The sequence below is a fragment of the Glycomyces sp. NPDC047010 genome (genome assembly GCF_040644205.1).
Taxonomy (GTDB): Bacteria; Actinomycetota; Actinomycetes; order Mycobacteriales; family Micromonosporaceae; genus Glycomyces.
In genome coordinates, this window is sequence record NZ_JBEYVY010000001.1 from 112,897 (window position 1) to 341,578 (window position 228,682).

The window sequence follows — 228,682 nt, forward strand, 5'->3', positions numbered from 1 at the left end:
ACCGTCACCAACCTCCTCGGCGGCCTCGGGCTGGCCGCGGTCGGCGCGGGCGGCGACGGCGACCTGTTCGGGAAGATCCTCATCGGCACGCTCGTGCAGCTCCCCGCGATCTGGGTGCTCGTCGCGTTCGTGTTCGCGGCCTTCGCGTGGCTGCCGCGCGCGGGCTGGCTGCGGTGGCTCGCGTGGACGTGGACGCTCCTCGTCGTCTACTTCGGCACCCTGCTCAACCTCCCGGAGTGGGCGATGGCGGTCTCGCCGTTCGACCACCTCGGGAACTACCCGGCCGAGGACTTCTCGGCCGCGGCACTGGTCGTGCTCACCGTGATCGCGGCCGCCCTGGCGGCCTTCGGATACGCGGGGCTGCGCCGCCGGAACCTCAGCTTCAACTGATCGCAAGGGAAACCGGGCGCCGCCGGTCCGACAACACCCCGGACCGGCGGCGCCGCCCTCCGCGCCGCTGTGCCGCCCCTCCGGGGCCGGGATTGTCGTACCCCCGTGCTTCGCTGTGGTTCCATGGGCAGCGTGCTGGACCTCCGCTATGAGTTGACCGATCCGCCCGCCGACGAGGAGTCCCCACTCGACCCGGCGCAGCGGTCGGCGGTGGAGCACGCCGCCGGGCCGCTGCTCGTGCGCGGCGGGCCCCAGACCGGGAAGACCGAGGCGCTCCTGCGGGCCGCCGCCGCGAAAGTCGAGGCCGGGGCCGACCCGGCGTCGATTCTGTTCTTCGGGCTGCGCCGCCAGGACACCGCCTACCTGCGGGCCCGCCTCAACGCCGCCACGGCCCACCGCTCGGCCGCCGAGATCGGCGTGTACACCTTCCCCGCGTTCGCGTTCGCGCTCCTGAGATCCGCCGCGGCGGCGGACGGCCGGGAGGAGCCGCGGCTGCTCACCGGCCCCGAGGCCGATGCGCTCATCCGCTCGATGCTCGAAGGCGAGGACTTCGGGTGGCCCGACGGGTTCGACGAGGCCGTGCGCACCTACGCGTTCGCGCAGCAGCTCCGCGACCTGGTCCTGCGCAGCGGCGAGCGCGGGCTCTCCGCGCCCGAGCTGACCCGCCTCGCGCTCGACCACGACCGGCCCGAATGGGGCGCGGCCGCCCGCTTCTACGACCGGTACGTCACCACCCTCGCCCTCCAGTCGATGTCGAGCGCCCTGTACGACTCCGCGGAGATCGTGCGGGCCGCCGCGGCCGCACTGCGCGCGCGTCCCGGGCTGCTCCCGCGGCCCTCGTGGGTGTTCGTGGACGACCTCCAGGACGCGACCCCCGCGCACCTGGGCCTGCTGCACCTCCTCGCGGGCGAGGGCGGGAACCTCGTCGCCGCGGGCTCCCCCGACGCGGCCGTCTTCGGCTACCAGGGCGGCGACGCCGAGTCCGTGCGGGAGTTCCCCGACCGGTTCCCCACCGGCACAGGGGAGGAGGCGCCGGTCGTCCAGTTGAACGACGTCCACGACGTCGCGCTCGCGCCCCTCGCGGCGACCACGGTCCTGTCGCGGCGGCTGCGCGGGACCGACCGCGACCGGCGCCGCGGCACCCGCTCGGAGGAGCCCGGCCGCGCCGAGGTCGTGTACCTGCCCTCGCCGACGCGCGAGGCCGTGTACATCGCCGACACCGCGCGCCGCGCCCACCTGCTCGACGGGGTCCCCTACGGCGACATGGCGGTCGTCGTCAAGTCCGCGTCGGCGATCCCGCACCTGCGCCGCGCCATGCAGCACGCCGGGGTGCCCACCCGCCAGGCCGCCGACGACGTGCCGCTCCCGGCCCACCCCACCGTCCGGGACCTGCTGCGCACCGTCCTCGTCGGCCGCCACCCCGAGCGCCTCGACGAGGCCGTCGCGGCCGGGCTGCTGCACTCGCAGTTCGGCGGCGCCGACCCGTTCGCCGAGCGGCGGCTGCGCCAGGAGCTGCGGCGCCTCGCCGTCGCCGCCGACGACTTCTCCCCCGGCGCCGACCTCCTCGTGGAGGCCCTCGCCGACCCCGCGCGCATCGCGGCGCTCCCCGACGAGGAGTGGGCCGCGCCCGCGCGGCGCCTCGACGCCCTGTTCACCGCCGCCCGCGCGGGCACCGGCATCACCGAGACCCTGTGGACGGTGTGGGAGGCGTCGGAGCTGAGCGAGCGGCTGCGGCGCCGGGCCCTGTCCTCGGACCGGCGGGCGCAGCGCGCCGACGCCGAACTGGACGCGGTCATCGCCATGTTCGACCTCGCCGCCGACTACGAGAAGAAGCAGCCCGGCGCGGGCGCCGAGGTCTTCTGCGAGCACGTGCTGCACCAGCAGCTCCCCGGCGACTTCCTCTCGGCGCGTGCCGAACTGGGCGATGCGGTGACCCTCGCGACCGCGCACGCCGCGCACGGGCGGCGCTGGGACTTCACGGTCGTCGCGGGCGCGCAGGAGGGCGTGTGGCCGAACCTGCGGCCCCGCGGCTCGCTCCTGGGCGCCGAGGCGCTCGTGGACGTCCTCGACGGGCGCGCCGACGTCGACCAGGTCGCGCAGCTCCTCGACGAGGAGCGGCGGCTGTTCTACAACGCATGTACTCGCGCGCGCACCCGGCTGCTGGTCACGGCCGTGGACTCCGACGACGCGCAGCCGAGCCGGTTCTGCGGGGAGCTGGGCGTCGAACCCGGGGCGGCGCCGCGGCGCGGGCGCCCCCTGAGCCTCGCGTCCCTCGCGGCGCGGCTGCGGGAGGCCGTGGTGGACGCCGGGCACGCCGAGCGCGACGCGGCCGCGGCCGGTCTGCGGCGCCTCGCCGGGACGGGCGTGCCGGGCGCGGACCCCGCGAAGTGGTGGGGGCTCGCGCAGATCTCCGACGAACGGGCGCTCGCGCTCGCCGGGGAGACGATCCGGATCTCGCCCTCGCAGGTGGAGACCACGCAGCAGTGCGGGCTGCGGTGGGTCCTCGAATCGCACGGCGCCGACGACGGCGACCTCCTGCCGCGGCACCTCGGAACGCTCCTGCACGCGGCCGCCGAGGCGGTCACCGTCGACCCGGGGGCCGACCCGAAGGCGGTCATGGAGCAGGTCGTGGGCGAGCACTTCGACCGGCTGCCGTTCGAGGCGCCCTGGCACGCCGAGCAGCAGCGGCGCCGCGTCTCGGGCGCGGTGGAGCGGTTCGCGGCCTGGCTGGGCGCGAACCAGAGGGAGCTGATCGGCGCGGAGCGGTCGTTCCGGGTGAAGCTCGAACTGGGGCCGCCGGGCGTCGAGGTCGTCATGTCGGGGCAGATCGACCGGCTCGAACGCGACGGCGACGGGCGCCTGTACGTGGTGGACCTGAAGACCGGGAAGACCGCGCCCACCAAGGCCGAGGTGGAGCAGCACGCGCAGCTGGGCGTGTACCAGTTGGCGGTGGCCGAGGGCGCGTTCCCCGAAGGGGGCGAGCCGGGCGGTGCCGAACTGGTGTACCCGAACATCGAGAACAAGTCGACGAAGACCGTGGCGCAGGGCCCGCTCGGCGAGGCCGAGAACCCCGACTGGGCGCGGAACCTGGTGGCGGACACGGCGAACCGCATGGCCGGGTCGGTGTTCGAGGCCCGCAACACCAGCAAGTGCGAGACCTGCTCGGTCAAGCACTGCTGCCCGATCGCGGACGAGGGACGGCAGGTTACGGATGAATGAGGCACGGTTGAGTGAGGCTCGGTCGAGTGGGCAAGCGGCGCAGGTGAACGAGGCGCGGGTGGCCGGCCAGGCGGGCGAGCGGGTCGTGGGCCACCGGAGCTTCGGGGCCGTCGGGCTCGCGAACCGGCTCGGGCAGCCCTCCCCCACCGAGGAGCAGCGCGCGGTCATCGAGGCGGGGCGGGACCCGCTGCTGGTCATCGCGGGCGCGGGCTCGGGGAAGACCACCACGATGGCCGACCGCGTCGTGTGGCTCATCGCGAACCGGGTGGTGCGGCCCGAGCACATTCTCGGCCTCACGTTCACGCGCAAGGCCGCCGCGGAACTGGCCGCGCGCGTCCGTGACAAGCTCCGGCGGCTCACCGAGTCGCTCCCCGAACTCGCCGAACTGCACGGCGAACCTACGGTGTCCACGTACAACGCGTACGCGGGCGGCCTGGTCGGCGAGCACGGGCTGCGCATCGGCATCGAGCCGGGCACGCGCGTCGTCACCGACACCGGCCGGTGGCAGCTCGCGCGGGACCTGGTGTGCGCGTGGGACGGCGAGATGAGCGAGTTCGACGTGAGCGTCGACCGCGTCACCGAGCTGGTGCTCCAGCTCGCGGAGCAGCTCGCCGAGCACCTGCGGGACGGCGCCGACCTGCGCCGCTTCGACCGGGACCTGCACGAGCACCTCGAAGAACGCTCCTCCGCGCGCCTGAACGACGAGTTCCGGAGCCTGATGTCCCTGCGCCGCAAGCGCGACCAGCTCCTGCCACTGGTGGAGGCGTGGGACCGGCGCAAGCGCGAACTCGGCGTCATGGACTTCGCCGACCAGCTGTCGCTGGCCGCGCAGCTCGTCGCGGGCGCCCCCGAGATCATCCGCACCGAGCGCGACCGGTGGCGCGTGGTGCTCCTCGACGAGTACCAGGACACCTCGTTCTCGCAGGTGTCGCTCCTGCGGGACCTGTTCGGCGGCGGGCACCCGGTGACGGCCGTCGGCGACCCGAACCAGTCCATCTACTCCTGGCGCGGCGCCTCGGCGGGCACGCTCCAGCGGTTCCCGCAGGACTTCCCCGCCGCGGGCGGGACCCCCGCCGCCGTCGCGTACCTGACGAAGTCGTGGCGCAACCGCGAAGCGGTCCTGGAGACCGCGAACGCCGTGTCCGAGCCGCTGCGCGCGGGCGCGGTCCCGCCGCTCACGGTGGGCGCCAAGTTCGACGACGAGCACGGCATCGGCTCGGTCGAGGCCGCCATGCACCTGACGGCCGCCGACGAGGCCGAGTGGATCGCCGCCCGCCTCGCCGCCGTGTGGGAGCCCGGCGCCGACGAGACCGCCGCGGTCCTCATCCGCAAGCGCCGCCAGATCCCGGCCCTGCACCGGGCCCTCACCAACGCGGGGCTCCCCGTGCAGGTCGTGGGCTCGCTCGGGCTGCTGTACTACCCGGAGGTCGCCGAGACCGTGGCGATGCTGCGGGCCGCGGCCGACCCCACCAACGGGCCCGCGCTCATGCGGCTCCTCGCGGGGAACCGGTGGCGGATCGGGCCGCGGGACATCGCGGCGCTGTGGACGCGCGCCCGCGAACTCGCCCCCGACTCGCGCGGGTTCGAGCCGGACGCGGGCGCCGACGCGGAGGCGTCCCTCGCCGACGCGCTCGCCGACCCCGGTGCGGCCGAACGGTACTCGACCCTCGGGTACCTGCGGTTCGAGCAGCTCCACGAGGAGCTGAGCTGGATCCGCGGGCGGCTCGGACAGAGCCTGCCCGACGTGGTGGGCGACGTGATCGCCCACTCGGGGCTCGACGTGGAGGTCATGCTCCACCACGGCGACCTGTCCAACCTGGACGAGTTCACGGACATCGCGGCGTCCTACGAGAACGACACGCTCGGAGCGAGCGTCCCGGGGTTCCTGTCGTACCTGGAGTCGGCGGCGAAGCGCGAGCGCGGCCTCGTGGTAGAGGGCGCGAACCCGGCGGGCGGGGTGGTGCAGCTGATGACGGTGCACGCCGCGAAGGGCCTGGAGTGGGACGTGGTGTCGGTGCCGGGGCTGTGCGAGGGCATCCTCCCGACGTCGGTGAAGCGCGACTCGACGTGGGTGTCGGACGCGGCGCGGCTGCCGTACGGGCTGCGGGGCGACGCCGAGAACCTGCCGGTCCTGTACCTGGACGAGGCGCACACGCCCGCCGACGTGAAGAAGGCCGTGCAGGACTTCAAGACCGACGACCGGGAGGCGCGGCTCGACGAGGAGCGGCGGCTCGCGTACGTGGCGCTCACCCGGGCCCGGCGGGCGCTGCTGGCGTCGGGGTACTGGTGGGACGCGGAGGCGCGGTCGGCGCGCAAGCCCGCGCCGTTCCTCCAGGAGGCGCGGAACGCGGGCGCGGAGGTGCCGGTGTGGACCGACCCGGGGCCGTCGAACCCCCTCGAAGACCAGGCGCGGACGGCCGAGTGGCCCGCCAAGGCGCCCTTGGGTTCCCGGCAGGCGGTGTTCGCGGAGGCCGCGGAGCTGGTGCTGTCGGCGCCGGAACCCGAGCGGGAGGGGCCGCTCGCGCGGCAGTGGCGCGAGGAGGCGGAGCTGCTGCTCGCTGAGCGGGACGAGCGCGAGTCGGGGGTGGTGCGGCTGCCGCGGCCCGCGCGGCTGTCGACCTCGCAGCTCATGGCGATGCGCGCCGACGAGGAGGGCTTCGCGGCCGAGCGGCGGCGCCCGATGCCGCAGCCGCCGCGCCCGGCGACGCAGCGGGGCACGGAGTTCCACTCGTGGGTCGAGGAGTTCTTCGGCGGGGGAACGCTGTTCGACCCGGTGGACCTGCCGGGCGCGGCCGACGAGGCCGTGGACCAGGCGGACCTGGAGCGGCTCAAGGCCGCGTTCCGGGCCTCGTCGTGGGCGGGGCGGCGGATCGCCGCGCAGGAGGTGCCGTTCGTGGTCGAGTACGAGGGCACGGTGGTGCGCGGGCGTATTGATGCGGTGTTCCACCGTGAGGGCGGCGGGTACGACATCGTGGACTGGAAGACCGGCCGCCCGCCGCGGGGCGAGGCCGCCGAGCACGCGGCGCTCCAGTTGCGCGTGTACCGCAAGGCGTGGGCGAGGTTGAAGGGCATCGACGAGGCGCAGGTGCGCACGGCGTTCCACTACATCTCGTCGGACCACACGTGGTGGCCCGACCTTTAGCGCCCCGTTCAGCCCCGGCTCGCCCCGGGTTTGCACTGCCCCGTTAACGTGACGGGCAAGTTACGCGGCCCTACCCGGGGCCGAGCCCGACCCCCCATGTGATTGGACCCGATGGACATCAACGTCAAACTCCGCCGCGCCACCGCCCTGACCGGCGGCGCCTTCGCCCTCGCCCTGGCCCTGTCCGCGTGCGGCGCCGGAAGCGACACGCCCGACGGCGCGGTCGAGGGCTTCCTCAAGGACGGCGCCGAGGACATGGTGAACGCCATGCTCGACGGCGACGGCGAGAAGGCCGCCGACATCGCGGGCGACTACTTCTGCGCCGACGACGTCGCGGGCGTCGAAGAGGCGGCGGCCCAGTTCGAGGGCATGACCGACGAGGAGAAGCAGCAGTTCGAGGAGATGGCGGGCGACGAGTTCTCCATGTTCGAGGACATGTCGTACGAGGTCGGCGAGGTCACCGAGGACGGCGACACCGCCACCGTGGAGGTCTCCATCACCGCGAACGACGAGACCACCGACGAGACGTTCGACCTCGTCAAGGAAGACGACGCCTGGAAGATCTGCGGGTTCATGGCCTAAGGCCCGCAACACGAAAGGGCCCGGCGACCGAGCGGTCGCCGGGCCCTTGCCCGTTCTCCTACTGCTTCACGACTGCGGCCTTCACCGACTCGCCCTCGCCGGCGTCCCCGGCGGTGGCGGTGTCGGGCAGGTCCGCGAAGTCGAGCGCCAGCGCGAGCGTCTCGGCCTTGACGAAGTCCAGGTGGGCTTCGACGGCGGCGCGGACGGCGGGCGAGGCGTCGACGGTGACGGCCACGCGGTCGGTGACGTCGAGGTCGGCGTCCTTGCGGGCCTGCTGGATGACGCGGACGAGGTCGCGGGCGAGGCCCTCGGCGGCGAGCTCCGGGGTGACCTCGGTGTCGAGGACGAGCACGCCGCCCTCGCCCGGGAGGGCCTCGGTGTGGTCGGCGTCGACGGCGACCATGGTGAGCTCGTACTCGCCTTCTTCGAGGGCGACGCCTCCGGCGGTGACGGTGCCGTTCTCGGCGGTCCAGTCGCCGGACTTGACGGCCTTGATGACGCGCTGCACGTCCTTGCCGAGGCGGGGCCCGAGGACGCGCGGGACGAGTTTGAGGTCGGACTTGGAGTACGCCTCGACGTTCGCGTCGAACTCGACGGCCTTGACGTTCAGCTCGTCCTTGAGGAAGTCCGCGAACGGCGCGAGCCGCTCGGCGTGCGGGGTCGCGACGGTGACCTTCGCGAGCGGCAGGCGCACGCGGAGCTTGCGGGCCTTGCGCATGAACAGGCCGACGGAGGCGATGTCGCGCACGGCGTCCATCGCTTCGACGAGCGCGTGGTCGGCGGGGAGGTCCGCGGGGTCGGGCCAGTCGGCGAGGTGCACGGAGCGGCCGCCGGTGAGGCCCTTCCAGATGTCCTCGGCGACCATCGGCAGCAGCGGCGCGGCGACCTCGGTGGCCGTCTTGAGCGCCGTTGCGAGCGTTGCGAATCCGGCCTCGTCGCCCTCCCAGAAGCGGTCGCGGGAGCGGCGCACGTACCAGTTGGTGAGGCTTTCGAGGTAGGAGCGGAACGCGGCGGTGGCGGCGACGAGGTCGTAGCCGTCCATGGCGCCGGTCATGGTCTCGACGAGTTCGCGGGTCTTGGCGAGCAGGTACTTGTCGAGGCGGTGCTCGGAGGCGAGCGCGGTGGCGCGGGCCTCGCGGGGGCTCGCCTCGTACCCGGCGGCGCCGGCGTAGAGCGTGTAGAAGTACCAGACGTTCCACAGTGGCAGGACGATCTGGCGGACGGCGTCGCGGAAGCCGGTCTCGGTGACGGGCATGTCGCCGCCGCGCAGGACCGGGGAGGCGACGAGGGACCAACGGACGGCGTCGGACCCGAACTGCTCGAAGGACTCCCTCACGTCGGGGTAGTTCTTCAGGGACTTGGACATCTTCTGGCCGTCGGCGCCCAGGAGGGTGCCGTGGACGACGGCGGTGCGGAACGCGGGCCGGTCGAACAGGGCGGTGGACAGGACGTGCAGCAGGTAGAACCAGCCGCGCGTCTGGGCGGTGTACTCGACGATGAAGTCGCCGGGGAAGTGGTGCTCGAACCAGTCGGCGTTCTCGAACGGGTAGTGGACCTGCGCGAACGGCATGGACCCGGACTCGAACCAGCAGTCGAGGACCTCGGGGACGCGGCGCATGACGGACTTGCCCGTGGGGTCGTCCGGGTTGGGGCGCACGAGGTCGTCGATGTGGGGCCGGTGGAGGTCGGTGACGTGCACGCCGAAGTCGCGCTCCAGTTCGGCGAGCGAGCCGTAGACGTCGGTGCGCGGGTAGGCGGGGTCGTCACTGGTCCACACGGGGATCGGGGAGCCCCAGAAGCGGTTGCGGCTGATGTTCCAGTCGCGGGCGTTGGCGAGCCACTTCCCGAACTGGCCGTCCTTGATGTGGACGGGGGTCCAGTCGATCTCCTGGTTGAGTTCGACCATGCGGTCGCGGAACCGCGTGACGGCCACGAACCACGCGGAGAGGGCGCGCTGGATCAGCGGCGAGCCGCAGCGCCAGCAGTGCGGGTAGTTGTGGTTGTAGGTGTCGTGGCGCAGGAGCCGCTGGGTGGCCTTGAGGTCGTTGATGATGAGCTTGTTGGCGTCGAAGACGTGGACGCCCGCGTAGGGGGGGACCTCGTCGGTGAACTTGCCGGAGTCGTCGACGGGGACGACGGGTTCGATCCCGGCGGCGTCGGTGACGACCTTGTCCTCTTCACCGAAGGCGGGGGCGATGTGGACGACGCCGGTGCCGTCCTCGGTGGTGACGTAGTCGGCGGCGAGGACCTGGTGGGCGTTCTCGCGGCCGGTGAAGAAGTCGAACGGCGGGTTGTAGCGCAGGCCGATGAGGTCGGCGCCCTTGTGGCGGGAGACGACCTCGGAGTCGTCGCCGAGTTCGCGGGCGTAGGCGCCGAGGCGGGCCTCGGCGAGGAGGTAGCGGCCGTCCTCGTTGGCGACGACGACGTAGTCGACGGCGGGGTGGACGGCGGCGGCGAGGTTGGACGGGAGGGTCCAGGGCGTGGTGGTCCACACCAGGAGCTTGACGCCGTCCAGGGGGCCGTCGGCGACGACGTCGAGGCCGACGGTGACGGCCGGGTCCTGGCGGTCCCGGTAGGTGTCGTCCATCTTCGTCTCGGTGGCGGCCAGGGGGGTCTCGCAGCGCCAGCAGTACCAGAGGACGCGGTAGCCCTCGTAGATGAGGCCCTTGTCGTAGAGCTCCTTGAACGCCCACATGACCGACTCCATGTAGGTGAGGTCGAGGGTCTTGTAGTCGTTCTCGAAGTCGACCCAGCGGGCCTGGCGGGTGACGTAGTCGTGCCATTCGCCGGTGAACTGGAGGACGGACGCCTTGGCGGCGGCGTTGAACCGGTCGATGCCGTACGCCTCGATGTCGGCCTTGGACTTGAGGCCGAGCTCCTTCTCGGTGGTGACCTCGGCGGGCATGCCGTGGGTGTCCCAGCCGAAGCGGCGCTCGACGCGCTTGCCGCGCATGGTCTGGTAGCGGGGGACGATGTCCTTGACGTAGCCGGTGAGGAGGTGCCCGTAGTGGGGCAGGCCGTTGGCGAAGGGCGGGCCGTCGTAGAAGACGAACTCGTTGGAGCCGTCGTCGCCGGCGGGGCGGGCCTCGATGGAGGACTGGAAGGTGTCGTCCTTGGTCCAGAAGTCGAGGACGCGGCGCTCGACCTCCGGGAGGTTCGGGCTCGCGGGAACGCCCCGTCGGGGGTCGTCGAGTGGATAGGCCATGGGACCCGGGTCTCCTCACACACGCACTTGGTCTTCGTGTGCGAGGACGAGTCGCGCCCGGTGAGGGGCGGCCCGCGGTACCACCTCGCTTGGCGCACTGGTGCGCCCGCTCGTTCGGCGGCGGTGACGGGCCGCGTCCGTCCGGTTCTAGTGGGGCCCGCCTCGCGCTCGGCGCGGTGGGCCGGTTCTTCCGGAAGCTCGCCGGTGATGGCCGGGTCGACGCTGTTGCACGCAAGTGTAGCGCTGCCCGCCGCGGCGGTCGCGCGCGTTTCGGGGCGGCGCGCGGGCGCGGTCACCGGCCGGCGTCCCACGGTGCGGGCATGTAGTATTCGGCCTGTGAGATTCCACGCGAACAACTGGTGGTGGCGTCGCTGAGGCGGCGTCCTGCTTTTCGCGTGCGAGTGAAGCGAGCGACCGTCTGGTAGGCGGTCGCTTCGTCGTATCCGGGGTCGGCCGCCTCAGGACGGGACTAGTGACCCAGTTTCTTTCGAGGAAGAGGCCCTTGATGACCTTGTTCAAGACCCCGTCGGGCGTGACGGTCGAGCGGACGGTGTCCGAGCTCGACTCGCCCGACCTCTCCGCGGTGGTGGCGCAGGTCGAGGCCCGCCGCGGCGGCGTCCTCTCCAGCGGCATGGAGTACCCGGGGCGCTATTCGCGCTACCACCTCGCGTACGTCGACCCCTCGCTGGAGGTCGTGGCGCGGGGCCGCACGGTGACCGTGCGGCGGTTGAACGCCCGCGGCTACCTCCTCGTGGACGTCCTCGCCGACGCACTGGCCGCCGCCGAAGTCGGAACGGTGACGCGCGAGGACGGCGAGGTGCGCGTCGAGGTGCCCGTCCCGACCGGGCGCGTCCCCGAGGAGCTGCGGTCGAAGCTGCCGACGGCGTTCTCGGCGCTGCGCGTGGTGCTCGACGCGCTCCGCTGCGACGACCCGTACCTGGGCCTGTGGGGGGCGTTCGGGTACGACCTGGCGTACCAGTTCGAGCCGATCCCGTACGCGAAGGACCGGCCCGCCGACCAGCGCGACCTGGTGCTGCACCTGGCCGACGAGCTGTACGTGGTGGACCGCAAGCGGGAGACCGCGCAGGTGCGCCGGTACGAGTTCTCGCTCGGGGACCGGTCCACGAAGGGCCTGGCGCGGGAGACCGAGTCGCTCGACTACGTGCGGGCGGAGGCGGTCCCGGACGGGCCGGTGCCGGGCGTGTACGCCGACATGGTGGTGCGCGCGAAGAAGGAGTTCAAGGCGGGCAACCTGTTCGAGGTCGTCCCGGGCCATGAGATGTACGCGGAGTGCGACTCCCCGACGGCGTTCTACGAGCGGCTGCGCACCGCGAACCCGGCGCCGTACGAGTTCCTGTTCAACCTGGGCGAGCGCGAGTACCTGGTGGGGGCCTCGCCGGAGATGTTCGTGCGGGTCACCGGGGACCGGGTGGAGACCTGCCCGATCTCGGGGACGATCGCGCGCGGCGCCGACCCGATGCACGACGCGACGCAGATCGCGGCGCTCATCGGCTCCGCGAAGGAGGAGTCGGAGCTGACGATGTGCACCGACGTGGACCGCAACGACAAGGCGCGCGTGTGCGTGCCCGGGTCCGTGAAGGTCCTGGGGCGCAGGCAGATCGAGATGTACTCGCGGCTGATCCACACCGTGGACCACATCGAGGGGCGGCTGCGGGAGGGCATGGACGCGCTCGACGCGTTCCTGACCCACATGTGGGCGGTGACGGTGACGGGCGCGCCGAAGACGTGGGCGATGCGGTTCATCGAGGAGCAGGAGACGACGCCGCGGCGCTGGTACGGCGGGGCGGTCGGGTTCGTGGGCTTCGACGGGACGATGAACACCGGGCTGACGCTGCGGACCGCGCAGATCCGCGGGGGCGTCGCGTGCGTGCGCGCGGGCGCGACCCTGCTGTACGACTCCGACCCGGCCGCGGAGGAGGCCGAGACGCACCTGAAGGCGCGCGCGCTGCTGGAGACGGCGGCGGGCGGCCTCGGCGCGGCGGCCCCGGTGCCCGAGCCGATCGAGGTCGCGGGCGGACCGATGGGGGCCGGGCGGAAGGTCCTGCTGGTGGACCACGAGGACTCGTTCGTGAACACGCTCGGCGACTACTTCCGGCAGCACGGCTGCGAGGTGACGACGCTGCGGTTCGGGTTCGACGCGCCGTCGGTGCTCGACGAGCTCGCGCCGGACCTGGTGGTGCTCTCGCCGGGGCCGGGGCGCCCGGAGGACTTCGACACGGCGGCGCTGCTCGACGAGATCGAGCGGCGCGGGCTCCCCGCGTTCGGGGTGTGTCTGGGGCTCCAGGCGATGGTCGAGCATGCGGGCGGGCGGCTGTCGCTGCTGGACGAGCCGAGCCACGGCAAGCCCGGGAACGTGAAGGTCAACGGCGGCGGCCTGTTCGACGGGCTGCCCGACGAGGTGACCGCGGCCCGGTACCACTCGCTGTACGCGACGGCCGACCAGGTCAGGGGCGATTTCACGCCGACCGCGGCGATCGGCGGCGTGGTCATGGCGATCGAGGCGCCCGTGAAGCGCTGGTTCGCGGTGCAGTTCCACCCGGAGTCGATCCTGACGGCTTCGGGCGCGCACGGCCACCGGATCGTGGGGAACGCGCTGCGCCTGACGGCCTGAGCGATCGCAGACGGGGCCGGGGAGCGATGCTCCCCGGCCCCGTTCTCGTTGTCCCGCAGGTGGTCTAAGAGGTGAACTCCCAGTCCTGGACGCAGCCCCACGCGCTGTGGCCCCAGTTCCCGTCCCAGTAGACCTCCATCCAGAAGTCGCTGGAGAGGCCGCACGCGGTGTATTCACCGCCGGCGACGCGGGTGCAGGACGTCTGCACCCAGGTCCCGGCCGGGATCGACCCGATGATCGCCGACTCCGCCTCGGCGCGGAGGCGGTGGTTGACCCCTTCCGCGAAGCGGGCCCGGCAGGTGCGCTGCTCGGCGGCGGCGTCGGGCGCCGCCGCGTTCTCGATGCGCGACTTCACGGGCGTCGGCGCTTCGACGGGAGCCGCCGCGGCCGAGGATGTGGTGGACAGCGACAGCGCGAGCGCTGCCGCCGCGACACCGATGGCAGTGAAGATCCTCTTCATTACCATGATCACCCCTTTGGTGAACTTGATCAGGACTGCGCCTTGTGACGCACTCACTACCTAAGTACGAGCAAGTGCCGAATTCGGTGCAAAACGGTCAATGTCGGGAACCTGACAGAAGTCGTCCGGCGCGTCGGATCGCATCGACGGGGACGCGGGGCTCGGGTGTTCGAAAACGGGCGGAGTGGATACGCCGACGGAATGTCGGTGGCCCGTGATCGGATGGAGGGATGGCGAAAACCGTGTACAACACCGCGACCACCGTCGACGGGTTCATTGCCGATCCCGACAACTCCCTGGAGTGGCTCTTCACCGTCCCGGGCGGGCACCCCGATGACGCGGGGGCGGACGGCGGGGCCGTCGAGACGCCGCTCGACGAGATGGACGAGTTCATGAAGGGCGTCGGCGCGATCTGCATGGGCTCCACCACCTATGAGTGGATCGTCCAGTACGAGGGGCTCCTCGACCACCCGGAGAAGTGGGGCTACGAGCAGCCGTGCTGGGTCCTCACCAGCCGCGACCTCCCGGCCGTCCGCGGCGCCGACATCACCTTCGCCTCGGGCGACGTCAGGGAGGTCCACGCCGCGATGGCCGCGGCCGCGGGCGACAAGGACCGCTGGCTCATCGGCGGCGGCGAGCTCGTCGGCCAGTTCTTCGACGCCGGCCTCCTCGACGAGGTCCGCGTCAGCCTCGCCCCGGTCTTCCTCGGCGCGGGCGCGCCGCTCCTCCCCCGCCGCATCCTCTCGGACCGCCTCGAACTCATCGAGGCCAAGCCCAGCGGCCAGTTCGCCACCCTCGCTTACCGGGTGAAGAACTAAGGGGCACCAGGGAACCCGGTCGGCCGCCCACCGTCCGCCCGGAACCTCCCGACCGCCCCGGGCCGCCCCTGCGGCCGGAGACTCGCCCGGCCGCCCCGGTCCCGGCCCGCCCCTGCGGCGGGTCGGGACCGGACCTGTTTCCAGTGCGGGAACTTCCCCGAGCGGGCAGGCGTGCGGGTGGTGGCCGGACCTGATTCCGCTACGGGAGCTTGGGGGGCCTCCCCCTCTCCCCCCCACCCCCGCCCCACCCACCCTGATTGTTCGCGTCAATGCCCTCCCGGCTTGGCTACCGCCGGGTACCGACGCTTCGACTTGCGTTAGAAGACCGACTCGCCTGTGCGCGGCGCTGCGGCCCTATGACTCCGGCCCGGCCCGCGAAGTGCGGGCCGGGCCGATGGCGCTAGTCGTCGTCGCCGCGGTCGTCGTCGTCATCGTCGTGGCGGTCGCCGCCGCGGTCGTCGTTGTCGTCATCGTCGTCGTGGTGGTCGTCGTCGGAGTCGTCCGAGTCGTCGTCCTGGTGGGTGCCGAGGATCGAGCCGTCGAGGGCGTCGACCGCGACGTCCCACTCGATGCCGTCGGCGTCGGTGATGTCGACGACCCACACCGGGAAGTCGGCGCTGCCTTCGAGGTCGACGTCGCGGACCGTGCCGTCGACCTCGGCGAGGGCGGCCTCCACGGCCGCGTCCTCGCCGATCGCGGCATCGGGGAGGACGAAGTCGTCGTCGCCGTGGTCGTCCCAGGCGTCGTCCCAGTCACCGCCGTGGTCGTCGGTGGACTCGGTGCCGCCGGAGGCCGGCTGCCCCGTGCCGGACTGGTCGCCGCCCGAGTTCGCGGACTCGAAGGGGTCGTCGTCGGCTGCGAACGCGGCGGCGGCGCCGCCGCCGAGGAGGAGGGCGCCTGCGGCGCCCGCGATCACGAGAGTGCGGTGGCGGCCGGTGAAGCTGCGGGCCTTCGCGAACTTCGTGAGGTTCTGGGTCGGGGTCTGGTCGTTCATGGCGGGTCCTTTCGGGCCGTGCTGATCTGATGGGGGCAACCATGCGCCGGCGAACCTGAAGCCAAGCTGAAGTCACCTGAAGACGGCTTCAGGTTGGGGGCGTGGAGAAAGAAGCGTCGGGCGTTTGCGCTGGCAGGCGTCGAAATCGCGTGCCGCGCCCCGACTTCAGCTTGGCTTCAGGTTCGCTGTGCCAAGCTTCGGAACATGCGTTTGCTGATGGTGGAAGACGAGCAGCGGCTGGCCGAAGTGGTCGCCGCCGGGCTGAAGGCCGAGGGGTACGCCGTGGACCTCGCCCACGACGGCCGCACCGGCCTCTCGATGGCCCGGACCGGCGGGTACGACGCGATCATCCTCGACATCATGCTGCCCGGCCTGAACGGCTACCAGGTGTGCGCGGCCCTGCGCGACGAGGGCGTCGAGACGCCGATCCTCATGCTCACCGCCAAGGACGGCGAGTACGACGAGGCCGAGGGCCTCGACACCGGCGCCGACGACTACCTCACCAAGCCGTTCTCCTTCGTCGTCCTCCAGGCCCGCATCCGGGCGATGCTGCGCCGCGGCCGGGCCTCGCGCCCGGCCGTGTGGCGCTTCGGGGACCTCGCCGTCGACCCCGCCACCCGCACCTGCCGCCGCGGCGACACCGCGGTCGAGCTCACCGCCAAGGAGTTCGCCGTCCTCGAATACCTCGCCACCCGCGCGGGCGAGGTCGTGTCCAAGTCGGAGATCCTGGAGCACGTGTGGGACTTCGCCTACGACGGCGACGTGAACATCGTCGAGGTCTACATCTCCAACCTGCGCCGCAAGATCGACGCGCCCTTCGGCAGGGCGGCCATCACCACCGTCCGCGGGGCGGGCTACCGGCTGGCGGCAAACGGTGGATAAGGAGAAGCGCAAGGCGCTCAAGGAATCCCGGCGGCACTCCCGTGGCAAGCGGCTCCTGTGGCAGCCCGAGTCGGTGCGCGCCCGCACCACCGTCGGCGCCACGGTCGTCGTCGCCATCGCCCTGATCGTGGCCGGGTTCCTCGTCGTGACGCTCCTGCGCGACAACCTCTACGGCCGCGCCGAACTCACCGCCGAGGTCAGCGCCCGCTCCATCGCGGGCCAGCTCGCCTCCGGCACCGCGCCCGCCGCGATCGAGCTGCCCGACGACGACGAGGCCGCGCAGATCCTCGCCGCCGACGGCACGGTCGTCGCCGCGAGCGAGGACCTCATAGGACTTGGCCCGGTCGGCGACTTCGCCCCCGAACCCGACCCCGTCGAGGAGACCCCGGAGGAGCCCGCCGGGGACGGGACCACCGCAGACGACGACGCCACCGACGACGACTCCTCGGACGACGATGACGATGACGACGACCGGACCGAGGACGACGACCACGGCGGCGACCGCGACGACGATGACGAGACCGCCGCTGAGACCACCGCCGATGACACGCCGACTGAAGCCGTCGAGGACTCCCGCGGCGCCGTCGGGTCGTCCGTCGAGTACGCCACGGTGACGCTCCCCGGAGAGCAGGCGTCGTACCGGTTCGCGGCCATGAACGCCACCGCGCCCGACGGCACCGCGTACACCGTCTACTCCGGATCGTCGCTGGAGACGCAGGAGGAGGCCGTCGACAGCGTCACCGCCATCATGTGGTGGACGCTGCCGGCGCTGGTCGCGGTCGTCGCCCTCGTGACCTGGCTGGTGACCAGGCGGGCCCTGCGCCCGGTCGGCGCGATCCAGAAGGAGCTCATGTCGATCACCGGCGGCGACCTGTCCCGGCGGGTGCCGGTGCCCGCGAGCCGCGACGAGATCCACAGCCTCGCGGTCACCACGAACACGACCCTGACGGCCCTCGACCACGCGGTGTCGCAGCAGCGGCGGTTCGTCGCCGACGCCTCCCACGAGCTGCGCAGCCCGCTCGCGATCCTCCGCAGCCAGATCGAGATCGCCAGGGAGCACCCGGAACTGCTCGACCTCGACGCCACGCTCGCCGACGTCATCCGCCTCCAGGACCTCTCCGCGGACCTGCTGCTCCTCGCGCGCCTCGACGCCGGGGAGCGGCCGCCGCACGTCGCGGTGCCGTTCACCGAGCTGGTGCGCGAGGAGGTCGCCCGCCGGGCGGCCACGGACCGGGTGCCGGTGCGGCTCGACGTGGAGGAGGACCTCGCAGTCTTCGGCGTGCGCGGGCACCTGGCGCGCGCCGTCGGGAACCTGCTCAACAACGCGCAGCGGCACGCCGAGTCCGCGGTGACGGTGACGCTCGCCGTCGAGGACGACGAGTGGCTGCGCCTCGACGTCGGCGACGACGGGAACGGGGTGCCGGAGGGCCAGCGCAAGCGGATCTTCGACCGGTTCGTGCGGCTCGACGAGTCGCGCAGCCGCGACGACGGCGGTGCCGGACTGGGCCTGGCGATCGTGCAGGACGTGGTGCTCGCGCACCGCGGCATGGTCTGGGTCCTCGAATCACCGGAGGGGGGTGCGATGTTCAGACTGGCGCTGCGCAGGGCCGACCGCCGGCCCCCGCACGGGGGTGCGGAGGCCGAGGGGCCGGCCGCTTAGGCGGCGGGGTCCGGGGGCGGTCTGCGGCGGCGCGCGACGAGGAACAGCACGATGCCGAGGAGCAGCGCGCCCGCGGCGACGGCCGCGAAGACGATCGTGGACGAGCCGGTGTTCGGCAGGGAGCGGCCGTCGACGGTGAGGGCGGCGGCGTTGTTCGACGGGTCGCCGTCGAGGTTCACGCCGTCGACGCCGCGGAAGAAGGCGTCGACCTCGACCCGGCCGGGGGTGCCGGTGGCGTCGGAGACGTCCACGGTGATCGTGACGTCGGTCGACTCGCCGGGGCCGAGTCCCCAGAAGGCGCAGGCGAAGTCGATGCGGTCGAGTTCGGTGCCGACTTCGAGCGCTTCGCGGCGGTCGTCGAGTTCGGTGTCGTCGAAGCAGCGCCAGCCGGGGCTGCCCTCGGTGTCGGCGGCTTCGACGGAGACGACTTCGGCGCCCGCGGGGAGCTGTCCGCGCAGGAAGTAGGACGGCTCGGCTTCGAATGCGGGGCGGGTGAGGGCCCGGGCCGGGCCGTCGTTGCCGATGGGGATCGTGAGCTCGACTTCGCCGCCGGTGAGGTCGGCGCCTTCGACGGTGAGGTCGTAGGGGCTGTCGGCGGTCGCGATGACGAGGGTGCCGTCGCTGTCGCCTTCGAGCGGGTTCTGGTCGGCGGCGGTTTCGAGGGTCATGAGGTCGGGTGAGTCGGCGTCCCACCAGGGTTCGCCGAAGTCGCGTTCGAAGACCTCCCGGTTGACCGCGAACAGGTCGTAGCCGCATCCGCAGACGGCGAGCGGGCCGGGCGCGTCGGCGTCGACGGTGTACGGGATCGGTTCGGCGAGTTGGAAGGTGGTGCCTGCGGCGTCCTCGTAGTCGAGGAAGAAGCAGAACTGGGTGGCGAAGGCGGGCTCCCAGATGTTCGGGGAGCAGTTGTCCCAGGGCGCGTCGTGGCCGACGCCTTCGGCGCCCATGTTGGCGAGTCCGGCGCCGAATGCGGCGATGACGGCGTACGTGTCGTCGGGGAGGGCGCTGTTCTGGGTGAACCGCGGCTGCACGTCGACCACCGTTCCGGCCGCGATGTCGCTGAAGGCGAGGTCTTCGGCGGTGTAGTCGCGGAACACGCCGTCGTAGCGGTCTTCGACGACTTCGACCGTGCCTGTCTCCGTGTGGATCTCGTTGCCGCCGAGGAGCACGGTGAGCGTGTAGTCGTACTCGCCGAGCGCGGTGCCGGTGGCGGCGGCGATCGTGAACGTGAAGCGGTTCGCCGTCCCGGGGTCGGCGGTCTCGCATTCGATGAAGGGCACGTTGTCGGGCGTCTCGCAGCCCGGGCCGGCGCCGAAGTAGATGGTGGCGTCGGCCGTGTCGACTTCCAGCCGCATGGCGAGGACGCCGGTGGGGTCCTCCGCGAAGTCGACGTCGAGTGAGGCGGCCCGGGGCGGGTTGCCGGGGACCTGCGGATCGTCGAGGTCGAGGAGCACGTTGGTGGGCGACGGGTCCTGGGCGAACGCGGGCGCGGCGGGCAGGCCGGCGGCGGCGGTGGCCGCGAGTGCGGCGGCGACCGCCGCCGCGAGGCGTCGGGTTCGGGTTGCGGTCATGGCGGGCTCCCTGAGGGGTGGCCCGGGCCGTGCGGGGGCGGGCCCGGGTGCGTAATGCCTGTACAGGGGAGACGTCGCCGCGGGGCGGTCGGTTGCGGGTCCTTTGGGGAACAGCGGGTGAACCGGGTCAGGAGATGAGGACGCCGATCGGGACGTCGGCGTCGGGGGCGAGGAGCACCACTTCGTCGGTGCCGTCGACGGGGACGCCGAGGACGAGCACCTCGGACATGAAGTCGGCGATCTGGCGGGGCGGGAAGTTGGTGACGGCGACGACGGTGCGGCCGACGAGCTCCTCGGGCGTGTAGCGGGCGGTGATCTGGGCGCTGGAGCGTTTGACGCCGAGGTCGCCGAAGTCGATCCAGAGCTTGTAGGCGGGTTTGCGGGCCTTGGCGAAGACTTCGGCGCGTTCGATGCGGCCGGTGCGGATCTCGGTGCGGAAGAACTCGTCGGCGCTGCTGTGCCCGTCGGCGGTGGTCTGGTGTGCCATGCGGGGAGGATATCGCCGCGCGTTCAGGCGCGGAACCGGGTTTCGAGGTCGCGGAGCGCGTCGGGAGTGAGGCGGCCGTAGAGGCGCAGGCGGGCCATGCCGCCGTCGGGGAAGATGTTGAGCCGCACGGCGGTCGCGGGGCGGTCGCCGGTGAGGTGGAACCGGTGGGGCGTGTCGGGTTGGAGGGCGGTGCGTTCGAGGAGCGGGAACGTCTCGGTGCCGTCGAAGCCGTCGAGGGAGGCCCAGCCGGGGGCGTTGTGCTTGAGGTGGGTGGTGTCGAGTTCGGCGATGCGGACGACGCCGCGCCCGGCGAGGCGCACGTCGAGCCATTCGTGGCCGGGGGTGCGGCGGCGGGCGGTCTCCCAGCCGTCGGCCTGGCTCGCGGGGAGGCCGGGCATGATCGCGCCGGCCGGGTTGGAGTAGAAGGCGTTGGAGGCGCCGGTGACGGTGGCGCCGTTGGCGAGTGCGGCGAGGTCGAGGGGGAGGTCCGCGAAGCCCGCGGGGTCGGGGACGGGGGTGCCGTGGACGCGGAGGCGGGCGACGCCGCCGTCGGGGTGGAGGTTGAGGCGGACGTGGGTGTAGCGGGCGGGGTCGTTGACGTCGTACTCGTTGCGGTTGTCGCCCTTGGCGTCGGATACCGGGACGATGGTGCGCCAGTCGGCTTCGAGGAGGTCGGTGAGGGCGGGGTGGCCGTCGGCGCGGCAGGCGTCGACGGAGACGCGGGGCGGGTAGTTGCCGGTGAAGTAGGCGGTGTCGACGGCGACGGCGTGGACGACGCCGGGGACGCCGAGGCGGACGATCGCCCAGTCGTGGCCGTCCTCGCGGCGGCGGCGGGTCTCCCAGCCGTCGTAGACCTGGCCCTTGGCGCCGAAGGTGTGCGCGCTGTGGACGACGGGGTAGGGGCGGATGAGGTTCTCCTTCTCGGCGAAGGACTCGTCGTTGGCGGCGACGACGGCGCCGCCGAGGGTGCGGGCGGCGAGGTCGGGGAGGTTCCAGGCGGTGTCGCTCATCGCGGGCTCCTTCGCAGTTGTCGGCCGCGCGGGGCGGCTCCGGTGTCGATGCGCTTGCCGCGCAGCCAGGTGGCGGCGACGGCGCCGGTGAGGCGGCGGCCGTCGTAGGGGGTGACGGGGTGGCGGTGGTGGAGGTCGGCGGCGCGGACGGTCCATTCGCGCCCGGGGTCGAAGGCGACGAGGTCGGCGTCCGCTCCGGCGGCGATGCGGCCTTTGCGGTGGAGGCGGGCGAAGTCGGCGGGGCCGCGGGAGGTCCAGGCGGCGAGGTCGGCGAGGCCGTGCCCGCGGGTGCGGGCCTCGGTCCAGAGGACGGGGAGGCCGAGCTGGAGGGAGGCGATGCCGCCCCAGGAGGTGGCGAAGTCACCGGTCTTCATGGCCGGGGGGCTGGGCGAGTGGTCGGAGACGACGAAGTCGATGCGGCCCTGGGCGAGGCCCTCCCAGAGGGCGTCGCGGTTGGCGGCGCCGCGGATGGGCGGGCAGCATTTGAACGCGGTGGCGCCGTCGGCGATCTGCTCGGCGGTGAGGGTGAGGTAGTGGGGGCAGGTCTCGGCGGTGACGGCGACGCCGTTGCGGCGGGCGCGGGCGATCGGTTCGAGGGCTTCGGCGGCGGACAGGTGGAGGATGTGGACGCGGGCGCCGGTGGCCTCGGCGGCGTCGAGGACGTCGCGGATCGCGTCGGTCTCGGCTTCGGGCGGGCGGCTGGCGAGGAAGTCCGCGAACGCCGGTGCTGTGGGGGTCTGGTGGAGGCGGGCGGGGTTCTCGGCGTGGACGATGAGGACGGTGCCGAGGGCGGCGGCGTCGGCGCAGGCGCGGCGGAGGCCGCCGCGGTCGAGGGGCGGGAACTCGTCGACTCCCGATGGGGCCGTGAAGCATTTGAAGCCGAAGACGCCCGCGTCGTGGAGCGCTTTGCGGTCGGTCTCGTTGCCGGGGATCGCGCCGCCCCAGAAGCCGGTGTCGACCCAGGTGCGGCCCTTGGCGGCGGCGCGCTTGGCGGCGAGCGCGGCGGCGTCGACGGTGGGCGGGAGGCTGTTGAGCGGCATGTCGATGAGGGTGGTGACGCCGCCTGCGGCGGCGGCGCGGGTGGCGGTCGCGAATCCCTCCCATTCGGTGCGGCCGGGTTCGTTGACGTGGACGTGGGTGTCGACGAGCCCGGGGAGGAGCGCGAGGTCGCGGAGGTCTTCGGTGCGGCGGGCGGGGATCGGTTCGCCGTAGTCGCCGATGACGGCGATGCGCTCGCCCGCGATCGCGACGGCGGCGGGCCGTTCGCCGTCGGGGAGGACGGTGCGTCGGGAGCGGAGCACCAGGTCGTAGACCACAGGACCGGCGATGTCGGAGGGGTCGGTCATCATGGTGACTCCAGGTGCAGGAGTAGTGACGACAAGGGGGTGAGGCGAGAGGGACCGGAGGCGTCGACGGGGCTCATCGGGGTTCGGCTTTCGCGGCCTTGTAGGCCCGCCAGGAGCCGTGGGCGGTGATGTCGGTCAGGCCGGGGAGGCCGGCGCAGTCGTCGCGCAGGCGCATACCGAGGGCTTCGGCGCCATCGGCGAGGCCGACGATGCCGAGTTCGAGGTCCGGCGGTTCGGCGGGGAGCAGGGAGGTGCGCAGCACGATCAGGTCGATGTCGTAGAGCTCGCCGGTGATGGCGGCGCCGGCGGTTCCGGGGGGCGCCGCCTGGAGTGCCGGGTGGTCGTCGGCGGTGCCGTCGAGGGGCACCGAGTGGAGCCGGTAGATCGGCAGGGTCGTGGCCGGTCCGATGAACGGGGCGCCGCCGATGAGGTGGTGGAGGCTGCCGCCTTTCATGCCGCCTCCGTTGAGGAACATGTGGACCATGGTCGGCTCCTTCGTTCAGTGGTGGATGGGGCCTTGGGCTTCGGTGAGGAAGCCCGCGGTCGCGCCGTTGCGGACGGCGGTGATCTCGGCGAGGATCGACAGCGCGGTCTCCTCGGTGGTGCGGCCGTTGAGGTCGAGGCCGATCGGGGACCTGAGGCGGGCGAGCGCGGCCTCGGGGACGCCGGTGCCGCGCAGGCGCGCGAGGCGGTCGCGGTGGGTGGCGCGTGAGCCCATGGCGCCGATGTACCCGGCGTCGGAGACGAGGGCGCGTTCGAGGAGGGGGACGTCGAACTTCTCGTCGTGGGTGAGGACGCAGACGGCGGTGGCGGTATCGGCGTTCGCCTTGTCGAAGTGGCGGTGCGGCCAGTCGACGATCACTTCGTCGGCTTCGGGGAAGCGGATCGCGGTGGCGAAGACGGGGCGGGCGTCGCAGACGGTGACGCGGTAGCCGAGCTGCTTGGCGATCCTGACGAGCGGCCCGGCGAAGTCGACGGCGCCGTAGACGAGCAGCCGCGGCGGCGGGGTGTGCACTTCGACGGCGAACTCGCCGGTGCGCCCGGAGGCGGCGGGCAGGTCGGGGCCGCCGAGTTCGAGGGGCCCGGTGAAGCCGTTGGCGGTGATGGCGACGGCCTGGCCGATGCGGGGTCCTTCGGCGGCGCGGACGAGGGTGACCGGTTCGCCGTCGAGGATCGCGTCGAGTGCGGCGGCGATGGCGGTGTCGTCGGGGGCGACGCGGACGATGAGGACGTCCATGGTGCCGCCGCAGGTGAGGCCCACGGCGAGGGCGTCCTCGTCGCTGTACCCGAAGGACTCGACCGCGGGCGCCCCGGTGTCGAGCACTTCCTGGCAGCGGAGGTACACGGCGGCTTCGACGCAGCCGCCGGAGACGCCGCCGACGGCCGCTCCCCGGCCGTCGACGGCGAGCGCGGTGCCGAGCGGGCGCGGGGAGGACCCGGTGGTCCCGATGAGGGACGCGAGCGCGAAGGGGCGGCCTTCGCGCATCCAGGCGCGCAGCACGGCGGCGACGGTGTTCATGACGGCCTCCCGACGGTGAGGTGCTCGGGTCTGACGGGGACGCGGGTGAGCGCGAGCCCGGTGGCGTCGCGGACGGCGGCGACGATCGCGGGCGTGGACGACAGGGTCGGGGGCTCTCCGGCGCCGCGGAGCCCGTACGGCGCTTCGGGGTCGGCGTTCTCGACGATGACGAGGCGCATCGGGGGCATGTCGAGGATGGTGGGGATGAGGTAGTCGGTGAAGGACGCGTTCCTGACGCGGCCGTCGTCGGTGATGATCTCCTCCATGACGGCGAGGCCGAGCCCTTGCGCCGAGCCGCCTTGGATCTGCCCTTCGAGGGCGACCGGGTTGAGGGCCTTGCCGACGTCCTGGACGCAGGTGAGGTCGACGACCTTCACCAGCCCCAGCTCCACGTCGACGTCCACTGTGGCGCGGTGGACGCAGAGGGCGAGCTGCACGTGGCTCTCGCCCTGGCCGGTGACGGGGTCCATGGGCTTGGTGGCGCGGTGGCGGAACACGCGGGTGGCCTCGACGGGGCCGTCGGCGAGGTCGCGGTCGCGCCACAGCTCGCGGACGGCCTCGCACGCGGCCTTGACGGCGCCGCCGGTCATGTACGACTGGCGGGACGCGGAGGAGGACCCGGCCGAGCCCGCCTTGGTGTCGTTGGGCAGCAGGACGACCCGTTCGATCCCGAGTTCGGTGCGGGCGATCTGGGTCTGGAGGTTCCAGTGGCCCTGGCCGACTTCCGCTGCGGCGGTGTGGATGTAGGCGACGGGTTCGCCGTCGTGCTCGGGCCCGCCGAGTTCGAGGCGGACGCGCGCGGTCGAGTAGTCGTCGAAGCCTTCGGAGTAGCAGATGTTCTTGAGGCCGACGCCGTAGCCGACGCCGCGGCGCACGCCCTCGCCGTGGGTGGTGTTGCCGGTGCCGCCGGGGAGTTCGACGATGTCGCGCCCGGCGGGGACCGGCGGGACGGGGATGTCGGCGAACCGGTCGATGAGGTCGCGCAGCGGCGAGAACGGCTGTCCGTCGACTGCTTTGGCGGGATCGTACGCGTCGACCACCTGGCCGTTGATGAGCTTGTCGCCTTGGGCGAGGGCGTTGCGGCGGCGCACTTCGAGGGGGTCGAGACCGAGCGCGTCCGCAATGGCGTCCATTTGGGACTCGTAGGCGAAGCAGGTCTGCACGCCGCCGAAGCCGCGCATCGCCCCGCACGGCGGGTTGTTGGTGCGCGCGCCCCAGGCGTCGACGCTCACGTGCTCCGCCTTGTACGGCCCCACGGCGAGCGAGGCGGCGTTGCCCACGACGGCCTCGGTGGTGGAGGCGTACGCGCCGCCGTCGAGGACGATGTGCGCCTTGACGTACACGAGCCGCCCGTCCGCGTCGGCGCCGTGCTCGTACCGCATCCGCGCGGGGTGGCGGTGGACGTGGCCGAGGAACGACTCGGCCCGGTCGTACATCATCTTCACGGGCCGGCCGGTGCGCAGCGCGAGCATCGCCATGTGGACCTGCACGGACAGGTCCTCGCGGGCGCCGAACGCGCCCCCGATCCCGGCCATCGCCAGGTGGATCCGCTCGGGCGGGAGGCCGAGGCACGGCGCGATCTGCTCCAGGTCGGAGTGGAGCCACTGGGTCGCCACGTGCAGCACCAGACCGTCCTCAGTGGGCACCGCGGCGCCGGACTCGGGGCCGAGCGGCGCCTGGTCCTGCATGCCGACCTCGTACTCGCGGGCGACGATCACGGCGGCTTCGGCGGTCTCGGGCTCGCCGAGCCGCACCGGCTGGTACCGGAAGAACTCCCCCGCGGCGACCGCTTCGCCTGCGTCGCACAGCGGTTCGAGCACCTCGTACTCGACTTCGACGAGCTCGGCGGCGCGGCGGGCGAGGTCGAGGGTCTCGGCGGCGACGACCGCGACCGGCTCACCCTGGTAGTTCACCTCGCCCGACGCGAGCACCGGCTGGTCGGCCTCGATGAGTCCGTAGTGGAGCTTCCCGGGGACGTCGGCGGCGGTGAGCACCGCGGCGACGCCGGGGAGCGCCAGCGCGGGCGCGGTGTCGACCGACCGGATCAGCGCCTTCGGGTGCGGGCTGCGGAGCGTGTGGCCCCACAGCATCCCGTCGAACGCGAGGTCGGAGGCGTAGTCGAAGGCCCCGTTGACCTTCGCCTCCGCTTCGGGTCGGATCGGCGACTGCCCGACCCGGCCGTCGGTCACGCGCCCGGTCGGGATGCCGGAGGGCGGGCGCCTTGCGGCGCCGGGTGTCTGCCCGACCCCGCCGGCTGCCCAGGGCGGCGGGGTCGGAGTCGTGGCGGGTTCAGGCATCGCGTGCCTCCCTGAGGTCGGCGCTGGCGGCGGCGAGGTCCTTGGCGAGCGTCTCGGTGTCGGCGGTGCGCAGTTCGCCGTCGGCGACGACGGTCCGCCCGGCGACGGTGAGGAGCCGCAGCGGCGCGGCGGGCCCGAGGACGAGGGCCGCGACGGGGTCGGCGATCCCGGCGTGGCCGAGGCCGGTGAGGTCCCAGAGGGCGAGGTCGCCCTGCTTGCCGGTTTCGAGGGACCCGATCTCGGCGTCGCGGCCCAGTACGCGCGCGCCGCCGCTGGTGGCGAGGCGCAGGGCCGTGCGGGCGTCCATCGCGTGCGGGCCGTGGAGCTGCCGCGCGGTGTAGACCGCCTGCCGCAGTTCCTCGCCGAGGTGTCCGGCCTCCTGGCTCGCGGCGCCGTCGACGCCGAGGCCCACGGGGACGCCCGCGGCGAGCATCCCGGGGACGTCGGCGAGTCCGGTCCCCAAGCGGGCGTTGGAGGACGGGCAGTGCGCGACCCCGGTCCCGGCCGCGCCGAGGCGGGCCCGGGCGCGGTCGTCGAGGTGCACGGCGTGCGCCAGCCAGGCGTCGTCGGCGATCCACCCGACCCGGTCCATGTACTCGACGGGGTCGCAGCCGTGGACCTGCGCGCAGAACTCGGCCTCGTCGACCGTCTCGCACAGGTGGGTGTGGAGTCGCACGCCCTTGTCGCGGGCCAGCGCCGCCGATTCGCGGAGCAGCTCGGTCGAGACGGAGAACGGGGAGCACGGCGCGACGCTGATGCGCAGCATCGACCCCGGGGCGGGGTCGTGGTGGCGGTCGACGGCTTCGGCGGTGGCCGCGAGCGCGGCGTCGAGGTCCTCGACGATGCGGTCGGGGGGCAGGCCGCCGTCGGAGGCGCCGCGGTCCATGGAGCCGCGTGCGAGCTGCAAGCGGACGCCGATGCGGGCGGCGGCGGCGATCTGGACGTCGACGAGTTCGGCGGCCTGGCCGCCGGGGTAGACGTAGTGGTGGTCGGCGGCGGTGGTGCAGCCCGACATGGCGAGCCAGGCGAGTCCGGCGGTGTTGGCGGCGGCGACGTGGTCGGGGCGCAGGCGCCCCCACACGGGGTAGAGGTCGACGAGCCATTCGAAGAGGGTGTGGTCGGTCGCGTATCCCCTGGTGGCCCATTGGTACAGGTGGTGGTGGGTGTTGACGAGGCCGGGGGTGGCGAGGCAGCCGGTGCCGTCGATGCGCTGCGCGCCTTCGACGTGCGGGGCGGGGCCGGGGCCGACGGCGGTGATCAGGCCGTCTTCGATGACGACGTGTCCGGCGGCGTGCTCGGTGCCCGCGGCGTCGACGGTGGCCACAAAGGAGTTCTCGATCACGATCGCGGTCATCGGGCACGCTCCGGGGTCGGATTGTCACACCCGGCGGGGAGGGTTGCGGTCCCCGGAGCGGATGCGGAAGGAGGTGACGGGATGAGGTGATTCACGGGCGCTCACCGGCCAGGGCCGTAGCGGCCGTGTGGACGGCGTCGATGATCTTCTCGTAGCCGGTGCACCGGCAGAGGTTCCCGGCGAGGGCTTCGCGGATGTCCGCGTCGCCCGGGTCGGGGTCGCGTTCGAGGAGGTCGGCGACGGACACGAGCAGTCCCGGGGTGCAGAACCCGCACTGGACGGCCCCGCACTGCACGAACGCGTCGCGCACGGGCCGCGGCACCGCGCCGACCACGGTCTTGACCTCGCGGCCTTCGCACTGCGCGGTCGCGACCAGGCACGCGCACACGGGCGCGCCGTCGAGCAGGACCGTGCACGACCCGCACTCGCCCTGCTCGCAGGCGTTCTTGGCGCCAGTGAGTCCGAGCCGGTCGCGCAGTGTCGACAGGAGGCTCTCCCCGGGCCGGTCGATCTCGGCGGCCAGTTCGGCGCCGTCGACGTGCATGGTCACGCGCATCGAGACCTCCTCGGGTCGGCGGTGGGCGCTGGTGCGGTCATCGGGGGCTCCTGTCGTGGGCTGCGGTCCAGACGCGGCGGAGGGCGCGGGCGGCGCAGACCGCGAGGGCGTGGCGGCGGTAGGCGGCGGTGCCGCGGACGTCGTCGATCGGGCGGGCGGCCGCGGCGACGCGGCGGCCGAACTCGGCGGCGAGGGTGTCGTCGAGGCGGCCCGGGTCGGCCCAGGGCAGGTCGATCGCTTCGGCGTCGGGTGCGGTGAGCGGGACGGGCCCGGCGGAGCCGATGCCGGTGCCGAGGCGGCGGGCGTCGAGGTCGAGCGCGAGGGCGAAGGAGCAGACCGCGATGACCATGGCGTTGCGGGTACCGACCTTGAGGAACTGCTGCGGCCCGGCGGCCTTCGGGACCGTGACGGCGGTGATGAGCTCGCCCGGCCGGAGCGCGGAGCGCTTGGGGCCCAGGTAGAACTCGCCGATCGGGACGGTCCGGACGCCGCCGGTGGAGGCGATCTCCACGGTGGCACCGGTGGCGAGGAGCGGCGGATGCCCGTCGCCCGCGGGAGAGGCGGTGGCGAGGTTGCCGCCGAGAGTGCCGCGGTTGCGGATCTGCGGGGAGCCGACGGTGCGGGCGGCCGCGGCGAGGCCTGGGAGGACCGTCGCGAGTTCCGCGGTGATGCGCGCGTACGGGACGCCCGAGCCGATGCGCACCGCGTCCCCTTCGTCGGTCCAGTCGCGCAGTTCCGCCAGGCCGGTCAGGTCGAGCATCGCTTCAGGCCGGGTGTGCCGGTAGTTGACGGCGACCATGAGGTCGGTGCCCCCGGCGACCGGGACGGCCTCGGGGTGCTCGGCGAGCAGGCGCACGGCCTCGCCCACCGCCGCGGGGCGGTGGAAGTCGAACCGGGTCGCGACGCTCACGGCGCCTCCCTTCGGACCGTGCCCTCGATGAGCCCGTAGGGCAGGTCGCCGGCCTGGAAGACCGTGCCGGGGTTGTCGAGGCCGAACGGTGCGAGGTCGACGAGGTAGTGGTGCCGGTTCGGCAGGGACAAGCGCACGTCGCGGGCCTCGGGGACCGCCTTCAGTATGCGCTCGCCGACGGCGTAGAGGGTCTGTTGCAGCGAGAGCGAGTAAGTGTCGGCGAAGGCTTCGGCGAGGGCGGTGCGGGCGGCGTCGAAGGCGGTGTCGTACCCGGTGGGTACGGTCGCGTAGTCCCAGGTCGCGGTGACCGCGGTCGCGAGGATGCGGTCGTCGGTCTCGGGGAGGGTCGTGTACCCGTCGGCGAGGAAGCCGCCGAACTCGGAGTCGGTGGTGTTGAGGAGCAGGAGGTCCTTGACTCCGGCGGTGATCGCGGCGGCCCCGCCGTCGTAGGCGGCCTCGGCGGTGCGGATCTCGCCGCCGTCGCCGCGGGCGAAGGAGTGGTCGCCGAGGCGGGTCCACGGGTGCTCTTCGATGCGGACGCGGGCGTGCGTGATGGAGGGGGTGGTGTCGACGAAGTGCCGGGCGAGGCGCTCGGCGAACGCCTCGACGGTGTCGAAGCCGTCCCGCGCGAAGGCATACGCGGTGTTCTTCTGCGTGTCGGTGGGGAGGACGCCGGTGTTGTCGCCGGAGTAGTGGGTGGCGTCGAGGTCCCCGGCGAGCGCGGTGTGCACGGTGAGGTCGCGGATCGCGTGGCGGTCGGTGGCGCGGTCGACGTGGACGAGCCGGATGCCGGACTTGCCGTAGCTGTTGGGGCCCAAGGTGAACCCTGGTGCGGGTGCGTTCATCTAGCTGCCTCTGTACGTGGAGTAGGCGAAGGGGCTCAGCAGGAGCGGGACGTGGTGGTGCCCGTCGGCGACGGTGAAGGCGACTTCGACTTCGGGGTAGAACGTGTCGGTGCCGCGCGCGGCGAACCACGCGCCGGTGTCGAACCGGAGCCGGTGCACGCCGGGCGTGGTGTGCCAGCCGGCGACGCGGCCGTCGGCGTCGGTGGTCGCGGTGCGGACCACCGTGTAGGCGGCGTCGTCGCCTGCGTGGTCGTCGCGGCGCAGGAGGGTGAGGTGCAATCCCGCGGCGGGGCGGCCGGTGGCGGCGTCGAGCACGTGGGAGGAGACCGTGGCGGTCGGTTCGGCGGGGCCCGTGTTCGCTGTCGTGGTCATCGGTCCTCCCCGAACGCCTTGTCGAGCCGCAGGGCGACGATCTTGCGGAGTTCCGCGCGGGTCTCGGCGCGTTCGGCCGCTTCGTCGTTGGCGAGGCGACGGCGGGCCGCGGCGAGGATGTCCTCGGCGGCGAGGCCGGTGGCGCAGATGAGGAAGACGTGGCCGAACCGGTGCTCGTAGGCGGCGTTGGCCTCGGCCAGCGCGGCCTGGACGGCGGCACCGGCGGTCATCGCGCGGGCCTGCTCGCCACGGGACCACTCGGCCTCGGGCCCCGAGGGCCGGGCCGGTCCTCGGCCGCGGGCGTCCGCCGCAACGCCTGCGTTCCCGGCCGGGACCGCGAGCGGGCGCTTCGCCCCGCCGCCGATCCGCGGGTGGGCGTCCACGGCGCGCCGGATCTCGGTGTCGTCGAGGGCGTCGAAGGCCGCGAGCGCGGCACCGGTGAGGGCGGCGAGGGTGTCGTACGGGCGGGCGGCCGCCAGCCGCTCGGCCCAGGCGGGCGAGGCGCAGCAGGCCGTGAGGACCCGTGTCGCGGACTCGGGGTCCGCGGTGTTGAACCCTCCGAGCGTCCACATCGGCGCCTCCCGTTCACGTCCGGTTCTCCGCGGTGTCCCCACAGCGTCGCAGGTTTGTCACCGCGTCGGGCAATTGAAGCCGAAACGCGAGGCAGAAGGCATTGTCAACGCCTATGAAACCTTGGTTTCCCCGTCGTTAAATGCTGGAGGATCGTCCAAAGTCGGTCAGGGCGCGGGGCTATGGTGGGCTGTATCCACCGCGTCCCGAACCCGCCTGAGAAGGCCGGACCCCCTGGGGGCCACCATGCGACTGCGTACCCTGCTTCAGATGCCGGAACTGGGCCTGACCCTCGTGTCGGGCCGCCACCACCTGGACCGGGAGGTCCGGTGGGTCGTGCCGACCGACCTGCGCGACCCCCGCCGGTACCTGTCCGGCGGCGAGCTGGTGCTCACCGGGATGATGTGGCGCCGGGCCGAACGGGACTCGGACGCGTTCGTGCGCAACCTGACCGCCGCCGGGGTGACCGCGCTCGGCGCGGGCGACCACCCCGACTTCCACTCGGTGCCGTCCGATCTGGTCGACGCGTGCGCCGCCCACGACCTGCCGCTGTTCACCGTGGACGCCGAGGTCGCGTTCGCGGAGATCACCGAGCGGATCGTGCAGCGCCTCTCCGCGGGCCGCTCCGGGGACCTCGCCTCGCTCCTGGACCGCCACCGCCGCCTCATCGCCGCCGACGGCATCGGGCAGATCCTCGAACTCATCGACCGCGAACTGGGCATGGAGTGCCTGGTCCTGTCCCCCGCCGGGCGCGCCCTGCGCGGGAACCTGGAGCTCGGCGAGTCGGAGCGCGCCGCGGTCGTGGCCCGCGCGCACGCCGCGGACCGGCTGCCGCAGAAGGTGACCCTGGACCGGCACCGCTGCTGCTCGGTGTTCGGCATCGGCTCCACGATCCACACCGGACGGTTCCTGGTCGTGGACGACGACCACACCCGCTGGCCGCCGGAGCGCCGCCTCGTCGCCGAGCAGCTCTCGGCCCTGCTCATGCTCGAACTGGACGACCCGTCGCAGCGCCCCGCCCCGCACGTCGAGCTCGTCACCGCCCTGCACGAGGGCCGCGTGGACGAGCACCTGCTGCGCTCCGCGGGCCTGCCCGCCGACGGCCCCGCCACCGTCGTCGCCGCGACCGGCGAACCCGAGTCGCTCCGCGAAGCCGTCGTCGCCGAGACCCTCCACTACGCAACGGCCGCAACAATTGAAGACCCCTTGGACCCGCCGACGGCCGCGTGGGCGAGCCGCGGCGAGGAGACCGTCGCCGTCCTCACCGGCGTCGCCGCCGGACCCGAGGAGCGCGCCCGCCTCGTCGCCTGGGCGCGGCGCGCCGCCGCGGTCCTGCAAGCCGCGCACCCGGGCGGGACCGGCGCCGTCGGCGTCGGCATCGCCGACCCCGTCGCCTCCCCCGGCGGGCTCCGCGGCGCCCTCGAACAGGCCCGCCACACCGCGGCGCTCGCCCAGCCGCGTCCCGGCCGCATCGAGGTCGCCGAACCCGACCACCTCGTGTCGCACCGGATGCTCCTGGCGGCCGTCCCCCCTGACGTGTCGCGCGCGTTCCGCACCCGCGTCCTCGACCCGCTCCTCGAATACGACGCCCGCCACCGCTCCGACCTGCTGCCGACCCTGCGGCGGTTCCTCGAATGCGACGGCTCCTGGCGCCAGTGCGCCGTGAGCCTCCACGTCCACGTCAACACCGTCCGGTACCGCATGCGCCGCGTCGAGGAGCTCACCGGCCGCGACCTGCGCAACCCCCTCGACCGGATGGACCTCGCACTGGCGGTCAGCCTCGACTGACCGCCCCCAGACGGGCGGCGCAGGGGGCGCCGCCGCACATTCCGCCGCGAGGCGGGACCAGCACAAGGGGGATCGACACATGGGGAACACCGCGGGGCTCGTGCTCGCCGCAGGCGCCGGAAGGCGCTTCGGCCAGCCGAAGGCCCTCGTCGAATACGACGGCCGCAGCCTGCTCGACCGGGCCGTGGCCACATTGAGGGACGGCGGGTGCCGCCAGGTCCTGGCCGTGCTCGGCGCCGGGGCCGAGCAGGCGCTCGCCGCGGCGACGGAGGCGTTCACGCCGGTCGTGAACCGGCGCTGGGGGCAGGGGCTGTCGACTTCGCTGAAAGCGGGGCTCGCGGCCGTGCCGTCCCGCTACGACGGGGTCGTCGTGACCCTCGTCGACCAGCCGCGCATCGAGGCCGAGGCCGTGCGGCGGCTCATCGCGGCCGCCGCCGAAGGGGCGACGATCGCGATCGCGACGTACGCGGGCCGCCGCGGCCACCCGATGTACTTCGCGCGCGAGCACCTCGACGGCATCGCCGCCGGGGCCGTCGGGGACCGGGGGGCCCGCGACTTCATCGCCGCGAACGGGGAGCTCGTGACCGAGGTCGCGTGCCCGGGCGACCCGCTCGACATCGACACCCCGGCCGACCTGGCGGCGCTCCAGCACCCGAGCCCCGCCTAGCGGGGCCCCGGGCGCACTGCTGCCAGCGTCGTCAGCGGTGCACCCTAAGCGGTGAACCAGAGGTCGATCTCGCGCTTCGCGGACTCCTCCGAGTCCGAGGCGTGGATGAGGTTCTGCTGGTTCGACACCGAGAAGTCCCCGCGGATCGTCCCCGGCGCGGCCTTGCGGCCGTCGGTGGCGCCGGCGAGCAGCCGCACCACCGGGATCGCCTCGTCCCCGGAGACCACCAGGCTCACCAGCGGACCGGACGTCATGAACGACTTCAGCCCGTCGTAGTACGGCCGCCCCACGTGCTCGGCGTAGTGCGCGTCCGACAGCGCCTCGTCCATCGTCCGCAGCCGCAGCTCCTCGACGCGCAGTCCCTTGCGCTCCAGGCGGGACAGGACTTCGCCGATGAGCCCGCGCCGGACGGCGTCGGGTTTGATCAACACGAGCGTGCGCTGCTCGGCCACGTGGAACTCCTTGTAAGCGTCTGTCGGATTGGTGGCTGCCATCGTAAGCGATGTTGTGCCGGTTGCCTCACCCACGTACGATTCACGTTGAAACCCGGTTTCCCAGTTGCGGATGAGGTGTCCCAGATGCCCTCGAGACAGCCACCCCGTCCCACCCCGCGGCCTTCCAAGGCCCCCAGCCGGGGCGGCGCGAAGGGCGGGGCCGCCCGTGGCGGGACAAAAGGTGCGGCGAAAGGCGGGGCCGCCAAGGCCGGGGCCCGCAAGGCCGCGCCCGCGAAGGCCCAGCCGCGCGGCGTACGCCAGCAGCAGGCCCGCGGCCAGACCGCCGAGCAGCTGCGGCAGCAGCGCCTCCTCCAGGACCAGCAGCGGCGCCAGCAGCAGGCGCGCTGGTGGGGCATCAACCAGCACGCCATGAAGGACCTCCACGCGCGCCAGCACCACGCGGCGGGCGGCGAGGCGATCGGCACGGTCCTCAACGCGGACAGGCGGATGCGGTGGCGCACCTCGCGGGCGATCGGCGCCATCACTTTACTGATCCTGGCGTTCTTCTTCACCTCCATGGCGATCGGCGCGCAGAGCGTCGGCATCGCCGTGCTCGCGTTCCTCTGCCTCGCAGGGTGCATCGCGTTCTTCACCGTCGAGCACTCCGCCCGGCGCTTCCCGCAGCCGGTCCCGGCGCCGCCGCTCATCGGGCAGCACCGGCTCGAAGACCTCATCGTCGAGGACGACCCGCCGCGCGGCGCCGCGGTCAAGAAGGAGCCCGAGCGCGGTTCACTGGACGACCTGTTCCAGCCCGACCGGCCCGAGACCGCGCCGATCCCGGAGCCGCCCAAGGCACCTGAACCTCCCGTGGCACCTGCCGCCGCGGCCGTTCCGCCTCCGGCCGCGACCCCGGTGGCCGAGCCCGTCGAAGTGGAGCCGCTGACCGAACCGGCCGCGGCGCCCGCCGAGCCTCCGGCCCCGGCCGCCGAGCCCGAACCGCTTGCGGCAGAAGAAGCCACGTCGAATAACGCCGAACCCGTTGTGACAGAACCGGTCGAGGAGCTGCCGCAGCGCGAGCCCACCGCACCTGACGCGGCGGCTCCCGGTCCCCCGCTGTTCGTGGTGTCCGAGGCGCTGAAGGCCGCGTCCGAGCCGTCCCGGGAGCGGCAGGCCGACCCGGTCGAGGCGCCACCGGCGGCCGAGGAGCCCGCGGCCGAGCCCGAACCGCCTGCGGCGGAAGCCGAAGCGCCCCCGCAGAGCGAGGCGCCCGTGGACTCGGCGTCCTCGGAGTCCGCCCCGCTGCCCGCCGACCCGCCCGCGGCGTTCACGCTGCCGAGCGAGCAGATCGGCGGGGAGACCAAGGTCGAAGTCATCGACATGCCGCTCGACGAAGCACCGCTCGACGAGGAGCCGCCGGGCAAGGGCCCCATCGCCGGAGCCGCCTCCAAGCTCCGCGCGCCGTCCCCGCCGCAGCCCCGCACCTCCGAGGAGGGCAGCAGCCTCGCCCGCGACCTCGCCGAACTGCTCCTGTCGGAGCAGCGGCTCGGAGGCACCGACGTCACCGACGTCGCGGCGACCCTCGTGGTCGCGAACCTGGAGCGCTCCGTCGAGTTCTACAGGGATGCTCTGGGTCTGGCGATCTCCGACCGGACCGCCGAGGCCGCCGTCCTCGACGCGGGCTTCGGGAAGATCCTCCTGTGGGAGCGCCCCGACGCACCGCCCGGGGAGACCGGGATCATGCACCTCACCTTCGAGGTCGGCGACATAGACGCCGCGTTCACGCAAATGAACGAGGCGGGCGTCCAGTTCCTGCACCTGCCGCGGACCGCGCTGCTGGGGCAGAACTACGAGATGCGGGCGGCCGCGTTCCGGGACCCGGACGGGCACGGCCTGGCGATCACCGAGCACCGGGAGCGCGACTAGTCGACCGAAGCCGTTCCCGCCCTTGCGAACCGGAGTGTGCCCAATGCTCATCGTCGGCGAGATCCACACCGCGCTGCTGCCGCACTCGCGGCCGCTGACGCCCGAGGAGGCCCGCGCGGCCCTGTCGCTCGCGGTCGGCGAGACGGTCGTCCAGTGGGCGCGGCCCGTCCCGCACACGGCCTCGCCCGTGCTCCTGCACGGCGTCGACTGCAAGCTGCCCCTCGCGCCCAAGCAGGACAACCGGCACGCCGACGACAAGTCCGCGAACGGCACGGTCCGGGCCGTGGGCACGGTCTGCTCGCGGGCGGTCCTCACCGGCGGGCACCTCCTCCAGGGCTCGGCGTGGACGGCCGTCGCCCCGCCGCAGCAGCCGCGGCGGATGCCCTGGTCGTACTACCTGGCGCGGCCCGGGACGCTGGAGACCATCGGGAACTTCGAGGCCGAGCGCCTCGCGCGCGCGTTCCTCGTCGCCGAGAACCGCAGGGACCGCTCGGAACTGCTCGACACCGCCGCCATCGCCCGCCACTCCATTCACGACGTGCTCTCGCGCCCCGTCCTCGACCAGCGCCCGCCCGTCAAGACCGGCTCGACCCGCCTGCGGTGGGCCGCCATCGCCGACCCCGGCACGCAGCGGGCCGTGGCGTTCCGCCTGGTGGGCAACGACAGGCGGCGCATGAGCATGGTCACCGGCCTGGTCGATCCCGAGCACATCGCCGCCGCCGCAGAGGATCTCGCGATCCACGACTGGCTCCTGACGGCCGTCGCCGCGCGGATCGCGCTCGCGAAGATCGGCGACGACCCGCGGCACACCCTGCGCACCCTCCGCCCGGTCGTGGACCACCTGCTGCACCTGTGGTCGGCGGGCGCGCGGACCTCCCGCGACCTGGAGTTCATGTGGGACTCGCTGGAGCGGCGCCCCGGCCTGTCGCGGCAGTGGGCCACGATGACCGAGCGCGTTCGCTCCCAGATCGACTACGGCGCAGCGGATCTCGCCGCGAAGATGCTCGACATGATGGAGCAGAACCAGCGCCAAGGCGGGTCCGCGGACCGGTTCTTGCGCTAGAGCGGTCCCTGGAAGATGTAGGCCAGCCGGTCCACCAGCTCGTCCGGAAGCGACATGCCCTCGCGCTCGGCGGACTTGCGGATCTGGTCGAGCGCGCCCGTGTCGGGGCGGACGCTCCCGCAGATGACGCGCACCGCGTGCTCGACCTCCAGGAAGTCCACCGACAGGACCGACACGGTCCGGTACGCGGGGAACGGGAACGCCTTCTTGTTCAGCTGGAGGATCGGCGGCATCTCCGACCACCGGTCGGGGAAGCGGTTCCCGAGGCGCTGCCCCGGAACGTGACCGTGCTCGGCGGGCACGAGCGACTCGACTGGCTCGGGCACGCCGATGCGCTTGCCCCCGTCGCGCAGCACGCCCAGGCGGATGAGCTGCCACACCGCGGCGAGCATCGGGCACGACCAGCGGCGGCCCTTCGGGGTGTCGTTCCACAGCTCCACGTCGAGGAACACCGAGTGCTCGCGGCGCGCGTTCTGGCTCGGCGGGATCCACCGCAGCGGCGCGCCCATCGCGATGCCGCGCGGCTTCGGCGTGGGCACGCCGTTGGGGAGCCAGCCGAGGTCGGAGACCGGCGGGCGCGAGCCGTTCGTGCCCGGCGGCGGCTCGAACACGATCCGGTCGGCCACCAGCGCCGCGAGCTGCAAGGGCCCCATGCGGTCGCACGAGGACTCGCGTGCCAGGTAGTCGATGCGCAGGCCCGCGGCCGCGGCGGCCTCCGAGACCTGGGCGATGAGGTGCTCGGGGTCGGGCAGGTCCTGGTGGAAGTAGTCGTCCACGAGGTAGCAGGTGCTCACGCGCGGCGTGCGCCCGCCGAGGCGCTTCGTGAGGGCCTCGGTGGTGCCGTGGACCCACGCGGCCGCCGACGCCATCTGCTCCTTGAGCGCGTCGGGCCGGGCGAGGTCGTCGGCGTACAGGTGCCCGACCTCGATCGACAGGTGGGACATGCCGAACCGCTCGGTGCGCTGCTTGGCGCTGGTCTCCTCGTACGTCATTCGATCCCCCGGACGCTCGCTTCGAGTCCGGGCACGAACAGCTCCTCCGCCGAGCGGGACGCCAGGTCGGAGAAGGCCCGGACGGTCTCCTGGTTGGCGATCCGCAGCGTCACCGTGTCGGCGTCGGTGATGATCTGCTCGCGCCACTGGAGGACCGGGTCGAGCGGCACCGAGCCGAGGAGGTTCATGCGGCCCAGCTTCAGGCGCGCGGCCATCTGGTGCAGGTCGGCGTCGATCTTGCGCAGCCACCGGATCTGCGTGGCCTCCAGGCCCTTGAGATCGGCCCCGTCGGGGTCCACGACCGCGGTGCGCACGTAGCGGATCGACGCGAGGAGCTTGCGCTGGTACTCCTCGCCGTAGGACTTCGCGGTCTCCACGAGGCCGCGCTCGCCGTAGACGAGGGAGTGGGCGGCGATGACGTGCTGCTTCGTCCAGCGGTGGTAGACGATCCACCGCCACGGGAGGTTCGCGAGCTCGGGGCGGGCGGTCGCGGCCATGACCATCTCGGTGGCGTGCGAGCGGCCCGCCGAGAGGTCCACGATGACGAGGTCGAACTCCCGCGAGAGCTCTTGCAGGAGTTTGACGCAGCGGTCCACGGTGTTCTCGTCGCCGGGGAACTCCGAGCCGTCGGCGTCCCCGGGGCACAGGACCAGCTCCCCGGCGCCGTCGGGGCGGGCCTGGAGCTCGGTCCGGTCGCTCACGGCCCACACCGAGTGCCGCTCGGGCTCGGAGGCGAGGTCCTGGAGGTACTCGTGGATGCCGTTGCCGTACGTGCCGTGCTCCAGGTCGTCGATCCCGAAGATCGCACCGGCCGTGGGCGAGCCGAAGTCGAAGTCCACATAGCACACGTTCATGCCCTGGACGGCGCGCCGGTACGCGAGGTTGCACGAGGAGACCGACCGGCCCGTGCCGCCCTTGTCCGAGGTCGCGAACAGCAGCATCGTCACACTCCGGTCTCGGCGTCGCGGCCGGCCGAGATGAGCCGGTCGAGGTCGATGAGGGCCTTGACGCCCAGGGAGAACGCGGTGGCCGGGCGCTCGTCCACGACCTCCTTCGCGTGCCGGATCGTCAGCCCCACCGACCGGATCTCCTGCGCCAGCGCGGGCCCGGCGTTCCCGGAGCCGCGCAGCAACTCCTGGTCGTAGATGTGCTCGGCCTCCACGAGCAGCTCGTGCGCCAGGGTCTCCAGGCTCCGGGAGCGGGCGGGTTCGGAGCCCGCGAACTTCGCGGCGAGGACCATGGCCTCGACGACGCGGATGGTGAAGTGCCAGGACGGGTCCTCGAACCAGTTCGGCAGCTCGGTGTAGACCTGCTGCGGCTGGTCCCACAGGCGCGCGGCGCCGCCGTCGCGGATGCGCCTGCGCGCCAGGTGGTCCCAGACGAGGTCGGCGACTTCGAGGAGTTCGGCGCGGGCGTCGATGGTGACGAGAAGCCCGGCGGCGTTGTAGATGCGCTTGAGGAGCAGGGGCGCGAAGTCGACCATGTTCCAGATCATCGCGGGGCCGTCGAGCTTCTCGATGCCGGCGAGTTCGGCTTTCACCCCGGGGAAGTGCATCTCGATGGACCGGTCGCCCACGAGGGGGCGGCGGGTGATGCGGCCGCGGTTGGCGAGTTCGACGAGGACGTCGGCGAGGCGGATGAGGTCGTCGTCGCCGCCGCGGCTGGAGCCGAAGGTCTCGGTGGCGACGGCGCAGACGAGGAGCGTGTAGTAGTCGTACTCCAGGCCGTCGGTGGTGCGCCAGGGGACGTCCTCCAGGGGCCATTTGGAGCCGCCGCCGAAGGACGCGACCATGGCCCAGTAGCGGCGGGTGACGTCGAGGCGGATCTGGAGCGACTGGGCGAGGCGGCGCTCCTCCTCGGTGAGGAGGTTGCGGCGCATGACGCGGTCGGAGTAGAGGGTGGCGATGGCCTCGATGGCGACCACGGTGAAGTAGAGGTACGGGGCGTCCTCGGCGCGGCCGGTGCGCTGGGTGGAGGTGTCGGAGAGTTCGAGGATGTCGGGGGCCTTCTCCACGACGGACCAGGACCAGCCGATCTCGAAGAGCTTGGTGGGGGCCTCGACGCCCGCGGTGCCGCCGGAGCCGACGGTGATCGTGCGGAGGGTCGCGATGATCTCCTCGGCCTCTTCCCTGAAGCGGCGCACGATCTTGCGGTCGGGCTGGCCGTCGACGTTGATGAGGGCGATGAGCTGGCGGCCGAAGTCGTCGTCGGCGTCGAAGGTGGAGACGGCGAAGGACCGCAGGAGGCCGGTGATCGCGCCGAGGAGGCGGCGGTGGACGGTCTGCTCGACCTGCGCGAGTTCCTGGACGAGGTCGGCTCGGCCCATGCGGTCGACGGTGGGCGAGAAGTCGGCGAGGAACGTGAGGGCGGTGAGGCTCAGCGGGATCGCGAGCGCGAAGCCCTCGGTGACGTCGATGGCGCGCTGCTCGGCGGTGGCCTTCTGGCTGCGGTCGACGCGGTGCATGTTGGAGCCGCCGGAGTAGACGGGGACGCCCTCCTCGTCGACGTGCTTCTCCATGTAGTCCTTGATGAGCCGCATGACCCGGATGGGGATCTCGACGGCGTCGCCGAGCCCGGAGAGCGCTTCGAGGACGGCGTCGCTGGTCGCGTCAGGGTCGGCGTAGCGCAGGTCCACGAGTTCCTGCGCGGGGTAGAGCAGGCACAGCAGCTGCTGGGCGTCGCCCACGGCGTCGGAGTCGTTCCGCCCGCCCCAGTGCCACTCCTTGCGCCTGGACCCGTCGTCCGCGGGCCGCCAGCTGTAGGCGACCTGGGCCTTCCAGATGTCGAGGAGCTGTTGCCGAGGCTGCATCTTCACAGGGGACCACCGCCGTGCGCTCTGGGCCGAAACGGACAGCTTCACTATCGCATGCAGATGGGACGCAAACAGACTCGCAGAACGCGTGTTGTCGCCTACCCGACAGTTCGCTTTTCGTAGACGCGGCAGGGCACGTCGTACACCGGGACGACGGTCTCGCGTTCGAGGGCCATGCCGAGCTTCTCGGCGACGCGGACGGAGGCGGTGTTCTCGGCGTGGATGCAGGAGACGACCCGGTCGAGGCCGAGTTCCCCGAAGGCGAAGCCGACGGCGGCGCGGGCGGCCTCGGGGGCGTAGCCGCGGCCCCAGCGGTCGCGGGCGATGCGCCAGCCGACCTCGGTGGCCGGGAGGATCTCCGGCAGGAACGACGGGACGGCGAGGATCGCGAGGCCGACGAGTGCGCCCCCGTCGCGCTCGGTCACCGCGAACGCGCCCCAGCCGTGCTCGTCCCAGTGGGCCGCGGCTTTCGCGCAGAGGGCTTCGGTCTGCTCCAGCATGCGCGGGGCGCCTTCGCCGATGTAGCGCATGACCTCCGGGTCGGCGTTGATCGGGGCGAGGGCCGCGGCGTCGCCGACGGCCAGGGGCCGCAGGAGGAGCCGTTCGGTTTCGAGGACGTTCATCGCTTCGGCGGGGCGGCTAGCTGGCGTTTCACCGACCAGCAGTAGGCCCAGACGAGAGCGAAGACGATGCCGGCGACGCCGAGGGACCAGTGGATCGGCCAGCAGGCGATGACGGCGAGCTGGAGGACGGCGCCCGCGGGCCAGACCCACGGGCGCTTCGCCATGCCGGACAGGGCGATGCAGAGGACCACGAGGACGACGATCGCGATGGTCGCGGGGGCCGGGTTGTCCAGGATCATCCGCATCGGGACGATCGCCATGAGCAGCGCCAGGGCCTCGAAGACGAGGGCGAGTGCCGCGAGGCTGCGGGCGGCGCGCTCGGGGTTGCGCAGGCCGGAGCGGTTCGGGTCGAGTTCCTCGGGGGCGGTGCCTTCGGGGTCAGCCACGGCGGCCGACCAGGATCTTGCGGGCGTCGGCGACGGTGAAGACCGAGCCGGTGACGAGGACGCCGCCGCCGGACTCGTACAGGTCGTCGGCTTCTTCGGCGAGCTCGATGCCGCGGGCGACGGCGTCGCGCAGGTGCGGGTAGACGTGGACGCGCTCCTCGCCGAAGACCTCGACGGCGAGCTTTGCGAGGGTCGCCGCGGGCATGGCCCGGTCCGAGGAGGACTTGGTGATCACGATCTCGTCCAGGATGGGCTCCAGGAGTTCGAGCATGTGGTCGACCTCCTTGTCGGCGAGCATCCCGACGACGCCGACGAGCTTGCGGAAGTTGAACTCCTCCGCGACGGCCTTCGTCATGGCCTCCATGCCCGCCGGGTTGTGCGCGGCGTCGAGGACGACCGCGGGCTCGGAGCGCACGACCTCCAGGCGGCCCGGGGACGTGAACTCCGCGAACGCCTGGCCGACGACCTCGGCGTCGAGGGCCTTCGGTTCACCGGCGCCGAGGAGGACCTCGACGGCGGCGAGCGCGAGAGCCGCGTTGTGCGCCTGGTACTCGCCGTGGAGCGGCAGGAACAGGTCCTGGTAGCGGGCGGCGCGCGTCTCGATGGTGAGGAGCTGGCCGCCGACGGCGACCTCGCGGGCGGTGACCTCGAAGCCGCGGCCCTCGGGGACGAGCTTCGCGCCGACGGACTGGGCGCGGCGCAGCAGCGGCTCCATCGCGGACCGCTCCTGCACGGAGGTGACGAGCGTCGACCCCTCGTGGACGATCCCGGCCTTCATGGTCGCGATCTCCGCGAGGGTCTCGCCGAGCCACTTGGTGTGGTCGATGCCGATCGGGGTGATCACGGCGACCTCGGCGTTGAGGATGTTCGTGGAGTCGGTCTCGCCGCCGAGGCCGACCTCGATGACGCCGACATCGATCGGGGTGTCGGCGAACGCGCCCATGGCGAGCGCGACGGTCATCTCGAAGTACGTGAGCGGCTCGGACGCCTCGCGGTCGACGAGCTCGGCGAGCGGCGCGATCTCGTAGTACTGCTGGGCGAGGCGCTCGGGGCTGATCGGTTCGCCGTCGACGTTGATGCGCTCGGTGACGTCGTTGAGGTGCGGCGAGGTGAACATGCCGGTGCGCAGGCCGTGCCCGCGCAGGAGCCGCTCGATCATGCGGCTGGTCGAGGTCTTGCCGTTCGTCCCCGTGATGTGGACGGAGCGGAACGACCGCTGCGGGTCGCCCATGAGGTCGAGCAGCTGCTTGATGCGGTCGAGCGTGAAGTCCCAGCGGGAGAACCCGCGGGACTCCAGCGCCGCTTCGACCTGCGCCAGTTCGGCGTTCAAAGTGTCAGTCCCCCAGTGAGAAAGAGGAGGCCGGGGCCGGACGCGGCCCCGGCCCCCGCCTAAGCGAGTCGTGCGAGCTGCGCGGTCGCGCGGGCGATGTCGGCCTCGGCGGTGGCCTTGCGGGCCTTGATCTTGTCGACCACGGCGTCGGGGGCCTTCGCGAGGAACGCCTCGTTGCCGAGCTTCGCGGTCGTCCCGGCGAGCTCCTTCTCCGCGGCCTTCAGGGCCTTTTCGAGCCGCGCGCGCTCAGCGGCGACGTCGATCGTCCCCGACGTGTCGAGGGCGACGGTGATCTGGTCCGACACGGCCAGCTCGGCGGTGGGCACGAAGCCCTCGCCTTCGGGCTCCAGCTTGACGAGCGCGCGCATGAGCGGCCCCGCCTGCGCCAGGCCCGCCGGGTCCAGGCCCGTGATGCGCGCGGGCACCGGCTGGCTCGGCTTGACGCCCTGGTCCGAGCGGAAGCGCCGCACCTCGGTCACGAGGTGCTGGAGGGCGCCCACAAGGCGCTCGGCCTCGTCGTCGGCGCCCGCGGCGACCGGCCACGCGGCCACGGTCAGCGAGTCGCCCTGCTCTTCGGTGCCGGTGAGCGTGAGCCACAGCTCCTCGGTCACGAACGGGATCACCGGGTGCAGCAGGCGCAGCAGCTGGTCGAAGACGTGGCCGATGACGCGGCGGGTCTCCTCCGCGGCGGTCCCGCCCTCGGCGAGCACCGGCTTCGTCAGCTCCAGGTACCAGTCGAACACGTCGTCCCACGCGAAGTGGTACAGCACGTCCATGGCCTTCGCGAACTCGTACTGCGCGAAGTACCCGTCGGCGGCCTCGATCGTGTTCGACAGCCGCGACAGGATCCACCGGTCGATCAGCGACGGCTCGGCGGGCAGGTCCCCTTCGAGGGTCGCGCCGCTCATGAGCGCGAACCGGGTCCCGTTCCACAGCTTGTTGCAGAAGTTCCGGGAGATCTCGGCCAGCTCGATCGAGGCGATCGCGTCGGCGCCGGGGTTGGCGTCGCGGGCGAGCATGAACCGCAGCGCGTCGGCGCCGTACTGGTCCACCACTTCGAGCGGGTCGATGCCGTTCCCGGAGGACTTCGACATCTTCTTGCCGTTCTTGTCCCGCAGGAGGCCGTGCAGGAACACCTCGCCGAACGGGGCCTTCCCCATGGCGTAGGTGCCGAACATCATCATCCGGACCACCCAGAAGAAGATGATGTCCCAGCCGGTCACGAGCACCGCGGTCGGATAGAACTTCTCCAGGGCCTTCGTGTCCTCGGGCCACCCGAAGGTGGAGAACGGCCACAGCCCCGAGGAGAACCACGTGTCAAGCACGTCCGGGTCCTGGGTGTAGCCCTCTGGCGCGGTCTCGCCCGGACCCACGCACACCTCTTCCCCATCGGGGCCGTACCAGATGGGGATGCGGTGGCCCCACCACAGCTGGCGCGAGATGCACCAGTCGAGCAGGTTGTCCACCCACGAGAAGAAGCGCTTCTCCATCTCCGGCGGGTGGATCTTCGTCTCGCCCGAGCGCACGGCGTCCCCGGCGGCCTTCGCGAGCGAGGCGACCTTCACGAACCACTGCTTCGACAGGCGCGGCTCCACCGTGGTGTCGCAGCGCTCGCAGTGCCCGACCGCGTGCATGTACGGGCGCTTCTCGGCCACGATGCGGCCCTCGGCGCGCAGCGCCGCGGCGATCGCCGAGCGGGCCTCGAACCGGTCGAGCCCCTCGAACGGGCCGTGCGCGGTGATCACGCCGCGCTCGTCCATGATGAGGATCGACTCCAGGCCGTGGCGCTGGCCGATCGCGAAGTCGTTCGGGTCGTGCGCGGGCGTCACCTTGACGGCGCCGGTCCCGAACTCGGGGTCGACGTGCGAGTCGGCCACGATCGGGATGCGGCGGCCCGTGAACGGGACCTCCACGGTGGTGCCGAGCAGGTGCTTGTATCGCTCGTCGTCGGGGTGGACGGCCACGGCGGTGTCGCCGAGCATGGTCTCCAGGCGGGTCGTGGCGACCACGATCGACGCGTCCCCGTCGCCGTAGCGCATGGACACGAGCTCGCCCGCGTCGTCCTGGTGCTCCACCTCGATGTCCGACAGGGCGGTCATGCAGCGCGGGCACCAGTTGATGATGCGCTCGGCGCGGTAGATCATGCCGTCGTCGTACATGCGCTTGAACATGGTCTGCACGGCGCGCGAGAGGCCCTCGTCGAGGGTGAACCGCTCGCGGTCCCAGTCCACGCCGTCGCCGATCTTCTTCATCTGCGACGTGATGCGCTCGTGGTAGACGTCCTTCCACTCCCACACCTTGTCCACGAACGCCTCGCGGCCGAGGTCGTGGCGGGACAGGCCCTCCTTGTCGGCGAGCTGGCGCTCCACCACGTTCTGCGTGGAGATGCCGGCGTGGTCGGTGCCGGGGAGGAACAGGGCCTCCTTGCCGCGCATGCGCTCGCGCCGCACCAGCGTGTCGATGAGGGTGTGGTCGAGCGCGTGCCCCAGGTGGAGCTGCCCCGTCACGTTCGGCGGGGGGATCACGATCGCGTAGGGCTCGCGGTCGGAGTCGTCGGCAGCCTTGAACCGGCCGTCGGCTACCCACTTGGCGTAGCGTCGCGCCTCTACCTCTACGGGCGCGTACGTCTTCGGCAGGTGGGTTTCCGGGGCCGGTGTCTGCTCAGCTGCGTCTGTCACCGTTCCAGTCTACGAAGCCGCGCGGTGCGAAGGCGAAGAGGTTTAGCCGGTGTCGCCGAGAACGCTCCGCGCGGCCGAGGCGACGTCGGTCTCCCCGTTCGCGACGGCCTCCGCCAGCGCGTCCGTCACCCGGTAGCGCCGCCGCGTCTCCGCGTCGACGCGGGCGCGGATCTCGGCGGCGGCCCTCTGGCGGCGCTTGAGGGCGAGCCGGTCGCCCTCGGAGAGCCAGTCGCGGTGCTTGCCGATGGCGGCGACGAGGTCGTCGACGCCTTTGGCCTCGGAGGCGACGGTGGTGCAGACGGGCTGGCGCCATTCGCCGGGTTCGCGGCGGACGAGGCTCATCATGGCCTTGAGGTCGCGGACGGTGCCGTCGGCGCCGGGCCGGTCGGCCTTGTTGACGACGTAGACGTCGGCGATCTCCACGACCCCGGCCTTGACGGCCTGGATGCCGTCGCCCATGCCGGGGGCGAGCAGCAGGAGCGTCGTGTCCGCGAGGGAGGCGATCTCGACTTCGGCCTGGCCGACGCCGACGGTCTCGACGATGACGGTGTCGAAGCCGAGCCCTTCGAGGAGGCGCACGCCCGCGGTGGTGGTGGCGGTGAGGCCGCCGAGGTGGCCGCGGGTGGCGATGGAGCGGATGTAGACGCCGGGGTCGAGGGCGTGGTCGGCCATGCGGACGCGGTCGCCGAGGATCGCGCCGCCGGTGAACGGGCTGGACGGGTCGACGGCGAGGACGCCGACGCGCAGGCCCTGCTCGCGCCAGGCGGTGATGAGCGCGGACACGAGCGTGGACTTGCCGACGCCGGGCGAGCCGGTGATGCCGACGATCTGCGCGTCGCCGCCCTTGACGAGCCTGGAGAGCTCGGGGGCGTCGGCGGTGTTGTTCTCCACGACGGTGAGGAGGCGGGCGGTGGCGCGGCGGTCGCCCGCGCGGGCCGCGGCCACGAGGTCGGGGAGCGGCAGGTCGGTGCGGGCCATCAGGCTCCCTTGAGGACGATGGCGTCGCCCTGTCCGCCGCCGCCGCAGAGCCCGGCGGCGCCGAGCTTCCCGGGGGCGAGCTGGCGGGCGAGGGTCTGGGCGAGGCGGGCGCCGGAGGCGCCGATGGGGTGGCCGAGGGCGATGGCGCCGCCGTCGGGGTTGACGCGGTCGGGGTCGGCGCCGAGGGTCTCGGCGGAGGCGAGGACGACGGCGGCGAACGCCTCGTTCATCTCGATGACGTCGAGGTCGGCCACGGAGGCGCCGGCGAGGCCGAGGGCCTTCGCGATGGCGTTGGCGGGCTGGTCGAGCAGGGAGTTGTCGGGTCCGGCGACCGTGGCGTACGCGAGGATCTCGGCGGTCCAGGCCCAGCCGTTGGCCTCGGCGGTGGACTTGCGGGCGAGGACGAGCGCGGAGGCGCCGTCGGAGATCTGGGACGCGGAGGCGGCGGTGATGGTGCCGTTCTCGGTGAACGCGGCGCGCAGCTGCGCGAGGCCCTCGGGGGTGGACTCGGGGCGGACTCCTTCGTCGGCGTCGACGTAGCCCTTGCGGGTCTCGACGGGGGTGATCTCCTCGGCGAGGCGCTCGGCGGCCTTGGCGGCCTTCTGGTGTGACTCGGCGGCGAACGCGTCCTGGGCCTCGCGGGTGATGCCGCGGCCCTTGAGGTGGCGTTCGGTGGACTCGCCCATGGAGATGCCGTCGTAGGCGTCGGTGAGGCCGTCGTGGGCGAGGTGGTCGAGGAGCACGGCGTCGCCGTACTTGAAGCCGCGGCGCGAGCCGGGCAGCAGGTGCGGGGCGCGGCTCATGGACTCCATGCCCCCGGCGACGACCACGTCGGCGGCGCCGCCGCGCAGGATCTGGTCGGCGAGGCCGACGGCGGTGAGCCCCGAGAGGCACACCTTGTTGATCGACAGGGCGGGCACGCGCATGGGGAGCCCGGCGGCGACGGCGGCCTGGCGGGCGGGGTTCTGGCCGCACCCCGCGGACAGGACCTGTCCGAGGAGGACCTGGTCGACCAGGTCGGGACTGACGCCGGCGCGTTCGATGGCGGCTCGGATCGCGGTCCCGGCCAGGTCGGTGGCCGGGATGTCGGCGAGCGCCCCGTTGAAGCGCCCGATGGGTGTCCGGGCGGCGGCGAGGATGACGGTGCTGTCGTTCATGGCGGACCTCCGTTGGTCGATTCGCTCGATACGCTCGATCGTATGACTTACACGGACGGAATCGGATTGCGGCGCATCGATCACGTGGGCATCGCGGTCCCCGACCTCGACGCGGCCCTGGAATGGTACGAGGGCGCACTGGGGGGCCGGGCGGTGCACCGGGAGGTCAACGAGGCGCAGGGCGTCGTGGAGGTCATGGTCGCGTGGCCCGAGGGGGGCGCGCAGGTGCAGCTGCTCGCGCCGCTGACGCCGGAGTCGACGATCGCGAAGTTCCTGGGGGCCAAGGGCCCCGGGCTCCAGCAGCTGGCGTTCACCGTCGAGGACGTGGAGAAGGCGGCGGCGGTGCTGCGCGCGAGGGGCGCGCGGCTGCTGTACGACGAGCCGCGCGAGGGCACCGCGGGGTCGCGGATCAACTTCGTGCACCCGAAGGACGCGGGCGGCGTCCTGGTCGAACTGGTCGAACCCGCTTAGGGCCCTTGCAGGTCAGGCACCCGCATCACGGATAGTGTCGGATAGATGACGCCATTCGGGTGATACCTGGAGGACACCGAAACTTCACCGTCTTCGACATCCGTGTCGTTCCAAGGGATTCGCCCGATTTGCGGCTAGTGTTGCGGGTGGTTCGACCTCCACAAACCCCTGACCTTGCTGTCGACATTCGCAGTCGCGTCTGCAAGTATTGGTCCATGTCGCAGCAGCCCTCCAGCAGTACCTTTTTCGACAACGACCAATCGGTGCCGGAGTTCCCCGTGCAGTTGCGGGGGTACGACCGTCACCAAGTGGATGACTTCATCCAGAAGAACATCGCCAAGCTGACGCAGACCGAGCAGCAGCGGACCGAGGCCGAGCAGCGGATGACCGACGCGCAGCGTCGCCTGCGCCAGGCCGAGCAGCGCATCCAGGGTCTTGAGCAGCGCCTCTCCGAGCAGCAGAAGCAGCTTGAGGAGAACACGCGCCCGACCCTGTCCGGTCTTGGCACGCGCGTCGAGCAGATCCTGCGCCTGGCCGAAGAGCAGGCCAACGAGCACCGCGCCGAGGCGAAGCGCGAGACCGAGGGCATCCTCTCGGCCGCCCGCCTGGAGTCCCGCGAGATCACCGACGCCGCCCGCGGCGAGGCCGGCTCCCTGAAGCAGAACGCCGAGCGCGAGGCCAACGCCCTCCGCACCCAGGTGGAGCGCGAGGTCGCGGAGCTGCGGACCAACGCCCGCCGCGAATGCGAGACCCTCCGCGCCGACGCCGAGCGCGAGACCAAGCAGCTGCGCACCGCGACCGGCCACGAGGTCGCCGAGCTCAAGGCGTCCGTCGAGCGCGAGGTCGCGACCCTCCGCGCCACGGCGGACCGCGAGATCACCCAGCTGCGCGCCAAGGCCGCCCGCGAGGCCGAGGAGAAGCGCGCCGAGGCCGCGAAGCTCTTCGCCGAGGCGAAGGAGAAGCGCGACAAGGACCTCCAGGCCCTCGACCTCGAACTGGCCGAGCGCAAGGAGAAGGCCGAGCGCGAGGAGTCGGAGCGCCACACGCGCGCCGTCGCCGAGACGCAGAAGCTCGTCTCCGACGCCGAGAACCGCGCCCGCGACGCCGAGGAGCGCGCGAAGTCCGCGGAGACCCGCGGCGAGGAGAAGCGGTCCGAGGCCGACAAGTACGCCGAGGACACCACGTCCAAGGCGAAGAAGGACGCGAACAAGCTCGTCACGGACGCCAAGTCCGAGGCCGAGCGGCTGCTCGCCGACGCCAAGTCCGACGCGGAACGGGTCACCAAGGACGCCGAGACCAAGGTGTCCGAGCTCACCGCGAAGCGCGACCAGGTGCAGGAGACCCTGCGGAACCTCAGCGGTCTGGTCAGCGGCGCCCTCGGCGGGGCGCTCGGGCAGCAGGACGGCGACAAGTAGAAAAACCCGACGAACAAGTAAACCTGGCGAATCCGCGTTACCGTCGAGACCTACGACAGTGAAGAATGATCGTAGGCGTAGGTCGACGGTGGAGGAACCACAGCTCGGCCGCGTCCCGTCACATCCGGTCCCTGTCCGGAGGTGGCGGGACGCGGCTTACGTGAGGATGAGGGCATGGCGCGTGAAGACAGACTCGACGATTCCGAACTCCTGACCGGCTTCGATGAGGGCGGACCCATCGACCGGGGGTTCGAGACGGCCCTGCGCGGCTACGACAAGCGGCAGGTGGACCGGTACCTCCAGCAGATGCAGCTCCAGATGGACACATTGGCGGGGGAACGCGCCGAGGCGCTCGCGCAGATCGACCGGCTCGTGGTCCAGATCCAGCAGTTGCAGGCGCAGATCCAGGAGCTGCGGCGCCGCAGCGCCGCGGGCGACAACGCCTCCTACCGCCACCTCGGCGTGCGCATCGAGCACATGCTCACCCTCGCCGAGGAGCAGGCCGAGGAGATCAAGGCCAACGCGCACGCCCAGACCCAGCACCTGCACCAGCGCGCCGACCAGCGCCTGCGCGAAGCCGAAGCGCAGATCGAGCAGGCCCGCAAGGACTTCGAGACCACGCTGAAGGCCCGCCGCGCCGCCGCCGAGAAGGCCGAGGCCGACCGCCGCGCGATCATCGACGCCGAGATCAACAAGCGGGCCCGCGAGGCCCAGTCCATGGTCGACCAGGCGAAGGAGCGCGCCGCCGCCCTCGTCGCCGAGGCCGAGCAGGACGCCGAGAACAAGCGGGCCGCCGCTGACGAGCAGACCCGGCAGCTGGTCGCTCACGTCGAACGCCTCCGCACCGAGGCCCAGCAGCTCAAGGACGACGCCGCCCTCGCCTCCGAGCAGGCCGTCGCCGAGGCCCGCGAGAAGGCCGACCGGATCGCCGCCGAGGCCGACGCCGAGGCCGAGCGCAAGCGCGCCGAGCACGAGGCGGAACTGCGGGACCTGCGCACCGAGGCCGTCGAGAACCTGGAGCGGTTCAAGCAGGAGACCGAGACCTTCGCGCAGACCGTCCGCACCGAGGCCGAGAACGAGTCCACGCGACTGCGCGCCGAGGCCGCCGACAACGCGACCCTCACCCGCACCGAGGCCGCCGACGAGGCCAAGCGGCTCCGCCAGGAGGCCCAGCGCCGCGTCGAGGAGGCCGAGACCGAGGCCCAGCGCGTCACCGCCGAGACCGAGGAGAAGGTCGCCGCCCTCGCCGCCGAGGCCGACGAGGCCGCCCGCGTCCAGCGCGAGACCGCCGAGGCCGAGGCCCTGCGCCTCACCGAGGACACCGAGCGCACCACCCAGCGCCTGCGCGACGAGGCCGCCGACGCGAGCCGCCAGGAGCGCGAGGCCGCCGAGACCGCCGCCCGCCGCCTCACCGAGGAGACCGCCGCCGAGACCGAGCGCCTCCGCGGCCAGGCCGCCGCCGAGGCCGACCGGATCACCGCCGACGCCGCCGCCGAGGCCGCCCGCATCCGCGAGCACGCCGACCAGGCGAAGGTCGAGGCCGAAGCCGACGTCGAGCGCGCCCGCACCGAGCTCGCCGAGATCGAGGCCGAGCGCGAGCGGCTCGTCGCCGACGCCAAGGCCGCGGCCGCGCAGATCCTCGACGACGCGAACCTCGAAGCGGAGCAGGTCCGCAGCGACCGCGACCAGTACGTCACGGAGGCCGAGAAGAAGGCCGACAACGCCAAGCGCCGCGCCGAGGAGCTCTCCAAGTCCGCCAAGCAGACCGCGCGGCGCGACTCCGAGGCGATCCTCTCCACCGCCCGCGCCCAGGCCAAGAAGCTCGTCGAGGAGGCCCGCGCGGGCCGCACCGAGGAGCCCGCCGCCCAGGACGCGCCGGTGAACAAGCCCGCCGCGAACAACAGCCGCAAGCGCCCGCAGAACGGCGGCAAGCAGGCCAGCAGCAGCGAGGCCGCCGAGAAGGTCTCCTCCTCGTAAGGAAGCGAACGGAAGGGCCCCGCACCGGATCGGTGCGGGGCCCTCCTGCTACCGAGGGGAGCCTCGGTCCCTAACTGGTGGAAGCCTTCTCGGGCTCCTTGGCGTCGGGTTTCTCCGCCCGCTTGGCCTCGCCCGAACCCCCTGGGGTGATCCCCACGAGCGGGACGTTGCCGCCCCCGGTGGCGCGCTTCTTGTTCCACACGTCGAACAGGACCGCGGCCAGCACGACCAGGCCCAGGATGACCTGGACCGTGTCGGTCGCGATGCCCAGCACGGTCATGCCCTGGTTCATGATGCCCATGACCAGACCGCCGATGACGGCGCCGATGATGGTGCCCACGCCGCCGGTGACCGACGCGCCGCCGATGAACGACGAGGCGATGGCCGACAGCTCCAGCGTGTTGCCCGCGCCCGGCGTCGCCGAGTGCAGGCGCGCGGTCACGATGACGCCGGCCAGGCCGGCCATCGCGCCCATGATCACGAACACCCAGAACGTCGTCTGCTTGGTCTTCACACCGGAGAGCAGCGCGGCCTTCTCGTTGCCGCCGCCCGCGTAGATGTGGCGGCCGAACACGGTGCGGTTCGCGATGAACGTGAACAGCAGCACCAGCGCCAGCAGGATCCAGCCGATGATCGGCAGGCCCTTGTACGAGTAGAACGTGTACGCGGCCACGATGATGACCGCCGCGACGACGACCGTCTTGACGAGCCACCCGATCTGCGAGGAGCCGACGATCCCGGCCTTGTTCTGGCGGGCGCGCCCGCGCACCTGGAAGAACACCCACAGGACCGCGCCCAGCAGGCCCAGCACCAGGGTCGGGACGCGCAGCTCCACGCCGCCGACGTCGTACCCGGAGGCGAGCGTGTTGAACGTGCCCGTGGTGCCGATGGTCTCGGCGTCCAGGACCTTCAGGGTCAGGCCGCGGAAGATGAGCATGCCCGCGAGCGTCACGATGAACGCCGGGATGCGCACGTACGCGATCCAGAACGCCTGCCAGACGCCGATGAGGGCGCCGATGCCGATGGCGAACAGGACCGCCGCCCACCACGGCCAGTCCCAGTGCGACAGCGCGATCGCCGACATGGCGCCGCTGAACGCGAGGACCGAGCCCACCGACAGGTCGATGTGGCCGTTGACGATCACCAGCATCATGCCGATCGCGAGGATCAGGATGTACGAGTTCTGGAGGATCGCGTTGGTCAGGTTCTGCGCCGTGATGAAGTTCTGGTTCTGGATCGCCACGGAGAGCACCTGGAACAGGATCATGATCAGCACGAGCGCGATGATCATGCCGTAGGCGCGCAGGTTGATGTTGCGCAGCGCGCCGAGCAGGCTCGGACGCGGCTTGGTCTGGACGGTGGTCATTGGCGTTGCTCTTCTCCCCCGCTGGCGGTCTCAAGGGTCATGAGGCGCATCAGCTCTTCCTGTGTGGCATGTTCCCGGTCCACCTGACCGGTGATGTGCCCGGCGCTCATCGCGTAGATGCGGTCGCACATCCCGAGCAGCTCGGGCAGTTCGGAGGAGATCATGAGGACCCCCTTGCCCTGGTCGACCAGCTGGTGGATCAGCTCGTAGATCTCGTACTTCGCGCCGACGTCGATGCCCCGCGTCGGCTCGTCGAGGATGAGCAGCTCGGGTTCGGTGAACACCCACTTGCCGAGCACGATCTTCTGCTGGTTGCCGCCGGAGAGGTTCCCGGCGAGCGAGTGGACCGACGGCGCCTTGACCCCGAACTCCTTGCGGAGCCGCTCGGAGACCGAGTCGACGCGGTCCTGGTCCACGACCCCGCGCTTAGAGAGCTTGTGGAGGCCGGGGAGGGTGAAGTTCTCGCGCAGGTCGTAGTCGAGGTGCAGGCCGTAGTGCTTGCGGTCCTCGGTGGCGTACGCCAGACCCGCCTCGATGGCCTCGGGGACGTTCCGCAGCTGGAGCGCCTTCCCGTCCATGGACGCGGTGCCGGAGATGTTCGACCCCCAGCTGCGGCCGAACAGGCTCATGGCGAACTCGGTGCGGCCCGCGCCCATGATCCCGGCCAGGCCCACGATCTCGCCGCGGGCGACGTTCAGGGCCGCCCCGTTGACGATGACGCGCTGGCGCTGGTCGGGGTGGTGGACCGTCCAGTCGTTCACCTCGAAGAAGACCTTGCCGATCTTCGGCTCGTGCGGCGGGAACAGGTGCTCCAGGTCGCGGCCGACCATGGCCTTGATGAGCCGGTCCTGGGTCACGGCGTCGGCCGCGGTGTCGAGCGTCTCGATCGACTGGCCGTCGCGCAGCACGGTGATGCGGTCGGCGACCGCCAGCACCTCGCCCAGCTTGTGGGAGATGATGATGCTGGTGACGCCCTCCTCGCGGAGCTGCCGGAGCAGGTCGAGGAGGTTGTCGGAGTCGGTGTCGTTCAGGGCCGCGGTGGGCTCGTCGAGGATGAGCAGCTTGACGTCCTTGGAGAGCGCCTTCGCGATCTCGACGAGCTGCTGCTTGCCGACGCCGATCTTCTCGACCAGCGTGGCCGGGCTGTCCTGGAGGCCGACCTGCGCCATGAGGCGGGCGGCCTCGGCGTTGGTGCGGTCCCAGGAGATGACGCCGCGCTTCTTCTGCTCGTTGCCGAGGAAGATGTTCTCGGCGATGGACAGCTCGCCGACCAGGGCGAGCTCCTGGTGGATGATCACCACGCCGGAGGCTTCGGAGTCGCGGATGTTGCGGAACTCGGCGGGCTTGCCGTCGAACTCGATCTCACCCTCGAAGTCCCCGTGCGGGTACACGCCCGACAGGACCTTCATCAGAGTGGACTTGCCGGCGCCGTTCTCGCCGACGAGTGCGTGGATCGTGCCCCGCTTGACCCCCAATTCGACCCCGGACAGTGCGAGCACGCCCGGGAACCGCTTGGTGATCCCCCGCATTCGGAGGATGTCTTCAGACATTGATTCGTCCTAATTGGAGAATTGGACTGCTCTGGGGAGAGGTTCGGGGGCGCCCGGGCGGGCGGGGCGCCCCCGAGAGGAAGGGTCTCGCGGGTCGGCTAGGCCAGGTCGGCTTCGTCGATGTAGCCCGAGTCGATGAGCTCGGCCTGGTAGTTCGTCGCGTCGACGCTCACCGGCTCCAGCAGGTACGCGGGGACGACGTGGTCGCCGTTGTCGTACGTGGTCTCGTCGTTGACCTCGGGCTCCTTGTCGTCCAGGACGGCCACGACCATGTCGACGGTGACGTCGGCGAGGGCGCGGGTGTCCTTGTAGACGGTCATCGCCTGGGTGCCCGCGACGATGTACTTCACGGAGTCGACCTCGGCGTCCTGGCCGGTCACGATCGGCATGGTGGTGTAGCCCTGGCCGTCGAGCGCGGCGATGATCCCGCGGCTGATGCCGTCGTAGGGCGCCAGCACGGCGTCGACCTTCTGGCCGGCGGTGTAGAACGAGGTGAGGATGGTCTCCATGCGGTCCTGGGCGACGGCGCCGTCCCAGTTCTCGGTGGCGACCTGCTCCAGGTCGGTCTGGCCCGAGAGGACGACGAGCTGGCCGCCGTCGATGTAGGGCTGGAGGACCTCCATCGCACCGCCGAAGAAGTACTTGGTGTTGTTATCGGTCAACGCGCCCGCGAACAGCTCGATGTTGAACGGACCGGCCTCGCCCGCGGCCAGGCCCAGCTTCTCGGCGATGTAGGTGCCCTGGAGCGTGCCGACCTTGGTGTTGTCGAAGCTCGCGTAGTAGTCGACGTCCGGGGTGTCCAGGATGAGGCGGTCGTAGGCGATGACGGTGACGTCCGCCTCCTTCGCCTGGGCCAGGACGCCGTTCAGGGACTTGTTGTCGATCGCGGCGATGACCAGCACGTTGACGCCCTGGCCCACCATGGTCTCGATCTGGGAGACCTGGTCGGCGGCCACGTCGTTCGCGTACTGGAGGCTCACCTCGTAGCCCTGGTCTTCGAACGAGGCCTTCAGGTTGTCGCCGTCCAGGATCCAGCGCTCGGAGGTCTTCGTGGGCATCGCGATGCCGACCTTCTTGCCAGCGCTCGAACCCGAGTCGCCGTCCTCGGAGGCGCAGGCGGAGGCTACGAGGGCCACGGCGGCGGCACCGATGGATCCGGTAAGCAGGTGGCGTCGGTTGACGTTCATCTGTTAGTACTCCTTCGTACCGGGCGCTGCCGGGGCATGACCGACGTCGCCCTGGGGTCAAGACGGATTCGATAGTTCAACGTTTTTCCACAACCGTCAACAGCGGATGCGTCTCGTGTCCGAATCGTTGCTTTTCCAGTTCACCGAATTCCGACACTCGCTCCCCACAGGGCACATCGGACTCCGGCCGCTCTTGAGAATATGACCGTGAGTACCGGTGTGGTCACCCTTTCGTGCCACATCCGTATGGCCGACTACCGCTCGACCGATCGGATGGGATAGCCTCACATTTAGTGCCAAATCACGACACCGATCAGCGGACCCCCTGAGGAGGTGAGGATGTCGAGCACCCAGACCGTCGGACCCGCCGCCGTGGACCGTTTACTGCACCGGGACGCGGTGTGCAGCGTCTTCAGCGGCACCGTTGCGGCCGACCCCGCCGACCTCCTGTGCGTGACCGTCGCGCATGAGCGCGTCGACGGCTCCCGGCGCGAAGTCTTCCTCGAATGGGCCGCGAAGCTCACCGGCCTCCCCGCCCATCCCCATCTGTCCCCCAGCTCGGCCGTCGGCCTGACGGAGAACGGCCGCCCGTACCTCGCGGTGGGCACGGCGCGCCGCACCCTCGCCGACCTCCTCGCCGAACAGGGGCCCATGCCCCCGGGGCAGGTGCGCGCCCTCGGCGTGGCCTTGAGCGACGCCGTCGCGGTGTACCACCGCGCGGGCCTCATCCACGGCGCGATCCAGCCCTCGCACATCCTCGCCGGCTCCGGGCACCACCTCCAGCTCACCGCCTACGACGTCACCGCCCCCGTCCTGGCGGCCCCCCTCCCCCCCTCCCCCTACACCGCCCCCGAGCACCTCGACGCCGCCGTGGCGGGCGAGGTCGCCGCCAGTCCCGCCGGTGACGTGTACGCGCTCGCCACCGTCCTCTACGCCGCCCTCGGCGGGCGGCTGCCGTGGGTTCGCCACGCCCGCGAGGACGCCGCCGACCCGCTGCTGCGCGCCGCCCCCGTGCCGCACGTGCCCGGCGTCGTCTCGGACCTCACCGACCTCATCGGGGCCGCCCTCAGCCCCGACCCCCGGCGGCGCCCCACTGCCGACGTCTTCCGCGAGCACCTGACCCGCATCGCCCTCGGCGGCCCGCTCGCCCCCGGTCCGCGCCCCGACTCAGTCGCGGCGGGCCTCCTCCCTCGGCGCGGGCTGCGCCCCGTGACCGTGGCGGTCTCGACCGAGCTGGCGCCGTACCGGCCCGGCCGCGAGCGGGTGGGCCTGCGCCCGCGCCTGCGGTCGATCGCCACCGCCACCGCCGGCATCGCCCTGACGGGAGCGCTCCTCGGCGGGGCCGCCCTCGCGACCTATGCTGCGACCAATCCGGAGAGCACCGGCACCGTCTGCACCGATCCGGCCGTGCTCGGCATGCGCATCAGCGAGCAGTTGGACGACGGCGAAGTGGTGGAGAGCTGGTGCGCCGACGGCGGCGGCTATGTCGCGGCCACAGTGGACTATCCGGGAGGGTCGGGCGGCGACGGCGAGGGCTCGACCGAGCGCCGCGTCTGGCGCATCGAGGGCGAGGACCTCGTGGCCGTCACCGGCTGCACCGACACCGCGATGCCCCCCAGCATCATCGAGTTCCTCGAATGCGTCTGAGCCCGGCGGCGGGTCCGCGGGCCTGAGGCCCGGGGCCGCGCGGCGGCTCCGTTCGCGCTGGATCGGTTGGGGCCGTTCGCGATCGGTCCGCGTCCGGGGTTCGTCATGTCCTGCCTCCTCCGTTCGGTCCGGCGGGTTCCGCCGGGCGTGGAGGCAATGGTGCAGGGGTGAACCTGAAGGGGACCTGAAGCCGCCTGAAGGCCGCTTCAGGTCCCGTGTAGAGCGTGAGGGTCAGTCCCGTTCGGGCTTCGGCAGGAAGCCGCCGAAAGCGGCGACGGTCTTGTCCGCGTAGGCGGAGGTGTCGCCGCGCTCCATCGGTCCGTCCCAAGTGGTCGGCAGCGGGCCGTGGTCGGGGAGGATGCGGGACACGATGCGGTCCAACGCCTCCTCGGCCTTGCCGACCCAGAGGTGGCCGCCGCCGGGGATCTCCACGACCTCGGCCTGCGGCACGGCGGCGAAGCGCTGCTTCGCCTCCGGGTACTGGAGGTAGTCGTCCTGCTCGGGGATGAGCGCGAGGAGTGGGCGGCCGTCCTCGGCCCACCGCTCCAGGTCCTCCTCCTTGGAGTACCGCAGGGGCGGGGAGAGGAGCACCGCGCCCTCGACGCCCGGCTCCAGGCCGTACTTGAGGGCCAGGTCGGTGCCGAAGGACCACCCGACCAGCCACAGCCGCGGCAGCTCCGCGAACTCGGCGTGCTCGACCGCGGCGGCGAGGTCGAAGCGCTCGCCCACGCCGTGGTCGAACGCGCCCTGGCTCTTCCCCTGCTGCGACTCGGTGCCGCGCGTGTTGAAGCGCAGCACCGCGATGTCGGCGAGCGCGGGGAGGCGCCAGGCGGCCTTGCGGAAGACGTGCGAGTCCATCATGCCGCCGTGGGTGGGCAGCGGGTGGACGCACACGATGGTCGCCACTGGCTCGCGGTCGGCGGGCAGGGCGAGTTCGCCGACGAGTTCGAGCCCGTCGGCGGTGTGGAGCGTGAGCGCCTCGCGTCTGGCGGGGAGCATGCTCGCGGATCTGATGACAGCCACGCCGGAATTATCCCCGCCGCGGCGGGTGCGGGGCCACCCGCTGTGTCGCACCACTCGCCGCGCCGGGCCGACCATCCCGAGCCCCCACCCTCCCGGGGGAAAGGTAGGTCCCAGATTCGCCCGCGGGTCCGACAAGAACCGGCCCCGGCGGCCCAAGTGTCACCCGATCGGGGTCAGATCGGGTGGTCCGACCAGGCGCAACCCTCCCGGCCCCGATCGGGGTCAGCGCCAGCGGCCGGGCATGCGGCGGTCGCGGGCGTTCCAGCAGCCGGTGTGCCAGTGGCGGCGGTCGTCGCCGTCGCCGTCGTCGGCCCACGCGACGACGTGCGGTGTGCCCGGCTGGATCTCAAGGTCGCAGCCGGGGCACCGGTAGACCTTCTCGGCGCCCGCGCCGGGGATGCGGCGCACGCGGACGGGCCCGCCCGGACCCTCGACGAGGCTCGGGTCCTGGGCGCCGGAGGTCGGCCGCCGGGGTGACTCCCGGCGGCGGTTCTTTCGGGGCACGGTCTAAGCGGGTTTGGCGTCGTCTTCGGTCGCCGTCGCCGCGGCCGTCGCCTCAGCGGCGGCGGCCTCGCGCGCGACGCGCTCGTTGAGCCGTCTGACGTGCTTGTTCATCCCTCGGATGAGGAAGATCGTCACGACGACGAGGAAGACGGTCACGAACAGCCCGAGCGGCCCGGCCATCGCCTGGTCGCGTTCCGGCCCGAACTCTTGTGCCAGGATCTCGATTCCCACGGTCCAACCGTATCCCGGCCGCTCAGCCCTCGTTCAGGGCCGGGAGCCTCCAGTCGACCGGCTCACCGCCCTGCTCGGCGAGCAGCTCGTTGACGCGGCTGAACGGCTTGGAGCCGAAGAAGCCCCGGCGGGCGCTCAGCGGGGACGGGTGCGCGGACTCGATCGAGGGGATCGGGCCGAGGAGGTCCTTGAGCTTGCGGGCGTCGGCGCCCCAGAGGACGGCGACGGCGGGGCCGCCGCGCTCGGCGAGGGACTTGATGGCCTGCTCGGTGACGGACTCCCAGCCCTTGCCGCGGTGCGAGGCCGGGGTGCCGGGCGCGACGGACAGGGAGCGGTTGAGCAGCAGGACGCCCTGGTCGGCCCAGGGGGTGAGGTCGCCGTTGGCGGGGAGGGGGTGGCCGAGGTCGTCGCGGTACTCGTTGAAGATGTTGACGAGGCTCTTGGGGAGGGGGCGCACGTCGGGGGCGACGGCGAAGGACAGGCCGATGGCGTGCCCGGGGGTCGGGTAGGGGTCCTGTCCGACGATGATGACCTTGACGTCGTCGAAGGGCTGCTGGAAGGCGCGGAGGATGTTCTCGGAGGCCGGGAGGTACTTGCGGCCTTCGGCGACTTCGTTGCGGAGGAACTCCCCCATTTTGGCGACGTCGTCGGCGACGGGGGCGAGGGCCTTGGCCCAGCCGGGTTCCATGAGTTCGTCGAGTGTTTTCGTCATGCCTCAGATGCTAGGACCCTCCACCGACACGAAGTACCCCGCGTCGCGCAGGGCCGCAACGATTTCGGTCGCGTGTTCGGAACCGCGGGTCTCGATCGAGAGGTCCACGGAGACCTCGCCGACGCCCAGGCGCGGGTCGGAGCGCCGGTGGTAGACGTCGACTATGTTGCCGCCGTAGCGGCCCACGAGGCGCAGGACCGTCGCGAGGGCGCCGGGGCGGTCAGCGCAGCGCAGGCTCGCGCGCATGAACCGGCCGGAGGCGCCGAGGCCGTGTTCGATGAGGCGCATCAGCAGGAGCGGGTCGATGTTGCCGCCGGAGAGGACGGCGACGCACGGCTCGTCGTAGGCCACGGAGTAGTTGAGGAGCGCGGCGTAGGCGGTGGCCCCGGCGGGCTCGACCACGAGCTTGTTGCGTTCGAGGAGCGACAGGAGCGCGCGGCTGATGTCCTCCTCGGTGACGGTGACGATCTCGTCGACGAGGCGTTCGACGTGGGCGAACGGCACGTCGCCGGGGCGCCCGACCGCGATGCCGTCGGCGATGGTGTGCATCTTGTCGAGCTTCACGGGGCGCCCGGCGGCGAGGGACGTCGGGTATGAGGCGGCGCCTTCGGCTTGGACGCCGATGATGCGGATGCCGGGCTTGAGCTGCTTGGCCGCGGCGGCGATCCCGGCGATGAGCCCGCCGCCGCCAACGGAGGTGACGATGGTGGCGGTCTCGGGGAGCTGTTCGAGGACCTCCAGGGCGATGGTGCCCTGCCCGGCGACGATGTCGCGGTGGTCGAAGGGGTGGATGAGTGTCGCGCCGGTCTCCTCGGCGAAGCGGTGCGCCGATTCGAGGGCGTCGTCCACGGTGAGGCCGCCGAGGACGACCTGGGCCCCGTACCCCTTGGTGGCGGCGACCTTCGGGAGCGGCGCGGCCTCCGGCATGAACACCGTGGAGCGGATGCCGAGGGTCGAGGCGGCGAGCGCGACGCCTTGGGCGTGGTTGCCCGCGGAGGCGGCGACGACGCCGTGTCGGCGCTCGTCCTCGCTGAGTCCGGAGACGCGCATGTAGGCGCCGCGGATCTTGAACGATCCGGCTCGCTGGAGGTTCTCGCACTTGAGGTGGACCCCGTCGAGGACCGGGTCGCGGGAGGGTTCCAGCGGGGTGCGCCGGACGATCCCGGCGAGCGCGTCCGCGGCTTTGCGGACGTCGGTAAGGGTCACGAGCTCCGTCACGCCTCGATCGTAGTGCCCGCGGTGCGGACGGTGTCCGCACATGGTTCCGGGGCCGGTTCCGTGCTTCTCCCGAACGCCCCGAAAACGGTTGCCAGCGACCGAAATGTCGATTCCGATCCCTCTTGGGCGGTCTCATTCGGGGATCGAAACCCCAGGTCGCACGCGTGGTGAATCGGACTGCACCTCCCGTGACCGCACTACTGAAACAGCGGGTGACCCCCGTTACCCAGGGAGACCGGAAGGCTTAAGCTACGAGCAGTCATACCGTAACCGTGGCGAAGCTCGCGGGACACGTACCGGCCGCCCGCCCAGCGCCGCCGCACCACTGCGCCGCCCGACCGCGCCGCGGGACCGCGGCGCCCCGACCCGCCTTGTCCATCCCCTTGAAACCCTGGAGTCAACGGTGACTGCTGTCACGCTGAAGAACGTGTCGAAGGTGTTCCCCGGCGACACCCTGGCCGTGGACTCGCTGAGCATGGAGGTCAACCACGGCGAGTTCCTCGTCCTGCTCGGCCCCTCCGGCTGCGGCAAGTCCACCGTGCTCCGCATGGTCGCCGGCCTGGAGACGCCCTCGGACGGCGAGATCCTCCTCGACGGCGAGTACGCGAACGACCTGCCCCCGCGTGAACGCAACGCCGCCATGATCTTCCAGACCTTCGCGCTCTACCCGCACATGACCGTCGGCGACAACATCGGGTTCCCCCTCAAGCTCGGGAAGGGCAACGGGGCCCAGTCCGTGCCCGACGCCGTCGGCGACATGGCCGGGGCCCTGGGCATCTCGGACCTGGTGGACCGCAAGCCGAGCCAGCTCTCCGGCGGCCAGCAGCAGCGCGTCGCGATGGGCCGGGCCCTGGTGCGCCGCCCCAAGCTGTTCCTCATGGACGAGCCGCTGTCCAACCTGGACGTGGGCCTGCGCGCGGAGCTGCGCACGGAGATCTCCTCGCTGGTGCGCCGCCACGACGCGACCACCCTGTACGTCACGCACGACCAGACCGAGGCCCTGACGATGGCCGACCGGGTCGCGGTCATGCGCAAGGGCGTCCTCCAGGACGTGGGCACCCCCGACGAGGTGTACGAGCGGCCCGCGACCATGTACGTGGCGGCGTTCCTCGGCACCCCGCGCATGAACCTCCTCGAAGCGCGCGTGAACGTCTTCCTCGACCGGTACGTGGCGCTGGACTTCGGCGACCAGGAGCTGCGCCTGCCATGGCACGACCTGCGCGGGCGGGCCGTGGCCCGGTACCACGGGGAGAACATCGTCGTCGGGATGCGCGCGGAGGCGCTCGCGCCGGTCGCCGAAGGGCACCCGGGCCAGTCGATCCAGGGCCGCGTCCGCTTCTACGAGCACCACGGCCACGAGACGCTCGTGTTCCTCGACATCGGCGCGACGGCGGTCGTCCCCGACGGCATCGGCGACAAGCCGGACCTGGCGCGCTCGGGCTCCAAGCCGCGGCGGCGCCTCGGCGGCCTGTTCTCCGGCTTCGGGCAGGCCCCGGCCGAGCGCCGCGGCGACCACGACTCGGGCCCCATCCGCAAGCCCGCGGACCTCGTGTTCCGCCTCCCTCCGCACATCCCGGTGTCCGCGGGGCAGCCGATCACCGTGGCCGTCCACATGGACGCGCTGCACTACTTCGACAAGTACGGCAAGCGGATCGACGTCGGCTGGACCCAGCGCGCGTAGGAACGCCGAAGGGGCCCTCCGCGGAGGGCCCCCGTTCGTGCAAGCGGCTAACCGAGGAACTTCTCGGCCTCGACGATCTTGACGGAGATCTCGATCTCCTTGGGGGTCTTGTAGACGACGGTCTCGCCGATCTTGTGGCCCAGGATCGCGGCGCCGAGCGCGGAGTCCGGGCTGTACACCGTGAGGTCGGTGGTGGCGCTGATCTCGCGGGAGCCGAGGAGGAACTTCTCGGTGTCGTCGGGGTCGCCGTCGAACGCGATGGTGACGACGGTGCCGATCTGGATCTCGTCGGAGTCCTTGGCCTCGCCGACCTTCGCGTTGCGCAGCAGGTCTTCGAGCTGGCGGATGCGGCCCTCCTGCTTGCCCTGCTCGTCGCGGGCGGCGTGGTACCCGCCGTTCTCCTTGAGGTCGCCCTCCTCGCGGCGGGCGTTGATCTCCGCGGCCATGAGGGGTCGGTTCGCGACGAGCTCGTCCAGCTCGTCCTTGAGGCGGTCGTAGGCCTCCTGGGTCAGCCAGGTGCCCTGGTTAGCGTCGGTAGCCATGTGTTCTCAATCCTCCGATTAGTGCGATCCGTAGTGCGGGTCCCGCCTCAGCGCGCCGCGTGCCGGGCGCGGGCCCCGGATAGCGAAAGGCCCGCCGACCGGAATGCGGTGCGACGGGCCGGAAGTCTGTGTTCAGTCGGCCTGCCAGCACCTCAGTACTTCACCGGTGTTGACGTCGCCCTCCACCGGGAGGACGTAGGTCATCTCCACGCGGGTGGAGCCGTCGGCCGGGACCTCCACCTCGGCGTAGCCGATCTCTGCTCCGGCGAGGTCGCGGGAGCGGACGGCGCACGTGGCGCCCTCGCCCGCGGGCTTGTAGACCTCGAACGTGACGGCGACCTGGCCGGCGACCGAGTCGTCGTAGGCGAGGAGGCGCTCGGAGACCTCGTCCTGGCCGTACGACTCCATGAGGAGCCACGCGGCGACGACGCCCGCGGCGACCACGCCGACGGTGAAGGCGGCGGTCACTCCGGGGCGGCGCTTGGAGGGTTCGCGGCGGTGACCGTAGCGACCGTCGGGGAAGGACACTGGGGCCGTTTCCGGCACGCGTCCGTCCGTGGTCTGCGTCTCAGTCATTGGCGCGGCTTTCCTTCGCGATCAGCGGCTTCGCCGCCGGGAGTCCGGATTCCGGGAGAAACCGGGAAGCATTGATTATCGAGTATCGTTGCACAGAATGCCGGAGCCGACAACTACCGCGGTGCGCGAGTCGGTCCGAGCGATGAGGATCCCTGTCTCCCAGCCAGCGAGGTCGACTGCTGTGACGAACCGAAGCACCCTGCGTCTGATGTGCGTGCACGCCCACCCCGACGACGAGTCGAGCAAGGGCGCTGGGACGATGGCGCGCTACGTGCGCGAAGGCATCGAGGTCCTGGTGGTCACGTGTACCGGAGGCGAGCGCGGCGACGTCCTCAACCCGAAGATGGACCGCCCCGAGATCCAGGAGAACCTCCCCCGCGTGCGCAGCGAGGAGATGGCCCGCGCCCGCGAGATCCTGGGCGTGGAGCAGCACTGGCTCGGGTTCACCGACTCGGGCCTGCCCGACGGGTGGCTCCCCGACTCCGGGATCGCGCTCCCCGAGGACGCGTTCTACCTGGTGCCCACCGAGGAGGCGGCCGCGCCGCTGGTCGAGGTCATGCGCTCGTTTCGGCCCCACGTCGTCACCACGTACGACGAGGAGGGCGGCTACCCGCACCCCGACCACGTCAAGACCCACGAGATCTCCGTCGCGGCCTTCGACGCCGCCGGGGATCCCGGGCGCTACACCGACCGCGGCGAGCCGTGGCAGCCGCTGAAGCTGTACTACAACCACGGCTTCGGCAAGGCGCGCATCGAGGCCCTGCACTACGCGATGGTCGACGCGGGCCTCGACTCCCCGTACAAGGAGTGGATGGACGCCGGCGACTGGACCCGCGACAAGGGCGAGCGGGTGACCACCCGCGTCGAGTGCGCCGAGTACTTCGAGATCCGCGACGCGGCCCTGAAGGCCCACGCGACCCAGGTCGACCCGGACGGGTTCTGGTTCGCCGTGCCGCGCGAGATCCAGGAGAAGGCGTGGCCGACCGAGGACTACGAGCTCGTCGAGTCCCGCATCGAGTCGCGCCTGCCGGAGGACGACCTCTTCGCCGGTCTCCGGTAGCGCCGATCTGAACCACTTGGGCCCCAGGGGAACCTGGGGCCTCTTTCTCCACTTGCGACGACGTCTCCGACGGCGGATCGTCCCCTCCCGCGCACCCTCAGTGAGGAAACAACTGTCGGGCTCCCGACACCACGGTGTAATTCTCCGGAAAGTGCGAGAACCTTGCTGCAAGCGCGCTCCCGCGGGATACCGTGCGGGTGAAACCGGGCCGCACCCAGGACCCCGAGCACTCCTTGCTGAGGCGGGCGCAGAACGGAGGTGGAGCCATGGTCAGCCGCGAGACAACGCCGGCGCGGACGAGGTCGTTCGTGGGCAGTCTCCTCGTCGCCACGCCGAGTCTTCAGGACCCCAACTTCGACCGCACCGTCGTGATCGGCGTCGGGCACGAGTCCGACGGCGTGCTCGGCGTGGTCCTCAACCGCGCCACCGAACGCAAAGTCGCGCACTACCTGGACCAGTGGGCGGTGCTCGCCGGGCACCCGGCGGTCCTGTTCGAGGGCGGACCGGTCCAGCCCGACGCCGCGATCGGGCTCGGCTGGCGCAAGGCCGACGCGCCGTTCTCCGACGCGTTCCGGCCCGTGCTCGGGCGCCTCGGCACCCTCGACCTGTCCCGGGACCCCGACGAGGTCGCACCGCTGCTGGAGGGCATGCGCGTCTTCACCGGGTACGCGGGCTGGTCGCCGGGCCAGCTGGAGTCCGAGATCGAGGCGGGCGCGTGGATGGTCTTCGACGCCCTCCCCGCCGACCCGTTCTCCGCGAGCCCCGAGGACCTGTGGTCGATGGTGTGGAAGCGCCAGGGCGGCATGCTGTCCGCGGTCGCGCACTTCCCTTCCGACCCCGCCATGAACTAACGCTCCCGGCTGCCAGGCCATGAGGATGACGACGGCGGTGTAGAAGACGAGGTTGAGGCCGGAGAGGGCCAGGAGGCGGCCGCGGTGCTGCTCCAGCAGCTCCCCGTCCATGACGCCGTGCGCGTCCTGGAGCTCCTTGCCGATGCGCGCGAGCACCGCGGGGATGACGGCCGCGCCGTTGACGACGGCGACCACGTACAGGGTCGAGGCGATGATGAGCCACGCGTCGGCGAAGGAGTAGCGGTCGCTGGTGGCCGTCGCGAGCACCCCGAACAGGGCCGCGACCAGGGTGAGCGCGTTGAAGAGCATGGTGCGGCGCCCGGCCTGGTGGACGCGGTCGCCGTCGCGTTCGCGCAGGCCGCGCTCCCCGAGCCACGGCATGAGCATGGCCGGGCCGACGCAGACGACCACGGCCAGCACGTGCAGGACCACCAACAACGTGTGCATACTGTGATCTTAAGGACATATCACTCACTCGGCGGCGGAAACGGCCGCTCCGAGGACACGCAGCGACCACTCCTCCCCGACGCGGTGCCCGGCGGCGCGGTGCGCGGTGAGGGCGGACCCGGCCAGGACCCGGGCGCCCTCGGCGTCGCCGCGGAGGAGCTTCACTTCTGCGGTCAGGTTGCGCGCCATGGCCTCCGCGGTCCGGTACCCGCCGTCCGCAGCGAGCGCGAGGAGCTGGGCCGCGTCGGCTTCGGCGGCGTCGGCCGCGCCGACGGCGATCCGCGCGGCGGACCGCTCGACGAGGGCCCTGATCCGGGTGGACGCGAGTTCGCCGTGGACGAGGCCGAGGACCTGCGCGGCGGCGGCCACGGCCTCCTCGTGGCGCCCGGCCCCGTTGAGCGCGGCGGCGGCCGCGGCGAGCCCGATGGCCTTGCTGGCGCGGTCGCCGCGCAGGTCCGCCTGGCGGACCACCATGTCGGCGTAGGCGAGCGCGTCGCCGTGGCGGCCCTGCGCGGCGCACAGGTCCGCGAGGAACGCGGCGGTCGAGGCGCCGAGCTCCCGCTCCCCCGCGCCGACTTCGAGCGCGGTGACCCGGTCGAGGGCGCGGGCGGCGGCGGGCACGTCGCCGAGGGCGATCGACACGGCCGCGAGGCCGCGCAGGTGGGAGGCGGCCAGCGCGGTGTCGTCGGCGGTCTCGGCGAGGGCGAGGGCCTCGGTGAGGAGCCGGTGCTCGGTACGGGGCTCGCCGAGGTCGCCGGCGATGACGGCAAGGGCGCCGAGGTTGACGCTGGCGGCGCGGGTGCGGCCCGCGGCACGGTTCATGGCGAGAGCCGCTTCGCCGTGGCGGCGTGCGGTGCCGGGGCGGCCGAGGTTCCAGGTGGCGAGGGCGAGGTTGTGGCGGGCGGAGGCTTCGCCGAAGTCCCAGCCGAGGCGGTGGGCCCGGTCGGCGGCGCGTTCAGCGTGGCGGGCGGCGTCGGTGAAGTCGCGGGACTTGACGTAGGCGGTGGACATGCACAGTTCGGCGGCGGCTTCGCCGGGGAGGCTGCCGTCGGCGTGGTGGAGGGCGGCTTGGCCGAGGGCGAGGAAGTCGGCAGTGGCGAGTGCGGTCCAGGCGTGGCCGCGGAGGATGTCGGCGAGGCGCCAGGCGGTCTCGCCGGTGGCGGTGCGGGCGACGGCGACGAGTTCGTCGCGTTCGTCGTCGAGCCAGCGGGCGGCCTGCTCGGGGGTGTCGGGGGCGGTGCGGGCGGGTCCGGGGAGGCGGGCGTAGCCGGGGTGTCGGGTGCGGCAGGCGGCGTCGGCGCGGTCGAGGTACCAGTGGTGGAGGCGGTCGAGGGCGGCGGCGCGTTCGGTCGGGTCGGCGAGTCCGCTGGCGTGGTCGCGGATGAGGTCGTGGAGGACGAGTCGGCCGCGGGCGTCGCGGTTCGCCATGTGGGCGTGGACGAGTCGTTCGACGGCGAGGTCGGCGGCGGCGGGGTCGAGTCCGGCGAGGACGCCTGCGGCCGCGGTGGAGAGGGACCTGACGGGGACGGGGGCGAGGAGGCGCAGGACGCGGCGGGCGTCTTCGGGGAGGGCCCGGTAGGAGCGGTCGAAGACGGCGGCGACGCCTTCGGCGAGGGCGCCAGGGCGGCCGGGGTCGGCGGCGGCGAGGCGCAGGGCGAGCGGCAGGTATCCGGCGGCGCGGGCGAGGTCGGCGAGGTCGGGCCGGTCCTCGGTGCGGGGGATGCGCATGAGGGCCTTGAGGAGTGCGGTGGCGTCGGCGGGGGCGAGGGGTGCGAGGTCGAGGCGGTGGGCGCCGTGGGGGGCGAGGTCGGAGAGGCGGTCGCGGCTGGTGGCGACGGTGAGGGAGCCCGGCCCGGCGGGCAGGAGCGGGATGATCTGGGCGGCCGATTCGGCGTCGTCGAGGAGCACGAGGAGGCGCCGTCCGGCGGTGGCGGTGCGCAGGCGCGCGGCGGCTTCGTCGGGGTCGGCGGGGACCTGGTCGCCGGCGTGGCCGAGGGAGCGCAGGAGGGCGGCGACGGCTTCGGCGGGGGTGAGCGGCGGGAGGGCGGTGCGGCCGCGGAGGTTGAGGTGGAGCTGGCCGTCGGGGTAGTCGGCGGCGATGCGGCGGGCCCAGTGGACGGCGGTCGCGGTCTTGCCGACGCCGCCCATGCCGGTGATGACGATGAGGGGCGCGGGCGGGATGCCGTCGGCGTCGCTGCCGGTGCGGGCGGCGTCGAGGTCGCGCAGTTCGGCGGCGCGGCCGGTGAACCCGGCGGCCTCGGCGGGCAGTTCGCGCGGGACGGTGCGGGGCTCGGTCCGCTTGCGGGCCATGGGGGTCCAGGTGCCGTCGACGGAGGCGGCGGCGAGGCCGCCGAGGCGGTCGTCGTCGCGGAGCACGGCTTCGTGGAGGCGCTGGAGGGGCGGCCCGGGGTCGATGCCGAGGCCGTCGCCGAGGGCGGCGCGGGCCTCCCGGTAGACCTGGAGGGATTCGGCGCGGCGCCCGGCGCGGTGGAGGGCGAGCATGCGCAGGGCGGTGAGGCGCTCGCGGAACGGGTGGGCGCGGGCGAGGTCGGCGAGTTCGGCGGCGGCCTCGTGGTCGCCGAGGTCGAGGCGGATCTCCAGGTGCTCCTGGCGGGCGAGGAGCCGGTCCTCGTCGAGCCGGTCGGCGGCGTCGCGGAGGGGGCCGGTGTCGGCGAGCCCGGCGTAGGGGTCGCCGCGCCACAGGGCCGCGGCGTCGGCGTACCGGTCGGCGGCGGCTTCGAGGCGTCCGGCGGCGCGTTCGCGGCGGGCGGCGGCGGTGCGGGCGGCGAACGCGGCGGCGTCGAAGTCCGCGGCGCTCACGCCGATGCGGTACCCGCCGGGGCCCAAGGCGATCCGCTCGGGTTCGCCGAGGGTGCGGCGGAGGCGGTGGAGGCACACGAGGAAGGCGTTGCGGGCGTCGCGCGGCGGGCGGGCGTCCCACATCGCCTCGGTGAGGGCCTCGACCGGGACGGGCCGTCCCTCGCCGGTGAGGAGCGCCGCGAGCAGCCGCCGCTGGAGCGGGCCGCGCAGCGGCAGGGGCCCGCCGCGGGTCACCTCCAGGGGCCCGAGGACGCCGAACCGGAGCGCCTCCGTGTCTGCCTGCACTCGCTTCACCGACCTCGTCGAACCGTCCGGGCCCAGGCTAGCCGCCGCGGTGTAAGTCCGCTGTAAGCGGCCCCGGGGAGGATGGCCGCGACCGCCGGGGCACTGGGTCCCGTGGCGAGCGAGGAGGGGCCGTGGCAGAGGTGGGCTGGCTGGTCCGCAGGAGCGGGTCCGAGCACGTGATCATCACCGCGCCCGATGCGGCGTCCGGCGTCGGCGAGGCGGTGAAACGGCTGGAGGCGGCCCTCGACGGGTTCCCCGGGCGCAAGCCCGCGTGGTTCCGGGTCCTGGAACGGGTCGGGTACTGGTGGTACCTCGTGTGCATGGTCGCGACGGCGGTCGTGCTCGCGCTGTTCGGCGCCAACGGCCTGGTCATGAACCTCGTCTACGGGTTCTTCGGGGGGATCACCGTCGCGGTGGTCACCGGCGGGGTCCTCACGGGGGCCGCGCACCTCCAGGCCCGGCTCGGCGCCGGGAAGTCCGTCGAGCAGGCGCGACGGGACGTCGCGGCGCTCGCCCGGCAGGGCGGCGGCGTCGCCGAGCGGGTCGAGGCGATCCTCGCGAAGGACCCGTCGCTGGAGCGGCGGGTGCACCTGCTCGCGTGGGACGCCGCCGAGATCGGCGCCACGGACCGCAGCGCCTCCGACGACGAGCTGACCGGGCTGTGGGAGCTCGCCGACCCGGCCGCGGCGGCCGAACTCGACGAGGAGCTGCGAAAGATCCGGGAGATGGCCGCGCGCATGGACGAGCGGAAGAAGGGCAGGCGCTGACCGCGCTCCGGGCCCTGTGGTGGGCCGCGCTGACGGGGGCCGTCCCCGCGCTGATCCTCGCGGCCGGGGCCGGCCTCCTCGCCGCCGTCGCGTACGCGTTCACCGTGTCCCCGTGGGGAGGCGCGAAGATCGCCGTCGGCCTGCTCCCGGTCCTCGCGGCCCTCGGGTACGGCCTGTGGGCGCTCGCCGCCGCCGACCGCGCCCCGCAGGACGGCACCGTCGTGGACGAACGCGCCCAGCCGCGACTGTGGGCGCTGGTGCGCGCGCTCGCCGCGGCCGCCGGGACCGGCCCGCCCGACGAGATCCGCCTGACCGGGGACGCGAACGCCTCCGTCGGGGAGGACGTCCGCCGGTTCCGGACGCATCGGACCATGTGCGTCGGCGCGCCGCTCGTCGCCGCGATGACGGCCGCGCAGCTCGCCGCGGTCCTCACCCACGAGCTCGCCCACTACGCGCACAGCGACACCCGGTTCGCCGGGGCCGTCCACCGCTCCCGCCGCTCCTATGTGCGGACCCTCGACGCGCTGAACCGGGACGACCTCCTCCAGCGGGGCCTCCACTTCGCGCTTGACCACTACGGGCGCTTCGTGCTGCGCGCCTCCGCGGGGCTCGCGCGCCGCCAGGAGGAGGCCGCGGACCGGGCGGCGGCGCTGGCCGTCGGCTCGGCGGCGACGGTGAACGCGCTCTGGGTGCTCGGCCCGCTCGACGCGTCCCCGGCGGGCCCGTTCGACACGCATCCGCCCACGGCCGAGCGCATCGCGTCGGTCGCGGCCCTCAACGCCCGCGGGACCGTCCCGGTCCCCACAGGGCCCGCGGCAGGACTGCTCGACGACCCGGACCTGCTGTTCGACACCGTACTCAGCGAGGCCGCGCCTCCCCCGTACACCGATGCGCTGCTCGCGAGCGCGGCCCGCGCCACCGGCCGCGAGCCGTCCCTCCCGGTGCTCCTCGACGCGCTCGACCAGGGATTGCTGCTCGACCTCGCCCCGGACCGACCGGGCGACCCGGTCCGGGTGCGCCGCGAGCGCGCCCGCCTCTACGTCCGCGGCGGCCTGGAACCGGCGCTCCCCGACGCGTCCGCAGAAGCCCTCGACGCCGCGGTCGCCGACCGCCCCGACACCGCGCCCCTGCGCGCACTGCTCACCACGACCACTGGAAAGGCGAACACAACGTGGCACTGCTCCTGAAGGCCAAGACCCGCGTGCTGATGGCCATGCGGAAGGAGGCGAAGCGGCGCGGCCAGTCCCTGTCGGCGTACATGGAAACCGTGTCCCAGTCGGAGATCATCGCGCTCATCCAGGCGACCGACCCGACGGTCAACCCCGCCGACGTCATCCCGGGCCTGCCCGACGTCCCGCCCGTGGACGTCACCGGGTGGGGGATGCCGCCGATGGCCGCGCTCAGCACCGAAGTGGGCGCCGCGGTCCCCGCGATCGCCGCCGCCGTCGCGGCCGCGCGCGCCGGGGACTGGCGGCCCGCCGCCGACCTGCTGCACCGCTCCTACGGCGACTGGCCGATGCGCGCCGCCGCCGTCCACGCCCTCGGCGAGGCCGCGGCAGACGACGGCACGTGGCTCCAGGCGTGGCGCGCCGCGGGCGGCGAGGAACGCCACCTCGCGGTCCTCGACGCGCACGGGATGTTCTGGCTCGCATGGAAACTGCGCGGCAACCTGCCCCCGGAGGAGACGGCTCCCGACCAGCACGACGCGTTCTACCGGACGGTCGCGCGCACCGAGGCCGCCGCGCAGCACGCGGTGCAGGCCGCGCCCGAGGACCCGACCCCGTGGTTCACGCTCGTGGTCCTCGCCCGGGCCCGCGGCTACGACGCCGGCGCGTTCAACGGGATCTGGGCCGAGCTCCAGGCCCGCGACCCGCTCCACCGCGCTGGGCACGAGTTCGCGCTCATGTACTGGTCCCCCGAGGGGAACGGCTCCTACGACCCGCTGTTCGCGTTCGCCGAGCGCGCCGCCGCCGCGCACCCGTCCCTCGCGTTCCTCACGGTGGCGGCGGCCTACGACTACGAGGACGTCGACGAGCACGTGTGGAAGGACGCCCGCGTCCAGCGCGCCCTCGACGCGGTCCTGCGCCACCTCGCCACCCGCGAGGGCGCCACCGGCCCCTACGCCAACGCCGACCGCGGCTGGGCCGCCTACGGCCTCGTCAACTCCGGCCGCGGCGCCGAGGCGATCCCCCTCTTCACCCAGCTCGCCACCGACGCCTCCGCCCGCCCCTGGCAGGACTTCGGCCCCGACGCCCGCACGGTCTTCGACGCCTTCCGCCGCAGAGCCTGCGCCGCCGCCTGACCTGTCCCCGGGCACGACCGGGCCCTGGACACGACAAAGGCCGGGACGCTTTCGCGTCCCGGCCTTGTCTTCTGTGGAGCTTGCAACGGCCTACTTGAACCCATCACCGCAGTTCAACGCCCGCGCAAACCAGCTGCCCGACCTGCTCACCCATCCCGCCGCGAATCCTGACCCCGCACGAGCACCCCAGAACACCGGCAAAGCCTGGGCACTGAACCGCCGTCTGTCCGAGGAAGTCAGGGGCGCCATCGTGACCGCATGCCAAGAAGGCGTCCGCCAACAAGTGCTCGCCGACCGGTACGAAGTCAGCCTCTCCAGCATCAAACGCTTGGTCCGTGCATCCCGCTAACCTGCGAGGCTATCGGCTATGCCACGCGGTCGTACAGGTTCGACAGCCCTCGACCACCGAGAGGGCTCGACTGCGGAAGTCGCGCTCAGCGGCCTTGACCGACTCGCTGGGCACGTCGTACTCGCGGATGTCGAGCCAGAGCCGGAGGCCGGGCAACGCATCCCAGCAGTATCCAGGTCCCTCGTCCTAGCAGCGTCAGAACTACGCGAGCATTCCCGACCGCACGAATCCGCCCCTCCATCCCCAATTGCTTTCAAAGTTTGGCGCCCGACATGAAGCCGACCGCGGAGATCCGACCGACAGACAATGGAAGCGACTGCGCCGACGGGTCCCGGAACCCGAACGCCACGGTCCTGGCCGACCGTGCACCGGCTGTCCAAGACCTGGCGACAAGCCGGGGCCCGGGCCTCGACGGTCGAGACGATCCCGACCCTGCTCGACCAGGCCCGCGCCCTGACCTGGAGGGGTCTCGTCATGGAGGATCTGCCGGGCCCGGACGTCGATGCCGCGAGTGGGGCGGTGCAGGCTACCGGCGCGGACGCGAACCGGCATCCCGATCGCGGTCTGCCTCGGACTGACTGACCTTGAGCGGCAACGTCGCTCGCAGCACCCACCGGTTCGGGTCCTCCGGCCCGGCCGAGGCCGTGCCCCCCAGCAGCCGAACCCGCTCGGTGGCGCCGATGAGGCCGCGACCGCGGCCGCCTTCTTGGGATGCCGCCGCGATCTCGTTGCCCACGTGGAGGATCAGCTCCGATCCGTAGACGGTCACCTTGAGTTCCACCCGCGCGCCCGGCGCGTGCCGCAGCGCGTTGGTGAGGCCCTCCTGCACGATCCGGAAGGCCTCGCGGGAGACCGCCGGGGTCACCGCGTCCAGGTCGCCGTCGATCGCGACGTCGACTTCGTTGCCGCCCTGGACGACTCGTCCGACCAGTTCGGCGAGGTCCGCGAGCGTCGGACGCGCGGTCGCGGGCTCGGGCTCCTCCCGCAGCACCCCGAGCGCCCGGTCGAGGTCGTCCAGCGCCGCACGGGAGCCGCCCTCGATCGAGGACATCGCCCTCCGAGCTGCCTCGGGGTCTGAGTCGAAGACCTGATTCGCCACGGCCGCTTGAAAAGTGAACGAGGTCAACGCATGGCCGATCGAATCGTGCAGATCCCGGGCGAGCCGGTTGCGGACCGCGGCGCGGTCGGCCTCGACCTCGGCGGCCGCGAGCCTTTCGGCCAGGCTCGGGCCGAGCAGTGCCACCGCCAGTCGGCCCAGCAGCCGCGCACCACCGGCGCTCGCCGCGACCAGCGCGACCACGCCGAGCACTGCCACGAAGAGCGTCCAGGCCCCATCCGGGCCGCCCGAGACCCTGGCGTCGACCACGATCGTGACACCGCCGCCACCGGCCAGCCACACCAGCGGCAGGACCAGGGCCACGCCGGCCAGCAGCGTCGCGGTCATGAGCGCCCCGCCCCAGAGCGTCCAGGCCACGGCCCACACGGCCGTCGCGAACCGCCGCGGCGTCTCCGGCCTGGGCAGCGCGGTTCTCAAGAGCGCGTTGGCGCTCCGGACGCTCACGCTCCTGCCTGCGCGAGGCACGCCGAGCAGTGCCACGGCCGCGAACGCGGCGAGCGCGAACACGGGTGCAGGCGTGTGCGGCCACGCCAGTGCCAGTACGGCGGTCGCGACCGCGGTGGCCGACATTCCCGCCAGTGCGCCGAGGAGGGCGTGCGCCCAGCCGTGGCAGGCGGCGCGGAGGGGCAGGGCCCGGGTAAGTCGTCGCATGAAGGCGAGTCTGGCACTCGCGCGGGCGGTGCGTCTCCCTCCGATGGGGGAGTGCAGGTTCCCGCTTTCCAGGGAGGCAGAGACCTCCTCGGGCGGCGAGGGTTGCCGGCGACATCGTCTTCTCGAAAGGACCGTTTCCCATGAAGCCAAGAACAAAGGGCCTGATCGCCTTCCTCCTCCTGGCCTTCGGGCTGGCGGGGGGAGGGATGTTCACGGCGGTGCTGGTGTTCGACCTGTCGCTTGTCAATCCGGTGGTGCAGCTCGCCACCGTCGCGTTCACCCCCGCGGTCGCGGCGTTCGCGGTCCGCAAATGGGTCACGAAGGAGGGCTTCGCTGATGCGGGCCTGCGTCTGCGGATACGGGGCAACCTCGGCCTCTACGCGGCCGCGTGGCTCGGTCCGCTCGTGTTCGCGGCGGTCGCGCTCGCTCTGGCCGTGGCGCTCGGTCTGTGGGAGTTCGACACTGGGGTGTTCGTACTGGTCCCCGGCCTGCCTGTGTGGGCTTCGATCGGGCTGCTCATGCTGGTGGTGGTCGTGCTGACGCCGGCCTATTGGGGTGAGGAGTTCGGGTGGACGAGTTATCTGCGGCTGCGTCTGGTGCCCGAGCGGCCGGTGCTCTCCACGTTGCTGACCGGGCTGATCTGGGCCGTGTGGCACTACCCGCTCGCGTTCCTCGGCTACGTGATCTTCGACAATGTGGTTGCGGGCCTGGCGATCTGGACGGTGTCGTTCGTGTTCCAGGAGATCATCCTGTCGTGGCTGCGGATGCGCACCGGATCAGTGTGGGCCGCGAGCTTGGCCCATGCGGGGAACAACATGGTGCTGTTCCTGCTCATCGGCACCGCCTTCGGCGACGACACGCGAGGCGTGGGGATGCTGCTGGGGACCGTCCCGATGGTCGTGGTGGCGCTGTGGATCGTCCTGAGCGGGCGGCTCGCCTCGGAACAGCCGCGAGTTGATCGGGAGCGCGAATCGGCACTGGTCTGAGCCGGACCGGGGCGGGGGCGGGGTGGCATCATCGAGCCGTGACCTCCGCTCCCGTCTCCGTGCTCATCGCCGACGACGACCCGATCGTGCGCACCGGTCTGCGGACGCTCCTGTCGGCGCAGCCGGGCGTCGAGCCCGTGGCCGAGGCGTCCAACGGGTCCGAGGTGCTGACGCTGGTGCGGCGTTCGCGCCCCGACGTGGTGCTCATGGACGTGCGCATGCCGGGCATGGACGGCATCGAGGCGACCCGGCTGCTGCGCGAGACGGTGCCCGAGCCGCCGAAGGTCATCGTGATCACCACGTTCGAGAATGACGAGTACGTCTACGCGGCACTGCGGGCCGGCGCGAACGGATTCCTTCTCAAGCGCAGCGACATCACACGGATCGCCGATGCGATCCGTGTCGTGGCCCAGGGCGACGCATTGCTGTTCCCCGAGGCGATCCGCTCCCTGGCGGCCATCGTCGCCCGCCCGCCGGGCAACGCCCACGGCCCGATCGCCCTGACCCCGCGCGAGGCCGAGGTGCTCCGCCTGATCGCGCAAGGCCTGTCGAACCGCGACATCGCCACTCGCCTCTACCTGGGTCTGGAGACCGTCAAGACCCACGTCAAAAACGTCCTCACCAAACTGGGCGCGGGCAACCGCACCGAAGCGGTGATCATGGCCTACGAATCAGGCTTCATCCGCCCGAAAACCCCCTGACCGAAAAACGACCCGGCGCATCTGCTCCGGGACCGAAGCCGTACACAGAAGCGCGGGGCTTGGGCCTCGTCGCGATGCCGGCGGGTTCATGGCTCGCGCGGCAGGCTCTCGCCCTGTACTTGGATCACTTGCCACCTGCCATGCTGGAACAGTCAGGTGCGCGTGTAGAGATCGTCTCTGCTTCGAACGGCTCGCCGACCGCAAGGCCGGCGATCCTGACCCGTGCCCGGGTGACCCCCGTCGGGCCGAACTGGCGAGCGGTGCTCTGGAGTCGCTCCAGGCTCGTCAGTCGAAGCTGCCCGGAGGCGTGCGGCTCCAGGTCCTGCGACTTGCCGAACTCGGCGCCATCGGGAGCGACGTAGACGACGTCGGGACGCAGCAATGCCTCCAGTGCAACGACATCGCCCGCCAACAGGGCGCGTTGCAGTTCCGTCTCGGCGGCGGCCAGGGAGTCTTCGCGGGTTAAACCATCGTCGTGCATCGTCTCACGCAGCTTCCGGGCGAACCGGATCGTTGCACGGAGTCCATTCGTCGGCGGGAAGGCGAGCAGCGCGGTGAACACCTCGCCGCCGCGGCGGGCCATGGCGATTTCGCCTTCGGCCCCGACTGCGGACACGATCCGCACCCCGGACGCCTTCAGCGCGGCTGAGCGCCCAAGGGACTTCTACCAGGACTTGCGCCGCCCATCAGCTGCGATCGACGCAAAAAAGCGATCATCGACACGATGACCGCTCTCCTGCTCAATATCCGATTCTGTGGATCTTGCAACGACCTACTTGAACCCATCACCCCAGCTCAAGCAGCATGCAAACCAACTTCCCGGCCTGACGTCCCGACACACCCGAAATCCTGACCCCAACCCAACAACCGCGACCGCATGCCCGACCACCGCCTGGGCTCTGAGTCGTCGTCTGACCGAAGCGACAAGAGCAGCGATCGTCGCCGATTACCAAGCCGGAATCCACCAACAAGCGCTCGCAGACCGCTACGAAATCAGCCTCTCCAGTGTCAAACGCCTCTTGCGAGACGCTCGAAAACGTCTTTGTTTCGGGTCGTAGAACGCGCCTCAGTCGGTGAGGGTTTCATCAACACCAATATAGGTTGAAAGCGACAGTGTATGAAAATCGTTACGCAGGATCACTGCTATCACTGTCATAGCAATATTCCGCAGGAGTAAGCAGAAAATTCGAAGGCAAGCTCTCCCTATGGAGCTCAACAGTGACCATGGGGAGTACCCGCGCTCAACTCGCCGGGTAGTACCATGCAATAGCATGACAGATAATATTCCCCTTCGCCGAGCTCTGGCTAGTTTGCGTGACGAGCTCGCGAGGTCCCAGCAAGATCGTAATCCTATCTTCGCCTTGCGGATCGATGAGATCGAGATTGAGCTCGCACTGGTCTTCGATGCGGAGGCTGCCCTTGAGGTTGAAGCCGGGATCGAAAGTAAGATGCCATGGCTCGTTGTGGGCAAGACAAGGGCGAAGGTCAACGCAAAGGCCAATGATTCCAACATCCATCGACTAACACTCAAGATCACCCCGATAGTCCCCGCCGCAGAGCAGAGCTCGGCATCTAGCGGCTCTCCTCGTCCGGACTCCCTCCCTGAGCCATCCACTTCATCCTTGAAATCAGGTGTATCTGACGATGAGGGCCAAGTGCTCTTGGTGGGTAGGAACGAGATGCGATCTGATCCTGCCGCAAGCCTTCGAAGCTGATGCGGGACATCAGACATGGATTTCAGCTCAGTTGATCCACGCCTCAGGTCCGTGGTCAAAGTACGCCTTGCACTGCCCAACAACCGTGAGGCCCTTCTAGGAACTGGATTCTTGCTGGGTGAGGGGAAAGTCCTGACAGCGCGGCATGTTATCAAGAATCTGACCGACGACGATACTCGCAATTCCGAGTGGTGGACCCTAAACGATCATCCGATTGCAGACCTGCGAGTTGCTCCAGCGGGAGCCGCAGGCAGAGGATGGCCCGTTACAGCAGCATCTCAATTTCGGCATGACGAAAAGCTCGACGCCACAGTTCTGTCGGTCCCTGCAGCGAGCGGAATATTTGGTCATTGCGTGGGAGCAACCTACCTGGGGGTCGAACCATTGCACGGGTGTCGACTCGTAGGATTTCCCATCGCCGCCACAGATAATGAATCCATTGGAGTTGAGCAGATTAGAGTTACACTCAACCCTATTAGCGGCGAGTCATCCGGTCTGATAGCTTTTGACATCGAGTCGGCACAACCGGCCGTACAGGAGGGATGGAAAGGCATTTCAGGTGCGGGGATAATTGATCGCCAAGGTCGACTACTCGGACTCGCAAACTCGATCCACCGCAGATTCCAAGGAAGATTGTTTGGAACCGGAGTCGATAGAATCAAGAAATCTTCGGCCCTGGAAGACCGGGACGAACTTAAATCTGATTGGCGATCGGATTCGTCAGAGCCAAGTTCGCTAGAACATCTAGCGAAATTGCCGATACATAGATTTACTGAGAATCAACTACTTTTTGAAGCAGAGAGTACTCGATCGTTCAATCAAAGTTCGCTATTCTCATTGATCCAACAGCAGAATAAGATAGTTGAATTCGTGGAAGACTCGAGCAGAAGGCACCTCCTCAAGGAGATTTTGAAGTGGGCGGAAGGCAAGTCAAATGTAGCCCCCTCATTTGAAGTAATGTTGCTTACTGGACCAGCAGGTGCCGGTAAGTCAAGACTTGCCGCAGAGGTTTGCGAGCGCCTTAAGAACGCGGCCGAATGGCAAGAAGCTGGGTTCATGGACCTTAATCGAATCTATGAGGGAGCAAGAGTTGAAACTATCCCACAAATTCCGATGTTCTCTGTGTTCGACTATGCGGATCAATCACCTGAACTGATCGGGAATTTCCTTTCCGTATGGAAGCGAATCGAAGCCAACGGAGGTCTACACTCAAATATTAGAGTACTCCTAATCTCGCGAAATTACAACGATTGGCTTGCTCGTTTGCTAGGGAAAATTCAAGATGGAGAAGCTATTCCGATATTCCATCGGCAGATCTCTTCGAATTCTTTTGATGAAATTGCGCGCAGATCGCACTTCAATGCAGCGTTCGAGGCATTTAGTAGGCATTTTGGAACCCCAATTGATCCGATCCCAGAACTTGATCTCGATTCTGCCACTTACGATCGGCCGTTGACTGTTCATATCGCGGCCATTCTCGCCAGCATTCGGAGGCTTGACGACTCTCAAAGATACACCGGGCCAGAAATCGAGAGAGAAGACGCTCAGTCCAAGCTTCTCTCCGATTTCATTTGGAGAGAAGGGCGACGCTGGGTCAGCTTTCGGTCCGAGACAGGTCAGCCTGCTTTCTACGACCGCACTGAGGCTATGGATGCGTTGTGCGTGGTGGCGCTCACTGCCCCATCACTTTCTGATCTACCTGAACTTTTGAAATGCACTATTAGTTATCAAGATGCATCATTGGCGGAGCGGCGTCGTGTGGCGCGAGCAATTTATGAGCTGTACCCAAATGAACCAGATGAGGGCAATGTCGGACTTTTGAATTTGGATTACTTGAATGCCAAACTTGCCCCAATCGAACCTGACCTAATCGCTGCGCAATTGGTGTACAGCGTTCCTGATCGCAGATCTTTGATTACGAATCTAGCCATGCATCCAATCGTGCTCCATAATTCTGAATATCTGACCAAACTATTGAAATCGCTGACTCTAGCGGCGGACGAGTATGAGGCTGTCAATGAGGATCTAAAGCTTCTGCTCAGTATTGATCGTCAAAACATCCTTGAAACGCCATTGCTCAGATTCATAGATGCTTCAGTTCCTGAAGCGAATGAAAAGCATGGAGCTGCACTTGTAGCTGCGATAGTTTCGACCGTAAGCTCTGCCGGACTTGATTCTGATCCCGAAGTTGACAACGCTGCTGGCCTAATCATGGTGCTTTGTCGATTGCCTATGAATAACCCAGCTCTTTCCAGTCTTGGCGTCATACTTTCTCGTCGAGAAATTACGATGTGGAAACGAATAGGCGGACTTGAAGAACTGGCGAGAGCCCATATATCACATGCAAGTTGGCTGGGAAACGACGGACAGCACAACCTTGCTGTGGATGCAGCACAACAGGCGGTTGCGATCTTTAGAGCCCTTGCGGAAGATAACCGGCAAAACTATCTCTCGGAGTGGGCGAATTCCGTCAACAGCCTCGCAATTGCTTATCATAATACCAATCGAGATTCTGAGGCGCTTACCGAAATTCGCCTTGCAGTTTCTCTATACGAAGAATTGGTGGAACTAGATCGAAGCTCCCATTTGGAGGGGTTTGCAATGACGAAAAGCAACCTGTCTAATGCTTTGGGAGAAATTGGGGAGCATGACGAAGCTTTGCTTCTTGCGGAGCAGGCATTCGCTCTATTCACTGAGCTTTCTGAGGGTAGTGAATGTTCATATCAAGATGATATCGCCATGACAATGAATAATCTTGCTAATGTGCTTTTTCGCTCGAATCGCGTAGACGAGTCAGTAGAGCTTATGAGGTCTGCAGTGTCGATTTATGAAGAGCTAGTTTCAAACGATCGTATCGGCTACCTTGCTGATCTTGCAATGTCGCTATATAATCTGGCTGAGAATCTGGTGGGCGCCGGAGAGTATTCCGATGCATTTGAATCCGCTGAACGATCCATAGATCTCTATCGAGAGCTTTGTGTGATCAACCGCAGAGCGTATATTCCAGTTTTGTTGACACCGTTGAGACGAATCACAATATGGTACGCCGAATGCGGAAGAGTGGATGACTCTCTACGGAATGCAAGTGAAGCTCTTTCGCTATCGAATGATTTGATCGAAATCGATAGGTCGATGTTTCTCCCAGAATTGTATGGCACCCTGGTTAACGCTTCTCTCGTTCGAGGATTTCTGAATGTGGATGTTGATGCCGCAATAATCGATCTTGACCGAGCGGTTGCCATTGCCACGGAAATATCCCATACGGATGAGTCATTCAATGACAATATCGGATTTGCAAATATGTTTCGTGAGCACTTTATTGAACAGCGCGATGGGCAATCGAGTTAATTTTGGGCGTGGGTCGCGGAAGTGGGGCTCGCTCCACCTTGCGAGCCCCACCCATTGGAGGAAGGTCTCAGAGGCGGCCTTGTTGGGCTGCTCGGGTGAGGATGGCTTCGGCTTCGTGGCGCCAGGTTCGTTTGCGGTCGTCGGGGGTGCTCTTCCAGCCGGGGCGGGTGCTCATGCCGCAAATTCGGCCTTGGTCGTGGAGGAGGTCAGCGACCGGGGTGAGGGTGCCTGCGACGTTGATGACGCTGAGGACGGCGTGCTCGGAGGCGGCGGTGGGCTCGACGGCGAAGCGGAAGCCGAAGCAGTCGAAAGTGCCGATCGCGGTCGAGGATAGGGCGGCCGGTCTCGGAGGTTCGTGCCCTTCGGCGTACCAGGTGGCGATGAGCGAGGCGATGTGGCGGCGTTGCTGGTTCTTCCATTCGTCCGTCTGCTCGCGCCAGGGCTCTTCCCAGCGGACTTCACGGAGGACACCGCCTGCGTGTGCGGCCGAGCCAATCTTGGCGGGCTTACCGAGGTGGGTCAGCCAGATCGAGGCGTACCCGGTAGTCCGGCGGGCCATGAGGGTGAGGCGGTTGCCGTACTCGGTCATCCACTCGCCCAGCACCTCCGACTTAGCGGCCTGGTCGGGCGCCTGTGCCTGCGTCATGCGTATCCCCCTGTTGCGTGGTCGTTGGCCTCGGCTTGGTGCCGTTTGAAAGCGGCGTACCTACAGGGTGGTTGACAGACAGGGACGACTGAACTACACAATGGGACGCGAAGAGACGTCCTCCAGACCCGAAGCCGTCCCCGATGGGAATCCCTATGCCGAATGAGCGATTGAAGGAAGCCATGCAGATGGCTGGGCTGACGCCGGAGGGGATTGCGGAGGAGATCGAAGTCGATGCGAAGACCGTGCGGCGCTGGATCAGCAGCGGTCGAGTGCCGTATCCGCGACACCGCTCGGCGGTCGCCACGATGCTCGATGAGACCGAGGAGTACCTGTGGCCGAACATCGACACCGCCGAGCGCCAAGCGCGCGTTTCCCAGTCCGAGGTGATCCGGACCTACCCGCGCCGCTTCCAGGTGCCGCCGGAGTTGTGGCGGCGGTTGTTCGACAACGCCACCGAGCGGATCAGCATCCTCGTGTACTCCGGGCTGTTCCTGCCCGAACATGATCCGGGTCTGATCGAGGCGTTGCAGCAGAAGGCCGCCGCTGGCACCAGGATCACGATCCTGCTCGGTGACCCTGACAGCGAGGTGGTGGGGTGCGAGGGCGCGAGGAGGGCATCGGCGATGCGCTCGCCGCGAAGGTCCGCAACGTCCTGTCCTTCTACGAGAAACTGCGGGGCACTGAGAGCGTCTTCGTCGGTTACCACTCGACGACGCTGTACAACAGCATTTACCGCTATGACGACGAGATGCTGGTCAACACGCACCTGTACGGGTTCCCTGCCGCCCACGCCCCGGTCCTTCACCTGCGTCGGCTCGCCGGGGGCACCCTGTTCAACTCGTACGCTGACAGTTTCGACCGAGTCTGGACCGCTTCGCGGAGCGCCTGGAGCGGTGATCATGGCAAGGTGAGGCCATGAGCCGCATCGACCACATCAACAATCCCGACGCTCCCGCGCCCAACAGCGTCGTGCCCTCAACGGTCGCCTTCGTGGCCGACAGCGAGGGGCGGGTGCTCTTGATCCAGCGCTCGGACAACGGCGACTGGGCACTGCCTGGTGGCGGGCATGACCTGGGGGAGCGGATCGCCGACACCGCGATCCGCGAAACCAAGGAGGAGACCGGGCTCGACATCGAGATCACCGGCGTCATCGGCCTCTACACCGACCCGGGCCACCTGATCGAGTACAGCGACGGCGAGGTCCGCCAGCAGTTCTCGGTCGCATTTCGCGGCGAGCCGGTCGGCGGGGCGCTGCGCACCAGCTCCGAATCGACTCAGGTCGCCTGGGTCGCATCGAAGGATCTCGCCGACCTGCCCATCAACCCCTCGATGCGGCTGCGCATCGAGCACGGCCTCGCCAACCGCAGCGAGCCTTACATCGGCTGAGTAGGCCGAATCCAGTCCTCGACTCGTTTCACTACCTCGAAGAACTCGCCTGCGCTGAGTTCGATGAACTCGACGACAACGGAACCCGGTTCGTAGCGATTCCGGATCTCAGCGATGCGTTCCTCGACCGTGAACTCCTGGCCGTCCGGTCCGGTGGTCAGGTCGCAGTACCAGAGCAGGTCAGCCACACGGGACATCTCACGGTCGAACTCGTCGGAGAGCTCCCGGTCAAAACCGCGAAGCTCCGCCTCGACAACAGCGTTGGTGTGGTGAGCAACTAGCGCCGCCACGCGGTCTGAGAACTTGAGGTCCCGGAGCCACCGTGCCCCATCGAGTGGATGGAATCCCGTCTTGGCGATCGAAGGTGCGTAGCCGATGTCGTGCAACGTCGCGGCCGACACGAGCAGCTCGCGGTCGTGCGGTTCTTCAATGAGTGAAGCCAACTGCTCAGCGCGAGCGGCCACCGCTTGAACATGCCGCCACCGACGAGGCAGCACCTCGCTCAACTTCTGCTCTGCGAGGCCCCTTGCGCGATCAGCCATGCCCAGTTGCACCCGACGATCCTAGCCCGCCTCAAGTTTCGGACATCTCGACATGAACGGTCGGGTGGTGCGGGTGCGGTGCGGGTTTGTGCGGGTGCTTCACCCTCACAGACCCGCACGAACGCTTGCTTTAGCAAGGTTTTCGAGTCATGCTCGCGCTCGCAGTGCAAGCGATCATGCCAACTTGCTTCCAGCGTCGAGAGGAGTTCAAACGATCCAGTACGAGATGAGGGTGGAACGGCCTCGCGAAAGCGGTGCCGCACGGAGACGTGCCCGCAGGCACCTGGGTCGGGGGTGGGTCTATGGCATCCTGGCGTAAGCCCGCGCTGGCGGCGGCGTCGCTGGGCGAGGTTGCCCACCAGTTGACGGAGCGCGATTATGCGATCATCAAGCACTTGAGCCGGTTCCGGCTGCTCACTATCGTGCAGTTGGAGCGGGTCTTCTTCGATTCGGCCTCCTCGGCCTACGACCGGGTCAAGACGCTGTGCGAGCGGGGGCTGCTGGACCGCCGGCGCCCCTCGACGCACGAGGCGTACCGGTACTTCTTGGGCTGGCACGGCCTGTCCCTGGTGCACGCGATTGCTACCGCTGACTTCGAGCGTGACCCCGGGATTGATCTCTTCGGCAAGAGCGAGAAGCCGCAGCCCGGCAGGCCCCCGACCAAGTTGAAGGCCCGGCAGCACGCGGACAAGCTCTTCTTCTCGTCCCACCGCTCGCACCTCGAAGGCGTCAACGACTTCTACACGCGTCTGGCGTTCTCCTGCCGCACCAGCCTCGATGCCGAGCTGCGGTACTGGTATGTCGAGCATGAGGCCGTGCGGGTGTCCCCGGCTTCGGGTGTGCGAGCGGACGGCTGCTTCGACCTCGATTTCGCCGGGCGGGAGCGGGAGTTCTGGTACGAGTACGACACCGGGACCGAGCCGCTGGACCGTCTCGTGGGCAAAGTCGACTGGTACAACCAGGAGATCGCCCGGCGCCAGAGCATCAGTCTCAGGGACATCAAGGAGGGCAGGTACACCCGCGAGCAGGTCCTCGCCCAGGCGCCGCCGCGGATGATGCTCATCGAGTTCACCAAGCCGGGACGGGAGGCGAACCTCCACGACCGGCTCGCTGCCACAGGCGGCCTCGACCTCGTCGCCACCTCCACCACCGCACGGAGTGGCGATCCGCTCGGCCCGGTCTGGTGGTGTGCCGGGACCTCGCCAGGTGAGATGCGGCGGCTCGCAGAGGTCTACACCTTCCGCCATCTGTAACGGCAGTAGCGAAGGCGCGGCCAAGGAGTTCCGGAACCATGTCCGGGAGGGGCCCCGTCTCCGTCTCCGCGAGCACCTCCGAGACGCCTCGGGCACCCGCACCGCCGCGTTTCCCCAGCTCGCTACGCATAGATGTCAGACGCTGTGCGGGTCCTACTAAATACATTCTGATTTACCCCCAAAGGGTCTTACGGCGACCTGCATGCACCTCCCGGCTCGCTCCCCTCAGCCTCATTCAGCATCGGCTGCCACTCTCGTACTTGCAACATGAGTCACATTCCGATAACCTAGAGCACATCTGAGACCACGAGTGACGGCGCGTCGCTTCCCTTGCTCTGGTCATCTCTCTTCCCACAGCCTGCACGGGCACACCTGTCGCGCTCGGCCGTACGCGAGGCAGCGGCTCGACAGCGCTCCGCTGCGTGCGCGATCCGAGTCGCTTCACCCGTCCGTGTTGCAGGCTCGTATCCCCATCGAGTCCGCGCTACGGTCCCCAAAGGGGCCGCTACCTACGCATTCACCCGGCGGTGGGCGCGATGAGCCGGGCCAGTCGACACATCCGCGTGACCGGCAAACGGCGCGATGTCATCGACACCGACCGGCTGGCCGCGCTACTGCTGCGCGTCGCACTACAACGCGCCGCAGACGACGACGCCGAACCGACCGCGTCAGGTCCGGCGGCCCCTGACAGCCATGCAGACGACGCCGAAGGGGAAGCAGCAACATGAACGACCACGACCAGCGGGAAGGCCACCAAGACGGCGGCAGGGCCGTCATCTACCTGCGGGTGTCCTCCAAGGGGCAGGTGGAGACCGACTACGACCCTGAAGGGAACTCGATCCCGGCCCAGCGCAAAGCCTGCATGCAGTTGGCCGAGCGCCTGGGGCTGACCGTGGTCGAGGAGTACGTCGAGCCGGGGAAGTCCGCCCGCTCGATCGACGGCCGCCCCGCCTTCCGCCGGATGATGGGCCGCATCCGCAACCAGCGCGACATCGAGCATGTCGTGGTCTACATGCGCTCGCGCTTGTTCCGCGACGCCACCGACGCAGGGCTCACCAAGCGCGAACTGCGCAGCCTCGGCGTCTCGATCCTGTCGGTCAAGGACCCCACCGACGACACCCCGACCGGCGACCTCATGGCGCACATGGTCGACGGCTTCAACGAGTACCAGTCCCGCGTCTCAGGCCAGGACATCGCCTACAAGATGGAAGCCAAGGCCGCCCGAGGCGGCACACCCGGCCGTGCGCCCCTCGGGTATCTGAACGTCCGCGAGACCGTCGACGGCCACGAGGTCCGCACCGTCGCACCCGACCCCGAACGCGCACCTCTCGTACGAATGCTGTTCGAGCATTACGCCACCGGCCAGCACTCGTTCCCCCAGCTTCGCGGACTCGCCGCCAGCGCGGGCCTGCGCACCCGACCCACCCGCAAATACCCGGCGGGCACGGCCGTCTCGATCCACAAGATCGGCCAGATGCTCCGCGACCGCTACTACCTCGGCACCGTCACCTTCAACGGCACCGAGTACCCCGGCCGCCACGAACCCCTCATCACCACCGAGCTGTTTGACAAGGTCCAGACCGTGCTCTACGAGGAGCACGGCGCGGGCAATCGCGACCGCAAATGGGACCACTACCTCAAGGGCCTGGTGTGGTGCGGGCGGTGCGGGAGGCGGCTGATCATCGAGCGGGCCAAGTCCAAGACCGGGCGCCTGTACTTCTACTTCCTGTGCATGGGCCGCAACGAGCGAAGCGGATGCGACCTCCCTCGGTTCGCTACCGCCACCGTCGAACGGACCGTCGCCGCCCACTACGCCACCATCGCGTTCAGCCCCACCGAGGCAGCGGAAGCGAAGCAGGGTCTTTCCGGCGTCGCCACTGCGAACCGGGAGACCACGACCGTCCTGCGACGCAACCTCAAACGCGAGCGCACCCGCCTCGATGCGCTCGAAGGCCAGATCGTCGAACTGCTCGGCCACCCCGACTGGCCCACCGACAAACTCACCACGCGCGTCAAAGACATCCGCACCCAGCGCGAGGCCATCGACTCCCAACTCGCCACCGACCACACCCCCCACCTCGCCGGGGCCGCCGAGCTCGTCGCGCCCCTGCTCGACCTCCTGGCCGACCCGCGCGGACTCTACGAAGGCATGCGCAACGAGGACCGGAAGATTCTCAACTCCATCTGCTTCGCCAAACTCGCCCTCGACGCCGACGACACCCACCAGCCTGTCGTCACCACCAGCACAACGACCGCGACCATCAGCCCGGTCCTGACCTACCGCGACCGGACACGCGAAAGCGGCACCAACCCGGAGGTTGATGCCGCTGACGACAGTGACGTTCATATGGGTCTGAGTTCAAGGTCAGACCTTATGGTGGAGCTGCAGGGAATCGAACCCTGGTCCTCCGCGGCCTTCATGAGGCTTCTCCGGGTGCAGTCCGCTGTGCCTTTTATCGAGCCCCACCGATCACGCGGACGAGTCGGTGAGACGGGCTCTAATCGCCGAAAGTCTCGGACGGCGTCCCAGCGATCAAGACGACGGCCACAGCATCCTTAAATGATGCCGCAGATCCAGGGCGGATGCGCCCCTGGTGCGGCAAACTTCACGCTCGCTTAGGCAGCGAGGGCGAAGTCAGTGCGTTGCTTTGCGTTGGCACTTGTTGGTTTCCAACATCGGTTTACGAGACGGCGTTGGCTTCCTCGACCCGCTTCCCTCACGTCAACGTACGGAGTCGAAACCGATCAGCCCCTGGATGGATGCCAGGCGCAACGTCGAGTGAGTAAATCACCCTGTTCAGTTGTACTGCGGAATTCTACCCCGTCCCAACGGCCGGGGTCGACCCGATATTCCCGTCAGCTCCCGCCGCGCTTGTTGGCGCGGCCGACGGCCCGCTCGATCTCACGGTCGGACTCGCGCTTGGCGATGGCCTGGCGCTTGTCGTAGTTCTTGCGACCGCGGCCCAGGCCCAGCTCCATCTTGGCGTACCCGTTCTGGAAGTACACCGAGAGCGGGACCAGCGTCAGGCCGGCCTCGTCGAGCTTCGGGGCGAGCTTGTCGATCTCGGAGCGGTGCAGCAGGAGCTTGCGGATGCGCCGGGGCGGGTGGTTCGTCCACGTCCCGTAGTCGTACTCGGGGATGTGGAAGTTGTGGACGCGGGCCTCGCCGTTTCGGATCTCGGCGTACGCGTCGACGATGTTCCCGCGGCCCTGGCGCAGCGCCTTGACCTCGGTCCCCGACAGGACCATCCCGGCCTCGAAGGTGTCCAGGATCTCGTAGTCGTGGCGGGCCTTCCGGTTGGTGGTCACCACCGAGCGCTCGGGACCCGAGTGCTTGACCTTTTCCTGCTTCTTCTTGGACACCAGGCAAGCTTAACGATCGAACAGTCGTACGTCGAAACCTTATCGGCACAGGCAGGACGGGAGGTACGGCACGGGGTTGACGCGCTCGCCGTTGACGCGCACCTCGAAGTGCAAGTGCGGGCCGGTGCTGTCGCCGGTGGTGCCGACCGCGCCGATGCCCTCGTCCTTGTCCACGTGCTCGCCGTAGGACACCCAGATGCTCGACTGGTGCGCGTAGCAGGACGTGACGCCCCCGCCGTGCGAGATGCACGTGAGCTTCCCGTAGCCGGAGCTCCAGCCCGCGTAGACCACCTTGCCGGAGGCCGCGGCGTGGATCGTGGTGCCCGAGGACGCCGCGAAGTCGGTGCCGCCGTGGAGGCGCGCGTACCCGAAGATCGGGTGCATGCGCCAGCCGAAGTCCGAGGACTTCCAGCCGTCGACCGGCACGACCCAGCCGCGCCCGCCGCCACCGCCGCCGGAGGACGAGCCGCCGCCGTGGTCGCCGTTGTCGTCGTCGTCCTCGCGGCGCAGCTGGTCGGCGAGGCGCTCGGACTCGGCTTCGAGGTCGTCGTAGTCGGACTGGGCCTCGTCGCGGGAGGACTCGGCGACCGCGAGCGCGGCCTCCTGGTCGGACTGGAGTTGCTGGACGGCGAGCTGCGCGGCGTGGGCCTCGGCCTCGCGGGCCTGGGCGTCGGCGAGGGCCTGCGCGGCGGCGGCCTCGGCGGCCTCCGCGGCGGCCTGGGCCGTGGCGGCGGCGTTCTCGGCGTTGGCGGCCTCGCGGCGCGAGAGGGTGACCTCCTGGACGGCCTGGTCCCTGCCGTCCATGAGGAATTCGAGGTAGGTGAGGCCGTCGATGGCCTCGGCGGGCTCGTCGGAGGCGAGGATCGCGTCCACGGTGAGCAGCTCGGCGCCGCGGGCGGTGGCGTTGAACAGGGAGGCGCGGGCCTCGCGGGCCTCGTCGACGGCCGCGGCGGCGGCCTCGTACTCGGCCTCGGCGGCGGCGAGCGCCTCGCGGGCGGCCTCGGCTTCGCGGGCGGCCTGCGCGGACTCGGCCTCGGCGGCGGCGACGCGGCCCTGGGCGACGTCCACGTCGTGCTCGGCGCCGGGCAGGCGAGCCTCGGTCTCGGCGAGGACGGCGCCGGCGGCGCGGACCTCGTCGGAGGCGTCCTCCAGCTCGGCGGCCATCTCGGCCTTCTGCCGGTCGACCTCGTCGAGATCGGACTGGGAGACCCCGAATGCGGGACTGCTCGCGGTCCCCGCCGTCAGGAGCAGGGCCGCGAGCAGCCATCCGATTCGCCTCATAGCGCCCGAATGTAGTCCATCTGCGACGGATCTTCAGGCAGATCGGCGCGAGCGCCCCGATCAGGTGAGGGTCAGACCTTGATGTTGAACCGCAACGTGATCCACGCGGTGACCGCGGAGATGAGCGCGGAGATCCCGGTGAGGATCGGCAGCAGCATGAGGATCGACTGCATGTCGATCGGCGGCATCAGGGAGAACAGGTCCTTGAACTGGCCGTCGATGACGAGGAACTTCGCCGCGATGAGCGTCGCGAACGCGAAGATGGCGCCGATGACGCCCGCGAACACGGCCTCCAGGACGAACGGCGCCTGGACGAACCAGTTCGGCGCGCCGACGAGCTTCATGATGGCGACCTCGCGGCGCCGCGAGTAGGCGGCGACCTGGATCGTGTTGGCGACCAGCATGAGGGCGGCGATGCCCTGGACGAGCGCGACGATCAGGGTGAGGCGCTGGGCCCCGCCGAGGATGTCGAACACCTGCTGGAGGATGTCGCGCTGGTTGGTGACCTGGTAGACGCCTTCGCGCTCCTGGAAGTCGGCGATGAGCTTCGGCGCGTCGTCGATGTTCTTCATCTTGATGCGGAAGGCCGCCGGGAGCACCTCGGGGTCGACGGAGTCGACGAGGTCCTTGGACTCCTCGAAGGTGTCCTTGAACCGCTCGTACGCCTTGTCCTTGGACTCGAACACGACCTGCTCGGCGTAGCCGCTGGCCTCCAGGTCGGCCTTGAGCTGGTCGGTCGTCGGCTGGTCGATGTCGCGGTCGAGGTAGACCACCACTTCGAGGTTGGTCTGGTAGTACTCCTCGATGACGTCGACCTGGTTGTACAGCAGCAGGCCCGCGCCGAGCATCGTCAGCGAGACGGCCATGGTGATGATCATGGCGACGGTCATGGAGATGTTGCGCCACAGTCCGAGGAAGACCTCGGACATCACGTACTTCGCGCGCATTAGCTCTGGTTCTGCCTTTCGCTCAGCCGTAGACGCCGCGCGCCTGGTCGCGGACGATCTGGCCGTTCTCGATCTCGATGACGCGGCGACGCATCTGGTTCACGATGTTGGAGTCGTGGGTGACCATGAGGATGGTGGTGCCCGTCCGGCTGATCCGGTCGAGGAGCCGCATGATCTCGATCGAGGTGTCGGGGTCGAGGTTACCGGTGGGCTCGTCGGCCAGCAGGAGCAGCGGGCGGTTGACGAACGCGCGGGCCACGGCGACGCGCTGCTGCTCGCCGCCGGAGAGCTCGTGCGGGTAGCGGTGCTCCTTGCCGCCGAGGCCGACGAGTTCGAGGACCTCGGGGACGACGCGGCGGGCCACGGACTTGGGCTTGCCGATGACCTCCAGCGCGAACGCGACGTTCTCGGCGGCGGTGCGGTTCGGCAGCAGCCGGAAGTCCTGGAACACGCAGCCGATGCTCCGGCGGTACGCCGGGGTCTTCCAGCGGCGCAGCCGGGTCACGTCGGTGTCCCCGACGGTGATCTTGCCCTTGTCCGGGATCTCTTCGCGGAGCAGGAGCTTGATGATCGTGGACTTACCCGCACCGGTCGGGCCGATGAAGAAGACGAACTCTCCCTTGTCGATGAAGACGTTCATGTCCTCGACCGAGGGCCGGTTCGACCGGGGGTAGTGCTTGGTTACACCCTCAAGCTGAATCACGAGGCGGAGTCTATCCGCCGAATTCCGGAGGGGGTCCGGCGGCTCCAGTACAAGCGTGGCATATTCCGTCGTTTCGGACCCATATGTCACGACCGCCCGGTGGTAACGACGCGATTTCGCCCGAACGGGGGAAGCACATGTGGTCAGGAGGCCCATGCGCGCGCGTCGAAGGGTCACCGGGCGGGCACGGGCCGTCCACAGCGGATCGTAGATCCTATAGGAAACAGGAGCTACGATCCGAGCTGGTCGGCGTTCTTCTCGCTGCTCTTGCGCCAGCGGATGCCCGCCTCCAGGAACCCGTCGATGTTGCCGTCGTACACGCCCTTGACGTCGGCGGTCTCGAAGCCGGTCCGCAGGTCCTTGACCATCTGGTACGGGTGCTCGACGTAGGAGCGCATCTGGTCGCCCCACGAGGCGGTGGCCGAGCCGCGCAGCTCGTCGACCTTGGCGCGCTCCTCGTCGCGGGTGCGCTGGAGGAGCTTGGCCTTGAGGACCGCCATCGCGGTGGCCTTGTTCTGGAGCTGCGAGCGCTCGTTCTGGCAGGAGACGACGATGCCGGTGGGGAGGTGGGTCAGGCGCACCGCCGAGTCGGTGGTGTTGACGCCCTGGCCGCCGGGGCCGGAGGAGCGGTAGACGTCCACGCGGATCTCGTCCTCGGGGATCTCGTCGATCTCGTCGGTCTGCTCCAGGGCCGGGACGACCTCGACGGCGGCGAAGCCGGTCTGGCGGCGCCCCTGGTTGTCGTACTTCGAGATGCGCACGACGCGGTGCGTGCCCTGCTCGACGGAGAGGTGGCCGTAGGCGTACGGGCCCTTGACGGCGAAGGTCGCCGAGCGGATGCCGGCCTCCTCGGCGTAGGACACGTCGTACACCTCGGTGCCGAAGCCGTGCGGCTCCGACCAGCGCAGGTACATGCGCATGAGCTGCTCGGCGAAGTCGCAGGCGTCGGCGCCCCCGGCGCCGGACCGGACGGTCACGACGCAGTCGCGCTCGTCGTACTCGCCGGAGAGGAGGGTGCGGACCTCCAGCTCGTCGACGGCCTTGCGGATCGAGGCGAGCTCGGCGCCGGCCTCGGCGGCCGCGCTCGGGTCGTTCTCGGCGTCGGCGAGCTCGAAGAGGACCTCGACGTCGTCCATGCGCCCGTGGAGCGAGGTGAGCTTCTTGAGCTCGGCCTGGATGGAGGAGAGGCGGGAGGTGAGCTTCTGGGCGTGATCGGGGTCGTCCCACAGCCCGGGGTCGGCGGCCGCGGCCTCAAGCTCGGACAGCTCGCGCCGGAGCGCGGGGAGGTCGAGGACGGCCTCGACGCTGGCGAGCGTCGCCTTGAGTTCGCGGAGATCGGCGGAAACATCGACACTGGTCACAACAGATCAGGGTACGCCTGTATTCGGGCTCATACGAAACGGGACGCGAGCCCCTCTGGGGCCGCGTCCCGCTCCGTGCTTGATCTCGTGCGTCCGGCTCGGCGCCGGGGTCTTTAGGCGACTACCGCTTCTTCAGCCAGCTGAGCGCCGAACGGTGGTAGCCGATCGCGAACTCCATCGCGACGGCGGCGTTCGGGTCCTCGTCGGCGTAGTCCTTCGCGGCGGCACGGGCCTCTGCCAAGGCCTCCTGGTGCTGCTCGACCGCGTCGGCGAACATCTCGTCGGCGGTGTCCTTCGAGAGGTAGTCGAGGAAGGCCGTGCGCAGCGCGACGGGGTCGCGCAGCTGGCCGATCCGGGCCGGCTCGTTGAGCCAGCGGGTGAACGCCCGCTTGCCGTTGGCGCTGATCGTGTAGGGCACCGAGGCGCGCGGCCCCGGCTTCCCGACGCGCACCAGGCCGCCTTCGGCGAGGGCGGGGAGTTCGCGGTAGACCTGCGAGCGCGTCATGGTCCAGTACGGACCGAGGCGACGGGTCGCCTCCGCCATGAGTTGTCCGCCGGTCATCGGTCCTTCGTGCAGCAAGCCCAGCAATGCTGCTGAGGTCGCGTTGAGTTCTTTTCCTGCCATGCCCGACAGGATGCCATGTGGATGCCGCCCTGACAAGTGGACAGCTCCAATGTGTCGATAGACCCCGACCGATGGTTCGTGCTGCGTGACCACGGAAAGCACTGCAAGCCATGTGAATCCGACGGCGACCGATACGGGATTGCAACGCATGATCGGAGAATTCCAATCGTGTGATCCCCATCGCCCTCATCGGTTCGGGTGACGCGGCGTCACTCGCCGCGCATGGATCATTATCGACTGTCGCGGCCGTTTTCACTTGTCGGCATGGGGGAACCGATGAGGTCCGATCCGGGCGAGTCGTCGTCGGAACCGCCCTCAGTGGAGCCTCCAGTTTCACCCTCTGATCCGGACATATCAGGTGATTCCGCCCCGTCGTCGGGGCTCTCCGACTCCGGCCCTTCAGGAGTGGCGGACTCCTCGTCGGCCGACGCCGTGCCGCTCGCGTCCGGTTCCGTTGGGTCCGCAGAGGACTCGTCCTCGGCGGGGGCGGACGTTCCGGCCTCTTCAGACGGATCGCCCGCATTCTCCGCATTCGGGACGTCGGGTCCGGTGAGGGCCGCGACGGCCCAGACCGCCGCGGCCGCCAGGCCCACGAGGACCAAGGCGGCCACGAGGAACCGGCCGCGGCGCGCGGGCTCGGCGCCGGGCTCCTGCCCGGCGGCGAGGAGCGCGCCGATGCCCTCCGCGGCGTGGGGCGTGACGGGCTCGTAGTTGAACGCCTTCGTCGTGTCCCGTTCGCGCAGTTCGGGTTCGATGGGCGCGGTGGCCTGGCGGGAGAGGCGCGGGGCGAGGCGGCGCAGCTCGGCGGCGACCGCGTCGAGGTCGCCGCGGGCGCGCGGGTCGAGCGCCAGGAGCGTCTCCACGACCTGCCACAGGTCGCGGTCGACCGCCGCGGGCTTGACGGGGATGCGCGTGAGGTGGCGCTCCACGACCTCCGTGATGGACCCGCCGCGGTAGGCGCTGTGCGCGGTGAGCGCCTCGTAGAGGACCAGGCCGAGCGCGTAGTTGTCGACGCCGGTGCTCGCGGAGTCGCCGGAGGCGACCTCGGGGGCGATGTACTCGGGGGTGCCGTGGGAGGGCGCGGTGCGGGAGGCGGCGGCGCGGGCGATGCCGAAGTCGACGAACTTGACGCCGTCCGATCCGGCGAGCATGAGGTTGCCGGGCTTGACGTCCGAGTGGCGGTAGCCGGAGCGGTGGACCGCGGCGAGGGTCTCGGCGGCGCTGGCGCACCGCAGGGCGGCCTCGGCGGCCGGGAGGGGCCCGTGGAGGCGCAGGTGCTCGCGCAGGTCCAGGCCCTCGATGAACTCCAGGACGACCGCGCAGACGGCCTCGGTGACGATGAAGTCCTTGACCGCGACGACGCCCGGGTGGTCGATGGTCCGCAGGATCTCGGCCTCGGCCCGGAAGGACTCGAAGATCTCCGCCTCGCCGCGCAGCTCCTCGCGGAGGACCTTGACGGCGACCCACTCGCCGGTGATGCGGTCGAAGGCCCGCCAGACGACGCCCACCGCGCCCCGGGCGATCTCGTGCTCCAGGACGTAGCGGTCGGCCAGCACGGACTTCATGGCAGCTCCCGGGGGTGGGTGGCGAAGCGGGCTGAATCCACTGTAATCGGGACGTCACCGCAGCTCAGCGGCGGGTTGGCAGGCTGGCACGAACGGGGGATACAGCGCGGGGCGCGTCCGGTGCGCGGACCGGGGCTCAACGGTCGCGTCCTGTGAGTGCGGGACCACTACACTTGCGCCCATGTCCCTCGAACGGCCAAGCTTTGAACAGACTGCCGAAACTCAGTGCCGAATCAGTGGTGATCGCCTGTGACCGAATTGCGATGGCGCTACGGCGCCGCCACAGACGTGGGCAAAGTCCGCGACTTGAACGAGGACTCCCACCTCGCGTCGCGGCGGCTGCTCGCGGTCGCCGACGGCGTGGGCGGCGCCGCCGCCGGTGAGGTCGCCAGCGGGGTGACCATCGCCGAGGTGACCCGCCTGGCCCGCCGCTCCCCCGCGGACGCCCACGCGGAGCTGGGCGAGGTCGTCGAGGCCGCCCGCGACCGCATCCGCGCCGCCGTGGCCGAGAACCCCGAGTCCGAGGGGATGGCGACGACCCTGACGGGCCTGTGGCTCGGCGACGACGCGGTCGACATCGTCCACATCGGCGACTCCCGGGCCTACCAGGTCCGCGGCGAGGACTTCGTCCAGGTCACCGTGGACGACTCGTACGTGCAGCACCTGGTCGACGAGGGCGCCATCACCCCCGCCGAGGCCCAGGACCACCCCTACAAGTCCGTCGTCACCCGCGTGCTCCAGGCCAACCCCGCCCCGGCGCACTTCGAGACGCGGCCCGCGCAGCTCGGCGACCGGTACATGCTCTGCTCCGACGGGCTCAGCGACGTCGTGGACGACGCCGTGATCGAGAACGTCCTGCGCGACTTCGCCGACCCCCAGGCGGCCGCGGAGGAGCTGGTGCGCCTCGCGCTCGAAGGCGGCGGCCCCGACAACGTCACCGTCGTCGTCGGCGACGTCTCCGAGCACCGCGCGCGCCGCCGCTGGCCGTGGGTGCTCGCCGCGGTGGCGGCGGTGCTCCTCGTGGCCGCGATCGCGTTGGGCCTGTACTTCTTCTAGGACGCAAGACCTCTGGGACTCGACGGGAGGGCCGTCCGGCATCGCCGGGCGGCCCTCCCGCGTTCAGTCGAACGCGAGGCCGACGTTCGCGCCCTCGGCGCGGACCGCGTAGTCGAAGTACGCGGCGTCGTCGGCGGTCACGTTGTTCAGGTGCCCGTGGAGCTCGTAGCCGATGATGCCGACGAGGCGGTTCCAGGCGAGGATGAGCCGCGCGGTCTCCTCGACGGTGAAGGCGCCCTCTTCGAGGAGGGCGAGCATGGCGGGCTCGATCGCGGCCGGGTCGCACTTCGGGCCGGTGTAGGGGCGCAGGCCGTTGTCGCGCTTGGCGTCCGCGACGATGCGCGCGAGCGTCAGGGGCATGCGGGCGGCGATCTCGGTGGTGAGGTGCGGGGCGGCGTACCCGGGGACGGGGGTGCCGAACAGCAGCGCGTACTCGTGCCGGTTGGCGAGGGCCCAGTCGCGCACGCCGTTCCAGACGCCGATCCAGCGGATCTCGGGCACGGCCTTCGGGCGGTCGGCGCTCTCGGCGGCCTCGCCGACCTCGTTGTAGGACTCGATGAGGAGCGCGGTCAGCAGCTCGTCGCGGCTCGCGAAGTAGCGGTACACGGCCGAGGAGGCCATGCCGAGGTCGCGGGCGACCGAGCGCAGCGACAGGCCGGGGGCCCCGACCTCGCCGAGCTGGCGGCGGGCGGTCGCGAGGATCTCCTTCGTGAGCTCGGCGCGGGCGCGTTCTCTGGCGGTTCTCGGCGCGTTCATGAGACCAGTGTACAGAAACGAGAGCACCGCTCTTGCATCCTCGGGAACCGTGTGCAATCATTGCTCTCAACAGAGAGCACCGCTCACTAAAGCGAGCGGTGGACCCCAAGGAGCCTCCATGACCCGCATTGCCCCCGACCCCCGAGCCCGCATGGGCGCCCTCGCCTTCGCGCTCGCCGGGATCCTCTTCGTCCTCTACGAGGTCGCCGCGCCCCGCGAGGACCAGACCACCCTCGAAGGCGCCGCCTCCTGGGCCAGCGCCGGATGGTCGATCGCCCACGTCTCGGCCATCGTCGGCCTCATCCTCATCCCCCTCGGGTACGGCGCCCTGCGCGGCCTCCTGGAGGGGACGCGGAACGAGAGGACCGCCTTCCTCGCCGCCACCATCGGCTACATCGGCTCGGGCCTGACGATCTCGTACTACGGCGCGGAGGTCTACGGCCTCAAGGCGATCGGCGAGCGCGCCGTCGCCGACGGGGACGCCTCGCTGACCGAGGTCGGCGACGCGTTCCGCATGGACTCGACCGCCATGACCGTGTTCGCGATCGGCCTGGCGCTCATCGCCGTCGCCGGCGTCCTCGCCGCGGTCGCGGTGTGGCGCTCGGGGGTGCTGTCGAAGTGGTCCGGCGTGCCGTTCGCGGTCCTCATGGTCACGTTCCTGCCGCAGTTCTTCCTGCCGCAGCCGGGCCGGATCGTCTGGGGCGCACTGGTGACGGTGGCGGCGCTGTGGCTCGCGGCCGAGCTGTGGCGGGCCTCCTCGAAGGCGCCCGCGAAGGAACTGCAAGCGGTGTAAGCGAATAAGGAGGCGGCCCCCGGCGATCACTCGCCGGGGGCCGCCTCCGTACGTCCTAAGCGGACAGCGCGATGCCGTCGAGGATGTCGTGCTCCGAGATGAGCACCTCGCCGATCCCGCTGCGCTCCATGACGGTCCGCAGCACGAGGGCGCCTCCGACGATGACGTCGGCGCGGCCCGGGTGCATGACGGGGATCGCCAGGCGCGCGTCCAGATCGGCGGCGGCGAGGTCGTCGGCGACCTGCGCGACCTGCGCATAAGTGAGGCGCGTGCCGTCGATCGCGTCGGGGTCGTAGGCGGCCAGGCCCAGGGAGATCGCGGCGACGGTAGTCGCCGTCCCGGCCACGGCCACGAGCTCGGTCGCCTCGCGGCCGGGATCGGCCACGGCGAGCGCCTTGTCGACGATGCCGGTGACGTCGGCGACCGCCGCGCCGATCTCGCCGCTCAGCGGCGGGTCGGAGTGGAGGTGGCGCTCGGTCATGCGGACGCAGCCGACGTCCACGGAGATCGCGGCGACGACGTCGCCGCCGGTGCCGCGGACGAACTCGGTTGAGCCGCCGCCGATGTCGATGAGGAGGCGCTGGCCGTCGTGCGCGGGGAGGGTGGCGACGGCGCCGGTGAAGGACAGGCGGGCCTCCTCGTCGCCGGTGATGACCTCGGGGGCCTGGCCGAGCACCTGCTCGACCATGGCGGTGAAGTCGGCGGCGTTGGCGGCGTCGCGGCTCGCGGAGGTGGCGACCATGCGGATCGCCTCGGCGCCGTGCTCCTTGATCTGCGCGGTGTAGTCGGCGAGCGCGTCGCGGGTGCGCGTCAGCGCGGCCGCGGAGAGGCGGCCGGTCTGGTCGACGCCTTCGCCGAGGCGCACGACCTCCATGCGGCGCACCACGTCGTGGAGGCGGCCCGCGTCGTCGACGTCGGCGATGAGGAGGCGGATGGAGTTGGTGCCGCAGTCGATCCCAGCGACGCGTCGGGCGCTCATTCGGCGGCCTCCTGCTTCGTCGCGCAGCTGGAGGAGCGCCACCATTCGGGGAGCATCTCGATCGCCTCGTCGCCCATGGGGCTGACGCCGGGTCCGGCGGCGAGGGCGTGGCCGACGAGGGCGTGGAGGCACTTGACGCGGTCGGGCAGGCCCCCGGCGGAGACGCCCGCGATCTCGGGGACGTCGCCGAGGCGGGCGCGGCGGGCGAGGTAGTCCTCGTGGGCGCGGCGGTGGTGCTCGGCGAGCTCGGGGTCGGCGTTCAGGCGCTCGTTCATGTCCTTCATGACGCCGCCGCCTTCGAGGCGGCCGATCGCGGACGCGGCCTTGGGGCAGGTCAGGTAGTACGTGGTGGGGAACGGCGTGCCGTCGGGCAGGCGCGGTTCGGTTTCGACGACGGCGGGCTGCCCGCAGGGGCAGCGCCAGGCGACGGCGCGGGCGCCGCGGATGGGGCGGCCGAGCTGCTTGGTGACGGCGGCCGCGTCGGCCTCCGTCACCGGCTGCGGGTCCTGCGGCCACGCTTCGGGCTTCACTCGGTTACTCCCCCGGTTCCTCGGTCTCGTCCGGATCAAGCTGATCGGCGTCTTCAAAGGTATCGGTGAGCGCTTCGTACCAGGGCTTGTCGGCCCCGGATTCGTCGTCCTCGCCACCGGTGTGCTTCGGGTCGTCCTCGTCGATGACGATGACGAGGTCCTCGCCGGGGGGCACGAGGAGGAGGCTGGAGCGGATCTGGGCCTCCACGTACTCGGGGTCGTCCCACTTGAGGCGCTCGGCCTCCAGGTCGTCGATGCGGTCCTGCTGGGCGGACTGCTCGGCTTCGAGGCGGTTGATCTCGATGCGCTGCTCGACGTAGGTGCGCAGGGGGTAGGCGTACGCGAGGGCGAGCGCGGAGAGGACGAGCGCGAGGACGGCGGCGCGGCGGGAGACCTTCTTCGCGGGCCGGTACCGGACCCGCTTGACCTCGGCGCGGCCCGCGGCCCCGGGGGCGGGGCGCCGGGCGGCGCGGGTGCGGCCGGGACCGGTGGATCGTCCTCCGGGGCGGCTGGGTCGGCGGCTCGCGTTCACGGGCCCAGCCTAGTCGATGCGGCACGGCGGAGGCCCCCGCGCCGAAGCACGGGGGCCTTCACTTCAGGTTCCCTTCAGGCGGCTTCAGGTCCGCTTCAGGTTCCCCTGGATATGTTCTTACTTGCCGAACTTCGGGAAGGCCGAGGCGCCCGCGTACCGGGCCGCGTCGCCGAGGTCTTCCTCGATGCGCAGCAGCTGGTTGTACTTGGCGACGCGGTCGGACCGGGCCGGGGCGCCGGTCTTGATCTGGCCGCAGGTCATGGCCACGGCCAGGTCGGCGATGGTGGTGTCCTCGGTCTCGCCGGACCGGTGGCTCATCATGCAGCCGAAGCCCGCGCGGTGGGCCATCTCGACGGCGTCGGTGGTCTCGGTGAGCGAGCCGATCTGGTTCACCTTGACCAGCAGGCCGTTGGCGGCCTGCTCGTCGATGCCGCGGCGGATGCGCTCGGGGTTCGTCACGAACAGGTCGTCGCCGACGATCTGGAGGCGCGAGCCGACGGCGGCGGTGAGCGCGGACCAGCCGGCCCAGTCGTCCTCGGAGAGGGGGTCCTCGATGGACACGAACGGGTAGGCGCCGATGAGCTCCTCGTAGTAGGCGCTCATCTCGTCGCCGGTCTTCTTCTGGCCCTCGAAGAGGTAGGCGCCGTCGGTGAAGAACTCGGTGGCGGCGACGTCCATCGCGAAGGCGATGTCGGTGCCGAGCTTGTACCCGGCCTTCTCGACGGCCACGGTGATGAGGTCGAGCGCGGCGCGGTTCGACTCCAGGTTCGGCGCGAAGCCGCCCTCGTCGCCGAGGCCGGTGGACAGGCCGCGGTCCTTGAGGACCGACTTGAGCGCGTGGTACGTCTCGGCGCCCCAGCGCAGGGCCTCCTTGAACGTCGGCGCGCCGATCGGGGCGATCATGAACTCCTGGACGTCGACGTTGGAGTCCGCGTGGGAGCCGCCGTTGAGGATGTTCATCATCGGCACGGGCAGGAGGTGCGCGTTCGGGCCGCCCACGTAGCGGTACAGCGGCAGCTCCGCGGAGTCGGCGGCGGCCTTGGCGGCGGCGAGGGACGCGCCGAGGATGGCGTTCGCGCCGAGGTTCGACTTGTCCGGGGTGCCGTCGGCGTCCAGGAGCGCCTGGTCGACGAGGCGCTGCTCAGACGCCTCGATGCCGATCAGGGCGTCGCGGATCGGGCCGTTGACGTTGTCGACGGCCTTCTCGACGCCCTTGCCGAGGTAGCGGGACTTGTCGCCGTCGCGCAGCTCGATGGCCTCGAAGGCGCCGGTGGAGGCGCCGGAGGGCACCGCCGCGCGCTGAAGCGTGTCGTCGTCGAGCAGGATCTCCACTTCGACCGTGGGGTTCCCGCGGGAGTCGAGGATCTCCCTGGCCCGGATGTCTTCAATTGCAGCCACTGTCACTCCTGAGATAGCCGAATCATGACTATCGGCCCGATTACGGGGCCGTGTCCGAAGGATTTCGGCCGACCCGACACTGCGCCGGCCACAGCACCCCAGCCTACGCCCCGGCCCCGGCGGCAGTGCCTCCGAGCCGCGAAAACGCGATGGCGGCGACCGGCCCCCGTCGTGTTACATGGAGGCTGGATAGGGCGCTATAAGGTGGAGTCCTATTCTCAGATCGGACACCTGTGCCAGGCGTGCCCCCCGGATGCCGACGCCCGAACCGCGGCTCGCGAGGGCCGCCGAGAGCGGCCCCGGCGCCTCCATCGCCGCGCACTACGGAAGTGGAGCCCCATGATCGTGCAGAACCCCCTTCGGCGCTGCGCCGCCTTCGGCGCGGCGGCGCTGCTGGCGCTCGCCGGCTGCTCCGGAGGCGAAGGCGGCGGGGAGGCCGCCTCGGAGGACCAGGCCGCCCTCACCGAGCTGAGCGAGCGCCTCGTCGACGGCGAGGGCCACGCCTACACCGCCGAGTACCTCCTCGAAGGATCGGACGACGCCCTCCTCGTTGCCGTCGACCCCGACGCGGGCACCGCCGCTGTCGTCGTCGGCGACCGCCCGTCCCTCTGGGCGGGCGAAGACGCCGCGGACCTCGCCGTCTGGCTTCGCCAGGAGCTCGACGGGCTCCTGCCCACCGACGAGGACGTCGCGTCCTGGCTGGCCGCGGCCGCCGCCGACTCCGCCGCCAGCGCCGACTTCTCGGACACCACCCTCGCCGGCGAGCTCGCCGACTGCGTCGACGTCCAGGGCGCCACCGGCGCCCCCGTCGGCTCCTTCGAGGTCTGCGTGACCACCGTCGGCGTCATCGCCAGCATCACCGCGAAGGTCGGCGACGCCGCGTACACCGCCAAGCTCGTCAACTACCACGACGGCGTCGACTCCGCCTGGCTCGACGGCATCACCGGACAGGCCACCACGAGCAACCAGTGAGAATCACCCTGCGCCCCCCGGCCCGGCGCGTTACAGTCGCCCGGCGGGCCGGGACGGGCGCAACGGGGGTTCACCTGAGAAGGTGTCGGCGCCGCGCCCGGCCCGCACTCCCCCCGACGTAGGCCACATCACAAGCCATATCCCGCTTGCACACCCCCTCCCCCGACCATGTACAGTTGTCTCCGTTGCCGCGGCCAGCCCGCGAACAACAAGGCAAGCTCCCGTCGTCCAGGGGCCTAGGACGCCGCCCTCTCAAGGCGGAAACGGCGGTTCGAATCCGCTCGGGAGTACAGGTAAATACACAGCTCAGGGGCCAACTCCGGTTGGCCCCTGAGTCTATCACCGGGCCCTGTGATAGCACCGTGGTAGCAGGACCGCCCACCACTTCCGGTCAGCGCCCGACCGCCTCCCCCACATTCCGGCCCTCCGACCCAACCCCGTCGAGGAAGTCGAGAAGCCCCTTCACCGGAACCCGGTACTGCCCGCCAACCTTCCGGATAGGCGCCGGAAAGCACCCCCCCCCTCGCGAGCCGATACGCCACCGTCCGCCCGATCCCCAGGATCTGCCCAGCAGTCTCCACATCACAGACCACCCCCAACCCCTCAACCCGCTCTCGCGTCCACGCCCCACCATCGCAAGCAGCCATCGCCAACTCCTCCATCGATCCTGTCCAGCACCTCGCTGGGGGAGCAATACTGACGAGCCCGGCAGCGTCTGGCAAGGATCAACCGCACTTCTCGCAAAAACGACAGGATTCGGGAGCTTCAGCCGATGTGGGTGGTGTGGGTGTCACCGCGCCCGGACGAGGTTGACCGCCGTGGAGTGGAAGAACGCGGGAAAGCAGGCGATACCGGGGGCCAGGAGCACCATCCAGATGAAGATTGACATGGTCTGGTCGGAGTCGAGCGGGCTTGCCTTGAGCGGCGCATCGTCACCTGCCAGAGCCACGATCAGGGCCATACCTGTGGCCCACAAGGCACACGGGATCATGAACAGCGCCCATAGCCAGGCGGGAGCCTCGTCGATGGATTTGAGCATCCGTTCGGGGAACCTCCGCGGCCACAGGAACAAACGCTGTACTGCCCAACAGCATCCCGCGAGCACCAGTCCGAACGGCAGCAGTGGTGCGACCGGGTACTCCAGCGTCGTCTCAGCATCTGATCGGCCTTGCGTGACAACGAAGCCCGCATCGAGATCTTTCGGATCGAACACCGCCCAGAGGTCGGCATCCTCAAGATCCTCCGGACCGCCCCAGTCGTCGAAGCGCACTGGCGTGTTGTCGAACTGGTAACGGGCACCGCCGGACTCGGCGAAGCCGCTGAGGTAGACCGTGTCAGGACCTCCTCTAGAGCCTTGCTTGACGTCGAGGACGGTGTCCGCCTCGGCCGCGACGATCTGCGGTTCCGCTTCGATGAACCGATGCCACGCCTGGTTATTCCCGCTGATCCCGGCCGGAAGCGCGGCCGCGGCGCACCCCAGCCCGTAGGCGATGAGCAATGCCAACCGGCGATGCCGCACCTGGGCCTTGGACGATGCCCGGGTTCTCCCTACCCCTTGTGCACTCGCCCACCACCACGCGACCGCACCGACCCCTCCAGCGAACAACAAGGAGCCAGCCGACGTCGGGAAGCGGTAGCCGCTGAAGAGGAACGAGTACCAGTAGAGGCCGACTACGGCGTGGAGCATAAGGACGGCAGCCCACATAGGCAGGAGCAGGCGAGGGGTTCCCACGAGGTGCTTTCGTTCGGAGGATCAGTCGTGATCGATCCTAACGTGAACGATGCCAAGCAGCAGGACCGAGAATACCTTCTGTCACTGATATTTCTGCTCCCCGCGCCACTCGCATTTCAAGCTGCGGCACTTCGAGATAAGGATCGGCTCCGCGACATCCGAATCGCCGGTAGGTAAGTCGCCACGAATACTGGTGCGAAGACGATCAACGTCGACATTGCGGCTGTTTTTGGCTCGGTGATCCAGGTCGAGGCCACCCACCAGACTGCCGCACCAACAGCTAGAAGCGCCGCAGATCGCCAGATCCCCCAGACCACACCAAGATGCCTCAAAAAGGAGGACGACACATTCATTCGCCGGTGAAGCACGAGTGCCGAGATTGCCGACACACCCACGTAAGAAACAGCGTTGACCAGCATCAGAGCGGCAGCCAAGTGGGGGGTGGACACGATTGCGAAAGCCCCGACGCAGAGCGCGATTCTGAGGAAAGTCGAACTGATCATGATCAGCGCTGGGGTTCGGGCGTCGCCGATCGCGAGGAAGGTGAAGAGCTGGAGCTGTGAGATGGAGTAGGGGATCAGGGCCAGTCCTGCGGCGGCGATGACGGGGGCGGTTGCCTGGGCTGCGGCGTGGGTGTAGTCGCCCCACTCGAAGAGGGCCACTGCGATCGGTTGTGCCAGCGCGATCATTGCGGCGACGGCTGGTGTCGTGAGCATGAGGAGGAGCCGTAGCCCGTGTCGGTACTGGTTCGCGGTCGTAACCGAGGTTGGTTGGTTGGGTTTGGAGAGTTCGGGTGTGAGTGCGGTGATGACGGGTAGTGCGAGGACGCCGTAGGCCATCATGAGCAGGACCCAGGCGTTGTTGTAGATCAGCGGGCCGGGTCCGCCTTCGGCGGCTGCGGCTCGGATGAGGCCGAGGATGACCAGGAGGCCGAGTTGGCCGGCGGTGACGTAGGCGGTGACCCACAGGATCGTCTTTGCGAGGCCGCGGAGTCCGAATCCGCGCAGGCTTGGTTGCCATCGCCAGAGCACGCCCGCTTTTCGCGTGGCAGGGATGAGGATCAGCGCTTGGAGTGCAGCGCCCAGCAGGGTGGCGCCGCCCAGCAGGATGGTGCGGAGGTCGCCAAAGTCGCCGACGGGGAAGGCGATGAGGACCAGGGCTGCGGTGATGAGTGTGAGGTTGTTGCAGGCCGGGGACCAGGCGGGGAGTGCGAAGGTGCCGCGTGCGTTGAGGATTGCGGTGGCGACGGCGCCGATGCCGTAGAACAACACGACGGGCACGGTGAACATCGCGAACGCCGTGGTCAGGTTCGCGCTCTCGCCATAGGTCGCAGTGCCTCCGAGGAGGGGGATCAGCAACGGCACGGCTGCGGTTGCGACGAGGGCGGCGAGGCCGAAGGCGACTGCGGCGAAGCTGAGGAGTCGTTGCGCGAACTCGCGCCCGCCGTCCTGATGATTGGCCTTAGCCTGGTTCAGGAGAGGAACGAGGACTGCGGTGCCGATGCCGCCGAGCAGGATCTCGTAGACGATGCCGGGGAGCATGACGGCGGTGGTGTAGGCGTCGCCGACCAGTCCGGCCCCGAGGGCGGCACCGATGGCGGCCGTGCGGATGAAGCCGGTGACGCGGCTGGAGAGCGCGCCGACGGCGATGAGTGAGCTTCGGCCGAGCAGGGTTCTCGCACTGGTCATGCGATCGGGACGACCTGCCCTGTCAGGAGCCTGTCGATCCGAGCAGAGGCGGCGGCTGCTTGCCGGTTCCCGGCGGGAAGTGCCTCGCGCAGGATGCGGAGTTCTCGGCGGATACGCGTGGAGCGGACGAGCTGGAGGTCGCCGACCGCTTGCCCTGCAAGCGAGATGCCCTCGGCGGATTCTCCGGCGGCGCAGGAGATCGAGGCTTGGCGCAGTCGGCAGAGGGTGGCCGATCTGCCTCGGGAGCTGCCGAGCGTGCTGCTTGCCACGGCAAGGTGTTCGATTGCGGTGGAGGCGGCCAGGGCGTGCCGGTTCTGCTGGTAGCTGAGGTAGGCGGCGAAGCCGGTTGAGGCCATGAGGGTCTGGGGTCCGCGGAAGGCGGGGAGCCAGACGGGTGCGCCGTCCGGGATCTCGCTGTCGATCGCGCGTTCGTAGGCGAGGTCGATGTAGCGCAGGGTCTCGTTGAGCTCGCCAAGCTGGCCGTATGCTTCGGCGGTCACGCCGAGGAGAGCGGCTTTGAGCTGGTCGACGATCGAGTCGTCAGCGAGGGCGAGTTCGGCGCATGCCAGGGCCTCGGAGGGCCTTCCGAGGAAGACCGCCTGTCCGGCCATGTCGCAGAGGGCTTGAGCGGTCAAGTTGCGGTCGTCGGCTTCTGCGGCGAGGCGGACGCCGAGGCCGAACATGCGGTTCGCCTGGTCGTGGAGTCCGAGGTCGAATGCGGTCCAGCCGGTCCGGTCGGCGAGGTAGCCGGCGGCCGAGGCGAGGCGTTTGCGGAGCGGTTCGGATCGGGTCTGTTCGATCAGGCCGGTCGCCCACGTCAGCAGCGATTGGCCTTCGCTGATGAGGGCATGACCGCCGCCTCGCAGGTCTCGGGAGGTGAGCGCGAGTGCGGCCTGCTCAAGTTCCTCGGCGTCGAACTCGCTGACCATGCTCGGGGCCGCGACTGGGCCGGTCACGCTTTCGATCTCGTCGGCCAGAGGGGTGCCAGCGCCGATGCCGGTCGTGGTCGCCACGAATCCGCGGAGGAGCGTACGTCGTCTCATCTCGGCCTCGTCAATGTCGTCGTCAGCAGGTACGGAGCCTGCGGCCCTGGTCGTGACTCCGATCGGCAGCGACCACCCTAGCGCGCGGTGGTAGGCGAGCACGATCCCTGGAGTCAGCGGCCGAATGCCGCGCTCGACTCGCGACAAGTGGCTCTTCGACTTGCCGGTGATGCGGGCGAGGATGTCCAGCCCGATTCCAGCTTCGATTCGCGCGGCGCGAAGCCGGGCTCCATCTGCATCGTCCATGACGGCCTCCCATGAGTGCCACGTTGCGGAACGTCCATTTTGAGTTGCCGCAACGACGCAACGGTGACAGCCGGTGTGTCCCCGCTCATTGTAGTTTCCAGCGGTGCATGTCGCATCGCCCGAAAGCGGCGGACCGCCACCGGAGAATCACGATCCCAGCGGCCCGCATCACCAGAACGAGATGGAAGGCGAACTGGTGACATGGAGACCATACTGGCCGATGCCAAGGCGGCCGACATGCATGCGGCGATAGCCGTCCATCGTCCTCGCCTGACGTGGGCGGGGATCAAGAAGTGCCGACGGTGTCGCCAGCGTTGGCGAGGCCGCGGCTGCCAGGACTTCCGAGACGCCTTTGCCTACCTCGTGATCCGCGGGGCAGTGGGGGCTCCGCGGCTCTCGCGGCAACGCTCAGGTGGTGCGTGGTGAACGGAACCGAGGAGATCGATCTCGTGGGGGACGCGCTTCCGCTGGAAATCGTCAACATCGACGGCCAGCGCCTCACCTTTACCTGGTACTTCCTCAGCGGCGTCGACCGGCTGACCGTCACCGCAAGCGGCGACCGCCTCGGCGTGGTCGAACAACTGGAAAGCAACAGCCCACGCCTGCTCCCGGATTCGGACTGGTCCGACTGGCTCGACACCGACGGCCGCACAGACCGGATCGTCGCGGCGGCACAGCAGCAGTGGCATCACCGAGGCGAGATCGTCGCCGACCGCGCCCTACGCGAAGGCGGGCAACTGTGAGCTGACCAGCCTCAGCTCGATGACTTCATTCCAGAGGGCCGCCGTAGGTGGACGGCGGCCCTCACTCCCACTCATCCAACAACCCTCATCGATGGAACGGAGACCAGTCATGATCGAAGCGCTCGCTACCGGAACGTTCACCCACGAGGAGATCGCCGCGCTCAAGCGCGACTTCGCCGACGCCTACCGGGACGCCCCCGTCCTCATCACCGGCGCTGACGGCTTCCTCGGCTCGCACCTGACCGACGCCCTCATCGAACTCGGCGCGGACGTCCACATCACGGTCCGTCCCAAGGCCCACCGGCAGCTCCACCACCTCGAACACCAGCGAGGGCGCCTCACCCTCCACTGGTGCGACCTCACCGATCGCCTCGCGGTGGACCAGGCCGTCCGCGCTCTCTCGAATGCTGACCGCCCTGTTTACGTCTTCAACTTCGCTGCCTTCAGCCACGTCGGCTACTCGTGGCACCTCCCCCAGGCCGTCTTCAACGCCAACGTCAGCGCCACCCTCAACCTGCTCCAGTCGCTCGTGGACCACCGCATCGAACTCGCGTGCTTCGACCAGGTCGGCACTTCCGAGGAGTACGGCAACGCCCACGGCCTGAACCACGGCGACGACCTCGACGAAGTCGTCTTCACCGAGACCTCGCCGCTGGACCCACAATCGATCTACGGCACCTCGAAGGTCACGCAGGACTTCCTGGCCCGCAACTTCCACGCCGCATATGGTCTGCCGGTAATCGTGGTCCGCATGTTCAACCACTTCGGCCCCCGCCAGTCCCTGGAGTTCATCACCGGCGAGATCATCCGGCAGGCGTCCCAGTCCGAGCGGATCGTCCTTGGCGACCTCCGCCCGCGCCGCGACTTCACCTTCTTCGTCGATGGCATCCGCGCCCACCTCGCCCTCGCCGCGCACGGCAAGGCCGGCGAGGTCTACACCTACGGGAACGGCAAGAGCATCACCATGAAGGACTGGGCCCAGCTCATCATCGACCTCGGCGAGCGAGCCGGACATTGGAGCGCCCGGACCCTGCTCTCGGACACCGACCGATTCCGTCCCGGTGACTCCGAAGTCCTCGCGCTGCGGGTCGACGCCAGGAAGGTTCGTGACGCCGTCGGCTGGGAACCGACCGTCACTTGGGAGGCCGGGTTGCGCCGCACCATCGACTACGTCAACGATGCCCTGATCCCCCACTAGAACGACCGCCACGCAGTATCGATCGAAGGACACCCGATGACCGAGCATGCCGACAGCCTCCGACTCGCATGGCTGGCCGACCGCTTCCGCGCGCAAGCCACGCTCGGCCTGCACTACCGACCCGACCGTTTCGATCGTGAACGGTTCACGCGCCTCCGACGGCACGCGGCCGAACTCGCATCGCTGATCTATCCGCGAGACGTCGACGCGATCGAGGAGTCCTTCAGTACCGACAGCGGCATCCACACTCCCAAAGCCGCTGTCGCCTTGTACATCAAGTGCGCGGACGGGGCCCGGCTCTGGCGGACCTTCCTCCTGGAGCCGGGCAGACTCTTGCCGGACGAACTCAAGGCTGCGGCTGTCCGGATCGCTGCGGCGGGACCGGGTCGGCCTGTCGGTTTGACCGACAGCCGCGTGTTGGGCCTTCCCGACCCGCACACCTACCTCGCGATCTACCGGACCACCAGTTCCCTCACACGCGCCGAACTGCGAGGGGTCTGGCCGACGCCCGACACTGCGATTCAGCGACCCTTTACCGGCATCTCCCCCGCGTCCATACCCGCTTTGCCTCGACAAATCGACGAGCGGCCCGTCATCGTCAGCCCCGTCGTCGCCGCCATCTGTCGTGACATCGTGGAGATCGCGGAGGAAGGAGTCTTGGAGACGGCCGATCCGTACAACGTCGAGCGCTTCGAGCAGCTCGGTGCGCTCGCCGCGAACATCACCGTAGAGCCAATCGGCTATCGGCGATTCGGCCCGTTCGAGCTCCATCCGTCCGCGGCGGCAACAGGGACGGAGATTGCCATCCGAGACGAAATTGGCCGAGTTCTGCTGATCCAGCGGTCCGACACCGGGCAGTGGGCGATACCCGGCGGCGCCTGCGAGGTCGGAGAGGGCTGGGCGGTGACGGCCGTCCGCGAAGCACGCGAGGAGATCGGGCTGGGTCTCGATGCGGCTGATTTGGCGCTGGTCGATGTGTTCGACAATCGGGCCATCACGTCGGAGCCGACCACCATCCCGGTCATCGCCGTGTTCAGCATGAACCTCAAAACCAGCGGCCGCACCGTCACATGGAACCGCGAAGTTGCCGACACCGCGTGGGTGACCTTGCCCGATCTGAAAGACCTCGACCTGTTCCGAGGTCACCGCACGAAGATCACCGCAGCCTTGCAACCGACCGACGAACCAAGAGCTTGATGTCCCGGACGGCGCGGTAAGACGGTGACTCCTGCCGTTCCGCCATCTTCTAGGTAGCGAGTCGAATCCGCCTGAGCCGCCTGAGCAATGCGACGGAAGAGCCGAGCTGGAGTCCGGGCCTCGATCACAGACAGAGGGTAGTAGCCCCACGAGGAAACCTCTGACTCACGAAGCTTGATGTCAGCTTCCTGGTCAGCACTGAGCTGTCCGCCATCGAAGGCGAAAAGGATCTTATCGCCCTCACTCGGTGCAGGAGCCCAATCAACGACCAGAAGTCCGCCGAGGGCGATTTCGATGCCCAGCTCCTCCCGGACCTCTCGCAGGCACGCCTCGACCGGGGATTCGCCGACTTCGACGTAGCCGCCCGGCAGTTCCAAGGGCTCCTTGTAGGTGGGCTGAACCATGAGGATGTCGCCGACCGGATTGCGAATCAACGCCGCGGACGCAGCGAACGCACGCGCGCGCCGCAGCGGCGAGTCATGCTCACTCGAAACCTGCTCCATCAAAATCTCCTTGGCTTCCGATCTCGTCAAGATCCGATTACATACGCCTAATGCGGATCTCGATGCACGTCCAATTGAAACCTCATGACAATATCATTCAAGAGTTGACAGGATCAGATGAGATACAGCATCGAACTAGGCGAAGATACGACCATCTACCTGCGATAATAACCTTCAATGGCCCTATGAGAAAAAGGGCAGACACATCTTGCACTCTGCGAGTGCGGGTTGTATTGTTGCCGATCCGCCCGCTTCCCCGGCGGATCTGGTGTCATTTTCTGTCGACTATTTCTCTCCTCGGTCTTGGTGGTTCTCCCTGCTTTCGTTGAAGAAGATCTACGCCGGTTCGGGCTACCTGTATCTGACCGAGTCGGTGGCGGCCGGTGACACGCCCCGGGTGTTTGCGACTGAGGCGGACGCGGTCGCGTACTACAACGCGCGCGGCAACCCGCCCGGGATCTGGCTCGGTTCCGGGCTCGACGGGCTCGACCTCAAGCCCGATGACCGCGTAATTGAGGAGCAGATGCGGTTCCTGTTCGGGGAAGGCATGCGCCCGGACGCGCAGCGGGTCATGGACGCTCACATCGCCGCCAACGCCCACCGGATTCGCAAGCCAGGCGACGAGGAGAAGATCGCCGAGGAAGCGGTGCGCGCCGCGCGGTTGGGACGGGCGTTCCCGAAGTACCAGCAGAGGACGCTCGACTACACCGAGCGGTTCAACCGGCAGGTCGACAAGATCCTCATCGAACTTGGCCGGGAGCCGACCCCTGCCGAGCTGCGTGAGGCCCGGAAAATCGCAGCGCAGAGGAGCAAGCAGGCCGTGGTCGGATATGACCTGGTGTTCGCGCCCGTCAAGTCCGCGTCGTTGCTGTGGGGCCTGCATGATTCGCAGCAGGTTCGGGCGCAGGTGAAGTGGGCGCATGACGCCGCCGTCGCGGAGGCGTTGAAGTATCTGGAGGAGCATGCGGCGTTCACGCGGGTCGGGGCCGGCGGCCCCGCCCAGGTCGACACCCGCGGGCTGATCGCGGTCTCCTTCGATCACTTCGACAACCGCAACGGCGAACCCCACCTCCACACGCATCTCGCGGTGGCGAACCGAGTCCAGGCCGCCGGGGATGGGAAGTGGCGGACCATCGACGGCCGCCCGCTGCACTTCATCACCGTGACCGCCGGAGCGGTCTACGACTCCGCGTTCCGCGCCGAACTGACGAAGCGGCTTGGGGTCGAGTGGCGGATGCGCACCGACACGAGAGCAAGTAAGGAACCGGTCTGGGAGATCGCCGGGGTCAAGGACGAGTGGATCAAGTCCTTCGCGTCCCGCCGTGAGGGGATCGTCGAGCGCTACAACGAACTCACCGCGGACTACCGCGCCCAGCACGGCCGCACGCCCGACAAGGCAACTGAGCGGCAGCTTGCGCGGACTGCGAACCTCGACACGCGCAACGTCAAGAGCACCGCGAAGTCCCTGGGCGAGCTGAACGGGATCTGGCAGGGCCAGTTCACCGACAGGTTCGGCACCGACGCCCTCACCGAGTTCCAGCGAGCCGCGGGGAAGCCGCGATCCGTCTCCACCCTAGTCTCCGGGCTGGACCTGTCCGCGCTCGCCGAAGAAGTAACCACGCGGGTCTCGGAGTACCGGGCGGTGTGGAACCGGTGGAACGTCGAGGCCGCCGCCCACCGGACCCTGGCCGAGCACGGCGTCACCCTCACCGACCACGCCCAGCGGACGGCGCTGGTCGAGCAGATCACCGACACCGCACTGGGCGCGTCCATCAGTCTCGAAGCCCCAGTTGTCGTATCTGAACCGGCCGTGTTGCGCCGCAACGACGGCGTCTCGGTGTTCACCCCGCACGGCGCGGCCCGCTACACCTCCGAACAGATCCTCACCGCTGAAGCGAACCTCGTCCAAGCCGCCACCATCCCCGGTGTGGTCGACGCGGTTGCCCCCGAGCAAGCCGCCGCCTCGTTGAAGAACTTCGAGCAGCAGGCGGGCCGATCTCTCGATGCCGGGCAGCGGAAACTCGTCGAGTCGTTCGCGACCGACACCCGCCAGTCCGTCGCCGGGATCGGGCCAGCGGGGACCGGGAAGACCACCGCCATGCGCGCCCTCGCCCACGTCCTCGACACCGACGGCCGCCGACTGGTCCCACTCGCGTCCTCCGGGGCCGCCGCCGCGGTCCTCGCCGCCGAACTCGACCGGCCAGCCGAGAACGTCCACAAGTTCCTCCACGAGCACATCAAGGGCCGTTGGGCGAACGACCTGTCGCACGGCACTGCTGTCCCACCGGCGTTCGAGCAGTTCCGTATCCGGCCCGGCGACATGGTCCTGGTCGACGAGGCCGGCATGACCGGCACGCTCAACCTCGACCGACTCCGCCAGATCACCGACCACCACGGCGCAGTCCTGCGATTGCTCGGCGACCACTACCAGCTCTCCGCCGTCGAATCCGGCGGCGCCCTCCGACTCCTCGCCGCCGAGACCCCCACCGTCGTGCTCGATGAAGTCCATCGCTTCCATGACCCCGCCGAAGCCGTCGCTTCCCTCCAACTCCGCGAAGGCGACAACACCGCCGTCGACTTCTACGCCGCTAACGGCCGCCTCCACGCCGGGGACACGGAGGACTTGCGGGAACGGGTCTACCAGGCATGGCTATCCGACACCCAGAGCGGCAAGGACTCACTCATGATCGCCGGAACCAATACCGAGGTCACCGCACTCTCCGCCCGCGCCCGCGAAGACCTCCTCATTGCAGGGAAGGTCGCAGCGGACGGCGTCACCCTGCATGACGGCAACGAGGCCGGGACCAGCGACTTGATCGTCACGCGGACTCCGCGGCGCGACTTCGCCTGCCAGGACGGGCAGTTCGTCAAAAACGGCGACACCTGGCTAGTGGAGACCCGCCACGGCGACGATGCCCTGGCCGTCCGCCACACCGAACACGGCGGACGCCTCGTCCTCCCTGCCGAGTATGTCGCCGAATCGGTCGAACTCGCCTACGCCGTCACCGGCCACCGTTCCCAAGGCCGCACCGTCGACACCACCCACTCACTGATCGACCCGGAGCTGGCCGGACGCGAAAGCACCTACGTGCCCGCCACCCGCGGCAAGGAGGCCAACCACCTCTACTTCACCGTCGACGTCCCCGAGGACCAACCGCTCACGCCGAACCAAGAGAGATCCGAAGCCCAAGCCGCCTTCATCCGAGTGCTCGACCGCGATGACGCCGAACTCTCCGCCACCGAAACCCTCCGCAACAACCTCACCCGCGCCGGCACCATCCCCGACCTCGCCGAAAAACTCGCCTACACCGAAGACCTCCGCGCTGCCCGACATCGCGACTACGAACCACCTCAACAACACCTGCTGATCGCCGCGCCATGGATCAGGTACAACCCAATCGAGGATGACCCGAGACCAAACACCTTGGAGAGCTACACCGACACCCTTCTCGACGCCATCCACGACCGCGCCTACTCACTCGCCGAGCTCGCCGTCACCGCCAAACCCGCCTGGGTCGACTACCTCGGCCGCGAACCCGAAGACCCCACCGCCAAAGCCATGTGGTGGCAGAGAGTCGCCATAGTCTGCGCCGCCACTGACCACACCGGCAACGACCAGAACGATCCATGGGGATGGACTCCCAGGACCTCGACCGAGCGCTACATCCTCGACGTTGCCGAAACCGCAGCCCACCAAGCCCACGACCTCACCACTGGGTGTCGCCGAGTCGGCGAGATTCCTTCCCCTGAAGTCGAGGCACAACAACTCAGTCGCGTCCAGGCTTTCGAAGGTTTCCAGGATCACCGACCACAGGAGCTGAAGGCAACGACACAGTTGCCCGGGCCTCTAAACCCACCAAAGCCATCATTCTGAGCCAGATTCATTGGCAACAATCGGATTCATGTCATGCAGTGCGACGAACTCTTCAGCGAGCCTCACCGCAACATTTGGATGATCCTGGCCCAACATTTCCAGAGAAAGCTCAAAACCACCTTTATCCAGCAATTGCATCCTCAAGGTGTCGGATTCCTCAGGACTAAGTACCGATATGCTCAGAAGGCACTTAAATTTCAACCCCTCCGAGTGGATGCAGGATGCTATTTCACGAGCCTTCCCACCGAGCCCAATCAGGGAATATATCGAGGCAAGCTCGAAGTAAAATTCATCAGTACGCGAAGATTGGCTAGTGGAAATCTCAGCTTCGATATCAGCAACAAGACAATAGGCCTTAATAAAGTCCTGATCCTCAATACAGTAGCGAGCGAGGCAAAGCATGGCCAAGACCCTTTCGGAATCGATTGTGCCTGCAGTAACAGTTTCCGCGAGTTCGAATTCTCCTTCATAACAGAGCGCACGAACCAGATAAAGCCTTGAATAACTTGAGGTAGGGTGTGTCGCAATTCTTACAGCTCGCTCAATCTGACCATTCGAGACCAGCGAGTAAAATAGCTGAGGCTCTGCCCATGTCGAAATTGATTGCGTAATCAAACTGTTCAAACTCTCTAGCAAGAAGTCCTGATACATCTCAGCCTTCTGCATATTATCTATGTCAATCGACAAGGACATTGCATCCCGACTTATTATCATCCTCCAAACCGAATCTACAACTTCCCTCAGAAGACAGTCTATTCGGTCTAGCAGATTTGACACATCGGACCCAGCGCTTGCTCGCGCCATAGCCGCGAGCACCAAGCATGAATATTGCGGTGCCATCTCCACTTCAAGCAGGCGCTCAAACTCCGCAATAGAATTCGATCTCGCCAAGACACGAGTAACTGAATATAGAGTCCAGTGATCGATTAGGTCAGGCGATCGATTCGAAAGCACCTGAGTACAAATCTGGAGCAATCTTTCAACCAGTTCAACGTGGCCAGATTCAGGTATTGATGCAATGATTGATACCAAGGAATCTATATCGCCAAAAATCGAGCCATCGGCTCGAGAAAGTGCTTCGGAATCCAATGCAAATTTCTCGGCCTCATCAAGGCTACTCGCAGACTTTGCCAACGAGACAGCAAACTCAGCAAGTGAATCGACCCGCGCTCCAGTATAGCTAATCATACCGATCACTTCACGCGCCAGATCAAACTCTTTCGCCCCTAGAAGAGTCCGACAAAGCGCCGACAGTTTTTCTGACTCAATCGTAGGATCAGCTAGTCCTTGCCATTCAGAGCGAACCATCTCAAGCATCCGATTATAGCAATCCTTGAGAGGTGAACTTGCCCAGTATATGTATCCATCCACGAGCGCTGAGAAGCGCTCAGATTCATCCTCAATTTCCCCCAAGTACCTCTGAGACTCAAGGAAATCGCCTTTTGAGAGATAATACATTGCAAGCCCTGCAAGCGCGCGATTACGCAAAATTGGATCTGAGCCCGCACTTAGCTGACGCCAGCGATTGAGCACGGGAGTGAGCACGGTTCCATCTTCGAGCTTGGCAGAAATCGATATAGCCTGGTCCAGCAGTAGAGTCTGCGTCCAAGGGTTGTCCAGCGTCAAAACCAAGTCGAGATACTGAAGTGTTGCCCTTTCATATTTTTCCGCGTCTCTTACCGCTGAATAGAATTCGATCAAATAGATCCAGGCCATCACGACTTTGAAATCCTCGTCGTCGTTAGAAGTAAATACTCTGAGGCGCCGCTCCAGGATCTCAACTTCCTTTTTCTTGTTTAGTCGAACAAGGACTTTTGCGAGAGGAGGTATCAGATGGCGTTCGTACTCGTCATCAAAGTTGGAGGATGCCGCAAACGCAGCTTCAATGCATTCCTGCGCGATTTCATTTTGATTGCAATCAATCAAGGCATTCGCCATGTTTACCAAGGCGGGCACGCGTCGTTCAGGACGGCGAATTGAGTAGACAGTAGCCTTGGCACGGTTGAGATTTCCAATTCGTACCCATGCTTCAGGCAGTGCATCGGAGATCAACTCGTTGCTCTTGAGGAGAATAGCTCGGTACATCGAAAGTCGGGCCATCGAAAGGATGTTTGCAGGCCTTCTCTCTAGAAGCCTGCCCTGAGCTATTTCGATCTCCGCAAGTGCAAGACTATCTCCGCCGCTCATCGCGCGAATCCTATTCTGACGCTGCAGATCAGTCGCAAGTTGCACCATCAATGGAATGCTATTTGTTTCACTTGCCATCCTAAAGTAGCCATACAAGAGATACCCGGGTGTATCATTCGGCCACTTCAAGTCCCGATACGTTGACGCCCAGTTCTTGATCCGTTCAATATAGGTGCCAACTTGGTCCGTAATGGCAGCAAGTGCAAACTCTTGAAGTTCCTCATGAGCAAGTGTGTAGACGTGGGGACCGGATCCCATCGCAAAAGAGGGACGGGAGATGAATGCCCGCCCAAAGGATGCAGCGAGAAGATCTTCGACCATAAATATTGGTTCACGAGTCAGTTCTGCCAGGTCCATAGCGGTGAGTCCGCCTCGTGCCGCCACAATAAATCCGAGCACGTCACGTTCAAGCATCGTTCCATGCAGGATGTTTCTCAGGTCCCTCTGAAGCTCATTCTGTTTAGCGATTGCATGCTCCGATCGCCCAAGTTCATATACTGCCTCATTTTTTCTGAGGGGATGATTCGAGGGCACATCGTCCGGAAGAGGCGGATTATAGCGACCTGATACAATAATTCGAAGATTGTCTGGGAGCGACCAAGGTAGAAGCCCTGCTATTGAGTTACCCCCTGGTGACACTCCCCGGTCCTCATCCAGTCCATCCACCACCAACACAAGTCGATCGCGATGGCTTTCACATCGTGCAGCAGCCGCGCGCAACATGGAAAGCATGTGAGCTTCCTTCAACCCTTCTTGATATTCAGTTGGAATTGGTACCTCGAGGATCACGGCTAGCTGTTCAATCAGGGCATCAACAAAGGCATATCTGTCACTTGCACCCGCCAGGCGACCAGTGATAAAGAAAGAAACGACCCGAGTATGTTTCGGTGGATTAAGTACAAAGTTTGACAATAGCGCGGACTTTCCCGCCCAGGCAGGGCCTTTGATATATGCGTACTCTTGAGCTTCGACAGCAACACAAAAGCGATGCAGGAAGTCGCTTTCCTCGCATCTATCATGAAGTTCATTGGGTGCAATTCGCCGAACTTGCTCAATGTAACTTGAATTCTTTGGAACCTGGCTCAGAGGCCTGACATTAACATTGCCAATGAGTGTGCCACTTACTGCAACTCCTCCGGATTGCGCCTCAGAGTCTCCAGTATTGTAATTAGAAGTGCGCGTTTTTCGGCTTGCATCTTCTGCCATCTGCTTCCCTTGCTCAAGGTCTAGTCTAATCGAACTTCTCGGGCGTCGCGATCCCGCTTATTGCCCTTCCAGAGCTTTCCGCACTTGCAGTCCCACTACCGTCAAGCTCGATATCAGTGCTGGATTGGATGTCCGGTACAAACACTCCGGAAACAGCTAGCCCGCCTCCGCTTGCGCGAGCCGAGCCGGAGTTCTTGACCGAGACTGAGTTCGAGTGACCGGTGGGAATCATTTGAAGTACTGATACCGCAAGTGCCGCAATTGCTACTAGAGCTGACACAACGGATGCGACCTTGCTTGCTTGATCCCAGGAGATCGTCGAGAACGTAACGGCGGCGCTGGCGACCAAGATCCCAGCCGTGATGACTACTACCCGCTTCATGCTTCAGAATTTTACCGTCGATCGAGCGAGGCCCTCGTGCGGCCAGTTACGAGACGATCTGCCGCGGCGTGCATGGCCCCGGCATTCGGGTCCCTCAGATTAGCTTCTCGCTTTGCGGGCCATTTCAGCTTGGATTCGGCCCATCTCCTTGACAAGGTCGTCCATCGACATGTTGTCCAACGGTGAAACTTGGGCCGGGCTGCTAGGTTGACGCTGTTGTGGTAGCTGAGCGGTGCCGTTGCGAATCTTTTCGAGGGCGCTCAAGGTCTTGTCGTCGTTGCCCTTGAGTTTGCGGACGTACTTGGCGGTGGTAACGATGCTTTTGTGGCCTACGCGGTCTCGGACGGATTCGAGGTCGGCTCCTCCGGCGAGGAGCCAGGAGATGTGGGTGGCTCGGAGGTCGTGGACTCGGATGCGGGATTTGATGCCGACGGCTTCGAGGGCGGGGTGCCAGATTCGGCGGCGGAACCACCAGCCTGGTACGTGGCCTTCGGGATTGAGGGCTTTCTTGGCGGGTTGCTTGGAGTCGTGGGTGTCGAGGCCGACCGCGCGGCGGGAGGCTCGGTAGGCGGCGTAGGCGCCTCGGCAGTGGTCACAGCGGCACTTGGCTAGTTGGTAGGCGGTGGTGGTGCCGTGGCGGTATTGGCGGCCGGCGGCGTTGGGTGGGGTGAGTCCTAGGTCTTCGGGTGGGAGTGACTGAGAAGGGATCTCAGGGGCTTCGTAGGTGAAGAGGAGGTCGTCTCCGGACTTGCCGGTGATCTCTAGGTAGCGGTCCACCTTCTTGGCAAAGGGCTCGGAGACTTTGACTTCGAGGGGCTTCTTGCCCTTGGGGTACGGCTTCACGCGGAAGGAGTAGCCGTCGGGGTCGCGGCTTGGGCGGACCTTGATGACCGCTCGGGAGACCTTGAAGGTGCGTTCGGTGGAGTGCCAGTCCTTCGCGCGGAGTTCGGTGAGTTCGCCCCAGCGGAAGCCGGTTTCGATGTCGGTCTCTAGGAGCATCTGCATCTCGAAGTCGGCGATTTCAACGAAGACTGCGTCGAACTCTTCGACAGTCAGGATTTCCTTCTCAGTCTCGGGGACCGTGGGGAGCTTGATTCCCTTGCAGGGGTGGAGGTAGATGAGGCCGTCGTTCAGCGCGGTCTTGAAGATGGCGCTCAGCGGGCTCATCGTCTTCTTGAGGTTCGCCGGAGAGACCTCCTGGTCCTTGCGCATCCAGGTGACCCACTCGCGGACGTCGGCGGGGTAGATCTGGTTCATGGGGAGGTGGCCGAACCAGGGGTTGAGGTACTTCCGGATGCGGTACTCGTAGTCGTCGGCGGAGGACTGCTCGATGACGTGGTTGGGGAACCAGGTTTCGAGGACGTAGTCCTTGAACTTGACGCGGCCGCCCTTGGCGTCGACGATGCGGCCGTCCGCGATGCGGGCTTCGGCGGCCTGCCAGGCTTTGTCGGATTCTTTCTCGGTGGCGTAGGTGCCCTCGTAGACGGTTTCGCCGCGCATGTCGCGGAAGTAGGCCCTGTAGGTCGTTCGGCCCTTCTTGGAGACGTGGGGAACGCTCCAGCCCATTGGCTCCTCCTGTGTGGAATCCGTGGTAGCACCGTGGTAGCGGACTGGGGTGTCAGCCCTCGGTGGAACATGGTCATTTCAGTCAGGAGTTGACAACTGAAACAAGCCATCTACCAGCAGTTTCACACGCACTCAGGCCTGTGACCAGCAATCTGCAAATATGACAGGGAAGCTCTCTCAAGGCGGAAACGGCGGTTCGAATCCGCTCGGGAGTACATATAGACGTAGAAGCTCAGGGACCAACTCCGGTTGGTCCCTGAGCTTATTTTGCGTACTTGAATCCGCTTCGGGGGTAGGTGAGGCGGCGGAGGAGGGTTTCGAGGGGGCCTCGTCTGCCGTTGCGGGCCATGGCTGCGGCGAGGGCGACGGTGGCGGCCCAGACGGCGACGGCTATGGCGGAGGCGGCGGCGTCGGTGAGTTCGGTGCCGAGTCCTGCCCCCTGGGGGGAGAAGAGGGCGACGAAGGCGACGGACTGGAGTACATAGCAGGTCAGGGAGCGCTGGCCGCAGGCCGCGAGGGCTCGGGGGATGGCGCCGGGGGTCCCGGCTGACCGGCGGTCTGCGATGAGGCCGATGAGTGCGGCGTAGGCGAGGCCGGCGGCGATGCCGGTGACGCTGTGGAGGGCGTAGGCGGAGACGGCGGCGGGGGTGTGCGGGTCCCACAGGCCGGTTTCGGCGAGCATCAGGGGGGTGCCGCCGACGAGGCTGATGGCGGTGCCCCACAGGGCGGTCCGGGTGAGGAGCCCGCGGTGGCGGCCGGGTTCGTCGAGGACGCGGCGGCGGGCGGCCCAGATGCCGATGGCGAAGGCGGGCAGGATGCTGACCAGATAGAAGGTCGGGGTGAGCGCCGACCAGGTCATCAGGCGCATCGCGAGGGCGGCCAGGGGGTCGGCGATGGTGGTGGGCTGCTCGGTGCGGTGGTCCGCGGACTCGGCCGAGAGGCCGAGGAGGACGAGGACCGCGATGTGGGCGAGCGAGGTCAGGGCCGCGATCTTGAGCAGGGTGCGGTCGCGGGCGACGAGCATGCCGGTGAACAGCAGGCCCACGAAGCCGTAGGCGGCGAGGATGTCGCCGAAGAACAGCAGCAGCGCGTGCGCGAAGCCGAAGACGAGGAGCCAGGCGCTGCGCCTGCGCACGATCCGGCGGGTCTGGGGCCAGGTCGCGCCCTTGCGGGTCTGGCGGTCGACCAGGCGGACGAGGCCGTAGCCGAATAGCGCGGCGAACATCGGCAGGGCGCGGCCGTCGACGAGGAGGACCTGGACGCCGGTGAGGAGGCGTTCGAGGGGTGCGGCGTCGACGGCGTAGCCGCGGAAGCCGGTCTGGTCGTGGCCGATGAACATGTGGGCGTGGGCGAGTGCGATGAGCAGCAGCATGGTGCCGCGGGCGAGGTCGGGGGCGAGGGACCGCTGCGCGGCGGGGGTCGCGGTGTGGACGGCGGGTGGCGAGAGCGTCATGGCGGCTCCAGAATTAGATACATGAGTGTATCTAACGAGATTAAGCTACGGTGGTGTATCTCAGTGGAACGGGGGTGCGCTTTGAGCGAAGCCGAAGGTCAGACGCGGCGCAGGGGCAAGGATCTACTCGACGCGATCTACGCTGCGGCCGTGGAGGAAGCGGCCGCAGCAGGGGTCGGGCGGCTGACCATGGACGGCATCGCCAAGCGCGCCCGCACGCCCCGGACCACGCTCTACCGGCGCTGGTCGGACCCGGTCGAGCTGCTACTGGACGCGCTCCACGACCTCCACCCGGTGGAGGCCCCAGCCCCCGGCGCGGACGACCTGCGCGGGGACTTGATCGCCGCGCTGCGCATGATGGTCGACTGGGCGCTCAGCCCCGCCGGTCGGGCGGTCCTGGTCATCGTCGCCGACCCGCGCCGCGACCCGGTCGTCATGGAGGCGCTGTACCAGCGGGTGTTCGCCGAGAAGGGCGGCACGTTCACGCAGACCGTCCTGCGCCACTACGCCGACCACGGCCACCTCGACCCCGCCCTGCTCACCCCGGTCGTGGTCGACATCGGCGAGGCCATGGTCACCAAGCGGATGATGGACACCGGCGAGGACCCCGGCGACGAGTACCTCGCCGCGATCGTCGACCAGGCCATCCTTCCGGCCGTCGGACTCAGATAGACAGAAGAGCTCAGGGGCCGACTTCGGTCGGCCCCTGAGCTTTTCTGCGTCCTAGGCGGCGGTCTTGTTGCCGCGGAGGGTCAGGGCCGCGAGCAGTGCGGCGGCGAGGGCGACGGCGGCCGCCGCGGTGAAGGCGGTCGAGAAGCCGTCGGTGAGGGCGGGCTTGTCGCCGATGTCGGCGGCGCCGTTGGCGGCGGCGAGGGCCGTGATCACGGCGAGGCCGAGGGCCGAGCCGATCTGGTAGCCGGTGTTGACGATGCCGGAAGCGAGGCCGCCCTGCTCGGGGCGGGCGCTGGAGATGGCCAGTTGGAGCGACGGGATGAACGCCAGGGCCATGCCCAGTGCCGCGAGGAGCGAGGCGGGGAGGACGTCGGCGGCGAAGGTGCCGTCGGGGCGGATGAAGGAGAGCCAGAAGAGGCCCCCGGCGAGGAGGACCAGGCCGGTGACGATCATGGCCTTGGAGCCGAACCGGGCCATGAGGCGCGGAGCGAGGGCGACCATGCCGATCATGATGAGCGCGGTCATCGGCAGCAGCGCCGCCCCGGACGGGAAGGCCGAGAAGCCGAGGACCTGCTGGAGGTAGAGGTTCAGGAAGAACCACATCGGGATCCAGGCCGCCCCGAGGAGGAGCTGCGCGAGGTTGGCCGCGCCGAGGTTCGGGGCGCGGAAGATCGCGAGCGGCATGAGCGGGTTGCTCCGCTTCGCTTGCAGCGCGAGGAACGCGGCGATGAGGACCGCGGCGGCCAGGAGCGTGCCCCAGGTGGCGGGTGCGGCCCAGCCGGCCTCGGCGGCGCGGACGATCGCGAAGACCGCGGCCGCGAGGCCGAGGGTCGCGGTGAGGGCGCCGAGGAGGTCGATCGATCCGCGCTGGGCGCGGCCGCCGGGCAGGAGCGCCGGGGCGGCGGCGAGGGCGAGGACGGCGATGGGGACGTTGATGTAGAAGACCCAGGGCCAGGACGCGTACTCGGTGATGAGGCCGCCGAGGAAGACCCCGGCGGTGCCGCCCGCGGGCGCGGCGGCGCCGTAGAACGCGAACGCCTTCGTCAGGTCCTTCGGGTTGTCGCCGAACAGCATCATGAGCAGTGTGAGCGCCGAGGGGGCGATGAGCGCGGCCCCGGCACCCTGGACGCCGCGTCCGGCGAGTTCGGCCGCGGGGTTCTGGGCGAGGCCCGCGACGAGCGAGCCGGCGGCCAGGATCAGCCAGCCGAGGCCGAACATCCGGCGGGCGCCGAGGAGGTCGGAGAGCCTGCCGCCCAGGAGGAGCAGGCCGCCGAAGACGACGACGTAGGCGTTGAAGACCCACGAGAGGCCCTCCTGGGTGAAGCCGAGGTCCTCCTGCATCTTCGGGAGGGCGACGCCGATGATCGAGGTGTCCATGATGACCGTGAACTGGGCCAGGGCGATGAGCGCGAGGGCGATCCAGCGCCGTGAGGCCGGTGGGGTCGCAGTGGACGACATGTCCGTCTCCTATACCGGTAGGGGGTATGCCTGAGGGGCACTACTCCGTTGGGGCGCATGAGCCCCGAGGACCGGTGCTCTGCGTGGATGTAGTTCTAACATACCCCCCTGGGGTATAGCCAACCGATGTGGCGCGGATCGCCGAACGGAAAGGGCCCGGCCGATCGGCCGGGCCCTTTCACTCACTGCGCCTTGGTGATCGCTGCGGCGACTTGTCTGACCTCGTCGATGCCCTGGCGGGAGAAGGGGTCCCGGACCTCGACGGCGAGGCCGGGGGCGAGGAGGCGGGCGACCTCGCGGTCGCTGGACAGGCCGTCGGCGCCGAAGGGCTCGGGCTTCCAGTCGTCGCCGCGCTCGTGGTACTCGGCGAGGAACGCGCGGAGGGCGTCCATGTCGGCGAGAGCCTCGCCGCGCATCGCCTGGATCTGGAGGTCGACGCGCCAGGCTCCGCTGTCCGGGGAAGCACCGTCGAGGCGCGTCTCCCAGACGCGCTGGACGAAGGCGACGCCGCCCCATTCGAACTCGAAGTCGGAGGCGGAGCCGAGCCGGTCGGGCAGGTACCCGATCGCGAGGCCGCCGATGTGCGTTTCCTGGCTGCTCACAGTCATGTCTCCATTGTAGGTATTTGCGTGTGGAGTGTGCTATTGCCTCTAAATCCTGCTTGTCCGAGAATCAACTGTTGCGTAAGTTCAGCATGTCTTGTGGGTAAAAGATGTGATTCACCCCTTGCGTCGCTTCGTCATCCCATGATTCGATGATTTCCGGTCCCTCCGTACTCCCCCACTTCCCCCGCAGGAGCCTCCATGCAGACACTCAAGCGCGCCGCCGCCGTCGTCTCGGCGGCGGCCCTGGCCGTGTTCACGGTCCTCGTCCTCGACGCCGCCCCGGCCCAGGCCGTGCGGCCGCCGGGCATCCCGTCCCTGTCCACCGCGCAGTCGGAGCTGAACGCGCTGACCGTCGCCTCCGAGTCCCACGGCGACTCGTACGACCGGGACCTGTTCCCGCACTGGTCGAGCGTGGGCGACGGCTGCACCGCGCGGCAGTACGTCCTCAAGCGGGACGGCACCGACGTCGAGACCGGCTCGGACTGCCAGCCCGACTCCGGCTCGTGGCAGTCGGACTTCGACAATCAGTGGACCTCGACTGTCTCGAACGCGACGGTCGACCACGTCGTGGCCCTCTCCGAGGCGTGGGCGTCCGGCGCCTGGGCCTGGTCCACCGCCGAGCGCGAGGACTTCGCCAACGACATCAGCTCGCCGCAGCTGTGGATCGCGACCACCTCCGCGAACTCCTCGAAGAGCGACTACGACCCGGCCGAGTGGATGCCCACGAACACCTCGGTCCGCTGCGACTACGTCAAGGCGTGGACGCACGTCAAGTACCTGTACGACCTGACGATCGACTCGGCGGAGAAGTCGGCGATCCAGTCGCACTTCGATGCCTACTGCTAAGACCTGAACAATGGCGGCGCCCCCGGATTCCGGGGGCGCCGCCGTCGTTCACATGAAGTTCGCGGTGGTGATGAGGCCGGTGATCGCCGCGAAGGACAGTGCGACGATCGCGATGATCATGCCGGTGACGGCCATGCCCTTGCCGGAGACGCCGCCGCCCGCGTTGCGGATCTGCTTGCGCGCGTGGAGGGCCAGGAACAGCGAGCCGAGGCCGAACAGGGCCGAGCTCATGAAGAACGTGACCCCCGCCCAGGGGGTGACGATCGCGAAGAGCATCCCCGGCAGGGCGCCGAGGACGGCGCCGATGCCGGCGACCAGGGAACCGATCGCCGGGCCGGACGGTATGGGCCGCAGGCGCGGCTGCACGATCAGGAAGCCGTCGATGGTGACCGGCGCCGGGACGGGCGGCCAGTACGCGGCAGGGTGGTACTGCGGGACCTGCTGGTACGGCTGCGGGTGGCCGTGGACCGGCGGGCCCGGTTGGACGGGCTGCATGTGGGGTTGGTTCATGGGAGCCGGGGGCGGCTGGAGATGAGGATGGTACGGATCCTGCGCGGTCACGCCCCCAGACTATCCGCCGCGGAGCGTCCTCGCGACCTGGGCGAAGTACTCGTCGACCTCCGCGGTGTCGTAACCGCGCATAGTGAGCTGGAAGCCCATGTTGGTGAGCGAGTCGGGGTGGGGCGGGGCGCCGGCGTCCGTCGCGGTTCTGATGCGGGCGACCGCGCGGTCGACTTGGGCGCGGTCGTATCCGCGGAAACGGACAGAGAAGAAGGGGTTCTCCATACGTCACAGTCTGCCAGGTCAACGCCACCCTTTGGGATCGGGCCGCCGTCTGATGAATTTGTGGGGAAATATCAACTTCTAACGGGCACAATCTAAGTGAGGAAGCGTTTCCACCGTTTCACCTGGTGTCGGACCCTCGCGGAGTATTCGGACGCGACGGCCGCCGCGGCGGCGGCGTCGGCCTCCGACACCGCGTGGGGGGCGAACGCCGCGGCATTCACCAGACGCGGCAAAGGCCCGATATCGGCCTTCAGGGCCGACAGGCGCACCGCCGCCTCTTCCGCATTGGCGTGGCCGGGGACCTTCACCCCCGCCCGCGAAGCCGCCGCGAGCACCTCGGCCCAAGCCCCCGCGACCCGCTCGGCAGGCGTCCCGCGCGTGAGCCTGCGGCGCCTGCGCAGCGCCCGGCGGGCCTTCAAGAGGAGCGGGACGCACGCGAGCAGGAGCGCCCCGAGCGCGTACCAGACCCACACCGGCAGGCCCCCGGCCTCCTCGGTCAGCGCGTCGTCAAAGTCGCCGTCCTGCTCCAGCGCCTCGTCGTTGAAGTCCTCCGCCTCGCCCCCGCCGCCGGAGTCCTCCTCGGGGCTGGGGGTCTCCTCCTCCATCTGCTCCAAGGTGTCCTCGGGCGGCACGGGCACCGCGTCGGGCGCGGGCATCGGGTCGAAGCGGACCCACCCGACCCCGTCGAAGTCGATCTCCGGCCACGCCGACCCCTGGGCGGCGGTGACGGTGCTGGAGCCGCCGGGGACCTCGAAGCCGACCACGACGCGGCTCGGCAGGCCGATGAGGCGCGCGATGATCGCGTACGCGGCCGCGAAGTGCTCGCTGGTGCCGCGCTGGCCGCCCGCATCGACGGGGCTGCCGAGGAAGAACCCGAGCGAGGGCAGGTCGTGGCCTGAGGGCGCCTCCGGGTTGTACGCGTAGTGCTCGCCGAGGAAGTCCGCGAGCCCTTGGGCGCGTTCGTAAGGCGTGTCGTACGTGGTGCGGATGTAGTCGGCGATGGTCGCCATGATCTCGGGCGTGCCGGGCGGGACCGCGACGGTGGCGGCGTCGGCGAGGTTCGCGCGGGCGGTCTCGGCGGCGGCCGGATCGACCGCGACCAGCGCGGAGTCGAAGTGGTAGGTCGAGCCGGTGGCGAGGCCGTCGGGGGTGAGGAGGCACCGGGTGGCGAGGTTGACGGCGATCGGCAGTCCGGTCACGGACGCGGGGTCCGCGGCGGCCGGGACGAGCTTCCCGCCGAGGCCGATGATCTCGACGTCCGCGGAGTAGTCGGCGTCGCCGCTGCCGGGGATCACGGTGCCGGCGGTGCGGAAGTCCCCCGCGGCCTGCCACGTGGTGCCGTCGTACTCGGTGAGGACCGCGAGGCGCATCCACGCGTCAGCGCTGGTGTCGGCGGTGAAGAGGTCCTGGTCGGGGTATTTGGACCACTCGGCGATGCGCACGAGCGGGTTGAGGTCGATGTCGGTGAGCCGCGGCGGCTCGACGTACTCGCGCGGGTCGCCGGGGCTGGCGGTGACGAGGCGGGCCGCGACCGGCACGAGGAGCGCCATGACGGCGAGGAGGACCGCGGCGGTGGCGACCATGCCCATGAGCGCGGGCGCGCGCGAGGGCGCGGGGCCGTCCACGACGGCGTCGGTGTCGGGGCGGCGCTCGGGAGGGGCGGCGGTGACGGCGAGCGCGGCGGCGGCGAGCACGCAGAACGCGACGGCCCAGACGGTCCCTGCGGCGGCGTTGGGGCCGACGAGGTACAGCCCGGCGCCGTACAGGATGGTCGGCGGCAGGCATCCGAGGAGCGTGCGGCCGTAGCGGATCGCGAACTCGCACGCGAGGGTCGCGGCGAGCCAGGTGAGGAAGACGGGGACGACGACCGTGTCTGGGGCGGGCTCGACGGGGATGAGCGCGGTCAGCGTGCGGGGCACGGCGTTGACGAGCGCGTCCACGACCGTGGCGGGGAGCGGGTCGGCGCCGTCGGAGGTGATCACGATGGCGGCGAGGAGGTACGCGGCGAGGCCGACGAGGGACGCGGAGGGCGCGAGGAACGAGGGCCGGTTGCGCAGCGCGAAGCCGATCGCGAACGCGCCGAACGCCGCCCCGGCGACGAGGAGCAGGAGCAGCTGCCCGTGGTAGACGCGGGCGGCGACGGCGCCCGCGAGGGCGCACATGAGCGTCAGGGCGGCCGCGACGGCGGCGACGCGGAGGCGGTAGCGGACGCGGCGGCCGCTGCGCTTGGGGCGGGCGCGCGGGATCGGCGGGGCGGTCACAGGCGGGTCCCGCCGCTGTTCCAGGCCGCGGCGAACTGGTCGCCGTCGGCGGCGCGGACCGTGGGGAGGCCGCCCGCGAGGGACGCGGACGCGGGGAGCCCGGTGGCGAGGTGCACGGCGATCACCGTCGGGTAGGCGCGCTTGAGGAGCGCGAGGCGGTCGGTGGGCGGCTCGGTCCCGGTGATCCACACGAGCGTGTCGCCGTAGCGGGCGGCGGTGAGGCGGGCGACGTAGGCGTCGAGGGTGTCGGTCGCGTTCGGGGCGAGCTCGGCGAGCAGGTCGCCGTAGGAGTCGCGGCCCGCGCCGGAGAGCGTCGCGCCCGAGGCGGGCACGAGCGCGGCGTGGTACTCGGCGCGGAAGCACGCGGTGAGGACGGAGTAGGCGGCCTCGCAGGCGGCCTCGAACGGGTCGGTGAGCGGGTTCGGCGAGGGCTCGGCGGGCCACGATTCGGGGCGGTCGTCGATCGCGATGGCGACCGTGGGGAGCGACGTGTCGAGGTGCTCCTTGACCATGAGCTTCCCGATCCGCGCGGAGGTGCGCCAGTGGACGTGGCGCAGCTCGTCGCCGATGACGTACTCGCGCAGCGCATGGAACGTCTGCGAGCCCTGCTCGATCTTGTCGGCGGTCCCTTCGAGGGACCGGGCGAGGCCGTCGGGGGTGCGGGCGAGCTGGTGGAGGCGCGGGTGGATCCACAGGCGCGCCGAGGGCCCGAAGTTCCCGGCGGTCGCGGCGAGGCCGAGGAGGTCGCGCTTGCCGATGCCGAGCGGCCCGGCGTCGACCGCGCCCCGGCGCTCCGCGTTGATCACGTAGCTGGCGGACGCGCTCTTGCCGGGGCGCAGGCGCGCGAGCGGGACGGCGACGCGGCGCGTCTCGATCCCAGTGCCGCCGTAGGCGTCAACGGCGCGGGCGTTGACGGCCCGCCAGCGCCCCGTGTTGCTGACGGTGAGCTGCACGGTCGCGGTGTGGCCCACCGAGACCCGGTCGGGGTGGACGGTGCGTTCGACGCCGAGGCGGGGCCGTGCGGCGATCACCGACCCGGCGGCGACGCAGGCAAGGGCTCCGGCCGCGCCGATCGCGGCGAGTTCGGGGTAGCCCCAGGCCCATCCGGCCGCGAGGAGCGCGAACGCGGCAACGGCGAGGCCGACGCCGCGGGCCGTGACGGGGACGGCGAGCAGCCGTTCGGCCAGAGTGGACCGTGACGCCGCGGGCTCCTCCGGTGCCGCGGGCGGACCGGTCTCGCTCATGCCGCCGAGGCGGGCAGCGGGACCGAGACCTGGTTGAAGGCGTCGGCCACTACTTGGGCGCCCGTGGCCCCGCGCATCGCCGCGTCGGGCGCGAGCTGGATGCGGTGGGCGAACACCGGCCCGGCAAGGGCCTTCACGTCCTCGGGGATGATGTAGCTGCGGCCCTGGGACAGCGCGAACACGCTCGCGGCCCTGGTGAGCGCGATGAGCCCGCGGGGGCTGACGCCGACGGCGACCTGCGGGTGGTTGCGGGTGGCGTTGGCAAGCTGCACGAGGTACGCGTACAGGGGCTCGGCGATGTAGACGTGCTTGGCCATCTCCGCCATCTGCGCCACGGTGTCGGTGTCCACGACGGCGGCGAGCTGCTCGGGGCTGCGCTGGTGCGTGCCGCGCAGGACCTCGATCTCGGCGGCCTCCACGGGGTAGCCGACGGAGAGCTTCACGAGGAAGCGGTCGAGCTGGGCCTCGGGGAGGCGGTAGGTGCCGTCCATCTCGACGGGGTTCTGGGTCGCGACGACGAGGAACGGCTGCGGCACCTGGTGCGGGCGGCCGTCCACGGTGACACGGCCTTCCTCCATGACTTCGAGGAGCGCCGACTGGGTCTTGGGGCTGGCGCGGTTGATCTCGTCGGCGATCACGATGTTCGCGAAGACCGGGCCGGGGTGGAACTCGAACGCGCCGCTGGCCTGGTTGAAGATCGTCACGCCGGAGACGTCGGAGGGCAGCAGGTCGGGCGTGAACTGGATGCGCCGCCACTGCCCGGAGACGGCCGCCGCGATGGCCCGGGCCATCGTCGTCTTGCCGGTCCCGGGCACGTCTTCGAGGAGGATGTGGCCCTCGGCGAACATGGCGGTCAGGGCGAGCCTGACCACCTCCTGCTTGCCGAGCACGACGGTGTCGACCGCCGCCCCGAGCCGCTCGAACGCGGCGGCGAAGGACTCGGCCTGCGCGGCGCCCAGCTGGACCTGCTGCTGCATGCGCTTAGGCACCCGCAGCGGGTGGGTCTGCTCGGTGTCGTGCATCCATGTCTCCTGCTAGCACGCCGGGAGGTCTCCGACGGAGTTCTTGCCCTGACCGTCGATGTTCAACCATGCGAAGGGCACATACGCGTTGGAAGCGTAGTCGATTTTGATCCACTTGTCGGTGCCGTCTTTGCCCGGGTGGTAGTCCGCATATCCGTCGGACTCCTGGCCGCGCGGGGTGATGGTGGCGCCGGTGGTCCAGCAGTAGGCCTTGTAGCGGTCCCGCGAGTGGGTGTACCCGACAGAGCTCCCACCAGGCGAGCTGTAGACCGAGACGCCGTCTTGGCCACCGTCCTGCGAGTTCGGCGTGTTGCAGTAGTTGTTGTCGACGTCCTCGTCGCAGCCGAAGTAGATCTGACCGTTGATCGTCGTGGTCGACGCGTTGTAGGTCGAGGAGGTCATCGATCCGGCGGGGTTGGAGATCTCGATCTGGAAGTTGTAGCTCGTGGAGGCGTGCAACTTGGTCACCGCGTAGACATCCGGGCAGGACGCGGTCGACTTGGTGACGCCGTCGCTGATCACGCTGCACTGCGCGTCGCTGCTGCCGCCGTCATCAATTGCCAAGGTCAGGTTGATCTGGTTGGCGAGGGACTCGTGGCTGGAGATCTGGACGCTCGGAGCCTTCATCGTGTTCGAGGTGGTGTTGGCGGGCTCGGACTGTCCGGCAGCGTTCACCGCGACGACCGAGACGCTGACCTGCTCGTTGTTGCCGAAGCCGGACATGCTCGCGGTGGTCCCGCTGGTGACCTCCTTAGTCTGGGTTCCAGCGGTGACGATGTACTTCTCGATGACACTGCCGTTGTGCGAGGGCTGGCTCCAGGAGACGTCGATCGTCCCGGCCGCAGACCCGGAAGTCTGCGCAAGCAGGTCGCCTGGCGCATCCGGGACGTTGAACGGCGTGACCGTGGCCGACAGCTCCGAGGGAGCCGAGGCCGCAGACCCCGACAGGGTCGTCACCTGGAACGCGTACTGCGTCCCGTAGTCCAGCGACCCGGCGGCGGTCTTCAGCTCGGTCCCGTTGGCCTGGCCGACGACGGTGCGCTCACCGGTGCCGGACACGGACTCGACCTGGTAGCCGGAGATGTCGTTGCCCTGGCCGTCGGCCTCGTCCCACTTCACGGTGACCGTGCCGTCCGGGTTCGCGGTCGCCTGGACGCCGCTCGGGGCGCCCGGGACCTCGGCCGAAGGCGTGATGGTCGGGGAGGTGACGGTGTCGCCGGCGCCTTCGGCGTTGTGGGCGGTCACGGTGAACGTGTAGCCCTGGCCGTTGTCGAGGTCGCCGATTTCGAGGACGCGCTGGCTGGGTGCGATCTCCCAGCTCTGGCCCGCGCCTTCGACCACGTACTTGGTGAGGGCGGAGCCGTTGTTGGGGGCGGCGTCCCAGGAGAGGTTGATAGTGCCGTCGCCGACAGTGCCGTCGAGGTTGGTGACCGCGCCGGGCGGGCCGATCTCGGGGGCGGACTCCTCGTCGCCGTTCTCGTCGCCTTCGTCGCCGCCGTCGTCCTCTTCGGTGGGCGGGGCGTCGCCGCCGAGGATGTCGTCGCGGTTCTTGGGGGCGAGGGCGGCCACGCCGTCGGCGGAGACGACCACGGCGGCGTTCGTGTTGACCGCGTTGGCGAACAGGGTGTCGCCGGTGTGGTAGAGCTCGACGGGGCCGCCGCCGGAGTCGATCTCGATGCGCTGGAGCTCGTTGCCGTCGAGGTCGTAGACCCAGACGAGGCCGGAGGTGCCGTCGGGCACGTAGATGCGCTCGTGGAACTCGACGGAGGCGCCGAGGAGTTCGGAGGACCCGGCGCCGATGGCGAAGCTGCGGGTCTGGTCATCGTCCACGGTGACGATCGAGGGCGGGTCGGTGACGGTGACCGAGGCGATAGTGCCGGGGCTGGTCACGGCGGTCTCGGTGGGTCCGGCGAGTTCGATGGGGGTGACGGCGCGGCGGCCGTCGGTGCGGATGGTCGTCATCTCCTTGGCGGTGGAGTTGAGGACCGCGACGCCGTCGCCGAGGACGGTGAGCGCGAGCTCCTGGCGCGGCTGGGCGACGACCTCGGTGGAGGCGGTCTTGGCGCCGGAGTCCTGCGGCTCGATCTGGACGATGGTGCCTTCGCGGGGGACGCCGACCCAGAGCATCCCGTCGCCGTCGAAGGCGCCGCCGGTGAGCCCGGCCGGGAACTGGAGGGGGTCGCCGATCGCGGAGAGCGTCTGGGGGTCGACCTGGTTGACCAGGCCCTGGGTCTGGTCGATGATGAACGCGCCGTCGTCGGAGAGGGCGACGCGCACGCCTTCGCCGGGGGCGGTCTCGGCGTTGCCGGTGACTTCGAGGGTGGAGAGGTCGATCGCGGAGACCTTGCCGGTGGCGATCTCGCGCAGGAGCAGGTGGGAGTCGGTCTGCTCGATCTGGACGGCGTTGCCCGCGGCGTCGGTGATGTCGAGGCGCACGTCGGTGGCGGCGGTGAGGCCGTTGACGCGGGCGATCTCGCCGAGGGGGGTGGTCCAGAGCCAGAGGCTGGCGTCCTCGCCCTCGTTCTCGCGGCTGAAGGCGCCGGTGCCCAGGAGCGTGGCGACGAGCGCGCCCACGAGGACCACCGGGAGGCCGACGGCGATGAGCAGCCCCTTGACGTTGAGTCTTCGGGCGTCGACGTTCCGAGTGGTCATAGGGGGGTTTCCTCTGCGCTTCTGGTGCAAGTCGGCGGCTCGCTGGCCTGCGCGGGTCTCACGCGGGCGGGTGCGGTCAGGGAAGGCGCACGAACCCGAGCCTAATTCGCGGGTGCAACTAGGACTAGGCTGCCATTGTCACAAGACGGTAAAGGTCTCGGGTATCCCCAAGTGACACAAGCCGGTCAGGTTACCCGCACGTAGCGGAAGGCCCCGGGGCACAGAGGTGGCGGTGCGCCTCGCGCACCGCCCGTCAGGTTCCTGCGATTCAGTTGTCTCTCGCCGAGGCGGCGCATCTGCTGCTGCGCCGCCGTCGGTCCTGCCGAAGTAGTAGGTACAGGGAGCGGGTCAGGCGGCCTCGCCGAGTTCGAGGACGCCGGCGCGCCGTGCCCGCGAGACGCCCGCCATCGCGAGGATCTCCGCGGCCACCTCGGGCGCGGCGAGCTCGTTCGGCGTGTACACCGGCGCGTCCATGCCCGCGACGGCTTCGCGGATGGCGAGCTGGGACTGGGTGAGGCGCCCGGAGGCGGCGATCACCGGGAGGCCGAGCGCGCGCAGGTGCTGGGCGCCGTAGCGGGCCCCGGCGGCGTCGGCGGCGGCGAGGACGACGCCGTCGACGAGTTCGCGCACGAGCGGGAATTCGAGGAGCGCCGAGGTCTCGGACTGGAGGATGCCGTCGGCGATCTCCATGACCACGGCGTCGACGTCGTGCGCGGCGGCGTGGTGGTAGAGCGTCTGGGCCAGTTCGGCGAGCTCGGGGACGGGGACGCCCGCGGTCGTCGGGTAGCCGCCGTCGGTGAAGTCGGCGGCGACCACGGCGCCGGAGTCGCGGAACATCCACGGGTCGCCGCCCGCGCCGGTCCCGGTGATCTTGATGCCCGCGACGCGGCGGCCGGAGCGGGACAGGCCCCGGATCACGGACGCGGCGGTCGTGGACTTCCCGGCGTTCATCGAGGTCCCGACGACGCACACCACAGGCGGGTGGTCGCCCAGGCCGAACGGGGCGAGCACGCTGAAGCGGCGCAGGTCGAGCGGGACGCCCTCGCGGTCGGCGAGGATGCCGATGGGCTCCAGGCGGGTCGGCGGGCGCATGTCGCCGTGCCGGGAGAGGACCTCCCCGGCGACGCCGCCCGCGGCGACGAGGTCCACGGACGTGCCGAGGACGTCGGGGATGCGGGACTCGTACTGGTCGGGGGCGTAGCGCTCGCCGAAGGCCAGGAGGATCTCGTCCCCGGGGTAGATCGCGGCCTTGCGGCCGGAGGAGAGTTCGAGCCAGTTGTGGTGCCCGATGGCGTCGACCCGTGCGGCCAGGACATGGCCGGCGCGGGGGGCGCATTCGTCCACCAGGGTCAGTCCGGGCAGCGTCAGGTCGACATTGCGGACCGCGTACGCGACTTTGAGCCGCGAAGCGAGCTCGGCAGGGAACTCACGAATGCGCATGCACACTCCAAAGAGGACAAAAAGGGTGAGCGAGAGACCCCGCTCATTTGGAAGTACACCAGTGGTCCAAGACGTGGCCACGGTGGCAGACACGGCGATCGCCGCGCTGTTGATGGACGAATATTACGGCCTGTGTTCGGGCTTGTAAAGGGTGGATTAGGTAAAACTGCGGCGGCGCCGAAGTGACACTTCGGCGCCGCCGGAAAACCGGGTCCTAGCTGGGAAAACTCACAGCTCGCGGCCGCGCGCGGCGACGGCCCCGATGACGATGACGGACGGGTGGTGCGCTTCGGTGGCGCCGAGGCCGGACAATTCGCATTCGCGGACGGTCTGGTTCTTGGTGGTGGCGTTCTCGACGATCCGCACCGGGGTGTCGCCGGGCCGCCCGCCCTCCATGAGCGCGGCCGCGATGGCGGCGCGGTTCTTGACGGCCATGAGGAGGACGACGGTGCCGTTCCCGGCGCCGAGGGCGTGCCAGTCGACGAGGCTCTGCGGGCCGGGCGGGACGTGGCCGGTGGCGACGGTGAAGTCGTGGACGACGCCGCGCTCGGTCACGGGGATGCCCGCGGCGGCGGGCCCGGCGATCGAGGAGGACAGGCCGGGGACGACCTCCACGGGCACGCCCGCGTCGAGGCACGCGTCCAGTTCCTCTGCGCCGCGGCCGAACACGAAGCCGTCGCCGCCCTTGAGGCGGACCACGAACTTGCCCTCGCGGGCGCGCTCGACCATGACGGCGTTGATCTGCTCCTGGGTGGTGTGGCGCCCGTAGGGGAGCTTCGCGGCGTCCACGATCTCGACGTCGTCGCCGAGCATGTCGAGGAGCTCCTGCGGGGCGAGGCGGTCGGAGACGACCACTTCGGCCTGGCGGAGCAGTTCGAGGCCGCGGAGGGTGATGAGGTCGGCGTCGCCTGGGCCGGCGCCCACGAGGGCCACGCCGGCGGGCCGGGCGCGGCGCGAGCGCGGGGCGTCGAGGTCGCCCGCGTGCAGGGCCGCGGCGACGGCGTCGCGGACGGCGGCGGCGCGGCGGGGGTCGCCTGAGGCGGAGACGGCGACGCTGATGCCGTCGAACGCGGCGTGCGCGAGCGTCCACGCGTCGGAGGCTTCGGCGTCGTCGCTGCGGACGCACCAGGTGCGCAGGGCCTCGGCCTCGGCGGCGACGGCGGCGTTCACGGCGGGGTCGTCGGTCGCGGCGAGCACGAACCAGGCGTCGTCGCCGTCGCCCGCGCGCCAGCCGCGCCGCTCCCACCGGAGCGCGCCGGAGGCGGCCAGGTCGGAGAGGGTGGTGGTGGCCTCGGGGGCGACGAGGCGGACGCGGGCGCCCGCGTCGAGCAGCCGGGGCACGCGGCGCCCCGCGATCGTGCCGCCGCCGACGACGAGCACGGTCTTGCCCTCCAGCCGCAGGCCGATTTCGTAGACCGACACGCGCGTCTCCTCCGCTGATCCGATGAGTCCCCGACAAGGGTAGGCAGGTTTCGTCGCGGGCATCTAACCGGCGGATTGCGAGCCTGTTACGCACGACGCCCGTGACGCGTCGGCCTGGAGTGATGCGAGTCCGGTTTGCGTTTCGCCCCTTGATGAAAGCGATACCGACGCTCGTGAGGATTTTCACCTTGACGTGATCCGTGTGCCCTAGGCTGGATATATGCGCGATCGACCCCGCCAGCACCGTGTGCCCGGACTGTCCGCACTCGGGAGCGACCGACCAGGACCGCCCGCCGAAGGGGTGTACGCCCTGCTGCGCACCAGCGTCCTCGCGGGGCTCGCGATAGCGGCCCTGCTGTTCCCGCTGGTGGCGATGGCCGGGCTGAGCGCGAAGGCCGGGTTCAACGCGATCGACACGCTGTCGGTCGAGGTGACCGAGACCGACCCGCCGCTGACGTCCTACGTGTACGCCGCGGACGGCGAGACGCTCATCTCCCTGTTCTACGACGAGTTCCGCCGCCACGTCACGCTCGACGAGGTCGCGCCCGTCATGCAGCAGGCGATGGTCGCGGCCGAGGACTCGCGGTTCTACTCCCACAACGGGGTCGACTACCGCGGCATCGTGCGCGCGTTCGTCGCGAACAACTCCTCGGGCGGGGTCGAGCAGGGCGCCTCGACGATCACCATGCAGTACGTGCGCGGCGCACTCCAGCTCAACGCCGACTCGATCGACGAGGTCATCGCCGCGACCGAGCAGACCGCGACCCGCAAGCTCACCGAGGCGCGCCTCGCGATGGCCGTCGAGGAGCAGCTGTCCAAGGACGAGATCCTGGAGCGCTACCTGAACCAGGCGTACTTCGGGCACAACGCGTACGGGATCTTCGCGGCCTCGCAGGTGTACTTCTCGAAGCACCCGTCGGAGCTGAACCTCCAGGAGGCGGCGACGCTCGCCGGGCTCGTGCAGGCGCCCTCGGCGTACGACCCGATCGTGTCGGACCAGACCGACGCGCTCGCGCGCCGCAACTGGGTGCTCGACCGGATGATCGACATCGACTACCTCTCGCGCGGCGACGCCTCGGAGGTGCGGGGCCTGCCCATCGAGCTGAAGGTCTCCGACCCGCCGAACTCGTGCATCGGCGTGGAGGGCACGACCTCCGAGTACGGGTTCTTCTGCGACTACTTCCGCCGCTGGTGGCGCGAGCAGGACGCCTTCGGGGCGACCCCGGCCGAGCGCGAGCAGGAACTGCGCCGCGGCGGGTACACGATCATCACGACGCTCGACCCGGACCTCCAGAAGCTCGCCAACGACACGGTGACGAAGCAGAAGGGCGAGGACTCGAAGCTCGCGCACGGCGCGGTCCTCATGGAGCCGGGGACGGGGCGGATCAAGGCCCTGGGCCTGAACCGCACGTTCTCCTACGACCAGAGCCACAACGGGCCGCACTCGAACCCGTCGTTCGACCGCAAGGGCAACTACCCGAACACGGTGAACCCCGTGCTGGGCGGGGGTGAGACCGGCGGGTACCAGGCCGGGTCGACGTTCAAGGTCTTCACGATGCTCGCGGCGCTCGACGCGGGCTATCCACTGGACTACAACATCTACTCGCCCAACCAGGTCAGGACGAGTTTCGTGTCGGCGACGACGGCGTGCGGCGGGAACTGGTGCCCGAAGAACAGCTCGGCCTCGATGGCGGGCGACCGGGACATGTGGTCGGGCTTCGGGATGTCGGTGAACACGTACTTCGCGCAGCTCATCGACCGGGTGGGCGCGGACAAGGCCGTGGAGATGGCCGAGCGGATGGGCCTGCACTGGCGCAGCGAGGGCGACGCGTACTACGCGTCGGAGGAGCGGCGCTCGGGCTGGGGGCCGTTCACGCTGGGCGTCTCGGACGTGCAGCCCATCGAGATGACGAACGTGTTCAACACGCTCGCCGCGGAGGGGAACTACTGCGAGCCGATCCCGGCGCTGCGGATCATCGACCCGAACGGCCAGGAGCTGGACACGGCGGCGCCGCGGTGCCACCAGGAGCTCGACAAGGACGTGGCGCGGGCGGCGACCGACGCGGGCCGGTGCGTCACCGAGACCGCGCGGCGCGGCGCGCAGTGCGGCTCGTGGGGCACCTCGCCGATCGTCGGGAACCTGGCGGGCCGCCCGGTCGCGGGCAAGTCGGGTACCACCGACAACAACCGGACCTCGTGGTTCCTGGGGTACACGCCGCAGTTGACGGTGGGGGCGTTCATGGCCGACCCGGACTACATCTTCAACGCGGTGGGGACGGCGAACGCGACGAAGTCGAAGGAGACGGTGGGGACGATCTTCAAGGAGGCCCTCGACGGGGAGCCGGTGATCGACTTCAAGGCGCCGTCGCGGGAGATACAGTACGACGGCAAAGACTGAGGACTTAGAGGGATTCGGCCGCTTCCGCTTCGGAGGCGGCCGTTTCGCCGTCTTCAACGGCGGCGGCCTCGTCGAGGTCCTTGCGCTCGCGGCGGACCAGGGTGACCCAGCCGAGCGGGACGAGCGCGGCGAACAGGGCCCACTGGACGGCGTACGAGTAGTTCTGCCAGTCCTTGAACGTGGGGGTCTCCAGGCGGGTGAGGCCCTCGACCGGCTCGATGTCGGCGATCCACGCGGAGCGGAACTCGTAGTCGTAGTAGGAGCCGAGCATGTCGATGCTCAGGCGCCGCGACTCCAGGTGCCCGTCGACCTCGGTGACGCCGCCCGAAGCCTCTTCGTACTCGTAGACGCGGCCGGTGATCGTGACCTCGCCGGTCGGGGGCGCCGGGTAGTCGGGGACGGTGCCGGTGTTCTCGGAGGGCACGAAGCCGCGGTCGACGAGGACGGCGGTGCCGTCGGCGAGGACGAGCGGGGTGACGATCTCGAAGCCGTTGAGGCTGTCGTTCGTCTGGGCGCGGAGCACGACCTCCTGGTCGGCGTCGTACACGCCGGTGGCCTCCACGAGGGTCCACCGCTGATCGGGGTCGAGGCCCTCGGCGGCGGGGAGCGTGTCGTCGATCGGCTGCGACTCGGTGCTGGTCTGGATGACCTCGTTCGCGGCCGCGCGCTGCACGGCCCGGCCCCACTGCCACTGGGAGAGCAGGGCGCAGACGACCATGACGACCACGCCCGCGAGCGTCAGGAGGAGCCAGCGGGGCGTGAACACGAACCGGTATCGCTGCAACACGCCGCTTACTCTAGCCCCGACCTAGAATTGCGCCCCATGAGCGATGTAGTGAATGCGGTGCGCGCCGCCCTCCCGGGGGTCCGCGCCGATCTGGAGGCCCTCGTCAAGATCCCGGCGATCGCCTTCGACGGACTCGACCACGAGCCGGTCCGGCAGGGTGCGGACGCCGTCCAGCGCCTCCTCGACGAGGCCGGCGCGGCCGAGTCCCGGCAGCTGTCGCACGGCGGCGGGCAGCCGAGCGTGTACGCGCACTTCCCGGCGCCCGAGGGGCAGCCGACGGTGCTGCTGTACGCGCACCAGGACGTGCAGCCGGTCGGGGACCTCGCGAAGTGGGTGCAGGACGACCCGTTCACGGTGGTCGAGAAGGACGGGCGCCTGTACGGGCGGGGCGTCGCCGACGACAAGGCCGGGGTCATGGCGCACGTCGCGGCGCTGCGGGCGCACGGCGGGCGGCCGCCGGTGGGCGTGAAGCTCCTCATCGAGGGCGAGGAGGAGTTCGGCTCCCCCACGCTCGAAGGGCTCCTCCGCGAGCACCAGGACCTGCTGGCCGCGGACGTCGTCGTCATCGCGGACTCCACGAACTGGCGCACGGAGGTCCCGGCGCTGACGACGACCCTGCGCGGGGTCATCAACGTGTACGTCGAGGTGAAGGTCCTCAATGTGGCCGTGCACTCGGGGATCTTCGGCGGGCCGGTGCCCGACGCGCTCACCGCGCTCGCGCGGCTCGTCGCGACGCTGCACGACGACGCCGGGGACGTGGCGGTCGCGGGCCTGGTCTCGGGCCGCGGCTCGGACCTGGACTACGACGAGGCGGCGCTGCGCCACGAGGCGGGGATGCTCCCGGGGACCGAGTTCATCGGGACCGGGCGGCTGACCGAGCGGCTGTGGTCGAAGCCGACCGCGACGGTGCTCGGCATCGACGCGCCCGGTGCGGCGGAGTCGGCGAACGCGCTCCAGCCGTCGGCGCGCGCGAAGCTCTCGTTCCGGCTCGCGCCGGGCGACTCGGGCCAGAACGCGCTCAAGGCCGTCCGCGAGCACCTGGTCGCGAACGCGCCGTGGGGCGCGGAGGTCATGGTGACGCCCGAGGGCGGCGTGGGCGACCCGTGCGCGATCGACGCGACCGGCCCGGCGTTCGACGCGGCCCGGGAGGCGTTCGCGGAGGCGTGGGACGGCACCGAGCCGGTGGAGATCGGCATCGGCGGCTCGATCCCGATGATCGCGACGTTCCAGGAGCTGTACCCGGAGGCCGCGATCCTGGTGACGGGCGTGGAGGACCAGTACTCGAACCCGCACGGCCCCAACGAGTCCCTCGACATCAAGATGTTCGAGCGGGTCTGCACGGCCGAGGCGCTCCTGCTGGAGAAGCTCAAGCGCTAGACATCGCGAAAGGAACGGGCCCGGTCGGATGACCGGGCCCGTTCACCGTCTGTTCTAGAGTCCGTCGCGGAACTTTCGCAGGAGCTTCGCGAGCGGGTCGCCGGAGGTCTCGAAGAGGTCCTTGTAGGACTTCGCGGCGGCCTTGGCCTCCGCGGAGATCGAGGCGTCGCCGTCCTCGTCGCGGCGCGGGTAGGACCCGGCGAGGTACTCGCGGTACTCGCCCTCGTCGATCCACGTCTTGATGGAGGCGGCGCGGGCGACGGCGAAGTCGTGGCTGCGCTGCTCCAGCAGGATGAGCTTGAGGAAGCTGTCGCGCAGGTCGCCGCCGGTCTCGAACTCCTTGGCCTGCTCCAGGAACGCCGCGGTGTCGACGTCGTGGAGGTCGCCGCCTCCGGCCATCTTCGCCATGACGCGGATCGCCGCGGCCGGGTCCTGGACCGCGAGGGCCCCGGCCCGGTCGGCCGACAGCTCGGCCTTGCGGCTCCACTCGTACAGCCCGGCGGTGATGACCCGCAGGCCCACGACGCCCACGGGGATCCAGGCGACGGACGTGGTCAGGCGCAGCAGGACCATGAGAAGCGTGCGGTACAGGCCGTGCCCGGAGAGGGCGTGGCCGAGCTCGTGCGCGAGGAGGAACCGCAGCTCGGCCTCGTCGAGGAGGTCGAGGGACCCGGAGTTGATGACGATGACCGGCTTGTCGATGCCGATGCACATGCCGCCGAGGTCGGGGTTGCGGGTGATGTACAGGTCGGGGAGGTCGGCGGCGTCGAGGACGGCGCCGACGGAGAGGTACGCGTCGTGGACGCGGGAGTACTGGTGGCGGTCGACCTTGATCGCGGAGCCCATGAGGCTCAAGCGGAGTGTGCGCTCGGAGATCATGCTGGAGAGCTTGCGCAGGACGATGTCGAAGCCGCGGAGCTCGCGCAGCGCGACCAGGGCGCCGCGGTCGGCGGGGTGCTCCCAGGCCCGGGTCGATATGCCGCGCAAGATGACCGGTTCGCGCCCGTTCTCGCGCGGTTCGATCGGGGCGTCTTCGGCCGGTTGACGCTCGTCGCTCATGCCCGCTCCTCACAGTCGGCTCTGCTGCAAGTGTGGCACGGCGGCGCCAGAGGCGGTCCGGCGCGAACTCCGGGGGCTCCGGAGGGCCGGTCCGCGCACGCTCCGTGCTCGTTCCGTGCGTGCCGGATTTCACCCAGGGTGTCCAATAGGGTCGCACGCAGTGAGGACGCATAGCGGGCATTGCCGCCCACTTAGGGCAAGATAACGAATCGGTGTCAACACGCCGCGCGCCGCTTGACACTTGAGCGCTCAAGGACTACTCATTGATGTGGGTCAGCAATTCCGGGGCGTCGTAGAGAATCGTTTGGGGTGTTCTTGCGACGCCCCGTATCCGTGCCCGCTCCACCGCCCCGTCCCCCCGCGGAGGCCCGGCCCCGGGTATTCTTACCGCTGGCGCGGCGCCGTGTGCTCCCCGCCGTGCCTCAGTAGCTCAGCTGGATAGAGCACCGGACTTCTAATCCGATGGTCGCAGGTTCGAATCCTGCCTGGGGCACCAAATCGGTGCTATTCGAACACGCGCCCATCGAAGAGGCGCTGGTACGGGCGGAGCAGTCCTGCCGGAGTGTGCGGATCTCCGGCAGGAGCGGCGTGAGCGGCCTGCGGAGCCTGTCCCCCACTACAACGGGCATCCCGGTGTGTTCGACCGCGTCGACGTCGATCTGGGAGAAGCAGGCGCGGTTGAGGTGTTGCTTACCCTGGTCGTCGCAGACCCGGTAGAGGTTCTGGGGGTTGGCGAGGATCTCCAGGAGCAGGTGAAGCGCCCGCGAGGCCCGGTCGAGGCTGCTGCTGTCGGGTTGTTCGAGCTGCTCGTCGATGGCGGCGACCTGGTCGCGGAGTCCGCGCATTTTCTCGGTGAGCAGTTCACGGGGCCAGTCGGGGTCGCCAACGAGTTCCAGGTATTGGCGCTGTTGGCGTTCGAGGTCCCTGCGACGGTTTTTCAGGTTGCGGCGCATGCTCGCAGCGAGCTTAGTCTCTTCGGCGGCTTCACTGTCGATGCGGCCGAGCAGCTCCTTTGCATCGGGTTCGAGGATCTGAAGGGTCGCCCAGTGCTCGGCGACGCGGTCTTCGAGGTAGTCGGCGCGGAAGCGCGGCAGGTCGCACGCGCCGGTGCGGATGCCCAGGCACAGGTAGTAGAAGTAGATCGTGCCGTTGCGGTTCTTGCCCCGATCGAGCTGGAGGCGGCCGCCGCAGCGGGCGCAGCGGAGGATCCCCTTGAGGAAGTGGTCATAGACGCGTTCGCGGGTGCCGCCCCCGCGCTGCGAGTAGAGGACGTCCTGGACGCGGTCGAAGAGGTCCTGGCTGACCAACGGCGCATGGCGCCCGGCGTACTCGTTGCCTTTCCAAGTGACGATGCCCAGGTAGTAGCGGTCGGCGAGGATCGTTCCGATCTTCGAAGTGGACAGTTCGGTTCCGGCCGGTCGGTTCTTGTTCGGGCGGGTGCGCAGCCCGGCCGTGGTGACCGCTTCGCGGAGGTCCTTGAAACTGTGTTTCCCGGTGGCGTACAGCTCGAAGAGCATCGTGATGTAGGGGGCGCGGTCGGGGTCGGGCTCGACCGTCTTGACCTTGCGGCCGTCGAGGGTCGCCGTCGTGTTCAGGTAGCCGATCTTCGCCGGGCCGGGAGTGCCGCCGCGGACGGCTTTCTGCTCCATCTTGTAGGAGACGTCGGCCCCGGAAGCGCGGGACTGGTACTCGTTCACGCCGTCGATGATGGTGGCGACGAGGTCGCCGATGTAGGTGTCCTCGGTGTAGTCCATCACCGAAACGAGGGTGACGCCCAGCTCATCGAGCTCGCGGCGGGTCAGTGCCGCGTCGACCGAGTCGCGGAACATGCGCGAGCGGGCGTAGACGATGACGTAGTCGACATCGCGCTGGCGATGGAGCCGCTTCATCATCTCTTTGAACGCGGGCCGGTTCTTGATGGAGCGGCCCGACTTGGCTGGTTCGGGGTATTCATCGACGATGTCGCACCCGAGCGCTGCTGCCTTGCGTCGGCCGGCCTCACGCTGGGCAGGGATCGAGTTGCCTTCAGGGTCGAAATCGCCCTGAGTCTGCTTGCGGTCGGATACTCGCAGGTAGAGCACGGCCCGCTTGCGCGGGCCGCTCTCCTCAGCCTCGGTCGCTACGTCGCTCATCAGAACTGCTCTCTGCCGAAGTGACACGGTCGTCGGCCGCCTCTCCCCGCTGCTCGGTTTCACGCCGCAGTTGTTCGGCAGCGACGTCGAGCAGGACTCCGGCGAACAGTCGAGTGTCGATCGGCCTGCGCCAGCGCGTGGTGATCTTGGCGGTCACGTCGCGTCTGGGCATGGCCGCCGATCCTCAGGTCGTTCGCCGCAGAGACGGCCATCGGTGACCGTAATCGCACTGTGCGGGCTTGCCAAGCAGGCGCTGACGCAGGGCCGATCGGTCATGACGGCCTCCGGAAGACCAGGACGTCCTCGTGCGCGCGCAGCAGGACCGTCCGACCGGCGGCGCGGGCGCCTCGGGTGTTGGTCAGGTGGAAGAACGTCGCGTGCGGGTGCAGGATGTGGCCGTCCCAGCGCGACAAGAGCGCCGCGCACCGCTCGTGCAGGTCGAACCCGGCGGCGAGGCCGGCGCGGATCACCAGGGACGGGAAGTCGATCAGGCGCTTCTGGTGTGTGAACGGCCTGGCGGTGACCACCATGAACCCACCCGGCTTCAAAGCGGCGGCGCAGCCGGCGAAGACCCGCTCGAGCCCGCCTTCGAGCCGTGGCAGCGACGAGGTCACCAGCGACGCCGCCGAGGCCCGACCTTCTGAGTAGCGGTGGTCCCGGTTGCGAATCGCTCCGCCGGTCACCCGCGCCGTGTCCGGCTGCCCATGCGTCACCGCCCCGTACGGCGGGCTGGTGAGCACCATGTCCACCGGAGCGGCCAGCTGCTTGCCCTCCAGGAGGACGGCCAGGTTCCCCGCATCGCCTTGGAACACCTCGCCCCAGCACGTCGGCTGTTGCCGCATCGCGGCCTCGGCGTTCGCCCGCGCCTGCTCGACCCACCCGGCCTCCAGGTCGACGCCGTAGGCGTTGCGGCCGGCGAGGATCCCCTCGACCAGCGTCGTGCCGACCCCAGCCATCGGGTCCAGTACTACCTCACCGGGCCTGGAGTACCGTTCGATCGCGCTCCGAGCGATCGCGGGCCACATCTTCGCCGGGTGCCGCCGTCCCGCCACATACGCCGTCCCCCTCTGGCGGGCGGGCTGGATCTGGCCGGTGGCCCAGACGGTGGGTCGGGGCAGTTTCGGGCTACGCACGGGCACCTCCAGACCGGGTCGGGTTCTTACACCAGACGCCGACGCCCCAGTGCCCCCGAATCGCGGAGTGCCTGGCGCTCAGGCCACGCTCAGCCTCTGCTGCGGCGTCGAGCACTGCTGGCATGGCGGCGACGAGGTAGGCGGCGAAGGTCAGCGACCGGCCGTGTCCGGTCGGGTCGTTGTCGACAAGGGTCGCGATGTCGACCGCGTCTCGGTCGCTCTTCCCGGCTACGGCAAGGACGCCGCCGGGCCTGAGCGCGGCGATGGCGGCGTCGCGCCCGCCGGGGCAGTGCAGGAGCCAAGCCGAGGCGCACACCATCCCGAGGCGCTGTTCAGCGCCGAGTTTCGCTGCCAGCGTCGATTCACACGCTGCCTGGACCCGGACGCGCCGCTGCGTCTTACCGGCGAGGGTTGCGAGCGCGCGATTGGCGCTCGCGCGGGAGCGGGCGTAGACGCGGGTGATGCGGCCAGCTTCGGGGAGCGCGGTCCAACCGGGCAGGTCGACGGCGGCCACCGGCCCAGTCGGGGCCAGCTCGGTCACGAGTCCCACGACGAGATCGGCAGGGTTCTCGACGGTCCAGACGGTCAAGGGCACGTCGAGGCTGCCGTAGCGGCTCACCGCCAGTGGCGGCTTCGAAGTAGTTCGGTTCGGCAAGGTTCGGTCTCACCGGACACCGACAGATCCAGGCACCTGTATATGGCAGGGTGCGCGGCACCTTCCGCGCTGGGTGCGCGAGGGTGCGCGCACCCCACGCGCCCAGCGCGGGTCTTCGTCTCAACTCACATCGAGGAACGACAAAGCTTCGTCGCGCAAGCGGATGAGGACTCCAAGGTTGTGTTGCGTGTCAGTTGGGTGCAGGCGCTTCACCCGGTTGACTACCTCAGGGTCAGTGAGATGGTCAAGCCACGCCGCAATCTGTTCTTTGCTCGGTGCCGCCGGCATCGAACCGATTAGATGGACAAGTTCTTGACGAGCTGATACCGCTTCGCTACGCAGCGTGTAGCGCTCCATGGCGGATGTCGATGACCCTGCGGCCATTGCCTGGCGCTCGTCGTCGTGGCTGACGGCAATCTCGAAACGCGAGGGCAGGGCTGGTGCGGGTGGTTCGGTTCCTGTGATCAGGCGCGGCAGTGCCTGATTCCTGACCCATTGGAAGATGTCCTCGAGTTCATGCAGCAACACCGGCCACCGGTCGGTGTCGGGCCTGTTGATCCCGATCGTCGGGAACAGGCTGATGGAAGTTCCCAAAGGGGCCTCCGCGACAACGTCCCCGACTTGCATTGGCACCTCAGGCTGGGCGACGACATCCTTAAGCGAACGGGGCCGCTGATCGTCCCGATACCACGCCGCCAAGCGGACCGCGGCGACCGCGGGCGTCCGGTGCTTCGCATGGTTCGTGTGGAGCGTGAGCCGGGCCAGTGGGTGCTCCTGAGGGTCGCGCTGGCGATGGAAGGGCTGCAGCCCGTCGATGCGCCGAAGGAGCACGCCTCCAGTTCGCAGTGAAGGAGGACCGTTGCGCCGGCGCTTTTTCTTCCACTCCTCAAACTGCTCCCACGTCGCCGCCGCTGGCATCTCAACAAATCTTGCCGCCTTCTTGTCGAGCGCCGTGCCGTCCAAGTGCTCGACTTCGGCGTACAGCGAATGCTCAACGGCAGCGCGCAGAGTCACAAGAGCGTCGGCAACGAGCAGCGGCACCTTGCGTGGCATCGGCGCCACCCACGTCACAACAGCCCGGCAGACCGACCCCGCCGTCACGTCCTTCAAGCCGAATACTCCCTCGGGCCGGGTCTGATAAGCGAGCAGCAGGTCACCGATCTGCTCAATCAGCTGGTCCGCGTGCGCGAGCGTCGCAGCGACACCGAGTTGGTGCTCAGGGATCCAGGAGTGCACCGAAGCCATCACTCCTCAAATGTACGGACGGTGCCCGACACGCTGCCTGCGGAAGCATTGACGCAGGCGGGTACGTGACCTGATACGAGCCCGCCATCTGGAACAGCTAGGTGCAGTCTGGGCCGCTAGTGGCGCTTGGGGTGCTTCAGTCCAAGATGGTAGGCCGGCGGATTGTTTAGGTAATCGGCGAAAGCGCATCCGAACACGTGCTTACAGAGATCAATGTTGTTGTTGCAGTACGGGCAGAGCAGACCGCGGACGATGCCGGTCGTGTGGTCATGGTCGATGCATTCGTTCGGATGCACGCCGCAGGCTTGGCATGCGGCGCCGAATTGCGCGACTAGGACCGACCGGAGTGGTCCGGTCTTTCCTACTGGCCCGCAGTATCCGGGCCACCGCCACAGCCCGGCCATGGACCGGCAGCGGAGCGTCCATTGGATACTCGCGGGATCGTCGATGGTTTCGGTCAGAACCGGTTGCCGCTCGAACTCAATCCAGCCCCCATCGACGCCGAACCCGGGCCGATAGCGACCTTGCGGGTCGGTGGCCTCGAGTTCGCGCACTGCTGCGACGGCCTTCTCCCAGCCGTGCCCCAAGGCGATCGGTCCGGGAAGTCGGTAGAAGTGCTCGCAGGCAAACGAGCCGTCGTGGCAAAGATGCCACGATCCCACCTCATCCATGATCGCCTCGAGGCCAGACATGCGGTCCTCGCTCGGCACCTGGCACGGCCGCCCGGCCGCGGCCGTGATCGCTCGGTCCAGCCAGCCTGGCCCGGCGTTGCGATACCGCCATTGCAGCGCAGCTCGGCGATGTTCGGGCATCGCTGCGAAGCCATCGCCTGCAACCATCCCAGTCGAGTCCTGATTCACCACAGCCAAATCGAGCTCCGTCTTGTGATCGATCGAGGGCGCGCGAGGCGCCTTTCGCACGTCTGATTGTCAGACCTGCGATCGATTGGAATCCCAAACGCCGACGACCATCTGGGTGATGCCGTCGCGGGCGGCTTCGGTAATGAGGGTGTCGAACCTGGCTCGGTCCATGTCAGTTCCTTGTCGTGTGCGGCGACCCGTAGGTGCGGCGTTGGCGCGGCTACCTTCGGCCTTTGTGCACCCGTCCTCCTGAGTGTTTATGCAGGCGTGTCCGAAAGGTGCGGTCGGCGCATTGCAGCTTGCAGTGTTCTCTTCACCAGTGCTTCCTGGGTTACCGCATGGCCGCGATGTTCGAGGGCTGCGGCAAAATCGCGGATAGGCGCCGGACTGGTACGGTACCGCGCCAGCTGCTCGAGTACCTGGACGGAGAAGGCTCGTCCGGGTTCGTGTTCGCGCTCTCCGACGTCAAGGATGACCGTCGTGGTGATCGAGTGGAGGCGTTCGAACAGGCGCTCGGCGATGCGGAGTCCTCCGAGATCGGCGTCGGTGCAGATGAGGACACGCTGGCAGTTGGCCGCCGCCTGCGCGATGGCAGCGAGAACACGGTCGGAATGGTGCCCGCGGCACCAGATCACCGGCATCTCGGGGTACAGGTCGCAGATGGTTTCGGCGGCCTGCCGGTTTTCGATCACCGCCATCTGCTCGGTGCCCTGATCGCATCGGAGCTCGATTTCGGCATCATGCGGGAGTCTGATGTCGTGCGGGCCGGGCCATCCGGTCCAGTCGAGTTCGCGCGTGCCGAAGTTCGCTTTGATCGGGCCGCCGACACCGATATAGGGGCTCCGGTCGACTCCGAGCTTGCGCAAAGCCTCCTCTTCCCAGCCGTTGTCGCGCAGCAGGAGGGGAAGGTCTTCGCGGGCCTTGTCGTCGGCGGGGTGGTGTGCTTGCACGAAGGCCCTGATGCCATCGTGGCTGACCTCACCGGCAAGGTCGCGCGCGGCGCGCACGACCCACAGCAGTTGCGCGCCGCCTAGCGGCCTGCCGAGCGAGGCGGCGGCCCCCGGCCAGGTGTCGGTCAACTGCTCGCTCAGCGCTGCCGCTTCGGTCTCGAGGGTGTTTCGTCGATCGCGTCGCCCAGCGGCCGTGGACCGCTGGCGCGCCGCCAATGCAGGGTCCGGGATCCACCACTGGGGTGGGTGCTGGACTGCGCCCCTGGCGAAGGCGCACTGGAGCACGCCGCATCCGGCGGCCGCAAGTGCCGCGCATACCTCCCACGCCCGGGTGGCGTCGCCGAGCTGTTTGACGACCGTGTCCCATCGGCGTTTTGCGGAGGCCAGCCAGGTCCATTCGCGGTCCGTTACGAGGCCGTTCGGGCGCTGGCGTGGCGGTGGCGTCGCTGGTTTGAGGTGGACTTTCCGTACGGTGGGGCGGCCTCGGCTGTCGGTGGCGAAGGTGCCGTCGGTGCGTGAGGGCTGGGCGAACACGCTCAGGCCGCTAGGTTCACCGGTGAGGGCGTGGAGCTGGAACTCGCCTTGCGGGCTTGATGGCATGGGCTGGTTCATCGGGGCCGGTCGGCCTCTCCCGGCCTGCCGGCGGCGAGGTGCCCGGTCTCGAGCCATGTCTGGAGGAGGTGGATCCGGTCGGCTTGTGCGTCGTGTCCGACGATCGCCGGCGGGTCGTTGTACGGCTGGGTGTCGGAGGATCGGCACAGCTTGATGAACAGGCCTGATGCCTCGACGGCGTAGCGTTCCATTTCGTCTTGGAGCGCGCCGATCACGGTGATGTTGCGGTCGTTGCCGATCGCTTCGAACAGGGCGACGGCGTCGCGGCGGTGCTGCTGTCCGAGGTTGTTGCCGAGTTCGTCGAGGATGAGCACAAGCGGCCGGTCCTGCCCGCTAGCGAGAGCGGCCGCGCAGACGAGTTTGATGGCCTTCGCCGCGACTTGGGCGGTGTTCCCTTTGAGTCGGTACGAGGCCGGACGTCGGCCTTCGGCTCGGGACCATTTCGGGACCAGCGTCCAGCGCCAGGGCTTGTCGGGTTCGCTCGGCGTCGGCGGCTCGGGGCATTCGATGTCGGCACCGTACCCGCCGTAGGCGCGGTCGAGGTCGTCGAAGTGACGGGCGACGTCTTTGGCGGTGGCCTTGATGAAGGTAGCCAGGCTGGACCGGAGAGCCTCGGCCGCCTGAGTGGCTTCGCTGAATCCGGTTTGTGCCGCGGCGAGGTTGGCGTCCTGTTCGACGCGGTCGTGCGCGATCCGTTGCCGCTCGTACCGGTCGTGTTCGGCGTTGGCTTTGAGATGTGAGGCGAGACCGGCGGTCAGGTCGGGGATCGACGCGGCGGCCAGGCTGCGGCGGTGGATTCTGGGGTCTGCTGGATTCCACGCGAGATCGCGAACGATCTGCGGCAGGGTCGCAATGGCGGTCTCTGGCGGGAAGCACGCGCTGAGCGCCTTCTCCAGTGACATCAGAGTCAAGTCGGTCCAGTCTTCAAGGCCCAGGTCCTGCTCCTCCTCGCCGAGGGAAAGGAGGTGGATCTGGGCGTCGCGCACGTCGCGGGTACCGAGGTCTTTCAACAGTCCCTCGATGTCGATGGCCGCGATCTCGTCTTGGTACTTGCCGCGCCTCTCGGCGTTCTCGATGAGGGTGTTGCGGAGTCGGTCGATCTCACCCTCGAGATCGGTGATCTGGGTTTGGCGCTGGAGTCGGCGGACGATCATCTGCTCGTGCTCGCCTTTGGCCCGCTCGTACTCGGCCTGCTCGGCTTCGAGCGTCTCGGCGATGACTTCATTGCGTTCGCGGCCTTGCCGGATGGCTGCTTCGAGGTCGCCTGCCCGCTGCGCGGCTTCGGCGCCGGTCTTCCGCCGTTCCGCCAGCGCCAGGTGCGATTCGGCGAGAGTGACCTTCTCGTCGGTTTCTTCGAGCTGCTCGGATGCGGTTTCGAGCTCTTGGCGTGCTTGGCGGATCCGTGCGGTCCGCCCGGTGATCGGCGCGGGGTAGTGCCCGGCGACTTTCACGCGCGCGGGCAGGTCGGTGAACCGGTCCGTCTCGTCGCCGCGAGCCTCCAGCGCGGTCAGGAACCGGGTGAGGCTGAATCGCGGGTCGGCGCTGGCCGGGAGCCCTGCGGCGCCGGCATTGCCGGTCGGAGGGTCGGCGGCGATGAGGATCTCACCGGCCTCGGACAGGGCGGCCGCGCGGTCGAAGTCGGCTTCGGCGACGACGAGGGCTTCTTCGAAAGGGGCCAGGCGCGGCTCCCACCGCTCGCGCCCGGACTCGTCGACATGCAGCACATCCAGCAAGGGCGCAGCAGGAATGGCCGCATGCCGGAGCCGTCCCATTGCCGCGGCGCCGCGAGAGTTCCCTTGTTCGGCCGCGCGCAGCCGGTCCTGGGCGGTGGCCTTCGCGGCCGCTGCGATGCCCTGCTCGACCTTTGCTGCAGTCACGCCCTCATTCGCAGCGCGGATCTCGCCGATGGCCGCCGCGACGCTGCGGCCATCGGCCTGACGTGCGGTCTCGGCGAGGTCGCGCCGCTCGCCCTGGTGGGACTCGACGGCCTTGACGAGGTTGCGGGATTCGGTCTTGAGGTCCGTTCGGCGCTGCTGCCGTCGCTCCCAGTCCTCGGCGATGGTGTGGCATTGCAAGGCGAAGGCGTTGTCATCGGTGAGCGTCTGGAGTGCCTCCTTGCGTTCGGCTGCGGTCCGGGTGCTCTCGGTGCGCTGGCGGTTGAGTTCGTTGATCAGGTCCTGGAGGTGTCCGATCCGGTCGTGGTCGTCGATGATCGCGCGGGCAAGCTGGCTGCGCCACAGGGCCTTCGTGCGTTCGAGCTCACCCCGGGCGTCGTCGCGTTTGCCGATGGCCGCCTCGATGCGCCGCCATTCGGTCTCCCGCTGTTCGATGTCCGCTCGCACTTCGGCGAGGCGCCCGGTCCGCTGGTGCTGGGTGGTCCGGTATTTGCGCTCGGTTTCAAGTTGGCGGTCGAGGCCGGTCAGGGCGGCGACGGCGTCGAAGATCCGCTCAGGGGTCAGTTCGTTGAGCGGTTGCGCGAGCAGGTTCGGGGTGTCGCTGGCACGCACCGAGGTCGACAGGAACGACACGGCGCGAACGTTGGAGCCGTACATGGTCTCGTTGAACCGGTTGGCGTGGAGGTCGCCGCTGGTGCCGCGCTTGTCGAGCCGGTTCCAGGCCTGCTCGACCGCGTCGGTCCGCTCGGCGTCGCTCGCGCCCGCAGCCAGGTGGAGGCCTTGCGTCCAGCGCAGGTCGATGTACGGGGCGGTTCGGTTGAGCCGGAGCCAGACGGTCACTGCGCTGTGCTGCAGTTCGGTTGCGGTCGCGGCCGCGGGGTCGGTGAAGACGCCGATGACGTAGCCGTGGTTGGCGTTGCTGTGCTGGTCTTGCGCGGCGACTTCGGCGGTGAAGAGCAGTTCGGCGGCTGCTTTGGCGCCGCCTGACCATCGCCACTGCTCGTCGCCGCACAGGAGGCTCACTGCGGCGATGTAGGAGGATTTGCCTGCGCCGTTGGAGTCGCTGGGGCCTTGCCCGGCGACGGTGACGAATCCGGAGGCGATCATCGGCAGCGGGTGGGTGGACAGTCGCGAGATCCACACCATCTGGGTCCCGGTGAGGACGCGGGTGCCGATCACGTCGGTCAGGTCGTCGGCGCTGGTCGGGTAGGTTGCGGTCGTGTTCAATCCTGCTCCTGTGTGTAGCCGCGTCGGGCGCGGATGGCGGCGGCCAGGGGGCTGTCGGGGGCCGCGGCGAGGATGAGTCGGTTTTGCAGGCGGGTGCGCGCGGCCTTGGTAAGCCGGTGGAACTGGGGTCCGGGGATGTACCCGGTGGCTTTAACGCCGTTGTAGGTCGGCCCGCTGGCCAGTCGCACCAGTCCCGCAGCGCGCAGGCGTTCGAGGGATTCGCGCAGTGCGGTCTTGCTGACCTGTGTGCGGCGCTGCAGGTCCTCCATCGGGGCGATGAACGGCGACATCCAGGTGTCGGCGTCGAGTTTTCCTTCGGCGCGCGCCATCGCGACCGAGTAGACCAGCACGAGCGTCAGCACGGCCCGGTCGCTCTCGGCGAGCACGGCCGTGCCGGTCGCTGCCAGGCGGGCCGCGATGTCGTCGCGGTAGCCCGACGTCCAGGTGTAGGGGCCGGCGGCGACCAGTTCCCTGCCGACGGCGTGGAGCATGTCGGCGACGCTGCGGCGCAGAATCGCGTCCTGCAGCGCCGGCGCCTGTGCTTCGCTGACGGGCTCGGTGCTGTACTCCACTGCCGCGAACGCGGCTTCGACCCGTGCTCGGTCCCTTTCGTTGAGCGCGTGCAGGATCGGTTCGAATACCTCATGCATGGCCGCCACTCCCCTCGGGTACGGGCATCATCCGCCACAGGTCTCGCAGCGTGTTGAGGTCGAAGTCGTTCCAAGCGCCCACCTGCGGTCCGAGGCGGACCAGTTCGGCACCGCTGCGGTATTGGAGCCAAGCGGTCCAGTCCAGGCGCCGCAGTGCCGGCAGGACGGCCCGCCGCGCATAGTCCGCGGTCTTGCCTCGGTTGACCTGGAGATACATCGAGATCACATCGTCGAGGCGCGCGGGGCGGCCGGGCCAGATCGGCTCCTGCGGGCTGGGCCAGCAGCAGCGCAGCGCGCAGGCGAGCACCTGCGCTGACTCTGTTGGCCGCTCCAGGGTGCTGAGCGGCAGTCCGAGATCGGTGACCGTGCGCGGGCTCGCGCCCTCGGGGAGTTCCGGAAGCGCCCATACCGGGCCGGGGTCGGGTCCGACCAGTCGCCGCATCCCCGGTGGCGCTGCGTCGGTCGGCGCGAGTCTCAGGTCGCCGGTGGCGCGGGCCCGCGCCCACGCGGCCGCCGTGTCCTCACCGTTCACGACGCCTCCTCCGGGTCTGCTCGCCTGAAGGTGCCCGAGGTGGTCCATGCCGGTGCGGCGGCGGGTTCGATCCGCAACGTGTCGCTCCATTCCAGTGTGTAGGGGAGGTCGGGGTGGTGGTGGGCTGCCGTCAGGTCCGACAACACCCGCCTGGCGGCGATCCAGTCACCGTAGGACCGCAGGAGCTCAGGGACCGAGACCTCGTCTCGACCGGCGAGGATCTCCTCGATAACAGCGGTGAGCGCGTCGAGGTCGTGGTCGATGCGCCCGGTGTCGGGGCTCACCGGTTCGGCTGCCTCGGCCCTCGGCGGCGGTTTCCGCTCCTCCACCACGGCCGCAGCGGCTTCGACCGCGTCGATGAGGTTGCCCGCTTCGAACCAGACGGCAGGGGCGTCGAACACGAAGCCGCGCAGCGGTGCGGCCAGATCAGCGACGCTGCTGCGCTTGACGAACGTGTCCCATGCCTCGATCGGGAGGAATCCCAGGCCCTGAGTGGTAGAGGCGCGGTCGAGCATGCGCCCGGCCACTGCCTCGGTGGCGTCGATGAACGCCGCCAACGCCGACCGCAACCCCAGCACCTGCTTCCTCAGCTCCGGGAAGCGTTCAGGCGCAATGTCGCAGAAGCGGCGGGCCTTGTCGATCAGCTGCTCGTTGCCCCAGTGCAGTTGGGCATTCTTCCGCAGCTGTGCGATGTCAGCGCCGGTAGCAAGGCCGCCGAGTTCGTTGGCCACCAGGCGCAGACTGTAGGTGACCGCCCGAATCTGGGCGCTGGCCTCCTCGATGGTCGTGTCGGGGTTCTCGATCTGCTGTCGTGAGGCCTCGAGCATGCGGTGGAGTTCGGCGATGCCGCCCTGTTCGGCGAGCCTGCGCAGGAACAGCAGCATAATGTAGGGCGGGAAGGTCGCGCGCCAGTACCGTTCCATGCGCCGCTCGAAGACCTTGACGACGGCGCCATACCCTTGGAGGATTGCCAGTCGGCTGCGCACGGCGCTTTCAGGAGCCGGCTGGCATCGCGCGAGGATCTGCGCCTCGGTCAGCCCGTCGCTGTCGGCGTTGGCGAACGCCTCGAAGATCGCCTCGTCGACGTCGATGGAGCCGGGCGAGTGCACCATCTTCCCCGATTCGAGCGCCAGCACCGCAAAGACGCGCTTGTACGTACGCAGCACCGCCGCGTCTTCGGCGATCTGGTCGAACTGAATTCCATCGTCGTCAACCATCGCACCCGCCCCTACTGTGGTATTCGCACTCGCTTTGATCATCTGTTGCGGAGTTGCAAGCTAGACAGCGAGCTTGGCCGCTGCTTTGCCTGCGGCATACTTCACAGCGCATCGGCAGGACGCTCCTCATAGATCAGCCCGGAAATCGCCGACAACTTCCGATCGAGTTCAGCGCGCTGGTGCGCAGGAACCGCCGCCAGTACTTCCCTTCTGAATTGATCGAACCCGCCCTCGGGGAACATGTCGTTCGCCAGATCGCGCATCATCCTCTTCGGCCACTCGGTGATCCATGAGCTCCTAGCCCGGGCTCGCGACAGGTCGAGTGTGACGGCTACGCCGTGGTGCTCCGCCGCACCAGACGGTTCGTTCAGCAGCCGGTATTCGACCGGGGCGTCAGCAAGGAGATCGGAGACATGCACTCGGTCCATCCGGCCCGCCTTGCTTGTCAGGCAACGATTGACCAGTTTCGAAAACGTCTCGCCCGGTGCTTGCTCGCAGGCACCGAGCACTTCTGCGACGTCGACAAAGCCCGCGTCGGCCAGTGTCTGCTGCGGGCGCAAGTTGCTCCCGATCGTCCCGCTCCCTCCAGCGCCGGTGAGATGGTTCATGCGATGGTGGGCAGGCATAAGCGGTTCAATCGCCGAAGGCCCGTATACGGGAGGGCAGTTGAGACTGCCGGCGACCACCGCCCAACTACTTCGCTGGCACACCAGCGACACCGCTGTCTGCAGTTCCTCGGTGGTGCGCAGCTCCGACCACTCCGACGCATGGATTGCGGCAACCGCGAGGCGGCGCTTCGTGTCGGGGAAGGAGAATCGCGCAACGCCACACCCGTTGGTGAACAACGCTTCGGAGTAGTCGGCATCCCAGGAAACGTCGGCGAATCGTTCACGGCGACAGAGCACAGCGGTGGGATTCCCTGTCTTTGACGGTGTGATCCCCACAAACTGGAGCCCGAGGGCCGACCCCAGCGCTGCCAGACGTTCTCGATCGTCGATCTCATGCTCGACGGGAGTGCGAAGCCGAAGCTCACCGGGCCGCCATGCCCGGCGGTCTCGGACTTCGTTCACCACGAGAATGTCCGCCTCGACCGGCTTCAACCGTTCGATGAACAAGGGAAGACGATCGAAATCGTAGGCGAGACAGGACCCGCCCCAACCGCCTCCCTGCAGGTTTTGCGTCGCGAGCGTGACGCGTATTCCACGGTCATCGTCACCCTGCGCGCCATTAGATGCGTCGCCACTTTCTTTCGGCTCACTTGGTTCCGTCATCGCTTGAACAATGTCCTTTCCCTGGCCCACTCAGTTGACGAGCACGCACCCTACATGCCGCGTACGACATTTCTTCGGCGACTATTTCAATCATTCGATTACTCGACATACGTACGACTCTCCTATCCATGTAGGCTCAGAAATCGCCTTCAGTCCCACATAGATCGTCGACCTCGCATGTAGTGCCTTACCCCATGGTTATATTCCTGCCCAATGCATTCACCTGCTTGGCCGCGGCTGTGGCGTAGGTGTCAGCCTGATGAGATCTGGAGTTCGGTGGCGTGGTGGGCGCGCAGGGGCCGGTCACCGAGGGGCAATGTGGGAGTGCATCGGCGAAGGGGTGTAGGTGTCGGTCCGCGCGTACGCGCCCTTGGCGGGCCGGAACAGCGCCGAGGCGATCGGCTCGCCCTCGCGCAGCCGGCGCTGGACGGTCTTGGGGCTGACGGTCACCCGAGGGTCGCGCACGTGTTGGGAGAGCGGGAGCGTGCGGCCTTCGACGGTGTAGCGGGTGTTGACTGGGCGTGCGGGTTCGGTGATCGCCTCGGCCGGGTCCCAACTGCGGGTGAGTCGCGAGCGCAGGGTGCTGGCCGAGACCGCGCATTCGGGGTCTTTCGCCCATGCCTCGGTGGACATGCTCTTGCCCAGCGCGGACACCAGGCCCCACCCGCTGCCTCGAGTCGGGGTGGGCGCTTCGGTCTCCCGCACCGTGGTCGGCTGGATGCGTCTAGACGGAGCCATCACCGGGCGCCTCCTCGGTGAAGTCGATGAGGATCGCGGTCGCGTCGTCGCCTCGTTTGGTCCGTGGGTACTGTCGCGCTTCGGGGTCGCCGGTCCGCTTCGGGTCGGCGAGGTTCTGGAGGGCCGCGGTGATCACAATCCGCTCGAGGAGGTCGGGATCGGTGTGGTCTTCGGCGACGGCCAGGGCCCGGGCGTTGCGCACGATCAGGCGCACGCTGTGCGGGCCGTGGCCGGCGGGGTCGGATTCGGCGTCGGCGATGCCGTGGGCGAGGGCGGCGCGGGCGAGGCCGGTCATGCCCAGGTCCTCGTCGACGGGTGGCAGTACGAACAGGTCGGTCACAGTGCGTCTCCTTGAGACTGATTCGGCGGTGTCGGGGTGCGTCGGGTGCGGTGATCAGGCCGAGGCGGGCGGTGAGCCAGGCGAGGTCGGCGGTCACGACCCCGATCGCCGCGGACCTGGGCGCATCCGGCCGGGGCCGGCGATCGTCGGCCGCGGCCGTGCCCGGCTCCGTTGCGGCGCTTCCCGACCCAGGGAGGTCAACGGCGCGTCCTGGCCGAGACGTCGGCATCGGCGCTGGCCGAGTCGGTGCCGTCGAAACATGGGGCGCGGGCGCTTTCGGCCGAGCGCCGATCGCGGCCCCGGGCGGAGCGCACTCCGGCCCGGGGTTGGGTGTGAGGCACAAGAATCCCTTCAAGAGAAGCGGACAGCGAGCGGCGCACGAGGTCTGCGAGGATGCCGGGAACATGCAGCATCCGGTCAGATCCCGGGAGCGACTCGTGCCTTCTGGTCTCGTGGGGACGCCGCCGTGCGTCCTGTTCGGCGGCGTCCCGGTCGGTGGGCGCTCAGGTCGAGCGCGGTCCGGTGAGGTGGGTGATCATCGCGTGATGGTGGGCCGCGAGTGCTTCGCGGTCGGCCTCGGTATCGAGGAGGAATCCGCCGATCGTGTAGTCGAGGACCATCCCGGCCCCAGCGAGCGTGCCGGTGGCGATCGTCTGCGGCATCGCATACCCGCTAGCCGGCGGCGGTAGCCGCGCGAAGACGAACTCCCCGTCCTCGACCTCGCCTACGGGGTAGACCGCGAAGTCGACCCCCTCGGCCTGCCACGTGTACGTCAGGGCGTTGTCGGGGTCGATGAGCGTCTCGCACAGGACCCGGCAGACCTCGCCGGAGTCCTTGGTGGTGAGGATGGCGCGCAAAGCGGTGATGCCGTAGGTATCGAGGTCGAGCCAGAGCGGAGTGGTCTCGGCGAGGTGGCGGAGCACGATGTGGGCTCGTGTGCGATTGGTGATCGTCGGTGGAAATCGCGGGAGCAGGGGTGTGCCGGCGTAGCGGGTGATGGGCTCCAGGGTGGCCGCCCAGGTGCGCGCCTGGTCCGGGGTGAGCGTGCCGGTCTCGACGGCGGCGAGGACGCCGAGCAGGTGGCGCGGGCGCACCTCGATCCAGTACGCCTGCCCGCGGTCGATGTAGTCGGCCACGACCGCGACCGCCTCGGCGATCGGCCCGCGCAGTTCGAGCAGGTCGTCAGCGGCGCGGCGGAACCGCCGCGGAGGAAACCCGAGCATCACACGCTCCCGTCGCGGCCGGACTGGGCGATCCCTCGATCGGCACAGAAGCGGTCCATGTCGACGAAGGTCGGCCGGTTGAACAGATCCCACGGGTCGACCTTGACAGTGGAGTCCATGAAGGTCCAGAGGAGGTCGAGGGCGTCGCGAGCATCGCGGTCGGGGAAGTCCTGGTCCCATTCGATGCGCCGGCCGCCCTCGTCGTCAGGGTCGCGGATGGTGATGCGGGCGGTGAACGACCACCAGCCGCGGCGGCCATCACTGTGGTGGGCGAGGGCCATCGCCACGTCGTAGCGCCCTGGCTTGCGCGCGTGCGCCTCGCCGAGCGTGACCGACCATCCCTCGGTCGCGAGCGCGCCCCGAGAGGGCGGTGTCGAGGGGTTCGGGGTTTCAGGCATGGGTGCTCCGTTCGTGTACTGCCATGACGATCTGGTCGGTACTCACAGGTACGGGGTCGGGGGGAGGTGGGTGCGGTACTGCCGGATCCTGCCGATCGCGTCCAGGACACAGGCCGCCGTGCCCAGTCCCGTGGCCGCGGCAGTGACCAGCGCCGACGGCGCAAGGCCGACGTCGAGGACGGCGTCGGTCCCGAGAGCGATGAGGGCAGCGCTGGCGATGCCGGGTGCGATGATGCGGGCTAGGTAGGGTGCGGCGCGCCCCGGCCAGGTCCCGATCACGGTGATGCGGGCCCGGCGGGGCAGGATGAAACCCGCTGGCCGCTGCGCATCGCGCCCAGCCGCCGCGGCAGGGCCTGGAACGGAGCTGGCCGCTGCATCGAGTTCTCCGGCCGCGATCTGGTTGGAGTCGAGGTCAGTTATTGCAGGCATGGTTTTCTCCTGGGAAGCCGATCGGGGCGGGCGTTTCGGGGCGCGGTGCGAGAGGTAAGCACTTGGTCGTCAACGGAAACGCCTCGCCGGATCGGCGGACACGCCTCCCGCGGAGCGCATACGCCCAGCGAGCCGTCGTTTGCCGCGCTCACAGTGCAGCTCCTGCAGTCATGACGACCAGGCACGCCGGCAGGCTCATCAGCACATCGCGCCCGGCGCCGGCGATCGCGGCATCGCGCCCGAGCCGGGCCCGGTCGAGCACAAAGCGAACCAGGTGGGCGGCACCGAAGCCGGCCGCCACCGCAATCGGCAGCGGGAGCGGCGGTGCACCGACTAGCAGGGGCGCGGTAGCACCGAGGATCGCGATGATCACGCCAAGCACGGCCGGGCGCCGGTGCCAGCGCGGCCGAACCAGGCCAAGGGCCTCCAGCAAGCGCCTCGGCCGTCGCAGGGAGAGGTAGCGGCTCGCGCCGGGGTCGGAGAGTGCCGCCAGGACCTTGCCGATCACCACGTAGTGGTCGAGCTCGGCACCGGCGTCAGGCCGCTCGAAGCAGGTCCTCGCCCACAACTCGAGGTCGCAGGCGCTGATCGCACCCGACAGGTACCGGTGCAGCGCGGTGCACAGTTCGAGCCGTGTGAGCTGATACCGCAACTCGGGAGCAGGTTCGATCTCGGCGAGGGCCGCAGCGGCGTCGGCGACCGGGACCCGGAACCGGGCCAGGTCGGCCAGGGCGTCGCGCTGGAGCTGCTCGTACTCGGGTGAGGAGGTCAACGCGGCCCAGGCGGCCAAGTGGGGGAACGCTGCCGCCACCCACGAGGCGATCAGCGCTCGGTCCACGCCTTCGGCGCCGGCTCCGCGTTCCCAGTGGTCGGCCAGATTGCCGGTGGCCGGGTCGTAGGCGAGGTCGGCAACCGGCGCCGGATCGGAGGCGGCGGCGCGAAAGAGCCGCGCACGACCGGCCCGTCCGGTGCGCTCGAGCATCAAGTCGGTCCCGCCGCACCAGAAGGAGCCGATCGACGCACGGCTCGGGGAACCGGTCACGCTCACCGCTCGCCTCCCTCGACCCCGAGATAGCCGCAGATGACGATCACTGCGATCGCGGCGACGACCAGCCACAGCGTGGTCCGCTTGGCGATCCAGCGCCCCTTCCAGCTGAACCAGCCCAGGGCGGCGACGATCAGCAGCACTCCCACGACGACGCCGGGGACGGCTTGGAAGTCTGCGGGCGCGCTGGCCGCTGCCACGTTGGCACTCGGGTTCGGCAAGAGCATCAACATGTCTCGCACCAGCCGCTCACCTGCCTTCCATGCGGGCGAGGCCGAACAGCGTGCTGAAATGGGCGTCGTCGGCTGCGGCGAGAGCGGTGTGGGCTCGCAGATACTGCAAGGCGCCGACGGCGAAGGCGGCGAGCGCGATCCCGACGGCCCGGTGACATCGCGTGAGGTAAGCGGGGCAGTCGAGCACCGCGGGTGACACGATGGACGAATCGGGGGCTTTGCGCACCAAGCAAGCGATCGACCTCGGTCCCCAGCTGGGTCTGGTCGCAGAACTGCTGCAGGTTGATCGAAGCGTCCAGGGGCTGCTCGCGCGCCTGAGTGAGGTGGAATCGGGCGCGGTGGAATTGGTACCGGGCTCGTTGGGGCTCAAGACGAATCCTGTCCATGGGAGTCGGGGGCGGGCTAGGTGAAGGTCATCGCGGCCTCGGCGCGCGAGTAGTCGCCGAATGCGGCCTCGACGTCGTCGTCGGTGAGGCCGTAGCGGTCGATCGTGTACTCGTGGGTGCGCTTGGTCGGGCGGGACATAGTCGCACCCAATCGGGCCTCGTCGTCGGCCGTCCACGGCGTCCCGAGCCGGTCGTAGAGGACCGGGATCTTCTCGTGCGGCTGGTGGGCGACCGCGTGGTAGGGGACGTCGATGATCCGGTCCCGAGGGACCGCTGCCCGGGGCTGGCCCGGGGCCACGGTCCGCGCCGCCCGGGCGCGACCGACCATCCACGGGAGCATCCGCAGGCACATCTGCCCGATCGCGTACGGGTCGGGCACGCGCACGTGCAGCCGCCAAGAGGTCTCCACCAGCGAGCAGATCGACCCCATCACCGTCGCCGGATCACGGTGCATCCACACGATCTGCGCGTCAGGGAACACCCTGATCAGCTGGTCGAGGTTGCCCAAATGGGTCGGGGACTTGATCACCCACCGCCGCGGCTCGCGCCCGTGCTGCAGCACCTGGTAGGCCATCTTCAATAGGTCGTAGTCCCTGGTGTAGTCCCGTTCGTAGCACCAGGTCTCGTACGCGCGCATGGGGGCGCGGGCTAGGTGCTGGCCGCCGTGGGGCAGCAGGAAGGGGTCCTCGTCGGCGCCTGCGGCCGACTGGGGATGGATGGCGCGCATGAGCGGCGCCAGGCGCAGCACCAGGTGCATCACCTGGTCGATCTGGCGGACCAGGCGCGCCTGTTCGCGAGGAGGCAGGGCCAGGGAGGTGTGCATGAGTTCCCACAGCGCCGGTGCCCGGTGGCCGGCGGACTGCGCGATGACTTTGTGGGTGACGGTGGTGCCGGTACGCGGCAGGCCGACGATGACGATCGGCCGCTCGATCACCTCACGGGCGATCTCGGGGCGAGCGGCATGGAGGGCCTCGATGCGCATCTGGTTGGCGATCCGGGCCTGGACGTCGCCGCGGGCCATCGCCCAGCCCAGCGCGGACAGTCCCGGCGCGGACGCGAAGGCCCCAAGCAGGCGCCGGTAGCCGTCGATGTCGGCCTCATGCATCGGCGGGTGGCCGCCGGCCTGATCCCCAGCGCGCTCGTGGGCCTTCCAGAAGACGCGGTCGGGGTCACGGCGCGAGCGCAGGCTCGGCGCCATGAGGGTATTGAGGACGGGGATCAGGTTCGAGGTGCGTTTCATCGGTGCTCTTCAATCTCGTGAGGCGGAGCATGGCGGGCACGAGTGTGCGGTTCATGCGAAGCGGTCGCCGAACACTCTGGTGAGGATCCGTGTGCCTAGGCGGACTTTGCGGCCCGAGCCGCCGCACCCGAACCAGCCGCGGCAGGTCTTGGACGTCGTCCAGATCAAGAACGCGCGCTTGAACCGCCCGCCCCCGCCGCACTTGAGGCAGTCGCGATCTGAGTAGATGGCGCAATCGATCAGCCATGCGAGGGTGAGCGCGGCCGCGGCGATGCTGGCGAGGACGGGGTGGCCCGTCCACAGCAGGCCCGCGGCGGTCGCGGCGCTGGCACCGGCCGCCAGGAGGTTGCGGACTGCGAACGCGCAGGCCACGGCGATCGCGGCAGCAGTGGTTTCGGACTGTTGGAGGAGGTACCGCAGGAAGTCGAGCACCGCGGTGAATGCGGTGGGAAGGGCGGAGGTGAAGAAGTCGGTCATCTCGGTCGGGCCGGGGTAGGGGACGCCTGCCGCCGGCCCAGGCGGCAGGACAGACGATGTTGGGGCGCAGCGCGGATTTGGGCATGGCTACAGGGGCTCGGCTTCACCGTCGCGGCGCCGCTTGGCGGCCTGGCGGCGGGGGTGTGCGGCGATAACCAGAGCGATACCGCCAAGGCCCAAGCCCAAACCGAGTGCCCCGAGGAGCGCGACCGGCCAGAGCCGGTCGATCCCCACCCGCCACGACAGCCACAGGAGCCCGGCACCGGCGGTGAGGAGTACCAGCGGACCGGCCAGGGCCCTCGCCCATTCACCGGCCGCAGCGAGCAGCATGGCAAAGCGCATCAGTACCAACCCCCTGCCGCCAGTTTCGGGTGCAGGGCATCGCCCTGCCAGGTCGCAACGACCGCGAGCGCGATCATGTTGCCGTCGCGCAGGTCGACCCGGGTCTGGTAAGCCCCGTCGAGGGTGTCGAGCGAGCGAGCGCATTCGGCAACGATCGCCTCGGCCCACCGGTTGCGGGCCGGATCGGTCCGGTCTTGGCCTCCGACCGCCTGCAGCAGTTGGCCCTCGACCCACAAGGCCGCGGCCGGGGCGTCGAACTCCGCGGCCCGCTCGTACCGGTTCCATGGGGTCAGTCGCCAGATCCGCGCCTGGGCCGGCAGTGCATCCGGGGCCCGCCCGTCGACATAGGTCGGAGCCGGGTCGGTGTACCGCTCGTACCGGAAGCAGCGGTAAATCGCCGTCCCCGGGCGCAGCGGCCGCGGGTCCTCATCCGGCGCATCGCCCTCCGGCCTGGTCTCCCGGGGGCGGTGGCGGGCCAGCACCGGCAGCACCAGGGTCCGCTCCTCAACGGCCAGCACGGGACACCCCCGAGCCCTGTCGGGCCGCAACGGCCGGGCCCGGCTGCAGGCCCCGCCCCTGCGGCAGGTCCCGGCCCGCGAACGCGTGCCGCCACAACGCCATACCGCAGGCGACCGTCTGCTCCGCCTCCATACCCTCGAGGTCACTGTTGAGAGAGTCGCGGTGCGCTACGCGCAGGTGCGGCGTCGCCCCTTCACCCCACTGGATCACCCCGATATCGCCCGTCTCGCCCGGTCGGGGTTCGGCGTCGGTGCACCAGATCGAGGTGCGCGAGTCCACGGCGTAGACGACCGTCCGGGCCCCGATGCGTGCCCAGCCCAGAACGGTGCCGTTGGCCAGACCGTACGTTGAAGTCGCCGCCGACACCGCTCCCTCCACGGCAGCGACCCCATCTGCGCGGCGGGCGCGCACGCGTCCTATTCTCCTGCTCATACCGGCACCCGATCCACAGTGGTGCCGGTCTGTACCGGGACCGCGCGCTGCCAGCACACCCGCACCCACGCCTGCAGCGACAGCAGCAGTTCGATCGGCAGGGCCCCGGTCGCCGCTCCCAGGTGCAGCTCGGCGGTGGCGTCGCCGAGCCGGTCGGCGTACCCGACATAGTCCTCCACCACGATGCCCGAGCGGGGTGGGTGAGGGCGGCGGATGACCGCGACCCGCCTTGCGGCGAGGTCGGCCCACAGCTCGTACACCATCGTTTCGCAGATCTTCGTCTCGCGGGTCGCATCGACGCGGTCGGTGTGGCGGCGCCATAGCTGCACCCCGCGAGCGAGCACCAGCTGCCGCAGTACCCCGGTGCCCCAGCTGACCCGGCCCGGGTCGATCACTAGCCGTGCCGAACCGGTCCCGGTCAGATCACATACCGTTGCGAGCGGATGCACCGCACCCGCCTCTTCCACCACGACCCGAACCCGGCCCGCACCGGTTTGGGGGGCCATGTAGACATCGCGGCCGACCAGTCGGTACCGCATCCACGGCCCCGGCCCATCCAGGCCGCTAGGGATCGGACGCACCCTCATGACCGCTCCCCTCGCCCGCCGATGTGCACGGAGCCGATGCCGCCCGCGCCAGCAGAAGGAAGGTGGTCCGGTCGCGCATTCGCCGTCTCCCACCGCGCGACCGGACCCGGAAGAAGGCGCCGCGACACTGCCCCGGTGCAGCACCTCCTGGTCTCGATGTGATTGCTCCAGCCCCCGAGCACCATCCTTGGGTGCCGATCCAGCGCCGGTTTTCCGACGCCCTCAGCACGCCGACCTGAGCCGCACTCTGCAGCGGCAAGACCCGTTGCGACTGAGAGGTTCCGCTTCCGAAGTCCGGTTGCATCTGTTGGGCTGCAGCAATCAGCGCACTCGGCAGTCTCACGCGGGCGGACCGCATACCGCCAGCCTTCGGCGACCAGACGCTTGGCCACCTGCATGTAACCGACCGCCTCCAGCCGCAACTCGATGCCGCACCCGCGGCACGTCACCACCACCGGCCGGGCAAGGCTGTCCGTACCGGTGGCCGCGGCATCGAACACGACGGGCCGGTAGCTGGCGAGAACCAGAGCAGAGGCGACGCTGCCGTGCACAGCAGTCGTGATTGCCGCCTCCACTCCGACCCCGGACACCGGGACCAGGTAGAACCCGGTGCCCTCGCCACCGCCACCCCACATGGCGGCGACACTCCTGGCAGTCGCGGCATCCGCCGCACCGACCCGATCGAACAGCGACTCAGAGCCGAACACGCACATCAGGCACCACCGCCTGCTCGCGCGATCTGTGCTGTGCTCGCGTCACTCGCCCGGCGCGCCAGCGCCTTCCCGTCCCGGCACAACCGCCGGACCAACCCGCCGGCGCCCTTGCAGCGGTCGCATCCGTCAACGTGCTCGAGGTATTGCGTCCGCGCCGCATCAGGTGGGAGACTGCTAGATGCCAGTCCTTTCATGGAGTCCTCCAGAGTCGTGGATGGTTCTGGTGTTCGGGGCTGCGCGCCGTCATGTGAGAGTGGGGCGCGGGCCCCGTTAACGGGTCCGATCGGGCCGGTATCCGGTGCCGGTTGAACATCCCGGGACCGGCCGTGTTGCGATCGTCTGGAGATTGACGATGCGGACCAGCGGGACTCTCGGGCTTCGCTTCGGATCGACAGTCCCTTATTGCGTTCGTCAAGCAGGTTCGGCCGGTCTCGATCAGCGCCGACTCCCGCTCGGGGGTCAGCCATGTCTTGTGGGACAGCGGCACCACGTGCGGCCGTGTCGTCTCCAGGCCGGTGAGGTTCGCGATCCCTCGCGGTGAGCGTTCGGCAAACTCCGCGGTGACGAACCCCGACCCTGGCCCCCACACGAATGCGATCGCCTCGCCGTCGATGTCGGCTCTGCCGATGGGGTGCTGGGCGCCTTCACGGAGGCTCATCCGATGACCTCCATCTCGAAGTACCGCCAGCGCTGCTGGACGATCTCGATTACGGTGTTGCGGGTTTCGACGGTCCAGACCGCGATGCCGGTCGCCAGTTGAGCTCGGGAGTCTGCCAGCTGGACCACTCGTCCAAGTTCGATGTCGGGCTCGTCGATATAGGCCAGGCGCACCATGTCGAAGGCATCGCCTTCGCGCTGGAACATGGTCACGTCGCTCCCGGCCAGGTCGAACACATCGATAGTGCGGCGGATCGGTGCAGCGTTGGTCATGGCGCACTCGCTCTCGTCGGTGCCAGGCCGACCGCGCGAGAGAGCGCAGTGCGGAACAGGTTGTTGAACTCGTACTGCCAGACAGAGGCGTTCTGGCGGTAAAGACCTTGGAAGGCAATGCCTGGGTCAGAACTGCTCGGGCGGTGGGCGCGAGCGATGATCTGGCCCCGTTCGCTACCGAGCCTGGCCGTGACGGTCTTTCCCGTGCGGGAGACCGTCATGTAGATCTGATTGCGCCCTCCCGGGCTGGTGAACGTTCCGAGCGTGCTAGAGGGGGATAGCGTCAGCGTGTGATTGGCCGGCTCTCGCATTTCAGTGGGCAGGGAGTCTGTCAGCGCTCGTGCTGCCCGCTCTTTCAGCGACGCCATCCACGCAGTGCTGCGAATCCGCCAGCGGTCTTCGACCTCCACTCGCGGCTCGGCGCTGAGCGGGTACCAGATTCGGGCCACAGCCCTGCGGGTTCTTGGACTGTCGGCGTGCCGCACCGCCACCGATCTGCCAGTACGGGACACGATGAGCGCGAACTCCTCGTCCTCAGGACCGGCGAACGCGCAGAGCTTCGTGTCGGGCTCCAGCTTGGCGTCCAAGCGTCCTCCTCTGGCGTTGACTGGCCGGGATGGCGGCCGTACGATCAAGCTTTGTGGAGAAGAACGTAATCCCAGGTCAGCGGTTTAGGCAATTTCCAGGACCGGTTCACATCGACTGTTGCCACTGAGAACTGACACTGAGAGGGACGAATTACTGTTAGATCTGGCTGGCACCACCCACCGATGATCGAACGTGCACTCATCGCTACAATCCGGTGGCATGACCGTGAACGAAACCGGCGTTTCCACCGCTATCTCGACCCCTCACGCTGTCATCGCTGAGATTCTCGAGCAGGAGCGGCAACGGCCGCGCAAGGGCAAGCCCAAGGGGCTCTCCAAGGCCGAGATCCCCAGCGACGTCTGCTCTCGCACCACCTACAACATGCTCATCAAGGGGACCTACCCCAAGGTGAACCCGTCGATGATCCGGGATCTCATGGACGACATCTTCCAATCGGATCCCGAACTCATCCGGCAGGTCCGCGAGCTGGCACGAGCCACGCACGAGGAGCAGTGGTGGGATGCCTATCGGTCGGGTATCGCCGACAACAGCTGGCTGGGCATCCAACGTCAGGAGCGGGCCTCCCGTGTGATCAGCCACTGCAACAACTTCGTCCCGGTTCTGGCGCAATCGGTCGAGTTCCTGTCGGCCCTGTTCGAGTCGTTGAAGACGACCGTCAAGGAACACGATGTCGACCTCGACGCCGCCTACCAGCTCCGGCTCGGACGACTCGAGCGGTGGGAAGACTCCGAACAGCCGCTGACCTGCGTCATCGGAGAAGCCGGGTTGCGGCTCGATCTCGGAGCCGACGTGCGCGAGGCACAGATCCGGCACCTCCTACAGCTACACGAGTTGCCTCATGTTGAAATCTTCGTGGTCCCGTTCTCGGCAGGCAGGTACAGCGTCCTTCAATACGAGTTCAGCATCCTCGAGTTCGACGACGGCCCGGAATCGCTCATCCGCCTCTCGGGCCTGAGCGAGCGATACTTGACCTCCGACAGCAGGCATGGACTCTTCTTCCGGAACGGGCTCAACGAGGCCAAGTCCATGGCCATGACGATCAAGGAGTATGCAGATGGAAGCCCATGAAGGCTGGCGGAAGTCCTCTCGGTCCCAGGGCGACGCCAATAACTGCGTGGAGGTTCGGTTGGGCCCGGCGGGCCCGCAGCTGTCCGACAGCAAACTCGCCCACGCCCGGCCCATCATCTCGATCAACGAAGCCTCCTACATCGGCTTCCTCGCCCACGTGAAGTCAGATTCCCTGCACCCCATGGAATGACCACAGCAAAATTGGCACGCCAAGTGGGACTGAGCGGACCAATCAGGTAAATGCAGCACCCAGCATAGCGACCGCCACTCTCAGTGGCGGTCGCGCTTCATTACTAAAGCCCCTCTAGTGAAGAACCGCTGCGGGCAGCCGGTTTGAAGTGCCGAGGCGAGGTGAAGCGCTACCCGTGCTCCAGCGCCGCACGGATGCGCGCGAAGTCGGGCTGCAGGGCGGCGACGCGATAGCGGTTCCCCGTTCCGACCCCGTGGCCGAGCTCGCGGAGCACGACTCGAAGTTTCTCCTGCGTCGTGCCCAGCAGCAACGCAAGGTCAGCGGTCGTGAGGGCGGGTATGTCGTCTTCGAGGGGCACCACCGAGAGCGCGCTCTGGCCTGTGGTCGGATCTGTCCAGGACCGCAGCTCCACGGACGTGGGGAACTTGATGCTGATGCGGTCCTTGCGTTGCTTCCCTTGCTGGTCGGTTGGGTGCGTTATGTACTTCTCGGGGTTAGCGGTCATCTCGCGGATCATGTCCTCGGCCTGGGTCATGAGGTCCCCTCTCCATAGCTGCATGTAGTACAGCACGCGTACCAAAGTGGGGCCCCCGAACATGCCTACTCGAGCCAGGGCACGGTCTGTGATCGCAGCTTGCAACTGCCCAAGTCGGGCACAATCGCTGTGGCTCTAATCATGGAGAGAGGGAAGGTATCGGACCGTCTCAGGGGTTGGAGCTTCCTTCGGCGTAGGTCTGGAGCATCGCAACCAGGTCAGTGAAGAATGCGGCGAAGTCGGGGTACCTGCCGTACTCGCCGCCGTCGAACCAGATCACCGTCCCGGCCCCGGGCCGGCCTTCCCCTACGATCACCACCAGGTCGCTGCCCTCACCCGCGGCGACGGGGACGAGGTCTGCGACGTCGAGACCGGAGTCCTCAAGGTCGCCTTCGGCAGTGAGGGTCTCAATGAGTTCGCGAGCGCGGTCGGCGTGGCCTTGGCCGTGCAGTTCGGGAGTGCCGAAGAGGTCGAGTGTGAAGTAGGCACCTTCCCAGCCATCGGCATGAGTAAGGAAGTGCCGATACGACTCCGGGAGCCGGAGACCGAGTTCCGCTTCGGCGGAGACGATCTGCTCATCATTCGCAGCCGGTCGTGGGACGCCGATCTTGAAGCCGGTTCCAGTGTCGAGTGCCTCGATCTGGGAGTGGGCACCGATCGCCAGGCCCAGCAGGACGGGCCACTCAAGGGCATCTACAGCCGATTCGACGGGGTTGTTGGAGACGTCTTCGGTGGTCATTGGCTGGCTCCGTCCGTCGTGTCGGCCGCGTCGACTGTATCCCAGGTGTTGTCCAACTCGAATCCTGACGGCCGGTAGCCCTCGGGGTACTTGTCGGACTGGCTGCCAAGCGAGGCGTTCACGGTGGCGTCGTGCCGGCCCCAGCCGCCAGGTGGGTCCGCAGTCCCCGTCCAGGTGGTGTCGGGCAGGTGCGCGGCGACCAGGTCCCCGTAGGGCTCGCCGGCCCGTTCGGCGCGGGCTCGCTCGCGTGCCGCCGCGGCGTCCTTCTGGACCTTGAGGGTGGGATCCTTCGAGGGACGGACGCGGCCCGAACCCGAGAGGGTGCCGTCCTCGATAGCCTGGTTCGCCGCGTCAATGTACTCCTTGACCTGCCTGCGATGCTCGTCGGTCAACTTCCCCTCGAGCTTGCGCGGTGCGCTGAACCGAACCGGACCGGACTTGATCCCGGCTCGTTTCTGCAACGTGCCATGGCTACGGGTCGGCTTCGGGACCCCATTCGCGCCAGTGGCTCCCGCTCTCGCCGAAGCCGGGCTGCGAAGCGCGTTGACCCCCGTCAGGACCGCTTCGAGTCTCAATCGGATGAGCTCGGCCGCAGCCGCGTGCTCCTCGAGCTGAGACTGGACTGCGGCCAGCTTGCCTGCGCTGCCTTCGATGCCGAGCGCATCCAATCGTCCCCGGACCTCAAAGGCGGCCGCAGCGGAAGCGCGGATGCCTATGCCCGAAGCAGCACTGAACTGTTCGGCGATCGCGAGGGTGGCGGACAGGTCTTCAAGAGAGGTCACGGGCAGGCTCTTCGCGGGGGTCAAAGGATCGCAAGGGGCAGGAGGTTCGCGTGCGTGGGCGGCTGCACCAGGCAGCCGCCCACGGGTTTATGAAAGTTGGTCGAGTTGCGCGGTGACGCGCGCGATGTCGGCCTCGGCGGTCGCCTTGCGCGCCTTGATCTTGTCGACCACGGCGTCCGGCGCCTTCGCCAGGAACGCCTCGTTGCCGAGCTTCCCGGTCGTCCCGGCCAGCTCCTTCTCCGCGACCTTCAGGGCCTTCTCCAGCCGCGCCCGCTCGGCCGCGACGTCGATGGTCCCCGACGTGTCCAGGCCCACGGTGACCTGGTCGGACACCGCAAGCTCCGCGGTGGGTTCGAAGCCCTCGGCCTCGGCCTCCAGACGCACCAGCGCGCGCACCAGCGGCTCCTGGTCGGCCAGGCCCGCCGCGGCGAGCCCCGAGATCCGGGCCGGCACCGGCTGGCTCGGCTTCACGCCCTGGTCGGAGCGGAAGCGCCGCACCTCGGTCACCAGGTGCTGGAGGGCGCCCACGAGGCGCTCGGCCTCGTCGTCGGCGCCCGCGGGCACCGGCCACGCGGCCACCGTCAGCGAGTCGCCGCGGTCCTCGGTGCCGGTGAGCGTGAGCCACAGCTCCTCGGTCACGAACGGGATCACCGGGTGGAGCAGCCGCAGCAGCTGGTCGAACACGTGCCCGATGATCCGGCGCGTGTCCTCGGCCCGCTGCCCGCCCTCGGCGAGCACCGGCTTCGTCAGCTCCAGGTACCAGTCGAAGACGTCGTCCCACGCGAAGTGGTACAGCAGGTCCATCGCCTTCGCGAACTCGTACTGCTCCAGGTGCGCGTCGACGCCCTCCACCGTGCGCGAGAGGCGCGAGAGGATCCACCGGTCGATGAGCGACGGGTCCGACGGCAGGTCGCCCTCCACGGTCGCGCCCGACATGAGCGCGAACCGCGTCCCGTTCCACAGCTTGTTGCAGAAGTTCCGCGAGAGTTCCGCGAGTTGCAGGGAGGCGATGCCGTCCGCTCCTGGCGTCGCGTCCCTGGCGAGCATGAAGCGGAGTGCGTCGGCCCCGTACTCGTCGACAACGTCGAGGGGGTCGATACCGTTGCCCGACGATTTGGACATCTTCTTGCCGTTCGCGTCTCTGACGAGGCCGTGCAGCATGACGTCCGCGAAGGGCGCCTTGCCCATGGCGTAGGTCCCGAACATCATCATCCGGACCACCCAGAACGGCAGGATGTCCCAACCAGTAATGAGAGCGCTGGTCGGATAGAACTTCTCAAGTGCGGGAGTCTGGTCAGGCCAGCCCAGTGTGGAGAAGGGCCAGAGCGCGGAGGAGAACCACGTGTCGAGCACGTCGGGGTCCTGCACGTAGCCCTCCGGGGCACTCTCGCCCGGGCCCACGCACACCTCTTCACCGTTCGGCCCGTACCAGATCGGGATCCGGTGCCCCCACCACAACTGGCGCGAAATGCACCAGTCGAGGAGGTTGTCCACCCACGAGAAGAACCGCTTCTCCATCTCCGGCGGGTGGATCTTCGTCTCGCCCGAGCGCACCGCGTCGCCCGCCGACTTCGCCAGGCGCTCCACCTTCACGAACCACTGCTTCGACAGGCGCGGCTCCACCGTCGTGTCGCAGCGCTCGCAGTGCCCGACCGCGTGCATGTACGGGCGCTTCTCGGCCACGATGCGGCCCTCGGCCCGCAAAGCGGCGGCGATCGCCGAACGCGCCTCGAACCGGTCCAGGCCCTGGAACGGGCCGTGCGCGGTGATCGTGCCGCGCTCGTCCATGATCAAGATCGACTCCAGGCCGTGCCGCTGGCCGATCGCGAAGTCGTTCGGGTCGTGCGCCGGCGTCACCTTCACCGCGCCGGTCCCGAACTCGGGGTCGACGTGCGCGTCGGCCACGATCGGAATGCGACGGCCCGTGAACGGCACCTCCACCGTCGTGCCGAGCAAGTGCCGGTACCGCTCGTCGTCGGGGTGGACGGCCACCGCGGTGTCGCCCAGCATCGTCTCCAGACGCGTCGTCGCCACCACGATCGAAGCGTCGCCGTCCCCGTACCGCATCGACACGAGCTCGCCCGCGTCCTCCTGATGCTCGACTTCCATTTCAGACAATGCCGTCATGCATCTGGGGCACCAGTTGATGATGCGGCCCGCTCGGTAGATGAGCCCGTCGTCGTAGAGCTGTTTGAAGATCGTGATGACTGCATTGGAGAGCCCGTCGTCGAGGGTGAACCGCTCGCGGTCCCAGTCGACGCCGTCGCCGATCTTCTTCATCTGCGACGTGATGCGCTCGTGGTAGACGTCCTTCCACTCCCACACCTTGTCCACGAACGCCTCGCGCCCCAAGTCGTGGCGCGAGACGCCTTCGTCCTGGCTGATCTTGCGCTCGACGACGTTCTGTGTTGCGATCCCAGCGTGGTCGGTGCCCGGCAGGAAGAGCGCTTCGCTCCCTTGCATGCGGGCTCGCCGGGTCATCGTGTCGATGAGGGTGTGGTTGAGCGCGTGCCCGAGGTGGAGCTGCCCCGTCACGTTCGGCGGGGGGATCACGATCGCGTAGGGCTCGCGGTCGGAGTCGTCGGCAGCCTTGAACCGGCCCTCGGATACCCATACTTCGTAGCGTCGCGCCTCTACCTCTACGGGCGCGTACGTCTTCGGAAGCGGGGTCTCCTGGGTCACGGTGTTCTTGGCTGATTCAGTCACTGGCCCAGTGTAAGGATCGCGCGTGGTTTCCTGGCCGATGGGTTTCTCCTTCTGCCCCGGTAGCAGCGGCGGCGGGTGGTGTGTCGGGTTCGGGGCCGGTGTGAGTGCGGTGGGAGGTTCACCAGGTTGGGGGCGGGTCATTTGGTGTGGAGGTCGTCGGGGGTGACCAGGACATCCAAGCCGCTGCGGCGCCAGGTCGCCACGGCGTGGTCGGGGGTGTCGACGATGGGTTCCTGGCAGTTCAGTGAGGTGTTGAGTAGGACGCCCAGGCCGGTGCGGCGTTTCCACGCCTCCAGGATGGTGCGGGCGGCGCCCTGGTCGGCGCGCGCGATGATCTGGGGGCGGGTGCTGCCGTCGACGTGGGTGATCGCGGGTAGGTCCGGGGAGGTGACGGTGGTCGTGTAGCTCATGTACGGGCTGGGGACATGCGCACCGAAGTAGGTGGCGGAGTCTTCTTCCAGGACCATGGGCGCGAATGGCCGGAACCCTTCGCGGTGTTTGATGGTGTCGTTGATCCGCGCGGTCATCGCAGGGTCCCGCGGGTCGGCCAGGATGCTGCGGTGGCCGAGCGCGCGGGCGCCGTTCTCAGCCCGGCCGACGCACACGCCGACGGTCAAGCCCTGCTCGAGGTGGTCGACGGCCCCTTCCAGCAGACCGGGGGCCGGGGTGCCGGCGTCGGTGCCCAGATACGGGGTCCACGTGCGCGGCGCGAAGGGTTCGCCCAGGACGTGATGCCAGGCGAACAGGGCCTGCCCCAGGGCCAGTCCGCAGTCGCTGGGCTGGGCGGGCACGAACGTGTCGGTGAAGATCCCGGCGGTATGGACGGCGGTGTTGGCGACGCAGTTCATGCTGCACCCACCTGACAGGACCAGGTGGTCGGCGCCGAAGACTGCGGCGAGGCGCTCGGCGGCTGCCAGATATGCGGTGGTAGTCAACGACTGGAGCGAGGCGGCGAGGTCTTGGGCGAGGGGCTCCTTCGCATCCAGGTGCCCGGCGAGGACGAGCGGGGCGGGGAGTGGCGCGTAGGGGGCGGTGTAGGCGGCGGTGCGCAGGGCGTCGACGAGCTCGGGCCGGGCGCTCCCGTAGGGCGCCAGGCCCATGAGTTTCCCTGCAGCTTCCAGGCGACCATAGCCGAGGTGGTGCTGGCCGACCGAGCCCCACACCGATCCGATGTTCATCTCCCGCCCGTCCCGGGTGATGCCCCAGCCGTATTCGATGTCGAGGATCCGGCCGTGCTCAGCCCGCGCGGCGGCCAGGGTGCGATCGTCCCCGCCCCCGTCGGCCGACAAGACCGTCGCGCTCGCGTAGGGACTGGTGTAGTAGCCGGTGGCCAGGTGTCCGAGGTGGTGGTCGACGGCGATGCACGGGTAGGCGCGGCCCAGGAGCCGGATCTGGTGGCGGCTGTAGCGGTCTTCGGCCGCACACCGCAGGTCGGGGGTGTGGAAGTCGCTGCGCTGGGTGTAGAGCTCGCCTTTGAGTTCCCAGTCGGGGCCGGGCTGCCCGTCGAGGTCTTCGCGCACGTAGGGGTTGATGACGACGAGGTCGATCCCATCGCGGTCCCAGCCGTACCGCTCCAGGAGGGCCGACAGGTCCATTCCGCCCTGGTCGTGGCGTCGGCGCGTGGATCGTTCCTTCTCGATGACCGCGATAGGCTGCCCGTCCTCGAGTAGGCATGTGGAGCTGTCGTGCCCATAGTAGAGCGAAAGGATGCGCATGGAGTCTCCGAATATGTGTGGTCGGGGCTAGGGGATGCCGAGCTCGTCCCAGCAGCCGGTCAGCTGGTACTGGCGTTGCCGGGCGAGGGTCAGGGCTTGGGGCAGGTCGAACGCGGCCATGTGGAGCAGGTCAGTCAGCCGGTCGGGTTTTGCAGCGATCAGGTCGGCCGTGATGGTGTCGGCGTCGCGGCCTGCGCCGTGGAACCGCTGAAAGTAGGTCAGGTGGGATTCGACGACGGGCGCGGTGGCGGCGTGCTCGCTGATGGCGGTCTGTGAGAGTCGCCCTGGCCGGTGGTGGATGCGGTAGTCGTAGAACGGGCCCGGGATGCAGCCGATGCGGTTCGGCCTGCCGTGGCGCGCTCGCTCGGCCAAGAGTGCGATGGCGAAGGCCCAGTCCTGCCATTTGCGGACGGCCGGATTGTATGCGGCGGCGAGCGCTTGGCTGGTGCGGCAGACCAGGGAGATCGGGGCGTGGTGTTTGGTGGCTATGAGCGCTTCGGTGCAGGGGTAGGAGGAGATGGTGTAGCCGGTGGCGGCACCGAACATGTGGGCCATGGTGTGGACGAAGGCCATGCCCGGGTCGGCGCGCAGCAGCGCGACCGCGCGGTCGGGGTAGGTGCCGTCGGCGAGGAGGCCGGGGTCGGTTGCGAGTCGGTCGTCGGCGTCGAGTTGCATCGTGTAGGCGAAGGCGGCTGCGGCCAGGCCCGTGTTTCGGGCCGTCTGGACGCCGCAGTGTTCGGGCAACTGGAGCACTCGCACATTGGAGGTGGTGCGCAGCTGCTCCAGGTCGAGGAGCGTCGCCGGGTCATCGGAGGCGTCATCGACGACGATGGCCTCCCAGGGGCCTGCCCAGGGTTGCGCGCAGAGGGAGTCGATCGCCTCGGCCAGGTACCGGCCGGCGTTGCGGCAGGGAACGATGACGCTCACTCCTTCCTGTCGTTCATGCACGCGTGCCTCCCTGGTGCAGCGGCCGAACGACGGCCGGTTTGCGCGCCTGCACCGTCACGCGGGTGGCCTTGAAGTAGGGCCGACCGCTGGTGGTGTCCCGCTCCTGGTGCGGGCGGTCGGTGCGTGTCACTTCCCAGCCTGCGTAGAGGCCGTGCAGGAGTATGGCCAGGTCGGCGGTGGTGAAGGCGGCCTCCCCCTCGATGCACACCGGGGTGTCGGGGCCGGTGATCCGCCAGATATCGGTGAACATCTCGAGGTGGTGGACCGTTGCGGGAAGGGCGGCGTCGATCAGTGCCGCCAGGAGCCGGGTGACGTGGTCTCGGCCAAGGTAGTGGAGTACATCCTTCGCGATCACCAGGTCGTAGGCATCTGTGGGGGTGAAGTCCTCCAGTCGGCCTTGCCGGATGTGCAGGCGCGCGGGGTCGAGAGGGTGTCGTGCGACTGCTGCCGCCAGGGGCCCGGGCGGGACTTGGTCGACGGCGTGGACGCACAGTCCTGCCTGGAGCATCGCGATCGTGTGTTTGCCGCTTCCATAGCCGACGTCGAGGGCCAGGACCGCACCGTTGGCCCTTGCGGAGGCGATGAGGGCGTGCACCTCTGCGCTGACGGGCGCGTGCAAGTCTTCGGCGGTGTCGATCCCCGCAGTCAGAGCCTCGGTGTAGAAGCGGCGGACAGCTTCCTGAGATCGGTGTGCGGTCACGGTGCCACCAGCTTGGCGTCGGCCCGCCGGCACGCCAGGAGCCGAGTGGCGCGGCGCTCGGGAGCGAAATCGGTGACGGTCAAGCTAGTTCCGGGCGAGGCCGCGGCGAGGCAGAGTGCTTCGGTGACGCGCATCGGCAGGGCGTGGCTCGCCAGGCTACTGCGGGTCTCGATTCCCGCGAGCCACCGTTCCATGAGGGCGCGGTTGCTGTCGGAATGAAAGACGCCCGAGAAGTCTTCTGACTCCACATAAGACTCGTCTGGGATAAGGGCGGCGTTGGCTCGCTCGGTCAAGCGCGCGAATGCGTCGATGCGATCGGCGTCCTCGCCGCTGGGGACGTCGTAGCAGTGGACGTGCGCGGAGTAGAGCGGGCCGATCTGGGCCTCCACGTCCACCGCGGACGTACGGCCGTTCTTGTTGTACAGGCCCTCCGGCAGACGCGGCCAGGTCCGGATCGAGGGCGTAGTCTGCTCGAACGCGAGGGTGCCGAGGGTGATGGTGTGGTGGGTGTCGCTGTCGTAGAGCCGAAATACGGCAGTCACGTCCGTCTCCCCGTAGTGGCCCCCGTCGGGGTGCGCAGGCAGACGCGGGCCGCGGTCACCGATCGCCGCTGCGTGCGGGCCGGTGACCCGCCGGTGCTGGTCCGCGGGGCCCACACTGTAGGCGGTGACGTCGAGGGCTAGGCGCGCTTCGGGTAGCAGGTCTGCGTTGAGGGCAAGGACCTGCATTGCCAGGTCGATGTAGTGGTAGGCGCCGTGCATGAGCATGCCGTACCCGTACCGGTAGGGGTGGTCGGTGCGCGAAGCGAACTCGGTCTGGGTATTCCAGACCCCGCCGGCGGCACGCAGGTGCAGGGACGTCAGCGGCGTCTGCCACCGGTGCATCCGGTCGCGGATGCCGGTGACGAATCGGTCGTTGTAGATGCGGTGGTATCGACTCAAGGTCATGACCGAGCAGCCGGATCCCCCGAACCTGTCGGCGAGGCTCCGCATGTGGCCGGTGATGTCGGCGGGAGCGAAGGTCCCCGACTCCAGGGGAGCGAGGACCGGCTTCTCCACCAGGGCGGCAATGGCGTTCTCAGCACAGTATTGCAGGTAAGGCAGGTGGGCGCGGACTTCCGTGGCGATGTACATCATGACCGGCCGGCCCCGATCCGATACCGCGCGGACTGCTTCGTCGATCGCGCGCTGCTGCAGCGCCGGGTCGAACGCCGCCGCATCGGGCACGTACGCCACCGCGTGCGGCCGGTGCGCCGCTGCCGCGAGTCGAGCTTCGATGATCTGCCGCTGAGAAGCGAGGTCGATGACCGCGTAGGAGTCCAGCCGGCCCTCTTCGATGGCCGACCTGATCGTGGGCAGGTACTTGTTGACGACGATCTCGTCGAACCCCACCACAATGAGGCGCGGGCGGGCAGTCGTGGTTGCAGCTGGTGCGGCGTGGGCGCGCGAGCTGGTCTGTTGCGGAATGAACGGCAACGAGGCGATCATGGCTTCGGTCCTCCATGTAGCGGCTGGCGTCGGCGAAGATGGCAGCGCTGGCCCGCCCCACTGGAGACGGACAGGCAGCCTTGCAGCCGCCGGCCTCCCGGAGCGGCGACCGCATCCCAGGGCGGCGGATCACGCACACGCCCCACCCGCTATCAAAACGGCACCGGCAGCGGCACACCAGAGCACCGACCCGGCACCAACCGTGCATTCTCCGTGCACCGGGCCACCTGAACTGCGACAACAGCTTCCGGACGCCTCCGTCTGATTGCGACACCACTCGCGAAGCGGGTCGGTTACCGCTGCGAGGATGGCGCGGCCGTGTTGCGGACGGTAGGGTAAACCCACCAGTACTGCCCCTGAGGGGAGCATCGGACCATGGCCCGGCCACGACTCCAGGAGCGACGTCAAGCACTCGGCCACACCCAGGAATCCCTCGCTGCCGAGATCGGCGTCGAAACCTCCACCGTCCGCCGCTGGGAGACGCAAGACCGCGCACCACTCCCCCAGCACCGGCGACGCCTCGCCGAGGCGCTCAACGTCTCCGCCACCGAGCTCGCTCGGCTTCTCATCACCACTGCCGACACCACCCCCACTGGATCGCTTCGATCACCGACCGGGGAAGGAATCGACCCGATGATTCGCAGAGACCTCCTCAGGATCGCCCTCACCAGCGGTGCCCTGATGTCCACCACCGCGCTCAACGGCCCATCACCGACCACGCCGGAGAGCCTCAGCGACCTCAACGCCGTCGGGCAGCACCTGTGGCGGGTCTACGGCAAGACCGAAGCCAAAACGACGCTGATGCCCGCCGTCGCCGAACACCTGCAGACGCTCCACGACCACCTGTCTTCCCGATCACGAGCCGCTGACATCCGCCGTCTCTGCGAACTCCACAGCCAGGCCCTGCAATTGAGCGGCGAGATCCTCTTCGACGCCGGCCTGTACGACGAGGCCGCCGACAACTACGCGCTCGCCGCCTCGGCCGCCCGTGAAGCCGACGCCTTCGACCTGTGGTCCTGCGCCATGACCCGGTACGCGCTGATCAGCACCACCGAACACCGCTGGCGCGAGAGCCTCGAGGTCCTCGATGCCGCCGCCCGAGTTGCGGCCCGCGGCGACTCCACCCAGCCATCCCGCCAATGGGTCGCCAGCGTCCAGGCCGAGGCGTCCGCCCACGCCGGCGCTGAGCACGACACGCAGCGCTACCTCGACCGGGCCCTGACCGTTCACCACCTGACCGGACCAGTCGGCAACGGCGGTTGGCTGCGCTTCGACGGCACCCGCCTCCCCGAACAGGAAGCCGCCTGCCTGATCGCGCTAGGCAAGTTCGATCGCGCCGAAGCCCGCCTCGAGACCGCGCTGCACGCACCGACCACTCCCCGCCGCACGGCGGCAATCCGTTGCGACCAAGCGACTATCGCGCTGTACCGCAACGACTTCGACGCCGTCGAGAGCTACATCGGCGCCGCCGCCAATCTCGCCGTCAGGACCGGATCGAGCTACATCGCTGCGAAGCTCGCAGACTTCAACTCCAACCTCAACGCGTCGGCCGGAGCCAGCCGACGGGCATCTACCATCACTGGTTTGATAGCCAGTACCATCCGGCAGACATGAAAGAAGCACCATGAGCAACGAGGCAGGGCAGCGTTTCCGCACCGCATGGATCATGGGCGTCAAGCGTCACTTTCCAGGCGAACCCAAAGCAGGGTACATCGTCCCATGGGAAGAAATGCCCGCCTGGGAACAAGCTGCTGCCACCGCGGTGTACGAACAGGTCCGCCAGTTCATCGCCATCAGCGACGGCACAACCGCCCGGCTGTCCGCAGACCAGCGCGGCCAGTTCGTAGCGGCCTGCTGGAATGCCCAGGTCCACAAGCACCTCGAGTCACCGAAGCCCAGCTACGTCGCGCCGTGGGAAGCGCTGCCCGCGTGGCAGCGCGAAGTCGACGCCGACATCTTCGCCGCAATCGAAGAGCATGAGCTCGAGGGCTAAACACACCTCGCGCGGGCGGGTTGCGAGTAGTTTCCAACGCCGTCAACCGTGCAACCGCAGTCTTGCTGAACCGCTTCCACCATGGAAAACGACGGTTACGCAACCGCCTCCCACAGGGAGCCGTTTTCAAGATATCTAGTGGAGGTCGCTTCCACTGCTCGCGCGATGCGACGCGACAGCCGCGCCGGCGTGCGCGCTTCGATCGTGTGCAACGGGTAGTAACTGAAGGACTTGACCTCATCGGCGCCGATCACGATGGCCACCTCCTGAGCTGCGGTGAGCACGCCGCCGTCGAAGACGAAGAGGATCTTGTCCCCTTCACTGGGTGCAGGAGCCCAGTCCACCACTAGGAGGCCGCCGAGTTCGATGTCGATGCCGAGCTCCTCGCGGACCTCGCGCAGACACGCCTCAGCAGGGTGCTCCCCCGTCTCGATGTAGCCACCGGGCAGCTCCAAGGACTCTTTATACGTCGGTTCGATCATGAGGATGTTGCCCACATCGTCGCGAATGAGCGCCCCGGCGGCAGCCAGCGGGCGGGAGCGGCGATCGAGGCCGTCCTGAGCAGTATCGGTCTGGTCCATCGGCTCCCTGGGCTTTCCACTAGTCCGGCTGGAGGCGCATCCGCTCCGCCAGAGACGATACTGCGCCACGCCGCCGGGGCCCCTCGAGCCAGGAAGCAACCAGGTGCCGGCTCAACCGATGGTGGCGGATCTGCTCGGCCGCGGACTTTTCGGACTCGATCAGAACCGCGGCGGCTTCGTCGATCTGTCCAAGAAGGGAGTGCGCGCGGGCCACCTCGATCGCGTGGCGTGCACGACGTTCACTGGGCAGGGATCGCGTGTCGATCGCGGGCGCCAGGTCGATCGCCTTCGCGGGCCGCCCCAGCTCGATATCGGTCACGATGCGGTGGATGGCGACGTTGGTGGGGCCGAATGCCGTCCACAGGCAGTTGGCGTCGCGTCCCAGCCGCGAAGCTGCCGCCCCGGCGGCTTCAAGCGACGCGCTCGCTCCCCGACGATCCCCTTCCTGCGAGGACGCGACCGACCCGACCAAGTGCAGAGTGCCGAGCACCGACAACAAGTTCGGGGATTCGTGAACTCGCACCGCCCGGAGGCCGGCCAGAGTCTCCTCAACCAGACCCGCGGACTCCGACGGGAATCCGAAGGCGAGCATCGCGTGAGCCTTGCTTCGCTTCACCGAGCCAGCCACGACCAAGTCTGAACTGCGCTCGGCCGCAGCAATTCCCAGATCCAATGCGCTCATTGCAGGATCGCGATGGCCGAGCTTGGTGAGTGCGGTGGCCGAGAGTTGATACGCCAGCGCCAAGGCGCGCTCGCAACGGCGGCGGTCGCGGCCCACGTCGATGATGAGCGACGACTGCAACTGCGCCAGGAGACCGGGAAGGCGGTCGACAATTGGCCCGTAGCGGGATGCCTGATAACTGGCCCACAACTGGGAGAGCTCCACTTCCAACGACCCCAGCGAGTGCGGAGTCAGAGCGGAAGCCAGGAGCGGGACTCCCGCCAGAAACGTGCGCCGCCTCATCTCAGCGTCCAGTGCGGCTGCCGGCGCAGCCGAGGGGTGCAGCGGTTGGTCGTCGTTGACCAGAAGCGCGGTGAGCTGTTCGCGGTTCACTTCCAACGCGACGGCAAGCTTCGGGCGCAGCCAGGGCTGCGGGGAGGTCTCGCCGTGCTCCCAGCGCCACACGGTCGAGGTCTCCACACCGATAGCCCGCGCAAGACTCTCCTGGGAGAAGCCCAGCTCCTCCCGGCGGTCTCGCAGCATGCGCCGAGCCAAAGCCCTCATCTCCGCGACGGGTTACAACCCTATTTGGTAGTCGCCTCACGGTATCGCAGTCCTCTCTCCACGTAAACGCCTGCGCCTGAGGCCAAAGCTCAAGCCCTTGTGCTCCTCAAGGAGACCACCCGAGCTGCATCCACCGCGAGAGCAGACATCATGCAGATATCAGGCATCCGGGTTTCCATTTTCGCCACGGGGTTGTGCGGCGCCGCGGGCACGATCTGCGCAAGCAACACAATGAGGGTCCTAGACATGGTTGCCCCTGTTCGGGCCTACTTGCTTTCACCGAAGGCCCTTGCATTCCTCGGCACACGCATCGCTGTGTGCATAGCCGCAGTGAACTGGAGGACGGCCTACAAGTCGAAGCCCGAGGACCAGCTCTGCCATCTCAAGTGACACGGCAGGCTGCCCTCAGAGTGACGCTGTACCAGGCCCGGACCTCCACCGCAGGACCCGACCAGGCGGCAGACGATGCGACAAATGGCCGGGTACTGCTGGAAGGTCGGAGGGAGCGGTCCGTCAATGACGACGAGCAGTGCTGTGGCGGCTCGCCGCAGGGGCACCTCAAGGGTTGTCGGTGCGCGGCCCGTTGTAGACGAGGATCGCCATGCACGCGCCGAGCTCGTTGAACTGGCCCTCGGCAACGTAGAGGTGGCCGGGAACCTCGACCAGGATCTGCTCCAATGCGTCGATGGAGGTCGGAGTCTGCGGCGTGAACGCGTGAAGCCCGCGCTTGGCCAGGTAACGGTGCCAGGGTGCGGCTCAGCCGCTAGTCCTGGGCCAGTACTCGTCGCCGGTGGGGGCATACCCGCTGCCCTTGGGCCAGAAGTCGTTCCCGGCCGGAGCGAGGCCCCCGCCCCCCGGCCAGATGTCATCCCCGTTGACGGTGGGGGCGAATCCGGAGCCCCGCGGCCAGATGTCCTCGCCGTTGACGGTGGGGACCGAGCCCGTGCCCCGCGGCCAGAGCTCGTTCCCGTTGATGTTGTAGTCGGCGGGGGCTTGGGAGGCGCGGGTGCCGGTGGGGGTGGTGGTGTCGGCGTTGGCGGGTGCGGCCGCGAGCGCGGCGCACAGGGCGCCGCCGACGAGGACGAGCGCAGTGATTCGCCTGCGTTGCATGCAGTCTCCAAGAGATTTCCGGTCTGGTGCCGCCGGGGCCGGCGGCCTGGGACGAGTGTGGAACCTGGTTGCACGGATCGTGCACGAATCCTGCACGGCCCGGCATGTCGAATGCACCAGGTGCTCGCTAGAGGAATATGAGCGAGGACCGCGAAGTTGCCGATGCCGGTGCCGGTGGTGTCGACCTCCGGGCGGCCTTGGCCCTGTACGGGCGCCCCGGCCCCACTGCTTCCTCGCGAGCACGTTCACTCAGCGCAATCCGATCGCCGAGGCGTACGCGCTGACGCTGACCTCTGCGGTCCACGGCACCGAGATCACCACCTCACCTGGGCCGACTTGCCGAGCGGAAGCAGCGGATCCTGGCGCTGTGGTTTTCGAGGAGCAGATCCAGGCCCAGATCGGCGAGGCGCTCGGCAGATGCACGTCTCGCGCGCGCTCAAGCAGACCCTGGACGAACTGCGCGAACGCATGACCACCGCATCGAAAGAGCACCACACGGCCTGAATCTGGTGAAGAGGATGCTGGCGATCGGCGCGTATATCCACCCGGGTTCGCGGGTACGACTCGCTGACCGAACTGCACCAGCGGCTCCAGGGCTGTGCACGGACGTTTCTCTCGGGGGAACGCGGGCTCGGCCTGGGCAGGCCGACCCCGCATCCTACTTCCCTGTTGGTGCGCTACTCGAATGCGGAGAAGTTGTACATGTGCTCGGGCACCAGCAACTGAAGCTTCTTCAGTAGCCGATACAGCGCGTAACGCGCCAGTTCTTCCAGGGGCGGCGTCTGGCCTTTCCACCACTTATCTCGCGTGAGAGGGTTTTTCATCAAGTCGAAGCGTGAAAGCCCGAGACGCTGCGAGCGTGGATTCCGGGATCGTTGCATGCCGCTGCGGGTCTGGCCCGGTGGGGTGAGGTCGGTCGTGTCGCGGGTGAGCACCAGGGCTTCGCGGACTTCCAGCCATGCCATCCGAGAGGACTCGGGCAGACCCAGTGCCATGAGGAACCCCTCCACGGACCGAGTGTGGGGGATGCGCCCGTGCTTGGTGTTGCACAGGTCGCTGAGCGTTTGCGGCGACAAGCCCTTGTGGCCGAGCAGGGTGGGGTGCCACGTGCGCGCGGCGAGGACCTCCAAGGTCTCACGCGATTGCTGGTGCAAGAACCGCATTTCCGCGGCGAAGGCGACGGCCGCCTGCTGCGTGAGGGTGGCACTCTCGCGCACGGGCGCCAGTTCGCAGCCTGCGGCACCCGTCGACGGCACGAACTGCGTGCGCAGTCCGGCGCGCATGGCGCGGCGGAGGTCGCGGTACTGGCGCCGCCACAGGTCCTCGTCTCCGCGACAGGCCGAGACATACGACAAGACCGCGGTCAGGGAGGGGCAGCGGCCGGGGTACTCGACCCGCGACAGCGTGGAGTAGTGGACGTGTGCACGTTCGGCCATCTGACGGAACGAGGGGTTACCGGCCCGCTCGCGGAGCGCTTTGAGCGCAGTCTGGAAGTCCGCGAGCGGGCCGGTGCCGCCGTTCGGCGGCACCGGCGCGGGCACGATCTACCTACTTCTTCCGCAGCCGGACGATGAACGCCCCCAGGCCGCCGAGCACCACGTTCACGGCGACGACGGCCTGCCAGACGGGCAGGTCGTTCTCCACGAGCCAGAGCACGGTGAGGACGATGATGATGAAGACGAGCGTGAAGAACACGCAGGCGACCACGACGCGGACAGCGTCGAGGATGCACTCGGCCGAGTGCTGGAGCATCGGATTCTCGTTTCTTGTACAACTCCCGGCTGGCTCGGCGCCGGGAGGATGAGCGAAGCGGTGTCCGAAGCGGCGCTGCCGGCCCCGAGCCGACCATTGACGCCGCCGAGCACGGACGGGTCGCCGCTGCGGCCGAGAGCGAACCCTGGTTCCTCCCGCAGCGGAGAAGCCAATTCTAAACTTTGCCACTGGGGTTCTCCACTAATTCCAGGGCACCATTTTCGGCGAGACACATTGCTGTGCAACAGGAAATCAGTGGTGCGCGATCTCGTCCGATCTGGAATCCGATGCCCTGCTAGCGTCTCCGAAAACAGTCCACAAAGGTTTAACAACCGATGGCATCCGAGAAGCCGTTGAAAATCAGGGGGGCAGGGGTGCATCATAGTTCTATCGCACATCACGACGCACTGCGTGACCTTGAGTTACCGCTTAAGCGGTAACACTTGACATCAACCGGACTTGTACACGGTTGAACTGGCAAAACGTGGCGCACTGCGATGAGGCAGCCGAGCGGTGTCCGGAGAGCACGGCCAAAACTCGGTTCGGTGAGCCGCGGGTTTCCTCCCCGCGGCTCACCGGCGCCTGGACCCCAGCGAGGTCCGCAGCTCTCCGTGCCAGACTCGCACCGCCCAGAGCGACCGTTCGGGCCCGTGCGAGCGGCCATGCCGGGCAGTGCCCAGAGAGAATCGTGCGTCCGAAGCGTAGAGCGGCCAGTCCCGCCGCCACGCCAGGTCCCCGCACATGACCGCAGCCTACAACGCCCCTCTGGCATCACTCGTCACTTCAACGCGACTGCCTGGTTCGTCCCCAGGTGCGGTCCACCTGCTGCTGCACGGCCCGGACGCCGTCGGCACCCAGGCTCATGCGCTCCAGGACCGCCTCGTCGGTGAGGTCGGGGGACTCCGGGAAGCCGTCCTGGTAGGCGGTGACGGGGACCAGCCGGGGCACGCGGGTACCGATGACCTTGGCGAGCAGGTACATGCGGGCGGTCTCGTGCCCGGTGTCGTCGATGGTGTGGGTGGAGACGCGGAGCCGGTCGGTGCCGACGCTGACCTCCGCACCGGTGTCGGGGTCGATCGACCAGATGCCGAGCGCGGCCTCCTCGACCCGGTCGAGGCTCTCGCGCAGCTCGACGATGGGCACGATGGTGTCGCAGTCGCGGCAGTCCTCCCATGCACCGGGGCACCCGCGCCGGGCCGGATCGCGGGCGAGGCGCTGCATCGCGTGGACGATGAGGACGGCCCCGGTGCCGAAGCACGGCGCGAGCGCCAGCGACGCCCACACCGGTACCGGCGGCGTGAACGAGGAGTACGCCGGGACGACGAGGGCCAGGGCGACGCCGGCCGCCCACAGCAGGCGCAGACGTCGGCGCTCGCCCGGTCGGAGGTGGTCGCGGGCGCTGAGGACGGGGCCGTGGAGCCCGCGGCGGACCGCGAACCATGTGCCGACCCCGGCCAGGATGCAGGCGTACGAGGGGTAGGAGACGCCGTCGATGGTGACGACGCCGAGCAGGAGCGAGCCCGCACCGATCAGGCTGCCGCCGACCGCGGTGAAGGCGAGGGACCACCGCACGGTGGTGCGGGAGGGGAACTGGAGGGCCATGACACATTCTGCGACCCGGTCACGTTCCGCGTCAAGTCAACCGCAAGGAGTAGTGGCAGGTGGCTGTTCGGGCGAGCTTCCTTCGCGCGCACACGGCCTGCGCTGCACCGCATGTCACCACCGCACCGGTCTTTTGTTGAATCGCTGGAGTTGGTCAGGACTTCCAGAACTTCGCGCCGAGGCGGGCGAGGGGCTCGCGCTGGGCGCGGGTGAGGATGCGCTCGTACTTGTAGTTCAGGTGCAGGCACGGGGGCTCGGCGTCGATGCGGAAGACGTTGCCGATCCACTCGACCGGACGGCCGCCTTCGAGTTCCCACAACTGCACGGTCCGCTCGCCGGGGGTGACGGTCATCCGGATAGCGAGTCCGAGGTAGTCGATCTCCTCGACCCGGAGCCATCCGATCGCGTCGAGGTCGGGGTATCCGACGGGGAGCGGGTGCTCGTTCGGTCCGGTCATGCGGGCCAGCCGTTCCATACATTTCTCGGGCAATCAGACCCTCATCATCCCAGACCCGCGCCAACCCCCAGGCCACTGTCACCCTGTAGTGCACCATCTGTGCCGCACGGCGAGCGGCATGTCGGGCCGCAGCACGGCTGGTGACTACCCTGGTTGGACGTGCCAGGAGGTGGGCATGGAGAGTGACCGGTCCCGGACCCGGGACGGTCGGCGGGCCCGGCTGGGTGTTTGACGGTCTCCGGGGCACCCGAGCGCGCGCGCTGTCACATATCCTGGAGGCCCCGCGACACCCTGTGAGCGAACCCCCGTATGACGCGAACGACCGAGCCCGCCGCCAGCGCCAATCCGACTCGAAGCGACACCGCTGAACTGTGGGCGGCGTTCTTGCGGTGGCTGCTGTACGGGATCGTCCTCGCCGTCTTGCCGATCGCGGTGAACTGGGTCAGTCTGATGACGCGCGGACTCGACGCCTCCTTCTCCGCCGTGCTCGGCGGCGGGGAGCTGCTGCTGGTCAGTGCCGTGCTCGGTGCGACGGCCGCTGGTGATCTCATGGGCGCGCGCACGCGCCGGTTCATCGTCTTTCGCACGGTCCTGACCGGCGGCAACCTCATCTTGATCGTGTTCGCGTCGCTGTGGTTCGCGGACACGACCGCCGTCCTCCGTGCCGGCACCGACATTGACCGCGGTTTCGTGGCGTTGGGGTCGCTGGTCGTGCTCGTGAGCGAGATTGTCGTGTGCGCGTGCAGCTTCCTGGTGACCCGGCTCGAGGACAAACGATGATCCTCGGGTGGGTCGTGATCACGGTCAGTGTGGTCTTGGCTGTCGGTGCCGTCCTCGTCGCGCGCTCGGCACTCAGGCAGCGGACCAGGCAGTGGCCGGCGTTTCCGCGGCTGAGACTCCCGCAGTGGCGCAGGCTCGACTCGACCGAGCGCCCGCAGGCAGTTCTTCTGCTCGCGATGGTGGCGGTGTGCGGTCTCTCGCTGCTCCCCTGGGACCGGCTCGGTGACCCCGCGTATGACCCGGGGTCGGATACGACGACGAGGTACGACCCGACAGGAGGGATTCCGACGATGGAGGACCCCGAGTCCTTGACAGAGCCGGAGACGATCTCACCAGTGCCCACTTCACCGTCGGCGACGCCGAGCGGGTACGTCGTCGTTCCCGAGGTGATCGGTGCGTCGGTCACCGATGCTGCCGCTGCTTTGACGGCGGCCGGATTCACAGACGTTGAGTATGTGGCGAGTGTGCCCGGGAGCGAACCCGGTGCTGAACCCTGCCAGGTCTTCGACGTGAATCCGAGCGCTGGTACTGCTAGGCCGCCTGGCATGACCGTCAGGATCTACTACGTCTCCGCCGAGAGCCCCGAGTCCTGCGTGTGAGGTCGATGGCACGTCGCCTGCGACATCTCCTGCGGGGCACCGGACTCGCACTGGCCGGAATCCACACCGGTGAGGGCCGGGTCGACCTCGACGCCGGCCACGCCAGCGACGATGCCAGGTTGCAAGAGCGGTTCAAGTACCTTGCCGTTCTCGCATACACCAAGCGGGATAACGCGCGTGACCTCGTCGGGCGCGGCCTGGGTGGAACCGGTCCGCACCATCGGACGGTTCCGGATGCGGGAGGCGGCCAGCCCTGGGCGCGCCACTTGACCGTGGCCGACCGCCCTCGTACGTGAGCGAGTCAGCAGGTTTGCCGGGCACCCCCGCCGCACCCACACACCGGTCGCCGGTCGCCTCGGTCGCGACCTCACGCCGCCCCTGCTCCACGAACCTGCGCACCGGGCGTGCCGGGCCACGACGCCCGGATGTGCGAGTGCCGTTTCTCCAGCACCACCCCCGACTCAGGCTGCGGCACTGCGGTCCCGGCCCGGAAGACGACCTCGAAGACGGGGTCGAGATCGCGCACCAGTTCCCACTCGCGCACGTCCTCGGCCAGCGCCGCGGCCGCATCGGCAGCGTTCGCGCCGTAGGCGAGAACGCCGACCTCATGGTGACCATCGAGGCCGGTCCCGGTCGAGGGACGGAACACGAGGTGCGCGATCGTGCCCTCGCGCACGGTGGCGTAGATGCGGCCCCAGGCCCGCAACGCTGCGGGCAGGAAGGTGCGCGGCCCGGTGAGGGCGGCCAGGTGGTGTTGGTGGTGCAGGGCGAGGTAGACGATGAGCCGGTCGTACTGGCCCGGCGGCGGCAGATGCACCCCAGTCCACACGCCCACCGGCGCCGACTCCAGCACCGCCAGCACTCCGCCCGGGTCGTGTCCGGCCCCCGAAGCGGTGTCGATGGCGACCGCCTCGCCCAGGGCGCTGGTGGTGTTGGGGACGGCGTCACGGCCCCGCTGGGCGAGGAAACCCCCGGCAAGGACTCGGGTGGAGCGCAGTCCGTGCCCGGCACGCTCGAAGGCGACGATCCGCTGCACCAGGCCCAGGTCCAGGGGCATCACCAGGCGCCCGCCGGGAGCGAGCTGATGCGCCCATTCAGGAGCGGGCTCCCACGCGCCGACCGAGACCAGGATGCGATCCCACGGTGCACCGGCCGCATCGCCGAGCGCGCCGTCGGCGCAGGTGACGGCGACGCGGCTGTACCCGGCGGCGTCGAGGTTGCGGGCCGCCTCGTCGGTGACGGCCGGGTCGATGTCGATGGTGGTGACCTGCCCGGTGGGGCCGACGAGTTCCGCGATGAGGGCCGCGGCGTAGCCGGTCCCGGCCCCGATCTCCAGGACCCGGTGACCGGGGCGCAGGTCGAGGAGGTCGAGCATGAGCGCGACCATGGAGGGCTGGGAGATCGACGACAGCGCCCGGCCTGCCTTGTCGCGGCGGGTGACGACCGCGTCATCGATGTAGGCGGTCGTGGCGTCGACGTCGGGCACGAAGACATGCCGGGGCACCTGGCGCACCACGCGCAGGGTCGGGGCGCTCAGGTGCGGGAAGTCGCGCTCGATCTGGTTGCACATCGCCGCGCGCAGCACGGCCGCGGTCATCTCGTGTCCACTCACGCCCGACACCATCGCATACCCCTGCGACGCTCCACACCTCCCCGGGATGGCCGCCGATACCCCGCGCCCGGCCCGAGCGACACGGACAGTCCGAGGCCGTGTCATGTCCGCGACCGGACTCGTTAGTCGATCATGAGCGAGGAACCGGCCCCCGACCCCTCCCGGGACGGGGCCCGCGAAGCCCTGGCCTTGTGGAGCCGACCCCCTGCCCGCCAGCGCCACCACTGACCTGGACCCCCTGGCCGCGGCTGACGCTGACCTCGGCCCTGCACCACCGCGACTCTGCGCGGCAGGGACACCTCGCCGACCGGACGCCGACTCCTGCGCGCCGCCGTCACCGCCCGCGAACAGTTCTACTACCCGCCAACATGACCGGTTGACGCCTTCCCTGGGGCTCCCGGGTATCAAGGACGGGCGGCCCCGCGCATAGACAGCACTGCCGCGTTGACCATGGCCGGGCCGGGCACGCCTCTGACAGACACGGCCGTGCCCGCCGCGTCGCTTCCGTTACAGGATCGTGCGGCTCGGTAAACTGCCGGTGCGGCCGGGGAGTTCCATGGTTCCGGTGGGGATCAAGTACGGCAACCCCGGCCGCACTCCACACTCGCGAACCCCACTCGGGCGGCAGTGGAGTGCGCCCGGTGAAGGTTCAGTTCGTTACGCCTTTCCAGTGTCGCCGGATGGTGATGGAGCTGTGGAGGGCGTAGCCAAGGATGGACATGTAGGCGAGGCCGAACAGGCTCGCGGCGATCACGCCGCCGCTGCCGTCGCGCATCGCCGGCCAGCTCTCGGGGCCGGTGAAGTCCAATTGGATGGTGTTGACCACGAGGTCGAGCAGGGCCGAGAGCAGTACCCACAGCCCTCCGCCGAATGCGATGAGCGTGTAGGGGAACGCCAGGAGCATCGGCCCGGTGGAGTCGTCGACCTTGTAGGAGGCGATCAGGGCGATCGCGATCATGGCGATGTGCACCCCCGCGACCCAGTCGAGCTTCAAGTTCGCGGTGACCGTCTCGACCCGGAACAGCGCGAAAATATCCGACTCGATCTCTGCCAGGAGGGCGTCGGAGCGGTCGGGATCGAACGGTGCGGAGAGGTAGCTGCCTCCGAGGTAGCTGACTGCGAGGATCGCGGCCTGGAGGGTGAGCCCGCCCAGGGTCGAGACGCTCGCGATGACCACTCGCGCCCAGGACATGCTGGCGGCGTGTGCCGCGGCCCGGCTGAGCAGCCCGCCGGCAGCTTTGGCGCCCTTGACGATCCTGCGCCCGTTGGCGTACCAGGACTCGATCGCGAACAGCGTGGCGATGACGATCAGGAACACCAGCGGGACACCGAAGTCGGCGAGCGCGAGCAGGAGCGTGTTGACGAAGTCGGGGACGATCGGTTGCGCGGGGATCGGGCTGGGGTCGGGCATGCAGGGGTCCGTCCGGCAATGACGCGGGCGTACACCGCGCTCTTGCCTCAATTATGAGTCCACGACGCCTGTGGAGCCTTAACCGGCACTTCTCGGCGCAGACTGCGATCGTGCGCAGGCCACCGCAATTGACGAGCTACTGCTGCACTGGTGAGGAGAGCGGTCCGTCGATGACGGTCAACAGTGCGGTTGCCGCGCGCCGCAGGGGCACCTCGAGAATTTGTCGATCTCGGTGGAGCTGTGCGCGGTAGACGGAGGTCGTGAGGGCTACCGGGTGGTCGGTGCGGGGCCCGTTGTGGACGAGGATCGCCATGCAGGCGCCGAGCTCGTTGAACTGGCCCTCAGCGACGTAGAGGTGGCCGGGAGCCTCGACCAGGATCTGCTCCAGTGCGTCGATGGAGGTCGGGGTCTGCGGCGTGAACGCGCGAAGCCCGTGCTTGGTCAGGTAGCGGTGCCGTTGGAAGGTGTCGAGACGGGAGAGCACCGCCTGCCCTCCCGAGGTGGCGTGGGCGGCGTCGGGGGTGACTGCCGGGAGGAGGGAGTCGCCGCCGGGAGCGGGGCGGAAATGCGAGAGGACGAGTCCGTGCTCCCGGGAGATGCGGACGAGGGCGGCATCGTGTCCTGACTCGGTCACGTAGTCCTCGATGATGCTGTTGAGCACCGCGTCGCTAGCGGTGCACGGCGGCAGCATGAGACCGTCCGCGTCGAGCCGATACCGCCCGGTTTCCGTGTCCGCTTCAGCGATGCAGTTGAAAGCGAGACCGATCCCGATTGCAGCTCGGGCCTGGTGGAGGTCGATGCCGACCTGATGGGCGAGCTCAGAGGGTGTCAGTCCGTCAGGGAACTGGCGGAGGCATTCCAGCACCGCCTGGAATCCCTGGATCAGTCCCGCGCCGCCGGCAACCGCAGGACCGGGGTTGTGCTGGCCGAATCTGTCGAGGAGCACCCAGTCGCCGTCTATGAGGGCTTTGAGGTGCTTACGCAAGGTCTGATCGGACATGGTTGCGCCGGCGTCGGCGAGTACGCGCCTGAGTTGCTTGGTGGTGCGCCCCGGCTTCTCCAGCACCGTCTGGAGGATGTGCAGCGTCCGCTCGGAAGTTTGCACCGATGAATTCGCATGATCGGATGCATCCACGTCCTGAACCCCCCGATACAGATGAAATAGCCATCCGGTGTACAGAGACTCAAAAGTGAATTCGTAGGCGGAATAGTCAGGATTTTTCTAGCAGGGCTGGAATCGCGGGCTGGATAAATCGGGCTTCCGGCCTGGTGGTCACACTGAGTCACCTGGCACGATGTTTCTCGTGAAGACATATGGTACTCATCACATTCTCGGTACGGCAAGGGTCGGAGTCCTGCTCAGCGCCCTCCTCGCCGCCGCCGCTTGCACCGATGCCGCTCCCGATAAGGATGCGGCCCCCTCCGACGAGCTCCCCTCAAGCACGACAGCGCTTCCGCCGGAGGCGATCGAAGATCCCGAAGAGGCCGCGAAAGCGGCCTACATCCGCTACTGGACGACCCTGGCGGAGTCGGCCGCTGCGCCTGACGGCCAATTCGCCGAATTCGAGGCAATCGCAGCCGACCAGGCGCTCGAACAAGCCCAGCTGACCGAGCAAGGTCTGCTCGACCTGGGAGTACATGCCACCGGTGCGTACGCGCATCACGTTTCCGTCAAAGACACGCTCGCAACCGACACGGGTGAGGTGGTCCAGGTGGTCCTCGTCGATTGCTTGGATACGACCGGTACCGAGGTGCTCGATGCTGCCGATGCGCCGGTCGAGGACGAGGAGTACGGATTCCGGGAGGTTCAAAGCCGCGTCGAGCTACTCGACGGATTCTGGATCATCACCGCGTTGACAGTGCAGGAGATCGGGACATGCGATCCCTAGGAAGCTTCCTGACCCGCCTGGGCCTGCTGGCCGCCGCCGGTTGCATCGGCGTCGGGGCACTGCCCCGGGCCGCCACTGCCGATGTGACCCCTCCGGTGTGTTCGGACGATGAAGACGTCTGCGAGATCGGTGTCGAGATTCCGGGCGGCGGAGGCGACGGCGGGTCCGATCCGGGCACCGATGGAGGTGTCGAGCCGCCCGCGGGGGGCGGCTCCGACACCGGGACCGATGCGCTGGAGAACTGCACGTCAACGGTGATCAATGGCGTGGATTCGCATCCGCTGGCCGGCGCGCGCCCGAGCGACACTGCGGTCCTGGTGATTGAGAACTGCACGATCGAGTCCGGTTCGACTATTCAGTCCGCGGAGTGGATGGAGCTCGGTGCGGACGGCCAGGTGCAGATCTCCCCCGAGGTCCTGGCTCAGCGTGCGGTCGACCGCCTCGTGCTGCTGCAGCCGGGGATCGAGGCGAGTCCGGGCGAAGTCCAACTGGTGCAGCTACCGACCTGGCTGTGGGTCAGCGAGGCCACCTGGTCCGTACGCACCGCCCAGGCCGCTGCCGGTGGTCTTATCGCGACCGCTACCGCGACGCCCGTCGCGGTCTCCTGGGCCATGGGCGATGGCGCGACTGTCGAGTGCGACGGGCGCGGGACCGAATGGAAACGGGGCACCGACCCCGAAGCAGCCTCGGACTGCTCCCACACCTACACCCGGCCGAGTTCGGAGGAGCTGCCGGTGTCCGCGACGGTCACCTGGCAGGTGACGTGGGTCGTGACCGACGCCGGCGGTGGTGAAGTCGCATCGGGAACTGAACCGGATATGTCCACGACCGGGCAGACCGCCTGGCCCGTCCTCGAGTCGCAAGCGCTCGTCGAACGCTGAATGGAATCCACGGGGGAATCGTGAACGCCAAGACCACGTCGAAGAGTAAGCCAGAGCGTCGGCGCCCGCCGAGACGGACCGTCGCGCTGATCGCCTGCATCCTGGCCGCGCTCGGCTCCGCGGCAGTGTTCAGCCTGGTCGCCTTCACCAACGCTGAGGAGCGCACCACGGTCCTGGTGGCCCGCCAGGCCCTGGCGGCCGGCCATATCGTCACCGACGGCGATCTGGACGAGCAGGAGGTTGCCGCGGCCGATGTCGCCGACCTGGAGGCGATCGATGCCGACCACGCCAGCTCGGTCGTCGGCAAGGTCGTGGCGGTACCGGTCACCGAAGGCGCGCTGCTCACCGAGCAGCTGCTGGGCGAGGCGGCGCTGCCGGAGCCCGGACGGGTGACAGCGACGGTGCTCCTGGCCGATGGACGATGGCCGACCGCACTGGAGGCGGGCCTGCCGGTGACCGTGATGGGCGTGAACGCCGCCGGCGCAGCCTGGCAGACCGGAGCAGTCGCACTCGACATCGCAGTGCCCGAAGGCAGTGGTGGCGCTTTGGTATCGCTGTCGCTGACCGCGGCCGACGCGCCGGCGCTCGCCGGGGCCGACCCGGCCTCGCTCATGGTCGTCATCAGCACCCCCACCGTGCCGGCGGAGGGGAACTGACCATGGGACTCATCGCCGTCGCCAGTATGGCCGGAGCACAGGGCGTCACCACGACCGCGCTGGGATTGGTCGCCTGCTGGCCGGATTCCGAGGTGGTGCCCGTCCTGCTCGAGTGCGACCCGTCCGGCGGCGACCTCGCGGCCCGCTGGAACCTTGAGGCGCGCCCGGGCCTGGCCGAAACCGGCCAAGCGGCTGCAGCGACCGACCAGCCCGGCCCCGCCGTCCTCACGGCTGGAGCCCAACGGATTGCGGTCGCTGGCCGAGACGTGGCAGTCGTATGCGCGTCTCTCGGCGGGGCCGAGGTAGCGCCAGCGCTGGCGGTCCTGACCGCGCCCGGGTCGAAGGCGCTGCATGATGCGGACGGGTGGATCGTGGCCGACCTCGGCCGCCTGGACGAGCACTCACCGACGTGGCCGCTGGTCGCCGCCGCGGATTGCACGGTCCTGGTGGCCCGGTCGCACCTGGAGGGCCTGGCGCATCTGCGCGCCCGATTCGAGACGCTCGTGTGCCGGGCCCGGGGTCGGTTCGCCGTGGCGCTGACGCCCGGTGCTTATCGGCCGGACCAGGCGAGCGACCTGCTGCGCGCGGCGGGATTGGCGGCCCCTGTGGCGGGGCCCGTTGGCCCGTCCCGGCCGATCGGCCCGGACCCGATCGGATGGCGGGGACGGCGGGCGCTGGGCGCCTGGCACGGCCTCGCCGCCGCTGTTCGCAACCGCGCCATCGCCCAACCTCCCTTGTCCATCGAAGCCGCACCGACCAGTACGGAGGACCGGCCATGACCACCTCGACGACGCAACTCCCCACGGGAGTCAGGGTCATGGCTGGCGAAGCCGCTGTCGTGGAGCGCTTGTGCGTCGCCGCCAGGGGGATCCTGGCCGAAGGAGAGGCCCCCGGTGCCGCCGAGCGGCCCGCGGCGATCGCGGCCGCGGCGGAGCGGGCGGTCGCCGAGCACAGCCAAGAGCTGCTGCGCGCCGGATCGGCCCCCGTCGACGCTGCCGGGCAGCGGCTCCTGCGCAGGGCAGTCGAAGCCCGCCTGTCGGGCCTGGGGGCCCTCGCACCCCTCCTCGCCGACGAATCGATCGAGGACATCTGGTGCATCGGATACGACAACGTCCACATCGTCCGCGCCGGTGATGTCAGGGAGCGCTCCACACCGATCGCCGGGTCGGATGCCGAACTCGAGGAGCTGGTCCGCGGCATCGTCTCGGCAGGCGGGGCCGACACTGAGCGGCGCTTCGACGCGGCCAACCCGATGGTGAACGCCCAGCTGCCCGACGGCTCGCGCCTGCACGCGACCATGGGCGTTTCCGATCGCATCACCCTCTCGATCCGACGCCACCGCATGGTCGAGGCCAGCGTCGACGACCTCCAGGCCACCGGCATGTTCGACACCGATATCGCCGCGTTCTTCCGATCAGCAGTGGCGGCGCGGTTCAACATGATCATCTCCGGGCCGTTCCGCTCGGGCAAGACCACCCTGCTCGGCGCGCTCGCCGGTCTACTGCCGCCCGAGGAGCGGCTCATCACCATCGAGGACGCCCGCGAACTGGGCCTCCACCGCGACTCCCGGCACGACCAAGTCGTCTCCTTCGAGACGCGGGAAGCCAACATCGAAGGCGCCGGCGAAATCAGCGCGTCCCGCCTATTTAGGGAGGCGCTGCGCATGAGCCCGGACCGGATCATCGTCGGCGAAGTTCGCGGCGGCGAGGTCCGGGTCATGCTCGAGGCGATGTCGACCGGCACCGACGGGAGTCTGTGCACCATGCACACTTCCTCCAGCCAAGGCGTGTTCTCCAAAATCAAAAGCTTCGCGCGCGACGGCGGGCTCGACCCGGAGGCGGCGGCTGAGAAGATCGCCGAGGGCCTGGACTTCGTCGTCCAGATCCGCCACACCAAAGCCCGCGGCCGGTACATCGCCTCGATCCGCGAAGTCCGCGGCGCTGACGGCATCCAGGTCGCCAGCAACGAACTGTGGGAACCCACCAGCGAGGGCCGGGCGCTGTTTCGGACCATGCCCAGCGCCGAGCGGGCCGAGCGGCTCGCCGAGCACGGCTGGACCCAGCCCGAACTGGCGGGGTGGTGACCATGGATTGGCCCTTTGCCGCGGTGCTTGGCGGAGCGTTCGGGCTCGCCGTCACCGGTGCGGTGCTCGCGGCCCGCCCACCACAGCCGGCTACCGATACCGCAACCGCGCCCGGGTCCGCGCGAGTTCCGGTGTTGCGCCTGGCATTGGCGGTCCTAGCCGCCGCAGGGGTGTTCGCGGCCACCCGCTGGCCGGTCGCGGCAGCAGCCGCGGGTCTCCTCGCCTGGTTCGCGCCCAGGATCTTCGGTGGGGCCAGGGAGTTCGAGACGGCCATGGCCCGTATCGATGCCGCCGCCGCGTGGGTCGAGTCGCTGCGCGACAACCTCATTGCCGCCGCCGGACTGGAAGCGACCATCGTCGCCTCGGCCCGCCGCGTCCCCCCGGGCCTGCGGACAGAGATCGAAGCGCTCGCAACCGCACTGCGCGCCGGGACCCCGCTCAGGGCCGCGCTGCTCGACTTCGCCGCCGCAGCCGACGACCCGACCATCGACGACGCCGTCATCGCGCTCCTCGAGGCGTCCTCGAGCGCGGGCAACCTGGCCGCGGTGCTCACCCGCCTGGCCGAGGAGGCCCGGGAGGAAGCGGGACGGCGGATGCGCATTCGCGCCGCCCGCGCTCGCATCCACACCGCCGCCCGCGTGATCACGATCGTCATCGTCGCCATGGCCGCGCTGCTGATCGCCTTCGGCGGCTCCTACCTCGAGCCCTACGACGGCCTGGCCGGGCAGGTCGTGCTCGCGTTCGTGTTCGGCCTCGGCGCGCTCGGGCTGTGGTCGCTGTACCGGCTCGCCGCCGAGCCCGAACCGCCGAGCCTGCTGCGCCCAGCCGCGGAATCGAACCTGGAAGGAGCCCGGGTATGAACGCGCTCATCCCGATCATCCTGGGCGGCATCTTCGGCACCGCCGTCACCGCAGCCGTCTTCGTGCTGCGCCCTGCCCGGCCCGCGCCGGCCGCAGCGCTTCAGGCTCTCACCGGCACCGCCCCGACAAGCCTTGCGGAGGGTGCCGAGCGTGCGGGGTTCCCGTCGGAGCGGGTGCGCCACGACCTGGCCGCGATCGGCCAGACCCCTGCCGCCTACCGGCGCCGCCTGGTCAGAGCCGTCTCTACCGCAGCCGCCGCGCCGCTGCTCCTCGCCGGTCTCCTGGCGCTGTCCGGAATCGGGACCGGGCTGGCCGTACCGCTCGCCCTGTCGGTGTTCGCTTCCCTCGTCACTTACCAGTTCACCACCGCGCAGGTGCGCGTCGCCGCCACTGAAGCGCGGGATGAGTACCGGCGGGCGCTGGCCGCCTATCTCGGGCTGGCCGCGATGCGCCTGTCCGCCGGCGCCGGGATCGAGTCGGCGCTGCGCAAAGCCGCCGCAGCAGGCCACGGCCCGGCTTTCGAGGCGATCCGCGCCGCCCTCGACCGGGCAGCCGTCCTCGGCCAGACCCCGTGGGACGCTCTGGCCGACCTCGGCGAGCGCATCGGCGTCGCCGCGTTCGAGCAGCTCGGTGCGACCGCCGGTCTCGCCGGTGAGTCCGGGGCGCGCATCGGCAAGTCCGTCGCCGACCGTGCCCGGGCCCTGCGGCTGGCACGCCTGGCCGAGCTCGAGACGAAGGCGAACGTCGCCACCGAGCGGATGAGCCTGCCCATCGTCGCCCTCGCCTCCAGCTTTCTGCTGCTCATCGGCTACCCGTCGATCACCGCCGTCCTGACAGGACTCTGAACCACACCGCAACCATTGGAATCAATCATCGGGGGAATCATGTACATCGCTTATCTCGACTGGGTCCGCTGTCAGACCTGGCACCTGCGAGAGGCCGTCCGCGAGGACGGCGGCAGGGGCGGGATGTCCGACGAAGTCTCCTGGATGGCCATCATTGTCGGTGCCGCGATCACGGCCGCCGGACTCATCGCCGCGGCCGTCGTCGCCAAGGCCAGCGGGATCGCGTTCTAGGTGATCGGCCATGGACACCACATCACGCAACTCACTCCCGCTCTTGGGCACTCGCGATCGCGATCGCGGGGCCGGCGTCGTCGAGTCAGTGATCGCCGCGCCCGTGCTCTTGCTCATGCTGCTGTTGGTCATCCAGGTCGGCATCTGGGCGCACGCGCACCACGTCGCCGCTGCCGCCGCGCAGACGGCCCTTGCCGCCGCGCGCGCCGAGGAGGGCTCGGCCGGGTCCGGTTCAGCCGCGGGCGCTGACACCCTCGGCGTCAACGCCGGCGGGGCACTCGATGGCGTCGCCGTCGAGGTCGACCGCGGCGCCGAGACCGTCACGGTCACCGTCACCGGGCACGCGCCTTCGATCGTGCCGATCCCCGGCCTGGACTGGGACGTCGAGGCATCGGCGACCGGGCCGGTCGAGCGGTTCATCCCCTCGGGAACCGGCGACTGACCATGCGCGACGCGGATCCGTTGATCACACCGCCTCCTGGCCTCGCGGCGCGGCGGCGGCCCGACGCGGGATCGGCTGCGGTCGAACTGGTGCTCATGGCCCCAATCCTGGTCGCCTTGGCACTGCTCATCGTCGCCGCCGGCCAGATCGTCCAAGGCCGCATCGACACCGACGGGGCCGCGCACGCCGCCGCCCGCGCCGCCAGCCTCGAACACACCATGGGCGCCGCCTCTGCGGCGGCCGAGGCGGCAGCCGAGGTCAGCATGGGCGACCGCTGCGGGGAGGCGTCCGTGAGCCTGGCCGGCGACCTCGAACCCGGAGGGACAGTCACCGCGACCCTGTCGTGCACGATCACCGTCGATTCACCCATCTGGTCCTCCTACGAGGTCACCTCGATCGCGTCCTCCCCCGTCGACGCCTGGCGAGGTGAACCGTGATGGACACCGGGCCGCTCCCGCTGCTCACCGAGGGCGATCTCGATCCTCGCCGCCGGCGCGACGCAGGATACGCAACCGCGCTCGTGCTGGTCATGTTCGCCGCCCTCATCGCCGTCCTCGGCCTGGTCGTCGATGCCGGCGGCGCGGCAGCGGCCAAGGCGCGCGCTCAAACCGCCGCAGCCGAAGCTGCCCGCGCCGGTGCCGCCGAGCTCGACCTCGACTTCCTGCGCGACACCAACATCATCCGGCTCGACCCCGCCGCCGCCCAGGCCGCCGCCGGCGCCTGGCTCGCCGCCACCGGTCTGACCGGTACCGCAACGGCCACTGTCGCCGAGGTCACCGTCACCGTCGAGGCCACCCACCCCACCCAGATCCTGACCGCTGTGGGGATCGGGTCGATCCCAGTCACCGCTTCCGCGACGGCCAGCCCCGAGCAGGGCACCGACCTCGCCGCGCCGGTGGTCGCACCGTTCACCGAAGGGAGCGGGCCATGACTCGCACTGCCGTGCAACAAGACCGCGTGCCCACTAATGCCGCCTCGCTGGCCGCCAGGGCGCTGTGGGGCACCGCCGCCGGGCTCGGCCTCGCCGCACTGTTGGTCGGCGTCCCGATCGTGCTGACCGCAGCGTTCGGCTGGCCGCCGACCCTGCCCACCGGCGACGAGATCACCTACTGGCACCTCCACGAAGCCGACCTGGCGTGGAAACTCCTGGGCCTGGCAGGCTGGGCGGTGTGGGCCTGGATGACGGTCGTGCTCATCGGCCAGATCATCCACGCCCTGCGCTGGGGTCTGAGCCCCCAGACGCTCCGGGACTCTGCGAGTCCGGCCCGGTGGCTCGCAGGAGCACTGATCGGCGCAGTCGCCGCCGCGATCCCGACCTCATGGGCCAGCGCCGCGTCCCCGGCCGTCCCCGCGGCCACCAGCCTCGACACCGGCGACACCGAAGCCGCACCGACACCGGCGACGACCGCCAGGCCGCTCGTCTGGGAGAACCCCAACAATGCCGCCACCGTCACGGCCTCGGTTGCCGGCGACCATGCCGCCGCAGCGGAAGCCGTCGCAGACCCTGCCGATGAACCGGAGGCGACCGTCCACACCGTAAAGCGGGGTGAGAACCCGTGGGGCCTCGCCGAGCACTATTACGGCGACGGAGCGAAGTGGCGTGCGATCTGGGAAGCCAACCAGAGCACCGTCCAGCCCGATGGACGAACCTATACCGACCCTGGCCAGATCCACCCGGGATGGCAACTGATCATCCCCGACCACACCGATTCGGCGGAGGAGACGGACGAGGACGGGTTCGTGCACGAGATCGTCGAAGACGGCGAACACCTCTGGGGCTACGCCGAGCAGTACCTCGGCGACGGCACCCGCTACGGCGAGATCGTCGACGCCAATGAGGGACGCGTCTTCGCCGACGGCCGTACCCTCACCGACCCTGATGTCATCGTCAACGGCTGGGACCTCCTCATCCCGACCGCACCGGCCACCGACACCGACCCACCGGCCGAAGCGGTGCCCGAGCCCAACCCTGCGGACGGTCCGGCCGAAGGCGACGACGGCCCCGTCCCCGACACGCCGCCGCCGCCGCCATCAGGGGACCCCGGCGCGCCCACGCCGGAGACGTCCGGCGAACCGACCGGACCCGAATCCGGCCGAAGTGCCGACGATGCCTCGGCAGTCGACGACGACCCGTCCTCCTCGAATACGCTGTTCGACGCGGTTCCGTTCGGGATCTGGCTGACCGGCGGCACCTGCCTGGCCGCCGCGACCGTCGCCGCCCTTGCGGCACACCTGCGCCGCAAGCGCAGCACCAACCTCCGCGACGCCGAGTCGGCGAGTACGGATGAGCCGATGACCGGAAGATTGTCGGACCTGGAAGCCGTCATCGAGGCCGAGAACCGCAAACTCACCACACCCGCAGACTATGAACCGGGTCCTAAACCAGTACCCGTTGCCGTCGGTGCCGACCGCGCTCCGGTCGACCTGCGCCACTTGACCGAGGCCGGCATCGGCTTGCTCGGTCCCGGTCAACACGGGGTCGTGCGCGCCGCTATCGTCGCGGCCGCCACCGCCGGGGTCCAGGTGCGCCTCACCGAGTCCGCAAACCTGCGCCTCGACCTCGACGCCGAGCAGGTGCCCTGGCAGGTGCGAATGGTCGCCGACCTCGTCGAAGCGACCGTCACCGAGCCCGGAAGCGAGACCGTGGTGGTGTGCGCCGACACCGAGATCGACGCGACCACCCGGCCGGGAATGGACCGTTTCCTCGGCGCCGACGGGCACGGGGCGATCATCCTCGGCGACTGGGCACCAGCCACCGTCCGCGTCGCCGGCGACGGCACCGTCGAAGACACCACCGGACTCCCCGACAACCTCGGCATGCTCCACATCGCCGACCGCGACACCGCCACAGCACTCCTGACAGCACTGCAGGACGACGACCGAGCCTCCGCCTCGGAGCCTGACCCGATCGAAGCGCCAGCCGACGGACCCGCCCCCGAACCATCTCCTGGGGACAAGACGCAGAAGCCCGGAACGATCGACGAGACCACTGGCGAAGCCCACGATGCACCGACTCCAGCCGCCGACACCGCTCCGCCGCAATCGGCCCCCTACCTGTGCTTGTTCGGGACGCCCGAACTCTACGTCGGCGACCGGCCGGTCGTTTTTAAGAAGGGCAAGCGCGCCAAGGCGTTCTTGGCCGCCCTCGCGCTCGCCGAAGGGCCACTCAGCCGCGCTGAGTTGATGAACGCGGTCCTGCCCGGCTACGACGACCCCGTCAAGGCCCGAACCAACCTCAACACCATCGGCTCCTCCCTCCGGGGGAACCTCCAAGAGGCGACCGGAACCGATACGTCCGTCTACCACTGGGACAAGGCCACCGACCGCTACGAACTCGAGCCCGGCGCCTTCGTCACCGACCGTGACGCGTTCGACGCCGCCGAACAATCCGCCGCACTCGCCTCCGACCCGGCCGAGGCCGCCGCGCACCTCGAGGAAGCGGCCCGCCTCTACATCGGCGACCTCGCTCCAGACCTCCACACCTCGCAAATAGAAGAGCTCCGCACCCAGTACCGCGCCGCAGCCGCCCGGGCCCTGCGGAAACTCGCTGACCACCACGCTGAGACCGGTGACGCGGCACGCGCCGAACACTTTCGCTCCCGCGCTCAAGCTCTCGCATCTGAAGCGGACCCCTCGTGATCGCCGCCGCCGTGTGCAGCGTCGCTCTTGCCGCGATGCTCGGGCAGTACGCGCTGAGACTCGAGCCCGCCCATGCCGGACGCTTCGCGCCCGATCTCACCGGCCCCCAGCGCTGGTACACGAGCGTGGCGATCGCGCTCCTCGGCGGTGCTGCGGGAGCCACGGCGGCCCTCGTCGCCCCCGCCAGGCCGGCGTCGGTCGCGCTGGTCCTCGCCGCCGCCACCGCCCCCGCTCTGGCGTTCATCGACATCCGCGCCATGCGCCTCCCACTCGCCCTCTCCGGGCTCCTCGCCGCGGCGGCGGTCTGCGCGTTCAGTGCCGATGCCCTCGTCAACGGCACATGGGCGCAAGCCCGGTCGGCCCTCGGCGCGGCCAGCGCCATCGGCCTACTCACGCTGATGTGGTGGTACGTCGCCGGTGGAAGGATCGGGCTCGGCGACGTCGCTCTCATCGCCGTCATCGCCCTCTACCTGGGCTGGTACAGCTGGGCCCTCGCTTGGCTCGGCATCCTGATTGCCCTGCTCATCGCAGCCGCAGTCGCCGCCACCCACAAGCTCCGCCACCACACGCGAGGCGACCTGATCCCGGCTGGCCCCTCGCTCCTGGCGGGCTGGTGGCTGACCACCCTGCTCACGATGACGCCCTGACCGTCGAACCTAGTATGTACATGCGGGGAACGCCTGAAATCGGGCGACCAGTAGGAACACCAAGGCCATCGAGCCGCCTCCCATTGACGAGCGACGAGCGAGGACATCCGACTGATGACAGTGACGCAGCAGGAGATCGAGAACCGGTTGTGGGACGCCGCCGACGAGCTGCGCGTGGCGATGCCCGAAGCGCAGTATTCCTCGGTCGTCTTCCCGCTGATGTTCTGGAAATACCTGTCGGACACCTGGGAGCACAACCACCAGCAGTTCCTGGACGAGAACCAAGGGCTGGAGGGCCTCTCCGCCGAGGAGGCCCATGAGATCGAGTACCGCGACTACCAGTCGTTCGAGATCCCACTCCTCGACCCAGGTACGGTCCAGTCACGCCGCGCTTCCTGGTCGTCGATCCTCGCCACCATCACACAACCCAAGCTCGGTGAACGCGTCCGCGCCTCCTTGCAGGCCATCGAGACCGCCAATCCTGACAAGTTCTCCCGCCTATTCGGGTCCATGACCTGGACCGCCGAAGAGGTGCTCCCCGGGGAAGTGCTGGCGGCGGCCATGCAGACGATGGACCGCGTGCCGAAAATGCACGAAGGCAACATGTCGCACGACGTGCTCGGCGGCGCATACGAGTATCTACTGAAACGCTTCTCTGACGGCTCCGGCACCCGCGCCGGCCAGTTCTTCACCCCGCGCGAAGTCGTCGAACTCATCGTCGAAGTGCTCGACCCCAAGAGCTACGAGTCCGTATACGATCCCACCTGCGGGTCGGGCGGCATGCTCATCGCTTCCGCAAACCTTCTGAAGGCCCACGGCGGCCGCGGCTACACTCTCAGCCTGCACGGACAGGAAGCCGTTGCCGACACTGCAAGCGTGGCACGCATGAACCTCTTCATGCACAACCTCACCCAGTTCAAGATCGAAGTCGGCGACACTCTCAAAGACCCCCGCTTCAAGAAGTCGGACGGGTCCATCGAGCAGTTCGATGTAATCCTCGCCAACCCGCCTTATGGGATGAAGTGGAAGCCTTGGAAAGGCGACCCGCGCGCCATCGGCGGTGTTGCTCCGCAGTCGGCGGCCGACTGGGCGTTCGTCCAGCACATGATCGCCAGCATGGGCCCAACGAGCGGACGCGCTGGTGTCGTCCTGCCTCACGGGGTCCTTTTCCGTGGAGGACAAGAAGCCGCAATCCGCCAACGTGTCCTGGACGACGACCTCTTGGAAGCCGTGATCGGGCTTCCCGCGAACCTCTTCTACGCGACTCCTATTCCTACCTGCATCCTCGTGTTCCGCGCCCGCGGCACCAAGGATGAGAAACGCAAGGACGGCGTGCTGTTCATCGATGCGTCCAAGCGATTCGCCAAAGATAAGACTCGCAACGTACTGGCTGAGGCCGATGTTGCCAGTATCGTAGCGGCTTACCAGTGGAAATACGACACTGACGGCAGCCCGGTAGAACCGATCGGTGAGAGCGCGCTTGTGGCGCGATTCGTCCCCAGCACCGAAATCGCGGCCAATGACTACGACCTCAACATCGGGCGATACATCAAGCAAGCCGCCGCCGAGCAGAAGGATCTCGGTACTCTCATCGAGGCCTACAACATCGCCCGCGCCCAACGGCAGAAATCTGAGCAGCGCATGCTTGACGTGCTTACGGCGGCTGGGATCGAGGGCTTCGATGAGTGACCTGAAGGGAACTGACCTAGTCACCCAGAAGCAACATGATTGGGTTCGGGCTCCTCTTTCACAGTTCCTTAAGCTGCATATTGAAGCCGTGGACGTGGAGCCGCAAATGGCGTACCCAACGGTGGGCGTTCTGAACAGGGGCCGAGGCCTGCTCTACCGTGATCCCGTGGCGGGGAGCTCAACTTCCTATAAGAAGCTGAACCGGATCTCCCCTGGCATGCTTGTTTACAGTCGCCTCAAGGCATTCGAGGGCGCGATAACCGTCACCCCCGATAGCCTGCCAGAATCGTTCGCTTCGCAAGAGTTTCCAACCTTCTCCTTCACGCCCGACGCGGACCCCGACTTCTTTCGCATTCTCACTACGACGCAACTCATGTGGGACGCCCTTCAAGGTGCCTCTAAAGGGATGGGCGGTAGGCGAGAGCGGGTAAAGCCCGCCGACTTCCTCAGCATCGTCATAGACATGCCGCCCCTTTCGATGCAGAAGCGCATCGTCGAGATCATCAACGCGGTCGACGACCAGATCGTTGCCCTCGATGCAGAGGCGGATCTACTTGATGAGCTTTGGTGGGCGCTGGGACGGGAGATGGAGGCCACGCTTGCTAGTGAAGGGACGGTGCCGCTGGAGTCGTTCTGCGACATATCGGGTGGTCTCACGAAAAACAAGAAGGACCTTGAGCAGCCTGACCTAGTCGAGGTGCCGTATCTACGGGTGGCAAATGTTCATCGCCATCACCTGAGTCTTGCCGAGGTGACGTTGATCCAGACCACCCGGACAAAAGCGGCCAAGCTTCGATTGCGGTCAGGGGACATCCTCATGACGGAAGGCGGAGACAAGGACAAGCTTGGTAGGGGCCATGTTTGGGAAGACCAAATTCTCGACTGCATCCACCAGAACCATGTCTTCCGGGTCCGAGTTGTCGATGAACGTTTCGACCCATACTTCGTTTCAGCCTGGGGAAACACCTTCGGCCAGGAATGGTTCGCGACATTTGGCACCCAAACGACGGGCATTGCCTCCATCAACCGGGCGACCCTCGGCAGGTTCCCCATCCCCAATGTTCCGTTGTCCGTTCAGCAAGACTGGGCGGAGCATCTCGGCGCGGTCGTAGAGACTATGGACTCTCTCCAACAACAAGCAGACAATCTCCGAGAGACCCGTGCTGCGTTGGTGTCCGGGCTCCTGAGTCAGAACATCACTATCGACACCGGTCCAGCCGAGTTGGAGGGCTTAATAGTGGCTAAAGGCGTTCGTGAGCGCGAGTTCCAGAACCTAATGATCCAGTGGTCCATCCCATTGGGCTGGAGTTTCGCCGCGGGGAGGGCATTGCCGCGGGAGATGACGCAAACGGTGGTCACTGTGGATCTACGCAGCGCCATCATCAGACTCAACCCCAATGTAATCGACAGATACAATGTGGACGTGGTGGTCGAAGACATCGTTGCCACGGTCAATGCTGTCGAAGGCGGGCTGGTCCGCGCCAACGAAAAGGTGCTGAACCTCCTTCGCGGTCGCAAAGAATTCCGGGACGCCAAAGGCGACTGGCACGCTTTGAAGATCATCGACTTTGAGGATCCAAGCTCCAACACGCTCGTCGTGTCAGACGAGGTGACCATCACCGTCCCCGGCAAGACCTCCCGGCGCTTCGACCTCGTCTACTGGGTCAACGGGCTCCCGCTGGTGGTGGTTGAGGTCAAATCCCCGACTGCGAAGTCGGGATGGGCGACCGCCGCCCGTGAGATCAACGACGTCTACGCCACCGAGTATCCGTGGTTCTTCACCCCCAATGTCTTCGCCGTCGCCTCCGATGGGGTGAAGCTGAAGTTCGGCGCCGCGAGCGCGCCGCTGCACCTGTGGCAACCGTTCCGCTCCACCGCCGACGACGAGAATCTGTCCGGACGAGAGGACGTGAGGCGCTCCGTCGAGCTGTTGCTCAAGCCGACCACGGTCTTGGACATGCTCGCGAACTTCGCGCTCTTCGACACCTCCGGAGACGGAGCGGACAAGAAGTACCTGCCCCGCTACCCGCAACTAGAGGCCGCGCACCTGATCCACGAGCGGGTCCTCGACGGCGGGGCGAAGGGCCTGATCTGGCACCACCAGGGCAGCGGGAAGACCCTCGTCATGGTGTTCGCCGCCTCGCTGCTGTTGAACGATGTCCGCACCGAGTCCCCCACGATCATCCTGCTCTCAGACCGGCTCGATCTCGTCCGGCAGACCTCCGCGGAATTCACCTCTGCAATGGGCGCCAACTTCTTCCACCAGCCCCGCACCAGCAGCGAACTGCGAGCCCTGCTGTCCGACGACGTGCGCGGCGTGATCTCCACGACCGTCCACAAGTTCGCCGATGCGGGCAAGGGCCTGTCGACCCGGGACAACATCGTGGTGCTCGTGGACGAAGCGCACCGCACCCAGTCACGAAAAGAAAATTCTCTGGCGTGGCAGATGCGTGCTGCGCTGCCAAATGCGCGGTTCTTCGGTATGACCGGCACCCCTATCAGGAACCTCGCCACGGACACTTTCGAGCTCTTCGGTGGTGAGGAGGACCCGGGTCGTGTCCTACACCGGTACACGGCGACCCGGTCGCTGCTCGACGAGGCGACCGTCCCGGTCATGTTGGAGTCGCACCCGGTCCTGTTCGAAATGAACGACCAAGCGCTGCAAGACGAGTTCGACCAGTTCGCGCATGACTTCGATCTTGACGATGCCGACGCCGAGACCTTGTCCCGCAAGTTCGGGCGCCTCACGTCGGTGTTCGCCAACCCCGAGCGCATCCACGCGGTCTGCCAGCACATCGTGGACCACTACCTGTCCAGCGCTTACCGCAATGGGCTCAAGGCCCAGGTCGTCGCCTACAACCGCGAACTGGCCGTGGCGTACACGGACAAGATCAACGAGCTGCTGGCCGGCTACGAGACCTCGCAGATACTCGCCGAGGTCAAGAAACACGACCGCATCCGCGCCGAGGTGAACATCTCCGTCTCCGACGCCAAGACCGAGAGCGCCGAGATGAAGCCCCACCGGCTCTCCGAGACCGAAGAGGAGGACCAGAAGCGGCGGTTCCTCACCCCTGACGACCCGCTGTGCTTCCTGGTGGTGACCGCGAAGCTGATGACCGGCTTCGACGCCCCCAACGAGGGCGTCCTCTACCTCGACAAGCCGATGAAGGACCACAACCTGTTCCAGACCATCACCCGCACCAACCGCCCCTGGACCTCCCCGAACAGCTTCAAGAAGACCACCGGCGTGATCGTGGACTACATCGGGCTAGCCGAGGAGGTCCAACGGGCCGTCGTCGACCCCACCGCAGCCGACGACAGCGAAGGCGGCGGGTTCGTCACCGACGTGTCCGAGCTGGTCAAGGAATTCCGTGCCGCATTCGACCGTCTTGAAGACCTCCTCGCCGACGTCGACGACCTGGACCTTAACCACCACGGATACGAGTCCGTGCGGGTCATCAACCTATTCCTCGACGGCAACCCCGCAGCCATCGAGGCGTTCACCAAGGACTACCGGTTCGCCGCGCGTCTGTATCCGCTCATCCACACGGACAAGCGGATCGCCAAGTACCGCGACGGGTTCGCACTGTTCGGCTCGGTCTACACGACGCTACTCAAGAAGTCGTCCGATGAAGAACGGAAGGAACGCCTAAACGAACTGGGACCGATGGTCCTGGAGATCATCAACGCCCACGTCCACTCGTTCACCGTGGTCGCCCCCCAAGAAGAGCCACTCGTCCTCGACGCACAGGGGATCGCCGTCCTCAAGGAGCTACTGGCGCTCGTCCGCCGCAAACCGGGCAAGGATAAGAAGGAAACGCCACCTTCACAGAAGGAGATCCTGGATCGGATCAAGGAAGCCCTCGACAACGACGTCGAACCGGGATCGGCGAGGTACACCGCCCTGGCAGAGCGGATCAAGCTGCTGCGAGACCGGATCATCCAGAACGCCCAGGACGCCCTCGACTTCCTATCCGAGGCGCTCCGGATCGCCCGCGCCATCGTCAACGCCGGCAAACACCCCGAGGAAGCCGTCGTGCTCGACGAGGACCACGTGGGGGTCCTAACGCGAATCATCCACGAGCACGCGCCACCCGGCCTCACCGTGACCGAGCGGCACCTGGCCGAAGAGATCGACCAAGTCGTCACCCGTACCCTCGCCGGGTCATGGGACAACGCCGACGCCCGAAACAGGGGCGTCCGCCGCGCCACCGCCGCGGTCTTCCGCAAGTACGCGTTGAAGCCGGTCGGCGAGCCGTACGATGCCACCGTCGCCTACATCGAGGCCCATTACCTCGTCGACTAACGATTGCCGGGAGCTCTGAGTCAGCGGCTTCTGCTGTCGCGCAGCGAGGAGCCGTAGCTGCTACGCCTCCCCACGACGCTGGCACCTGCGCCCGCAGGTACGCGAAACTGTATGTAATTCCGTCCCAACGTTATTGGGCTTGAGGACCTGCCCAGCCGCTTCGCCGGTACTGGCGAACCAGGCCGTCGATGTCTCCGCGGTTCGCGTTGAGGAAGTCGTTCAGCGGTACCAGTTCAGGCGGGGGCAGGTGTCCTTCGGGACCGAGCGGCAGCTCGCGCGTGGTGGGGAGGTCATCCTCGATGATGTGTACAAGGCAATGGAAGCGAGGCTCAGTGCGGTATTCGAACAAGACGTAGTGCAATCCGAGCGCTTCGAGCAGCGCCATGTCGGCTTCTGCGACCTCATCCATAGACCGTGCTATATGCCACGCGAGAGGGCTCGCGTAGACGCTCCGCACTTCTTCCTGCACGTTGGCAATCCCAGGCGTTGCCATGAGCAGGCCGCCGACGAAGTAAGCGCGGCCATCTCTGCTCGCGATGTTGATAATGATCTGCGGCTGGTGATCGTCGATCTTGTCGGGCCATGAAGTGACGAGAACCGTGATGAGGTCGGTTGGGTTGAGGATCTCAACGGAGACGTCGGCCTCTGGGTAGTCGCGCTGAACCTTCCCGAGCGCCGCGTCAACGAGGTCACGCCAGTCTGGGTTGGTTCCGAGCGCCATCCGGGCCTTGCGTCTGAGTGCTTCCCACGCGGACTTGTTCGAGGTGTCCGCGACGCCAACGAACATTTGCTGGTGGTGGCCCGAGCCCGCCGAGGCGGCGGCAGCCCAATGTAGCGCGTCGCCTTTGAGGTCGTGCAGTGCGAACTTGCCGCCGCGGCGCACACGTTTGTCGAATTCCCAAGGTGTGTGGTCGAGCAGCATGTTGTTGAGGATTCGGGGGTTTGCGGGCTCGCCTGGGACTGCTCCAGTGACGCTGGCAAGCAGAAGGGGGATGGCGGCGTGCTGGAGTTGGTGTTCACGATCGCGGTACTCGGACCCGTCCTCGGCCAACTCGGTGTCGATGTTGGCAGTGCGCGGATCCTCCGGATCGATTGGGCCAAGCACCACATAGAGCAGCTGATGTTTGTCCATCGGCGCGCCGGGGCGTGCGGTGAAATCGAAGCCGAGTAGGTGGTCGATGCCGTAGAACTTGGCTTGATTGCATAGCCTCTGCCAGACCCGCTCACGGTCGGTTTCGGGGCTGAGGATGAATACCCCATGCGCATCTGAGGGGACTACCGGACGCGGTGGCGGCTTCGGCCGGACCGGCTCGGCGCCTACGAGCTGGGTCCCTGCTTCGTCGAGCAATAGCCGGTACCCGCGTATGTCGAAGGCAGGCAGCTCCGCGTAGCCACTGAATGAGCTCGCGAGCTCGCGCCATTCCGTTGAAACAACCATGATGCGGACACTGTCAGGGGGTAGCCCCTTGTTTCGGCAGAGGAGTTCGGCATATTTGAACACCTGGTGCGGCGCTTCGCGAGAGGAGCCGTCCGAGCGCTTGACCTCGATCACGACGGTATTGCCGAAGCGGTCACTCGCGAGGATGTCAGCGCGGCCCTCGCTGCCATCCTCGGCAGCGATCAGCCGCTCCTCGGTACCGACAAACCGCAGCCCTTCTTCCAACAGGTCGAGGCGAACAGCCAGCTGATCACGGAGGACTTTTTCGAGCAAGAGGGGCTCCAGTGAGGGGGTGATCCGAAGCAGTAAGACAAGGTGCGCATCAGCGAGCTTAGTTGGCTGCCGCCAGATGGGTTCGCCGCAGACGGTGCGCTTCGAAGAGGCAACCGAGTCGTGCGCCCCGCCTTGTCGCCGACCACTGCCCAAAATGGACTATTGAGGTAAGGGTAAAGAGTGTTCTGCTTGTGGTGATGCCGCGACGAAGGCCACGGCACCACCCTCTCGACGGGAGGTTCACGCTTCCTAAGCGGTAGCACGGAGGCACGGAGCCCTGGCCGTCACCCAGGCGCTTGGCGGTCAGCGCCGCCAGGCGGGCAGCAGTTCCGTCACCATGCGAAGCCGGTTGGTGTCGTGATCGGAACTGAGGACGACAGGGCCGTGTCCGTCGATGCCAAGTTCGATCCCGCCGCTCTCCGGTGCGCGGCGGAGGGTCCACAGGTCCACATCTTCGACGATGGTGTCCTCGGGGCCGGGGATGAAGTCGAGCGGGTTCATCACGCGGACTTGGAAGTGGTGGGCTCGGAAGAGCTCCCAGTATTCGCGGGCGAGGTCGTCGCCTGAGATGAAGACGATGTCGACCGGTGCTTCGCGCCAGCCTCCGTCGCCGGGAAGGCACCCTCCCAGGCAGGAGCACACCCGCCAGTGCTGTGTCATCGGTCCCGGCCCGAGCTCCGTCGAGCGGTCTCGCGTAGCCGCGACGAGGTGCGCGTCCATCGCCTCTGCGAAGGCTTCGACGGGGGCGGTATCGACCTTTGGATCGGTGATGGTGCTGGTCCTGGGGCAGCAGGGTTGGTGGGCGGTCAGGACCGCGGCGGTCCCGGACCTGTCGTGCGTCCCGTTGCGGCCGGGTCGGTCTGACAGGTGCGTGGTGTAGGCGAGTCGTCCGGGGCCTGGCGGGTCGATGGCCGGGATGCCGTTGTGACCGCGTGCGAAGCACCAGTGGTGGCCGGCGAAGTTGACGCCACCGGACTCGTGGGCCAAGGCCGCGAGTCCGTCGGCAATCCGGGCCAGGCCCGCTTCCTCGGCGCCGCCCTCAAACTCCTCGACGCCGCCATCGATAGCGATGAGCGTGTCCTCGGTGGCCGTGTTGAAGTGGTCGGACCAGAGGGTCTCGGCGCGGTCGAGGTACGGGCGGAGTCGCCATTGCAGTTCGTCGGCGAGGGTGTCGGTGAGGTCCTGCCAGAGGCAGGGGATGGTGGTCGGGCCTTCGTGGCGCGGTCCGCCGACCAGCGGCACGTCCTGTTGGAACTGCTCTTGGCATTCGATGGTGCAGAAGTAAAGGCTGGGCCCGTTCTGCGGCATCGATGCGCCGCATTTGCCGCAGGTGCTCATCGGTCGCACTCCTCTTCGGTGTCGGTGGGTTCGTCGCTGTTGGGGCTCCAGGTGCTGGCGTCGCCAAAGCCGGGAGGGTTGGGTGAGCGCAGGGTCGGCGTGGGCCGGTCCGTGGCGGTGAGTGCAGCGGCGAGGTCGCCGAGGCGGGCGGTGGTGGCGTCGAACACGTCGGTGAACTCGGCAGTCTCGGCTTCGTCGCCGAACAGGGCGATCGCCTGGTCCCGGATCCGGGCAAGCCAGGCGTGGAAGACCACGGCCTGGTCGGTGCGGGTGTAGGCGGCCGCGCAGGCAGGCAGGAGCCGGGCGGCACGGATGATCTCGTGAAGAGGGTCGACCGGCTCGGCCCAGGGCATGTTGCGCTGCAGTAGGAACCGTTCAAGGTTGAGCAGGTCCGTGTGCCGGTGGGAGGGGTCGCCGGACAGCGACATGCCCCAGTCGCCGGCCTCGAGCCAGATCTCCGTGCTTTGACCGTCGAGGCAGTCATGCTGCCAGTAGGTGAGCGTGGCCCAGTAGGTCGCTGCGCCTTGATCGTCGAAGTAGTCGTTGTCCTCGACGTCGGCAACGAGCGCGATCGGGTAGCCGAAGCGTTCGAAGACGCAGCCCCAGTCGTGGATGATGGCTTCCTGGTCGCAGATGACCAGGTTCTCAGTGTGGTGCATAAGGACGATTCCCTTCGGGTTCGGTGATGGGCCCCGGCCGCTTGGTGGGGGCTGCCGGAGTCAAGTTGGGTCTCAAGCGGGTTCAGCGCCGACGATGGTGCGGTCGTTCGCGCTGATCAGGCCCGGCCGTCGGCGCGGATGGCCGTCTGGGCGCTCGGGTGCCAGGAATCGAAGAAGCCCGATGGCACCTCGGGGCACTGGGCGATCAAATCGGCGATGAAGCAGGCGAGGACGTTCCGCCGGTGGGCGTCCACGGCATGCGCGGCCGTGGCAGCGGCCTTCGGGTCGCCCCAGCGCCACAGGCCGAGAGCGACCAGCGCGGCGGCGCTGGAGCGGGCCGGGCCGGTGCTGGCGCGGGCGGCACGTTCCCACAGATCGATCCGGGCCGCCTCCGGGATCGAGGCGCCGAGAATTTGGTCTATCGCGGCGGCAGCGACCGAACCGGTGTCGGCGGTGAGCAGCGCGTAGGCGAGGTCGCGGGCTTCGGCGACGCACAGCGGCGTGTCGTCGAGCAGCCACTCGTGCAATGTGAAGCCGCCCCAGGTCGCCAGGTGCGCGCCGTCAGGAATCTGCCAGAAGTCCGGCAGCCGTACTGCCCTCTTGCGATCGGGATCGCTGTGGGTGTATGCGAGCGCGTGGAGGCGCAGCGCCCACAACCGGGCGAGGACCGGATCGGCCGCCCGCAATGGCGTGACGTGCGCAGGGAGGGTGGTGGAGCGGTCGAGCCGGGCCCAGGACCGGTCGCCGTAGATCCACGCCAGGCGAGCGCCGGACAGGATCTCGGGGACCGTCCCGTCCTGCATCAGGCGGGAGGCGACCAGGTTTGCCTGGAAGGGCGCGAGCGTGAACACCATGACCGTGAGCGCGTCCAGACCAATGTTGGGCCAGAACTCCCAGGCGTCGCTGCCAATGGCTTCGATGGCGAACTCATCGATCGGCCACGAGGCCAGCAGTCGCGGCTGTCCGACCCGAGTGCCCAGAGCCAGGACGGTCTTGGTGCGGCGTTCGGTCACGTACGGGCCGAAGGCGGCGAGGTCCCGCGCGGCCAGTCGGTGAGCGTGGTACACCGACATGTCCAGATTGGATTTCATTGCAGTGCTTCCTTTCTCGATTGGCGCTGCGCTCGGTTCGCGTGCCGAGCACAGCGTTGGGCCCGGGGCAGGTGCATCGCCTGCCCCGGGGTTGATCGGTTGGGTTACGCGGAGCTGTTGCCGCGCAGCGCTTCGAGCAGGGCGGCGTAAGCGGCCTCGACCGGCATGTAGTCGGTGTGGAGTGCCGCCCGCGGATGGATCTGCCAGTCAGGTCGGGCTTGGCCGTGGACCCACGCTCCGGAGTGGAGCGCCGTGTCGGTCAGCGCGACCAGGTGCGCGGTGATCTTGGATAGGTCCTCGTACTGCCCGGTGGCGACGGAGCCGTCGTCGAAGTCGTGGACGACGGTGCCGATCCCGGCCAGGTCGAGGACGGGCACCGGTGCCTTCGCCTCGATCTCGGCGCTTAGCGCCTGGAGTGCCTCCAGCGGTTGCGCTCCGGCCCGGACTTTCGCGCCGACGCGCTCGGCAAGGGCAGTTGCGGGCAGGGCTTCCCAGCCGGTGCGGGTGCGCACGATGACGAACACCGTGTGGAGCCCAGCGGCCATGTACTCCTCGAGCTGCTCGGCGAGGCTCGCGCTCAGCGCCACCTGATCGGCACGGACGAACCGCTCCTCCTGCCCGGCTTGGGCCAAGACCGCGGACAACAGCGCAAACAGTGCCCACCACCGATCGGACGCGGTCTGGTCGGGCGGCGCGAGGATCTCCCAATTCGGTGCCGCCGTCGCGGCTGCCCAGAAGACGGTGTGGGACCAGGCGTCGTCGAAGACCGCGTCGACGATGCATACCCTGCCGTAGTCGGTGTCGTCGATGTTGCACACCAGCGCGATCCCGCGCAGCTCTCCGTCGCCGCTGGGCGCGGTGTCGGGCGGGAGGCTCTCGGCAAGGTCGGCGGCCGCATCGAAGATCGACCCGTAGGTGGCCTCCTCTACGGCGGCGCGTGCGTCGAAGGCGGCCTGGAGTCCTGCGGTGAGGCCGGGTAGGTGCCTCCAGCTGGTTCGGCCGTCATCGGTCGTGATGCAGCCCAGGAGTATCCAGCCAGCTTGTGGCTTGCTGATCAGGTCGGCCATGGCAGTGCGCAGTGCCGTGTTGCAGGCTTCGTGGAAGGCCCGGCTCATCGCTGGCCCCCGTCCCGGTCGGGCCCTGCGGTGAGGGCGGCGAACAGGTCGGCCAGGGCGGCGAGAACCGTCCCGCGTTCGGTCCCGGCCAGGTCCCCGGCGGGTACGGTCCCGCCGACTGGTTCGAGTTCGGCTGCGGGCCAGACGATCTGGTGCGCGGTGTCGCCCACCGATGCCAGGCACATCCCGAGCGTCCCCAAGCGGGAGTGGAAGCCGGGCCAGATCAGGGCGAGCCCGACCAGGTCGGTCTCGGTTGCTGGGTTGGTCGCTGCGACGAGTTCGGCGGCGAGCAGCGCGATCCCTTCGCGCAGGTCGCAGCCGGCCATCTGGTGCTCGATGAAGGTGGCCGACAGATCGGGCAGGTCCTCCAGGTGCCACCGGTCAGGCAGGTTCCATACGCCCCACAGGCCCCCGGGCCCGCCGTCGAGGAAACCGGCCAGGGCCAGTCTGAGGCCGGTGCCCAGGCTCTGGTGGTGCTCGGTGTCGATGTCGTTCACCGCTGGTCACCGCCCTCGTGGACCGAGGGCCCGGCCAGAGCGTCGAGGACGGCGGCGAGCCCCCTCGTCCAGGCGTCGTCGTCTTCGTCGTCGCGTGCGTACCAGCGGCCCCGGGCCGGTCCTCCGATGGTGGCGACGCGGTGGACGACGCCGTCCGCCGTCACGGCCGCACAGAGGCGTCCGCGCCCGCCCCAGGCATCCGCGTTGTCGCAGTAGGCGATGCCGACGAGGTCACTGGCTGGGGTTTGGAGGTGCCCATTACGGAGGTCCTCGGCCGCGCTCCCCAGCGCGGCCTCGATCTCGCCGGTGGCCCGGTGGGACTTCACGACGGATTCGGTCAGCTCCTCGAGGACTGCCAGGTTCACCACCTCGCCGTCGCGGACGAGCCCGAACAGCGTCGCTTCCCCCGCATGCTCGACGATCACGTGCAGCTTGGCGTTGAGCGCTTCGCCCTCGCCCTCGGCCGCGTTGATCGCACCGATGCTGGCGGCGGTCGGTGACGCCTGTTCCTGCGTTCCGCTCACGGGGGCGAGGTAGGACGCGGGGATGCCGCACGCGAGTGCTTGGGCGAGCGTGTAGGCCAAGGGTCCCTTCGGGTCGCAAGCGCGGGCGATCTCGCAGGCCGTCTGGGCGAGCGGGTCGCCGGTGCGCCAGGCTGCGAGCGCGGCCAGCGTCGCGGCTGCGGCCCGGGCCTCGCCGGTGGTGTGGGCCGCGATGCGGCACCACAGGCCCAGTCGGGCCTGTTCCTGGTCGGGTGCGTGCCAGATCCGGTCGATCGCCTCGGCCATCAGGTCGGCGTCCGCGGCGAGCGCGAGTCCGAGACTGGTCGCCTCGGCCGCGCTGATCGCGTCCGTGGCCGCGAGGGCGCCGCGCAACTGGACCCGGTCGGCTTCGCGCAGCGAGCCATAGGTGGCCAGGTCGCGGAATTTCGTGATCACGTGCTCGGCGGCGGCGATGCTGTCGGCCTCCGCTTCAGTCCGGTTCCGCAGCGACATGGCGGTGGCTTCGGCCCGCTGGGCGCAGCGGGCGCGCGCCGCGAGCGCCGCGAGCCGAGCGAGGCCGCTGTCGAGGCTGGCGACGGCGGTGAGTTCGACCTCGTCGACCTCGTCGACGTGATCGGCCGCTATACCCCATCGGGTGCCATCGGCGGTGGCGGCGATGAGGCGGTGGGCCGAGTCGATGTCAAGCGCGGCGAGGCCGTCGAGGAGCCCGGCGATGGCGGCGGCGACGTCGGTCAGGTCGGCGGCGAAGCCGACCAACCACGCCCAGGTCGGGGCGACGGCGGCGAGTTCGCCGATGAGCTGCTCGCAACCTTCGGTGTCGTCGAGGACGGCCAGAGGCCGCACCGACATGTGCGCCGGGCCGGACCGGTTGCCGGCGACGACGACCAGCTCCTCGACCGGCGGCCGGCCGATCAGATAGGGCGCGAGGGCGGCGATGGTCCCTCCGTCGAGGGAGGCCCACTGCGCCAGCGAGGCGTAACGTGGCAGGTTCACTGCACTGCTCCATTTCGTGTGGTGTGGTGCCGCCAAGCCAGATTCCAGTCAGAACTTGGCGGCACCGTGATCGGATGTGTTTCGGTCGGATGGCGGGCGCTGCTGCTAGGCGGCGTCCGCCGTTCTCGTCATGTCCCTGGTGAACCCGCGGTACGGGTGCAGGTCGAGACGGACGTGGTGGTTGTGGGCCCGGTACAGGGCCGTGGGCGAAAGCCATTCGTTGCCGCGCCAGAACTCGGCGAGCGGTGCGAGGCCGATGGCGATCGTTCCGAGTTCGGCCAGGTCGGGTTGGTACACCCACCCGATCCCCAGATCGATCTCCTCACCCCAGTTCGGTTGCGTCGGCGCGAGTTTTCGGTGCTGGTCGACTGGGAGCACCGCGTGCCGTACCTGCAGGACCGTGGCGCTCAAGCGCGCCAGCGCGCCTACCGGAGCGCCCGCGAAGTGGGCGTACTCGCCGTCTTCGAGGGCGAGCTGGACCGAACCGAAGCGCCCGAGCGTGCGCTCTTCGGTCAGCCAGGTCAAGACGCCTTCACCCAGGCACCTCGTGGTGTCGAGTTCAGCCATGACCGGCGCCCGTCGCCGGTCCGGCACTGGACTCGAGCGCCTGTGCGCATGCGCAGCCTGGGCCGTGGACTTCGAGGCGCACCAGGCACCCGCAGAGGCGCTCGGCCTCCGTTCGCAGTTCGCACGGGCCGCTCCCGTCCATTGGGCCGCAGCCGATGAGGTCGGCCGGGCCCGGCCTGCCCGGGATCGGCGTGTTCGCGCCGAAGCGCCCGACAGCGAGCACTGCCGTGGCTTTTCCCGGTGCACACGCGGCCTGTGGCGCGTCCGTGGCGTCGGTGCCGGTGGTGGCGCTGGGAACGGCGATGAGTGCCCCGGCCAGTTCGACGGGGACGGCGTGCAGGATGCGGCGCTGCCCGGTGATCGGCGAGACGACGCCGACCATGCCACTGAGCTGGTCGTCGGTGCCCGGCAGGTGCGGTTCGTACACGGTGAGGCGTCCTTCGGCGAGGACGCGGTTGGCTACAGCCATACTGATCACTCCATTTCGGAATCTGTTGGGAGGCTCGTCAGCTGTGGTGGCTGGCGAACGGGTGGTGGAGGGCCTCGAGTCGGACGGGCTTGCCGTGCACCTGAGCGATGGCGGCCTCGTTGAGCCACGGTCCCTCGCTGGGGTCCTTGGGTCGGATCGTGACCGCGTCCACCGGTGCGGCTCCGATGGAGGCGAAGACGACGAGCCGCCCGTGTCCGAGGACGATCGGCGTCTCGATGGTGGTGCGGCGTACGAGTACTCGCCCGCGGCGCTTGCGGCCCGGTTTGGTGCGGTGGTGCAGGTGGACGGCGACGAGCGTGACCGTGTCGTCCGGGGCTCGTTCGGGTTCGAACTGGACGAGCGTGCCGTCGGCGAGCAGACGGACGGCCACGACCGGCCCGTGCGAGGTCCGGACCGCGAAGCGCCTGAGGATGCCTTCGCCGAGGCGGATGGTGATCTCCTCGCTCACCGGGGTGCCACCTCCTGGGAAGAGGCATCCGCAGCGGGCGCGGCCTCGTGGACTTCGAGGCGGACTCGCCGCTGCAAGAGCCGCCCCACGGTGGAGGGGAAGAGCCAGTCGGTCGCTCGCCCGTCCGGCGGGCGGACTCCGACCACTGGCCCTCCGCTCGCGGTGGCGGGCTCGGTGAAGACCATCCCGGCTCCCAGCAGCTCTCGTTTGAGCGGCAGTTCGATGCCGTCGGTGTCGGGCAGCGGTGTGGCTGTCAGTGCCGCGGGCGCGCCTTTGGGGGCGCGGCGCAATGCGATCGGCTCGCCGTCGGCGTCGGCCAGATAGACCGTCCCCCAGCGGCCAGTGCTCCGTTCGAATGCGGGGAGGGCGAGGAATCCCTCGCCGAGGTCATGTGATGCGGAGCGATCCACATCAGACTCCTTCCTGCTTGTGCGGATCGGTGGTGCCGCTGTGCTGCTGCCGTCGCGGGCAGCGCAGCGGCACCACCGAGTTACGGAAGTAGCGACCGGCCGCCGGTCAGGCGATCGCGTCGCGGATGGCGTAGGTGAGCGGCTTCACGCCTTCCTCTTCGACCAGCAGGGGCCGCTTGTCGTTGTCGGTCGGGTCTTCCTTCGTGAACTGGTCGGCCATGAGCTGGCGCAGCGCGCCGTCGCAGTTCGGGTTGATCGTCGAGCCGTGCTTGGTGATCAGCGCTCGCTTGAGCTGCCCGGGCGTGATGAGCACTCCGGCGTTCTCGGGCTGGCTCAGCCACTCCTTCGCCAGGCGCTTGAGACCTCCGGCCGGGAGTTTCCGGGTGCCGTCCGAGCGCAGGTCGCTGTTGCGCTTGCGCGACTTGGCGACGCCGGGGATGGCGGCCCGGTGCCCGCAGGTGGGGCAGGTGACGTGGTCGGGCGCGGCCGACATCGGAACCCCTCGGGCCGAGCGCATGAACGCGTCCGGCTCCATGCCCTCCTGGCGCTGCCAGGTGCAGTCCTCGTCGCTCGGCGAGAACGGCTTCGAGCACGTCGCCAGTCCCTTGGCGTGCAGCGCGCGGAGCGCGGTGAGCACTTCCCGGGTGCCCATGGGCATGTACGCCGCCTCGGCGACCTGCCTGGTGGTCAACGGCTCGGCAGCGTCGGCCAGGGCACGAGCCATGTACATGACCATCGGGTCGTGCTCGAGCAGCACCGGTTGGATGCTCACCCCTTCCGCGTCCCGACCTCCGTTTTCGGCGTCGGTCACGGGTGCCGAGTCGCTGTCCGCGGCGGGCTCGGTCCCCTGTTCGGGACCGGCGCTGGGCGCGTCGGTTCCGGCGGGCTCCGGTCGGGGATCGGCCGCAGCCGAGTCGGCGGCAGGCGGTTCGCTGTCAGTCTCGGACGGCGCTTCGGGCGCGGGCTTCGGGGCCTCCTCGGGCCTGTCGGGTTCGGCGGCGTCGTCGCCGTGCGGGTCCTCGGGTTCGGTGTTCGTCGGGGCGGGCAGGACCCACGCCCACCGCTTGCGCTTGGGGTCGGTGGCGTCGAGCTCGACGATCGGCGGCTTGGAGTCGACCAGGTGCTTGAGGACCTTGCCGGCGACCGGCTTGCTGACTCCGGCCGCAGTGGTGATCGCGTCGAGGTCGTGCAAGCCGGGGTTGTCGTTGAGGAAGGTGGCGATGGCGCGCATCGCCGGGTCGGGTTGGTTCGCAGCCATGACGGGCTGTCCTTTCAGGATGGTTTTGATGTGCATGACAATGGCTCGACTCCCGGAGGATGTCGAGCCAGGTTCAGTGCCCGCTACCAGTGCGTTCGCACCTCCGGGCGGGTTCGGTCAGGTGTCGGTCACCTCCTTGTCGGCAGATCGGATCCGGGCGCTTGGACGGCCCAGGAGAGGGTGGTTCAGGGCCGGGGCGGGCGGGCCATCCAGGCGGCCGCCTCGGTGAGTGTTGCGAAGGCGAGCACGTCTTCGGTGGCACCGCAGTGGCTCCGGTCTGCGGCGGTGACCAGGGGGTGTCCGCTGCGCTGCGCGAGAGCGGCAACCTTGTCGTAGTGTCCGTTCGGGGTCTGGAGCGCCCCGTCGGGTTCGACACGCGCCCAGAGCCTCGCGCCCGCGACCCGCTCGGGGTCGGTGCGGCCGTATGCGGTCAAGACCGCCGCCGCGCAGGCCAGGTCCCACTCCCCGTCCCGGCAGTCGAGGGAGGCGTCGGTGACGGTGAACTGGGCGGCGTCGACCGGATCGGGCAAGGTGTCCATCGCCCGGGCGAGGCGGGCGTGCATGGCGTCGATGCCGGGCCAGCCGGTGGCCCACGCGGCCGGACGCAGCCGCACTGACACCTCCCAGCCGGTGACCTCGCCGCGCAGCGTTGTGTGTGCCGTGGATACCTGTATTGCTGCGGGCCGGTGCGGGCTCGGGGGCCGGTAACGGCCGGGCTCGGGCCATTCTGCAGCGTTGAGCGCCAGGGCCAACCGCGCAGCGCGGTGCCCGTCGGCCGGGCAGCCGGGGCTGCAGCCGCAGAACAGCGGGCGGGCGCAGCCGGTGCAGGGCTGGTGCGGATTGGGCGGTGTCCACACCGCGAACCGCTGCGCAGCAGCGGCTTCCTTCCGGGCCCCACCCGCCAACTCCAGGACCACGAGTTCCTCGACTACGAGGGAGGCGCGGGCGGCGGTGACGGCCCGGACGGGGCACAGCATCCGGTCGCCAGGGAGGATCTGGTCGGCCCGGCAGACGCGGAAGCACCCGCCCGGACCGAGCGCTGCAGCAAGGTCGTCGAGCGGCTGGGCGGCACCGAGCCGGAGCAGGAACTCCAGCTCGCCGATGTGCGCCTCGGTGCGCTCCAGGTCGGCTCGCGAGCGGTCGAGGTCCTGCTGGAGCGAGGCGGTGCGCTCTTGCAGGCGCTCGGCTTCGGTTTCGAGTTCGGCGATCCGATCCTCGGCCGAGCAGTCGTCGCATTTGCCGGTGTCGTCGTTGAACACAGTGCCCCCGCAGGCGCACTGGGGTAGTCCGTACATGACAGGGTCCTCACTTTCTTTCTTGTTGCGGTGGTTGGGTATCGGTGCGGTTTCTAGTGGGGCGGGCGGCCGAAGTAGACGCGTTCGGTGCCCTGGATCGGGGCACGCTCGGGGCCGCGAAGGTGCTGGTCGATCCAGACCAGGCGCCGCTCGGAGCGGTTCGGTCCGCAGGCTTGGTGCCGCCAGTGGCCGCGGACGATGACGCGGTGCTGGAGGGTCCGGCCCGACTCCTCGCTCTCCTCGCGTGGCACCGTGGCGGGCCGGGACCGCAGGTCAACGACACGGATGCCGGTATCGGGGACCGGTGCGGCGGCCCGCGCCGCAGCGCGGGCGACCCCCCGGGGAATCGGGGCGCGCACGGTCTGGGCGATCCCCGGGGAGCGGGCGAACGTGACCGCGCAGCGCAGCAACATCCCCCACGTCGCGAACTCCTTCGCGTGGTGCGCCACCTCCAAACCGATCAGCCGCCAAGGCGTGCTGCGTTCGAGCAGTGCGGCTTCGGCTTTGCGGTTGTGGTCGACCTCGACACCGGCCGCGATTCGATCGCGCACGTGTGCGAGCAGGTCGGACCGGAGGGTGTAGGACAGCAGACTGGTCTGGAGGGGCGGCGCTTCGGGGTTGTCTTTGTTGGCGAAGGCGAGTCGGGTCATGGGCAGCATGACCGAGCAGAGTCGACCGCCCGTGCCGCCGGGGTGTCGGACCGGTTCGGTGAAGGCGAAGACCGCGCCGGGCGGGAGCGGGTCGAGGTCGAGGTGCTCGCCGGGGCCGAGCTGGGCCATGGCCTGTCGGGCGCACTCGGCGAGCTCGGGGGTGAACAGGTACATGTCGGCGGCGATGAGCGCGTTGCGTTGCTCTTCGCACAACCACCGGCCGTCGCTGTCCAGGTCGTCGACGTCCAGGCCCGTGACGTCGCTGAGGAAGCTGGTGTTGTGGAAGATCAGCGTCGGGTCGGCCCGGCCGAGCTGGTCGATCATGGCGGCCCGCTGCCGCACGAACTCTATGGGTGTGAACATCAGTGGCGTCCTTTCGGATCGGGTGGGAACGCAAGGGAGGAGGCTGCAGCACCGGGCTGCACGGGGGCGGGGACGCCCGATGTGGGCGTCCCCGCGTTCGCATCGGTTTCTAGGCGGCTTCGGCCGCGTTCACCGGCACGCCCAGGTCTTCGACCTGGGGGACGTGGGTGCACTGGCCGTAGACGGCGGCCAGCGCGTGGGCGCCGCGGCGGGATTGGGCGACGGCCTCGTCGGCGGCGTTGCCGATCGCTGTGGGCCAGCAGTCGCCGATGAAGGCGGCGATGCCGCCGGCGAATTCGGTGAGGGCGACTTGCCCGTCGACGCAGGCGGCGAGCAGGGCCTGCCACTGGTAGTTGCACTCCGCGCCCTCGGTTGCTTTGAGCGTGGCCAGGCCCTCGCGGAAGGCAGTGATGGCGTCGTGGACTCGTTGGGTCTCTTCGGCCTCGATCGCGTCGTCGTCGCCGGATGCGGTGCTGGTGGTGTCGGTCATGGACCGGCTCCTTTCATGTTGGTGCTTCGCTTGGTTGCGGGTTTGCGGCCCGCTTGAGGCGGGCGCGCGTGCTGCCGGGCCGTGTTCGGGCGCGCAGCGGGTATCGGCCCCGGGTGGGGGCGGTTGCAGGACACCGCCACTGCGGCCGCGTATCAAGCGCGGCGGCAGCGATGTATGCGTTGGACTCGTTCGGCCTCTTGCTGCAAGGGCGTGATGCTCTTGCAGTGCTCAGGCCCGGCGCGGCCAGGTGCCGCTCCGTCTACGAGGCCATCGGTAGATGTGTGATCTGCCCGTACAGCGAGGCCAGCGGGTATGAAGCGGCACTGATCTGCGCGGCGGTCACCGTGGCGTGGCGGCCGACGTTCTCGGGCCACAGTTCTTCGACCAGGGACGCGAAGGCACTGACGTGGCGGGCGAGTTCCCGGTGCCCCGCGATGAGCGTCGCGAGGATCTCGGGCTGCAGGTTGGACCACTCCCCGTCCTGGGCATCGTCGAGTGCTTCCAATCCTGCGCGAAACGTCTTCAGCAGATCGCGAACGCGCTGGCGTTCGGCCTCTTCGGCCGTGACCGTGTCAGTGCCGTCCTCGTTCTGGGTGTAGTTCATGGACAGGTTCCTTTCGGTTGTGTGCCTTTGGAAATGGCGGTTTGTGCCCGCTGTGTGCGGGCGTGCGGGCCGCGGGCCTCGGTCGGGCATCGCAGCGTCGGGCCCCGCAGCGAGGCCGGTGTGGAGGACACCGCGACTGCCGGGCCGGGCCAAGCTAGGCGGCAGTGCCTGGGCGGAGCGCTGGCGGCGGGGCGCGGGCGCTGCGCGGGGATGTTCGGTTCGCCATGGCCGGAGCCGTGTCCGGGTGGCTAGGCCGGGTCGGGTTCGGTCAGGGCGGTCATGCCGGATTCGGCGAAGACGGCGCGGATCTCGTCCTCGGTGATGAACCGGTCGTGGCACGGCTCCGTGCAGCCGTCGATGAACGTCCGCCCGCATCCGCCGCAGGGCACCAGCGGATCCGCCGGGCGCAGGACGAGGTGGACTTCGTAGGCGGGCAGGGGCTCTTCGGCGTCGTGGGTGTAGGCGATCTCGACGGTCCGCTGTCCGTAGTCGTGCCGATCGGCCTCGGTCACGGCCCGGATCTGGGCGCAGGGCCAGGCGAACACGTCCCCGGGCCTCAAGTCGTGCACTGCGGCCATGCCGAGCCGAGCGCCGGGCCCGAATCGCTCGAGCAGGGCTTCGAGGCACGGAGTGAGACTGGTGCGGCTCGCCAGGCGCGCTTGAAGTTCGGCGATCTGCTCCTGCAGGTGCGCCTGTCCGCGGTCGACGAGTGCGGCAGTGGCGCAGTCGTCGCAGGTGTCGTAACCGGCCGGCGGGGCCTGGCCCGACTCGCAGTCGCTCGCAGCACAGCGGCGATCGTCCGGATCGGATTGCGGCGCTTCGGTGTTGGTGTCGGACATGGATGGTGGTCCCTTCGTTTTCGTGGTTGCATACGGCGACGGCCGCAACCGGGTCGGTTGCGGCCGTCATCGGGTAGGGGCTGGCGCAGCCAGCCGGTCATGCGGGTGGTGTGGTTTCGAAGACCCACCCAGGGAAGTAGAGGACGAGCTCCGTCCCGAAGGTGTCCCATTGGGTGTCGGCGACGAGGTCCTCGAGGACGTCGTTGTCGCCCTGTTCGGCGAGGCGGCCGAGTTCGAATAGGAACATCGCCAGGCCCGGGAAGATCCCGGTGACGGCGATGCAGTCTGTGCGGAACACCCGCCGCTCTGGATAGGCGGCCTCGATCTCAAGGCCGTGGCTCGGGTCGAAGCTCTCGAGCGCGGCCTCGAACAGTTCGCGGTCAACCTGGTACATCACGGCCCCTCCTCTGGCTCGAACTGCCAGAGGAGGAAGGCGGCGATGATCTCCATGCCATCCGTGCGGTCGGTCTGCTCGGGGACGGTGGTGTCGGTGCTCATGTGCTAGGTCCTTTCGCAGGTACGGAAACGGGAGGCGGCGCACCCGATCGGGTGCGCCTCGGTTGGTGGACATGGCGACGGCCGCGACCAGGTGGTCGCGGCCGGAGGGACCGGTGCAGCACCGTCGGTGCCGACGGTGTTGCGAGTTGGTGGGCTTGGGTGATTTGCTCGGTCAGGTGCGGATCTTGGGTATGACGTCGTCGGCCAAGAACACGGTGCAGTCCTCCCCGAGGGGCCCGAGGTCGATCTCGGTGCCGTGGACTTGCAGCTGGGCGTGATCGCCCTGAGGGTGGAGGACCCAGTCGCATCCGATCTGGCAGTCTCGGTCGCAGTCGAACGTGAGGTCGGCCGAAGCGACAGGGCACGCCTCCCATTCCTCATGCGGCGGTTCGCAGGTGCAGACCTCGTCCACGCTCAGGTGCATCCAGCGGTGGTCCTTGCGGCGGCCGATCTCGTCGAGGTCGTTCACCGCTTCGACGGTGAAGTGCCAGCGCTCGAAGGCGCCGCTGTAGCGCTCTTGCAGTTCGGGACCCACAAGGAAGACCACGTCCTCAGGCTGATCGGGGTAGAGCCGGGGTGCGAACACCAGCGTCCCGTTCAGGCATACGCACTGTCCGGTCTGGGCGGCGACCTCGACGCCGTATTCGGCGCGTTCGGCTTCGGCCGCCTGCTCGGCCCGCTCCTGCAGCCACGTGGTGAATCCGGGCACCGGCACGATCTCGGCCGCACCCGATGGAAGGGCGGACAGGCGCTGACAGGCCGGCGCGTGGGCGGTGGCGGTGATGGTGATGCCTTGGAAGTCGGTCACGAGCCCTTGCCGGTAGGAGAGGCGCGGGACGACCCGCAGCTCGTAGGTCTCCAGGCCCGTCAACGGCATCGGGCTCAGCGGGTTGAGCCGCATCATCTGCTCCCAGTGCCGGTCCATCCTGGAGGAGGCGGCGAGGTGGGCTCGTCGCGTGGCCTCGTACATGCGCCGCAGCGCTTCGGCTTCGTCGATGTGGCCGCCTTCGAGGTGGATCACCTCGCGGAGCATGGACCGCTCGGCGTCACTGATCTCGAACATGTGCTTTCCCTTCTCGATGCCGCCCGGCATGGTGCCGGGCATGGAAGCAGGGGGCCGCGACGTCGCGACCCCCTGCGGTTGTCGGTTGTCCTCACGCGTCCTCGAGGACGGTGCGGGCGGTGTACAGGAGGTCGGCGAGCGCGCCGCGGGCGTCGTGCCGGGCGGTGATGGCCGCTTCGGCGGTCTCACCGAGCAGGCGCACCCGTGAGGGGTGCAGGTACCCGCAGACGGCAAGTGCTTCCTCGGCGCCCTCCAACTGGCGGCGGTGTTGGTCGGTCAGGCTCCCGTAGGTGTCCTGGGCGGCGCGGGCGTAGCCGATCGCCTCGGTCGCAGCGGCATCGGCCGCGTGGAGGCCGATGGCGGCGTCAGTGAGCGGGCCGTTCTGGTACCCGTCGATCCAGGGGAGGCGTTCGAGGACGGTGTCCCAGTCCCTCTCGCAGATCGTGGCGGCCATGCGGGCCGCGTGCGTGCGGTCGGTCTGCTCGGGGACGGTGGTGTCGGTGCTCATGTGCTCGGTCCTTTCGCTGGTGCGGAAACGGGAAGCGGCGCACCTGGTCGGTGCGCCGCCAGAAGCAATCGGTGCGGGGCGGGTTCAGCGCGGGCCGGCCCAGCCGGTGCTGGGCGGACAGGCCACGGCCGGGCGGGGGCGGTTGTCGGGCAGGACGGGGGGCCAGCCGCTGATCGCGGCGCGGAAGCGTTCGAGCGGGGCCAGGATCCCTTCGGCCTCCCACCACAGCGGCGTGTTGGCCTCGACCCGCCCGCACGCGTCCTGGGCGGTGCATTCGATGAAGCCGCTGGGGCGGTTGGTGGCGGGGTGGTGGGTGTGTTCCCACCGCAGCGCGGCACCCTCGGCCAGGGCCATCCACGCGCTGCGGGTCTCGCAATTGAGGGCGGTGCCGGGGGTGCCGACGAGGCCGACGCCCACGAGGGGGTCGGCGCTGCCGTCGCTCCACTCCGAGACCGGGCCGGCCAGGGCTTTCGGCAGCCAGGCGTCGGGCACGCCGGAGGCGACGAGTTCGTCGAAGCCGAAGACGCCGCGTCCGAAGACCGCCTGGAACATGGCGTGCGTCGCTGCGGGCAGGAACTTGCAGACTGCGAAGGCGGCCGGGGCCTCCCAGCAGGCGAACAGGCGCGGCAGGCCACCGCCGTTGTAGGAAGCGGTGTGGCCGAGGGTGGGGGCGACCAGGGTGTTCAAGCCCTGGACGATGGCGTCGTTGCTCAACATGAGGTGCGTCCTCTCGCTTGGCCCCAGAAATCGGGGCACGGGACAGGGCGCAGCCGTCGGCTGCGCCCTATGGGGTGGCGAAGGCAGCGCCGTCGGGCCGCTGCCGGGTGTGCTACTTGACGGAGCCCTCCTTGGGCTTCAGCGCCTTCTTCGGCGTGTGCCGGGGCTTGCGGCCCTTGCCGGTGAAGGTGCGCCACAGCCAGCGCCCGGCGCGCAGCGGCCGCGGCCAGGAGCGCCGGTCGTGGGGACGGAGCCGGCAGCCGCGGCACTGGCATTCGGGGGCATGGAGGGTGAACAGGGTGAACGCCTGCTCCCGGTCGCAGGGATCGACCGTCAGTTGCTTGTGCTGATCGAGGACGACGATCGCGACGACGCCGAAACGCGTGATCTGGAGGCTCTTGATGGTGGCAGTGATGCGGTAGGGACTCTTGATCTTCCAGTGCGAACGCACCCCGGCTGGCAGGGTGAGCACCGGCTTCACCTTGCAGCGGTCGCCTTCCTTCCAATCGCGGTAGGGCATGTCGAACTCCTTGTTCATCAAGTCGTGCGATGGCACGACGAAGGCCCGCGCGCCGGTAGGCGTGCGGGTGGGAGGCGGGAACGGCAGGGGCCGAGGACTCGCACCCCTTTGGGGTTGAGCGTGTGGCGCGGTGCCGGTGGTGAGCGCGGTACGCGGGAGCGGGGCGGGGTTCTCCGGTTCCGACCACATTCGTGGTGGGAGGTCCGGGGACGACTCCCGGTGTGCTCAGGCGCAGCCTGCGGCTCGGATATGCGGTTGAAAAATGGTGACGCTTCTATATGGCAGGGTGCGCGGGCCCTTCCGCGCTGGGTGCGCGAGGGTGCGCGCACCCAGCGCCCGCCGCAGAACCACCAGTGATGCAGGTCGATGCTCTGGCAACGACGAGGACAGATCCCCGGGCTGGATAGTCGGACCCCGGATAAGGCCGATCAGCGGCGGATCTCGCGGATAAGGAGCATGGTTGATCCGACTGCCAAGGCGACCCACAGCAAGCCCCAGACGATGCTGCGGATCTGATCGTCGTCCAAGGTAAGGGGCTCAGTCTGGGCAGGAGCTGGCGCAGGTTGGGACGCGATGCTGAACAACAGCCAAGCAACGACGACAACGAGCACCAACACCGCCGCCACGCTGAGGGCCCCGATCACCGCGTTGGCGGCATGCGACGTCGTTGCAGGGGGCTTTGTCGGCGGTGCCGGGAGCCCGGGTCGTTTGGGGGTGATGCGGAGGTTTTTGGCCGACCACGCGTCGATCTGGTCCTGGTTGACCCATTCTTGCGCGATCTGCCGGGCACGGTCGTGGAGGAGTTGCTGGTCGTCGGTGACCATGACTGTGGTGGCGACGCTGGCAGGCGTCGTGACGCGCAGAGCGAAGCGCGGACGAGAACCGGAGGCAGAGACGTTGAGGCTGTCCTCAATCCAACGGGTTTCGACCTTCCACAACCTGCTGGCACTGATGGCATGCGGAAGCGACCAGGGTTGGACCTGCGCGCTGAAGGCGGCGTCAAGGAGGAAGTGGTCGTCGCTTCCAGGTGCGATGACCTGAATGGCCGGGTCGTCGTGGGCATCGGCTGCGGTCATAGAGCCTCCTGGAGGGGCCGGAAAACAATCTGTGCTGCTCCCGGCCGGTTTCGGAGCCGCTGCTGGACGAGTCGATGATCGGTCACAGTTTCGGCTCCAGCGGATCAGCGGCGCCTGCCGCCGCGCGGTCGCTCCGTTGCTCACTCGCTCGTAGCACCACCCGCTTCCTTGGTGATACCACACGTTCGGGTGCTGGACGCCACGTTCGCGGTTGTTGTCGAAGTGTCTGCCGGACAGGCATCAGTGCGGCCCCAACGGCCCCAAGGACGATGGGCCGTCGGCTGATCGGATCAGTTGCGGGAATGGGGACGCGGGGCGGACTGAGAGGATCGGAGGAGCTGACGAAGCTGACCAGAGCCGGCCTGGGCCGGGGCCTGCGGGTATATGACCATATATTCACCCTGATAGATCGATCAGGATTGCGGGCGTGACGTGCGCGAACGCAGGGTGCGCGGGACCTCATGGGTGGACGGGTCATTGGCTGCCCTGTTGGCACCCTTGATGTGGACCCCTGCATCTGGACCAGGTCTTGGTGGGCGGTTCAGCGCGCCAGCGACGCCAGACTCGTCCACGTACCGCCCAGCACTCGCCACAGGTCGTCGGACAGGAGGCCGTTGTCGCCGCCGTAGAGGTCACTGGTTTGGGGGACGCCCCGGGCGACGGTGGCGGCGACCGTCAGGTCGCCGGTGGCGGGGCAGGCCCGTTCGAGCGCGGCGAGGCGGGCTACGTCAGGCAGGCCGAAAAGGAGGACGCGGTCGCCGAGCACACCGGCGAGGCGGCCGGTCTTGTAGCGAGCGATCTTGGCGGCGAGGGCGCTGATCGGTTCGGTGTCGCGGTCGAGCTCGAACCAGAACCGCAAGATCCGTCCCTCATCCCAGGCGACGGTGCCGGCCGCGTCAGGGCGGGCGCC

General features: G+C 69.1%; 204 protein-coding genes, 2 tRNA genes, 1 other RNA gene and 3 pseudogenes (2 of these 210 running past the window's edge). 66 read left to right on the forward strand and 144 right to left on the reverse strand.

Annotated elements, in window-relative coordinates; genetic code table 11:
• From AB0A65_RS00560 to AB0A65_RS00575, 4 genes are all read left to right on the forward strand, one after another.
• A protein-coding gene (locus AB0A65_RS00560; RefSeq protein ID WP_359943960.1) for an ABC transporter permease crosses the window boundary here: on the forward strand, window positions 1-390 show its 3' end. 1,242 nt of this gene lie to the left of the window's left edge; the window shows 390 of its 1,632 coding nt (coding positions 1,243-1,632); the start codon falls outside the window, past its left edge; it ends in the stop codon at window positions 388-390.
• Between the two features lie 123 nt (window positions 391-513).
• A complete protein-coding gene (locus AB0A65_RS00565) occupies window positions 514-3,609 on the forward strand; it encodes an ATP-dependent DNA helicase (protein WP_359943963.1) in 3,096 nt (1,031 codons plus the stop codon).
• Window positions 3,610-3,652: 43 nt separating this feature from the next.
• The gene (locus AB0A65_RS00570) at window positions 3,653-6,751 is read left to right on the forward strand and encodes a UvrD-helicase domain-containing protein (RefSeq protein WP_359943965.1); all 3,099 of its coding nucleotides are present in this window, start codon (window positions 3,653-3,655) and stop codon (window positions 6,749-6,751) included.
• Window positions 6,752-6,862: 111 nt separating this feature from the next.
• The gene (locus AB0A65_RS00575) at window positions 6,863-7,333 is read left to right on the forward strand and encodes a DUF4878 domain-containing protein (RefSeq protein WP_359943968.1); all 471 of its coding nucleotides are present in this window, start codon (window positions 6,863-6,865) and stop codon (window positions 7,331-7,333) included.
• Window positions 7,334-7,391: 58 nt separating this feature from the next.
• Here the strand turns inward: AB0A65_RS00575 and ileS are convergent, their stop codons facing one another.
• Window positions 7,392-10,538, reverse strand: a complete 3,147-nt coding sequence (gene ileS, locus AB0A65_RS00580; RefSeq protein ID WP_359943971.1) for an isoleucine--tRNA ligase — start codon at window positions 10,536-10,538, stop codon at window positions 7,392-7,394.
• Window positions 10,539-11,043: 505 nt separating this feature from the next.
• Between ileS and AB0A65_RS00585 the strand changes: the two genes are divergently transcribed.
• Complete coding sequence (locus AB0A65_RS00585) at window positions 11,044-13,170, forward strand: anthranilate synthase component I (RefSeq protein WP_359943974.1); 2,127 nt, start codon at window positions 11,044-11,046, stop codon at window positions 13,168-13,170.
• A 64-nt stretch (window positions 13,171-13,234) separates the two neighbouring features.
• On the opposite strand, the gene AB0A65_RS00590 is transcribed toward AB0A65_RS00585, so the two are convergent.
• Entirely contained in the window at window positions 13,235-13,630 is a 396-nt protein-coding gene (locus tag AB0A65_RS00590; protein ID WP_359943977.1) for a hypothetical protein, read from the reverse strand.
• 230 nt (window positions 13,631-13,860) lie between these two features.
• Between AB0A65_RS00590 and AB0A65_RS00595 the strand changes: the two genes are divergently transcribed.
• Complete coding sequence (locus AB0A65_RS00595) at window positions 13,861-14,448, forward strand: dihydrofolate reductase family protein (RefSeq protein WP_359943980.1); 588 nt, start codon at window positions 13,861-13,863, stop codon at window positions 14,446-14,448.
• Between the two features lie 400 nt (window positions 14,449-14,848).
• On the opposite strand, the gene AB0A65_RS00600 is transcribed toward AB0A65_RS00595, so the two are convergent.
• Window positions 14,849-15,442 (reverse strand): PepSY domain-containing protein, encoded by a 594-nt coding sequence (locus AB0A65_RS00600; protein WP_359943983.1) that lies wholly within the window; start codon window positions 15,440-15,442, stop codon window positions 14,849-14,851.
• Window positions 15,443-15,646: 204 nt separating this feature from the next.
• On the opposite strand from AB0A65_RS00600, the gene AB0A65_RS00605 reads away from it, so the two are divergent.
• Complete coding sequence (locus AB0A65_RS00605) at window positions 15,647-16,324, forward strand: response regulator transcription factor (RefSeq protein ID WP_359943986.1); 678 nt, start codon at window positions 15,647-15,649, stop codon at window positions 16,322-16,324.
• Window positions 16,317-17,984: a HAMP domain-containing sensor histidine kinase gene (locus tag AB0A65_RS00610; RefSeq protein WP_359943989.1), complete on the forward strand. Its 1,668-nt coding sequence runs from the start codon at window positions 16,317-16,319 to the stop codon at window positions 17,982-17,984. The genes AB0A65_RS00605 and AB0A65_RS00610 overlap by 8 nt, the downstream gene beginning before the upstream one ends.
• Here the strand turns inward: AB0A65_RS00610 and AB0A65_RS00615 are convergent.
• The 13 genes from AB0A65_RS00615 to uraD all read right to left on the reverse strand — a co-directional run bounded on the left by AB0A65_RS00615 (window position 17,981) and on the right by uraD (window position 30,823).
• Complete coding sequence (locus tag AB0A65_RS00615; RefSeq protein ID WP_359943992.1) at window positions 17,981-19,555, reverse strand: LPXTG cell wall anchor domain-containing protein; 1,575 nt, start codon at window positions 19,553-19,555, stop codon at window positions 17,981-17,983. The genes AB0A65_RS00610 and AB0A65_RS00615 overlap by 4 nt on opposite strands.
• Window positions 19,556-19,682: 127 nt before the next feature.
• Entirely contained in the window at window positions 19,683-20,042 is a 360-nt protein-coding gene (locus tag AB0A65_RS00620; RefSeq protein WP_359943995.1) for a tRNA-binding protein, read from the reverse strand.
• 23 nt (window positions 20,043-20,065) lie between these two features.
• Window positions 20,066-21,052, reverse strand: a complete 987-nt coding sequence (gene alc, locus AB0A65_RS00625) for an allantoicase (RefSeq protein ID WP_359943998.1) — start codon at window positions 21,050-21,052, stop codon at window positions 20,066-20,068.
• Entirely contained in the window at window positions 21,049-22,401 is a 1,353-nt protein-coding gene (gene allB, locus AB0A65_RS00630) for an allantoinase AllB (RefSeq protein WP_359944001.1), read from the reverse strand. The genes alc and allB overlap by 4 nt, the downstream gene beginning before the upstream one ends.
• A gap of 70 nt (window positions 22,402-22,471) precedes the next feature.
• Window positions 22,472-22,882, reverse strand: a complete 411-nt coding sequence (locus AB0A65_RS00635; RefSeq protein WP_359944004.1) for a gamma-glutamylcyclotransferase — start codon at window positions 22,880-22,882, stop codon at window positions 22,472-22,474.
• Window positions 22,883-22,897: 15 nt separating this feature from the next.
• The gene (locus tag AB0A65_RS00640) at window positions 22,898-23,917 is read right to left on the reverse strand and encodes an XdhC/CoxI family protein (protein WP_359944007.1); all 1,020 of its coding nucleotides are present in this window, start codon (window positions 23,915-23,917) and stop codon (window positions 22,898-22,900) included.
• Window positions 23,914-26,214, reverse strand: a complete 2,301-nt coding sequence (locus tag AB0A65_RS00645) for a molybdopterin cofactor-binding domain-containing protein (RefSeq protein ID WP_359944010.1) — start codon at window positions 26,212-26,214, stop codon at window positions 23,914-23,916. The genes AB0A65_RS00640 and AB0A65_RS00645 overlap by 4 nt, the downstream gene beginning before the upstream one ends.
• Window positions 26,207-27,568: an 8-oxoguanine deaminase gene (locus tag AB0A65_RS00650; protein ID WP_359944013.1), complete on the reverse strand. Its 1,362-nt coding sequence runs from the start codon at window positions 27,566-27,568 to the stop codon at window positions 26,207-26,209. The genes AB0A65_RS00645 and AB0A65_RS00650 overlap by 8 nt, the downstream gene beginning before the upstream one ends.
• 91 nt (window positions 27,569-27,659) lie before the next feature.
• Complete coding sequence (locus AB0A65_RS00655; RefSeq protein ID WP_359944016.1) at window positions 27,660-28,124, reverse strand: (2Fe-2S)-binding protein; 465 nt, start codon at window positions 28,122-28,124, stop codon at window positions 27,660-27,662.
• Window positions 28,125-28,161: 37 nt separating this feature from the next.
• Window positions 28,162-29,034: a xanthine dehydrogenase family protein subunit M gene (locus AB0A65_RS00660; RefSeq protein WP_359944019.1), complete on the reverse strand. Its 873-nt coding sequence runs from the start codon at window positions 29,032-29,034 to the stop codon at window positions 28,162-28,164.
• Window positions 29,031-29,879, reverse strand: coding sequence for a factor-independent urate hydroxylase (gene pucL, locus AB0A65_RS00665; RefSeq protein ID WP_359944022.1), 849 nt, complete (start codon window positions 29,877-29,879; stop codon window positions 29,031-29,033). Before pucL ends, AB0A65_RS00660 begins: the two co-directional genes overlap by 4 nt.
• On the reverse strand, window positions 29,880-30,251 hold the full coding sequence (gene uraH, locus AB0A65_RS00670; RefSeq protein WP_359944025.1) for a hydroxyisourate hydrolase: 372 nt from the start codon (window positions 30,249-30,251) through the stop codon (window positions 29,880-29,882).
• Window positions 30,248-30,823 (reverse strand): 2-oxo-4-hydroxy-4-carboxy-5-ureidoimidazoline decarboxylase, encoded by a 576-nt coding sequence (uraD, locus tag AB0A65_RS00675; protein WP_359944028.1) that lies wholly within the window; start codon window positions 30,821-30,823, stop codon window positions 30,248-30,250. Before uraD ends, uraH begins: the two co-directional genes overlap by 4 nt.
• Window positions 30,824-31,091: 268 nt before the next feature.
• Between uraD and AB0A65_RS00680 the strand changes: the two genes are divergently transcribed.
• Both AB0A65_RS00680 and AB0A65_RS00685 read left to right on the forward strand, forming a co-directional pair.
• On the forward strand, window positions 31,092-32,609 hold the full coding sequence (locus AB0A65_RS00680; RefSeq protein WP_359944031.1) for a PucR family transcriptional regulator ligand-binding domain-containing protein: 1,518 nt from the start codon (window positions 31,092-31,094) through the stop codon (window positions 32,607-32,609).
• Window positions 32,610-32,688: 79 nt separating this feature from the next.
• Window positions 32,689-33,276 (forward strand): nucleotidyltransferase family protein, encoded by a 588-nt coding sequence (locus AB0A65_RS00685; RefSeq protein ID WP_359944033.1) that lies wholly within the window; start codon window positions 32,689-32,691, stop codon window positions 33,274-33,276.
• A gap of 44 nt (window positions 33,277-33,320) precedes the next feature.
• On the opposite strand, the gene ndk is transcribed toward AB0A65_RS00685, so the two are convergent.
• Window positions 33,321-33,728, reverse strand: a complete 408-nt coding sequence (gene ndk / locus AB0A65_RS00690; protein WP_359944036.1) for a nucleoside-diphosphate kinase — start codon at window positions 33,726-33,728, stop codon at window positions 33,321-33,323.
• Window positions 33,729-33,854: 126 nt separating this feature from the next.
• On the opposite strand from ndk, the gene AB0A65_RS00695 reads away from it, so the two are divergent.
• Both AB0A65_RS00695 and AB0A65_RS00700 read left to right on the forward strand, forming a co-directional pair.
• Window positions 33,855-35,633 carry a VOC family protein gene (locus AB0A65_RS00695; protein WP_359944039.1) on the forward strand — a complete coding sequence of 593 codons (1,779 nt, stop codon included), beginning with the start codon at window positions 33,855-33,857 and terminating at the stop codon, window positions 35,631-35,633.
• Between the two features lie 43 nt (window positions 35,634-35,676).
• Window positions 35,677-36,696, forward strand: a complete 1,020-nt coding sequence (locus tag AB0A65_RS00700) for an SCO2521 family protein (RefSeq protein ID WP_359944042.1) — start codon at window positions 35,677-35,679, stop codon at window positions 36,694-36,696.
• On the opposite strand, the gene AB0A65_RS00705 is transcribed toward AB0A65_RS00700, so the two are convergent.
• The 9 genes from AB0A65_RS00705 to AB0A65_RS00745 all read right to left on the reverse strand — a co-directional run bounded on the left by AB0A65_RS00705 (window position 36,693) and on the right by AB0A65_RS00745 (window position 47,652).
• Window positions 36,693-37,688, reverse strand: coding sequence for an SCO2522 family protein (locus AB0A65_RS00705; RefSeq protein WP_359944044.1), 996 nt, complete (start codon window positions 37,686-37,688; stop codon window positions 36,693-36,695). The genes AB0A65_RS00700 and AB0A65_RS00705 overlap by 4 nt on opposite strands.
• Window positions 37,685-38,629: an SCO2523 family variant P-loop protein gene (locus tag AB0A65_RS00710; protein WP_359944047.1), complete on the reverse strand. Its 945-nt coding sequence runs from the start codon at window positions 38,627-38,629 to the stop codon at window positions 37,685-37,687. The genes AB0A65_RS00705 and AB0A65_RS00710 overlap by 4 nt, the downstream gene beginning before the upstream one ends.
• Before the next feature lie 2 nt (window positions 38,630-38,631).
• A complete protein-coding gene (locus tag AB0A65_RS00715) occupies window positions 38,632-40,497 on the reverse strand; it encodes an SCO2524 family protein (RefSeq protein WP_359944050.1) in 1,866 nt (621 codons plus the stop codon).
• 101 nt (window positions 40,498-40,598) lie between these two features.
• A complete protein-coding gene (locus tag AB0A65_RS00720; RefSeq protein WP_359944053.1) occupies window positions 40,599-41,123 on the reverse strand; it encodes a GNAT family N-acetyltransferase in 525 nt (174 codons plus the stop codon).
• A complete protein-coding gene (locus AB0A65_RS00725) occupies window positions 41,120-41,509 on the reverse strand; it encodes a DUF4233 domain-containing protein (protein ID WP_359944055.1) in 390 nt (129 codons plus the stop codon). The genes AB0A65_RS00720 and AB0A65_RS00725 overlap by 4 nt, the downstream gene beginning before the upstream one ends.
• Window positions 41,502-42,839, reverse strand: coding sequence for a folylpolyglutamate synthase/dihydrofolate synthase family protein (locus AB0A65_RS00730; RefSeq protein ID WP_359944058.1), 1,338 nt, complete (start codon window positions 42,837-42,839; stop codon window positions 41,502-41,504). The genes AB0A65_RS00725 and AB0A65_RS00730 overlap by 8 nt, the downstream gene beginning before the upstream one ends.
• Window positions 42,840-42,898: 59 nt before the next feature.
• Window positions 42,899-45,517: a valine--tRNA ligase gene (locus AB0A65_RS00735; protein WP_359944061.1), complete on the reverse strand. Its 2,619-nt coding sequence runs from the start codon at window positions 45,515-45,517 to the stop codon at window positions 42,899-42,901.
• Between the two features lie 42 nt (window positions 45,518-45,559).
• Window positions 45,560-46,495 (reverse strand): methylmalonyl Co-A mutase-associated GTPase MeaB, encoded by a 936-nt coding sequence (gene meaB / locus AB0A65_RS00740; protein ID WP_359944064.1) that lies wholly within the window; start codon window positions 46,493-46,495, stop codon window positions 45,560-45,562.
• Window positions 46,495-47,652: an acetyl-CoA C-acyltransferase gene (locus AB0A65_RS00745; protein WP_359944067.1), complete on the reverse strand. Its 1,158-nt coding sequence runs from the start codon at window positions 47,650-47,652 to the stop codon at window positions 46,495-46,497. The genes meaB and AB0A65_RS00745 overlap by 1 nt, the downstream gene beginning before the upstream one ends.
• 42 nt (window positions 47,653-47,694) lie before the next feature.
• Here AB0A65_RS00745 and mce point away from each other — a divergent pair, with 42 nt between their 5' ends.
• From mce to AB0A65_RS00760, 3 genes are all read left to right on the forward strand, one after another.
• Window positions 47,695-48,123 (forward strand): methylmalonyl-CoA epimerase, encoded by a 429-nt coding sequence (mce, locus tag AB0A65_RS00750; protein WP_359944070.1) that lies wholly within the window; start codon window positions 47,695-47,697, stop codon window positions 48,121-48,123.
• 215 nt (window positions 48,124-48,338) lie between these two features.
• Complete coding sequence (locus AB0A65_RS00755; RefSeq protein WP_359944073.1) at window positions 48,339-49,538, forward strand: cell division protein DivIVA; 1,200 nt, start codon at window positions 48,339-48,341, stop codon at window positions 49,536-49,538.
• Between the two features lie 174 nt (window positions 49,539-49,712).
• On the forward strand, window positions 49,713-51,515 hold the full coding sequence (locus AB0A65_RS00760; RefSeq protein WP_359944076.1) for a DivIVA domain-containing protein: 1,803 nt from the start codon (window positions 49,713-49,715) through the stop codon (window positions 51,513-51,515).
• 70 nt (window positions 51,516-51,585) lie between these two features.
• Here the strand turns inward: AB0A65_RS00760 and mmsB are convergent, their stop codons facing one another.
• The 3 genes from mmsB to chvE all read right to left on the reverse strand — a co-directional run bounded on the left by mmsB (window position 51,586) and on the right by chvE (window position 55,618).
• The gene (mmsB, locus tag AB0A65_RS00765) at window positions 51,586-52,881 is read right to left on the reverse strand and encodes a multiple monosaccharide ABC transporter permease (RefSeq protein WP_359944079.1); all 1,296 of its coding nucleotides are present in this window, start codon (window positions 52,879-52,881) and stop codon (window positions 51,586-51,588) included.
• Window positions 52,878-54,431 carry a multiple monosaccharide ABC transporter ATP-binding protein gene (gene mmsA / locus AB0A65_RS00770; RefSeq protein WP_359944082.1) on the reverse strand — a complete coding sequence of 518 codons (1,554 nt, stop codon included), beginning with the start codon at window positions 54,429-54,431 and terminating at the stop codon, window positions 52,878-52,880. Before mmsA ends, mmsB begins: the two co-directional genes overlap by 4 nt.
• Window positions 54,432-54,529: 98 nt before the next feature.
• On the reverse strand, window positions 54,530-55,618 hold the full coding sequence (gene chvE, locus AB0A65_RS00775) for a multiple monosaccharide ABC transporter substrate-binding protein (protein ID WP_359944085.1): 1,089 nt from the start codon (window positions 55,616-55,618) through the stop codon (window positions 54,530-54,532).
• 339 nt (window positions 55,619-55,957) lie between these two features.
• Here chvE and AB0A65_RS00780 point away from each other — a divergent pair, with 339 nt between their 5' ends.
• Window positions 55,958-57,265 carry a hypothetical protein gene (locus AB0A65_RS00780; RefSeq protein WP_359944088.1) on the forward strand — a complete coding sequence of 436 codons (1,308 nt, stop codon included), beginning with the start codon at window positions 55,958-55,960 and terminating at the stop codon, window positions 57,263-57,265.
• Between the two features lie 231 nt (window positions 57,266-57,496).
• On the opposite strand, the gene AB0A65_RS00785 is transcribed toward AB0A65_RS00780, so the two are convergent.
• The 5 genes from AB0A65_RS00785 to ilvA all read right to left on the reverse strand — a co-directional run bounded on the left by AB0A65_RS00785 (window position 57,497) and on the right by ilvA (window position 60,953).
• On the reverse strand, window positions 57,497-58,264 hold the full coding sequence (locus AB0A65_RS00785; protein WP_359945538.1) for an alpha/beta hydrolase: 768 nt from the start codon (window positions 58,262-58,264) through the stop codon (window positions 57,497-57,499).
• Window positions 58,265-58,510: 246 nt separating this feature from the next.
• On the reverse strand, window positions 58,511-58,792 hold the full coding sequence (locus tag AB0A65_RS00790) for a hypothetical protein (RefSeq protein WP_359944091.1): 282 nt from the start codon (window positions 58,790-58,792) through the stop codon (window positions 58,511-58,513).
• 3 nt (window positions 58,793-58,795) lie between these two features.
• Window positions 58,796-59,023 carry a hypothetical protein gene (locus AB0A65_RS00795; RefSeq protein ID WP_359944094.1) on the reverse strand — a complete coding sequence of 76 codons (228 nt, stop codon included), beginning with the start codon at window positions 59,021-59,023 and terminating at the stop codon, window positions 58,796-58,798.
• Window positions 59,024-59,045: 22 nt separating this feature from the next.
• On the reverse strand, window positions 59,046-59,735 hold the full coding sequence (locus AB0A65_RS00800; protein ID WP_359944097.1) for a uracil-DNA glycosylase: 690 nt from the start codon (window positions 59,733-59,735) through the stop codon (window positions 59,046-59,048).
• 3 nt (window positions 59,736-59,738) lie between these two features.
• Window positions 59,739-60,953, reverse strand: a complete 1,215-nt coding sequence (gene ilvA, locus AB0A65_RS00805; RefSeq protein WP_359944100.1) for a threonine ammonia-lyase — start codon at window positions 60,951-60,953, stop codon at window positions 59,739-59,741.
• Window positions 60,954-61,356: 403 nt separating this feature from the next.
• Between ilvA and AB0A65_RS00810 the strand changes: the two genes are divergently transcribed.
• The gene (locus AB0A65_RS00810; protein ID WP_359944103.1) at window positions 61,357-62,634 is read left to right on the forward strand and encodes an ABC transporter ATP-binding protein; all 1,278 of its coding nucleotides are present in this window, start codon (window positions 61,357-61,359) and stop codon (window positions 62,632-62,634) included.
• A 47-nt stretch (window positions 62,635-62,681) separates the two neighbouring features.
• Here AB0A65_RS00810 and greA read toward each other — a convergent pair whose 3' ends face one another.
• Together greA and AB0A65_RS00820 are read right to left on the reverse strand one after the other, a co-directional pair.
• Window positions 62,682-63,176: a transcription elongation factor GreA gene (gene greA, locus AB0A65_RS00815; protein WP_359944106.1), complete on the reverse strand. Its 495-nt coding sequence runs from the start codon at window positions 63,174-63,176 to the stop codon at window positions 62,682-62,684.
• A 132-nt stretch (window positions 63,177-63,308) separates the two neighbouring features.
• On the reverse strand, window positions 63,309-63,752 hold the full coding sequence (locus tag AB0A65_RS00820) for a DUF4307 domain-containing protein (protein WP_359944109.1): 444 nt from the start codon (window positions 63,750-63,752) through the stop codon (window positions 63,309-63,311).
• A gap of 208 nt (window positions 63,753-63,960) precedes the next feature.
• Here AB0A65_RS00820 and mca point away from each other — a divergent pair, with 208 nt between their 5' ends.
• Window positions 63,961-64,812, forward strand: a complete 852-nt coding sequence (mca, locus tag AB0A65_RS00825; RefSeq protein ID WP_359944112.1) for a mycothiol conjugate amidase Mca — start codon at window positions 63,961-63,963, stop codon at window positions 64,810-64,812.
• A 266-nt stretch (window positions 64,813-65,078) separates the two neighbouring features.
• Window positions 65,079-65,663 carry a YqgE/AlgH family protein gene (locus tag AB0A65_RS00830; RefSeq protein WP_359944115.1) on the forward strand — a complete coding sequence of 195 codons (585 nt, stop codon included), beginning with the start codon at window positions 65,079-65,081 and terminating at the stop codon, window positions 65,661-65,663.
• Between the two features lie 66 nt (window positions 65,664-65,729).
• Here AB0A65_RS00830 and AB0A65_RS00835 read toward each other — a convergent pair.
• Together AB0A65_RS00835 and AB0A65_RS00840 are read right to left on the reverse strand one after the other, a co-directional pair.
• Window positions 65,730-66,110 (reverse strand): annotated as a pseudogene (locus AB0A65_RS00835) (DUF2269 family protein); the annotation flags it as partial.
• Window positions 66,111-66,134: 24 nt separating this feature from the next.
• Window positions 66,135-69,215, reverse strand: a complete 3,081-nt coding sequence (locus tag AB0A65_RS00840; RefSeq protein ID WP_359944117.1) for a BTAD domain-containing putative transcriptional regulator — start codon at window positions 69,213-69,215, stop codon at window positions 66,135-66,137.
• 131 nt (window positions 69,216-69,346) lie between these two features.
• On the opposite strand from AB0A65_RS00840, the gene AB0A65_RS00845 reads away from it, so the two are divergent.
• The 4 genes from AB0A65_RS00845 (at window position 69,347) to AB0A65_RS00860 (ending at window position 72,633) form a co-directional block, all read left to right on the forward strand.
• On the forward strand, window positions 69,347-69,982 hold the full coding sequence (locus tag AB0A65_RS00845) for a hypothetical protein (RefSeq protein WP_359944120.1): 636 nt from the start codon (window positions 69,347-69,349) through the stop codon (window positions 69,980-69,982).
• Window positions 69,983-70,086: 104 nt separating this feature from the next.
• Window positions 70,087-71,169, forward strand: a complete 1,083-nt coding sequence (locus AB0A65_RS00850) for a M48 family metalloprotease (RefSeq protein ID WP_359944123.1) — start codon at window positions 70,087-70,089, stop codon at window positions 71,167-71,169.
• A complete protein-coding gene (locus AB0A65_RS00855; RefSeq protein WP_359944126.1) occupies window positions 71,154-72,284 on the forward strand; it encodes a DUF4034 domain-containing protein in 1,131 nt (376 codons plus the stop codon). Before AB0A65_RS00850 ends, AB0A65_RS00855 begins: the two co-directional genes overlap by 16 nt.
• 64 nt (window positions 72,285-72,348) lie before the next feature.
• Window positions 72,349-72,633 carry a hypothetical protein gene (locus tag AB0A65_RS00860; protein ID WP_359944129.1) on the forward strand — a complete coding sequence of 95 codons (285 nt, stop codon included), beginning with the start codon at window positions 72,349-72,351 and terminating at the stop codon, window positions 72,631-72,633.
• Between the two features lie 526 nt (window positions 72,634-73,159).
• Here the strand turns inward: AB0A65_RS00860 and AB0A65_RS00865 are convergent.
• On the reverse strand, window positions 73,160-74,401 hold the full coding sequence (locus AB0A65_RS00865) for a histidine kinase (RefSeq protein WP_359944131.1): 1,242 nt from the start codon (window positions 74,399-74,401) through the stop codon (window positions 73,160-73,162).
• Between the two features lie 140 nt (window positions 74,402-74,541).
• Here AB0A65_RS00865 and AB0A65_RS00870 point away from each other — a divergent pair, with 140 nt between their 5' ends.
• Window positions 74,542-75,387: a CPBP family intramembrane glutamic endopeptidase gene (locus AB0A65_RS00870; RefSeq protein WP_359944133.1), complete on the forward strand. Its 846-nt coding sequence runs from the start codon at window positions 74,542-74,544 to the stop codon at window positions 75,385-75,387.
• A 38-nt stretch (window positions 75,388-75,425) separates the two neighbouring features.
• Entirely contained in the window at window positions 75,426-76,088 is a 663-nt protein-coding gene (locus tag AB0A65_RS00875; protein ID WP_359944135.1) for a response regulator transcription factor, read from the forward strand.
• Window positions 76,089-76,212: 124 nt separating this feature from the next.
• On the opposite strand, the gene AB0A65_RS00880 is transcribed toward AB0A65_RS00875, so the two are convergent.
• Window positions 76,213-76,713 carry a nuclear transport factor 2 family protein gene (locus AB0A65_RS00880; protein WP_359944138.1) on the reverse strand — a complete coding sequence of 167 codons (501 nt, stop codon included), beginning with the start codon at window positions 76,711-76,713 and terminating at the stop codon, window positions 76,213-76,215.
• 646 nt (window positions 76,714-77,359) lie between these two features.
• Here AB0A65_RS00880 and AB0A65_RS00885 point away from each other — a divergent pair.
• Together AB0A65_RS00885 and AB0A65_RS00890 are read left to right on the forward strand one after the other, a co-directional pair.
• The gene (locus tag AB0A65_RS00885; RefSeq protein ID WP_359944141.1) at window positions 77,360-77,803 is read left to right on the forward strand and encodes a trypco2 family protein; all 444 of its coding nucleotides are present in this window, start codon (window positions 77,360-77,362) and stop codon (window positions 77,801-77,803) included.
• A gap of 15 nt (window positions 77,804-77,818) precedes the next feature.
• Window positions 77,819-81,151, forward strand: a complete 3,333-nt coding sequence (locus AB0A65_RS00890; RefSeq protein ID WP_359944144.1) for a tetratricopeptide repeat protein — start codon at window positions 77,819-77,821, stop codon at window positions 81,149-81,151.
• A gap of 67 nt (window positions 81,152-81,218) precedes the next feature.
• Here AB0A65_RS00890 and AB0A65_RS00895 read toward each other — a convergent pair whose 3' ends face one another.
• On the reverse strand, window positions 81,219-81,797 hold the full coding sequence (locus AB0A65_RS00895; protein WP_359944147.1) for a hypothetical protein: 579 nt from the start codon (window positions 81,795-81,797) through the stop codon (window positions 81,219-81,221).
• 598 nt (window positions 81,798-82,395) lie between these two features.
• On the opposite strand from AB0A65_RS00895, the gene AB0A65_RS00900 reads away from it, so the two are divergent.
• Window positions 82,396-82,719 carry a hypothetical protein gene (locus tag AB0A65_RS00900; RefSeq protein WP_359944150.1) on the forward strand — a complete coding sequence of 108 codons (324 nt, stop codon included), beginning with the start codon at window positions 82,396-82,398 and terminating at the stop codon, window positions 82,717-82,719.
• Window positions 82,716-83,186, forward strand: a complete 471-nt coding sequence (locus tag AB0A65_RS00905; protein ID WP_359944152.1) for an NUDIX domain-containing protein — start codon at window positions 82,716-82,718, stop codon at window positions 83,184-83,186. The genes AB0A65_RS00900 and AB0A65_RS00905 overlap by 4 nt, the downstream gene beginning before the upstream one ends.
• Here AB0A65_RS00905 and AB0A65_RS00910 read toward each other — a convergent pair.
• Window positions 83,174-83,740, reverse strand: coding sequence for an HD domain-containing protein (locus tag AB0A65_RS00910; protein ID WP_359944154.1), 567 nt, complete (start codon window positions 83,738-83,740; stop codon window positions 83,174-83,176). The genes AB0A65_RS00905 and AB0A65_RS00910 overlap by 13 nt on opposite strands.
• 290 nt (window positions 83,741-84,030) lie before the next feature.
• Between AB0A65_RS00910 and AB0A65_RS00915 the strand changes: the two genes are divergently transcribed.
• The 3 genes and pseudogenes from AB0A65_RS00915 to AB0A65_RS00925 all read left to right on the forward strand — a co-directional run.
• Complete coding sequence (locus AB0A65_RS00915; RefSeq protein ID WP_359944157.1) at window positions 84,031-84,981, forward strand: replication-relaxation family protein; 951 nt, start codon at window positions 84,031-84,033, stop codon at window positions 84,979-84,981.
• Window positions 84,982-85,544: 563 nt separating this feature from the next.
• Window positions 85,545-85,709 carry a hypothetical protein gene (locus AB0A65_RS00920; protein WP_359944160.1) on the forward strand — a complete coding sequence of 55 codons (165 nt, stop codon included), beginning with the start codon at window positions 85,545-85,547 and terminating at the stop codon, window positions 85,707-85,709.
• A pseudogene (locus AB0A65_RS00925) lies at window positions 85,706-86,731 on the forward strand (recombinase family protein); the annotation flags it as partial. The gene AB0A65_RS00920 and the pseudogene AB0A65_RS00925, both read left to right, overlap by 4 nt.
• Window positions 86,732-87,356: 625 nt before the next feature.
• On the opposite strand, the gene ssrA reads toward AB0A65_RS00925, so the two are convergent.
• The 8 genes from ssrA to AB0A65_RS00965 form a co-directional block, all read right to left on the reverse strand.
• Window positions 87,357-87,734, reverse strand: a transfer-messenger RNA (tmRNA) gene (ssrA, locus tag AB0A65_RS00930).
• Between the two features lie 103 nt (window positions 87,735-87,837).
• Complete coding sequence (gene smpB / locus AB0A65_RS00935; RefSeq protein ID WP_359944163.1) at window positions 87,838-88,344, reverse strand: SsrA-binding protein SmpB; 507 nt, start codon at window positions 88,342-88,344, stop codon at window positions 87,838-87,840.
• Between the two features lie 39 nt (window positions 88,345-88,383).
• Complete coding sequence (locus AB0A65_RS00940) at window positions 88,384-89,625, reverse strand: M23 family metallopeptidase (RefSeq protein ID WP_359944166.1); 1,242 nt, start codon at window positions 89,623-89,625, stop codon at window positions 88,384-88,386.
• Between the two features lie 71 nt (window positions 89,626-89,696).
• Entirely contained in the window at window positions 89,697-90,572 is an 876-nt protein-coding gene (ftsX, locus tag AB0A65_RS00945; RefSeq protein WP_359944169.1) for a permease-like cell division protein FtsX, read from the reverse strand.
• A gap of 22 nt (window positions 90,573-90,594) precedes the next feature.
• Window positions 90,595-91,275, reverse strand: a complete 681-nt coding sequence (gene ftsE, locus AB0A65_RS00950) for a cell division ATP-binding protein FtsE (RefSeq protein WP_106362569.1) — start codon at window positions 91,273-91,275, stop codon at window positions 90,595-90,597.
• Window positions 91,276-91,505: 230 nt separating this feature from the next.
• Window positions 91,506-92,636 (reverse strand): peptide chain release factor 2, encoded by a 1,131-nt coding sequence (gene prfB, locus AB0A65_RS00955; RefSeq protein WP_359944172.1) that lies wholly within the window; start codon window positions 92,634-92,636, stop codon window positions 91,506-91,508.
• A 121-nt stretch (window positions 92,637-92,757) separates the two neighbouring features.
• Window positions 92,758-93,261 (reverse strand): PadR family transcriptional regulator, encoded by a 504-nt coding sequence (locus tag AB0A65_RS00960; protein WP_106361802.1) that lies wholly within the window; start codon window positions 93,259-93,261, stop codon window positions 92,758-92,760.
• A gap of 230 nt (window positions 93,262-93,491) precedes the next feature.
• Window positions 93,492-94,826, reverse strand: a complete 1,335-nt coding sequence (locus AB0A65_RS00965) for a protein kinase (RefSeq protein WP_359944175.1) — start codon at window positions 94,824-94,826, stop codon at window positions 93,492-93,494.
• A 249-nt stretch (window positions 94,827-95,075) separates the two neighbouring features.
• Between AB0A65_RS00965 and AB0A65_RS00970 the strand changes: the two genes are divergently transcribed.
• The gene (locus tag AB0A65_RS00970; protein ID WP_359944178.1) at window positions 95,076-95,882 is read left to right on the forward strand and encodes a protein phosphatase 2C domain-containing protein; all 807 of its coding nucleotides are present in this window, start codon (window positions 95,076-95,078) and stop codon (window positions 95,880-95,882) included.
• 63 nt (window positions 95,883-95,945) lie between these two features.
• On the opposite strand, the gene AB0A65_RS00975 is transcribed toward AB0A65_RS00970, so the two are convergent.
• On the reverse strand, window positions 95,946-96,638 hold the full coding sequence (locus AB0A65_RS00975) for a TetR/AcrR family transcriptional regulator (RefSeq protein WP_359944181.1): 693 nt from the start codon (window positions 96,636-96,638) through the stop codon (window positions 95,946-95,948).
• A 118-nt stretch (window positions 96,639-96,756) separates the two neighbouring features.
• Between AB0A65_RS00975 and AB0A65_RS00980 the strand changes: the two genes are divergently transcribed.
• Window positions 96,757-97,431, forward strand: coding sequence for a hypothetical protein (locus tag AB0A65_RS00980; RefSeq protein ID WP_359944184.1), 675 nt, complete (start codon window positions 96,757-96,759; stop codon window positions 97,429-97,431).
• A gap of 55 nt (window positions 97,432-97,486) precedes the next feature.
• Here AB0A65_RS00980 and AB0A65_RS00985 read toward each other — a convergent pair whose 3' ends face one another.
• The 4 genes from AB0A65_RS00985 to eno form a co-directional block, all read right to left on the reverse strand.
• A complete protein-coding gene (locus AB0A65_RS00985) occupies window positions 97,487-98,410 on the reverse strand; it encodes a Ppx/GppA phosphatase family protein (protein ID WP_359944187.1) in 924 nt (307 codons plus the stop codon).
• A complete protein-coding gene (locus AB0A65_RS00990; RefSeq protein ID WP_359944190.1) occupies window positions 98,407-98,940 on the reverse strand; it encodes a DUF501 domain-containing protein in 534 nt (177 codons plus the stop codon). The genes AB0A65_RS00985 and AB0A65_RS00990 overlap by 4 nt, the downstream gene beginning before the upstream one ends.
• A gap of 4 nt (window positions 98,941-98,944) precedes the next feature.
• A complete protein-coding gene (locus tag AB0A65_RS00995) occupies window positions 98,945-99,472 on the reverse strand; it encodes a septum formation initiator family protein (protein ID WP_359944193.1) in 528 nt (175 codons plus the stop codon).
• 117 nt (window positions 99,473-99,589) lie between these two features.
• The gene (eno, locus tag AB0A65_RS01000) at window positions 99,590-100,870 is read right to left on the reverse strand and encodes a phosphopyruvate hydratase (RefSeq protein ID WP_359944195.1); all 1,281 of its coding nucleotides are present in this window, start codon (window positions 100,868-100,870) and stop codon (window positions 99,590-99,592) included.
• A gap of 339 nt (window positions 100,871-101,209) precedes the next feature.
• Between eno and AB0A65_RS01005 the strand changes: the two genes are divergently transcribed.
• Both AB0A65_RS01005 and AB0A65_RS01010 read left to right on the forward strand, forming a co-directional pair.
• Window positions 101,210-101,842: a hypothetical protein gene (locus AB0A65_RS01005; protein ID WP_359944198.1), complete on the forward strand. Its 633-nt coding sequence runs from the start codon at window positions 101,210-101,212 to the stop codon at window positions 101,840-101,842.
• 217 nt (window positions 101,843-102,059) lie between these two features.
• Window positions 102,060-102,132 (forward strand) — tRNA-Glu (locus AB0A65_RS01010).
• A 500-nt stretch (window positions 102,133-102,632) separates the two neighbouring features.
• On the opposite strand, the gene AB0A65_RS01015 is transcribed toward AB0A65_RS01010, so the two are convergent.
• From AB0A65_RS01015 to AB0A65_RS01025, 3 genes are all read right to left on the reverse strand, one after another.
• Entirely contained in the window at window positions 102,633-103,346 is a 714-nt protein-coding gene (locus AB0A65_RS01015; RefSeq protein WP_359944201.1) for a hypothetical protein, read from the reverse strand.
• A 344-nt stretch (window positions 103,347-103,690) separates the two neighbouring features.
• Window positions 103,691-105,262: a lipid II flippase MurJ gene (locus AB0A65_RS01020; protein ID WP_359944204.1), complete on the reverse strand. Its 1,572-nt coding sequence runs from the start codon at window positions 105,260-105,262 to the stop codon at window positions 103,691-103,693.
• Window positions 105,259-106,551 (reverse strand): helix-turn-helix transcriptional regulator, encoded by a 1,293-nt coding sequence (locus tag AB0A65_RS01025; protein ID WP_359944207.1) that lies wholly within the window; start codon window positions 106,549-106,551, stop codon window positions 105,259-105,261. Before AB0A65_RS01025 ends, AB0A65_RS01020 begins: the two co-directional genes overlap by 4 nt.
• 422 nt (window positions 106,552-106,973) lie before the next feature.
• Between AB0A65_RS01025 and AB0A65_RS01030 the strand changes: the two genes are divergently transcribed.
• The 3 genes from AB0A65_RS01030 (at window position 106,974) to AB0A65_RS01040 (ending at window position 109,689) form a co-directional block, all read left to right on the forward strand.
• On the forward strand, window positions 106,974-107,294 hold the full coding sequence (locus AB0A65_RS01030) for a hypothetical protein (RefSeq protein WP_359944210.1): 321 nt from the start codon (window positions 106,974-106,976) through the stop codon (window positions 107,292-107,294).
• A 109-nt stretch (window positions 107,295-107,403) separates the two neighbouring features.
• On the forward strand, window positions 107,404-108,492 hold the full coding sequence (locus tag AB0A65_RS01035) for a GDP-mannose 4,6-dehydratase (RefSeq protein ID WP_359944213.1): 1,089 nt from the start codon (window positions 107,404-107,406) through the stop codon (window positions 108,490-108,492).
• A gap of 36 nt (window positions 108,493-108,528) precedes the next feature.
• Window positions 108,529-109,689 (forward strand): NUDIX hydrolase N-terminal domain-containing protein, encoded by a 1,161-nt coding sequence (locus AB0A65_RS01040; protein WP_359944216.1) that lies wholly within the window; start codon window positions 108,529-108,531, stop codon window positions 109,687-109,689.
• Here the strand turns inward: AB0A65_RS01040 and AB0A65_RS01045 are convergent.
• Window positions 109,635-110,192 carry an NUDIX hydrolase gene (locus AB0A65_RS01045; RefSeq protein WP_359944218.1) on the reverse strand — a complete coding sequence of 186 codons (558 nt, stop codon included), beginning with the start codon at window positions 110,190-110,192 and terminating at the stop codon, window positions 109,635-109,637. The genes AB0A65_RS01040 and AB0A65_RS01045 overlap by 55 nt on opposite strands.
• A gap of 325 nt (window positions 110,193-110,517) precedes the next feature.
• Here AB0A65_RS01045 and mobF point away from each other — a divergent pair, with 325 nt between their 5' ends.
• Complete coding sequence (mobF, locus tag AB0A65_RS01050) at window positions 110,518-114,066, forward strand: MobF family relaxase (protein ID WP_359944221.1); 3,549 nt, start codon at window positions 110,518-110,520, stop codon at window positions 114,064-114,066.
• Here mobF and AB0A65_RS01055 read toward each other — a convergent pair.
• The 4 genes from AB0A65_RS01055 to AB0A65_RS01070 form a co-directional block, all read right to left on the reverse strand.
• A complete protein-coding gene (locus AB0A65_RS01055) occupies window positions 114,058-117,459 on the reverse strand; it encodes a hypothetical protein (RefSeq protein WP_359944224.1) in 3,402 nt (1,133 codons plus the stop codon). The two genes, mobF and AB0A65_RS01055, sit on opposite strands and share 9 nt — an antisense overlap.
• Before the next feature lie 25 nt (window positions 117,460-117,484).
• Entirely contained in the window at window positions 117,485-117,841 is a 357-nt protein-coding gene (locus AB0A65_RS01060; protein ID WP_359944226.1) for a hypothetical protein, read from the reverse strand.
• A gap of 99 nt (window positions 117,842-117,940) precedes the next feature.
• A complete protein-coding gene (locus AB0A65_RS01065) occupies window positions 117,941-119,407 on the reverse strand; it encodes a tyrosine-type recombinase/integrase (protein WP_359944228.1) in 1,467 nt (488 codons plus the stop codon).
• Between the two features lie 262 nt (window positions 119,408-119,669).
• Window positions 119,670-120,860 carry a DUF418 domain-containing protein gene (locus tag AB0A65_RS01070; RefSeq protein WP_359944229.1) on the reverse strand — a complete coding sequence of 397 codons (1,191 nt, stop codon included), beginning with the start codon at window positions 120,858-120,860 and terminating at the stop codon, window positions 119,670-119,672.
• 81 nt (window positions 120,861-120,941) lie between these two features.
• On the opposite strand from AB0A65_RS01070, the gene AB0A65_RS01075 reads away from it, so the two are divergent.
• Window positions 120,942-121,532: a TetR-like C-terminal domain-containing protein gene (locus AB0A65_RS01075; protein WP_359944232.1), complete on the forward strand. Its 591-nt coding sequence runs from the start codon at window positions 120,942-120,944 to the stop codon at window positions 121,530-121,532.
• A 51-nt stretch (window positions 121,533-121,583) separates the two neighbouring features.
• Here the strand turns inward: AB0A65_RS01075 and AB0A65_RS01080 are convergent, their stop codons facing one another.
• Together AB0A65_RS01080 and AB0A65_RS01085 are read right to left on the reverse strand one after the other, a co-directional pair.
• Window positions 121,584-122,990 carry an MFS transporter gene (locus tag AB0A65_RS01080; RefSeq protein ID WP_359944235.1) on the reverse strand — a complete coding sequence of 469 codons (1,407 nt, stop codon included), beginning with the start codon at window positions 122,988-122,990 and terminating at the stop codon, window positions 121,584-121,586.
• Window positions 122,991-123,172: 182 nt separating this feature from the next.
• Window positions 123,173-123,598, reverse strand: a complete 426-nt coding sequence (locus AB0A65_RS01085; RefSeq protein WP_359944238.1) for a hypothetical protein — start codon at window positions 123,596-123,598, stop codon at window positions 123,173-123,175.
• A gap of 195 nt (window positions 123,599-123,793) precedes the next feature.
• Here AB0A65_RS01085 and AB0A65_RS01090 point away from each other — a divergent pair, with 195 nt between their 5' ends.
• The gene (locus AB0A65_RS01090) at window positions 123,794-124,441 is read left to right on the forward strand and encodes an HNH endonuclease family protein (RefSeq protein WP_359944240.1); all 648 of its coding nucleotides are present in this window, start codon (window positions 123,794-123,796) and stop codon (window positions 124,439-124,441) included.
• A gap of 48 nt (window positions 124,442-124,489) precedes the next feature.
• On the opposite strand, the gene AB0A65_RS01095 is transcribed toward AB0A65_RS01090, so the two are convergent.
• The 8 genes from AB0A65_RS01095 to cobA all read right to left on the reverse strand — a co-directional run bounded on the left by AB0A65_RS01095 (window position 124,490) and on the right by cobA (window position 135,268).
• Window positions 124,490-124,936, reverse strand: a complete 447-nt coding sequence (locus tag AB0A65_RS01095; protein WP_359944243.1) for a hypothetical protein — start codon at window positions 124,934-124,936, stop codon at window positions 124,490-124,492.
• 75 nt (window positions 124,937-125,011) lie between these two features.
• Window positions 125,012-125,227, reverse strand: a complete 216-nt coding sequence (locus AB0A65_RS01100) for a DivIVA domain-containing protein (RefSeq protein WP_359944246.1) — start codon at window positions 125,225-125,227, stop codon at window positions 125,012-125,014.
• A 92-nt stretch (window positions 125,228-125,319) separates the two neighbouring features.
• A complete protein-coding gene (locus AB0A65_RS01105; protein ID WP_359944249.1) occupies window positions 125,320-127,488 on the reverse strand; it encodes a transglutaminaseTgpA domain-containing protein in 2,169 nt (722 codons plus the stop codon).
• The gene (locus AB0A65_RS01110) at window positions 127,485-128,732 is read right to left on the reverse strand and encodes a DUF58 domain-containing protein (RefSeq protein ID WP_359944252.1); all 1,248 of its coding nucleotides are present in this window, start codon (window positions 128,730-128,732) and stop codon (window positions 127,485-127,487) included. Before AB0A65_RS01110 ends, AB0A65_RS01105 begins: the two co-directional genes overlap by 4 nt.
• Window positions 128,729-129,709, reverse strand: a complete 981-nt coding sequence (locus tag AB0A65_RS01115; RefSeq protein ID WP_359945541.1) for a MoxR family ATPase — start codon at window positions 129,707-129,709, stop codon at window positions 128,729-128,731. The genes AB0A65_RS01110 and AB0A65_RS01115 overlap by 4 nt, the downstream gene beginning before the upstream one ends.
• A gap of 57 nt (window positions 129,710-129,766) precedes the next feature.
• Window positions 129,767-132,406: a fibronectin type III domain-containing protein gene (locus AB0A65_RS01120; RefSeq protein ID WP_359944255.1), complete on the reverse strand. Its 2,640-nt coding sequence runs from the start codon at window positions 132,404-132,406 to the stop codon at window positions 129,767-129,769.
• Between the two features lie 348 nt (window positions 132,407-132,754).
• Window positions 132,755-133,846 carry a DUF1611 domain-containing protein gene (locus tag AB0A65_RS01125; protein WP_359944258.1) on the reverse strand — a complete coding sequence of 364 codons (1,092 nt, stop codon included), beginning with the start codon at window positions 133,844-133,846 and terminating at the stop codon, window positions 132,755-132,757.
• Window positions 133,847-134,074: 228 nt separating this feature from the next.
• A complete protein-coding gene (cobA, locus tag AB0A65_RS01130; protein WP_359944261.1) occupies window positions 134,075-135,268 on the reverse strand; it encodes a uroporphyrinogen-III C-methyltransferase in 1,194 nt (397 codons plus the stop codon).
• A gap of 220 nt (window positions 135,269-135,488) precedes the next feature.
• Between cobA and AB0A65_RS01135 the strand changes: the two genes are divergently transcribed.
• Window positions 135,489-137,666 carry a transglycosylase domain-containing protein gene (locus AB0A65_RS01135; RefSeq protein WP_359944264.1) on the forward strand — a complete coding sequence of 726 codons (2,178 nt, stop codon included), beginning with the start codon at window positions 135,489-135,491 and terminating at the stop codon, window positions 137,664-137,666.
• A 4-nt stretch (window positions 137,667-137,670) separates the two neighbouring features.
• Here AB0A65_RS01135 and AB0A65_RS01140 read toward each other — a convergent pair whose 3' ends face one another.
• Window positions 137,671-138,453 (reverse strand): SURF1 family protein, encoded by a 783-nt coding sequence (locus AB0A65_RS01140; RefSeq protein ID WP_359944267.1) that lies wholly within the window; start codon window positions 138,451-138,453, stop codon window positions 137,671-137,673.
• Window positions 138,454-138,489: 36 nt separating this feature from the next.
• On the opposite strand from AB0A65_RS01140, the gene AB0A65_RS01145 reads away from it, so the two are divergent.
• Window positions 138,490-139,830 (forward strand): dipeptidase, encoded by a 1,341-nt coding sequence (locus AB0A65_RS01145; RefSeq protein WP_359944270.1) that lies wholly within the window; start codon window positions 138,490-138,492, stop codon window positions 139,828-139,830.
• Window positions 139,831-139,884: 54 nt separating this feature from the next.
• On the opposite strand, the gene AB0A65_RS01150 is transcribed toward AB0A65_RS01145, so the two are convergent.
• Window positions 139,885-140,889 carry a M48 family metallopeptidase gene (locus tag AB0A65_RS01150; RefSeq protein ID WP_359944273.1) on the reverse strand — a complete coding sequence of 335 codons (1,005 nt, stop codon included), beginning with the start codon at window positions 140,887-140,889 and terminating at the stop codon, window positions 139,885-139,887.
• 419 nt (window positions 140,890-141,308) lie between these two features.
• On the opposite strand from AB0A65_RS01150, the gene AB0A65_RS01155 reads away from it, so the two are divergent.
• A tRNA-Arg gene (locus AB0A65_RS01155) sits at window positions 141,309-141,385 on the forward strand.
• A 610-nt stretch (window positions 141,386-141,995) separates the two neighbouring features.
• On the opposite strand, the pseudogene AB0A65_RS01160 reads toward AB0A65_RS01155, so the two are convergent.
• From AB0A65_RS01160 to AB0A65_RS01290, 27 genes and pseudogenes are all read right to left on the reverse strand, one after another.
• A pseudogene (locus AB0A65_RS01160) lies at window positions 141,996-143,021 on the reverse strand (recombinase family protein); the annotation flags it as partial.
• Between the two features lie 272 nt (window positions 143,022-143,293).
• Entirely contained in the window at window positions 143,294-144,154 is an 861-nt protein-coding gene (locus tag AB0A65_RS01165; protein ID WP_359944276.1) for a DNA methyltransferase, read from the reverse strand.
• Window positions 144,147-144,743, reverse strand: a complete 597-nt coding sequence (locus AB0A65_RS01170; RefSeq protein WP_359944279.1) for a hypothetical protein — start codon at window positions 144,741-144,743, stop codon at window positions 144,147-144,149. Before AB0A65_RS01170 ends, AB0A65_RS01165 begins: the two co-directional genes overlap by 8 nt.
• 186 nt (window positions 144,744-144,929) lie before the next feature.
• Entirely contained in the window at window positions 144,930-146,054 is a 1,125-nt protein-coding gene (locus AB0A65_RS01175; RefSeq protein WP_359944282.1) for a hypothetical protein, read from the reverse strand.
• 116 nt (window positions 146,055-146,170) lie between these two features.
• Window positions 146,171-146,974, reverse strand: coding sequence for an endonuclease domain-containing protein (locus AB0A65_RS01180; protein WP_359944285.1), 804 nt, complete (start codon window positions 146,972-146,974; stop codon window positions 146,171-146,173).
• Window positions 146,975-147,171: 197 nt separating this feature from the next.
• Entirely contained in the window at window positions 147,172-148,476 is a 1,305-nt protein-coding gene (locus tag AB0A65_RS01185) for a DUF2399 domain-containing protein (protein WP_359944288.1), read from the reverse strand.
• Window positions 148,473-151,598 (reverse strand): chromosome segregation ATPase, encoded by a 3,126-nt coding sequence (locus tag AB0A65_RS01190; protein WP_359944290.1) that lies wholly within the window; start codon window positions 151,596-151,598, stop codon window positions 148,473-148,475. The genes AB0A65_RS01185 and AB0A65_RS01190 overlap by 4 nt, the downstream gene beginning before the upstream one ends.
• The gene (locus AB0A65_RS01195) at window positions 151,595-152,248 is read right to left on the reverse strand and encodes a hypothetical protein (RefSeq protein WP_359944293.1); all 654 of its coding nucleotides are present in this window, start codon (window positions 152,246-152,248) and stop codon (window positions 151,595-151,597) included. The genes AB0A65_RS01190 and AB0A65_RS01195 overlap by 4 nt, the downstream gene beginning before the upstream one ends.
• Window positions 152,241-152,780, reverse strand: coding sequence for a hypothetical protein (locus AB0A65_RS01200; protein WP_359944296.1), 540 nt, complete (start codon window positions 152,778-152,780; stop codon window positions 152,241-152,243). Before AB0A65_RS01200 ends, AB0A65_RS01195 begins: the two co-directional genes overlap by 8 nt.
• Entirely contained in the window at window positions 152,777-153,997 is a 1,221-nt protein-coding gene (locus AB0A65_RS01205) for a hypothetical protein (RefSeq protein ID WP_359944299.1), read from the reverse strand. The genes AB0A65_RS01200 and AB0A65_RS01205 overlap by 4 nt, the downstream gene beginning before the upstream one ends.
• Before the next feature lie 101 nt (window positions 153,998-154,098).
• Complete coding sequence (locus AB0A65_RS01210) at window positions 154,099-155,268, reverse strand: hypothetical protein (RefSeq protein ID WP_359944302.1); 1,170 nt, start codon at window positions 155,266-155,268, stop codon at window positions 154,099-154,101.
• Window positions 155,269-155,571: 303 nt separating this feature from the next.
• Window positions 155,572-156,006, reverse strand: a complete 435-nt coding sequence (locus tag AB0A65_RS01215; protein WP_359944305.1) for a hypothetical protein — start codon at window positions 156,004-156,006, stop codon at window positions 155,572-155,574.
• Window positions 155,993-156,346 (reverse strand): hypothetical protein, encoded by a 354-nt coding sequence (locus AB0A65_RS01220; protein ID WP_359944308.1) that lies wholly within the window; start codon window positions 156,344-156,346, stop codon window positions 155,993-155,995. The genes AB0A65_RS01215 and AB0A65_RS01220 overlap by 14 nt, the downstream gene beginning before the upstream one ends.
• Before the next feature lie 503 nt (window positions 156,347-156,849).
• Window positions 156,850-157,569, reverse strand: coding sequence for a hypothetical protein (locus AB0A65_RS01225; RefSeq protein WP_359944311.1), 720 nt, complete (start codon window positions 157,567-157,569; stop codon window positions 156,850-156,852).
• Window positions 157,569-157,967, reverse strand: a complete 399-nt coding sequence (locus tag AB0A65_RS01230) for a hypothetical protein (protein ID WP_359944313.1) — start codon at window positions 157,965-157,967, stop codon at window positions 157,569-157,571. The genes AB0A65_RS01225 and AB0A65_RS01230 overlap by 1 nt, the downstream gene beginning before the upstream one ends.
• A gap of 42 nt (window positions 157,968-158,009) precedes the next feature.
• Window positions 158,010-158,396: a hypothetical protein gene (locus AB0A65_RS01235; protein ID WP_359944316.1), complete on the reverse strand. Its 387-nt coding sequence runs from the start codon at window positions 158,394-158,396 to the stop codon at window positions 158,010-158,012.
• A gap of 148 nt (window positions 158,397-158,544) precedes the next feature.
• Complete coding sequence (locus AB0A65_RS01240) at window positions 158,545-159,444, reverse strand: hypothetical protein (RefSeq protein ID WP_359944319.1); 900 nt, start codon at window positions 159,442-159,444, stop codon at window positions 158,545-158,547.
• Entirely contained in the window at window positions 159,441-159,641 is a 201-nt protein-coding gene (locus AB0A65_RS01245) for a hypothetical protein (RefSeq protein WP_359944322.1), read from the reverse strand. Before AB0A65_RS01245 ends, AB0A65_RS01240 begins: the two co-directional genes overlap by 4 nt.
• 49 nt (window positions 159,642-159,690) lie before the next feature.
• Window positions 159,691-159,903, reverse strand: coding sequence for a hypothetical protein (locus AB0A65_RS01250; RefSeq protein WP_359944325.1), 213 nt, complete (start codon window positions 159,901-159,903; stop codon window positions 159,691-159,693).
• Between the two features lie 173 nt (window positions 159,904-160,076).
• Entirely contained in the window at window positions 160,077-161,300 is a 1,224-nt protein-coding gene (locus tag AB0A65_RS01255) for a sulfotransferase (RefSeq protein ID WP_359944327.1), read from the reverse strand.
• A gap of 51 nt (window positions 161,301-161,351) precedes the next feature.
• Window positions 161,352-161,777, reverse strand: a complete 426-nt coding sequence (locus AB0A65_RS01260) for a hypothetical protein (RefSeq protein ID WP_359944330.1) — start codon at window positions 161,775-161,777, stop codon at window positions 161,352-161,354.
• 87 nt (window positions 161,778-161,864) lie between these two features.
• Window positions 161,865-162,119 carry a hypothetical protein gene (locus AB0A65_RS01265; protein ID WP_359944333.1) on the reverse strand — a complete coding sequence of 85 codons (255 nt, stop codon included), beginning with the start codon at window positions 162,117-162,119 and terminating at the stop codon, window positions 161,865-161,867.
• Window positions 162,119-162,637, reverse strand: a complete 519-nt coding sequence (locus AB0A65_RS01270) for a hypothetical protein (protein WP_359944335.1) — start codon at window positions 162,635-162,637, stop codon at window positions 162,119-162,121. Before AB0A65_RS01270 ends, AB0A65_RS01265 begins: the two co-directional genes overlap by 1 nt.
• A complete protein-coding gene (locus AB0A65_RS01275) occupies window positions 162,624-163,049 on the reverse strand; it encodes a hypothetical protein (protein WP_359944338.1) in 426 nt (141 codons plus the stop codon). Before AB0A65_RS01275 ends, AB0A65_RS01270 begins: the two co-directional genes overlap by 14 nt.
• 17 nt (window positions 163,050-163,066) lie before the next feature.
• A complete protein-coding gene (locus tag AB0A65_RS01280) occupies window positions 163,067-163,609 on the reverse strand; it encodes a hypothetical protein (RefSeq protein ID WP_359944341.1) in 543 nt (180 codons plus the stop codon).
• A gap of 1,415 nt (window positions 163,610-165,024) precedes the next feature.
• Complete coding sequence (locus AB0A65_RS01285; RefSeq protein ID WP_359944344.1) at window positions 165,025-165,300, reverse strand: hypothetical protein; 276 nt, start codon at window positions 165,298-165,300, stop codon at window positions 165,025-165,027.
• Window positions 165,297-165,887 carry a hypothetical protein gene (locus AB0A65_RS01290; protein ID WP_359944346.1) on the reverse strand — a complete coding sequence of 197 codons (591 nt, stop codon included), beginning with the start codon at window positions 165,885-165,887 and terminating at the stop codon, window positions 165,297-165,299. The genes AB0A65_RS01285 and AB0A65_RS01290 overlap by 4 nt, the downstream gene beginning before the upstream one ends.
• Window positions 165,888-166,107: 220 nt before the next feature.
• On the opposite strand from AB0A65_RS01290, the gene AB0A65_RS01295 reads away from it, so the two are divergent.
• Both AB0A65_RS01295 and AB0A65_RS01300 read left to right on the forward strand, forming a co-directional pair.
• A complete protein-coding gene (locus tag AB0A65_RS01295) occupies window positions 166,108-166,977 on the forward strand; it encodes a Scr1 family TA system antitoxin-like transcriptional regulator (protein ID WP_359944349.1) in 870 nt (289 codons plus the stop codon).
• Window positions 166,964-167,167, forward strand: a complete 204-nt coding sequence (locus AB0A65_RS01300) for a DUF397 domain-containing protein (RefSeq protein WP_359944351.1) — start codon at window positions 166,964-166,966, stop codon at window positions 167,165-167,167. The genes AB0A65_RS01295 and AB0A65_RS01300 overlap by 14 nt, the downstream gene beginning before the upstream one ends.
• 169 nt (window positions 167,168-167,336) lie before the next feature.
• On the opposite strand, the gene AB0A65_RS01305 is transcribed toward AB0A65_RS01300, so the two are convergent.
• From AB0A65_RS01305 to AB0A65_RS01340, 8 genes are all read right to left on the reverse strand, one after another.
• The gene (locus AB0A65_RS01305; RefSeq protein ID WP_359944354.1) at window positions 167,337-167,702 is read right to left on the reverse strand and encodes a hypothetical protein; all 366 of its coding nucleotides are present in this window, start codon (window positions 167,700-167,702) and stop codon (window positions 167,337-167,339) included.
• 169 nt (window positions 167,703-167,871) lie between these two features.
• Window positions 167,872-168,441 (reverse strand): SMI1/KNR4 family protein, encoded by a 570-nt coding sequence (locus AB0A65_RS01310; protein ID WP_359944356.1) that lies wholly within the window; start codon window positions 168,439-168,441, stop codon window positions 167,872-167,874.
• A complete protein-coding gene (locus AB0A65_RS01315) occupies window positions 168,438-169,223 on the reverse strand; it encodes a hypothetical protein (protein WP_359944359.1) in 786 nt (261 codons plus the stop codon). Before AB0A65_RS01315 ends, AB0A65_RS01310 begins: the two co-directional genes overlap by 4 nt.
• 87 nt (window positions 169,224-169,310) lie before the next feature.
• Complete coding sequence (locus AB0A65_RS01320; protein WP_359944362.1) at window positions 169,311-171,929, reverse strand: valine--tRNA ligase; 2,619 nt, start codon at window positions 171,927-171,929, stop codon at window positions 169,311-169,313.
• Between the two features lie 137 nt (window positions 171,930-172,066).
• Window positions 172,067-173,644, reverse strand: a complete 1,578-nt coding sequence (locus AB0A65_RS01325; protein ID WP_359944365.1) for a carbamoyltransferase C-terminal domain-containing protein — start codon at window positions 173,642-173,644, stop codon at window positions 172,067-172,069.
• Window positions 173,645-173,671: 27 nt separating this feature from the next.
• A complete protein-coding gene (locus AB0A65_RS01330; RefSeq protein WP_359944368.1) occupies window positions 173,672-174,592 on the reverse strand; it encodes a glycosyltransferase family A protein in 921 nt (306 codons plus the stop codon).
• A complete protein-coding gene (locus tag AB0A65_RS01335) occupies window positions 174,585-175,292 on the reverse strand; it encodes a class I SAM-dependent methyltransferase (RefSeq protein ID WP_359944371.1) in 708 nt (235 codons plus the stop codon). The genes AB0A65_RS01330 and AB0A65_RS01335 overlap by 8 nt, the downstream gene beginning before the upstream one ends.
• On the reverse strand, window positions 175,289-176,779 hold the full coding sequence (locus AB0A65_RS01340; protein ID WP_359944373.1) for a hypothetical protein: 1,491 nt from the start codon (window positions 176,777-176,779) through the stop codon (window positions 175,289-175,291). The genes AB0A65_RS01335 and AB0A65_RS01340 overlap by 4 nt, the downstream gene beginning before the upstream one ends.
• A 375-nt stretch (window positions 176,780-177,154) precedes the next feature.
• Here AB0A65_RS01340 and AB0A65_RS01345 point away from each other — a divergent pair, with 375 nt between their 5' ends.
• Together AB0A65_RS01345 and AB0A65_RS01350 are read left to right on the forward strand one after the other, a co-directional pair.
• A complete protein-coding gene (locus AB0A65_RS01345; protein ID WP_359944376.1) occupies window positions 177,155-178,393 on the forward strand; it encodes a helix-turn-helix transcriptional regulator in 1,239 nt (412 codons plus the stop codon).
• Between the two features lie 10 nt (window positions 178,394-178,403).
• Window positions 178,404-178,772 (forward strand): hypothetical protein, encoded by a 369-nt coding sequence (locus tag AB0A65_RS01350; RefSeq protein ID WP_359944379.1) that lies wholly within the window; start codon window positions 178,404-178,406, stop codon window positions 178,770-178,772.
• Between the two features lie 95 nt (window positions 178,773-178,867).
• Here the strand turns inward: AB0A65_RS01350 and AB0A65_RS01355 are convergent, their stop codons facing one another.
• From AB0A65_RS01355 to AB0A65_RS01385, 7 genes are all read right to left on the reverse strand, one after another.
• Window positions 178,868-179,353: an NUDIX hydrolase gene (locus AB0A65_RS01355; protein WP_359944382.1), complete on the reverse strand. Its 486-nt coding sequence runs from the start codon at window positions 179,351-179,353 to the stop codon at window positions 178,868-178,870.
• Between the two features lie 19 nt (window positions 179,354-179,372).
• A complete protein-coding gene (locus AB0A65_RS01360) occupies window positions 179,373-180,557 on the reverse strand; it encodes a helix-turn-helix transcriptional regulator (RefSeq protein WP_359944385.1) in 1,185 nt (394 codons plus the stop codon).
• 777 nt (window positions 180,558-181,334) lie between these two features.
• A complete protein-coding gene (locus tag AB0A65_RS01365) occupies window positions 181,335-181,688 on the reverse strand; it encodes a hypothetical protein (protein WP_359944388.1) in 354 nt (117 codons plus the stop codon).
• A gap of 677 nt (window positions 181,689-182,365) precedes the next feature.
• Window positions 182,366-183,229, reverse strand: a complete 864-nt coding sequence (locus tag AB0A65_RS01370) for a helix-turn-helix transcriptional regulator (protein WP_359944391.1) — start codon at window positions 183,227-183,229, stop codon at window positions 182,366-182,368.
• 7 nt (window positions 183,230-183,236) lie between these two features.
• Window positions 183,237-183,440, reverse strand: a complete 204-nt coding sequence (locus tag AB0A65_RS01375) for a hypothetical protein (RefSeq protein ID WP_359944394.1) — start codon at window positions 183,438-183,440, stop codon at window positions 183,237-183,239.
• 783 nt (window positions 183,441-184,223) lie between these two features.
• Complete coding sequence (locus AB0A65_RS01380) at window positions 184,224-185,042, reverse strand: hypothetical protein (protein WP_359944396.1); 819 nt, start codon at window positions 185,040-185,042, stop codon at window positions 184,224-184,226.
• Between the two features lie 154 nt (window positions 185,043-185,196).
• Window positions 185,197-185,499, reverse strand: a complete 303-nt coding sequence (locus AB0A65_RS01385; protein WP_359944398.1) for a hypothetical protein — start codon at window positions 185,497-185,499, stop codon at window positions 185,197-185,199.
• A 309-nt stretch (window positions 185,500-185,808) separates the two neighbouring features.
• Here AB0A65_RS01385 and AB0A65_RS01390 point away from each other — a divergent pair, with 309 nt between their 5' ends.
• Both AB0A65_RS01390 and AB0A65_RS01395 read left to right on the forward strand, forming a co-directional pair.
• Window positions 185,809-186,279, forward strand: a complete 471-nt coding sequence (locus AB0A65_RS01390; protein ID WP_359944400.1) for a hypothetical protein — start codon at window positions 185,809-185,811, stop codon at window positions 186,277-186,279.
• Entirely contained in the window at window positions 186,276-186,878 is a 603-nt protein-coding gene (locus AB0A65_RS01395; protein ID WP_359944403.1) for a PASTA domain-containing protein, read from the forward strand. The genes AB0A65_RS01390 and AB0A65_RS01395 overlap by 4 nt, the downstream gene beginning before the upstream one ends.
• A 367-nt stretch (window positions 186,879-187,245) precedes the next feature.
• Here the strand turns inward: AB0A65_RS01395 and fxlM are convergent, their stop codons facing one another.
• From fxlM to AB0A65_RS01410, 3 genes are all read right to left on the reverse strand, one after another.
• On the reverse strand, window positions 187,246-188,490 hold the full coding sequence (fxlM, locus tag AB0A65_RS01400; protein WP_359944406.1) for a methyltransferase, FxLD system: 1,245 nt from the start codon (window positions 188,488-188,490) through the stop codon (window positions 187,246-187,248).
• A gap of 649 nt (window positions 188,491-189,139) precedes the next feature.
• On the reverse strand, window positions 189,140-189,901 hold the full coding sequence (locus AB0A65_RS01405) for a hypothetical protein (RefSeq protein ID WP_359944409.1): 762 nt from the start codon (window positions 189,899-189,901) through the stop codon (window positions 189,140-189,142).
• A 136-nt stretch (window positions 189,902-190,037) separates the two neighbouring features.
• A complete protein-coding gene (locus AB0A65_RS01410; protein ID WP_359944412.1) occupies window positions 190,038-191,036 on the reverse strand; it encodes an IclR family transcriptional regulator C-terminal domain-containing protein in 999 nt (332 codons plus the stop codon).
• Between the two features lie 160 nt (window positions 191,037-191,196).
• Here AB0A65_RS01410 and AB0A65_RS01415 point away from each other — a divergent pair, with 160 nt between their 5' ends.
• The 15 genes from AB0A65_RS01415 (at window position 191,197) to AB0A65_RS01485 (ending at window position 208,069) form a co-directional block, all read left to right on the forward strand.
• A complete protein-coding gene (locus AB0A65_RS01415) occupies window positions 191,197-191,790 on the forward strand; it encodes a hypothetical protein (RefSeq protein WP_359944415.1) in 594 nt (197 codons plus the stop codon).
• Window positions 191,778-192,671: a hypothetical protein gene (locus AB0A65_RS01420; RefSeq protein ID WP_359944418.1), complete on the forward strand. Its 894-nt coding sequence runs from the start codon at window positions 191,778-191,780 to the stop codon at window positions 192,669-192,671. Before AB0A65_RS01415 ends, AB0A65_RS01420 begins: the two co-directional genes overlap by 13 nt.
• A 20-nt stretch (window positions 192,672-192,691) precedes the next feature.
• Window positions 192,692-193,327, forward strand: a complete 636-nt coding sequence (locus AB0A65_RS01425; protein ID WP_359944421.1) for an SAF domain-containing protein — start codon at window positions 192,692-192,694, stop codon at window positions 193,325-193,327.
• 2 nt (window positions 193,328-193,329) lie between these two features.
• On the forward strand, window positions 193,330-194,106 hold the full coding sequence (locus tag AB0A65_RS01430) for a hypothetical protein (protein ID WP_359944424.1): 777 nt from the start codon (window positions 193,330-193,332) through the stop codon (window positions 194,104-194,106).
• Complete coding sequence (locus AB0A65_RS01435) at window positions 194,103-195,410, forward strand: ATPase, T2SS/T4P/T4SS family (protein WP_359944427.1); 1,308 nt, start codon at window positions 194,103-194,105, stop codon at window positions 195,408-195,410. Before AB0A65_RS01430 ends, AB0A65_RS01435 begins: the two co-directional genes overlap by 4 nt.
• Before the next feature lie 2 nt (window positions 195,411-195,412).
• Complete coding sequence (locus AB0A65_RS01440) at window positions 195,413-196,270, forward strand: type II secretion system F family protein (protein ID WP_359945544.1); 858 nt, start codon at window positions 195,413-195,415, stop codon at window positions 196,268-196,270.
• Window positions 196,267-197,115 carry a type II secretion system F family protein gene (locus AB0A65_RS01445; protein ID WP_359944430.1) on the forward strand — a complete coding sequence of 283 codons (849 nt, stop codon included), beginning with the start codon at window positions 196,267-196,269 and terminating at the stop codon, window positions 197,113-197,115. The genes AB0A65_RS01440 and AB0A65_RS01445 overlap by 4 nt, the downstream gene beginning before the upstream one ends.
• Before the next feature lie 39 nt (window positions 197,116-197,154).
• The gene (locus AB0A65_RS01450) at window positions 197,155-197,346 is read left to right on the forward strand and encodes a hypothetical protein (protein ID WP_359944433.1); all 192 of its coding nucleotides are present in this window, start codon (window positions 197,155-197,157) and stop codon (window positions 197,344-197,346) included.
• Between the two features lie 43 nt (window positions 197,347-197,389).
• Window positions 197,390-197,788: a TadE/TadG family type IV pilus assembly protein gene (locus AB0A65_RS01455; RefSeq protein WP_359944435.1), complete on the forward strand. Its 399-nt coding sequence runs from the start codon at window positions 197,390-197,392 to the stop codon at window positions 197,786-197,788.
• A gap of 2 nt (window positions 197,789-197,790) precedes the next feature.
• On the forward strand, window positions 197,791-198,225 hold the full coding sequence (locus AB0A65_RS01460) for a TadE family protein (RefSeq protein WP_359944438.1): 435 nt from the start codon (window positions 197,791-197,793) through the stop codon (window positions 198,223-198,225).
• Complete coding sequence (locus AB0A65_RS01465; RefSeq protein ID WP_359944441.1) at window positions 198,225-198,719, forward strand: pilus assembly protein TadG-related protein; 495 nt, start codon at window positions 198,225-198,227, stop codon at window positions 198,717-198,719. The genes AB0A65_RS01460 and AB0A65_RS01465 overlap by 1 nt, the downstream gene beginning before the upstream one ends.
• Entirely contained in the window at window positions 198,716-201,427 is a 2,712-nt protein-coding gene (locus tag AB0A65_RS01470) for a LysM peptidoglycan-binding domain-containing protein (RefSeq protein WP_359944444.1), read from the forward strand. Before AB0A65_RS01465 ends, AB0A65_RS01470 begins: the two co-directional genes overlap by 4 nt.
• The gene (locus AB0A65_RS01475) at window positions 201,424-202,074 is read left to right on the forward strand and encodes a prepilin peptidase (RefSeq protein ID WP_359944447.1); all 651 of its coding nucleotides are present in this window, start codon (window positions 201,424-201,426) and stop codon (window positions 202,072-202,074) included. Before AB0A65_RS01470 ends, AB0A65_RS01475 begins: the two co-directional genes overlap by 4 nt.
• Before the next feature lie 114 nt (window positions 202,075-202,188).
• Window positions 202,189-203,763, forward strand: coding sequence for an N-6 DNA methylase (locus tag AB0A65_RS01480; RefSeq protein ID WP_359944450.1), 1,575 nt, complete (start codon window positions 202,189-202,191; stop codon window positions 203,761-203,763).
• Window positions 203,764-205,000: 1,237 nt separating this feature from the next.
• A complete protein-coding gene (locus tag AB0A65_RS01485; protein WP_359945547.1) occupies window positions 205,001-208,069 on the forward strand; it encodes an HsdR family type I site-specific deoxyribonuclease in 3,069 nt (1,022 codons plus the stop codon).
• 130 nt (window positions 208,070-208,199) lie between these two features.
• On the opposite strand, the gene AB0A65_RS01490 is transcribed toward AB0A65_RS01485, so the two are convergent.
• The 24 genes from AB0A65_RS01490 to AB0A65_RS01605 form a co-directional block, all read right to left on the reverse strand.
• Window positions 208,200-209,780: an endonuclease NucS domain-containing protein gene (locus AB0A65_RS01490; RefSeq protein ID WP_359944453.1), complete on the reverse strand. Its 1,581-nt coding sequence runs from the start codon at window positions 209,778-209,780 to the stop codon at window positions 208,200-208,202.
• Window positions 209,781-210,083: 303 nt separating this feature from the next.
• On the reverse strand, window positions 210,084-211,118 hold the full coding sequence (locus tag AB0A65_RS01495) for a hypothetical protein (protein ID WP_359944456.1): 1,035 nt from the start codon (window positions 211,116-211,118) through the stop codon (window positions 210,084-210,086).
• The gene (locus tag AB0A65_RS01500; protein ID WP_359944459.1) at window positions 211,115-211,777 is read right to left on the reverse strand and encodes a hypothetical protein; all 663 of its coding nucleotides are present in this window, start codon (window positions 211,775-211,777) and stop codon (window positions 211,115-211,117) included. The genes AB0A65_RS01495 and AB0A65_RS01500 overlap by 4 nt, the downstream gene beginning before the upstream one ends.
• Before the next feature lie 116 nt (window positions 211,778-211,893).
• The gene (locus tag AB0A65_RS01505; RefSeq protein WP_359944462.1) at window positions 211,894-212,868 is read right to left on the reverse strand and encodes a hypothetical protein; all 975 of its coding nucleotides are present in this window, start codon (window positions 212,866-212,868) and stop codon (window positions 211,894-211,896) included.
• A 104-nt stretch (window positions 212,869-212,972) separates the two neighbouring features.
• Entirely contained in the window at window positions 212,973-213,983 is a 1,011-nt protein-coding gene (locus AB0A65_RS01510; RefSeq protein WP_359944465.1) for a hypothetical protein, read from the reverse strand.
• Complete coding sequence (locus tag AB0A65_RS01515) at window positions 213,980-214,480, reverse strand: hypothetical protein (protein WP_359944468.1); 501 nt, start codon at window positions 214,478-214,480, stop codon at window positions 213,980-213,982. Before AB0A65_RS01515 ends, AB0A65_RS01510 begins: the two co-directional genes overlap by 4 nt.
• Window positions 214,477-215,976, reverse strand: coding sequence for a DUF4192 family protein (locus tag AB0A65_RS01520; RefSeq protein ID WP_359944471.1), 1,500 nt, complete (start codon window positions 215,974-215,976; stop codon window positions 214,477-214,479). Before AB0A65_RS01520 ends, AB0A65_RS01515 begins: the two co-directional genes overlap by 4 nt.
• 105 nt (window positions 215,977-216,081) lie before the next feature.
• Complete coding sequence (locus AB0A65_RS01525) at window positions 216,082-216,543, reverse strand: hypothetical protein (protein WP_359944474.1); 462 nt, start codon at window positions 216,541-216,543, stop codon at window positions 216,082-216,084.
• Entirely contained in the window at window positions 216,536-217,012 is a 477-nt protein-coding gene (locus tag AB0A65_RS01530; protein ID WP_359944477.1) for a hypothetical protein, read from the reverse strand. Before AB0A65_RS01530 ends, AB0A65_RS01525 begins: the two co-directional genes overlap by 8 nt.
• Before the next feature lie 37 nt (window positions 217,013-217,049).
• Window positions 217,050-217,481, reverse strand: coding sequence for a hypothetical protein (locus AB0A65_RS01535; protein ID WP_359944480.1), 432 nt, complete (start codon window positions 217,479-217,481; stop codon window positions 217,050-217,052).
• Window positions 217,478-217,891 carry a hypothetical protein gene (locus tag AB0A65_RS01540; protein WP_359944483.1) on the reverse strand — a complete coding sequence of 138 codons (414 nt, stop codon included), beginning with the start codon at window positions 217,889-217,891 and terminating at the stop codon, window positions 217,478-217,480. Before AB0A65_RS01540 ends, AB0A65_RS01535 begins: the two co-directional genes overlap by 4 nt.
• Window positions 217,892-217,997: 106 nt before the next feature.
• Entirely contained in the window at window positions 217,998-219,149 is a 1,152-nt protein-coding gene (locus AB0A65_RS01545) for a hypothetical protein (protein ID WP_359944486.1), read from the reverse strand.
• A 185-nt stretch (window positions 219,150-219,334) separates the two neighbouring features.
• Entirely contained in the window at window positions 219,335-220,444 is a 1,110-nt protein-coding gene (locus tag AB0A65_RS01550) for a hypothetical protein (RefSeq protein WP_359944489.1), read from the reverse strand.
• 53 nt (window positions 220,445-220,497) lie between these two features.
• The gene (locus AB0A65_RS01555; protein WP_359944492.1) at window positions 220,498-221,457 is read right to left on the reverse strand and encodes a hypothetical protein; all 960 of its coding nucleotides are present in this window, start codon (window positions 221,455-221,457) and stop codon (window positions 220,498-220,500) included.
• A 109-nt stretch (window positions 221,458-221,566) separates the two neighbouring features.
• A complete protein-coding gene (locus AB0A65_RS01560) occupies window positions 221,567-221,947 on the reverse strand; it encodes a hypothetical protein (protein WP_359944495.1) in 381 nt (126 codons plus the stop codon).
• A gap of 259 nt (window positions 221,948-222,206) precedes the next feature.
• Window positions 222,207-222,551 carry a hypothetical protein gene (locus AB0A65_RS01565; protein ID WP_359944497.1) on the reverse strand — a complete coding sequence of 115 codons (345 nt, stop codon included), beginning with the start codon at window positions 222,549-222,551 and terminating at the stop codon, window positions 222,207-222,209.
• Window positions 222,552-222,799: 248 nt separating this feature from the next.
• Window positions 222,800-223,390 (reverse strand): hypothetical protein, encoded by a 591-nt coding sequence (locus tag AB0A65_RS01570; RefSeq protein WP_359944500.1) that lies wholly within the window; start codon window positions 223,388-223,390, stop codon window positions 222,800-222,802.
• A 97-nt stretch (window positions 223,391-223,487) separates the two neighbouring features.
• A complete protein-coding gene (locus tag AB0A65_RS01575) occupies window positions 223,488-223,787 on the reverse strand; it encodes a hypothetical protein (protein ID WP_359944503.1) in 300 nt (99 codons plus the stop codon).
• Window positions 223,788-224,060: 273 nt separating this feature from the next.
• Window positions 224,061-224,993 carry a hypothetical protein gene (locus AB0A65_RS01580; RefSeq protein ID WP_359944506.1) on the reverse strand — a complete coding sequence of 311 codons (933 nt, stop codon included), beginning with the start codon at window positions 224,991-224,993 and terminating at the stop codon, window positions 224,061-224,063.
• 49 nt (window positions 224,994-225,042) lie between these two features.
• Window positions 225,043-225,459: a hypothetical protein gene (locus tag AB0A65_RS01585; RefSeq protein WP_359944509.1), complete on the reverse strand. Its 417-nt coding sequence runs from the start codon at window positions 225,457-225,459 to the stop codon at window positions 225,043-225,045.
• Window positions 225,460-225,543: 84 nt separating this feature from the next.
• Window positions 225,544-226,176, reverse strand: a complete 633-nt coding sequence (locus AB0A65_RS01590; RefSeq protein WP_359944512.1) for a hypothetical protein — start codon at window positions 226,174-226,176, stop codon at window positions 225,544-225,546.
• A 112-nt stretch (window positions 226,177-226,288) separates the two neighbouring features.
• On the reverse strand, window positions 226,289-226,714 hold the full coding sequence (locus AB0A65_RS01595; RefSeq protein WP_359944514.1) for a hypothetical protein: 426 nt from the start codon (window positions 226,712-226,714) through the stop codon (window positions 226,289-226,291).
• A gap of 410 nt (window positions 226,715-227,124) precedes the next feature.
• Entirely contained in the window at window positions 227,125-227,772 is a 648-nt protein-coding gene (locus tag AB0A65_RS01600; protein ID WP_359944517.1) for a hypothetical protein, read from the reverse strand.
• 541 nt (window positions 227,773-228,313) lie between these two features.
• On the reverse strand, window positions 228,314-228,682 hold the 3' portion of the coding sequence (locus tag AB0A65_RS01605) for a replication-relaxation family protein (RefSeq protein WP_359944520.1). Its footprint extends 468 nt past the window's final position; 369 of the gene's 837 nt are visible here — the last part of the coding sequence; its start codon lies beyond the right edge, outside the window — the gene reads right to left on this strand; the stop codon is at window positions 228,314-228,316.

Excerpts from the sequence above, each read along its gene's own strand:
- AB0A65_RS01005 (WP_359944198.1), top strand. The coding sequence starts at position 101,210 with ATGATCGTGCAGAACCCCCTTCGGCGCTGCGCCGCCTTCGGCGCGGCG.
- AB0A65_RS01365 (WP_359944388.1), bottom strand. The coding sequence starts at position 181,688 with ATGCAACGCAGGCGAATCACTGCGCTCGTCCTCGTCGGCGGCGCCCTG.
- AB0A65_RS01570 (WP_359944500.1), bottom strand. The coding sequence starts at position 223,390 with ATGTCCGACACCAACACCGAAGCGCCGCAATCCGATCCGGACGATCGC.
- AB0A65_RS00785 (WP_359945538.1), bottom strand. The coding sequence starts at position 58,264 with ATGCTCCCCGCCAGACGCGAGGCGCTCACGCTCCACACCGCCGACGGG.
- AB0A65_RS01590 (WP_359944512.1), bottom strand. The coding sequence starts at position 226,176 with ATGTTGAGCAACGACGCCATCGTCCAGGGCTTGAACACCCTGGTCGCC.
- AB0A65_RS00650 (WP_359944013.1), bottom strand. The coding sequence starts at position 27,568 with ATGACCGCGATCGTGATCGAGAACTCCTTTGTGGCCACCGTCGACGCC.
- AB0A65_RS00585 (WP_359943974.1), top strand. The coding sequence starts at position 11,044 with ATGACCTTGTTCAAGACCCCGTCGGGCGTGACGGTCGAGCGGACGGTG.
- AB0A65_RS01350 (WP_359944379.1), top strand. The coding sequence starts at position 178,404 with ATGAGCAACGAGGCAGGGCAGCGTTTCCGCACCGCATGGATCATGGGC.
- AB0A65_RS01380 (WP_359944396.1), bottom strand. The coding sequence starts at position 185,042 with ATGGCCCTCCAGTTCCCCTCCCGCACCACCGTGCGGTGGTCCCTCGCC.
- AB0A65_RS01185 (WP_359944288.1), bottom strand. The coding sequence starts at position 148,476 with ATGAACCAGCCCATGCCATCAAGCCCGCAAGGCGAGTTCCAGCTCCAC.
- AB0A65_RS01225 (WP_359944311.1), bottom strand. The coding sequence starts at position 157,569 with ATGCTCGGGTTTCCTCCGCGGCGGTTCCGCCGCGCCGCTGACGACCTG.
- AB0A65_RS01205 (WP_359944299.1), bottom strand. The coding sequence starts at position 153,997 with ATGGTTGACGACGATGGAATTCAGTTCGACCAGATCGCCGAAGACGCG.
- AB0A65_RS01025 (WP_359944207.1), bottom strand. The coding sequence starts at position 106,551 with ATGGACGATGCAGATGGAGCCCGGCTTCGCGCCGCGCGAATCGAAGCT.
- AB0A65_RS00705 (WP_359944044.1), bottom strand. The coding sequence starts at position 37,688 with ATGACGTACGAGGAGACCAGCGCCAAGCAGCGCACCGAGCGGTTCGGC.
- AB0A65_RS01510 (WP_359944465.1), bottom strand. The coding sequence starts at position 213,983 with ATGAGCCGGGCCTTCCACGAAGCCTGCAACACGGCACTGCGCACTGCC.
- AB0A65_RS00680 (WP_359944031.1), top strand. The coding sequence starts at position 31,092 with ATGCCGGAACTGGGCCTGACCCTCGTGTCGGGCCGCCACCACCTGGAC.
- AB0A65_RS01065 (WP_359944228.1), bottom strand. The coding sequence starts at position 119,407 with ATGGGCTGGAGCGTTCCCCACGTCTCCAAGAAGGGCCGAACGACCTAC.
- AB0A65_RS00965 (WP_359944175.1), bottom strand. The coding sequence starts at position 94,826 with ATGAAGTCCGTGCTGGCCGACCGCTACGTCCTGGAGCACGAGATCGCC.
- AB0A65_RS01095 (WP_359944243.1), bottom strand. The coding sequence starts at position 124,936 with ATGCAGCCCGTCCAACCGGGCCCGCCGGTCCACGGCCACCCGCAGCCG.
- AB0A65_RS00980 (WP_359944184.1), top strand. The coding sequence starts at position 96,757 with ATGACCCGCATTGCCCCCGACCCCCGAGCCCGCATGGGCGCCCTCGCC.
- AB0A65_RS01195 (WP_359944293.1), bottom strand. The coding sequence starts at position 152,248 with ATGCATGAGGTATTCGAACCGATCCTGCACGCGCTCAACGAAAGGGAC.
- AB0A65_RS01405 (WP_359944409.1), bottom strand. The coding sequence starts at position 189,901 with ATGCCCGACCCCAGCCCGATCCCCGCGCAACCGATCGTCCCCGACTTC.
- AB0A65_RS00820 (WP_359944109.1), bottom strand. The coding sequence starts at position 63,752 with ATGACTGAGACGCAGACCACGGACGGACGCGTGCCGGAAACGGCCCCA.
- AB0A65_RS01285 (WP_359944344.1), bottom strand. The coding sequence starts at position 165,300 with ATGACCAACGCTGCACCGATCCGCCGCACTATCGATGTGTTCGACCTG.
- AB0A65_RS01305 (WP_359944354.1), bottom strand. The coding sequence starts at position 167,702 with ATGACCCAGGCCGAGGACATGATCCGCGAGATGACCGCTAACCCCGAG.
- AB0A65_RS01035 (WP_359944213.1), top strand. The coding sequence starts at position 107,404 with ATGATCGAAGCGCTCGCTACCGGAACGTTCACCCACGAGGAGATCGCC.
- AB0A65_RS01070 (WP_359944229.1), bottom strand. The coding sequence starts at position 120,860 with ATGACGCTCTCGCCACCCGCCGTCCACACCGCGACCCCCGCCGCGCAG.
- AB0A65_RS01040 (WP_359944216.1), top strand. The coding sequence starts at position 108,529 with ATGACCGAGCATGCCGACAGCCTCCGACTCGCATGGCTGGCCGACCGC.
- AB0A65_RS01530 (WP_359944477.1), bottom strand. The coding sequence starts at position 217,012 with ATGGCTGTAGCCAACCGCGTCCTCGCCGAAGGACGCCTCACCGTGTAC.
- AB0A65_RS01100 (WP_359944246.1), bottom strand. The coding sequence starts at position 125,227 with ATGGAGAACCCCTTCTTCTCTGTCCGTTTCCGCGGATACGACCGCGCC.
- pucL (WP_359944022.1), bottom strand. The coding sequence starts at position 29,879 with ATGAACGCACCCGCACCAGGGTTCACCTTGGGCCCCAACAGCTACGGC.
- AB0A65_RS00895 (WP_359944147.1), bottom strand. The coding sequence starts at position 81,797 with ATGACGCAGGCACAGGCGCCCGACCAGGCCGCTAAGTCGGAGGTGCTG.
- AB0A65_RS01125 (WP_359944258.1), bottom strand. The coding sequence starts at position 133,846 with ATGCGCATTCGTGAGTTCCCTGCCGAGCTCGCTTCGCGGCTCAAAGTC.
- AB0A65_RS01115 (WP_359945541.1), bottom strand. The coding sequence starts at position 129,709 with ATGCAGCAGCAGGTCCAGCTGGGCGCCGCGCAGGCCGAGTCCTTCGCC.
- AB0A65_RS01450 (WP_359944433.1), top strand. The coding sequence starts at position 197,155 with ATGTACATCGCTTATCTCGACTGGGTCCGCTGTCAGACCTGGCACCTG.
- AB0A65_RS01135 (WP_359944264.1), top strand. The coding sequence starts at position 135,489 with ATGCGCGATCGACCCCGCCAGCACCGTGTGCCCGGACTGTCCGCACTC.
- AB0A65_RS01080 (WP_359944235.1), bottom strand. The coding sequence starts at position 122,990 with ATGTCGTCCACTGCGACCCCACCGGCCTCACGGCGCTGGATCGCCCTC.
- AB0A65_RS00720 (WP_359944053.1), bottom strand. The coding sequence starts at position 41,123 with ATGAACGTCCTCGAAACCGAACGGCTCCTCCTGCGGCCCCTGGCCGTC.
- AB0A65_RS01265 (WP_359944333.1), bottom strand. The coding sequence starts at position 162,119 with ATGCGCTTTGCCATGCTGCTCGCTGCGGCCGGTGAATGGGCGAGGGCC.
- AB0A65_RS00760 (WP_359944076.1), top strand. The coding sequence starts at position 49,713 with ATGGCGCGTGAAGACAGACTCGACGATTCCGAACTCCTGACCGGCTTC.
- uraH (WP_359944025.1), bottom strand. The coding sequence starts at position 30,251 with ATGACCACGACAGCGAACACGGGCCCCGCCGAACCGACCGCCACGGTC.
- AB0A65_RS00800 (WP_359944097.1), bottom strand. The coding sequence starts at position 59,735 with ATGACGAAAACACTCGACGAACTCATGGAACCCGGCTGGGCCAAGGCC.
- greA (WP_359944106.1), bottom strand. The coding sequence starts at position 63,176 with ATGGCTACCGACGCTAACCAGGGCACCTGGCTGACCCAGGAGGCCTAC.
- AB0A65_RS01480 (WP_359944450.1), top strand. The coding sequence starts at position 202,189 with ATGACAGTGACGCAGCAGGAGATCGAGAACCGGTTGTGGGACGCCGCC.
- AB0A65_RS01255 (WP_359944327.1), bottom strand. The coding sequence starts at position 161,300 with ATGAAACGCACCTCGAACCTGATCCCCGTCCTCAATACCCTCATGGCG.
- AB0A65_RS01465 (WP_359944441.1), top strand. The coding sequence starts at position 198,225 with ATGGACACCGGGCCGCTCCCGCTGCTCACCGAGGGCGATCTCGATCCT.
- AB0A65_RS01325 (WP_359944365.1), bottom strand. The coding sequence starts at position 173,644 with ATGCGCATCCTTTCGCTCTACTATGGGCACGACAGCTCCACATGCCTA.
- AB0A65_RS01340 (WP_359944373.1), bottom strand. The coding sequence starts at position 176,779 with ATGATCGCCTCGTTGCCGTTCATTCCGCAACAGACCAGCTCGCGCGCC.
- AB0A65_RS00975 (WP_359944181.1), bottom strand. The coding sequence starts at position 96,638 with ATGAACGCGCCGAGAACCGCCAGAGAACGCGCCCGCGCCGAGCTCACG.
- AB0A65_RS01055 (WP_359944224.1), bottom strand. The coding sequence starts at position 117,459 with ATGGCAGAAGATGCAAGCCGAAAAACGCGCACTTCTAATTACAATACT.
- AB0A65_RS01470 (WP_359944444.1), top strand. The coding sequence starts at position 198,716 with ATGACTCGCACTGCCGTGCAACAAGACCGCGTGCCCACTAATGCCGCC.
- AB0A65_RS01545 (WP_359944486.1), bottom strand. The coding sequence starts at position 219,149 with ATGGCTGCGAACCAACCCGACCCGGCGATGCGCGCCATCGCCACCTTC.
- AB0A65_RS00890 (WP_359944144.1), top strand. The coding sequence starts at position 77,819 with ATGGATTTCAGCTCAGTTGATCCACGCCTCAGGTCCGTGGTCAAAGTA.
- AB0A65_RS00865 (WP_359944131.1), bottom strand. The coding sequence starts at position 74,401 with ATGCGACGACTTACCCGGGCCCTGCCCCTCCGCGCCGCCTGCCACGGC.
- AB0A65_RS01565 (WP_359944497.1), bottom strand. The coding sequence starts at position 222,551 with ATGAACTACACCCAGAACGAGGACGGCACTGACACGGTCACGGCCGAA.
- AB0A65_RS01525 (WP_359944474.1), bottom strand. The coding sequence starts at position 216,543 with ATGGCTGAACTCGACACCACGAGGTGCCTGGGTGAAGGCGTCTTGACC.
- AB0A65_RS00700 (WP_359944042.1), top strand. The coding sequence starts at position 35,677 with ATGCTCATCGTCGGCGAGATCCACACCGCGCTGCTGCCGCACTCGCGG.
- AB0A65_RS01235 (WP_359944316.1), bottom strand. The coding sequence starts at position 158,396 with ATGCCTGCAATAACTGACCTCGACTCCAACCAGATCGCGGCCGGAGAA.
- AB0A65_RS01460 (WP_359944438.1), top strand. The coding sequence starts at position 197,791 with ATGCGCGACGCGGATCCGTTGATCACACCGCCTCCTGGCCTCGCGGCG.
- AB0A65_RS01300 (WP_359944351.1), top strand. The coding sequence starts at position 166,964 with ATGGAAGCCCATGAAGGCTGGCGGAAGTCCTCTCGGTCCCAGGGCGAC.
- AB0A65_RS01595 (WP_359944514.1), bottom strand. The coding sequence starts at position 226,714 with ATGAACAAGGAGTTCGACATGCCCTACCGCGATTGGAAGGAAGGCGAC.
- AB0A65_RS00655 (WP_359944016.1), bottom strand. The coding sequence starts at position 28,124 with ATGCGCGTGACCATGCACGTCGACGGCGCCGAACTGGCCGCCGAGATC.
- AB0A65_RS01375 (WP_359944394.1), bottom strand. The coding sequence starts at position 183,440 with ATGCTCCAGCACTCGGCCGAGTGCATCCTCGACGCTGTCCGCGTCGTG.
- mmsA (WP_359944082.1), bottom strand. The coding sequence starts at position 54,431 with ATGTCTGAAGACATCCTCCGAATGCGGGGGATCACCAAGCGGTTCCCG.
- meaB (WP_359944064.1), bottom strand. The coding sequence starts at position 46,495 with ATGGCCCGCACCGACCTGCCGCTCCCCGACCTCGTGGCCGCGGCCCGC.
- AB0A65_RS01420 (WP_359944418.1), top strand. The coding sequence starts at position 191,778 with ATGCGATCCCTAGGAAGCTTCCTGACCCGCCTGGGCCTGCTGGCCGCC.
- AB0A65_RS01150 (WP_359944273.1), bottom strand. The coding sequence starts at position 140,889 with ATGAGCGACGAGCGTCAACCGGCCGAAGACGCCCCGATCGAACCGCGC.
- AB0A65_RS00905 (WP_359944152.1), top strand. The coding sequence starts at position 82,716 with ATGAGCCGCATCGACCACATCAACAATCCCGACGCTCCCGCGCCCAAC.
- AB0A65_RS01390 (WP_359944400.1), top strand. The coding sequence starts at position 185,809 with ATGACGCGAACGACCGAGCCCGCCGCCAGCGCCAATCCGACTCGAAGC.
- AB0A65_RS01440 (WP_359945544.1), top strand. The coding sequence starts at position 195,413 with ATGGATTGGCCCTTTGCCGCGGTGCTTGGCGGAGCGTTCGGGCTCGCC.
- AB0A65_RS01355 (WP_359944382.1), bottom strand. The coding sequence starts at position 179,353 with ATGGACCAGACCGATACTGCTCAGGACGGCCTCGATCGCCGCTCCCGC.
- AB0A65_RS00695 (WP_359944039.1), top strand. The coding sequence starts at position 33,855 with ATGCCCTCGAGACAGCCACCCCGTCCCACCCCGCGGCCTTCCAAGGCC.
- AB0A65_RS01280 (WP_359944341.1), bottom strand. The coding sequence starts at position 163,609 with ATGCGGTACCGACTGGTCGGCCGCGATGTCTACATGGCCCCCCAAACC.
- AB0A65_RS00870 (WP_359944133.1), top strand. The coding sequence starts at position 74,542 with ATGAAGCCAAGAACAAAGGGCCTGATCGCCTTCCTCCTCCTGGCCTTC.
- AB0A65_RS00615 (WP_359943992.1), bottom strand. The coding sequence starts at position 19,555 with ATGACCGCAACCCGAACCCGACGCCTCGCGGCGGCGGTCGCCGCCGCA.
- alc (WP_359943998.1), bottom strand. The coding sequence starts at position 21,052 with ATGAGCGACACCGCCTGGAACCTCCCCGACCTCGCCGCCCGCACCCTC.
- AB0A65_RS00575 (WP_359943968.1), top strand. The coding sequence starts at position 6,863 with ATGGACATCAACGTCAAACTCCGCCGCGCCACCGCCCTGACCGGCGGC.
- AB0A65_RS00595 (WP_359943980.1), top strand. The coding sequence starts at position 13,861 with ATGGCGAAAACCGTGTACAACACCGCGACCACCGTCGACGGGTTCATT.
- AB0A65_RS01020 (WP_359944204.1), bottom strand. The coding sequence starts at position 105,262 with ATGACCAGTGCGAGAACCCTGCTCGGCCGAAGCTCACTCATCGCCGTC.
- AB0A65_RS01415 (WP_359944415.1), top strand. The coding sequence starts at position 191,197 with ATGTTTCTCGTGAAGACATATGGTACTCATCACATTCTCGGTACGGCA.
- AB0A65_RS01555 (WP_359944492.1), bottom strand. The coding sequence starts at position 221,457 with ATGTTCACACCCATAGAGTTCGTGCGGCAGCGGGCCGCCATGATCGAC.
- ileS (WP_359943971.1), bottom strand. The coding sequence starts at position 10,538 with ATGGCCTATCCACTCGACGACCCCCGACGGGGCGTTCCCGCGAGCCCG.
- allB (WP_359944001.1), bottom strand. The coding sequence starts at position 22,401 with ATGATGACCGACCCCTCCGACATCGCCGGTCCTGTGGTCTACGACCTG.
- AB0A65_RS01445 (WP_359944430.1), top strand. The coding sequence starts at position 196,267 with ATGAACGCGCTCATCCCGATCATCCTGGGCGGCATCTTCGGCACCGCC.
- AB0A65_RS00635 (WP_359944004.1), bottom strand. The coding sequence starts at position 22,882 with ATGGTCCACATGTTCCTCAACGGAGGCGGCATGAAAGGCGGCAGCCTC.
- AB0A65_RS01060 (WP_359944226.1), bottom strand. The coding sequence starts at position 117,841 with ATGAAGCGGGTAGTAGTCATCACGGCTGGGATCTTGGTCGCCAGCGCC.
- AB0A65_RS01495 (WP_359944456.1), bottom strand. The coding sequence starts at position 211,118 with ATGAGCACCTGCGGCAAATGCGGCGCATCGATGCCGCAGAACGGGCCC.
- AB0A65_RS01550 (WP_359944489.1), bottom strand. The coding sequence starts at position 220,444 with ATGTACGGACTACCCCAGTGCGCCTGCGGGGGCACTGTGTTCAACGAC.
- AB0A65_RS01580 (WP_359944506.1), bottom strand. The coding sequence starts at position 224,993 with ATGCCCGGCACCATGCCGGGCGGCATCGAGAAGGGAAAGCACATGTTC.
- AB0A65_RS01175 (WP_359944282.1), bottom strand. The coding sequence starts at position 146,054 with ATGGCTTCGGTGCACTCCTGGATCCCTGAGCACCAACTCGGTGTCGCT.
- AB0A65_RS01360 (WP_359944385.1), bottom strand. The coding sequence starts at position 180,557 with ATGCTGCGAGACCGCCGGGAGGAGCTGGGCTTCTCCCAGGAGAGTCTT.
- AB0A65_RS00915 (WP_359944157.1), top strand. The coding sequence starts at position 84,031 with ATGGCATCCTGGCGTAAGCCCGCGCTGGCGGCGGCGTCGCTGGGCGAG.
- AB0A65_RS00960 (WP_106361802.1), bottom strand. The coding sequence starts at position 93,261 with ATGGCAGGAAAAGAACTCAACGCGACCTCAGCAGCATTGCTGGGCTTG.
- AB0A65_RS00645 (WP_359944010.1), bottom strand. The coding sequence starts at position 26,214 with ATGCCTGAACCCGCCACGACTCCGACCCCGCCGCCCTGGGCAGCCGGC.
- AB0A65_RS01395 (WP_359944403.1), top strand. The coding sequence starts at position 186,276 with ATGATCCTCGGGTGGGTCGTGATCACGGTCAGTGTGGTCTTGGCTGTC.
- AB0A65_RS01260 (WP_359944330.1), bottom strand. The coding sequence starts at position 161,777 with ATGACCGACTTCTTCACCTCCGCCCTTCCCACCGCATTCACCGCGGTG.
- AB0A65_RS01505 (WP_359944462.1), bottom strand. The coding sequence starts at position 212,868 with ATGAAATCCAATCTGGACATGTCGGTGTACCACGCTCACCGACTGGCC.
- uraD (WP_359944028.1), bottom strand. The coding sequence starts at position 30,823 with ATGTGGACGCTCGGAGGGTTCAACACCGCGGACCCCGAGTCCGCGACA.
- AB0A65_RS01215 (WP_359944305.1), bottom strand. The coding sequence starts at position 156,006 with ATGGCTCCGTCTAGACGCATCCAGCCGACCACGGTGCGGGAGACCGAA.
- mmsB (WP_359944079.1), bottom strand. The coding sequence starts at position 52,881 with ATGACCACCGTCCAGACCAAGCCGCGTCCGAGCCTGCTCGGCGCGCTG.
- mca (WP_359944112.1), top strand. The coding sequence starts at position 63,961 with ATGTGCGTGCACGCCCACCCCGACGACGAGTCGAGCAAGGGCGCTGGG.
- AB0A65_RS01585 (WP_359944509.1), bottom strand. The coding sequence starts at position 225,459 with ATGAGCACCGACACCACCGTCCCCGAGCAGACCGACCGCACGCACGCG.
- AB0A65_RS01145 (WP_359944270.1), top strand. The coding sequence starts at position 138,490 with ATGAGCGATGTAGTGAATGCGGTGCGCGCCGCCCTCCCGGGGGTCCGC.
- AB0A65_RS00830 (WP_359944115.1), top strand. The coding sequence starts at position 65,079 with ATGGTCAGCCGCGAGACAACGCCGGCGCGGACGAGGTCGTTCGTGGGC.
- AB0A65_RS00715 (WP_359944050.1), bottom strand. The coding sequence starts at position 40,497 with ATGCAGCCTCGGCAACAGCTCCTCGACATCTGGAAGGCCCAGGTCGCC.
- AB0A65_RS01600 (WP_359944517.1), bottom strand. The coding sequence starts at position 227,772 with ATGACCGCAGCCGATGCCCACGACGACCCGGCCATTCAGGTCATCGCA.
- AB0A65_RS00755 (WP_359944073.1), top strand. The coding sequence starts at position 48,339 with ATGTCGCAGCAGCCCTCCAGCAGTACCTTTTTCGACAACGACCAATCG.
- AB0A65_RS00590 (WP_359943977.1), bottom strand. The coding sequence starts at position 13,630 with ATGAAGAGGATCTTCACTGCCATCGGTGTCGCGGCGGCAGCGCTCGCG.
- AB0A65_RS01045 (WP_359944218.1), bottom strand. The coding sequence starts at position 110,192 with ATGGAGCAGGTTTCGAGTGAGCATGACTCGCCGCTGCGGCGCGCGCGT.
- AB0A65_RS01230 (WP_359944313.1), bottom strand. The coding sequence starts at position 157,967 with ATGCCTGAAACCCCGAACCCCTCGACACCGCCCTCTCGGGGCGCGCTC.
- AB0A65_RS01085 (WP_359944238.1), bottom strand. The coding sequence starts at position 123,598 with ATGACTGTGAGCAGCCAGGAAACGCACATCGGCGGCCTCGCGATCGGG.
- AB0A65_RS01345 (WP_359944376.1), top strand. The coding sequence starts at position 177,155 with ATGGCCCGGCCACGACTCCAGGAGCGACGTCAAGCACTCGGCCACACC.
- AB0A65_RS01120 (WP_359944255.1), bottom strand. The coding sequence starts at position 132,406 with ATGACCACTCGGAACGTCGACGCCCGAAGACTCAACGTCAAGGGGCTG.
- AB0A65_RS00745 (WP_359944067.1), bottom strand. The coding sequence starts at position 47,652 with ATGAACGACAGCACCGTCATCCTCGCCGCCGCCCGGACACCCATCGGG.
- AB0A65_RS00600 (WP_359943983.1), bottom strand. The coding sequence starts at position 15,442 with ATGAACGACCAGACCCCGACCCAGAACCTCACGAAGTTCGCGAAGGCC.
- AB0A65_RS00620 (WP_359943995.1), bottom strand. The coding sequence starts at position 20,042 with ATGGCACACCAGACCACCGCCGACGGGCACAGCAGCGCCGACGAGTTC.
- AB0A65_RS01560 (WP_359944495.1), bottom strand. The coding sequence starts at position 221,947 with ATGACCGACACCACCAGCACCGCATCCGGCGACGACGACGCGATCGAG.
- AB0A65_RS01090 (WP_359944240.1), top strand. The coding sequence starts at position 123,794 with ATGCAGACACTCAAGCGCGCCGCCGCCGTCGTCTCGGCGGCGGCCCTG.
- AB0A65_RS01435 (WP_359944427.1), top strand. The coding sequence starts at position 194,103 with ATGACCACCTCGACGACGCAACTCCCCACGGGAGTCAGGGTCATGGCT.
- AB0A65_RS01385 (WP_359944398.1), bottom strand. The coding sequence starts at position 185,499 with ATGACCGGACCGAACGAGCACCCGCTCCCCGTCGGATACCCCGACCTC.
- AB0A65_RS00605 (WP_359943986.1), top strand. The coding sequence starts at position 15,647 with ATGCGTTTGCTGATGGTGGAAGACGAGCAGCGGCTGGCCGAAGTGGTC.
- chvE (WP_359944085.1), bottom strand. The coding sequence starts at position 55,618 with ATGAACGTCAACCGACGCCACCTGCTTACCGGATCCATCGGTGCCGCC.
- AB0A65_RS00940 (WP_359944166.1), bottom strand. The coding sequence starts at position 89,625 with ATGAGGCGAATCGGATGGCTGCTCGCGGCCCTGCTCCTGACGGCGGGG.
- AB0A65_RS00985 (WP_359944187.1), bottom strand. The coding sequence starts at position 98,410 with ATGAGCGCCCGACGCGTCGCTGGGATCGACTGCGGCACCAACTCCATC.
- AB0A65_RS01430 (WP_359944424.1), top strand. The coding sequence starts at position 193,330 with ATGGGACTCATCGCCGTCGCCAGTATGGCCGGAGCACAGGGCGTCACC.
- mce (WP_359944070.1), top strand. The coding sequence starts at position 47,695 with ATGACTTACACGGACGGAATCGGATTGCGGCGCATCGATCACGTGGGC.
- AB0A65_RS00710 (WP_359944047.1), bottom strand. The coding sequence starts at position 38,629 with ATGCTGCTGTTCGCGACCTCGGACAAGGGCGGCACGGGCCGGTCGGTC.
- AB0A65_RS00565 (WP_359943963.1), top strand. The coding sequence starts at position 514 with ATGGGCAGCGTGCTGGACCTCCGCTATGAGTTGACCGATCCGCCCGCC.
- AB0A65_RS01500 (WP_359944459.1), bottom strand. The coding sequence starts at position 211,777 with ATGCACCACACTGAGAACCTGGTCATCTGCGACCAGGAAGCCATCATC.
- AB0A65_RS01210 (WP_359944302.1), bottom strand. The coding sequence starts at position 155,268 with ATGACGGAACCAAGTGAGCCGAAAGAAAGTGGCGACGCATCTAATGGC.
- AB0A65_RS00640 (WP_359944007.1), bottom strand. The coding sequence starts at position 23,917 with ATGAACACCGTCGCCGCCGTGCTGCGCGCCTGGATGCGCGAAGGCCGC.
- AB0A65_RS00780 (WP_359944088.1), top strand. The coding sequence starts at position 55,958 with ATGTCGAGCACCCAGACCGTCGGACCCGCCGCCGTGGACCGTTTACTG.
- ftsX (WP_359944169.1), bottom strand. The coding sequence starts at position 90,572 with ATGCGCGCGAAGTACGTGATGTCCGAGGTCTTCCTCGGACTGTGGCGC.
- AB0A65_RS01310 (WP_359944356.1), bottom strand. The coding sequence starts at position 168,441 with ATGACCACCGAAGACGTCTCCAACAACCCCGTCGAATCGGCTGTAGAT.
- AB0A65_RS00885 (WP_359944141.1), top strand. The coding sequence starts at position 77,360 with ATGACAGATAATATTCCCCTTCGCCGAGCTCTGGCTAGTTTGCGTGAC.
- AB0A65_RS00685 (WP_359944033.1), top strand. The coding sequence starts at position 32,689 with ATGGGGAACACCGCGGGGCTCGTGCTCGCCGCAGGCGCCGGAAGGCGC.
- AB0A65_RS01110 (WP_359944252.1), bottom strand. The coding sequence starts at position 128,732 with ATGAGCGAGACCGGTCCGCCCGCGGCACCGGAGGAGCCCGCGGCGTCA.
- AB0A65_RS01295 (WP_359944349.1), top strand. The coding sequence starts at position 166,108 with ATGACCGTGAACGAAACCGGCGTTTCCACCGCTATCTCGACCCCTCAC.